Source organism: Cyclobacterium xiamenense, assembly GCF_042140265.1.
In the GTDB taxonomy this organism is placed as follows: domain Bacteria; phylum Bacteroidota; class Bacteroidia; order Cytophagales; family Cyclobacteriaceae; genus Cyclobacterium; species Cyclobacterium xiamenense_A.
Genome location: NZ_CP159481.1, coordinates 1301544 through 1532229, shown reverse-complemented (window position 1 = coordinate 1532229; position 230686 = coordinate 1301544). Strand labels below are relative to the sequence as shown.

Genomic DNA, 230686 nt, shown 5'->3' with positions numbered 1-230686 from the left:
TCAATGCGCACCGGGTCCGCATCATGGACTCTTTCAGTCATTATCATCCAAAAGAACAGGGGTTTGATGAGTTTTACCTGGTACAGATGGTTTTGCCTGGCGCAAAACTCTTCACCAGTGAAAAAGTAGAACAACTTGCCATGCCGGAAGCGGTCACAAAACAACAACTGGAAGGCCTCATACAAGAACATTCCCTGGAGGTAGGAGATCTCATTTACTTGCCACGGGGCGTGATGCACCGGGGATTTGGAGGAGTATTGGCCCAGGTCATCACGGTGCCTGGCTTTATTCCAGGTTCACAATACGGCGTGGATCATTTTTTACGACAAATCAACGAAAACCTGGGACTTAAGGGAGGAGAAGCTCTACCCTTTAATCGGCAGGCATCTGCTTTTCAGGTTATTCTCTGAGGGGGCATTGCCTGATGCGATCCGGACCGAGGCGCCCCCTGGCTGCCGCCTGCTTTTCCTGCCGGGAAGCCAAACGGCCCAAAGGTTTCTTTAGGTGAGAATTGACTGGATAAGCCCTAGAAATCGGGGCGAAAAAAAGCCTGAATCGGACAAATACGCCTATAAATTTTCTAAATTTGACTGAATCTGTATAGCGCCCAAAAGAAACCCTCGCGGCTTCTATCGGGCGGTACCTTTTGTGTAACCAAAAAAACGGCTCACCATGATACAGGAATACTTGACACAGGAATTCTGGAACAATACCGTACAGGACTACCTTCTTGCATTGGGATTCATCCTGCTGGGAATAGGGATCGTCAAACTTTTTAAGCGCTCGTTGCTTCAGCGAATCAAAAAGCTGACCGAAAAGACCGATACGAATCTGGATGATTACCTGTTTGAAATAATCGAGCGTTTCGTTTTACCTGCAGTGTATCTTTCCATCTTTTTCTGGGGAATACAGACGCTAACGCTTTCGGACATGCTGGCAAGCAGCATATCGGTGGCCCATAAAGTAGTGCTGACCTACTACAGCATTAAAGTCATCGCAAACGTACTGATCATGTTCCTGCGCTCCTACGTCCGGAAACAGGAAAACGGAGAAGAAAAGGTAAAGCAAATTGGCGGAATCATCCTACTCGTCAACGTACTTATCTGGGCCCTGGGCATTCTGTTTCTTTTCGATAACCTGGGATACAATGTTACCGCCATCATCACCGGCTTGGGAATCGGAGGTATCGCCGTGGCCCTGGCAGCGCAGAATATCCTGGGTGACCTCTTTAACTATTTTGTGATCTTTTTTGACCGGCCCATTGAAATCGGTGATTTTGTGGTGGTAGACGATAAGAACGGGATCGTCGAACGGATTGGCATCAAAACCACCCGAATAAAAACCTTGTCCGGAGAAGAGTTGGTGGTCGCAAACAGCGACCTGACCAGTTCCCGTATCCACAACTATAAAAAAATGCAGCGCCGCCGGATTCTGTTTTCCGTAGGAGTCACCTACGAAACCCCCTCGGATACGCTCAAGAAAATACCGGGGATGCTCCGGGAAATTGTGGAGCACCAATCGCCCGTGACCTTTGATCGGGCCCATTTTAAAGCGTTTGGCGACTCCAGTCTCGATTTTGAAGTGGTGTATTTCATAGAAGTGGCCGACTACAATACTTACATGGACATCCAGCAACAAATCAATTTTGAGATTTTTGACCGGTTTACGGCCGCAGGAATTTCCATCGCCTTCCCAACCCGCACGCTCTACCTGAGAAACGAAACCGACCAACACCTACAAGTGGCCCAGGTGGACGGGCAGAAATAAATGGGATTACTCGGTTTCTCCTGAAGGCAGTGGAAGCGGTATGCCAGCGGGTACCGGCATCCCAAAGACGGGATTCCCGAATGTGTCCCAGGAAAAGGGCTGCAAACGTATATCCCGGTCCCAACCCGGTTTTGCGGATTTTTTGGAATGGTACAGCAGCCAATGTTCGCTCCCGTCCGGTGAGGTAGCAAAGCTGCAATGCCCCACCCCCAGCACCTGATCGGTCCCAACAAACACCGGCCCGCTTTTCACCCAATTGCTTGGGAGCAGCGGGTCCAGGCCCGGACTTTTTAATTTCAACTGTCCGAGACGGTATTCGGTTAACCAGGATTCCCGCGTGGAATAAATGATGAAAGTCTCTCCGCCTCGCGTAAGTGGCTGAGGGCCTTCGTTTAAATCCAGCGGCCCACCTCTTTCCCAGGCTTGGTCAGGAGAGGAAAGTTTTACCCGATTTCCGCAAATGGTTTCGGGCGTACACATTTTAGCGATGTACAGGTGTTGTGGCGTTTTGTCGGTAGGTCGATTTTCTTCCCAGCCAGACCAGATTGCATACAGCTGCCCCCGAATGGTTACCGGGCTAAGATCAATGGCCCATTTGATCGATTGCAGGTCGGGATACCGATCACCGGTATACAGCATGCCCCGGTCCTCATAGGGCCCCAGGGGATCCGGACCCACCGACTTTAGAACCCCGGACCGTTGATGAATAAAGGGAGTACCCGGCTCCTTTCCCGCGGCATAATAGATGTACCAATGCCCGTCAAAAAAATGAATCTCCGGCGCCCAGATATTGGCACGGTTCCAACCGTTTTCCGGAGCTTTCCAAACCTCTACGGGTGTTCCCTGATCGGTAAGTTTCGAAGAAACCGAAACGGCGATCCCGCTTCCCGTACTCATTGAATAATAATAGCGGTCATCCTTTTGGTATACCCAGGGATCGGCTCCTTCCCGAATGGGATTCGTGAAGGTCTGTTCCTGTCCGTGGGCAGAAGAAATCAGTAGCAGCGAGAGAAGGGTAAGCCCCACCTGCATCGAACGAAAAAAAACATCGCTTTTTTGCCAAGGCATTGTGATTTTTTGTATCATAGGTTTTTGTAGAACGATTGGCCAACTTCCACAAAACGTATCTTTTGACAGGTGGCAGCCTTGGTCCTGTATTATTGTTTCCTTTTCCGGCGGCACCGACTAGTGCCTCCGCGAAAAAAACCAAGGCTTTCCACAAGAAACGCCAACCTGAAGCCCGTTATGGATATAAAGCTAGATGGATTTGTTCAGAAAATCACAACCGCTGCCCGGATTTTATCGGTGCTTGGGTGGATTTTAGCAGCCCTGCCGGGATCCGCTGCAACCTATTACCTCTCGTCCACCAGGGGAGACGATAGACACAGTCCCAGTGAGGTGCAAAATCGGCAAACCCCCTGGCAAAGCCTGCAGCGTTTGAACCAATTTATTCCCGAGCTCGCTCCGGGAGATTCCGTTTTGCTAAAAAGAGGCGATGTCTTCTATGGAACGCTGCAGCTCAAAAAATCCGGCAGCCCGGAAAAACCCATTGTGTTTGCTCCGTACGGGGAGGGAGCATTACCCGTGATTACCGGACTTTCGGCGCTGACCGACTGGGAATCCCAGGGATCGGGTATATATTCGGTGGAATTACCCGCAGGCATCGGTCCGATTCAGGTATTGACCCTGGACGGTGCGCCTCAGCCCATCGGGCGATATCCCAATTCGGACGAACCCAACAAGGGCTACCTGATCCCGGAAGCACTTCCGGCAAAAAATCAAGTGCGTCACAAAGTGTTTCAAGGGCCTTGGAATTGGGTAGGAGCAGAACTTGTAATGCGAAAAAATCACTGGATCATTGATCGGCAAAAAATCATATCCCAGGAAGGCAACACCCTTACTTTTTTACCGGGTTCGGATTACGAAACAAAGAAGGGCTATGGATTTTTTATTCAAAATCACCGGAACACCCTCGACCAACATGGGGAATGGTATCAGGACCAAACGAGCCATCGCCTCTACCTATACCTGAAAGATGCGAATCCCGAGGTAGTAAAAATCGAGGTCGGAACGCTCGAAAACCTCGTGACCACCCTACCCAATACCCGACATGTGGTCCTTTACGGCCTGCATTTTCGAGGGGCCAATGGCACGGCCCTTCTGATACGGGGTGGAAGCCACTTCCGGTTTTCCAGCGGGAAAATCGAGCATTCGGGAGAAAATGCAGTCCTCGCCCAAAACATGGACCACCTGGTCCTGGAGCAATCCGAAATACGAAATGCCTATAATTCCGGTATCTACCTGCGTTCAGGTAATTTCCAGGCAACCATTCGGGACAACCGGATAGCGAACACATTTTTATTTCCTGGAATGGGGCAAAACGGAGATAACAATGGTTTCGCCCTATTCAGTATTTCGGATGCGGATACCATTGCCCGAAACAGCATTGTAAACTCCGGCTATGTGGGGATCGGCTTTCGAGGCAGCCACACCCTGGTGAAAAACAACCTGGTAGATGGTTTTTGCCTAACCAAGGGGGACGGAGGGGGAATTTATTCCTACACGGGCAAATCGAATCCAGGCTATACCAACCGGGTGGTAACAGGAAATATCATCTGCAATGGCGTTGGTGCCAGGGAAGGAACGCCCTTGCAGGGAACCGACCTACCCGCTCCTGCTGAGGGAATTTACCTGGACGACAATGCGGAACAAGTGCTGGTTACCGACAATTCCGTGTACGGGATCTCCAATAAAGGTATTTACCTGCACAACACCCAACACATAACGGTGCGAAACAACCTGGTGTTCGATGCCGGCTCCTTACTTTTTCTTGCCGACGACGAACTGGGCCAGCCATTAAAAAACCTGAAATTCTCCGAAAACATCCTCATAAAAAAAGAAGCCCCTCAGGTAGGCATGGGAATTCGATCGCCGTCGTTTGATTTTGAGGCCATAGGGATTTCCGACGAAAATCGCTACGTGGATCTCTCAGGCACCGGAATTTCGTTTTTTACTCAAAATACACAACAAAAAACAGAACGGTTTTATTCGGTGGATGAGTGGAAAAAGATAGCGGAATGGGAAGGGGGTACGCAAATTACCAGTCATTTACCTCAGAAAACAGATGCTACCGAAAGGGGCACGGCCTTTTCTTCCACCCTGATTCATATTTCAAAGGGAGATGCCTCCTGTACCGGGGGCTGTCAGGTAACCTGGGAATCGGACCGGCAAATCCGAATCGCTGGAACGGAGGAAGTCTCCGAAGTCAAAATTCCCCTTTCGGCTGATCGTACGGGGGTCGGCCATGAGGTGTCGTTTTCAGGCATTTCTGCTAAGGAGGTAGTCATGGAGCTTTACCTACGCCAAAACGGTGCCCCGTACCAAAAGCTGAGTGCCAGCCGGCTGGTAATGATAGGTAAGGAGCAAAGGGAATTCAACGTAAATTTCGGCCCCGCGGTCGATAAAGGAGGGACGGCACTTATACTAAGGCTATTTCAGGGAAAAGAGCAAACGATTCTTACGCACTTGACGCTTAGTCCCCAAGCCAATACGAACTCCAGATCCGACAGCGATTTCTTTTTAATGGAAACCAACACCTCTGAAACACCCAAAAAACGAAGTTTGAACGGTACCTATTCGGATTCCTTCGGAAAGACCTACAACGAAGAAATCACCCTGGCTCCCTACCGAAGCATCTTTTTAATTAAGGAAATCGAGTAGTTCTTTCCGCTACACAACCCTCCCTATCTTCCTTTCTATCAAAATCTGGCTGAAGGTCGGGGTATCACCGACCGCTCCTCGCCAACGATTCTGAAAAAAATTGCTGGTTCTGGCGACTTCCGGAAACTCCTCTCTCCGGGAAGATCACCATTCATCAGCGCCCAGGCATGAGTGGACGCTGAGCTTCCAAAGAAAAAAGATTTTTTTTTGATTTTTTTTTACATCGACTTTTTCAGCACTATCGGCAATAAAATTATTCCCAAATACAGAATTGAAATCACATACACGAATTATTCAATTCTTCTCCTCTTCGCTGTAACAGCACTAAAAAAACAAAATTTGGTTTTAAGTATTTTATATCATTAATTATTCAAATCAAAGATGTTTTTAGAATATCATTTTGTTATGTATGAAATTCAAAAAATTTAATTCCAACAATTAAAATACTGTTTTGAGAATTTATACGCCAGAAAAGATAGGATAAAATGAATATTCCCTCAAAAAATATCAAGAAGAAATACAACAGAATAATGGTCAAAAATATAATTTCTGAAATCATGAAAACACGTGTAGTACTAATCGCCATTTTTTCTTTGCTGGTGATCTCAGCATCTTCAGCTGCCGATTATCACTTTTCTAACGAAAGAGGAGACGATTCCAGAAGTTTCGCTCAGGCCCAAAATCCTGACACTCCCTGGAAATCCATTGAAAAGTTGAATGCGATCTTTCCTTCGTTGCAACCGGGGGATAAGGTGCTTCTCAGAAGAGGGGAGACATTCTTCGGGACGGTCGTGATGACCAGTTCCGGGGCTTCAGGCAGGCCAATCACCATAGGTGCGTATGGAAGCGGAGCCGACCCCATCATCACGAGTTTCGTGACCCTCAGCGATTGGAAATCCATCGGGAATGGAATTTACGAAGCAGGACACCCAATGTTGAAAAACAAACCCACAACCCTGGTTGCGTTTAACGATCGCGACCGGGAAATGGGCCGCTACCCAAATTCCGATACAGCCAACAAGGGCTACCTTACCTATGAAAAAACTTCGTGGAATTCCATCACCGACAACGAGCTGAGCTCCTGGCCGAACTGGACCGGCGCGGAAGTAGTCATTCGGAAAATCTATTGGATCCTGGATCGGCATAAAATAACATCCCATTCGGGAAACACCATAAACTATGCGACCAATCCTGGGACACCTTATCAGCCCAAAGCAGAATTTGGCTATTTTATTCAGAATCACGTCCGCACCCTGGACCAGCTGGGGGAATGGTACTACGATGTAAACGCGGCCAAACTTAAGGTTTTCTTTGGAAGCGATCGTCCCTCTTCACACTCTGTACAGATTGCTGTTTTGGACAACCTGCTAACCCAGGTAAGGCGGGTAATCACGTAGTGATTGAAAACATCCATTTCCGGGGAGCCAATGCGCATGCCGTTGAGCTCAAGACAGGCAATAATGTAGCCATCAAAAATTCTAAAATCGAGATGGTCGGGGTGAACGGTATTTATGCACACGGAAGCTATCGCCTCTTATTGGAAGGCAACGAGGTAGTCGACGTGCACAACTCTGCGATCGAACTGAACTCCTGCGACGATGCAATTATCCGGAACAATCAAATCGAAAATATTCAGCTGTTCCCCGGGATGGGCAAATCTGGTGACGGAAATGGGTTTGGTATTTTCTCTCCCAATGACAACAACCTGATTGAAGGCAACCGCATCATCAACTCCGGCTATGTGGGCATCCGCTTTGGCGGAAACAATACAGTGGTGAGAAATAATTTCATCAACCATTTCAACAAAACTAAAAATGACGGAGGTGGCATCTACACCTACACCGGCGGAAGCAACGAACGGTTTTACAATAGAAAAGTTATTGGAAACATCATTCTCAACGGTCAGGGTGTGGTTGAAGGAACGAATATTCGTTCCGCACTGGCAAAACCGCAATCCGAAGGTATCTATCTGGACGACAACACGACCGGAGTAGAAGTAGCGTACAACACCATTGCCAATATGTCCAGCAAGGGCATCTACCTACACAATGCCCGCGAAAACCACATTCACCACAATACGGTGTACAACAGCACGTATCAGTTGTTTTTTAGAAACGACCATATGGGAGCAGACATCCGTAATAATACCATCGAAAACAACGTATTTTTTACCCAAAACGGTGCACAGAATAATCTAAACGCGAGTTCGATCAAAAACGATATCGGGCAAATGGCCACGTTTAAGCGTAACGTATATGCGAGCCCAATGACCGACAACTTCCGGATTATTAATAAATCCAACATGGGTACCAGTAGCGAACTAACCAAGGTCCTGGATCTGGATGGCTGGAAGTCGCTTTACGGCACCGATCAGGAATCCAAAATTCATCCGGTAGCAATTCCAGCTTTCGAGGTAAACGGCACGAAGGGGAGCAACAAATACGACAACGAGGGATTTGATACTCATGCAAATTACGTGACCGTTAAAAATGCCAAAACATCCTGGATCAGTAATTCAAAATTGGACGGCGGAGCGCTCCGCGTGACCGGATCCGGCTCGTTTGAATTCAACGTAAACGTGGGAAAAGTGGCCGAAGGAGAAAATTACCTGGTCCGGTTTAGCGGTGTCGCCAACAAATCTTTTGCGGGCAAGCTTTATTTTAGAGAGCGGTTTTCTCCCTGGAGAACGATCAGCGCAGTGAACACGGTGGAATTTTCTACAGAGAGAAACGAATACGAAATCTTACTCAGCCCCGCTGTAAGTTCTGGAGAGACGGTAATGATGTTTAAATTTGACAACGTAAGTGCTGCTGATTTTCAGCTCGACAATCTGAGTGTCTTCGAAGCCGACTTGCAACTCGCCGACCCGGACGAAAAAATATTTTTCGCTTATAACGAGACAAATTCGGAAAAAACAGTGAGCCTCTCCGGGGAATTTGTCGATATGGATAATAACCCCCATTCTGGCAGCATCAAAATCGCCCCTTTCCGGTCTGTGATTTTAATTAAAACCTCGTCCGAAAAAATCAATCAACCCGCTCCCATACAGCAAGCAAGGGTCATTATCCCCGAATACGGATCGGGTATGATCGAAGGCGACGATCTTCCCATTACCTTACAAGTCGACGAAGGAAGAGAGCCGGAAGTAGAAAAAGTGAATTACTACTACTGTGAAAAACTGATCGCCACAGAAACCGAAAGCCCGCTTGATTGTACCTGGGAAAACGTACCCTACGGGTCGCACTACGTGTACGCCGAAGCATTGGATGTGTTTGGCAGAACCGTTTTCTCTGACAGTGTAGCGATTCAGGTAAAGAAGCAAAATATCCTCCCCATCATCACCCTTACTCAGCCACTCGAAGCAACGGAAATCGTTGCCGGAGAAAACCTGATCGTGGCAGGTTCTGCGATTGACCTGGATGGAGAGGTAGCCGAAGTAAATCTGTTGGTCAATGGAAACTCCGTCGCCAGCACAACGACTTCCCCATTTGAATTTACCTGGAGTTCCACCCAGGAGGGCACCTATATCCTGGCACTCCAAGCAAAAGACAGCGATAGGGGCATAGGCCTTTCCGAAGAGGTTCAAATCTCCGTTCGTGCCGAAGAGCCCCCTACGGAAGTTACTCCGGTTGACCAAACGGATACCGCCGAAGAGACTCCAGTTGACGAGACAAGTACTACCGAAGCTACGGACGACGTATCACCTGCGTACAGCTTGTTTGTAAACCTGGGAACACAAAAACCAACGGTGTACGACGGCGCCCAATTTGAAGGCGAACAGGCGGTAACTAGTGGCATCACCGGCAGAACGTATACCTACTCCAACACCGCATTTTCGGACGCCTTGTTCCAGACGGAACGCAACGGAGCGAATTTCACCATAGCGGTACCGGTTCCAAATGGAACGTATACGATCAAAACCTATCATAACGAGTTGTACTTTGGGCACGCCGGTGTTTCGGCACGGGCAGGAAGGCGAATCTTTGATATCCAACTCGAAGGTAGGACCGTACAGGATGATCTGGACCTGTATGTGGCGAACAATAACCAACCTCTCGTGCTGACATTCGAATCGGTACAGGTAACTGACGGAAAGCTGGATTTGGGATTGGTAGCGTCCTCCAACAGAGGCACCATTAGTGGGCTGTCCATTGTAAGTGAAACAAGTTCGTCCACAGAAAACACCGCGAATACACCCATCGCCGAAAAAACAAGTGGAGAATTGGAGCCTGTAATGCGATTGAAAACCGGATTCAACAGAACGGTACGCTACGAAGGAGAAGACTTCCAACCGGATTACAACCTGGGGTACTTCAGTTCTTCGGCCACCTATACCCAGACCTCAGCCAGCAACGAGCCATTGTTCCAGACGGAACGAAACGCGCAGACCCTGAACTATAGCATTCCCCTTCCAAACGGAAGCTATACCATCAAAACCTACCACAACGAGCTTTGGTATGGCAAAGATGGTCCAGCTGCGCAGGCCGGAAACAGAGTCTTTGATTTTTTCCTGGAGAATAACCTGGTAAAAGATGATTTTGACATCTTTGTCGAAAACAGCAATCGGCCTGCTATCCTTACCTTTCAAAACATTGAGGTAAAAGATGGTGTCCTGAACCTGAGCATGGTGGCAAGTGCAAACCGAGCAACGATTTCCGGACTGGCTATATTCAGGGAACTAACCGCTCCGGCCGAAACAGGATCGCAACATGTATTCTTCATGAATACCGGTGGCAGGTCGGACGAACAGCTCAATGGAGATGTGTATATCGCCGAAGAAAATAATGAAGTATTCTACAACTCGGCCTCCTACCGTTTTGAAAACAGAAGGGCTTCGCAGCAACCGCTGTTCCAAACCGAACGTAACGGGGCAAAGCTGGCCTACGCCATCCCTGTACCAAACGGTACGTACACCGTTCTTACCCTTCACAACGAGCTTTGGTTTGGACATGCAGGCCCGGCTGCCACTGCTGGAAATAGAGTCTTTGACCTGGCATTGGAAGGAAAGGTAGTGAAAAAGGACTTCGATATCTTTGTAGAAAACAACAATGCACCCACGCTGCTGTCTTTCGAAAACATCACCGTTACCGATGGAATCCTCAATCTGGAAATGAACGCCACACGAAACCGGGCAACGATATCCGGCATAGCGATAATTGGCGTCAATGCGAAGAATGCATCCGAGGGCGGAAACCTCCGTGGATACCGGGAAATGTTTAGCAGAGGCTACAAGGAAATGTTTGGCAGAGGCTACAAGGAGATGGACGTTTACGCTCCGAATAGCGAGCAAAATAACGTATCGATCTTCCCGAATCCAGCCAGAGACAAAGCTACGATGGTGCTCGAGCAGGAGATTGGCCAGGGAAGAGTGCTCATTCACAACATGAACGGTCAACTGGTCAGCCAATACGAGTTGGATTGGATCCGAACTTCTGGAAATCAGTTCACCCTTCCACTTGACAACCTCGCCCAGGGCATGTACCTGATTAGCGTGAGCGATGACCAGAACATCGTAAGTAAGCAACGATTGATTGTCAATCCATAAACAGAAAATCCCCCTGGAATGTGAATCCAGGGGGATTTTTTTTACTGCCCGATAGGAGAAATCAACCGTTCCGCTATAGCCCGGGATATCCATGCGTTCCATTTTTTTTGGCGAGTACCGTCACCGCCTTGTATCGCCTGGGTTAGGCTAAACCAAACTGCATGAAATCCCTTTTCAGCCCAATTGACAGCCCATCGGCCAGGGTACGCAGATAGCATCAACGCAACATCAGGCTCGCCGAGAGCCTGCATTTAGCGGAATACTTCTGTAAAACGCGCCTTCCAAAAAAATACTCCTCTCCTTTTGTCCCTATAATCTTTTAAAAACCTAAGGTATTCCTCCTTGTATTTTTTCGGATTTCTTTCATTGCCTTGGATGAATCCTTCACGGAGCGACTGTCGGCATTTTTCCCTGCCTTTCCAGCTACTTCAAAAAATCTGTACATACCTTCATCTGCACTACAAAAGAGGGGAAAACCAGAAGTAGGGACTGCTAAAAAGCGCATAAAAACGGTCCCCAGGCCACCAGGCAGAACCAAACCCAGGTAGGTAGGGAACGCGTCCACCTGCGCTAGATCAAGTCTGGCTTGAGGAAGTTAAACCGAAATCCATCGTACTGCGAATCGTCGAATACCAGACCGCCAATTTACTATTTCCGTAACCGACCGCTTTGAGCGACCGAGGGTAGGCTGACCTCAGGCAGATCATTGGTCCCAATCACCCGTCTATTGTTTTTGGTAACGTATCCAATGTACCTACAGCGAATATCTACAGAATTAGGTAATAAATTATGTCGTTAATTTTTGATAAACAGTAATTTATTTCGAGTGATGGTTTTTTAATCACGCATTTAGGCATATATTGGACCCTTAAATGTGAAACTAAGTCTTTACTATTCGAGTGTAAAGAAAAGTTCAGTATCCTCAGTTTACTTGTCTGTGATTGGGCAAACAAAAATTAAAATGCCTATTCGGAAATTCACGGCATGTACCCTACTTGGTTCGCCCAAAATCACAAGACCTTATTCCTGAGGGCAAATCCACGAACGGTGGGAGATTTTCTTAGTCTGCTATCTTTCAATGAAAGTATCCTGCGGATGTAAAACCAGGCGATCGTTCAGCTGTAAGTTTCCCTTGCAATTTCCGAAAGAGAGTACTGGAAAGTATCCAAGACTTCTCCGGAAGGCTGAAGGCAACAGGCACGGGATTTCACGAACAAAACTACCAATAACGCCAGGTTTACAAGAAAACGGATCAGAAAAAACATTGGTCGACCGTAGAAAACGGTTTGCGGGGGATGGTACCCTTGAACAGTGAGGGATTCCATGGACACCGACTCAAGCCAAGATTGTACTTGTCTGAGAACGGTGACACCGGCATGCCTATGCGGGAAAAAATTATGCGAAGGACCGGTATCAAGCCCTACTTGCCGAACCTGACGCCATAAAAATGAGGAAAGAAGAATCGCCAGGCGATACCGATAATTGCAAGAGGAGGAGCTGGGGAAAACGAACCTCAGATCCGCCAGGAACCGTTTCAAGCGATAATAAATGCCAATCGCGAAAGCGGAATCAATTTTCTGTGAACGGAACAATACCGGAGAAATAATGGGTAGCCATGCCCTCTTCTGAAAGCAGGTAATGCCTTTAAGCGATCGTTTGATTGCCGTATTTGTATCACGAAAGTTCAACGTATTATAGTAAAATTACCTATGGAAAACGGAACCGAAACGACCGATATCATCATCGTCGGATACCCCAAAAGTGGAAATACATGGATTACCCGGCTAGTAGCCGAATTGGTCGGATGCCCTGTAGTCGGTTTTTTGAATTCTGACCATCACGAGATCGCCCGGGAAGGGTTGGAGCGAGAGTCTAATTTCCGGTGCTATAAATCTCACCACCAGGTATATGAGCTGGATGAGATCGACATAAAAAGTAAAAAAATCATCTATGTTCTCAGAGACCCAAGAGATATTTGTCTCTCTGGCTCGGCTTATTTCGTAATCGAACGGTGGCCATTCTTGGGGAGACTTTTTAGTGACTATCCGAAAATGTACAGAATTTATAAAGGAATTAACAAGCTGATAATTTCCCGATCAAAGTACCGAATAAAGCGTATGGCCGAAGCGATAATTTATGGTTCCAGGGAAGTTCATTGGTGGGTTCGGGTATCCTGGGCGGCCCACTATAAACCCTATCTCGAGAAGAATACGTTTTTCGTGAAATACGAAGACCTGCTAAGCAATACCAAAGAGGAATGCGAAAGAATCATTGATTTTTTAGGTATACAGCGGACCGATGCGCAAATAAATGCAGCCATTGAAAAACAATCGTTTAAAAATAAAAAGAAGGAATTTCTAAAAAAAGGCCAACAAAAGAAGGCGAACTTTTTGCGAACGGGACGGAAAGAGCAGTGGCGAGAGGGACTTCCCCTACAACAAAAAAAGATGTTCGAAGAAATGTTGAATACCGAACTGATTCAGTTTGGCTACCCTACCGAAAAAGAATAAAGCAAGGTACCCTACGACCTGTGGTGCAAATGCTTTGCAATTTTTTGGTAGATACCGGTTTACCTTTGGTGCACTTGGATTCGCTAAAGCACCGGGCTCGACGAGGGCACCGGAACCGAGCAGCAGATACGTGATCCTGAAAGGCAGGCTACTCGAGGGAACCCTGCATTCGGGTTACCAAGGGCCTGAGTACAGCGGTGTACTCCTCTGCCACATGCCGTCTTGAAAAAATACCTACCCTGCCCTTGTTCTTATAATCCTGTACAGAACTGGCGTACGCCTCGTTGTTGATGTAGATTTCTCTCAATGCGTCGGCTATTTCATCCACCGAACGGCTATCGACTTTTATTCCCACCTTTCCATCTTCTTCAAAAAACCCATCCACGCCTGCATTCTTAGCGTAGATGATGGGTAGACCGGAACCAAGGGCTTCGATAAAAACCAATCCAAACGTTTCCGGGCTACTGGGTAGGACCAAACCCAGATAATTGGGGTACACATTCACCAACTCTTCATTCGGTACGGGTCCAAGTAAATTAAATAGAGAGGGATGGTTGCACGCATCGATGTACTTTTGAATCGCTTTTTTCGATTTTTCAGTGCCGGGACCTATAATGTCCAAACCTACCGAGGGTATCGTGCTGTGAAGCGCATCCATGGCCTCAATCACCCGTTTAATGTTTTTCCTTTTGTACGAATCCAGTTTAAATACCGAAACGAATTTGTTGGTTTTATTAGTAGCAGAAGCTGCAGCTTGTTTACCCGGCTCGATAATATTCGGAATCAATACGGATTTTTCCTGAAAGGGTATATCGGGAAAATAGTTTTCCAATTGATCCCTTGTCCAGGGGGCAAGAAACAATACCTTAGACGCCCTGCGCAAGATTTTCGCATATAGAGGTCGCGACCATCGTTTCATCTTAATTACTTTCAGATCGGAATCGCCCCGGATGGTTACGATAAATGGAATACCTAATCTCTCTGCCAGGACAAAGGCAATGATGCCCTCAAAAGTCAATTTATGTGCATGAATCAGATCAAATTCCTTCGCACCGGTCCCTATTGCCTTTAGAACACGCCTGCTTGCCAAGCGCATGCAGGTCGTAAGACCAATACCAAAAGGAAGTCCAAAAACCCTCATCGCAAATCCATAATCCGTCCGGACTGCCTTGTAGTCCGCGAAAGGACTCGCCGCACGTTTCATTGAAAACACGACGTTCTCGAATTCTTCTTGGGCATCCACGAGGTTCTTGACCGCTTTTGTCTTATCCTTATGTAAAAAGCCCGGGTAATCAAAAGAGAGGTGAAATATTGACATAGGAAATCTATTTAATCCGAAAAACGCAATCAAATCGCCTTTTTAAATATTTCAGCCATTTCCTGGCCGAAAATCCCTGAATGATACCTGGTCCGGTACAATTTCCTCGCATTCTCCTCCATTTGGGGAAAACTATCGGAAAGTGAAAACATCCTGTTTAACGCTTGCTCCCATCCCGTCACTGTATTATCCTTCACCCAGAGTCCAATATTCTCTTTTTCTATATCAATGTCAACGTAGGGATGGTACGTCATCAAAACGGGCTTTCCCATCGCGATGCAATCGTTTAGTACGGTGAGCCCGAAGGTATTTCCACGGTTTTTGATCGCATCCCGAATCGGAATAATCACGAAACCAGAGGCCTGATAGGCCTCCATCAAAACCGGGTAGGGTACCCAAGAATTATCTACAGATACATTTGGGGGAAGAACTTTTGAAGAGGAAACCCCCTGTTCGGTACAAAAAATCTTCAACGGATGCCCGACCTTCTCAAACGCCGCAATCAACATATCGTAATCCCTATCTACCGTACCGGCGCATACGGCAAATGGTTCGAAATCTTGGGGCTTTTTGGTAGCTACATGATTTTGATAAAACTTCCTATCGGGTCCCCAATGGACGTAGTGAAAATGTTTGTCAACGTACTCCTGCGAAAAACCCAAATCATTTTTGGTCTTTTCGAGTAATTTTTTACTAAAGAACGCAAAGTGGTCAAACTGTTGGTATCCTTTTTTTAAAATTCGATTAAACAACGTGTCTTTTTCACCGTAATACTGGAAACCTTGATGCCCAAGTACAACGATAGGGACACTCAAAAGTCGCATCCACTTCAATAAGGATAGCAAGCGACTATTGGCCAAAGGGTAAGGTAAGTACAAGGCGTCATACCGGCTTACCTTTAAGACTGCCCTTACCTGCTGGTCCAAAAATGGAATCCGCAGAAAAGCACCCAGACGGTTCAACCAGGCATGTTTCTCGTATTCCAGAATATCCACCACAAATTCTCCAGACTCCTCCAATTCAATTTTTCCCATGAGGAAATGACTGGGGTTTTCCCCTTTCGCCCAATTGTTATAAATCGTATCAAATGAATAAGAGTTGATGAGAAGAACGTTAATCTTTCGCCGATTTTCCATGCGTATTATCTAAAAGACTGTTAATTCGCTCGTGTACATACTTTGCCGTCGCTTGCTCCGAACATCGTGTTTCCCACCATTCGATCATTTGCGCTTGTAACGCTTTCAACCGCTCTGGATCGTTCAGAAGCTCTTTGACCGTTGCCATTCCCTGTTTCCAATCGTCAATTTCGATTATTGGAGATCCCCGATAAAACGCGGTATTCGGCAAGCGTTCGGAAACGATTACGCATCCGGCACGCATTCCCTCAAAATGTCGAAAGCATTCTGTCATATCGTATCCTTTTGGACACAATACAATTTTACTCTCAGAGAGAATCTCACCGTATTTTTCGGTGGAAAAGCCAGATTTGAACGAACTGTTAAACATAAGTATGGAATCCGGAAATTTCCCGCTAAAATCGTCTTGGGTTTTTAACAGTACCTTTCGGTACAGTTCACCATTAAAAATTCGCTGCGGAGGTAAAAGCCATTTGAACCCGGCCAGGTTTCTGAAAAAGTCGATCCTGTTTTTATTCAAGTTGCCTCGAAAAAACACGTTGTAGGTTCGTTCCATGATTGGCTTCACCGGTAGAAAGGCCGGCACGTCCTTTACATAGCCAATTTGTATCGGAAAAATATTACCGGAATTGAACCGATCTCCGATGTATGCCTTGAAAATAGCAAAATAATGCTTCGCGTACGGCCTTGGGTCTTTTCCCGACTCGTCTGAAAAATAAAATAAAACTTTTCTCTTGTTGCTTTTTACGTGAATACTCTCCGGTAGTGCGTCCTTCTTGTGATTGGTGAAAATAAAAAACTCAAAATCAGAAAAATTTGCTTTCATTATCCGCTGCAACTCGTCAAAAACCCCGGCTATAAACAACCCTTCGTTCAACTCTTCAAACCTGTAGTCTGAGTTTTTCTCGTAATGTACATTGGGGAGTTTCAACAAATCTTCACCAACTAGCTTATTACTACTCACATTTACCCTATTTATCATTAAACTCATCTAACATAAAAACACTACAGAGGGTATGGTGCAACGCTCGCCAAAAAAAAACGGGACAAGACGCAACCACTGCGTCTGCGCATACATACGAGGCCTCCGTCCACGCAATCCCACTCCCACCTACAACCGACTGATATAGTCTTCCAGAAAGTCGATAATTCGTTCTTTCTTTGAAACGTAGGGGGCGGGTTCAAAGCTTTCCGCCCTTTCCAATAAATCGATCAAATCATCCTCTTCCCGCCAGGCGATCAAATACCCCAGTTTTTCGAATTCGTTAAGGATTTCTAACTGATGATCGTCCACGTGCTCGCCGTACTTCGCTAATCTCGGTATGGCAATCACTTTTTTTCCTAGTTTTACCGCTTTTAAAATCGACCCGGAACCGGCGTGGGTTACGATGATACGTGCTTTCTTGTACAATTCGATCAAATCATCCGCCGACATGAACGGCTGAAACGTCAAATAATCGGAAACAAACTCCGTGTGTCCGGACTGAACGATTATTTCCTCCTTTAACGATCCTTCCTTGCAAAGCCTGTCTATCGCTACAAGCGGACGTGTAAACTGAATGGGAAATGTTCCCAGTAACACTAAAATCATACGCGTTTGGTTAGGTGAGTAAGCTAATTTTGATCAATATATTCCTCCTAAATATATTCCTTTTTTGTAATACTGTTGAGGGCCCGGCCATTGCAAGATAAACTTGTCAGCGATCGGATAGATAAGATCCGCAGAAAATGCTCTGGAATTGATTCTGGCAAAAGACAATATCCAGATTATTTTCCTACCCAATAGCTTGCCCAAAATGCACATAGGAACTGCCGTATGGCTTCCGGTGGTGATGATCGCTTTTGGAAAGTGCGTAAGCAAAATTTTTATCGTTAGAAAAAAATTAACAAGGACATTTACAAAGAACCCCACACTCCTGCTTTTTCCGTTCGATCTCCCTCTCAAATACTTGATGTTGTATTGGTTTTGATAAGAGACAGTAGAAGGAGCCATTTCCGTAACGAGCAGGTAGTCGTATTGGGTAAACCAATCCTTTAACTCCAGTATTTGCGCCAGATGCCCGCCGTCCGAACAAATCAAAATTATCTTTTTTTTCTTCATCTTCCTCATAATCGTTTAAAGCAATTAGGCATTTTCCCTTTTCATCCAAACATCAGAGAATACATTTTTTATTTGTTTGGCAAAAATCTCCGCGTTGAACGTGTTTCGATACACGGAGAGGGCACTTTCACCCATTTGTCGCATTTTTTCTCGATCGTTCATTAACATTTCGACTGCATTCACCCATCCTGTGACGTCGCCCATCTCTACAAAGATACCGAACCCTTCTTTCTCAGCATCAAGGTTTAGGGTGATATTTTTGGTGATAATCGTCGGTTTTCCGAGAGCAATTACATCCTGAATGCTGGTCATCCCCTGACATCCCTCCTTACGGCGATCGTATTTCAGCGGAATCAGGATTGCTTCGGCATTCAAGTAATACTCCATCAATTTCATATAGGGGATAAATTCCGAGTGAACGGAAACGTTCGGCGGAAGATTGGCAACCTTCGGCATCGATTTTGCCGTACAGAAGATCTTTAGTTTGTAATCCAAACTTCTAAATGCTTCAATCAACGTCTCGTAATCCCTGGAGGTATGCCCCGCACTAATCAGGTATGGTTCGTCGTCCTCAATGGCCTTGAATTTCGACCGGTCATAAAAATTGAGATCGGGGCCCCACTGAGCCGTATAGAGCTTTTTAGCCACCGTATCGTTATCGATGTTCAACCTTTCAATCGCCTGGGCCAAAAGGCCTTCGCTCAAATAAATGCTTGCATCATAGGTTGTAAGGAGTTTTTTGGTAAGCTTCCTGACCAGATTTGAACTTGAATTTGTTCCAATAAACGGCTGATGAATGGTAACGACGATCGGCTTCCGGTAGATTTTAATTAATTTAAGTAATAGTAACAGTTTCGTGTTTTTGGTATTGTACGGGGCGTACAAGATATCGTAACTTCCCGGGGAAAACAAGATCCGAATTTGCTGGTCAAGATGCGTGATTCCTATCCACCCTCCAATCCGGTTAAGCCATTTGTATTTCTCGTGCGGAAAAACAATCATTTTGTAATCACTGATTTTTTCCAACTCAATCTTACCCCAAACGTGATGACTACCGCTTTTTCCTTCGCTCCAGAGCTGGTACGCTGTCTCCATGGAGTAGCTATTGATCAATAAAATCCTCATTGCAACTACTAGAAATAAATGGCTACATACTAATAATACATACGCACCGAGACGAAATCGAGTCCTACAGGGTTTGTATTGCTACTAAAACAAGACGTATAATGTCTTCCGGGGCCCGCTCCATAAAACAACTCCCGCGACCGGACACGAAAAGATACCGCCAAAAACCAATCCCGGTATACGTAGGTAGAACCGCCGGACAAAGGAAAAACGATCGCTTTGCCCGGCGGAATTACACCCAATTAGTTTTGGCTATAGGTATCAATTAAGGTCTTGGTCTGATGAATATTTGGTCTGGAAGAGGCTCCAAATAAAATGGATTCAACGCCTTCCAAGGAGCAAACGTATTCCAACGCCTCCGAAGGAGGAAGTGCTCCTGCGGCAAGTACCTGCATGGCCACTAACCTGCATCGTTTTTGCGCGATTACTTCTTCGTACTTCTCTTTTCCCCCCGACATCCTAAATCCGATTTTATTGATTGACGCGCAAACGGTCGGGTTTTCTATTCCTGCTTTTTCAAGCGTGTCAAGCAGCAAGGGGAGATTCATCGTAATAAAGCCCGGCTCAGCATTGTGCTTCTCCTTTACATGCCGGTAAAATGTAACTAAAAACTCGGTCATTCCCAACCCCAAGAGCAGATCGGTAATAACATTTTGTATCCAAATTACCGGGGTCTTTATTCCCTTAAACATTTTCAATTCAGCGTCTATCATTAACTCCGCCAACGCAGAGAAATCTTTTTTCATAAAAGCCAAGCCACCTTTAGCAAACGTATTCACAATGTTCCCGGGCACAAACTGTTTGATGGTACCCAAATAACCCAACTCCGTCACTGCATTGGCATACTTATGGGCGTAGGGCATACAGGGATAAATTTGAAAATTGTTGTACTTTTCGTTTCCCCGGATCACATCGCAGATATTTGCAATGCGGTCATGAGTGGTGCACATAAACGTATTGATTCCCTCGTCTATCGCGATGTCCAGCACCTTCATTATTGCCTCATCTTTTTGAAATTTCATCGTCTGAGCCCTGGATTTCTCATCAGAACTGTGGTTTACACCAAAAAACTGATTATCTCCAAATAATACTCTATCCATTATCTTAGTATTTAGCGTTTTCAAGTAATTTTGTTATTGTCTGATCCGTCACCGTAGCGTTCTTGAAACTACTTTTATTTTGAGTTTCTTTTTTTAGAATGCAGTCAATGAAGTGGTCCAACTGAGAGCTGTATTCTTCGCCCCTCAGGTAAAAATCCACCGAGTCAGTAAGGTCTGTCAAATACTTGATCGTCCAACCCTTTTCCAGCCCTTCCTCCTTGTTTGCTTCTTTCAGAAAAATCTTTACTTCCGTGGCATCTGCTATTAATTTCCCCTTCTTTCCCATAACGGTGATCTGAGTCGTCATTTTCCGGTGGGTTTCATCACTCCAGTTCACGGATAATTGCCCCGTCACCCCATTTTCCAATTCCAGGCTGCTGTACACAGCGTCTTCTACGCCCTTGGAAAAAATACTTTTCAGCAAGGTCCCGGAAACTGCCGTCGGCTTGCCCAAAAGGAAATGTACCAGATCAATGGTATGCGACGCATAATCGTACAAGCAGCCTCCACCCTGGTTCTTTTCAGATCTCCAGGTACCTCCCTTTTCTCTCAGGACAACCGGGCCGTAGGATTCTGCCAGAAAATGGTACACCTCTCCAAGTATATCTTTTCCCAACAACCTCCTGACCTCCTCAAAGGTCCCTAAAAATCGATTGTGATAGCCCACTTGATTGACCAACCCTTTGGACGCCGCTTTCTCTGCCAGCCGAATCCCGTCAGCCGCATCCAGCACGAACGGCTTTTCACAGAACACGTGAATATTGCGCTCCAACCCGTAGTCTACCATATCGGCATGAAACTTGGTCGGAGAAGCGATAAGCAATGCATCCAGGTTGGCCTGGTCGATCATTTTTTTATAGTCCGTGTAACACGGAAACGACGAATATTTTTTGAACCCATCGATTACCAAACCTGAGGTGTCACATACACCTGCAACCTCTACTTCCGGATGGGCGCCCAAGATTGAACAATGCGATAAACCCATTTTTCCAAGGCCTATAATCCCTACTCTAATCATTTTTAATTCGGTTTAAAATATGTATTAATAGTGCAGTATAATATCTCAAAAACAACAAAATTACTCATAAATCTACGAGTACCCGATCTACTTTTTCAATAAACTTCCCCCAATTATTCTCCTCAAAAAAGGCGTCTCGTTCCAACTTTAACGTCTCGGTGGTCGTGCCGGGATGCTGGAACAAGTCTACGATCTGCTCAAAATGCTCGTAGGTTTTTACAAAACTCAGGTGACTAAGATCTTTGAATGCACCGTGGTTTGGCCCGACAATTATACTGCCCATTCGTATGGAATCTATCAACGAACCGGAACTGATCACCGTGTCGGAATTGTAGGTAAACAAAATGAATTTAGATTGCTGGGCAATCTTGTAGATTTCTTCCAAATCTAAAATTTCATTACAAAAGGTTATGTTATCGCTTAGGTACGATGTGATTTCCTCCAGGTACGCTTTATCGAAACATTTCCCCACGATCCTCACCTTATATTGGGAGGCATCCGGTAAGGTGGAAAGGAACCGTAAAAACTTATCAATCCCTTTATACCTGTGTACACTACCCCAAATCAAAAAATCGATGGTTTTATCCGAATCTTTGATGGGGAACAATTCTCTAATGGGATGCAAAATTACAACCACCTTGCCAGCATGTTCGGGGTACGTTTCCTCAACAAAAGACTTACCGGATTCGGAATGGGTGATAATCGTATCAGATCTACGCATCATTAATCTAAAAACTGTATCCGCCCCCTTGTTTTCCTTTTGATGATGGGATCCTTTATTATGTAATATCCAAACGATCTTCTTTTTGAATACACGGACCAACCACAAAAAGAAGGCAAAACCGGCTACTTGGACTCGACCCAATGTCTTTTCGGGCAAGTTTTCTATCCAATTGAATAGGAAAACGTCTGACGCGAAAAAATAGACAAATAAATTCAAAGTACCTATGTTTGGCGCATTTTTGTTCACTACCCGATGCTTTTTTGCAAGTTCCCGGTGAAAATCAAAAATATAGGGATTTGGAGACCCATAAAACCGATCGTGCTTGGGGTATAAAAAAATGTTTTTCATCGCATATTTAGTCTAAAACTGAAATCAGGGACTTTTTGAAATCATCCCGAACTTTTGTCCCTTCGTGTCTCTCCTTTGCCAACGCTATTGCCGCCTTGCCGTAGGCTTCCCTCTCGGTAGGATTGGAGAGCAATTCTTCCACTGCCTTCGTCAAGGCTTCAATTTTATTGATGGTTACGACTTTGGACCATTGATACTTTTTCGCATAATCCACCAACGCCGTCTCTTCGGGCGCAAAAATCAAGATGGGGGTTCCGCTTACCATGTATTCAGATGCTTTGGTTGGCATGGAGTACTTAATAAACTTGACTGCGGCTTGAGAAAAATCATAAGGAAGGTACAATATATCCGCTTCTCCAAATTTTAAGGGAAGCTGCTCGTAAGGTACCGGCTCCCGGTGTTTTACACAGGTGTATTTTTCCATCCAGGCCCTTTTTGTAGAGACCTGCATGATAAACTCTATCGAACTCCCCGTTTCGGAATTGATCCGCGTAACCGCTTTGGCCATATTCTCCAGGGACTCTTCCATCCCCAATCCAACCCTTCCCGCATACAAAATGGTCGGGTTTTTTCCATTCAATTCCCAGTTCGCTTTTTGACCCGTTTTCCAGAATTCAAAATCGATCGGATTATGGAATGCCTTGAATGCAACCCCGTAACGCCGACGGTATTCGTCCCCCATGAGTTCGCTGATCCCCAAATGAAGATCGGAAATTTTTAGCAGGTATCGAAACTCCCTGTCGACGATTTTGAACCAAAATCTTCCGAAAACACTTTCGTCCCGCACGTAGCTCGGCCAATCGTCCATCATATGAAAAATCATTGGCTTTTTTGAATATTCCTTTACCTGAGTACAAAACCGTACCCGGTTCCTTCCATGTGCCTGGGCGTAGATAATGTCCGGATCAAAATCATCCAGCCATTGGGTAAATTCATCTGACATCTTTAAGTCATACAACAACTCCATCAAACCCAACCATTTGAGTATCGGCTCGACATAGTTTATCAGAATCCGTGACCGTAACCTGGATTTCTTCGGTACAATTTCAGCAACCGGGCTTTTTTTGAAGTCCAGTAATCCCGATGGATACCGCCGCTTTAACTTATTAAACGGAAACGTCCAGATCGTTTCTTTTTCTCCCAGCTGATAATACGTATCACAGATATCTGTATTCGTATGGGTACTGACCAATGCGGGTAAACAGGCTAGCGCAAGTTTATCTTTGGGCCAACCCTGGAATAGATTGGTCAGCGTAATACCTCCTCCGGTATTGTTATTAAACGGTTGGATCAATATTAGAACCTTGGGATACTTCATCTTTCCAAAAAAAATAAACCTTCATCGAAATGCTTCTTTAATCGTTTCGTCCGACAAATAACGAATGTCTCTTGAATACCCGATCCCTACTGCGATCCAAAAAATCATGTAGTTGACCGAAAATATAAACACATTCATGGGATACAAACTTAAAATCCATAAAATAATCCAAATGCCGGCTGCCTTGGATAATAAATTTTTGGAACGGAAGAGTGCTTTAAAAGCAGCAGGGAGGGAAATCAAAAGAATCAGAACCAGCAAAATAGACCCGCCTTTCAAAATCATGTTGAGGTAGTCTGTTTCGATCATTCTCCGGTAACCTGTCGTGTCGTTCACGTCTATGTTTGGACAGAAATAGGTGCCGTTTATTCCGCGGCCAATTATCCAATCCTGTAATTCGAAATCACGGTAGAACGCAACTTCTACATATTCACGGGTGTTTTCGGTACTCCGTTCCTCAATTTTTTCGAAAAAACTAAACCGAAGTTTTTGATATATTTCTCCTGCATATACGGAAGCAACCAATAGCAGTACACCGAAAAGCATGGCCATCAATACTTTTCGATTTGAATAAAGATAAAGTATAAGGAGAAAAATAAGCAAATAAACCACTCCCAGAGCCAAAATGAATATCCGGGCCCGATAGGCCGACACGCCTACCATTAAAAGCACGGACAGTAATACCGTCAAATTCTTTGTTTTGCTATGATAGATATAGGTAAAAAGCAGAAACCCCATTGGGACAGCAAAATTTCTGGTAAAGGCTTCGAAAATAAACTTTTCATTTACGTTCGTCTCGTAGTGGGTGGTAACCTCTTCGAAGAAGATCAAATTGTACACGATATGCGCAATGGACAGGATAAAAATGACGGAAAAAAGCCGTTTGTAAAAGAATAAATTTCTAGGAAAAAAAAGAAGCAAGGGAAATAAATATTTAAAAACACCGCCAAAAATCACGGACTTGGTTCGTTCGTAGGTATACTCGTACCCATAAAACGTGATAAAGATCACCCATAAAAAGTACACTACCAATAGAATACTAATCACTTTATTGGGCGAGCGGAACTGGACCACATGATAGGTAGAATAAAAAATCCCAAGTAGCGCAATCATTTGAAACAATTGCTCAATTTTATACAAACTTTCGATAAAGGTATCTCCAAGCCCACCACTTATACTATACAGCAGTACGGATGCCCAAAACAACTTGTAATTAAAATTGAGTTCGTTTACGTATCTCTGATAGTTGATTGAGTATTCAATGGTATTCATGCTTCTTGAAATTGCTTTACAAAACCTTCCACATCGAAAAACATCTCTTCTACCTTTTGCAGGGATTCGTCATCGCCTTCCCACCATTTTGACCGTAAAAGTCCGTCAATGATTTCCTCCCTAAACCGGTATTTGATAATCCGTATAGGGCAGCCTACGGCAACCGCATAAGGAGGGATATCTTTACTTACCACTGCCCCTGCGCCAATGACGGCCCCGTCTCCAATGGTCACCCCATCCAAAATAACCACATTCGCACCAATGAAGACATCGTTTCCAATCGTGATGGGGATCAACTCTTTCACTTTGGTTTCCTTACAAAACGTAAAACCAGCCTGAGCACTCGCTGAATAAAAGGCGGGCGAAGTAGAAATACCGTTGATTGGGTGCATTCCCCAGCCACAAACCAAATTAGGCCCTATCGAGCAAAATTTCCCGATCGTGGTATTGTATATGCGGGCATTAAGGGAAATATAGCTTCCTTTATCCACTACGGTATTGCTCAATACGTGGTATTTGAATACCCTTGCCTGCGGATGGACCTTGCTATTGATCAAATTACCCCCCAGGATTTCCCAATAAACCGCATCCATTTTTGCCGATATTCTAAGCAGGGTAAAAATATTACTGAGAAAATTTCGTATGTAGCTGAAAATTTTCATTGATCCCAAATATTTTTCGCTGTTTTATTTACTATTTTTCGGGTCTGTATAAAGAACACCAATCCTTGCACCCCAAAAATGATCGTACTGGTAAGCGTAATCCCAACCAAACCAAACAAGCCGCCCAGGTAGATTGCCATCGGTATATTCAATACAGCCGAGATGGAAACCATGTAGAGCTGAAGTTTGATTTTTCCAATGCCATTTAAGAAAAACACATGAATGGTCTGCCAGATCGAAACCACCACGTACACACACATCGCCACGGAAAGGCCAAAAGGTACCTCCACCTTATCGCCCACCCAGATATCGTATAAGAATGGGGATGCAAACAAAATGCCTATGGCGGAAAGAACCGATAAAAGCCATATTTTTCTCATTTTGGCCAATGTATTTTTGATCCATTGGTATTCTTCACGAACGTATGCGTCGGTAAAGGCACTCCACAGCGGCGTGGCGACAATACCAAATCCCATCGTTACGATATTGAACAGTTTAAAAGCAATATTGAATGGAGTGACTTCCGTGGGGCCAAATAATTGAGTGATGATAATATTATTTGTGCTAAACAAAACGAGTGCTCCAATTTGTATGACGAAAAACTTACCACCTAAGCTCATTAAATCCCGAGCAAGGCTGAAGTCTACTTGCTTAAAGGACGGTGCGAACCGTTTGTATTCGTGGTTATAAAACCAAATACTTGAAAAAACTAACACCAAAACCGGTGTAAAACTCAAAGCAGTTCCGAGATAGATTAAGTTGCCCTCCGTGGTAAGCGTGAGGACATAAATCACTATCAACGAAAAAAGACTTCCCATAAAATTAAAAAAGGAGGCTTTTGCCGGTTCCTGATTGGCTGTAAGCACCGTGGTAATCAATTTGAGGACAAACTGAAGGCAAAAAAACGTGAATACGATCAAAGCCAGGACGCGCAACTCTCCGGCCATTTCCGCTGGAGAATTCAGGATATTCGCCCAATTCAAAAATGGAGTGATGCCGACGAAAATCAACAAGACAATACCAATGATTAAGCTTAAAACGACATAGGTGGTACTAATGTATTTCCGGGCAAGGTCGTATTCACCTCTCGCTATGCTCTCGGCAAATTTGTTACGTAATCCGTGTCCGAAACCAATATCGAAGAAACTAAACCAACCGACAATGGAGCTCAAGGTTAACCAAATACCATAACTCGTTGTATTAACGTAGTTTATAGTCAAAGGTACCAGTACCAGACTGATGGCAATACTTCCTCCCTTTATTACCAAGGAAGCAAGAATATTTTTTTTGGCTTTTACACTTCTTTTATGCCCTTTGTTGATGGCCTTATTTAATACGAAATAAAGGGAAGAAACTTGATTTCTCATACAGAAAAACTTTCACTAACACGTCGTCAATCTAAAAATGGTTCTATACCTTCTTTGCCATCTTTTTATATACTTCTCGCTTCTTTTTCTTGATATCTCCCTTCTGGTAGTAATCGTAGCCATAACTCATTTTCGTTTTGGCGTCGTTCAGGACAATGAAAGGATTTTTCAACTTGCGCTCTCTTTTTTGCTCGTTAAGGAAAGAAATGGCGTGTGCCTCCGAAAAGTTATACCTCATAATGTAGGTAGTGATGTCCGAAAACCGAGAGAGCGAAAATGCATCGGACACCTGCCCGACCGGGGCAGAGTCAATAATGATTACGTCGTACGTCTCCTGAAGCTTATCGATAAAATACCCCACCTTCGGCAATAACATCAATTCCGACGGATCATCCGGCAGGGTCCCGCAGCCTATCAAATCCAATCCAGCCGGTAAACGCTCATTTTTAACTACCAAATCGGCAATCGTTAGCGAATCATTCAACAAATAGTCAGAAATTCCACGTTTCGTCTCCATCCCAAGGTATTCCAGGAGCAGCGGTTTTCTCAGATCAAATTCGAGAACGACCACTTTTTTATCCGCCAGGCTCATACTCACTCCCAGGTTTAGCGAAAAGAATGTCTTACCCTCTCCACTGGTGGAAGAGGTAACAAGAATGATCTTTTTATCCTTATTGGGCAGAGCAAATTGTAGATTGGTCCGTATCAGTCGGAATTGTTCTGCTACGGGAGTACGTACTCCTTTGGAAATGGCAATCGGCACTTTTTCATCGTGGTGCGATATTTCACCCAGAATGGAAATATTCGTCCTTGAGGTAACGTCTCGTTTCACTTTTATCTTGGTATTCAATTGATAGTAAACGAAAACAAGACCAAGCGAACCACCCAAGCCCGCAAAGAACGCAAAACCTATAACCAAAAGTTTGTTAGGCTTGCTCGGTTTACTTCCCGCCATCGCCGGATCGATGATTCTGGAATTACTCACCGTAGTGGCTGCAAGCGACATGGAGGCCTCCTCGCGCTTCTTCACCAAATATTGGTAATGGTCCTGCTTAATGGCTTGTTGGCGATTTATTTCCAATAACTTTCGCTCAATTTCGGGCACCTTCCCGCTTTGGATTTCTACCTCGGTCGTGCGAGCCAAGAGATTATTTCTCGCAATTTCCACACTGGACTTAATACTTTTGATATTTTCCAATATGTTTTGCCTGGCAGAACGCAACTGCTGGTTTTTTTCCAAAATAAGGGGATTTCCAGGTTGCGTGGTACGAACCATACGCTCCCTATCACGTTGCAATTCATTAAACTGATCAATACTGGCCGACAAACTAGGGTCAGGAATGTTGAGTGACCCGGGAATAATCTGAAAATCATCCTCCTGAACGCTCAAATATTCTTCTATCGAATTCAAGACATCCAACTGAATCGAATATTCTGCCAATTGTTCTTTGCCCTGATTAAACCTTTCCGCATACTGCAGGGCGTCAGAACTCAATTCGGTAATTTTATTCTCCGTCTTGTACTCTTCTACCATCGCTTCAATCTCCCGTAAGTCATTGGTGACCGAATCCAACTGCTTATTGATAAAATCAATGGTGTTTTTCGCAGTTTGGTTTTTGTTTAACATCGCCTCCCTATTGTAGGCTTCAATCAACTTATTTAAAACCAACATGCCTTTTTGGGGAACCGGGTCGGTGAAACCAAGTCGGACCACACTAGCGAACTTATTCACAATCAGCACGTCCAATTTATTGCTGTACCTCCCGGCAAGCGAATAAGGATTGTTAAAATTAATGATAACGGTACTGGGATACTCCTCTAATTCCCGCAACAATTCGATGTTAAACTCTCCAAAAGGAAAAGCCAATTCCTCCCCAAACTGATGAGTACTGACGTTTTCCTCTTCGTCCTCCAGTAGAAAGCTTTCGGGCCCCTGCACGTGAACCTTGAATTCGGTCAACAAATCTTCGTCAAAAAACGCAGCAGAATCGTACCGGTCCAAGACTACTTTAATCGGCACCTGTGGCCCAAAAATTTCCTTGTTGCGAAACAAATTATCTTTCACAAAGTACGAAACATTTAAATCGAGCTCCTGAATGGCCTGCTTCATCAAACTCACCGACTGCAATACTTCGGATTCGTTTTCCACCAATTTTACTGACTGATAAGTCTCCAATTCGGAATAAACAGCATTTTGAGAAAAATCCGAGCTTTTATTGCTGTTGATCAGAATAGTTGCTTCTATTGGGTATTCAGGTGTAGAGATTTGTAAGTACAGGAATGCCAATCCCAAGCATCCAACAAGCCCGGCCACATACAAATACCAGAACTTGAGGTATTTCATGACCAAATACTTGTAATCCGTATTTTCTACCTCTTTGGGTTGAAAATCATCCATTAACATATCCGACATTTTCATAATTCCGTAATCTTATTCGAAGTAGAAACGTAGGTTAAACAACACGGCAATCCCAAGTGAGGCCAATATACCGAAAACGGTGAGCGCTCGCTGGTTCGTACTTGCCTGAACCGCTTTCATCTTGTCCGGTTCAACGTATACGACATCATTTTGGTGCAACATAAAGTACGGAGAATCCAGTATTTCCCGGTTATTTAAGTTTAATCTAACGGCTTTGCGCACCCCGCCTTCATCCCTGATTAGCAACACGTTCTCTCTTTTTCCAAATTCTGTCATGTCACCCGCCAAACCCAATGCTTCGAGTATGGTAATCCGGTCTGTCTCCAACGTAAAAGTATTCGGTTTGGAGACTTCTCCGATGACAGTGATCTTAAAGTTCAGGTATTGTACGTTGACAATAGGGTCTTTTACGTATTCCTCCAATCGCTGTGCCATTTTCTCCGTCGCTTCTTCCTTGGTCAAGCCTTCCAGCACCACCATTCCCAATACCGGAAAATTCACCTGCCCGTCCTTGTCAACCAGGTAGCCCTCGTTGATGGGAACCGCCGCATTCATCATTCGCCCGTCTTCGGACGAAGACATGACACCTGCATTAAACAAAAGGTTTGACTCAGGGTTCAAACTGCTCACAGTGATCTTTAACAAATCCCCTTTCTGAATGGTGGGTTCCGGAAATTCTGTGATCTGCGTTGAAAAATCAGACCCGGGTTCAATATCGCTGAAATAAACCAGATTCCTCTTGGCACAACCAAAAACACCGGTTAACAGGAAAATAAAAACCAAGCTGTTTACTAATGTACTTTTTCTCATAAAATCTTAAGACTGTTACGTCAGTTTTACTCACCGAACTCGTTCGCTCCGGTGAAAAAGTGAAACAATAATCTGCAAAAACATGCAATCAATAAATACGTCGCAAATTACTTAATTATCAGAACAATAAGAACTGTGCCAGAATATTTTCATTCGCTTTGCCACTATTTACCGGCGTATGACACCCATTTGCCGCTTTTCTTGCATTCAAATCCGGAACAAACCATCAAATGCAACGAAGGCAAGCCCTCTGAGCCCTCTTGTGCTCGGGTGAAACCACCGTCTATCTACCCGGGCTTGCGAAGAAATAAACGGCTAACGTCTTTTGTATTTTTGGATTACCATGTACAAGGCTGATCTGGAAAGCTGTTATCAAACCTAAAAATCTGTGCCTTACCTTCAATCGCTGTTTATTGGCCAACCTTAGTAGGCCTTCTCGTTTTTTGTCAAAAGCGAAACAACGGTTTCGATCACGATTTTAATATCAAACAACAAGCACCACTTCCGCACGTAAAAAAAGTCCAATCGAAACCGGGAATGAAGCTCCTGGAAGTTGATGATCTCTCCTCTATATCCTTTGCACTGGGCCAAACCAGTGATACCCGGTTTCACGCCGTGCCGCTGCATAAAGCCATCGATCTCTTTCGAAAACTCAAGGTTCATGGGTACTGCATGAGGTCTTGGACCCACGATCGACATGTCTCCCAGGAGTACGTTGATAATTTGCGGGAGTTCATCCAGACTGGATTTTCGGAGAAATTTCCCTACTCGGGTAATGCGCGTGTCGTTTTGAGTCGCTTGACGGGTATCCGCTTCGTTGTTCTTAATCATGGTTCGGAATTTGTAGCAATAAAAAACCGTGTTGCCTCTTCCGTGCCGCAATTGCTTGAACAAAACCGGCCCCTTGGAATCCAATTTGATCAATATGCCAATCAACGGAAATAACCATGACAATACAAACACCGTGGTGAAAACTGCCAGCACTACATCAAAGATGCGCTTCATCAAGCGTTTTTGGTAGCTGTCGTTTTTTCCAAAAAGTACCCTTACTTTTGCCTCCTGCTGCCTTTTTACAAAATTTCCCTTCTTTAGGGATTGGCCAAATTTTCTTTCTACTAAAACATTTTCCATCGCTAACAATCGTTACGTTCTTCCTTATTCCTTACTACCTGTTTAAAAAACATTTTTATATATCTGAAATACATTTTTACAAATATATAGCGACTTTATATTCTATGCAAGCTTTTGGGAAATAAATTTGAATTAAAATCCGTTTTTTTGTATTCAAAATTCATTTTTATAGTTTTAAAAATTAGTTGGTGCCAATACTCCCGGCGAGAAACGAAAAAAAAGCGGAAGAATTACGTGAAACCTAAAAAAAACTCCGGTCCTTTTCCATGGTTGATCCAGGTTGGCTCAAAAAAACATCAATACGCCTTGGTATTTTTGAATAAAACAGCTGAAACCGTCCAGAATAAGATTTTCAGATCCAGAAACAGGCACCAGTTTTTGATATAAAAATGATCCAGACGCACCCTGCCATGAATATCGAAAAAATCGAGCACCTCTCCTCGGTACCCCCTGACCTGGGCCAACCCGGTAATCCCCGGCTTGACAGCATGACGAAACATGTAATTACTAATTTCTTTTGAAAAAAGATAATTCATCGGTACTGCATGTGGCCTTGGACCAATGATTGACATATCTCCTAATAAGACATTGATAAATTGTGGCGTTTCGTCCAGGCTTGTTTTTCTAAGAAATCGTCCCAATCGGGTTACTCGTTGGTCATCTTTTGAAGCCTGCCGGGTATCTGCTTCTGGGTTCCGTTTCATCGTTCGAAACTTATAGCACCAAAAACCCTTATTCCCTTTCCCATGCCGTAGCTGTCGGAAAAGAATAGGACCGGGAGAATCCAATTTTATCAATAGTCCCAGTAGGGGAAACAGCCAGGAAAAGACCAGCGTCAAAAAAAGAAATGACAAGGACAAATCCACACATCGATTCACCAAAAGTTTTCGGGGATCTGTGAGGTACACCGCTCCATCCGGCCCGACGTATCCGGTAAGCTTTTTCGAAAAATATTCCGAGCGGTGATGCTTGTGCAAAAACTTTTCCATTGTCGAACGTAATGAGGCGTGCTTAAAAAAAAACTATACCTCGTTTTAATGTATTTGAAATACATTTTAACAAATATATTCAGCTATTTCGAGATTAGCAAATAATCACAACGCATTTGTAATGCCGTAAAAACCAGTTGAATTCAAAAAAAAATGATGAAAAGCATCCCTTTTTTACCTATTTGCCCTAAAAATCATGGCATTACTACGATTTTTCAAAAAATAATAGCTAATTTATTTCTCAGTTTTCTGCCGTAGTATTGAATTCTTTTACCGTTTGAATGAAAAGCTTTACTTTTTCGGGAGAGGTGTCCGGATAGACACCATGTCCAAGATTGGCAATGTGTCTGCTACCTGCAAATCGGACCAGCATCGCCCTTGTTTGCGCAACAAGCGCCTCGTCTGGCGCGTACAGGGCAGCAGGATCTAGGTTTCCCTGCAGTGCCTTCCTCCCGTTCATCTTCCGCTTTATTTCATCAATATTCATGTTCCAGTCCAAACCCACTGTATCGCAGGCCATCCCCGCGAAATCATCCATGGCAAAATACGCCCCTTTGGCAAATACAGTCACGGGAACCTCCGTGATTGCCTCACAGATCTTCTGCAAGTAAGGCAGGGAAAATTCCCGGTAGTGATCGGGGGATAGGATACCTGCCCAACTGTCAAATACCTGGACCAGGTTTACGCCAGCTGCTACCTGCCCTTTCAGGTAGCTAATAGTAGTTTTGGTAATCAGATCGAGCAGTTTGTGGGCCAACACCGGGTTTTGGTACAACATGGCCCTTGCCCTGGAGAAGGTCTTGGAACCGGATCCCTCCACCATGTAGGCAAAAATCGTCCAGGGAGCTCCGGCAAACCCGATCAAGGGAACCCGACCATTCAGTCCTTTTTTTGTTAGCCGAATGGCTTCCAACACGTAGTGAAGGTCGGTATTGGGATCTGCTACCCGCAAGTTTTTTAAATCAGCGGCACTGCCGATGGTTTTCGGAAACCAGGGACCTCGCTTTTCCACCATCTCGTAGGGAAGGCCCATCGCTTCCGGTACGACCAAAATGTCTGAAAAAATAATCGCCGCATCTACCCCAAGAAGGTCCACCGGCTGTATGGTGACCTCCGCAGCCAGAGCTGGCGTCTGTGCCAATTCAATAAATCCACTCACGCTGGCTCTCACGGCCCTGTATTCGGGCAGTATTCGCCCTGCCTGCCGCATTAACCATACCGGCGTTCTTTCTACCGCTTCTCCTTTAATGACACGTAAAAGTAAGTCGTTCTTTAGTTGCATGGCGCAAATATAAATCAACTTGCGGCAAAAAGCGAAAAACGGGCCTATATAGAAAAAGCTTCCCGAAAATCCGGAAAGCTTTGTTGATTCATTTTCTTGAATGACGCGATTTACTTATTTCAGTGTAATCGGTACAATATCCGATTCGTCTTTACCTATTAACGACATCACCGCATCGTAATCGCTAACATCAATCCTTGCGGCCTCTTCCTGTACAAAGAACCCGGGAAGCAATACGACACGAATGCGTTGGTTATCCGTCCAGTCGGCTTCCAACTCGGCCAGATCAAAATTTGCCTGCATGAAGACATTGAAAAAAGAAGAGGTATATTGGTAATTGTACGTCAATGTCGCACCTTCTCCAAAGAAAACCGTCTGCGGTAATAACCGCCACAACGACTCTCCTTCCACCTGCGCCCATTCCAGATAAATAAGTAAATTATCGCCTTGACCAATTTCCAGTTGGGAACCGATCGCATATTCGTTCTCTGCCGAAAATGTTACCTGCCCTTCAAAGACTAGATTTAGCACTTCAATCCCGTCTTCCCCATCCTCACCATCTACTCCGTCTCTTCCATCCAGACCGGGAGGGCCTTGAGGCCCTTCCGGACCCTCGCATGCAGGCAATGAGATGATTGCTGCAAGTACTACCAAGTATAAAATCTTTTTCATAAATTTTTGTTTTTCTCAAATAATGAATTTAATGCGTTATTTGAAAGATAGCCGGATATTTTGGCATATCCAATACCGACCGAAAAAAAAGACAGCCTGCAGCAAGTGCAAGCTGTCTTCTGCTACCATCCCGCCGGAGGTGCCTCAATCTTACAAACGAAAACGGGTAATATCCTCTTCTGCTATCCCAAGCAATTTCAATACTGCCTGGTGATCTGAAAAATCCAATCGTAGATCAATCCGGTCCGCAGGAACGATCAGTACTCTGAAAACCTGCTCGTTTCTGAACGCTGGCTCCAGTGTGTTGAGATCAAAATCGCCGGTTAAAAAAATCGAATAATCGTAGAAAGTGAAATCGTAATCATAGGTAAAGATTCCATTTTCGTGAAAGACGATCTGTGGTATCAATCGCCAAATATCATTCCCTTCCTGATCCACGCCGCCCAGGCGGTAGATCAAGACCTTGTCTGACTCCAGAATATCGAAGCCATATTCTCCACGTAGGCCAAAATTACCCGATTGTGTAAAATCACCCACAATTTCAAAAACTTCCCCCACGATATTCACACCGTCAAGCCCGTCTTGTCCCGGAGGGCCTTCCGGGCCAATAGGCCCTTCACAACTCCACAAAACCCAGGCGGTGGTAAGTAGGAAAAGCTTACTTACGAGTACTGATTGCTTGCTTTTTTTCATACGTTTATCTGCTAATTGGTTAATTACTCGACTTATTTCCAAAATCGTACCAGTGTTAGTCATTTCCCTGAGTATTCCTTTGTTTTATTTCAAGCCGCCGGGCAAACGAGGCCGAAATATTCCACCTAAAGAAACGGCTACTGTGCAAAATCGATAGTGGGTTAAATGGCCATATCGTCTCATTCCTCCCGTACCGGAGCCCAAACCTCCACATGATTCCTTCCCATAATCTTGTCTATAAACAGCCCCTGCAGCACAACTCCCCTGGCGAGGGCAAATTCCTGTATCCGTTGCTTTGTTTGTTGCGGACCCGGCATCACCCATTGATGCATCTGCATGCTCGCCCTCACCGCCTCCCTACAGGCAAACGAGCGACGAATCCAACCTTCAGGCAACGATTGCGGCCTGTCTCCCCGCTCCAACCCTACGAATACATGCAGCGTATCCCGTTTTCCCGAAGGCTCCTCAAAATAAATTGTGTAAAGAGGGTCTTCCCCCCGATTTGCTTCCACGTCCTGAAAATACTGCCGAAGGCGCTCGTCCTGGGGAGTCCCCCTGAATTCCAATCCGACCAGATCTACCGTATGACATGCAACCAGATCTACCCTGGTTTCTGTGCCTCCCCCCAGATACAGGTACACCGAAGCCGCCAGCAGCAGTAGCACCACGATCACACCGGTAATTCGGATGGTCCTCTTCTTCATTTTCCAAATACGTACCTGGCCCCTATGGCTCCCTGAACCTTCAAATGACCAAATCGGTCCAACAATTCCATGAACAAACCAAGTTCGGCAAATACTCCAAGGGGCAGTTCTTCAAAATAATAGGCCGAGCCGATAAATCCCTCCGGGCCGAAGTCGGCATTCCCGCGGGATTCAGTCCTGGCAGACACTCCCTCTCCAGCAGCAGGGGTGCGGTAAAAATAGGTAATCGTAGTACTTCTGACCTGTACTCCCGCGCCGGCGTAACCGATCAAATTTCCTTCGGTTATTTCAAAATCAGCATTCAGCGACTGTTCGTAAGCCATTCGCAGCTGTGCAGAGAAAGCTCCTGCCACCTGCTGCCCCTCGTAAATTGCGGAACTCAACGGAGGATTGTTTTCAAAAGACCTTCGGTAATAGTTTCCACTATTTGGACTCCCGCGCCCAATGATGGCCTCCAGGATATACGTATCGAATAAAGCGGTTTTAAACGTGACCCCATACGGTTCCCCCAAGCGTAGTCCCAGTTCATATTCCTGGGAAAAGGCCGAAAACCCGCTGAAGGTAACTAGAAAGAATACCAAATATTTCATGTACTGAATGTTAGAGGAAGCCTCGTATGTATCGCTTTTCAAACGGCGTAATCCCACAGGTTGTTGCGGAAAATCGCCAACCACATTGCCTTTTGAACCAATCAGCTAACCGCCATGGACTTTAGTTGCATTTGATGCAATTGGGAATAATATCCACCTCGTTTTAACAAGGCCTCGTGGGTTCCTTCTTCGACGATTTCCCCTTTGTGGAGCACGATGATTTTGCTGGCCTTTTGGATCGTCGAAAGCCGGTGGGCGATAATAATCGATGTTCTTCCTTCCATCATTTTTTCGATTGCTTGCTGGATGAGTTCCTCCGTTTCCGTATCTACCGATGAGGTTGCTTCGTCCAGAATAATAATTTCCGGGTCATATACCATGGCCCTTACAAATGAAATTAACTGTCTTTGCCCGACAGAAAGCGTACCGCCTCGCTCCTTGACATCGTAATCCAACCCACCGGGAAGCCGTTCGATAAACTTTCGGGCCCCCACCAATTCGGCGGCATGCATCACCTGTTCCCGGCTGATCTCCGGATTTCCAAGCGTAATGTTCTGAAGAATGGTGTCCGAGAAGAGAAATACATCCTGTAATACCACCCCTACATGCTTTCGCAGTGTGGATAATTCGTACGAGGAAACGGGTTGGCCATCAATCTTGATCTGTCCCTTGTTTATGTCATAAAACCGACTGATTAGATTGATAATGGACGATTTGCCCGCACCTGTCGCGCCCACAAGTGCCACCGTCTCCCCATGCGAGACCTTCAGGTTAATGTCCTTCAAAACCCAGTCCTCCTGATCGTAGGCAAACCAGACCTTCTCGAAAGAAATATTCCCTTTGATTTTTTCGGGAGCTTGATCCCCTTCGTTTGGGATCTGATCGTTGTTTTCAAGAATCGTAAAAATTCTGGAGGAACTCACGACTCCCATTTGTAAGGTATTGAACCGATCGGCGATCATACGGATCGGACGAAAAAAGAGTTGAAGGTACATGATGAAAGAGATCAATACTCCCACTTTTATCTGAAGATCAAAGACACCGGTAGCCCCGTACCAAACCACCAGTCCAATCCCGATGGCCTGAATAATTTCAGCAACGGGATAGTACACGGAATAGTACAATACCGACTTCAGGTGCGCCCGGCGATGCTCTCGGTTGATCGCTTTGAACTTTTCGTACTCCCGTTCCTCCCGGTTAAAAACCTGAATGATGTTCATCCCCGTGATGTGCTCCTGTAAAAAGGAATTTAAGTTTGACACAGCATTTCGAACATCGTTGAATGAGACTTTGACTTTTTCCTTAAACACATAGGTAGAAATGACTAGCAGCGGTAGCGTACAAAGACTCACCAACGTCAGTTTCCAATCCACGTAAAACATCACCGCCAAAATAGAGACCAGCTGCAGCAGGTCACCAATTATCTCGGCAAGTCCCTGGCTAAACACATCCGAAAGCGTTTCCACATCGGAAATATTACGTGTCACCAGCCGACCGATGGGGGTTTTGTCAAAGTATTTTAACCGCATCTTCAGTAAGTGGCGGTACAGCTTGATTCGGATGTCACGAATGATCACCTGACCCAACCAACCCGAGAGGTAGGTATGCCCGAATTGTACCAGAGCATGCAGCACCAACAACCCAAGCAAGGCATACATGATTCGCAGCAGCCCTTCTGGATCACCCAGTGCAACGTAGTCGTCCACTGCGATCTGTATCAGCAGTGGCCTGCTAGGAGCCAATACAGCCAATAACAGGGTGAGCAACACCAAAAAGTAAAAACGCCGCTTGTACGGGGTGACAAATTGATACAGTTTTTTCAACACCTTGGTGTCGATGATATCCCCGCTTTTTACATTTTCTTTTTCCAGTCCCAATTGGTCAGTTATTTACTTAAAAATTTCTTCAGGATACCGTACTCCGGTCAAATACAGGCCCTGCGCAGGTGCTGCACTACCCGCCTGTTTGCGGTCCTTGTTTTTAATGATTTCAATAAAGTCACCTATATCGAGTTGTTTCCGCCCGATTTGAATCAAGGTTCCTACGATCGCCCGTACCATCCCACGCAAAAATCGGTTGGCTTCTATATGAAATACCAAACCATGGGACGTTTGTTCCCATCCCGCACATTTTATTTCACAATCGAAACTTTTAACATCCGTCTTTGTTTTGCTAAAACACTGGAAATCGGTGTACTGCGGTAAAACCTTCGCCGCCGCTTCCATGGCTTTCGTATCCAACGCGTAATGACAGTGCCAGGCTTTTCCAAGAAGAAATGGGTCTTTACGAAAGGTGATGTGGTATTCATACTTTCTCCAGCTCGCATCAAAACGGGCATGGGCTGCCGGGTGCACCGGCATCAAATCGTAAACGGCAATATCTCCGGGCAACATGCCATTTATCCGCTTTAAAAATTCAACCTTTGAAATCTGCTCCTGTACATCGAAATGGGCAAATTGTTGGCGGGCATGCACTCCGGTATCCGTTCTGCCACTTCCCATGATGGAAACAGGGATCCGAAACAAGACCGACAGTACTTCCTGAATCTTTTGCTGTACGGAAGGAGCGTTTTTCTGCATCTGCCAGCCATGATAGGCAGCACCATCGTAGGCAATCTCAATAAAGTACCGGTAACCTTTGCTCATTTCAAGTGCAAAGATAAAAATATACCCCTATTTCAAAGCGGAATCAGTGTATTCCTTGCGAAAATTCAAATAACCCATTTTCTTTGTCAAAAGACTTTGACATGATCCAACGAATCCAATCGCTTTTCCTTTTTCTGGTTGCCGCTTCCATGATTACCGTAACCTTTACTCCCATTTGGCTGCAGGTCGGTCCCGAGCAAAATCAGCGAATGGAAATGTCTGCCTGGAAGACACGCATCCTCGAACTGCCCCAGGAAACCTTCGTTTCTGAAAGCAATAACCTGTACATTGGAATCCTGGCCTTATTGGCCGCCGGACTGGCTATCTACAGTCTGCTACAATTCAAAAACCGGAAAAGACAGTTGATGCTGAACATGATCAATGCCTTGCTGATGGGCTTTACGCTGGGACTCACGGTCTACGTCAGTTACAAATTGAACGAGACATTTAATCCTGCTGCCGGAGGCGCATTCGTTTTGGGATTTTATTGCATCATTTTTGCGCTGATCCTAAATCTGGTTGCCAACCGATTTATAAGAAAAGACGAAATGCTGGTCCGTTCCGTGGATCGGATTCGGTAGGGCGCCTCGCAACCTACGGCAGGGATATGTCCAGTGAAGCACCGAAAACACGCACTCCAATGAAAACAGAGACCCTTGCCATCCATGCGGGCAATACCGTCACCGACACGCTAAAGCCGGTCATACAACCCATCACACTTTCCACCACGTTCGAACACCAGGACGACAGCATGTTGTATGGCCGGCTGGACAATCCGAACAGAAAATCACTGGAAAACGTGATGGCTGCCCTGGAAAAAGGAAGGGATGCGGCCGCCTTTTCCTCTGGGAATGCGGCCGCCAATGCCGTATTTCAGGCCCTTCCCGCTGGAGCCCATGTAATCGCCCCCGATGACATGTACCACGGCTTACGAGCATTATTGGAAACCGCTTTTGCAGATAGAATCCGTGTAGATTTCGTGGACATGACCCAGCCCGAAAAGGTTCTGGATGCTATCAATCCCGCCACGCGGCTGTTGTGGATCGAAAGTCCTTCCAATCCGCTACTAAAAATATCAGCCATCAACACCCTGTGCGACCTGGCCCACGAAAACAACGTGCCGGTGGTTTGCGACAATACGTTCGCCAGTCCGATTTTTCAGCAACCGCTTCTCGAGGGTGCGGATTTGGTGATGCATAGTAACACCAAATACATCGGTGGACACAGTGACATTATTGGCGGAATATTGATTACGGGAAAAAATAATGACTTTTGGAAGAAAATCCGATCCATTCAGCAACTCGCCGGAGCTGTGCCTTCCCCCTTCGATACGTACTTTCTCACACGCAGTATCAAAACGTTGCCGTACCGCATGAAGGGACATGCTACCAACGCCGGACAGGTGGCTCGGTTTTTGAACCAGCACCCGGCTGTAGCGCAGGTGTACTATCCAGGGCTTGAAACACATCCGGGCCATACCATCGCGCGGAGGCAAATGCAAGGCTACGGGGGCATGCTGTCGGTGGTGATTAAAGGAAATGCGCGGGATGCCGACCGATTCATTGAGAAATTGACTTATTTCTCGAATGCCACCAGCCTGGGAGGCGTGGAAAGTCTGATCGAAAGAAGATCTCGGGTGCAGGGCGTGACCACCGGTATCCCAGAGCAGCTGATCCGAATTTCGGTAGGGCTGGAAAACCCGGACGATTTACTGGAAGACCTGGATAAGGGCTTGCAGGCATTACGGTAGGGTCAAATCAATCTACCTTCATTAATTCTTTCATGCGTTTGGTCGGGTCTTTTTCTCTCGCGGAGTTTGTGGATGGCTCTGCAGCAGCGGTTTTCTTCAACTTGGAAACCGTCACTTCCACGTCGGCGCCGGCTTCGATACCAATTTTTTCCGAATAGACCGTTCCCTTCATTTTTGCTTCCGCCGTAAAACGAGCCAGGCCCTTGATGAATAAATCCCCCAGAACTTCACCCATGACACAGATTTCAGAAGCATGAATGTCTCCCTTCACGCTTCCAGATACTCCTACGATCACTTTTTTCTGGGTAACCACATTGCCACAAATATCCCCCTCAATCCGTATATCACTTGTGGCCTCTATATCTCCTTTGATCGACAATCCCGGAGCAAAAACTGATGTTGCGCTAGCCATTTCCATTTCTTCCTGAATTTTTCTTTCCTTGGTCCACATAAAGTAAACTGCTATTAATACCGCTTGATTCTATTTCTTTAACGAGGTTTTTGTGGGCAATACCCTTTCAGGCTTCTCAACAAATATAACAAATTGAGGGGCGAAAATCCTAACCCGGCACGGGAAATGAGACTGCTGGACCTTATCCGGCCCATCCTTCCCGATCCAGGCTGCGGTATTGAATGGCTTCCGCCAGGTGCTCCACCCGGATTTCTTCCGAACCGGCGAGGTCGGCGATGGTTCTGGAAACTTTCAGGATACGGTCGTACGCTCTGGCCGACAGGCCCAATCGTTCCATTGCTGTTTTCAACAGAACCTTTCCAGCCTGGTTGATTTTGCATAATTTCTTGACCGTATGGGAAGGCATCATCGCATTGCAATGGACTTCAGGGCTATCGCTAAATCTCGAAAGCTGCCGTTCCCTCGCCAGGGAAACGCGCGCTCGAATGGACTTGCTGGACTCTGACTTTCCCTCAGAGGTCATTTCTTCAAAATTCACCGGTGTCACCTCCACGTGCAGGTCGATCCTGTCCAGCAGGGGGCCACTGACCTTGTTCAGGTATTTTTGGACGACTCCCGGACCGCAGACACATTCCTTTTCCGGATGATTGTAATAGCCGCACGGACAGGGATTCATGCTGGCCACCAACATGAAGTTAGCGGGAAAATCTACCGATACTTTCGCCCGGGAGATGGTCACCTTCCGCTCCTCCAGGGGCTGCCGCAGAACTTCCAGTACGGTACGCTTGAACTCAGGCAGTTCGTCCAGAAATAAAACACCATTGTGCGAAAGGGATATTTCCCCCGGCTGAGGATTTCCTCCCCCGCCCACCAGCGCCACATCGCTTATGGTGTGGTGCGGCGAACGAAACGGCCGTTGGGCCACCAAGGCGGCTTCCACGCCAAGTTTGCCGGCAACGGAATGAATTTTGGTGGTTTCCAGTGCTTCCTGCAAACTTAGCGGTGGCAGAATGGAAGGAAGCCTTTTTGCCAACATGGTCTTTCCGGCACCGGGAGGACCGATCATGATGACATTGTGCCCCCCGGCTGCCGCAATCTCCATGGCCCGTTTGATATTCTCCTGTCCCTGTACATCCGCAAAATCAAAGGCATAATCCTCCAAAGAATTAAAAAACACATTGCGCGTGTCAGTCACAAGTGGGGCTATTTCCTGTGTCCCCTCAAGAAAATGAATGGCTTCTTGCAGGGTTTCTACCCCTATGATGTCTAATTTGTTTACAATGGCCGCCTCATTGGCATTTTCTTTCGGAAGAATGAACCCTTTGAATCCACGCTTTCTGGCCTCAATAGCGATGGGTAACACTCCTTTTATACTTCGGAGTCTCCCGTCAAGCGATAGTTCGCCCATGATCAGGTAATCTTCCAGTCCCGGGAAAAAAACCTGCTCGGAGGCCTGCAATATCCCCATGGCTATGGGCAAATCGTAGGACGATCCTTCCTTCCGCAAATCGGCTGGCGCCAGGTTGATGACTACTTTTTGCCGGGGCATTCGGTATCCATGGTATTTTAATGCCGATTCTACGCGCTGCTGGCTTTCTTTTACTGCGCTATCGGGAAGCCCCACCATGTAAAAATTGGTTCCCTGACCGACATTTACTTCGATCGTGATGAGTTTTGCGTCTACACCGGAGACTGCGCTACCAAAAGTTTTAGCTACCATACCTAACCTGTGAAATAAAAAAGCGGAACGGTGTACCTTTGCTGTACGTTCTGCTATTTAAAGTTTTCTCTGGGCTTGATGGAGGAGCCCTCTTTGTCATCCGGCTGATCCTCGATTCGCTTGTCCATTTTTTCCATTTTCACCCCCCTTTCCAGGTCGAAAACCATGGCCTTCAATTCCTTTTTTTCCTGCTCCGTTTTTTTAATCTTACTTAGTAAATTACTAGTATAGCCCCAGCTGGTTCCCCAGGTTATCAAATAGGACACCAGTCCTGCAAGTAACCAGGAAACCACCTCTCCGGGCTCCGGCGTCCCTCCCCACATTCGCTGGTACGTGAGGAAATAAACCAGCCCCAGGCCAAAAAACAAAGCTGTCAATAGTTGAAAGATATTCGAAACTTTTTTCATAAGGGTTTATCTTAGGGAAAGCTACCACAATATACTAAACTGACTGCATTTGGGAAAGTTTCTTGTACAATCCGTTCATTTCAATTAATTCCTGATGGGTGCCGCGTTCGGCAATCCGGCCGCCATCGATGACCAGGATTTCATCGGCATGTTGGATGGTGCTTAGCCTGTGTGCAATGACCAGCGCGGTTCTGTTGGCCATAAGGTTGGCCAGTGCTTCCTGCACCAGACGCTCCGACACCGAGTCCAATGCTGAGGTGGCTTCATCCAGGATAAGAATGGCCGGATTTTTTAAAACAGCCCGTGCAATACTCAAACGCTGCCGTTGTCCCCCGGACAGCTTGGTGCCCCGCTCCCCGATATTGGTCTGGTACCCTTCCTCCAGGTTCAGGATAAATTCATGGGCGTTGGCGATCGCCGCCGCTTTTTCCACGGCTTCCTGAGAGGCACCCTCCATACCAAAAGCGATGTTTTGATAGACCGTATCGTTAAAAAGAATGGATTCCTGGGTGACAATTCCCATGAGCTTCCGCAGGTCCGCTATCTTAAGGGTCTTGATGTCCAGCCCATCAATGGTAATCAATCCTTCTGTCGGATCGTAAAAGCGGGGCAATAGATCCGCAAGGGTGGACTTGCCCCCTCCTGAAGGACCTACCAGTGCAATGGTCTTGCCTTTGTTCAGCTCGAAATCGATGCCTTTGAGTACCGGCGTTTCCTCGTATGCAAAGCCTACGTTATTGAAAACCACACGATCGGTAAATTTAGCCAAAGGATAGGGTTCAGAAATTTCCTGAATCAGGGGCTGGGCATCCACGACTTCAAAAATCCGGCGTGCAGAGGCCAACCCTCGTTGGATACTACTCACCGCCCTGGAAATTTCCTTCGCGGGATTCAACACCTGCGTAAACAAAATAATGTAAGCAATGAATTCACTGGCACTAAGGCTGGAAGTATTCGTTAAAACAAGGTTTCCTCCATACAGGAGAATCCCGGCAACAACGGTTACCCCAAGAAACTGGCTGATAGGCGAAGCCAATTCGTATTTCCTGGCCATCGATACATTCACCCGGGCATAGTAATCCGTCTCCTCGGCAAATTTGTCCTGTACAAATTTTCGCCCACCAAAGGCCTTCACCACCCGCATGCCCCCAATCGTCTCATCCAAAATGGTAACGATTCTTCCTAAAGATTCCTGACTTTGCTCTGCGGTCTTCTTTAACCGCTTGGTCACGTAGCCAATGATTGCACCCGATACGGGTATAAGCAATATGGTAAACAGCGTGAGCTGTACGGACATAAAAAACAACACCGCAAAATACAGAATTACCGTCACTGGTTCTTTAAATATCACCCGAAGAGACTGAACGATGCTGTTTTCTACTTCCTGTATATCGTTGGTCATCTTGGATATAAGGTCTCCCTTGCGTTCGGTAGAAAAATACCCCAAATGCATGTTGCTGACAGCATTGAAAATTCGGATTCGCATTCCCTGAATGATATCCGCACGCACCTTGGCTAGAACCACCCCGGAAAGGTAAGCAAACAGGTTGCTCAAGAACACCGATAGGACAATAATCACACATACGTACACCAGGGTACCGAACTTACCATAGGCCGTGGCAATCTCCAGAAAATAGTGATTGAACAGGTGCAGAAAATAGGATACCGTAAATGAAAAATCAGGCAACTCTTGGTAGGCTTCCAGCTCCTCTGGTCCGACTTGCTCAAAAATCACATCAAAAAGAGGCTTCAACAAGGTGAAATTCAGTAATCCGAAAACGATGGCCAACAAGGCAAACAACACGTATTGAGGAAAATACCTTCGGTAGGGCCGGGCATAGGCAAGTATACGCAAATACGTTTCCATAGGGCTTCTCTGATTAAGGGGCGTAATTTACAATTTTTTCGGGCGAATAACGGGCCTGTCTATCCCGGCCACTTAAAAGTGGGGGTCAAACCAGCCCGCGTTCAGCCGCAGGCCCGCCTGAAAGTAGGTGCTGGTTTCGGATGAACCAGCGTCACTGGAATCCCGGCGTAAGGTTTGAGAAAAATCGAGGAATACATCGTGATGAAGCATGTAAGACGCCCGGAGAGTCCCCATAAACGCCTGCGATTTTTCCCCCTGCCCAATGAAATTGCCAAACAGGGAGGTACTGTTCTCAACCCTGTTTTTTAAAATATCACCTCCAAAATTAGCCGTCGGGACCGGGTCCTTCCCATGTAATTGGTAGAGAAAAGTTCCACGCAGGGTGAACGTTGGCAGCACTTGAAAGCGGCCTAGAAAAAGAAATTCACGAAAATTGGCGCCTCGCGGATGGGTAAGGGGAATGCGGTAATTGGTGTAAGACTGGTAATCGAACTTCTCCTGAAAGGTGTAGGGACGAGCGTGGTTGTACTCCACCTGGACGTCCAGGTTTGGAACGCCCGCCAGCTCTACATGGTGTACACCAATTTGAAACCCGTGTTTGTTGCGGCTGGATCCCCTGCCGGAAATTCCAAAAAACTCATTGAACACAAACTCATCCAAAACAAATTGTCCATAGACCTGCACGCGCTTAAAGGGATGCCATTTGAAATCTGTGCCCAGCATGACCTTATCGGGTGTACCCAACTGATGCTCCACCCAGCGGTAAAAAACCAGCGGATTGAGGTAATTCCAGTCCATACGATTGGCCATCACCGATTCGTACACACCCAGATTGAATCGCTTTCCCAGATTTACACCCAAGCGGTGAAAAGAAAACCATTTTTGGGGATACCTTCCGTCGGTAGGTACACCGCGGTCTGTCAGAATATCTGCGGTGAGTTGTCCCCAGAGGTTGGTAAAATTAACCGGCCCGATTCGTGTATTGATTTTCACAAAAACAAAGGGATTGGAAAAATCAGACAGCACGAAGGAACGCATTCCTTGGCCTATAAAATGACTGTCGTGCCCGAATTGCATCTGAATATGCCGGGTAGCTTTGAAGGTGACGTGCCCACGGGCTGAAAAAAAACTGTAGCCGTTTTCACCGTATCGCTTCCAAAAACCCTGTCCCGGTATCGCACCGTGCTGTTGTACGTACCCGTTTATCCAGGAAGGAAAAACCAGATCCGTAGTCGCAAGCATCGTGTAAAAGCCGAGTTTTTTATCCATGCTACCCCTCAACGCAAGTCCTCGGGTATTGCGAAAACGCAGGTCCTCTCCGCCGGATTCAACCCCTGCCTGGAGATCCAGAACCGGATTGACATGCACGTCCCATGCCTCATCCTTGTACGCATAAAAATCGGCAGGATACCGATAAAACATTCGCCTGTTTTGCTGCGGTGTTGCTTTCAGCGTGTCGGTCGTGTATTCCCAACTATCACGCAGCAGGTAATTCAGGTTGAAAGCATCGGTCCTGGAAAGGTTAGGGTGATCGTCGCTGTATGCTTCCAAAAATTCCACGGCTTCCTTTCTACTATATGGCTTCACACCCGTATGGAATGCTTCGGTAAAGAAACCCTGCCGGATCTCCAAACGTTCGATGAGTTGGAAATACTCTCTGTCGTATACCAGCAGGGGACTTTGCGCTCGGGAAGCTATCGCCTGAAAAAGTAGAACAAGAACATGGAAAAAAAACAGTCTCATAGGAAAAATCATTTCGTTTGACCGCCTGGTTTCGGTGATCTGACCGACCCAACCCAAGGGCATGCAAACCGAACCGCCGTACATTCGGTGCGGATACGGCTTAAAATTAAGGAAGTATTTTATATTTGAAAGGGAATGTTTTGGAGAAAATTATAAAAAGAAGTAAATTTGTGCCTCTAATTGAAGACGAAGAAAATAATAGGCCATACAATGAAAAAAGAAATTCATCCCACTTACAGAGAAGTCGTATTTCTTGACACTTCCAGCGAGCATAAATTCATGACCAAATCCACCATAGAAACCAGCGATACCATTACCTGGGAAGATGGTAAGGATTATCCACTGGTAAAGGTGGAAGTGAGCTCTGCTTCGCATCCGTTCTATACCGGGAAGAAAATGTTGCTTGACACCGCCGGGCGTGTGGAGAAATTCAACAGAAGGTACAAGAAAAAGTAAATATTCTGGGAGATCCCCCGAGATAAAGTCTATCGGAAGTTGTATTCCGGTAGACTTTTTTATTTTTGTGTCATGGACCAACTCATGATGTTCGATGACCCCCGGAGCAGGGGCAACCTCTTGCCTTTCACTTTTACCCGTCCGGTGGCAGCGATTCGCATCGGTATCCTGACGATAGCAGAAAAGTGGGAACAGCATTTGCAAGCGACCCGGGTCGGTTACCTGACCCAGGAATACTTGCAAGCGAAGTTTTCGCCGCTCCAGGGACCTTCCCTGTATGTCAATGGGGCGCTTTGTCCGAACGAGGAACTGCTCGAAGCAGTAGCTGCACTGAAGGAAAATGAGTCCTTATGGCATCAGGAAACGCTCCTGGCAGCCGTTTTGGAAAATCCGGACCAATTTCAGTCCGACCACCTGCCGGGCAAAAGAAAGATAATCTTTGAGAAAGACATTCGTCTGCTAAACAGAACCTGGCAAATATTTCAATGGAACGGCAGCGAGATCAAACAGGATTTTGATTTGTTGACCCGTCGGCGGGTGTCATGGGGCACGGACGACCCCCATACCCAGCTGTACCGCGAACCCGATATTTTCATCGAAAAAGGAGCGAAAATCAGAGCTGCCGTACTAAATGCAACGAACGGTCCCATCTATATTGGGAAAAATGCGGAGATCATGGAAGGGTCCTTGGTGAGGGGCCCCTTTGCTCTTTGTGAGAACGCGACCCTAAGCATGGGTGCGAAAATCCGGGAAAACACCACGATTGGTCCAGGATGTAAGGTTGGCGGCGAAGTCTCCAATGTGGTATTTCTGGGGTATAGCAACAAGTCCCACGACGGATACATGGGCAACAGTGTGGTGGGAGAATGGTGTAACTTTGGTGCGAATACAGTGGTCTCGAATTTGAAGAACAATCACATGCCGGTGAAGGTCTGGGATTATACGAAAGGCGGATTCAGCGATACCGGTCTTCAATTTTGCGGATCCATGATCGCTGACCATGTAAAGCTTGGAATCGGGACCACCCTGAATACCGGAACCGTGATCGGCGTAGGGTCCAATTTGTTTGGGGAGGGGTTTCCAAGAAAATTTGTTTCTTCCTTTGCCTGGGGAGGTGCTTCAGGGTTCAGCACCTTCAAGCTGATGCGATTTGAGGAGACCGCACAAAAAGCCATGGCATTTAAAGGCAAAGAGTTTGATGAAAAGGAACGGACCATCTTGCAGCGGGTGTTCGAACTCACACGGCCGTACCGGATTTGGGACAAAGAATTTTAAACGAAAGGATCATGCTTTTTTCATCGATTCCAGGCCTTGAGGAAACCAAGGAAAAACTAATTACGGCCATTAACACGGACCACCTGGCGCATGCATTGCTTTTTCATGGCAAAGAAGGGAGCCCTACCCTCGCACTGGCACTGGCACTGGCTACGTATGTTAACTGTACCCATCCGGGAAAAACGGATTCTTGTGGAACCTGCCCCTCCTGCCAGAAAATGGAAAAATTGATTCATCCCGATCTCAATTTTGCCATGCCGCTTCCCACACCACCTAAAAAAAAGGAAGAAGACGAAAGCGAAAAAAAATCAGATCACCTGACCTCATGGCGATCCTTTGTCAGGGAAAAAACCTACGGGAATTTACCGGATTGGCATGCTCATTTGGGAATTACCAAGCCGCTCCTCATTTCAAAAAACGCGGCGAGACAAATTGTCAAAACCCTTTCGCTGAAGTCTTTTGAAGGCGGATACAAAACGATGTTGATCTGGGCTCCTGAAACCATGAACCTGTCCTCAGCAAACGCCCTCCTGAAAATTTTGGAAGAGCCTCCGGCCAAGACGTTGTTTTTAATGGTAAGCCAGCAGCCTGAAAGTCTATTGACTACCATCTTATCTCGAACGCAAAAAATCCACGTTAGGAATTTCACGGACGAGGAGATCCGAAACTACCTGGTGCAATCCGGCTTGTCCAGCACGGTTGCGGCCCAGCAGATCGCTCCATTGGCCGATGGAAACCTTCGGGAAGCCATTTTGCTTTCTCAAAACGTAGCCGATAAAAACACCCTTCTTTTCAGGGATTGGCTACGCGACTGCTACGCAGTGGACATTCCGGCACTACTTCGGTTTTCTGAGCAGATGAGTATTACCGGTAAAGAAGGGCAAAAATCCCTCCTGTTGACTGGGGTAAATGTCATCCGGGAATCCCTCTTAAACCGCGCTCAGGTACCAAACCTGATGCGTACGGATGAAGCAGACAGGGAATTTATTGTTAAGTTCTCCGGTTCGGTGCTTACGGATGAAAAACTTTCCAACTTATATACCCTCCTGAACGAGGCCTACTTCCACATAGAAAGGAACGCCAATGCAAAACTGCTTTTTTTGGATTTGGCGTTTTCACTGGCCAGAATTATAAAGACGAGTTGATGCAAAATCCTGCAGGTCGGTTTGTTTGCGGCGGGAAAAACTTACCTTTGAATCGATGAACAAAGCTATAATAGGTAGAAAGGAATTGGTGGGGCTACCCGATTGGTCGATTGATGCAATCGTCGCCAAAGTGGATACCGGAGCCTACAATTGCGCCATACATGCAGACGCTGTCATTGAGCAGACGGAACAGGGCCAGTCCATTCTGGAATTTGTCTTGCTGCCGGTCAGCGAGCCGGCCTTTTCCGGTAAAAAAATTCGCACCACATCCTACCAGGTAAAAAACGTCAGGAATTCCTTCGGCCAGATGGAAAAGCGGTTTCTGGTACACACCCGACTGGTTTTGGGAGCGCAATCCATTCCGGTCGCATTTACCCTATCGAATCGGTCAAAAATGAAACATGCAGTTTTACTGGGGAGGAAGATGCTCAAGAATCGCTTTCTGGTAGACGTAGCCAAGACGTATCAGGCCGGAAAACCACTAACCAGTACCCAGCCATGAAAATAGCCATCTTATCACGAAACCCTCATCTGTATTCAACCAAGCGACTCGTACAGGCAATCCGGGAAGCAGAACATGAACCCATGGTGATTGACCATTCGGCTTGTGACCTGATCATCGAACAAAATGGACCCTACATTCTTTACAAGGGAGAAAAACTTACCGGCATCGATGCCATTATTCCCAGAATAGGGGCTTCAGTCACCTTCTATGGTACAGCGGTGGTTCGGCAATTTGAATTAATGGGCGTATTTTCAGCGATAGAATCACAAGCCATTGTCCGAAGCAGGGATAAGTTACGTTCGTTACAAATTCTCTCCCGGGAAGGATTGGGCATGCCAAAAACAGCCTTTACGAACTTTTCCAAAGGAGGTGAGAAACAGCTGGTCGAGATGATCGGTGGGGCACCTCTTATCATCAAGCTTCTGGAAGGCACCCAGGGCCTGGGCGTAGTGCTCGCAGAGACTAAAAAAGCGGGACAGTCGGTCATTGAAGCCTTTCACGGCCTAAAAGCACGAATCATCGTACAGGAGTTTATCAAAGAAGCGAAAGGCGCCGACATTCGTGCGTTCATTGTAAATAACCGGGTGGTAGGAGCCATGAAACGACAGGGAGCCGACGGAGAATTTCGATCCAATCTTCACCGGGGTGGAAAGGCCGAAGTCATCCGGCTGAGTAAATCAGAGCGAACCGCCGCGCTAAACGCAGCCAAGGCCCTTGGCTTGTCCGTAGCGGGTGTAGACATGCTCCAATCCGACAGAGGGCCACTCATTCTGGAAGTGAACAGTTCTCCGGGGCTGGAAGGCATCGAGAAAGCTACAGGAATAGACATCGCCGGCAAAATCATCTCGTTCATTGAGTCTTCCGTTGACAGGAAAAATAACAAACGAAAATCAGATCAATAATGAAACCCATTCGCATTGGAACGAGGGGAAGCAAACTGGCCCTATACCAGGCTCATCACGTCGCTGCGCTGCTTCAGGCCAGTGGCCTGCCTACCGAAACTGCGATCATCGAAACCAAAGGGGATAAGGTTCTTGACGTGGCCATTTCCAAAATCGGAAGCAAAGGGGTCTTTACGGAAGAATTGGAAAATCAACTGGCTGAAAAAAAAGTCGATATCGCGGTTCACAGCGCAAAAGACCTCCCCTCCAGACTACCAGAAGGTTTTGAAATCGTCGCTTTTACCGAAAGGGAAAAAGTTAACGATGTAATCATTAGCCATAAAAATCCCTTCCCGGACCTGGAAACGAGCGGACCCCCCCTGGTATTGGGCACCTCTTCTACCCGTAGAATTGCCACCCTTGCGTACTATTACCCACAGGTGCGCACCACAGACATTCGGGGAAATCTACAAACCCGCATCGCCAAAATGGAACGCGGAGTCTGCGATGGACTCTTATTGGCCTACGCCGGGGTACACCGGATGGGCTACGACGCACTGATACAAAAGGAGCTTTCGCTGGACGAATTCATTCCCGCTGTCGGGCAGGGATGCATAGGGGTGGAAGCGCACCGCAGCCTCTCGCCCTCGCTTAAAGAAAAAATTCAAACTGCGGTCAATCATCCTGCAACCGCCATTTGTCTGCAAGCCGAGCGAAGTTTTTTGCGGGTATTGGAGGGGGGCTGCAGCATCCCGGCCTTTGCCCTGGCCACATGGAAGGGCGAGACACTGCAGCTGCGCGGAGGTCTGATGCAGCTGGAAGGAAAGGCCAGGATTTACGACGCCTTTCAGGGTAGCAAAGAAGAAGCCCATTCTCTCGGCATCAAATTGGCTGAAAGCATATTAAAGAAGGGGGGAGACAAACTATTGAAAGAGATTAAAGGAACCATCAATGAATAAGCGGCCGATAATTGCCTGGATTTGGCTGATTTGCGGACTGGGTTTCACTAGTTCCTGTGCCAGCGAAAAGGATTACCTCGTAACACTGACAACCGAATACGGCACCATGTACGCCATCCTTTACGAGGAGTCCCCGGCTCACAAGGAAAATTTTATCAAATTAGCTACTTCCGGTCGATACGACTCGACGGAATTCCATCGGATCATCCGTGATTTCATGATCCAGGGAGGAGACGTTTTTACCAAGGAGGGATTGCCTCAGGAAGATTGGTACACGCTACCGGCGGAGATTCACCCGGATCTTATCCACGAAAAGGGCAGCCTGGCTGCTGCCCGTCAGGGAGACCGGATAAATCCAGAGCGCCGTTCAAGTGGTTGCCAGTTTTACATTGTCCAGGGACGAGTCTACGACGAAGCCGCATTGACCACCGACATGGCCAAACTCCAAAAGGTATTTTTCCAGTATTTGCAGCTGGATAGCAACGAAGGATTGAGAGAAACCTACCGCCGATTGTATGAAAAACAGGAAATAGACAGCATAAATGCGCTAATGCTTTCAAAAAAAGTAGTACTGGAACAATTTTTTAATGTAAATTTGGGAATAAGCAAAAGAGAAAACCAACTCCAGGCCTACACCACGGTGGGAGGTGCGCCTCATTTAGACGACACCTACACGGTTTTTGGTAAGGTAATACAGGGTCTGGAGGTAATGGAGAAAATTTCCCGTGTGGAAACGGACCAAAATGACAAACCTATTACTCCTGTTTACATGCACGTAGACATTGAATTAGTAACGAAGAAGAAAATTACGGAAGAATATGGATTTACATATCCTGAAGAGTGAGCGGCCAAAAGTACTAATCACCGGAGCGAACGGCTTGTTGGGACAGAAGATAGTTAAAAAAATCCTCATTGACGGAAAATACGACCCCATTGCCACGGGCAGGGGCTCCTGCCGGCTGCCCGGGGAATGGGGAGGGTACGACTTTGAACAAATGGACATTACCAAGGAAAAAGAGGTAATGGATGTGTTTCGCATATATTCCCCTGAGTTTGTAATTCATGCAGCCTCCATGACGGACGTGGATCGCTGCGAGGTAAACCGGCACGCTTGTTTCGAACAAAACGTAACCGGTACCCAAAACATCCTAAACGCCAGCAAAGCCTGTAAAGCACACCTGATTTTTATTTCAACCGACTTCATTTTCGATGGAAAGAACGGCCCCTACGACGAGGAAGATCAACCGAACCCGGTGAACTACTATGGAAAAACCAAGCTGGAAACGGAAAATTTGGTTCGTAAATATCCTTTTGACTGGACCATTGTTCGTACCAACCTGGTATACGGCACTGCCCATGACATGAGTCGTTCCAACATCATTCTTTGGGTGAAAAAAGGGCTGGAACAGCAAAAAGAACTGGAATTGGTCGATGATCAATTTCGAACGCCGACCCTGGCCGAAGACCTGGCCGAGGGCTGTCTTCTTGTCGCGGACAAGAAGGCAACGGGAGTTTTTAATATTTCAGGCGAAGAACTGCTCACCCCTTACGACATGGCCATGATGACCGCCAGGTTTTTCGGATTGAATAGCAAAGGTATTAAAAAAACCGATTCGCGCCATTTCGGACAGGTGGCGGCAAGACCCTTGCGAACGGGCCTCATCATAACCAAAGCAAAGGAAACATTAGGCTTTCGTCCGAAAAGTTTTGAGGAGGGAATTGGTATTCTAGCAAAACAAATTAAATTAGCCGACTACAAAACCTAACACCTTTTTTAATCACCAACCAAACCACCAGTATGCAAAATTCTGTCAGTCGCTCCTCGAGAGGGCAATGGGGATCTACCTTTGGTTTTATAATGGCTGCGGGAGGCTCAGCCGTGGGATTGGGTAACATATGGCGCTTTCCCTACATTACCGGACAAAATGGTGGGGGAGCATTCGTATTCGTATACGTGCTGTGTGTCCTGCTTATCGGCCTCCCTTTACTACTAAACGAAATCGCACTCGGTAGGAAGTCCGGTAAAAACCCTGTAGGTGCAATCAAGGAGACCGGGGGTAACCGTTTTTGGCAATCGGCAGGTGTACTTTGTGTAATGGTCTGTTTTGGCGTGCTGAGTTATTATTCTGTAATCGCGGGCTGGACCATCGGGTATATCTTTACCGAACTGATAAATATACCCGTGGATTTTGAGGATTTTATCCAGACCCCCGCTTATGTCATTCCACTTTGCATGCTCTTTATTCTCCTTACCATCTCCGTCGTGTTGGGAGGAATATCGGGAGGTATTGAAAAGGCTGCAAAATTTTTAATGCCGGTATTGTTCCTGATCATCTTGTTGATTGCCGCTCGGGCGGTGACACTGCCGGGCGCTGGTGCAGGAATCGAATATTACCTCTCCCCGGATTTCACAAAGATCAACGGGAAGGTAATTCTGTCTGCATTGGGACAGGCCTTCTTTAGTCTATCCGTGGGCTGGGGGCTCATGATCACTTTTGGATCCTATCTGCCCAGGGATAGCAACGTGATTCAATCTTCGGGTTGGATCGCTGGAATGGACAGTATGGTTGCCCTGATGGGCGGCTTAATGATTTTCCCGGCACTGTTTGCCTTGCTACCCGGAGTGAGTCCCGACGAAGGCCCTGCCCTTGTGTTTAATGTGCTCCCGAGAGTTTTCGATCAGATTGAACCTTTCGGAAATATCATTGGTGGCTTGTTTTTCCTGCTTTTACTAGTCGCGGCACTCACCTCTAGTATTTCCATGTTGGAAGTACCGGTGGCCTATTTTATTGACGAACGAAAATGGTCCCGACAAAAAGCTACCTGGATCATCGGTATGGCTGCGATGGTATTGAGTATCCCTTCTTCACTAGCGGCAGTAAAAGGAAATTTCTTCAATAAGCTGGGGTTCAACTTTTTCGGAAGGCAGATTACCGGTTTTTTTGACATGATGGATTTTTTCTTTGGAACCCTTGCAATTGTGATTATCTGTCTCATGCTCAGCCTGTACACCGGATGGATCAAAAATGTAAAAGAATTTGCTTCCGAACTGTCCATGGGGTCGCGTTCCTTTCATGGACTCCCCAAGACCGCATGGATGTTCTTTATCCGTTGGATCTGCCCGGCGGTAATCCTTTTGGTATTGCTAAACATGATCGGCATATTTGGGGAGCCTGGGGAAGGGGGATGATATCCAATCGATTTCCAGCTCCAAATAAAAAGGCAGCCCTATTTCATTCGGCTGCCTTTTTATTTATATCAAATGGTAATGTAACAGGTACCCCGTGATCGATTCTCGCTTGCCCCGGTTTACCAGGACCTTGGAAAATCAAGCGCGTCGTTATCGTCGGAATCTGTGGAACTACTCTCTTTAAATGATCGAAGTTCTGGCTTGGAAATTGGCTTCACCGGCACATCCTTCTTTTTGGCGGTTCGATCGTCAAGCATGGAGTACAACTCTTCCCTACTGACAGAGTTGATCTTACTGGATTTCGATGCTTCCTCTACAGCTTTGGCATCGACCACCTGTATACCACTGTTGATCTGCGCCCCCTTATGGATAAAAATTGAGCTGGTAACGATGTTTCCTGCGACCTTCGCGTCTGCATAAATAGTGGTTTCGCCTTTGATGTACAAATCACCAACGACTTCCCCGCTGATACTGATTTCTTCCGCAATAATGTCTCCGGTGATCGATGCCTTTTCGCCTACCACCACTTTCTTGTCCGTACGTATGCTACCTACGAGTATACCGTCGGCCCGGATGTCACTTTTGGAAATGATGTCTCCCGTAAGTTCAAAGCCAAGGGATAATACCGTTACCTTGCCTGCGTGGGGCTCTACACTTTGTTGCTTGTTGGATCCAAATTTCATAGGCTCAATCTTCTTTTTCTTGTTTGAACGTCGTGAGAATGGTAGAACTGTTTCCAAGATCCAGGCCCACGGCCTTATCTTTGGCTCCTCCACTAATGGCCAGGCTGTTGTAACAATACCCTATGGAGGCCATTTGCTCGGGGGCCTCGGGCACGTGCACGTTTAATAGCCCGTCAAACTCATCCCGAAACAGATTCACCAACTCCGCGTAGTTGGCTCCACCGCCGGCCAGGTAAAGATCTGCGGACTTTGAAAAGTCACTGTCCGAAAACGCTTTTCGTAGCGAGGGGGAAATTACATCATTGTAATATTGGGAGATTACCTGCTTTCGAAGTTCTCTTAAATCCAAACGTTTTCTATTTAGGATAATTGTCCCTTCGCTGAAATATCGATCGATTTGGTGCTCGGTTTTCAAATCCAGGTAATTATCCTTTTGGAGCTCACGGGTAATCAAGTTAATGGCATACCTCAACCCAAACGTAGAGACGCTGGATCGCTGTACCAGTCCTCCCTCGGTACTCAGAATGGCCTCCATCGTACCGTATCCAAGACTGATCATGAAGAAATTTTTCGGCGCATCGCTGTACATTTGCCGTACAGCCATGCTGCAACCAACCACCTCGGGTATCACCGCCACCCGATCAACTTCCACTGCCATTTTCTTACGACCTCCTCCTCCAAAGGTCTGGGTATCGTATTCGATGATGTGCTCGTTCTCCAATAGTCGGTAGGCATTTTCCTTAAACACCTGGAAAGTAGAAAACGGAAATCCAGTAGTAACAGTGATGGGACTGCCGAGCTTTTGGGAGGCCAGCAAAAGTCCTGCCTTCAAAAACATCCGGTAATCAATTTCTTCGGGTGAACTGTTAATATTTCTGTGTGGAGATGTCCCTTCAGAAAGTGCCAAATCTCCCACCAGGTAGCCAATGTTATCGTGGTAAATCTTCAGTCCGGAAACCAAATCTTTTGCGACATTCCGCAACTCAAGATTACTACTTTCCAAAACACTGGGGTACTTTATTACTTCTATCATGGATTTTTTTTTTATTCTTTTGTCCGTTTAAAACAGTTGTCCGTTTTTCTAATTTTTCAAACCTAAAAACTAAAATTCCCAAGAGAAAGTCTCCCTGAATGGATACGGCAGCACCAGAATTGCTTGCCTACTTTACAAACTTAATTATTTTTATCAATATTTTAAGGAAGCAAATGCCGAACCTTTTCTTTAAAGACAAATTAAAGGAACCTTGTCGAAATTACAAGCTACATCTCTAAGTTTGTGTATAAAATTTTGCATTTGATAGAAAACTACCCCGCAGGGCAATAGCCAGCCAACTTTCCCGGCAAGGAATTTGCATTTTTTTAACCGGTTCTTTTTGAATTTGTTTAGCTTTGTGGTCACACCAATACCTTCAAGCGCATGAGACCACGAATCCACATGAACCTGGTACTGCTGCTTCTTGTCCTAGTTGTCGGAGAAGTCTGGGCACAAGAATTCTCCATCGGGCCCAAGATTGGTATTTCGCAGGGCAACCTATCCGTAACCGGTGCTTCCTTTTCAAAAGGAAACGAAAAATTGGGTTACCATGCGGGAGCTTTCGCCCGCCTGGGAGGTAACCGGATATTCATCCAACCGGAAATCCTCTACACCAACACCGGTGGCGAATTTGAAGACCTTCAGTCAGGCGGTCAGATTAGCTATACCGCCAGTTTCGAAAGGATCGATGTCCCCCTGATGGCCGGATTTAAATTTGCAAACTTTTTCCGGATACAGGCTGGACCTTCCCTTACCTTCATTCTCGACAACGAATTAACCGCACAGAATCCTGCTCTTTCAATCGATTCGGATCCCAATACCACCACGCTCGGGTATCAGGCCGGGATCGGGCTGGATATAGCCAACATGATTCTTGATTTTAAGTACGAAGGTGCACTGGCAAACCACGTTGATTCCATTGCCGGCCTGCCCACCGATCAACGGCAAAACCAATTGATCCTTTCGCTGGGCATTCGCTTGTTTTAGCAGCGTGGCCTATCCAGATTATTTTTTACCTATCTGATCCAAATATCTTCGGGGCTTTCGGCTAAGTTTTCGAAACTGGCTGGGCGTCATTTCGGTATGCTTCTTAAACTGTGCTGAAAAATGCTGCATACTGCTGTAACCCAGTTTCCATGCAGTCTCAGAAATGTTGTGAGAAGCATCGCTAAGAAGCTCCTTCGCTTTTTCGATTTTCAATTCGATAAAATACTGCTCGATGGTCATTCCCTGAAGCCGGCTGAACACCTGGCTCAGCCGGGAATAGGAGACGCCGGTTTTTTCAGAGAGTATTTGTGAAACCGGAAATTGCTGAGCCTCTGCTCCTTCACCTAGCAATCGAATCAGGGTAAGCTTACAGGTTTCTACCCAAACCATTTCTCTGGATTTTGCTAACGAAAAACCCAGCGCATGGAGTTCTTTCTCGAATGCTTCCGCCGCGCGGCTATCCGGCGGATCGGAAAATTGCACCAAACCTAATTCCACTTTCTCGAATGCAAGACCCATTTTCCCTAAGACTTCCGTTACAGCCATGACACAGCGGGGACAAACCATGTTTTTTATCCGTATTTCATGCATACATGCATAACAAGCAGCGCAATAAATAAATTTCAAAACCCTGTAGGCAAACACAGCGGTATAAAAAAAAGACCGTCACAGGGACGGCCTTTTTCAAATTGTTAGTGGTCGGTTCAATTTCTTTTAACGAGCGGACAGGTAATTACCAAATCCATTCCTGTCGGAGACCTTGATGGTGATGTCGTTTAGCGAAGCAACGTTTTTAAAAGAAAACTTTTTACCAAAAGCCTCTCCGGTGATCGGAGCTTCGTACACGAGATTTCCCTTGTCGAAGATTTCGAGATTCATTTTTGTTTCGTCGAGGTTTTTCACGACCACGGCCAACGACTGGTCGTCCAATTTAGTGACTTTGGCGAAATAGCTTTTTTCAACACTTTCTGGCCCCAAAAAGACATCAAAATCGGAAAGCTTACCGGATTCGTCGCTGAATACTTGCACCTGATAGGTGCCCAGATCCAATCGTTTTAAATCGTAATTTTTAAAAAACACCTTGTCAGATTCAATGACGTCCCGGTAGATGATGCGATTGGTTTCGTCTTTGAACGCGACCGTTACTTTGCCCTCAGGAATTTCCAGATATTTCAGTTGAAACCGTTTCTCTCCGATTTTTTCAAGGGTCACGATCGGTGGATTCTCCATGGGTGCGGTAGCAAAAACCGTGGAACTAATAATAAAAGCGAGTAGTGTTGCAATAATTAATCTCATGGTATTAAATCTTAAAGGTTTAGAAACATGTAAAACCTCTTCGCGGGTTCTTCCCGACAAATTTTTGTTTGAGGCTAATTATTTTGGGCGGGTAATCGAGTTACTTACGTAAGTATGATGCAAATGTAACAGAGAGGATAGTGTATTGCAAATATAATAATGAATATATCTAAAAATTAACTATTAAGTAACATTAGTGCTTAGATATTATGTATTCCGAAATTAAAAAGTAGTGAATACCTGGGGCAAAAAATAGGAAACAGGATGATTTTCTCACTCCAAATACCTGATTTAACGGAATAAAATTTTTTTTTAGGGTAAAAATAATACCCAAAAATGAAATATTATTGAAATAAAAATAGATCCAGCCTCTGATTTAATCTAAATCACTGAAATTCAATTTATAAAAAATAGTGTAATTCCTTTCCACCTCCGGTTCGAGATTATCATTTACATAAATGTACCCGTCTTCATCTGCGAAATCCAATGCTCCATGCACGGGTAATCCATCCACAACCCCAATTTGGCTCCCATTTTCCACGACCATGTAATAGGGTTTGACAAAAGTTTCCAGGGCCTCCTTAAATTCAGGCAAGGTATGGTACTGTTCGGATTTGGCCCTCAGCTGAGTTAGGATATCGATAGGTATTTTTGTCTTGAACTCAACCAGTATCCTTTCACCAACATACCTGATATCGGTGAAGTTGGGGTAATCTGAGTACCCTTCCACGTTATGGCCGGGCCCCGGAAGCCCGTCCGGCCGAAAGCGATGGGACAATTCCACCACCGTTTTCAATTCTGGATCTGCTTTGGAAAAATCGTATATAAAAAGTTGGTTGCCCAATGTCGGTAAAATGGCCATTTCATGCAGCCTACGGTGATAAGCCACAATGGGTTGGCTTTGCCCGACAAATTCTCCCATTTTGCGGGGAGTCCAATCCTCCGGGTAGGTCTCCAAAAGGTCCAGTTGCCCATTTTCTAGGGCATAGGCAAAGACTGTTTTGACCTTTTCATAGTATTCCGGCGTTTGAATTTTCTCCTTTTCGATGGATTTGGGATCAAATAAATTTTGCTCTTGTCCAATAATAACCCCTTTCCCGGATTTAGTAAAACTTCGGAAAAAAGTACGATAACTATAAATGGACATGGCAAAAATCCCCAATTGAATGGGTTCCAGATAGTTCACCTTCCTACCTTCGCAGTCAAAAATATGGTAGCCATTGAACATTCCCTGAGCCACCCATCGGTCCTGATCCAAAAATCCATATCCAAATGCCCCATTGGGACCTATCCCATCGGGGCCGTCATTCAGGATGTCATATTCCTTTAAAACAAGGCCATTATCGTTTACCAGATAAGGCTTTCTACTCCTGGTCCCCCGCATCAAAAAATGACCTGTACTTTCCAGGTAATCATCGATGACCAGGGGGCTAAGCTCCTCCACCAGGATGCTGTCCACCAGGTCCAGCGTCAATTTTGTCCTTGGACCGGATTCCATCTGTTCTTCAGACCGGTTGCAAGCATAGCAAATGAATACCAAAAAAAGAACGTATATGGATTTGTTCATAAAAATCAGGTATTCGTTAGTTGTGGTATATTTTTGCCGGGCTGCTTTTTCCACAAGAAAACAGGTAAAGCGAGGAAAACACCTACCATGCTAAAAAGCAGGCCTCCAATGGTCCCTATGGCCAAAGAAAACCAAAAAATTTCATTTTGCCCCTCCATAACAAAAGGGATCAAGCCAAAACAAGTAGACAATACGGTCAATAAAATAGGGGTTGCTTTCCCGGCTACCGCCTTTAAAACGTTTTTGTTATAGCTTCCCGCCGTCCTGTTATTCAAATCATTGACAATAAAAATAGCTGCATTGACCGCCAATCCCCCCAACATCACAAAAGCTGCGTAGCCTCCCTGATCAAAGTAGAAATCAAAAACTGAAAAAATCAGGAACAAGCCTATGAAGGAAATGGGGATGATGAATATAATAAAAAGGGGCTGTTTGAAGTTTTCAAACAAGATGGAGCAAATAAAGAAGATACCAACGACCAATACCAACAACAGGCCGTACTGTCGCTTCGCCTGATCGTAGTTCCAGGAGTAGGTCTGTCGGCTGGCAGAATACCCGATCGGCATATTGGCTTTCATTTCTTCCAGGACTTCGTCAAGAAATTCCCCACCAAATTTGGCCGAGCCCATGTATTCGAAGGACACCAACCGTATGTATTGCCGGTCTTCCTTGTGTAAGGCATTGGTGGTAAATTCTTTTCGCAGGGAACCAACCCCTCCCACTTTTACAATACGGTTTTCGGAGGAAATAAGGCTGCTATTTTCCAGATCAAAACGCGAAAACCCTGCGGAAGCTTTCTCTCGTACCACCACTCCGTATTGGTCATTTGCTACTTCCAGAAACAGCGAAGGCTGCTCGTGCAGCGACCTATTTTGGAGGGCATTTACCACTTCGTATTGATTGGTACCGGTCAGTGCCAGCCGTTGCTGATCAAATTCAAGTACGTACTCTTCGGTTTTCTGCTCTCCCCAAGTGAGCCGTTCGTTTGTATTCACTTCCTGTATCCGGCGGTGCGACAGAAGCTTTTCGGCCAAAATTTCTGCCTGTTTTTCCAGTTCGCTATAGTTATAGCCTCTCAGTTCGGCACGGAAAGAGGGAATGCCTTCGCCTCCCGGCCCGGTATAAAATCCCTGACCTACCCCGTAAATATTCCATCGCACCCCACTCCAGTCCGTAGATTTCATCGCGAGTTTCCCTTTGAGTTGGTAAGGCAGAGCTGATGTTTCGTAGACCTCTTTAAACGTAATTTCGATCCGTGCATTTTGTCCCGAATTGACGGTGGTCACGAATTTATCAATGCCTTCCACGCCTTTTAGGTAGGCCTCAAATTCCCGAATGATAAAGTCCATTTGCTCCAGGGTATTCCCGAAGGGTAGCGTGGCATTCACGATAAGGCGGGTACGTTCGGCTTCCCGATACGAAGACTTTTCGAATACTCCTCGCACAAACATCCGCATGGATCCCCCAGTGCCTTGTCTACATAGGGTCGGATGGTTTCCTGATAGTAGGTGCTGCCTACGGTGCTGTTGTACCATTCCTGACCCTCCCATTTCGCCGGAAGGTAGAAGACCGGTAAGCCAAACAACAGGACCAATCCCCAGACAAAGGCTTTTCGGTACCCGGCAAAATATACAACCGTTCTTTCATAAACCTTCATCGCTCTGGCTCTTCTTCGCAATTGTCGATAGCTCATAACGCGACCGGACCTGCCCTCGTTGCCAAACAGAAGTGCATACACCGCCGGGGTAAACAGCAGGGCGATCAGCAGGGAAACGCCCAACATGACCGATACCACCGTAGAAAAATCAGCCAGATTCTTACGATCCTCCTCCGGAAGCAAAAAGACCATCAGTAAAGCTGCAATGGTGGTCAGGGAGGCCGCCAGCAAAGCCAGGAATACCTTTCGGTTTTTGTGCTTATGTAAATGGTCGATCATGATGATGGCGTTATCCACGATCAATCCAAAAGAAATGGTCAATCCGGCAAGGGAGTACAGGTGGATATCTACCTTCAGCAGGTATAGAATGATCACCGTAAGGCTAACGTTGACCAGTAGGCCCAAGAACAGCGTAATCAGGTACTTGAGGTTGCGATTGATAAAGAATATAAATAGAATCAGGATCAGAATGGACAAGCCCGAGCGCTTGTAGATTTTCTGGAGTTCCTTCTCCAGGTAGGAAGTATCGTCAAACTCCAGCCGAACGTCAAAGCCTTCGGGCAATTGCCTCTGGGAGCGGGCCATGGTTTGCTTGATTTCTTCTGCCAGCAATACCTTGTTTACACCGTCCCGGCTGTTAATGGTCAGGCTTACTGAATTGTTTCCATTGATGCGGTAAAAACGTTGCGGAGCCGCTTCCTCCAGCGTCAGGCTAGCAAGGTCTTTTAAATACAGCTCCTTTCCCTCCAGCCTGCCAATTAGCAGGTTCTCCAGGGCAGACAGGGATTTCAAGGAGCGGTCTACCTGTAAAAACAAGGATTCTCCGGATGCATTCATGGCCAGCCCGGGATAATTTCTACCGAAGGAACTGCGTAGTTTACTCTCCAATGCGGTTCTGGAAAGTTTCAGACTCTGAAGCTTCTGAATATCGTAGGTGATGTACAAATACAGATCGTTGGCACCACGCACTTCCATCTCCTCTATTTCTTCAATTTGATTCAGAGACGACACCAGGATATCCTCGGTTATCTTCTTGATCTCGAAAGAGGCGAAAGGGCCATTGATGCTGTAGGTCAGGATGGGTCGCTTTTCCCGAATATCCCGCTGCGATGACTGGGTGATCGTGGGATAGCTTACCTTGCTATCCAGGGAAGGAAACACCTGGCGTATCAAAGCCGACACCTCAAACTTTTTGTATTCCATATCGGTGCGTTTATCAAAACGCAACTGAATGGACCCCTGGTTGTAGTTGGATACAGAGGTCGTTTTTTTCAATTCAGACAACTGAGAGAGCACACCTTCCAGTGGTGAAGTTGCCAGTTTTTCGACCAGCTCCGGAGAGGCATTCCGTACAGAGAAGCTAATATTCAGTACCGGCTCCTTCTCTCTGGGATTGAGATCCACGGATAATTCCGAGACCAGAGAAAACCCAATGATCGCCAGCACAAAAAAAACGATAACCAGTCGAAAAGGAGTCATGGGTTATGATTTAAGTTGGTAAAGATGCCCTTGTTCATGGTTGGATATTTTCATTGGATCTCATAAAAATAAAAAACCACCTGGTCCGATTCCGTTTCCACCCGCGGCAGGTGCAGGTTTCGATTTGCAAACAACCTCCCTCCCTTGTAGCGGAAATCGATATCCAGAGGCGCCTCCCACACCTTCCGCCCTTCCTTGATGAGTTGGTAGTAGGGGATTTTGTATTCCTTCTGGAGAGCAGAAAATGCCTCTCCTCCCACAACATTCCTGGGCAATGCATCCACCTTTTCCTGGGGCGCTGCTCCCTGGTAGGCGGTCATCAGGTATCCGTTGGATTGATACAGGTTTACGAAATTAGACGCCGCAAGTTCCTTGAAAAACCGGTCAAAAGGTTCGGCTTTGGGAGAAGCAGGATCAATCTGCACGTAGGCGTCTCCTGGGTGTAAGGGTATCGTGTCTTGCAATTCCAATTCGGGAAAGGAGTACTGGTAAATTTCAGGCGAATACGAAAACAACAGGTACAGGGTCCTGTCGTTTCTGATGGAATAAGGCGCAACCTCCCGGTATTGGCCAGGATTTTTCAGCATCTGTGAGGAAGCGGGAATGTATTGACGGGAAAGGGTCGTATCCTGCCCCAGGTCGTAAACGGTCAGGAAAGGAAACTGAGTAAGAAAATCCTCTCGGTCCAACATCTCCCCGGAAGGGTGTTCTGGAAAACTATTGGTAAAAAGGATGCCCTCGGAAAGATCATTCACATGGCCTCCGTATACTTTATTGGTAAAAAAAGTAAATGGAAGTTCCCGGGATTGAATCAATTGCAGGTTCAAATCGTACCTGAATAATTCATTATTTGTCAGGATGAGCACTTCCCCTGGTTCATGGTAATGCGCAGAAATAAAATACGAGCCATAGCCATCCCGGGTATCTCCGGTAAGGTCCTTTGCGAGCAAAATTTGTCCGGTCCGATCCACCCGGACCATTTCCTTCCGTTGAAAATCAAACATCAAATATTCGGACCGGTCCGATCGACTATCCAGGATACTGAGCCTACCGAGGTAATCAATCACCAAGCTGTCTGTGATCACAAACCGTGGTTCAAAATCATGCTTTGACCTGTTTTCCTGACTGCTCTCGGAACAGGACAGCTGCAAGGCGGTTATCAACCCTATCGGGAGCAGGTGGCAAAGGTTTTTGAAAAGCATACACAAGAATTAACGATTGGTGGGGTAACGTACTACAGACCCACTTAAAACTAAATAAATAATTTTTAAATAAAAATTATTCTCCTCTTTTTTCCATGGAAATAAAAAAAGGGCGGCCATTCCTTCCGGAACGCCACCCTTCATCGTTGTAGGTATCGGGTAGTTACTACCCCTTATTTTGCATAGTTTACCGATCGCATTTCCCGGATGACGGTAATTTTTATCTGTCCGGGATATTGCATTTCCTTTTCGATTTTCTGGGAAATTTCGAAGGACAATTGACCTGCCGTGGTATCGTCTACATTGTCTGCATCTACCAGCACGCGCAATTCCCTACCCGCCTGCATGGCAAAGCACTTGTTGACTCCATCAAAGCTGAGGGCCAAATCTTCCAAATCTTTGAGGCGTTTGATATAACTGTCCATGATTTCTCTTCTCGCACCCGGTCTGGAGCCAGATATGGCGTCGCAGGCCTGGACAATGGGAGAAAGCATGGAGGTCATTTCTATTTCGTCGTGGTGCGCTCCTATTGCATTGACCACTTCCGGGTGTTCTTTGTGCTTTTTGGCGAGTTCCATACCCAAAATGGCGTGTGGGAGTTCCGCCTCTTCGGGATACACTTTTCCGATATCGTGGAGCAATCCTGCTCGTTTGGCAAGCTTGGCATTGAATCCCATTTCCGCGGCCATGGTTGCACACAATTTGGCCACCTCTCGCGAATGCTGCAGCAGGTTTTGTCCGTAGGAAGACCGAAAACGCATCCGGCCCACCATTTTGATCAATTCCGGATGCAGTCCATGAATGCCCAAATCGATACAGGTTCGTTCTCCGATTTCGATGATTTCTTCGTCAATATTTTTCTCGGTTTTGGCCACCACTTCCTCAATCCGGGCCGGGTGTATCCTGCCGTCCTGCACCAAACGGTGAAGGGACAAGCGGGCTACCTCCCTTCTTACCGGGTCAAAACCGGAGATGATGATTGCTTCCGGGGTATCGTCTACGACGATTTCCACTCCGGTGGCCGCCTCGAGGGCGCGGATATTCCTACCTTCTCTACCGATGATTTTACCCTTCACGTCGTCGCTCTCTATATTGAACACAGAGACACAGTTTTCGATCGCATGTTCCGTAGCCGTGCGCTGTATGGTATCCAACACGATCTTTTTAGCTTGCTTGGTGGCACTGAGCTTGGCCTGATCCAAAATATCCTTAATATGAGAGGAAGCTTTGGTCGCCGCCTCGTCTTTGAGCATTTCGATCAGTTGCTCGCGGGCTTCTTCACGGGTAAGAAGGGCTACTTTTTCGAGATCGGTGATCCGCTGCTGGGTCACCTTGTCCAACTCGTCTTTTCTTACTTGTACTGCATGCAATTGCGCATTCAGATTTTCCTTCCTGCTGTCCAGCTCGGCCTCTTTACGCTTGAGCTGTTCCATTTCCTTGGAAAGAATTTGCTCCCGTTGCTTGAGTTTGTTTTCATTGGTAATGAGAATGTTTTTCTTTTTGCCTACCTCGTCTTCAAAATCAGATTTCAGGCGAAGGTACTTCTCCTTTGCTTCCAGGATCTTGTCTTTTTTCAATCCCTCAGCATTGATTTCAGCCTCGCGGATGATACTTTTGGCTTTTTCCCTGGCTTCGGCTTCAAGTTTTTTACTGTTGTTCTTAATAAAAAACCCGGCTAGCAAGGCCCCTAACAGAATGCCGATGGCTCCTGATAAAATGATGTATAGTGAGATTCCCATAGATGTATTTGAGTTTATATCTACCGGAAAAAAATTCAATGTTGCTGTGTCGGGACTTGATGCACCCTATATTAAAGCAAAGCCTCCAGGCGTTGGTTGACTTGTTCGACCACACTTCGTACCTGCTCCTCTTCCTGACCATGTGTTTCGTTCAGCTCGATGGATTCCACCATGCAATCAAACGCCACCATGGCTAGCAGGTCTTGTCGGTCTTCTAGTCCAAACTCCTCCCTGTACTTTTTTATTTTATCGTTGATCAATTTCCCCACCCGTCTGATTCTGGCCTCTTCCTCGGCCTTAACTTTCATCGGATATTCTCGGTCTCCAATTTTTATTCTGATCGAAAGTGTATCCATATTAATCAGACAGGTACGTGATAATCTTGTCGATTTCCTTTATATAGTCATCAATTCTCCCCTTCAATTCAGCAGACGCTTTATTTTCTACCGGTATGTTTCTTACAATTTTACTAATTTTAATTTGATTTTTAAAATCTTCCAGTGCCGCTCCTTGATCCGAAAGTTGCTTTTGATAAACTAAAAGTTGGTTTTTGAGGGCAGTATTTTCCTCTTCAAGCAGCCTGACCTTCTCTTCGACCCGTTCTGCAAGCCTTTCCAACTTTTGAAGCGCCCCGTAATCCTTCATGTTATTTTCTGATCAATGCACCCACATTTTTTTCAAATGCCGTCATTAATTTGTTCATGGTCTTGTCAATCAATTTATCCGTCAGGGTTTGTTGGTCATCCTGAAGGTAGAAACTCAAGGCATAGGCTTTTTGGTTGGCCCCTACCTTATCGCCCGTATACACGTCGAAAACGTTGATTCGTTTGAGCAGCTTTCCCCCGGCTTTGATCGCCAATTGACGTAATTCTTCGAAACTTACCTGCTGGTCGATCACCAACGAGAGATCCCGGCGTACCTCAGGAAATTTGGAAATCTCCCGGTATTTTTCCTGCTTTCTAGCCAATTTCACCAAGCGGTCCCAATCCAGTTCCGCAAAAAACACTTCCTGCTTCACCCCTGCACGTCGGGTCACGCGCGTCTCCAACAAGCCAATTTGTCCGATCTCCTGCTGGTTTACCTCTAACCTGAGTCCGTAGGTGAACGGCGCAGGCTCCATCATCTGTACGTCGGGAAGCGGTACATTTAATTTGGCCAGCAGAGCCTCCACGACGGCATATAACTCGGGAAAGCCGACGGGCTCCGATGCATGGATCCAGTTTTCCCGGCTGGAATTCCCTGTCAGAAACAACGAAAGGCGTTTCCCTTCTGCGTAACCCGTTTCGGTTTTGGAATAAACGGATCCAAACTCAAATACCTTCAAGTCTTTTTGACGCCGGTTAATATTGTGCGCCAAAACTTCCAGCCCCGTATACAGCAGGGTCTGCCGAAGAACGCCCAGTTCCTCACTCAATTTGTTCAAAATTACCACATCCTTTTCCGCATCCAGGAAGTCTGCTCCCGAGGAATACTCGGCACTGCTGAGGGAATTGGTGATGATTTCACTGTATCCCATACCTGCTAGGGTCTCGGAAATCCGGTATTGAAGCTTGTTTCCATCCTTTTCCGGATGCTCTGCCAGGTATTCCGACTGGTAATTGTCCTTCAGAGGAATCGCATCGAATCCATGTATCCGTAAAATCTCTTCGATCACATCCGCTTCTCTGGTGACGTCTACCCGATAGGGAGGGACAAAGGCCAAAAAGCCCTCGCTTGTTTCTTCCTCCACCCGGATATCAAGGAATTCCAAAATGGTTTTTATTTCTTTACGATCAATCACCTCGCCAATCAGCCGATCTACATGCCGGTAAGATACTGGCACCTGCCAGTAATCCATGGGTACCGGATAGTGATCGATTATCTCCGAACTGATTTCACCACCCGCGAGTTCGCGGATCAGCATTGCTGCGCGTTTCAATGCAAATACCGGCATATTGGGGTCGGTTCCCCGCTCAAACCGGAAGGAAGCATCGGTTTTGATTCCATGGTGTTGCGCCCCCTTTCGAATCACGTCCGCTCCAAAGCAGGCACTTTCCAAAAAAATCGTCTGCGTGCCCTCTGTAACCCCCGAGTTCTGTCCCCCGAGAATGCCTGCCATGCAAAGCCCACCCTTGTTGTCACAGATCATCAGCTCCTCTCCTGTCAGGATCCGTTCCTTTCCTTCCAGCGTCGTGAATTTCGTACCTTTCGGTAGCCGTTTGACCTGTATTTCCTCACCCGTGATTTTATCTGCATCGAAGGCGTGCAGGGGTTGACCCAAGTCATGCAGGATGAAATTGGTAATATCTACGATCACGTTGATTGGATCCAGATCTAGCGCTTTCAGGTAATTTTGAAGCCACTGGGGAGAGGGTGCTACCTTCACCCCGCTAATGGTCAGTCCCGCATACCGGGGACAGTCCGCGGCGTCAGCTACGGAAAGGGTGTAGGCAGGGCCTTCCCTGTCCACTGTGAAGTTGGAAACATCGGGCAAGCTGAGCTCCTTCCGCAGCAGGGCTTTCAGATCACGGGCGACACCCAAATGAGAGGCTGCATCCGCTCGATTGGGTGTCAGACCGATTTCGAGCACTGCCGTTTGGCTGTTTTCGATAAGCGAACCCAGTGGACTTCCGTTTGGCAGTTCTGTGTCCAAAACCAGGATACCATCGTGGCTGCTGCCCAGCCCCAATTCGTCCTCGGCACAAATCATCCCCTCCGACACTTCTCCTCGAATTTTTGCTTTTTTAATTGCAAAAGGTTCCCCCTCAGACGGATACAAGGTCGTACCCACGGTAGCCACGGGAACCTTCTGCCCTTTGGACACATTGGGTGCCCCGCAAACGATAGGCAAAACCCGTTCTCCAATATCAACGCGGGTAAGGCTTAGCTTATCCGCATTTGGATGCGGCTCGCAATGGATCACTTCCCCGATAACTACCCCTTTCAGTCCTCCTTTTATGGACTCATAGGTGGATATCCCCTCCACCTCCAGCCCGGAGGCTGTGAGCAAATCGGCAATCTCCTCAGGACTTTGGTCAAAAGGGAGGTAATCTTTGAGTCTATTGATCGAAATTTTCATTGTTCCAGTTTTGACTAAGGTACAAATTTACGATAAATGGCCTCTACTGAAAGGTTATTTATCGTAATTTTTCTCCCCTGCCCGGATCGGGATTTCCAGGATATTCTCCCGCGGGGGAATGGGACAGGCGTAATCGGGATTATAGGCGCAATAGGGGTTGTAAGCCAGGTTAAAGTCGATGGTGAGGGAAGATTGCCCATCTTGCCGGACATTGATGTAACGCCCGCCACCGTAGGTTTCTTCTCCCGAGGTTTTATCGGCAAAAGCCAGAAAAAAATTTCTGAGATCCGTCTCGTCTTCCGCTTGCAACAAAAGTAATTTTACTTGCTGTCCCTGTAGCTCAAAATTGGCAAAGGAATGCCGAATGTACCGCTCCACGCTTCCGTCAGTCATGGGTATCTCCAATATCCTCCGGTCTGCGACCGGTTCCAACCTTGCCCGAATCTTATAGTCCGGATCAATGGGGTAAAAATCCAGGGAGTCTAAGTCTTCTTTTTGCTCCTCCTTTAACGGGGAATCAATGTTGTATTTAAGAAATTTCCATTGCCGCTCCCGTTCCGCCTCTATGGTACTTCGGTAGTACTCCGGGTCCTCGGTACCCGTAAAGGTATACAACAGAGATGCAGCGATTACGAGGGCCACAAATGCCCAAAATAGATTTTTTGTATTCATACCGGTTTATATCATGCCTTCATCTGCGAAGCTAAAATAGCCAACATCCGTGAAAATAACATGATCCAATACCGGAAGCTCCAGATTTTTACCAACCAGACAAAGCTTCTTGGTAAGGTTAATGTCTGCGGTGGACGGCTTGAGGTTGCCTGAGGGATGATTGTGGACCAAAATCAGTGCATTGGCCAGGGATTCGATCCCAAATTTAAAAATCAACTTGGGATCGGCAATGGTTGCCGAAGTCCCCCCCTGACTGATCAACTGCTTTTTGATCACCAGGTTGCTGCGATTGAGAAACAACACGTAAAAATATTCTACGGATTCGTCTTGCAGTTCCTGACGCATCAGGCGATAAACATCCGCAGACGAGGAAATTTTGACTTTCTTTTGGGGATCTGCCTCTTTTCTGCGCCTCCCCAACTCAAGGGCACTGACGATACTGATGGCTTTGGCCTCTCCGATTCCCTTGAATTTTTTCAAATCATTGACGGACAATTTGGCCAATTGGGCAAGATCATGGTCTACACTCTTGAGAATGTGCCGGGAAAGGTCCACGGCACTTAGGTGTTGGGTTCCGGAACCAATTAAAATGGCGATTAATTCCGCATCGGAAAGGTTGGCCTTTCCGCGCAGAAGCAATTTCTCCCGGGGACGGTCCTCTTCCGCAAGTGCGGAAATACGTATCGACTGGTAATTTTCCATGCGAAAGAAATAAATGGGACACTGCCATCCCCCTCGCATCTACACCCAACTTTTCAGAAAGCAGCGGTCAATCGGATAAAATTAAAAAAATAATTGACATAAAAAAACCCTTCACTGTTCTTACAGGAGGGTTTTTTAGTATCTGTACAAGTACCTGCCTCTTAGAGCGAATTCACCAATTTGGTCAATTTTGATTTTTTATTCGAGGCATTGTTTTTGTGAATGACGTTTTTCTTGGCCAGTCTATCAAGCATGGATGTTACCTGCTTCAATAATTCCTGCGCCTCGGATTTGTCCTCGGTATTCCTCAATCTCTTGATGAAGGTCCTGGTAGTTTTGGCCTGATACCTGTTTCTCAATCTTTTGGCTTCATTCGCACGAATTCTCTTTAAAGCCGATTTGTGATTTGCCATATGCTTGTTATACGATTAACTAGTTTCCTGTTTCTTTATGGATCGCAAATTTAACCGTTTAATTTATAATTACAAAACATTTTACCGAATATAGGAAGGGGAACCGCTGCATATTTCCCGGATTTTAAGTACTTTAGGCTGTGGGTATTTGTATCGATCATGCGACTGGTATTTCTGATAATCGTTTTGCTACTCTCTTCCACCAGGCTTACGGCATGGGGCTTTTATGCCCACAAGCTCATCAATCAGCAAGCCATCTTCTCGCTGCCTCCGGAACTACTGGTTTTTTTTAAGCTCCAGGCCTCCTTTCTCCGGGAAAAGGCCGTCAACCCTGACCGGCGAAGGTACGCCGTAAAGGGCGAGGCCGAGAAGCACTTTATCGATCTGGACGTCTACGGCGACAGCGCGCTGTACCTATTGCCCCGGTACTGGACGGATGCCGTGGCCCTTATCGGGGAGGATAGCCTGAGACTATCAGGTATCGCCCCATGGAGTACCTACCGCACGTTTTTACAGCTGGTCCGGGCATTCGAACAAAAAGAAGCCGAAAACATTCTCCGACTGGCTGCGGATCTGGGGCATTACCTGGGAGACATCCATGTTCCCCTGCATACCACCAAAAATTACAACGGGCAGCTTACCGGCCAGTACGGGATCCACGGATTCTGGGAATCCCGTCTTCCTGAACTTTTCGCAGAATCCTACAACTTCTTTGTCGGAAAAGCCGAGTACATCAAGCATCCGCAGCAAGCTATCTGGAAAGCTGTTGGACAATCACACGCTGCCGTTGATTCGGTTCTGGAGTTTGAGGCTGTATTGAGTAAGCGGTTTGCCGAAGATAAAAAGTACAGCTACGAGGAACGCGGCGGCATCACTACCCGGGTGTACTCACGGGCCTACAGCCAGGCCTACCACCAAATGTTGGGGGGACAGGTGGAACGACAAATGCGGAAAACGATCAAACTGATTGCCGACTTTTGGTACACTGCCTGGATTTTGGCCGGTCAGCCTGATCTCAACGGAAATTCACCCAATCTGCAGGACACCGAAGAGGAAAACGAAGCCCCTGCCGATCCATCCCTAAAAATACGGGAACACGAGACGTTTATCAGGAATCCACCAATACGTCCTTTGAGGAATTCAGGTAGGTATGTATGCTCCGTGATAGCCGCTCGAAGGTATTCCGAAAGACATCCTCGTTTTCTTCCAGCAGGGTGACCCGAAACCCTCGAAGTTCTGAACAAAAGGAACTGACGGGCACCACACAGATCCGCTCGGCTGCCAGTAGGTGATAGACAAAGCGTTTGTCGTGCGGCATTTCTTTTTCCTGAAGCCATTGGTCCAGATGCTTTTGCACGCGGGCATCCGGAATCGGTAAAAATTGATTTTCGTCCAAAACCCCTTCTTCAAAGATGATGGTGTTGTAAAAAGCGCCCTTGGTTTTATTGAATTTAATTCCCCGTACCTGACCAAGCACCTCTTCCATGATGCGGCTACGGATACCGATGGCTTCATTGGCTGTCTTCCGGTATTCACGATAGGCCGGGTGGCTCATGATCTTCGGAATGGCGAGTTGAGGGAGGGTGGTAGAGCAGACCTCGATCATTTTTGCGTTTTCCAGGGTCGTACACAATTTGGTAAATTCCGCCGAGGTATGCTGGTTGTAAAACTCCATCCAGCCGCATCGGGATCCGGGCCAGGGAAATTCCTTGGAAATTCCTTTGAGCGAAATGCCTGGCAAGTCGTCTCCCAGTATTTCGGCCAGGCTGATAGCTTCGTACCCGTTGTAGGTGATATTTTGGTAGATTTCATCGGCGATCAGCAACAGATTAAATTCCCTGGCAATCTCCACAAACCGATCCAATACTTCCCGCGGATACACCATTCCGGTGGGATTATCCGGATTGATGATCAGGATACCTACAATCGAATCGTTGTACTTTACCTTATTATACAGATCGTCCATATCCGGATACCAGCTATTATCCGGATCCAGATTGTAGGTCAGGGGTCGGGTATTTGCATGAGCTGCTTCCGCAGAGCTATGGGTAGAATACGCAGGAGAGGGACCAATGATCCGCGCCGTGGGAATCAAAAACTGATACAGTTTGGCAATGCCGTCACCCAGGCCATTGAAAAACAAAATATCTTCGGGGCCAATTTGTACACCGCCTTTTTGGTTGGTAAGATTCGCTAAAAATTTGCGGGTAGCCATCATCCCTTTGCTGTCGGCATACCCATACGTTTCATCCGCTTGCACCAAACCACTTACGATTTCTTTCATCCACGTGGGGATGGTATTGTTTTTCTGTATGGGATCTCCTATGTTTTCCCAGGTAATGGGGTAGCCCAACTCCTCGATCATCCGGGCTTTTTTTACAATGCCCCTGATCTCGTAATTCAATTCTCCAGCGCCCGGACGCAATAACAATTGTCTCATCATAACTTTCCCGAAAAGGTACAAACCAGACACAAAGAAACAAAAAAGCAAAACAACCTGTACGGCAAACCAAAAAAAAAGCGGTATGCCGGAAGGAGCATTGCCGCTTTTTTGCCAGCACTTTTCGAAAAACCTGGCAGATTGAAAGCAACCCGTTCACTCGGGGCCCCTCACAAAATCGATTCGGATTTTTCGGAGGGTTTTTCCCGGGCCACGATTGCTGCTTATTTTAACTTTTTGTATTTGATACGTTTGGGCATGGTGTCTCCCAATCGCTTCTTCTTGTTTTCTTCGTAATCCGAGAAGTTGCCCTCAAACCAATATACGGAGCTATCGCCTTCGAAAGCCAGAATATGCGTACAGATTCGGTCCAGAAACCATCGGTCGTGGGAAATAATCACCGCGCATCCGCCGAAGTTTTCCAGGGCTTCCTCCAGCGCCCGCAGGGTGTTCACGTCCAGATCATTGGTAGGTTCATCTAGGAGCAGGAGATTGCCGCCTTTTTTAAGGGTCATGGCCAGGTGTACCCGGTTTCTTTCGCCTCCGGAAAGAACACCTACTTTCTTTTCCTGATCGGCTCCACCAAAATTAAAGCGACTGACGTAGGCCCTTCCATTGATTTCTTTTGATCCCAATTGTATGAATTCGTTCCCATCGGTAATGGTTTCGTACACAGACTTTTTGGGGTCCAGATCGTCGTGTTCCTGATCCACATAGGCGATCTCCACCGTATCACCAATCTCAAAATGACCGGAATCAGGTTTCTCTTTACCCGTGATCAGGTTAAACAGGGTGGATTTACCGGCGCCATTCGGCCCGATTACTCCGACAATACCACCTTGAGGCAGCGAAAAAGTCAGATCGTCAAACAAAAGCTTATCGCCAAATGCCTTGGAAACGCCTTTGACTTCGATCACTTTGCTTCCCAGTCGTGGGCCCGGTGGGATATACAATTCCAATTTGGATTCTTTTTCTCTTCCCTCTTCACCGACCAATTTTTCGTAGGCACTCAAACGGGCTTTCCCTTTGGATTGCCGTGCCTTGGGTGTCATCCGGATCCATTCAAGTTCCCGCTCCAGGGTTTTTTGCCGTTTGGACGCTGTTTTTTCTTCCTTTTTAAGCCGCTCCTGCTTCTGCTCCAGCCAACTCGAATAATTTCCTTTCCAGGGAATCCCCTCACCCCTGTCCAACTCCAGTATCCAACCGGCCACGTTGTCTAGAAAATACCGGTCATGAGTCACGGCAATCACGGTCCCTTTGTACTGTTTCAGGTGCTGCTCCAGCCACAAAACGGACTCCGCATCCAGGTGATTGGTGGGTTCATCCAAAAGCAATACGTCGGGCTCCTGCAGCAGCAGACGGCAGAGTGCGACACGCCGCTTTTCTCCCCGATAGGTTTTCCACCAGCGCATCAGCCGGAGGCAATCGGAGCGCATCCATCGCTTTTTCCAACATGGTTTCAAGCTCCCAGGCATTGGCGGCATCTAGTTTTTCCTGGACTTCGCCTTGTTGATGAATGAGCTTGTCCATGGCATCGGGATCCTCCATTACCGCAGGGTCCATGAATTTCTCATTGATTGCTTCAAACTCCTTCAACCATCCTATCGTATCCGCCACGGCCTCTTCCACAACTTCCTTCACGGTTTTGCCAGGATCCAGTTCGGGTTCCTGTTCCAGCATCCCGACGGAAAATCCGGGAGACCAAACCACTTCTCCTTGAAATTCGGTATCTGTTCCTGCAATGATTCGAAGCAGTGAGCTTTTGCCGGAGCCATTCAGACCCAAGACCCCTATTTTGGCCCCATAGAAAAACGACAGATAAATATCTTTTAGCACTTTCTTCTGTGGAGGATAGATTTTTGACACTCCAGCCATAGAAAAAATTATTTTTTCGTTGCTCATGGTTCTTTTGCGTTTAATTCAAGCAACAAAGATGGTAAAAAATCCGCTTTCTTAGGATAAATGAAGCATTATTAATTAATTTGCAGAAATTGGAAAAACCACTCCTAAATCACAACCAACCCTGCTTATCATGACGGATCATCCCTATGGATACATAAAAGACGAAAAAATTTACTTGAAAGGTTTTTTGGGCCAGGAGGACCGGGTTATTGGTGAGGTAAAGGAAGACGAAGCTTCCTCCATCCGCTATTTCGAAGACCGGTTTGATACCGTAAAAGCCAAGGTGGAAAAATTAAAAGAGGACATTCAGCAAAATCAAAACAAGGGCTCCTTTCTGATGAAATTGATCCACCTGAAAAATGCCTTGATGCACTTTGATGGTCTGGGCGACTTCCCTGCTTTGATCCGGGAGCTCGAAGCACAAGAGGCCTATCTGGAAGAAATCATCCAGGCCAATCGGGAAAAAAACCTGGAGATAAAGAAAGCCCTGATCGAAGAAGCAGACGCGATCAAAAATAGCACGGATTGGAAAGAGGCCTCTGAAGCGTTCAAAGAATTGAAGTTAAAATGGCTGAAAACCGGCCCCGTGGACAAGCACATACAGGATGATATCGAAGGGCAATTTCAGGCTATTCTTGACGTCTTTTACAGCAACCGTAAAAATTATTTTGACGGGTTGGCACTTCAGGCCGAACAGAATATCAAGGTGTACGAAAGTTTGCTGGAACAGGCCCGGGAAGCCCACGACCTTCCCGATGCAAAGACTGCCTTTGAAATCAGCAAGAAAATCCAAAAACAATGGAAGGCTTCCGGCAGGGTTCCTGCGGCCAAAAGACAGCCAATATGGGATGAGTTCAGCAAGTTAAACAACCGTATATTCAGTCGGTACCGGCGAATGAGTCAAAATGCTCCCCGAATCAGCCCGGGATTGATGATCAAAAAAATCGAAAAGCTGGCCGAAGAAATGAAGGTTCTTTCCAGAGGACCGGTAGACAATAGCAAATTGGCGGAGGCAAAACGCCTGCAGGCAGAGTGGAAAAAACTTCCACCAAAAAAACCAAGAAACGCACAACAAAGCATTGGCTCTTTCGTATTCTTTTCAGAAATCGTTTTCGAGAAATCCTTTTTGGATAAACTGTGTCATTCCAAGTATCCCGATTTTGATGAAAAAGACGCACAAGAGCAGGTAGCGATCAAGTCCGGATTATTAAAAGATTTGATCGCAAGGGATCAAAGGGAATTACAAACGGTGAAAGAAAATACGGACAACTTTCGCACTCAGGAAGGCGATTTTGATCACATGATGCGTCGAAAAATTGCTGCCTACAAACGAAAAGTGGATGTCAAAAACCACATTTTAAAAGAACTCACAAACAATTGATTCGTAATTGTTTGTGTTTTAAAAAGAATTTCTATTTTTGCACCCCGTTCAAGGGGACGTTTAAATTTGTGTAGACTATGTATTGGACTTTAGAACTTGCCTCCTATTTGGAAGACGCTCCGTGGCCTGCCACTAAAGATGAGTTGATTGACTTTGCTATCCGATCGGGAGCACCCCTGGAGGTAGTAGAGAACCTTCAGGAGTTGGAAGACGACGGCGAACCTTATGAAAACATAGAGGAGATTTGGCCGGATTATCCGACAAAAGATGACTTCTTCTTTAATGAAGACGAATATTAAACCGAAAGCCTTCCCCAGTGGAAGGCTTTTTTGCTTATTTTTTTGAAAGGCGATCCAATTGTCCCTCGACTTGCCTTGCATCCTAGATACGAAGCACTTTCCTCAACTTACTCATACCTTTTTTGCTCACCGGTAGTTGGGTGCCGTCTTTCAGGTAAGCAAGGAAGTTCTCCTTCTGAAAGGGCTCAATTTTACTGATCATGGAAACATTGACCAAATGGGATCGATGAATCCGCGTGAACTCCTCCGGGTTCAACACTTTTTCAAAATATCCCATGGTGCCCAGCTTCAGGTAGCCTTTTCCTTCGGAAACAATCTTTACGTAGTCTCCCTCAGCGGAAAAAACCGTAATCGCATCCACGGGTAGGATATGGATTCTGGTACCGGTTTTGACAACGACCCGGTTCAAGTACTCCCGGATAGGAGGCTCTTCATGGAGCGCAAAAAGCCTGGAAGATAATTCTCCGGGCTCAAGCAGCTGCCTATGCGCCTTTTCCAGCGCCTTCCGCAGGCGGTCTACGGAAAACGGCTTTAGTAAATAATCGATTGCTTGTCGTTCGAAGGCCTGAATCGCATAGCTATCGTAAGCAGTGGTAAAAATCACGCAAGGGGGTTCGTCGAGTAGCTCCAGCAACTCAAATCCATTTATTTTTGGCATTTCAATGTCCAAAAACACCAAATCCGGCTTTTGTTCGGTGATTCCTTTAAATCCTTCAAATCCATCCTGAAACGCGCCTACCACCTCCACCTCAGGAAAGGACGAAAGGTAATCCGCTAATAGCTCCCGGGCCAGTGGTTCGTCATCAATAATCACACATCGTATCATCTCAGGTCCTTTGAGGGATTTTAATGGTTGCACTGAAAAGCCCACCTTCTTTCCGAATTTGCAGCAAGTCTTTTCTTCCAAAAATAAGGAATAACCTTCGGTCCAAATTTTTCAGACCAAATCCGGTTCCACTGGGCTTTCCCGAGAGATTATCGGTCGGGTTTTGCACCGTTATCTCCAGCTGATGCCCTTCGCGCTTTGCGGCAATGCGGATCAAAATATCACCTGTTACCCCATACAAACCGTGCTTTACCGCATTCTCTACCAGGGTTTGGATCAGAAGCGACGGCAGTTTTAACCCCTCTGCATCGTCCGGAATGACAAGTTCGTAGGAAAGGCGCTGACCAAACCTGATTTTCTCCAATTCCAGGTACTGGCCGATTACCCTCATTTCCCGGGATAAGCTTTCCCATTTCCGGGGGTCTTTGTTCAGGTTTTCCCGGTAAAAATCAGCGAGTCTTTGCACCATTTCCCGGGCCCTTTCCGGTTGCCTTGCCAGCAAGGCGTTGATGGAATTCAGACTGTTGAATAAGAAATGCGGTTGCATCTGTTGCCGCAGGTAATGCAATTCCGCATCTGCAGATAGCTTTTGGCGCAACTCTCCATGCTGCATCAATTGGAGCTCGTTTACGGAGCTTTTGCCAGACAGGATGATCAACCCTACCAAATGGAATAACAACAGCCCAACAATCACCCTGAGTGGAAGGGAGGCTTCAAACAGGACTAAAAACTCTTGATTTCCCAAAAAGGTACTCTTCCATAGTAACCGGCAACAAAAAACAAGCGCGATACTGAGTACCAGGGAAAACATTAAAGCTGGCCAGGTTTTGAATTTTCCGATGGGGTAGTAGTACAGAAGCAGGTTAAGTAGGAAAACGCCCGCACCAAAGGCCAATGTACTGGCAATTGCATCCTGTATCGCCCATTCCCATTGTTGGTGCCAATAAAAAGAACAGAGCAGTATCCCCAAAAATACCAGCAGCAAAAATGCCAGGTGGTCAAGGGGCTCACCGATTAGCCGATCAATTTTTGGTTGGTTTACCATGGGAATTCTATTCACTAGTAGGAAGTTATCTCTATCCCGCCAAAAATCACCGAGCCCGAAATCACCAGCCTTTTTTGCGGATCCGGACTGGCCTGGTGAAAGTGACGTTTGTCGTCGACTCCCGCCGCCAGATTGCTGACGCCCAATTGCACGTCCCAATGAGGTGGCACAATGAGCTTTACTCCCCCAAATACCACCGATACCTTGAGAACTGCCTGATCCTGAATATCCGCATGCATCAGGTCTATATCGGATCCCCCAAAAACCGTGGTTATTTCCCCTCCCTTGAATTGCTTGGACATGACTTTGCGCGTCAGGCCGCAAAACAAGGCCTCTACGTTCAGATAGTCGGAACTATTTACCTGGGCGCCTTCCGAATCATTCCCGGTGCGAAGTTTCTTTTCCCACTTATCGTAGTTGCCCTCCCAGTCTTTCCAATTGATCGTCGGGTTTTTGTTTTTTTTAAATAAAATAAACAATCCTAGAAAAATAAGTGCCAGCGGCAGCAGGTAGGGGCCAAGTTCGAAAGGTAAAAAAACCTTGTCCCTCAATAGAAAGAAGCCTCCTATGATCAATAGCACGACCGACCCGGTATTCTGGAAGCCGTTTTTGTAACCGGAATACAACCCTATCGCGATCAGGATCATCGGCCAGGAAAAAATCCAGCCGGGAATAAATACACCGACCTGCTTTAGTAACAGCAATGCGCCAATAACCAAAATCAGCACTCCCAATGCATGATTTCCATTTCGATTCTTTTTCATCTGTTGATTTGTTTTATTTTAGAAGCAAGTTAACGGATCGTTTGAATGGAATACAGTGGCTATCTATAAAGCACCGAAGAAAATCGATAAGTGACCTGAATCGGTCGTTAAACGCTGCTTTTCCGCTTTTTCAGCAGGTATTCCGCAAAATCAAGATCTTCGGGACTGGTCAATTTAATGTTTTCCGGATTTCCCGGTATGAGACAAACCTCCCATCCCATGTGTTCAAAGACCGTGGCATCGTCCGTAAAAAAATCCTGCTCGCCTGCTGCAAATGCCTTCTTAATTTTTGAAAGCTGAAAGGTTTGAGGGGTCTGTACGAGCCGAAATTGGCTCCGGTTTCGGTATACGGATTTTTCAGAGCCGAGCATTTCCCGGATGGAATCCTTTAATGGAACCGCGGCCACGGCACTGCCAACATCGGCGGCTACTTCATAGCTCCGCAGGATTACCTGTACGTCCACAAAGGGCCTCACCCCATCGTGTATGGCCACCAAACCGGAAGCGCCGGAAATACTTTCCAGCCCGTTGCGTACGCTGCAAAACCTGGTCTTCCCACCTTTCACCAATCGATGCGGAACGGCAAAGGCGTACCTCTCGCAGAGATTCTTCCAAAAGGAAAAATCCGCCTCTGGCAAGACCAAATACAGCTGAATACCCGGATCAAGAGCGTGAAAGCGAGTGAGGGTATGCATCAATACCGGTATACCTCCGATGGGTAGGTACTGTTTGGCAATCTCGGTACCCATTCGCGTACCCGCTCCCCCGGCAACAATGACGGCATACCTGGGCTGCTTCTCTGTAACGGCGGACATCAACTTACCAGTAGTTTAGAACATACCAAGGCCGAGAGTACCTCCTGACGTCCCGCGTAGGCCACTGTCATGTTTTTGTCGTACACCTCTACCTCCACGATCTGTACCCGCACGCCCAGAGAAAGCTCCTTGCTATTCAGGTATTTTAGAAATTCATCGGAAGTATGTCCGAGCGCTTTCAGTTCTACTTTTTCCCCCGGTTTGCAGTCGGAAAGCATTCGGTATTCCAAAATAGCAATCTGCCCCTGTTTGTTGGGAATGGGCGAACCGTGTGGGTCTCGCTGTGGGTGACCCAGCAATTCATCCATCCGGTCAAAGAAAGCCGCAGATTGTACGTGCTCCAGTTGCTCCGCGATATCGTGTACCTCTTCCCATCCAAACCCCATCTTTTCGACCAGGTACATTTCGGTCAACCGGTGCTTTCGGATGATCATCGCAGCGGTCTGGCGTCCTTTTTGTGTAATTTTGAGTGGTTTGTATTTTTCGTATTCCAAAAGACCCATACCGGCTAGTTTTTTGACCATACTATTGACGGAGGGCAAACTTACTTCCAGCGCCTGGGCTATACCTGTTGTGTTGACTTCATCGGTGACGATGGCCTGATTGAAAATCACTTTCAGGTAGTTTTCTATGGATTGGCTGTTCATGCGCGAAACTTTACGAACAAAGATAAAAAATTATTGAAATAAATTTGTTAGTCAATGCTAACTATATAAATTTGTCTTAACTAATTGCGGATGGAGGATACCTCTGCTTTGAGATCGTCCAAGATCCGGTAATGGTCCACACGCATGCCTGATTCGGCGAAACAGGAACCCAATGCCGGCGCTATTCAATACCTACACCGTATGTTTGACACGATTATTGACTATTTGGCTAGTATTTCGCCCCTAAAGGCGGCCTTTTTCGCTACCCTCTTCACCTGGTTGCTAACAGCCGTTGGAGCCGGGTTTGTTTTTTTCTTCAAGCAAATGAATCGCCCGCTATTGGACGCAATGCTGGGATTTACAGGTGGGGTGATGATTGCCGCGAGTTTTTGGAGTTTACTGGCTCCGGCGATCAGCATGAGCGAGGGAGAGGGTTTTGTCAAAGTGGTGCCCGCTGCGCTGGGTTTTGTCGGAGGCTCGCTATTTATTTTCTTTCTGGATAAAGTATTGCCACACCTTCATGTCAATTTCAAAAAGACAGAGGGGATCAAAACCCCCTGGCAGAAAACCACTTTGCTGGTTTTGGCCATTACCATGCACAACATTCCAGAAGGGCTCGCGGTTGGAGTTTTGTTTGGAGGAGCTGCCTCAGCCATGCCAGAAGCCACCATCGCCGGCGCCGTGGTCCTGGCTATGGGAATTGGGCTACAAAACCTTCCCGAAGGAATCGCAGTGGCCGTACCGCTGCGCCGCATGGGGATGAGTCGCCGAAAAAGCTTTTTCTTTGGCCAGGCTTCCGCATTGGTGGAACCAATGGCGGGGGTATTGGGAGCAGCTGCCATCACCATCTTTACCCCCGTACTTCCCTATGCACTTGCCTTTGCAGCGGGAGCCATGATTTTTGTGGTCATTGAGGAAGTCATCCCCGAAACCCAGCAGGCCGGAAACACCGATTTGGCCACCCTTGGATTTGTCGTAGGTTTCACCATCATGATGATTCTGGATGTAGCCCTGGGCTGATTTAGCCGTCTTAGCTCCTTTTGTAAACCTCGGGGTTTACCGGATAGGGCAACTCTTTCCCCTGCAAGCCTGCAATGATATTTTCCACAGCACAACGGGTCATGGCATCTCGGGTCTCCTTGGTAACGGAACCGATATGCGGAAACACGACGGCATTGTCCATGTCAAGCAAGGGGTTGTCGGCATGCATGGGCTCCGGATTGGTTACGTCGATCCCTGCCCCCCAAATGATTCCCTGCTGGAGGGCCTGGGTCAATGCTACTTCGTTGTGCACCCCGCCCCGGGCTGTATTGATGAATATCGCGGAGGGTTTCATTTTTTTAAACTGTTCCAACCCAAACATCCCTCGTGTATCCTCGGTAAGCGCCGTGTGCACGGAGACGACGTCACTTTGCGCCAACAGCTGGTCCAGGCTTACCCGTCTGGCTCCAAAGTCCCGTTCGGCCTCCTTGTTTTCACCGCGGTTGTGATACAGAATTTTCATGTTCCAGGATTGGGTGCAGATGCGGGCCAGTTCGGCACCTATCCTACCCAAGCCGACGATCCCGAGCGTTTTCCCTGCCAGGTCAATGCCCAGTCCTTCGGTAGGCTGGGAAATTCCCCATTGCCCCTTTTTGATTCTTTTGTGATGATACAAGGCCCTACGGGCTACGGTGAGCATTAGCAAAAGGGCAGTTTCCGCCGTGGCCTTATTCAATACGTTTGGGGTGTTTCCAACCGGTATACCCTGCCGGGTCGCCGCTGCTATGTCTACTCCGTCAAATCCCACCGAATGCAAAGCCAGGACTTTTAAATGCCGGCATTGTTCAAAAAAATCTGCGTCCAGACCCGACTGCCCGGCACTCAAAAACGCGTCGTGCCCCTTACAGAACCGAATGGCCTGTCCTCTATCCAAAATGGGCTTTTCCTTCCATACGGTGTACTCAATACCCGCTTCTTCCAGCATGCGGTATCCGATAGCCGGAATGATTTTATTGATAAATACTTTCATAGACAAATGGGTTGGATCGCTGCCAGCCCCTGCCAGGAGGCTTGCCGCGGTCATTTTGACTTTTTATTTTACGTAGCGGAAATCGAATGTCTGATCAAAATCGTCCAGAAAACCGATCATTAGTGCGATGACGTACTCGATATCCTTTTTACTTGCCGTCTCCACGGTGGTATGCATGTATTTTAATGGAAGGGAAATCAATGCCGATGGAACCCCCCCGTTGGAATAGGCAAAGGCATCGGTGTCTGTCCCAGTACTTCTGGAGGAGGCGGAACGTTGAAAGGGAATGTCTCGCTTTTTGGCGCTATCAATAATCAAATCCAACAGTTTTTTGTGAACGGCTGCTCCGCAGGTCAATACCGGGCCGTTTCCGGCAGTATAGTCACCGCTGGTGATTTTATTGTACATGGGGGCAGTCGTGTCGTGGCAGACGTCCGTAATCAAGGCCACATTGGGTTTGATGGAAGCGGCAATCATTTCCGCCCCGCGCAACCCGATTTCCTCCTGCACGGCATTAACGACATATAGCCCAAACGGCAAATTCGTTTTCTTCTCGTGGATTTTTCGGGCTACTTCGGCGATCATGTATCCGCCAATGCGGTTATCAAGCGCTCTTCCGGAGTAAAACTTATTGTTCAGGTCAGTCAATTCATCTTTGAAGGTCACCACACAGCCCACATGAATCCCCATTTCCAAAACTTCTTCCTTAGAACGGGCGCCGACGTCGATAAAGATATTTTCCATTTTAGGTGTCTCTTCTTTGGCCTTGTCACGCACGTGGATGGCCGGCCATCCAAACACACCCGGAACTACCTTGTCATCCGTGTGGATGTTTACCCGCATGGACGGAGCAATCATGTGATCCGATCCTCCGTTTCGGATGACGTAGATGTATCCCTCCGGAGTGATGTAATTAACAAACCAACTGATTTCATCCGCATGTGCCTCAATGACTATCTTGAAGTCTGCTTTTGGATTGATCACACCCACGGCCGTTCCGTAGGCATCCGTGAAATAATCGTCGACAAATGGTCGAATATAATCCAGCCAAATTTGCTGACCCGAAGCCTCAAAACCGGTAGGAGATGCATTGTTAAGGTATTGATACAGGAATTTTTCGTTTGTCTTCATGGTTCGTTTTCTGTTTGCAATGAATCCAGGCTTGCGCCAGGAGGGGATAAAATTACAGATAAGATGGGGTTAAAAAAACCACCGCGGCATTTCCTGCCTATTTTTCGATTATACGGGACGGGGTAGGCTGGTTTTTGGATAAACTTTCTATATTCGCAGAAAGTTTTGAAAACCAAGTTCATGAAAAATAAGGCCGCAGTCATCGACATGGGCACCAATACCTTCCATTTACTCATGGTTGCACTAGGTGAAGGAGGTTTTGAAACCCTATACAAGGAAAAGGTGCCCGTTAAAATCGGACAAGGAGGCATCCAGCAAAACCTTATCCTTCCAGATGCCCAAAAACGGGCGCTGCATACCCTTCGGCACTTTCATCAGCTTATTTGCGGAGAAGGCATCGAGCCGGTTTTTGCCTTCGCCACCAGTGCCGTACGCAACGCGGAAAATGGAGAGGAGTTTGTCCAACTGATCCGGAAGCAGACGGGAATTACCGTTCAGGTGATTGATGGAGAGCGGGAAGCGGAACTGATTTACAAAGGAATACGCATGAGCGGCTGCCTCAGCACCAGCAATGCCTTGATGATGGATATCGGAGGTGGATCGGTGGAATTCATCATCGGAAATAAAGACGCCGTTCATTGGAAAGGGAGCTTTGAAATTGGCGGGCAGCGCATGCTCGACCGGTTCCATTACCAGGATCCGATTTCCAGGGAGGAGATTGATAAGCTTTACCAGTATTTATCACAACAGCTTCGGCCATTACTGGCGGCCATTCGGGAATTTCATCCCCGCCAGCTGGTGGGAGCTTCCGGTACCTTTGACACGCTTACCGATATTTACATGGCCTCCCGTCAGGAAAAAAAACGCCGGGATTTGCGGCGCCATCGCTTGCCCATTGACGCGTTTTATGAAATTTCCGACCGTCTGATCCAATTGCCCAAAAAGGATCGGCTCCAAATCCCCGGTATGATCGCCATGCGGGTGGACATGATCGTGGTGGCTTCCTGTCTGATCCGCTATATCTTGCGTCAAATTGAGTCCCAGGACATGCTATGCTCCACCTATTCGCTCAAGGAAGGTGCATTGGCGGAAATCCTGGAAGGGATCGGCGTAAATTCGGTGCTTACCGTTGGGATCGGGGAATAAAAGCCCGCATTGTTTTTCCCTTACTTTTACTTTTTGCATTTTTGCACCCGTATACGTACCCCTTTCCGCTTCATGTATGAATTTTAGCTTCGCTCATTTAGAAAGTTTCAGCAAACGTATTCTTGAAAAAATTGGCTGTACCGAAGAGGACGCCAGCACTGCGGCCCGCGTGCTGTTGTCGGCCGATATCAGGGGTGTGGATTCCCACGGGGTGGCCCGTCTTTCGGGCTACGTCCGGCTCTGGGAAGCCAATCGAATCAATCCGCGTCCAAACCTGCGCATCGTACACGAAACACCCAGTACTGCGGTAGTCGACGGAGACGGAGGTCTGGGCCTGGTGGTTGCACCTTTTGCCATGCAAGTGGCCATTGATAAGGCAAAAACAGCTGGGACTGGATGGGTTTCGGTGAAGAATTCGAACCACTACGGAATCGCCGGGGTTCATGCCATGGAAGCGCTAAAGCACGACATGATTGGAATTTCCCTAACGAATGCCAGCCCGCTGGTGAGCCCCACATTTTCGAAAGAACGCATGCTGGGCACGAATCCCATTGCCGTTGCTATTCCTGCAGACAAACAACCCCCTTTTGTGCTCGATATGGCGACAACCACCGCCGCCAACGGAAAATTGGAAATACTTCAACGGAAACAACAGGAAGCACCCCTGGGATGGATCCAGGATCGGGAAGGGAAACCGACAACCAGCCCGCTTGGCGTCAAAAACGGGGGCGCCTTGTTGCCGTTGGGCGGCGATCGGGAACACGGGTCTCATAAAGGATACGGACTTGGGTCGGTGGTGGACATCTTTTCGGCAGTACTTTCCGGAGCGAACTATGGTCCCTGGGTTCCGCCTTTTGTGGCCTTTCTGGAACCGCACCCCCATCCGGTCGGAGAAGGACTTGGCCATTTCTTTGGCGCCATGCGCATCGATGCCTTTCGACCGGCCGAGGAATTCAAAACCCACATGGATCAATGGATCGGAAGATTCCGGCAAGCCCAGCCGGTAGCGGGTCAGCAGCAGGTGCTGATTCCGGGAGACCCGGAACGGGAACTGGAAAAACAACGCATGCAGGAAGGTATTCCCCTCCTGGAACCGGTAGTGGCTGACCTGAAGGCACTGGGAGAAAAATTTGATGTGGAATGGATCGCCTGAGAAATCCCTCGCCCAGGAGTAGCCTTCAGCCACTCGCTTCCTCCGCGGCTCCCTCGAATTCAACTCGACGGATCAGAGACAGGCGTTATTTCAAGAGCATCGGTCGGATCGTCTGTCTCCTGGGCCGCGCCGATGGCGCTTTTGTTCCGCTAGAAAAAATTTCTCAACGATGAAGTCTGGGGCCTTTTTTAAAACCCTCGGACCCGGAATCTTATTTGCCAGCACGGCAATCGGCGTTTCCCATCTCGTGCAGAGCACGCGCGCCGGCGCGGAATTCGGTTTTGCGTTGGTAGGTTTTATCATCGCTGCCAACCTGTTTAAATGGCCCACATTTGAATTTGGTTCCCGGTACGCCTCCGCTACCGGGCGATCCCTGATCGACGGGTACTACCTCCTGCACCCTGGCTTCCTTAAAATGTACCTGGGCATCAATTTACTTTCCATGTTTTTTGTAAATGCCGCCGTTACCTATGTTGCGGCCGGTTTTTTGCAGTTTCTTTTCGGAATTGAGGTCCCCGGTGCATATTATTACCTCCCTTCGTTGATCCTACTTGCCTTTACGTTTTCTTTTCTGGCACTGGGCCGCTATGCGCTGCTGGATGCTGGCATCAAAGTTATTGGTACATTTATGCTCCTCAGTACCTTGCTGGCCTTTTTTATTGCGCTTTTCAGAGGGCCCGAAAATCCGTTGGTGATGCAGCCTCTGACCGACTTACTACGTCCGGCTACCTTACCGTTTATTATCGCTCTCATGGGATGGATGCCGTCCGCTATCGACTCCTCGACCTGGAACAGCTTGTGGACAACGGAGCGTATCAAGCAAAGCGGCTACCGGCCAACGGTAAAGGAAACCGTCTTTGAATTCAACCTTGGCTATTGGGTTTCTGCGACGCTCTCCATTTGTTTTGTAGTAATGGGGGCTTTTCTTCTTTTCGGAAATGAACGCACGCTTCCCAATGACAACGTGGGTTTTGCTTCTGGAGTAGTGAGCCTGTATGCAGCCAACTTGGGGGCATGGACCTTTCCGATCATTGCAGCCGCAGGCTTCACGATCATGTTGGGTACCTGCATTGGTGTGATGGATGGTTACGCCCGATCGACGGCGAGAGCGGTGGCGATTTTACGAAACAAACCCGAAAGCCGAAGCCAGTACCTCTTCTGGATTGGACTGATCGGACTGGGCGGATTTGTTACCATCCGCTTCTTTATGACCTCTTTTACCGAATTGATCAACCTTGCGACTATTATCTCTTTTTTAATCGCTCCCGTCATTGCCTATCTCAATTACCGGCTGGTTTTTAGCGAACACCTCTTGACAAACCAACGTCCGGGCCGAATCACGCATGTGATTTCACTGATGGGGATTGGATTTCTTACGCTGTTTTCGTTGGGCATGGGCGGGTACTACCTTTTCTATTGATATTCCTTAAAATCCCCTGAGGGGTAGGGCATCCCGCAACCATTGAAAAAAACGTAGCTTTGAATAAAAAAAGCCTGCTCCCCGGAAAATCCAGGAAGCAGGCTTTTACTATTTTTTCTAGCTTGGGCGGACATTAATTATTTACTAATATATCCGCACTTAAGTTATTGGTGTTTCCAGCAGGTGGGCTGGCATATCCCCTGGCCACGATGGTGTACACGCCACCGGACCGTAGATTTAGATCCGGAATGGACAACACTTCTTCGCCAGTATCTGCCAGGTTGACTTGATAGGACTGCAACCCACTGTCTACGGTAACAAAGGAAGTAGCACCCAGGTATCCCTGATCTTCAATCAACACTGTCTCTCCCTCACCTTCTTCTGATCGAACCACGTTTACATCCGGAGCGTCAGGCGATAAATGTACAAACCGCACCGCAGCTTCTCCCGGCGCAGGAGCCATTTCCTCATCTTCCACCAGCATCGCTTTTATATTGTCGTATTCGTTGATGTAAAAGAGTGAGTACGCCGCTCCTGTTTCAAAGGTGAAAGTTGTATCTACCACTACATTGGATGCACTTACGGGACTTACCCGCATGGTGCGTTCTCCCGCGTAAAAGTTAAGGTAATTCGTGTAATCCGCATACCTGAGCGGATAATAGTTGATCCGTCCGTTCTCCATCAATATGTCAAGTGAGGGTGCATTCGGAGAAGCGTGGTACAAGCCCACGTAAGAAATCTCCGGCAGCGGCACTACCTCATCGTCTGTATCACAGGAAGAAATTACTCCGACAAAGAGCCCAAGCATAATAATTGGTAGAAATCTGAATTTTTCTATCATTTTTCTTATTTCTACTACTAACATAACATTAATTAAATTTAATTTTATCAATTTATTCACTAACAGGTATACTAGCGACAATCACCGTGCCAACCAGCCCCAGCTACAAAAGGGATTGTAGTTTCCCGAGATTCAATCGGGAGCAAGTACCGATTTTTCAAGACAATCAGGCAGTACCTTTCCGGCACCGCCTGATTCAAGTGTCAAAAAAACCTTCCGCAGGTCTTTTTTTCGTCACCGGCGCTGGTTTACCAACATTTCAGATTGGATGGCGCAGGAACATCAAACCGCAAGAATCAGAACTATTTATTTAACTTCTCGGTTGTACGGGTATACAAACGAACCAAAAAAGTCAATACATTATGGATTTAACAAAAAAAGCAAAAGTAGAATTAGAAGATCGAATTGACAAAATAGAAGATTTTATCGCCTCGAAAGGCCTTGGTGCGAGCTACCTTAAAAAAGCTCAGCGAACACAACGCGATATCAACCTGGCACTGCTCCTTGTAGGTGTTGTCACAGCCGCCGGTATTGCCGTTTGGGCGAATGGTAAAAAGAACTGATACAAAACACAATCAACTACCAGTTTTCGTCCACCTCGCGCCAAGCCTGCGGTGGACGAACTTTTTTCCTCCGCTCGCCAATCTTTTTTCTGAATTGCCTTACAGCTCCTTTTTCATCTGCTTCATTGCCTGAATGAGTATCAACGGCAAAAAGCTGGCCCCCACAATCAACGCCCAAACCCTGCCCTCCATTTGTTGAAAGGACAGCACCTCGCTGACTTCTGGCGTGAAATATGCCAGCGCCAGCAGGCTCATGCAAAACACCAGGGCCATCCAAATGTACTTGTTTCGCGTCACCTGATTGAAAAACACGTTTTCCTTTCCTTCCCGCATGTTGAATACGTGCAGCAGCTGGGCAAAAGCCAGACTGAAAAAAGCCACATTATTGCTAATTTCCTCTGGCAAGCCCCAAACAGCATGGGCAAAGAAATAGGCCCCGGAAATACTGGCCGTAAGTACGAGTGCGTAGACGACAATCAGCATCCAGTGCTCACGTGTCAAAAGTGGTTCCCGGGGGTCTTTTGGGGGAACGCTCATCACGTCTGCATTGCCTTCCCCCACACCCAGAGCCAGGGCAGGAAATACATCGGAGAGGATGTTTAGGAAAAGTAGCTGCAAAGGCAGCAAGGGTAAGGTAAAGAGGCTGAAGCTCACCAGTGCGATAATCAGGATTTCGCTTAGGTGATACGACAATTGGTACATGATAAATTTCCGAATATTGCCAAAAATCACACGCCCTTGCTCGATTGCTTTCACGATGGACCCAAAGGCATCGTCTTTCAACACCATGTCCGATACTTCCTGTGCTACCTGGGTGCCTCTTTTGCCCATGGCAATCCCAATATTGGCTTTTTTTAATGCCGGTGCGTCGTTGATTCCATCCCCCGTCATGCCCACAATTTCTCCCTGATCCTGAAAGTATTTGATCAGATTTAGTTTTTGCGAAGGATCTACCCTGGAAAAAATGCGTACCGCTGCGAGCTCATCACTGCCTGCTCCGTCGAGTTTTGCATTCAGGTGTTTTCCCGACATGGCCAGCGCCACCTCGTCCGCTTGCTCATCGATTAAGTTCACCTTCTCTCCTATGTTTCGAGCTGTGCCCGGGTGGTCACCGGTCACCATCACCACCCGGATTCCTGCCTTCGCGCAGGTATCCATAGCGGTTGACACTTCCAACCGGGGCGGATCGACGAATCCAACCAAGCCAATAAAAATCATGTCTCGTAAAAAATCCTCCGCTTGCTCTCCCTCGGGTAACCGATCGATTACTTTGTACCCAAAGGCCAGCACCCGTAGGCCTTCGTCGGACAACTGATCGTTCCTGTCGGACCAATGAGATTTTTCTTCCTCCGACAACGCTTTCACTTCTCCGTCTACCAAAATTTTCCCGGACCGATCCAGAAAGGCATGGGCGGCTCCTTTTCCTGCTACATAGTACGATTCCTCCTCTTTGTACACGGCTCCCATGACCATGGCCTCGGAATCAAAGGGATCGTGCAACTCCCTCGGTAATTCTCTCAAACGTTCGAATCGGGACGAATCAACACTTTTGGAAAAATGGAGCAAGGCAAGTTCCAGGGGGTCGCCCAGGCCGGCTCCCGCTTGCGGTTCCGATTCGGGATCCAGCTCAGAAGTGGATGGCTTCACGCTTTCTTGCAACGACTCATCGCCCCCTTCCCTCCCTTCCTTGGCCAACTGTGCATCGTTTGCCAAAACAGCGACCTTAAAAAGGTGCTGAAAATTCCTGTTTTCCCCGGGTTTATCCAGTCCCGATACCACGACTTCCCCATTGGCTGACCAGTCGATTGCCAATCGCGTATCCGTTGGAAATACCAGGGTGCTTGCGGTCAGTTGATTTTTGGTGAGGGTACCGGTTTTATCGGTAAAAATGACGGTGGTCTCTCCCAGCGTTTCCACTGCCTCCAGCTTTTTTACAATGACGTTCTTTTTTGCCAACCTCAGCATGCCACGAGCCAGGGCAATGCTCGCCACAATGGGAAGTCCTTCCGGAATGGCGGCAATGGTCCAGGCAATCGAGGTTTGAATGAGTTCGTAAATTTCCTTACCTGCTACCCATCCCGCGACCAGAAAGGCCAGCGCGAGGCCCAGGGTCACGTAAATCAGGTTCTTCGTCAACCGGTTTAATTTCTTGTTTAGAGGCGTACTGTCCTTCTCCTCCTCCCCGACAAGTGCCGAAATCGTCCCCAATTCGGTCTGCATCCCGGTACCGTACACGGCGGCTTTACCGGTACCAGTGGTGACGGCAGTACCTTTAAACAGGATATTGGTTCGGTCGGCCACTTGTTTTTCATCCGCTATTGTCTCCGGTGTTTTGGCCACCGGTACGGACTCTCCGGTGAGGGGAGATTCGTCTAGTCCCAGTTCCGTGGCCGCGAGCAATCTGGCATCTGCTGCCACCAGGTCACCCGATTCCACCAGCAGAATATCCCCGGGAACAATTGCCTCCGCATCAATGGTCTTTTTCTCGCCGTTACGCAGGACATTGGCCTGAATCTTGTCTATCGCCTTCAATGCCTCCATCGACTTCCGGGCCTTAAACTCCATCCAGAAACCAATAAATGTATTGATCAGCAGTACCACCAGGATGGCAATGCCCTCTGCGATATCTCCAAAAACAAAGGCCAGTAAAGCTGCCGCAGACAAAAGGTAGATAACCGGATTCATCACCTGCGCGAGCAGCAGCTGCCAGACACTTTCCTTTTTCCGATCCTCCAGGATATTCGTCCCGAATTTCTTTCTCCGTTTTTCTACCTCCTTATCGGACAGGCCTTCTTCCGGATCCACCTCCAATGCCCGCAGGACATCCTGGGCGGATTGCAGGTAGGGATCGTTTACGATACTGTTGGATGCAGATGCTTTTTTCATGGTACGTATCGGGTTTTATTAGCCACTCTAACCTTGGTTATTCGTTGAGCAAAAACTCTCTGACTTCACCCAGTTTGAACGTATGGATTTTGCCTTGAACGCCTATGTTTACTTCATTTTTCCAGCCGGTCTCAAAAGTGATCAGTAGTTTTTTGTTATCCAGGGAGACAGCGATCCAATGGCGTCTGTACTGCACCCGCAGGGATATTTTCTTCAGGTGGTCCAATAAGGGCGGATCGATCCACAAGGCGTCCTCTCCTACTTCCAGCCCAAGAAAGGCCCGCTGCACCAAATCCAGGGATCCAGCCATGGCACCCAGGTGAATGCCTTCGGGCGTAGTGCCGCCCTGTATGTCTTCAAAATCACTGACCAGCACGGTCTCAAAATTATCCCAGGACTGCTGCTGATCGTATTTCAACAAAATCCAGGAAAATACTACCCGGCTCAAGGTAGACCCGTGAGAGGTCCGGTCCCGGTAATAGGCAATGTTTTTTGATACCAATTCCTCGGAATAGTCAAGTCCAAGGTTGTCAAAAATCCGCTCCATTTCCGTTTTTGTAAACAGGTAGAAGAGCATCAGCACATCCGCCTGTTTACTGGCCTTGTAGCGATTGGGGCTATCTCCCTCACTTTCCAGTACCCGGTCCAGCCGGTGAATGTCTTTGTACTTTTCCCGGTATCCTTCCCAGGGAAATTCCTCCAGCTTTTCGTACCCTTCAAACTGGGCGATAATGTATTTGTCCAGAAAGGGTACGTACATTTTTCTGCTGATTTCTTTCCATAAATCCAGGTCGGTTTCGGTGATTTGTAGTTCCTTCATCAGCTCCCTGCGCCTGCTCTTCTCGATCAAGTCCAGTATATGGAGTGCTTTCTGCAGCACCCATGCGGCCATCACATTGGTATAGGCATTGTTATTTAATCCCAGCTGTTCGGAATCGGGATAGGAGGTATGGTATTCGTCCGGACCTACCACGCCGTGAATTTCGTATCGGTCTTTTTCTTGGTTATGTGTGGTCATGCTCGCCCAAAAGAGTGCGATGCTCAAAAACATCTCCGCCCCAAAAAAGGAAAGAAATTGTTGGTCCTCCGTTGTGAGGTAATAGTTCCAGATATTGTAGGCAATGGCTGAATTGATATGCCGTTGCAGGTGGGTATTATCGGGGATCCAATTTCCGGATTTCGGGTTCAGGTGTACCACCTGTGTTTCTTCCCGGCCATTGCTGCCACTTTGCCAGGGATACATGGCCCCTCGTTTTCCCACTTCCGCAGCGGCAAACCGGGCCTCTTCCAGCCGATAATACCGGTACATCAGCAAGCTGCGGGTTATATCCGGAAAACGCAGGTTTAAAAATGGAAAAATGTATACCTCGTCCCAAAAAATATGTCCCCGGTAGCCCTCTCCATGCAAGCCCCGGGAGGGCACACCCACATCCATGCCGATGGTATTGTAGGAAACCGCTTGGAGCAAATGAAAAACATGCAGGCGAAGCAGTTGTTGATTGCGGTCTCCGTTGATCACCCCGATATCAGCACGGTTCCAAAGCTTTCGAACGGCCTCTGCGTGCCGTACACAAATCTCCTCAAAACGACCCGCACGTCCCACCGACTTTTTCGCTTCGATTTCCGGGTGACTAATGGCCCGGTCCCTGCTTGAATAGATGCCCACCACCTTTTCCAGGGTATAGGAGGTCCCCTCCTTCACCTCTATCCGCAACAACTGTTCGATGTACCCCTCCCGTTGGTTGGTGCCTATTAAAGGAGTCAGTTGGCGCTCAGCCTGATAAAGGGACGTTCGCGCAGCCTGCGCCATCAGTATCTGAGATTGCCGGGTTTCGGCCAATAGAAAAATAGCATTGTCACCGATTTTTTCTGTCGCAGCGGGCTTTAAATGCCGACTCTCCAGGGCTCGGTATCGGGGAACATTGTCGTTGATCACGTTTCCATCCAGGGCGGAACATATCTCCAGGCTGCCGCTCCAGTTTTCAGGCGTCAGCGACCATTGGATGGCCGCGATGTGCTTGTCCCGCATGCTGACGATCCGCCTGCTGACGAGCGCCGTCCGTCTCCCTGTCCGATCTTCGACACGAAACTCGCGGATCAGTGTTCCTGACCTCATATCCAGCTTTTGCTCGTAATCCAGTACTTTTTGGGTGCTGAGGTTAAGCCATTCACCCCTTTCCGGCCTGAAATTCAGGCAAAGCCAATTCGGGAAATTTACAAAATCTTCGTTCTCAATTATTTTTCCGGAAACCTCCGTTCTGGCTCGGTTAAACCCTCCGGCCAGGTAAGTGCCCGGGTAATTGAACTCGTCGGCCCGACTTTCTTCTGCCGCTCCCCGGGTAGCGATGTACCCGTTTCCCAGGGTGCAAAGGGCCTCTCTGAGTTTTTGCTTTTTGGGCTTCCACCCTTCGTAACGTATGCTAAAATTATCCTTCATGTTCACTAAGTACCTTTTTTCGTTCGATTCGGATTTCACTTGCTCCCCTGTACTACTTCGGGTCGGGCGCTTGCCAGCGGTGCAATCGCGCCAAAAATTCGTAGACTTCCTCGGTATCGTTCAGCCGGTAGTTTGCATGGGTTTTTTCCCCATGCGTACCAACCAGGATACCGGTTCCCCGCAGGTCTCTGAGGGCATCTTCATCCGTAATGTCGTCGCCGATAAAAATGGGCTGGTAACGCGATCGCGCCAGGTCCAGTTTATCCAATAGCCAATTCAAAGCATGTCCTTTGTGCCAGTCCAGGTTCGGCTTGATTTCCAGAATTTTTTTCCCTTTGCCTACTTTTAACTGCTCCCTACCTTCCAATACTTCCCGGACTGCCTGCTTTAATTCCTTCACCCGGGTTTTTTCCACCCTACGGTAGTGCACAGCAATGGCGTATTTCTTCCGCTCCACTTCGCAGCCCTCGATCCGTTGGATCTGCTTTTTTACCGCTTTTTCTACCTCGTCCAATTGCGGTAAGATCTCCTGTCCGGGCGCGTATTGCATTTCCAGGCCATGGGGTCCGGATATCTCAAAACCGTGGCTTCCGGCATAGATCAATTGGTCCAGCCTGACTTTTGACCGCAGATCAGCTAATCCCCTGCCGCTGATGATGGCCACCGTAAACTGCTCCGCCAGATCTGCGAGCACTTGCCGATGGCCGTCTGTCAATATAGCCGCATCAGGGTCATCCACGATGGGCGTGAGCGTGCCGTCGTAATCAAAAAATAAAACCGGTTTTTTGTCCCCTATTTCACTAAAAATCTGCTGCATGCCCTCAAGTGCATGCGGGAGTGAGTCGGGTAGTTGTACCCTGCTAGTTGTTTCCATGTCGATAGCTATTTCTGTAAGTTGTTTGACTATTTGGTCTGCTCCTGCGTGTAGGAGTCCCTCGGCTTCTCCGTTTCGGGCAACGCCAATGACAAGGGAAAAATGACCCCGTTTTGCAGCCTTAACTCCGGCAATAGCATCCTCCACGACCAGGGTATGCTCCGGACTAGCGCGTAGTTCCTGCATGGCTCTGAGAAATACGTCCGGTGCCGGTTTGCCGGGAAGCTGCTCCCTGCGGGCCGTCTCCCCGTCTACCCGGACGTCGAACCAATGCAGCAGATCTGCCGATTCCAAAATCTTCCGGCAGTTTTGGCTTGCAGAGATGACCGCCAGCTTGACCCCTTTTTTCTTCCACGTTTTCAGCATTTCCAGCGTATCCGGAAATACGTCCACTCCCTCCTTTTCCACCAATTCCAAAAAAAAGGCGTTTTTCCGTTTGCCCAGACCGACTACGGACTCCGCTTCCGGCCCGTCATCGGGATCGCCTTCCGGCAGATGCAGGTTACGGGATTGAAGAAAAGTACGCACCCCGTCAAGCCTGGATATACCATCTATGTACTGTTTGTAATCCCCGGGGAGATCCAGGGGAGGCTGTTGCTTGCCGGGAAGTTTTTCCAAATAGGCATCAAACATTTGTTTCCAGGCCTGGGCATGAAGCCTGGCACTATCGGTGATCACGCCATCCATATCCAGGATGATGGCTTCGATGGTAGGTTTTAATTTTTCTGACATCTGGCTGGTACGATTGGTGCTGAGGGTGCAAAATGGGTTACTAGAAGTGCTTCCCGGAGAAAGGCCAGGTACGACGAACACATTCCTGCAAGGACAATTAGCGAGTCAGGCAATGGTGAGCTCCTTGCTTGGGGACACGTCCTGGACGAGCTGCAATAGCTTCAGCCCTCCCTCCATGGGGCCTTGGAAGGCCCTTCTACCCGTAATTTGTTTGTTGGATCCCTGCGATCCAACAAATAGCCCACATTGGTTCCGAGTAATTCGTGTATGCGATCAAATCCAGTGTGCATTGGCAAACGGGTTTGTGGTTACAAAAGGAAAAAGTAGCATTCTCGGGTGAAAATAACAACCGGAACTGCGTTAACTGGATACATTTATTGTACCAAAGTGCTTGAATGAGTTTATTTTGGCCAAAAATATAAAATTCCGTCGAAAAACCGGGAAAATCTCCTTTTTAGAGGGCGGCCGTATTGCTTTTTTTCCGGGCATCTCTTCCCTAGCCGATAAGATCCGATGGGCTGCACCCATCGCTGGATGATGGCGCCCTTTCAGGGCTAAAATTAGGCAATTGGAGTTAGGCACCAGACCCGATTACTAACCGAATCCCTGAACGCTATCTAGCAACGAATACTGTCTCTGTAGAAAACTCCGAGCGCTGAAAGCGCAAAATACCCCGGCACAGGGTAGAGCCCGGTGGAAAAATAGATAGTCGGGTTCCTAGCCCTATAGGGGCGAAACATTTTCGTCAATCCCCATGCCAGAGTACAAGAACATATCCCGCCCCTACAGGGCTACTAAAACAACGATGACATTGACACGATAAGCCACACCCATCACCGGGAGATGGCGCCTTATTAGGGCTAAAATTAGGTGGGTTAGGCGTACAACAAGGAAAATAGATAGCAGAGCAAACCTGGAGATGCTGCCGGTCTGCCGACCCAATCGCTCGCTAATGCAGGACCTTGTCAAACTCCACCTCCTGCGCGGCCAATACAAATACGATGGTCGGTAAGGCCTTGGTTTTTTCTTTCAAAGCGGTGTAGTATACCTCAAAATCTCCTTCCAGTTCGGGGACAGCCAGACCGATCAGCACCAAATCGCTTTCGGAAGATTCCTCACGCAGGATCTCCCAGAAATCTCTCCCTTCAGCCACCAATACCTGGTAGCTAAAACCGGTTCGCATGCCGGAAAAGATGGCATCCAGGTTTTTTCGTGCCCCGGCTGAGGCTTCGGTATTGGGCACGACCATTTTTACGTTGACCGTCGCCTGCTGCCATTCCCGGCTGTTTTTGAGCAGGTAGGCCAAAATGATCATCAGACTGCCATTCCGCTTCATCCCCCCCCACCAAACATCGATCACCCGCTTCTTTTTAAACCCTCTGTTGTTGTCGTCTTTGACAATGATCACGTTTTTTCTGGATTTGTAGAAATGCCGGATCATTTCGGAATAGGCGTTCAGGTGGGCGGCTTCCCGGGTATCGCCCAACAAGACGGTATTCGGTACCAACTGCCCGAGTCCATAGGCGTTTACCAATTGGGTGGAACCAATAAAGGGATCGGGGGCACGCAGCACCCGAACCAGCGCCTGCACGTTTTTATTGCTTAGAAAATCCGTAATTTGCCCCTCGTAATCTTTGACTTTCTCCTGAGGCACGTTCGTCTCCGAAACAATGGTACTTACCGTAAACAGTGCATTGCCGTTGGTAATGTCATTGGCCAGCTCGATCAGCCGCCAACGCTTCGCCGGGGAACCCGACAGCACCAGGATATTCGGGCGCCAGCTTTTCGCATCGCCCTCTTTTTCGAGACGCAGCAGTGCGTACCGGATGATGGAAGAAAGCAGCCCCCTACCCAGACCACCCCAGGTGCTTTTGATTTTTCTTCGTTTCAGCCAGATAAAGATCATCCCAATCACCAAAAAGGCGGCAACGGTAGCCAAGGCATTGATCAGAAACATGACCGCTGCACATCCGACGGCTCCCAATACGGAGAAAAACCAATGCACCTTAAATTTCGGGCGGAACGAAGGACTCTTGAGAAAAGTTTCGATACCAGCCGTAACGTTGAGTACTGCATAAGTCGTAAGAAAGAACATAGTCAGTATCGGCGCGATCAGGTTGAGATTACCAAAGTAAACGGTAACGAAGGTAAGCCCGATGGTAAAGACCGTGGCCGCACGGGGGATTTTCTCTTTCCCCGAAACCCGGGTAAATATCCGCGACCATCCGGGCAACAGCTTATCGTTGGACAGGGCCTGCAAGACCCTCGGCGCGCCCAGCAAACTCCCGGTGGCACTGGACAACGTGGCCCCCCAGACGCCCAATAGAATTGCCCCACCCCATAGGGCGATCCGCTCCATGATCAGAGGCTCGGCCACCAGGGTACTTGCATCTACCCGCGCTGCGAGGATGATCGGAAGTACCATGTAAATGACATAGCCCACTCCTACCGCCAGAAAGGTCCCTCTCGGAATGGAACGGGCAGGATCTTTCAAGTCCCCGGACATGTTCACTCCGGTCATAATCCCGGTTACTGCCGGAAAAAAAATGGCAAACACCTGCCAGAAACTCACCGACTGGGAGGCAGGCACGCCCCACAATTCGATGTGGGAATCTTCCAGCGGACTGCCCAAGAGCAGCGATACCAGCGATAGCGCAATCAAACCCAGGATAATGTACTGTGCTTTGATGGTCGCCTGCGTGGAAAACAAAGCGAGCGCACCCAGTGCCCCTGTGGTTACCAACCCGATCCACCGGGCGTCCAGGGCAGGAAAGATAGCCGTCAAACTTTCCGAAAAACCGATGATGTACAAGGAAACGGAAAAGGCCTGGGCCAGGTACAGGGGAATGCCCACTGCCCCCCCGATTTCCGCACCCAGGGACCTGCTGATTAGGAAATACGCTCCTCCGCCCTTTACCGGGGCATTGGTAGCCACTGCGGCAATGGACAGGGAGGTGAGAAAGGTGATCGAGGTCGACAGCGTAACGATCAATAAGGTGCCAATCAGGCCCACGTTTCCAACGACCCATCCAAATCGGAGGTACATGATCACGCCCAGAATGGTCAGCAGGGAAGGCGTAAATACGCCTCCAAACGTTCCTAATTTCGATTGCTTTTTCTTCGGTTTTGTTTTTCCTGCCATATTGCCTGATTTATTAGCGAGCGCGCGAAGGGAAATCGCTTTCAAATTGCCAAAATAAGTAAATAAATACGGGGATTTCTCAACAATCTGGTAATTTGCTCGCTACCGACGCGAGGCAGCCGGTGGAGAAGGTGATCGGTGTACAATTACTTTTTCCCGGCAATTCCTGCCATCGAACGCAGGTATCACTCCTCGCCGCCGGATCCATTTTCCCGGCTCAGCCAGAGCAACCAGTCTGCCTGTGGCTTGAACGGCATATTTCCTGCTTCCATCCATCCCTCGTGCCAAACCTGCCGCGGAAGGCCGGTGCTATATAGTTCTCCCATGGCCGGATCGAACCAATGCAAGCGGTAGGCTCCGGCGGGCACCTTCATTCGGCCTTTCCCTCCTTCCGGCAGGTACAACAGGTAGTCCCCTGAATTAGCCGACATCACCCAGCCGCCGCCAACCTCGGATGACTCCATGGGTTTCATTTCGTTAAAGGGTAGATGATTATCCACGAAAAAGCGCCTTGCCCGATCCATGGTTTTCCAATAGGACTCGTACAAGCGGTAATCCTCTATCGTCAGGTCCCTACCCTTACCTACATATAGCGCCGCACCTGCCGCACCGCCCATCAAGGCGGCCCAGAGGGAGTGTTTTCGCCAGGTGTCCAGATCAGGAAACTCCGGGTTGGTATAAGGCTCGTCGTAACTCACCACCCAGGGATGTCCCCAGCGGTCCGAAGCTTCCCGCCAGTGACGAATGCGCTCGTAGCCGTACAAGGGATTTTCAAAGTTTCCCTGGTAACTAATGCCGGTGTAGGCGGGGTGTCCCAGCAGCTCTTCAAAAATCGCATCCGTATTGGAGGGCCCGTTATGAACGACGATCAATTCCTCATAAGGCAGTAGCTCCCGCAAATAGGCCGCAAATTCTTTGCGTTGTTGCCCATTGATCGCCTTCCCGTAGGTTGGCTCTTTTTCCCAGCCGCTTTCCTCGCCAATATTCCAGGTAACCGCCTGCAGGTAGCCAAATCGGGCGGCCATCTCGCGGTAATACACCTTGCGGCTGTCGGCAAATACGCCCCCTTCCTTCGTCTCGAAATAGGATTGGTTTTCTTGTTCGGAAAGCACCAACTGTGGCATCACGCCTGCTTCCATCATGTGGTCAAAGACCACTTGCCACTGATCCAGCTTGGATACATCGTATTCGTAAAAGGAATCCGGTCCGGTCCAGGGATAGGCCTTTTTCCCATCCCCGTAGGCATTCATCAGCAGGAAGTAATGCGCGTTGATCCCTTGCTCCTTCAAATAATTGACGATACCGATGATTGCTTTGCCCTTTCCCCCCTGCCATACCGGGTCGCCTTCTGTCCAATCCTTTAGATGTGCCGAATAGCTTCGCTCCGAATCCGTGCCGTCAAAATCGGCGTATTCCAAAAACACCTCCGGGGAATTTGCGCCCATTTTTAAAAAATAATCACCATCGGTAAACCGGAGAAACGGACCGCCGGCATACTGAAGTTTCCCTTTGCCCAGAAATCCGGCTGCTGCTTCATCTGCTGGCAAAACCCGAAAAGTACCGCTATTTTCTTGTAGAGCAGGGGACTGACCCTTTTCAACAGAAGGAATAATGGCTAGCCCATCGCCCCGATAAAAGCGAACCCGATAGGTCCATTCCCCGGGAACCAGGGGCACCAGATGCGCCCGCCATACGTTTCCTGCGGTAGCACTACTCTCTCCAGCCCTCCCGTCGGCTGCAAAATACCCCGGCACCAACATCTGCTGTCCAGTCGGATCGGTGAATGCTACTTCCATGCGGAAATTCAGAAACGTTTCCTTGGCTTCGGTCCGGTACGGCCCTTCCCAGGAAAAGGTGAGTTTTTGGCGAGCCTTCCTGCTTCCTTCCATGCGTGCCTGTTGTGCGAACGCTTCGGAATACAATAGAACCAGAGGTAAAACAAGGGATAGGTAACGCATATCGGTGTCAGGTTTTGGACCCAAGGTACGCAATTCCCAAAAAATCACCAACGGCTTCTCCGGGGAAGTCCGGAAGCCGGCGGAACCTCCTATCTTTCGGTAGCGGATTGAATGAATTCCCTCACGATTGATTGTATTTTACTGTTTATTTATTAAATTCATTCATTCATACACCAAATAACAATATAACCTATGGAAAAGTACCTCGGAAAATTTGCTCCCCAATTGTATGCCCTGTTACGAATCGTGGCGGGATTTAGCTTCGCCATGCACGGTTCCCAGAAACTAATCGGCTGGCCCGGAGGCGAGGAACCCAAAGAGTTGTTCTCCATGATAGGCTTCGCCGGCGTGGTGGAATTGGTGGGAGGGATTCTCATCATGATCGGCCTGATCGGTAGTATCGCCGCCTTTATCTCGAGCGGCCAGATGGCAGTGGCTTTCTTTATGGTACATGCCCCGCAAGGGTGGAATCCCCTGCTCAATGGGGGCGAAAAAGCACTCCTTTTCTGTTTCATTTTTCTATTCATTGCCGCCAAAGGTTCGGGCATTTGGAGTGTGGACGGAGAGAAAACACCCGCTACCAACTGATCGAATCTGCTTTTCGCACAAACCCAGCCTAGGGAGGACCACTACCCCGCCTCCCCTGCTATCCGGACTGTCCGCAGGTAATTGCCCCCCTATTTTTAAAGCTATGCGGGCAGTCCGGAACTTACAGGAGCCCGACCCGGACCACCACATGGCGCTCGGCGACCTGCCACCTACGTGACGATGACATTCCGGATCCCTCCAAAACCCGATCTCGGATTTTTCGCCTGTGAAACCATTACGCTTTTTCATTCATCTATATCACAAAATTTCCAGGTAATTGGTATTCACAAAATTATTGATTACATTAATTCGATTAGTTAGAATTTATGCATTTTCTGCATAAAAGTAGTATACACGTTCATTACCCAAAATAAACCAAAAAGCACATGTGTAAGAATCACGGAGTAGCCTATGTAGCACCCGGCAAAGTAGAGGTCCGGGAAATCGATTATCCAAAATTGGCCCTCGGAGACCGTAAATGCCATCACGGGGTCATTCTAAAAATCGTTTCTACCAATATTTGCGGTAGCGACCAGCACATGGTACGGGGAAGGACCACCGCCCCGGAAGGCCTGATTCTGGGCCATGAAATTACCGGACTCGTTATCGAAGCTGGACGGGACGTGGAGTTCATCAACGAAGGAGACCTGGTATCGGTGCCATTCAACATCGCCTGTGGACGCTGCCGCAACTGCAAGGAAGGCAAAACGGGTATTTGCCTGAACGTAAATCCTGCCCGACCGGGCGCTGCCTACGGGTACGTAGACATGGGTGGCTGGGTCGGCGGCCAATCGGAATACGTCATGGTACCCTATGCTGATTTCAATCTGCTCAAATTTCCGGACAAGGAACAGGCCATGGAAAAGATACGGGATCTCACGCTGCTTTCCGATATATTCCCGACCGGCTATCACGGCGCAGTGACCGCCGGTGTGGGTCCAGGGTCCATCGTCTATATAGCGGGTGCAGGTCCGGTAGGACTGGCCTGTGCCGCTTCCTGCCATTTGCTTGGCGCCGCCGTGGTCATTGTAGGGGACATGATTCCCGAACGTCTGGCCCAGGCCAAAAGCTTTGGCTGCGAAACCATCGACCTGAGAAACAAAACTCCGCTAGCCGATGCCATCGCCGAAATCGTAGGCGTGCCGGAAGTAGACTGTGCCGTGGATTGCGTGGGATTCGAAGCAAAAGGCCATGGGGTAGACGCCGATAAAGAAGCACCCGCCACCGTACTGAATTCCGTGATGGACATTACCCGTGCCGGCGGAAGCATTGGCATTCCCGGCCTGTACGTAACCGGTGATCCGGGAGGCATTGACGCCGCCGCCAAAAAGGGGAGTTTAAGCATCCGCCTCGGACTTGGCTGGGCAAAATCGCACTCCTTCCATACCGGGCAATGCCCCGTGATGAAATACCACCGGCAACTGATGCAGGCCATCCTCTACGATAAAGTGCAGATCGCCAAAGCCGTAAACGTGCAGGTAATATCCTTGCAGGAATCCGTTCAGGGATACAAGGACTTTGACGGGGGCGCAGCCAAAAAGTTCGTGATCGATCCCCATGGACTGATCCCAAATTGATTCCATCACCTACCGGGTCGCATTGGGCTTGGTAGGTTTTTTATCTTCTTTTGACAGACCGCGTAGGTCCGATTCAACCGATTTCTTCGATCCGGGTCTACTACCCCAAGAGCCGGTACGTTCTCCGAAGCGGTATGCTATGCATTCATTTTTACCCAAATTTCTTTATTTTAGCAGGACAACTGATCGACCAAAAATTATGAAGATACGATTTCATCTAACCCACCTGACGCTAGTGGCACTTGCATTGTTTGCATGCGAAAATAAGGGGGTGAAAAATGAAAAACTCAATGTGCTGTTTATTGCCGTGGACGATTTACGTCCCGAACTGGGTTGTTACGGTGTGGATTATGTACACACACCGAACATCGACAAATTGGCTTCCGAGGGACGTGTTTTTTTCAACCATTTTGTCCACGATGCCGCATGCGGTCCATCCCGGTCTACCTTGCTATCCGGCACACGGACCTTGAACTGGGACATTTTCAAAGACATCCGGGAATCGGGAGTAAAACCAGCAAGCATTTTCTCCATGCCCCAGCTCTTTAAGGAAAACGGGTACCGCACCGTGGACATCGGTAAGATTTCGCACCAGCCGGGTGGCGTGATGGATTCGCTGCAAACCCAACACGAGGTTCCCTTTAGTTGGGACGAATCCTTTGCACCTGTGGGTGAATGGAGAGAACCCTGGAGTGCCTTTTTCTCCTATGCCGGAGGAAAGGCGCGAACGAGTTACTACGGCCGGCCAACCAATCGTAGCCTACCTCCTTTCGAAGCGGCAGATCTGGACGACGAGGGCTACGCCGATGGACACAACGCAGCAGCAGCTATCCAACAATTGCGGCAACTCAAGGATTCCACGTTTTTTCTGGCGGTAGGATTCTACAAACCCCACCTCCCCTTTAATGCTCCCAAACGCTACTGGGACTTGTACGATCCCCAAAAAATACCCGCTTCCAGCTACCCGGGCCCACCGGAAAATGTTTCCTCCGATGTGAGCTTGCACTACGGTAGGGACAGCTACGAACCAAGGGGAGCCTACACCTGGCCAGGAGATACCCTGGGCTGGGAAATCACACCGGAGCGAGAAAATACCCTCAAACACGGCTATCTGGCTGCGGTCAGCTACGTCGATGCACAGATTGGTAAAGTCCTCGATGAATTGACCCGACTGGGACTGGATGAAAACACCATTGTGGTTTTGTGGGGAGACCATGGCTGGCACCTGGGTGATTACGGCATTTGGGGCAAACACACCAATTTCGACATCGCCCTCAACAGTCCACTCATCGTCCGGCAACCCGGGATGAATCAACCCGGTACGGCGGCTAACGGGATGGTCGAGACCGTGGATATTTTCCCCACACTTGCTGAACTCTGCGGGATTGCAGCACCCGACCACCTGGAAGGGACAAGTTTCAAAGCTGCTTTGGATAATCCGGAAGCCCCGCTCAAGGAGTTCGTAGTAGGAGAACGGGATGCCTGGGGGGTACTTGGAAAAACGGTACGCACCCCGGATCACCGATTGATGGTATGGATGGACAAAGCGAGTGGGGACACCCTGGAAATCAATCTGTTTGCTAACCAAGAGCAACCCATGCCCCACCAAAACATCCGGGAGGACCACCCGCTACTTGTCAAAGAACTGAAGAAAAAACTCGAGGCCGTGGAGCAGGAAAAGTCGGAATTTTTCTCAGCGTTATAAAAGGGTTCAGATCTATTCCAACAACGATGGATCACCCAACTTCCCCATAAACAGGACGACGCCGCTGTGCTTGTCCTGGATCAGGAAAACGAAGGGTTTGTCCAGACGAAAGACGTTTGGCTGACGCGGCGGACCAACCGACGTTAATTCGATTTCTACCACCGTAGCCGCTGCCGCTTCGCTTCCCTGCTCGTCCACCTCGATCAACGCATCGTGGATCACCCGGCTGATAAACATAGGTTCGGTGGGATGGGAAAACAATCGGGTAAAGTTCATCGGACTGGGATCAAAGGGTTTTTTCAGGCCCATGGCGATCAGGTGTTCCTTCATTTGTTCCATTTTATAGCGCATCTTGAATTTGGGTAGCTGTAGGATAAAATTGGCTTCAAAAGCCTGCTCCCGCCAATTTTCCAAATCCTCGTAGGAAAACTCCTGCAGCTTTTCGTCCAGATCAAATTCGTCCGAGGTAATTACGCCCATGCTATACTGTCCCGTGCTGTAGGGGATCTCTAGGTAGTCTAAATCCCCGTCGCTGAAATACCGAAAGGTAGCCGGCTCCTCCATCTGCATCATGTCTACCTGCACTTCCTGCTGGGGATTGACGTAAAAAGGAGCCTTTTCGGTATTGGAAGCATTGAAACGGTATTTCCAATCGGCCTTGAAATAGATGGCATTGACCAGGTACATGGCCGCGAGGGGAGAAATTTGGTCCAGCATGTCCTTGATCAGCCCTTCGGTATTGGCTTCGATCCAGTTGTTGATCACATCGACCGATTGGGGGTTGCTCATGTCCAACCCTGCCACCTCTGCACCGAAGCTATTGCGAACGGTTTCTTCAAACTCCGGGTGAATAGTAAAACCCTGCCGGTACCAAATCGCATTGGCGATGGAAAGCCGGACTTTCGGATCCAGTTCCAGTAAAAAGTTGGTCAGGGATTGGGCTGCCTGGTTGGCCTGTTCCAGACTCATCCCTTCGTAGCGCAAAACCCGGGTAAATTCCTCCAACACCTCTCCTTCGTTGCCATTCATAGCCATGGAGAGTGCCTGATGGATGCTGTAGGGGCTGTAAAACTGATTCACGTCTTCGGATTTCTGTAGCTGATGGAACAGATCCATTGCAAAACGAGAACTGGACAGGACCATTTCCTGTTCTGCTGCCTGCAGCGCCCGTAGGTTGGGTACTGCGGGTTCCTCTTCGCTCCCTCCGGTCCAATCACAGGCGTTCAACGCCAAGGTCGCACACAAAACACCGATCAAGTACTGTTTCCTTTTCATACAGGTTAGGTTTTTTTCTATTGACCTTACGTAAAAATGCCTTCAAACGCTACATAGCCGGATACTTTTTTTCGCAACTTTTCTGGAACGCCGGGCAATGCCTTTCGAGGCGTTTTTGATTCCCTCATCCGGGAGGCATTATCGAATGTCTACCCGGGCGCCTTTTGGCCGTCCCTAGTATTCCTTTTGGGAAATTTGAATGGAAGCTACTCCTTCTTTTCACCGCATGGCATTTGGATTTTTCAGGATTTATTAGAAGATTATACAAAATTTATCCAAAATAACCCATGCAACGAAGACAGTTTTTAAAACTGGGTTCCCTGGGGACCATGGCCGCCTTGTCTGGCCTTCCCTTTTCATCCCATGCCCGCTCCGATTATACCATCAAAAAAATCCGCTACTACGCGGCTCCCGGCTACAACAAACCGCTATTTAATCAGGCTAGAGGTATCGTAGAGGTGGAGACCGATTCGGGCTTAATTGGGATAGGAGAAGGCGGTACCCCTGATATGGTGCGGCAATGCGCCGAAATGCTGCTTGGAGAAGATCCCTTCCGTATCGAACACCTCTGGCAATACCTGTACCGAGGCATGTTCTACCCACCGGGAAAAGAAAAACTGCACGGGCTGGGTGCCATTGAAATGGCCCTTTGGGACCTGAAAGGCAAGGCCCTGGACGTTCCCGTCTACGAACTTCTGGGCGGCAAGACCCGAAATTACGTGGAATGCTACGCTACTGGTTTTCGAAATTCTACCGCCAGCACCATGGAAGGACGGGCCCTGGACTGCCTGGAGGCGGGACTCAGGTGCTACCGCATCGGTCCTACCGGAGGAAACGGTGACCTGCCCTTTGATTTTTACGAGCATAGCAAAAAAACCATCGCCCTCTGCGAGCAGCTGGACAAAGCGGTAGGAGGAAACGGCAACTGGGCGGTAGACCTGCATACCCGGTTTGATACCCCGGAAGCGATCAAAATCTGCGATGCCCTGGAGGAATTGGAGCCCTATTTTGTGGAAGACATCATCCGATCCGAAAACCCGGAGGTGTACCGGACCATCCGAAATCAGACCAAGGTGCCCATCGCGGTTGGCGAACAGTTTGGAGACCGCTGGGACAGCAATGTGCTGATGGAGAACCACCTGATCGATTACAGCCGGGTAACCCTTCCCAATACGGGCGGCATTACCGAACTGAAAAAAATCATCGCCATTGGAGAAACACACTATGTAGGCATTATCCCCCATTTTACCGGTCCCCTTTCCACGGCTGCGCTGGTACACGTGCTAGGCTCCTCCAGTCCTACCCGTTGCATGATCGAACTCGCAGGCGGGGAGCCCGAAAAACCGGCTTATTTTAATGAAGACTTTATCGACTTCAGAGAGGGAAAGGTGCACCTGAATGACCGTCCGGGATTAGGGGTGGTATTTGATCGGGAAAAAGCCGATTTCCTGTTTGAAATCACCAAAAACACCGAATTTACCCATCCCTTCCTGAAAAGTCCGGATGGAGCCATTCATAACTGGTAAGCCCCACACCTTCCAAAAACCATCAACCGAAAAATAAACCATCACATGAAACCCAAACCCAAAAAAAGCAAAAAAAACGGCAGCCGGCCGCTATCCCGAAGGAAGGCCATACAGTCGGTGCTGGGACTGGCCGGAACCGGTCTCCTGCTACCGCTTTCCTCCTATGCCGAACAACCCGCCCCCCAAACTTTGCGGAAAAACGAGGTACGGATCACCAAATTGGAAACCTTTCTGGTCAAACCCCGATGGATATTTCTAAAAATCCATACCGATGCAGGCGTCACCGGGCTGGGAGAACCTTTGCTGGAAGGAAGGGCGCTAACCATTCAGACCGCCATCAAGGAAATCGAACCCTACCTGATTGGCAAAGATCCCAGGCAGGTAGTACATCACTGGCAGGCCATCTACCGGCATGCCTTTTACCGGGGCGGACCCATCCTTACTTCGGCCCTAAGCGGCATTGACCAGGCGCTTTGGGATATCAAGGGTAAATTGCTGGGAATTCCTGTCTATGAACTTTTCGGTGGCCCCACGCGGGACCGGGTGCGGATTTACGGGAGGGCCAGCAACGCCGAAGACATGCAAAAACGCAAGCAAGAGGGCTATACCGTTATCAAAACCGGAGTTGCCAAAAAACTGCCCGCCCGGATGGTGGAAAACCCCGCCTTTATCGACTACGCGGTAGAAAACTTCGCTTCGCTGAGGGAAGCCGGTGGCCCGGAAATGGATATAGGCATTGATTTTCACGGGGCCATTTCTCCCCAAACTGCCAAAGTGCTGATCAAAGAACTGGAACCCTATCAGCCCATGTTTATCGAGGAACCATGTCAGGCCCAGAACGTGGATGTACTGGTAGATATCGCCCGAAGCACCCATTTACCCATAGCGACAGGTGAACGAATATTCACCAAATGGGGATTCAGGGAATTACTGGAGAAAGGGGCGGCCAGTATATTGCAACCTGATCTTTGTCATGCCGGCGGACTGACCGAAGGCCGATTGATCGCCGGAATGGCCGAGGCCTACTATGCCGCCATCGCTCCCCATAACCCCATGGGCCCCATTTCCCTGGCCTCTGGCCTTCAGTTGGCGGCCAGCATTCCCAACTTTCTGGTGCAGGAGCAAGTCTCTCTGGGCGAAGGCTACTTGAAAAACCCCTTTCGGCTGGAGACCGACGGCACTGTATTACTGCCCGAGGGACCCGGACTGGGCATCGAATTGGACGAAGCGGCGCTGGCCGACAAAATTGGACACGACTGGACCAACCCCGAAACCTACGATCCCCGAGATGGATCGGTGGTGGATTGGTAAGTAAAAAGGAAAATAGGCGTAACTGACAAAAAAACTCAATACCATCATGACACCAAAAAAGACAACGCGGAGAAAACTACTCAAAGGACTCGGACTGGGCGCAGCCGCGGGACTACTGGGCATGCATCCCCAGGCACATGCACGAAATGAAAGCGTAACACCCGCCTCGCTAAACGGGCTTCCCCCATTAAAAATTACCAACGTGAGGGCGATCGGAACGGCCCCCAGTGGATCAAATCTCATCGTGGTCAAGGTGGAAACCTCCGAACCCGGTCTGTATGGCCTGGGCTGCGCCACCTTCACCCAACGGGCCTTTGCAGTGATCACGGCCATAGAAAAATACCTGCAGGACTTTTGCGTGGGAAAAGACGTGGATACCATCGAGGACATGTGGCAATCGGCCTTTGTGAGTTCCTACTGGCGCAACGGCCCGGTCCTGAACAACGCCATCAGCGGACTGGATCAGGCACTTTGGGACATCAAAGGCAAGCGAGCCAACATGCCCGTGTATCAACTATTGGGTGGAAAATGCCGCTTTGCGGTTCCTTGCTATACCCATGCCAGCGGCAATACGCCGGAGGCGGCAGCCGATCAGGTATCCGGTTACATGGAGGAAGGCTACCGCTACGTGCGCATCCAACAAGGTGGTTACGGTGGAACCGCCCTCACCGGGGAGCCCGACTTCAAAAAACAAGGCTATGGCAGGGAAACCGATCAATACATGGATCAGGGAAAATACATCCGGGACGTACCAAAACTTTTCGAGACCGTACGCCGGCAGTGCGGAGAATCGGTGGAATTGCTCCACGATATTCACGAGCGACTGGAACCCATGGATGCCATACGGGTGGTCAAAAGTACCGAACCCTACCACCCGTTTTTTATCGAGGACCCCTTCTCTCCGGAACAAATGGAATGGTTTCAGGCCTTGAGGGAAGCCACTACCGTACCTCTGGCCATGGGCGAACTCTTTAACAATATCAACGAATTCAAAGAACCCATTACCAACCGGATGTTTGATTATATCCGTATCCACATCTCCCAAATCGGAGGCATCAGTCCAGCCATGAAAGTAGCCCGCCTGGGAGAATTCTACGGAGTAAAAACCGCCTGGCATGGCCCGGGAGATGTATCACCTGTGGGGCATGCCGCCAATGCGCACATTGACCTGGCGGTATGGAATTTTGGCATCCAGGAAGCAGCTCGGATTTCCGACCTGTCGCGGGAAATCTTCCCTGGTTCACCTACCATGAAAGACGGGTACATGTGGGTAAACGAAGCTCCCGGACTGGGTGTGGACATCAACGAGGACCTGGCCAAAAAATACCCCATGCATACCCGATCCAACTGGACCGTACGAAAATTTGACGGGACGATTATACGGCCTTAGGCTAGCCTTCGATAGGTTGACGAGGAGATTGAAAGGGAAATTGGGCTTCGGCGGGGTTAGGCTTCAGATTGAGGGGAGATTGATAGGGAGATTGATAGGAGATTGAAAGGGAGATTGAAAGGGAGATTGGTAGGAGATTGAAAGGGAGATTGAAAGGGAGATTGGCCATTTTTCAATCTTATTCAATCTCTTTTCTTCAATCTATTCAATCTCTTTCAATCATTCTTTCTTCAATCTTAAATCCAATTAGGATGGAAAAAAGCAATTGGGTCAACTATAAAATCGAAATCAGGGAGCGGCTTAGGCGATTTGCACTTGGAATAGTGGCCTTGTCCGAAAAATTTCCAAAAACAACCCGGGCTAATGTGGTCAATTACCAGGTGACAAAATCCGGAACCTCCATGTATGCCAATTACAGGGCAGCAATGAGAGCCCGATCCAAGGCGGAGTTTTTCAGTAAACTAAGCATTGTCATAGAGGAAACGGACGAAACCGAAATGTGGCTTGACCTGGTGATTACATCCGGCATTTTAATCGAAAGAGAGGTGACCGATCTTCACAAAGAAAGCCTAGTACTGCTAAAAATTCTCTCCCATATGCGTAAAAACGTTTCCGCCAGGTGATGGGAATAATTTGTCCTAGGTAGGTTGAAAGGGAGATTGATAGGAGATTGGCCATTTTTCAATCTTATTCAATCTCTTTTCTTCAATCTATTCAATCTCTTTTCTTCAATCTTATTCAATCATTCTTTCTTCAATCTTAAATCCGATTACGGTGGAAAACAGCAATTGGGTCAGCTACAAAATCAACGTCAGAGAGCGTCTTAAGCGGTTTGCATCTGGAATAGCGGCCTTGTCTGATAAATTTCAAAAAACAACCCGTTCATACGTTTCTCTTTTTCGAATTTGATTGAATATTTCGAACTGTCGGCTAACTTGCAGGACGCTATGTTGCAGTAACTTTACACGTATATGTCTTCCGCACACATTCACCCAACCCCCCTCAAACTGGGCATTCAGCTTGAAAACATGCCTCATGGGGTGTATAGAAAACTTTTGGTGCCCGACTCCATCAATATGCTGCAACTGCACGGCATCCTTCAACTTGCAATGGGCTGGACATTTAGTCACCTTTTCCAATTTATGGACACCCGGCAGCGGCCGAAACTTGTTGCCAGCTTTGGAGAAATCGATCCTTATGAGAACCTACCTCCTAATGAGTTTGAGGCCCACGACATTCTTCTGAAAAGAGATTTTATGGAAAGGATTGGCAAGAAAAACCTGTGGTACCGATACGATTACGGGGACGACTGGTGGCATAAAATCAGCCTATTAAAGCCTGGCAGACGGGATCTGGTTGAATTCAAGGGGATACCCATTTGCACGGATGCATTCGGCAAATGCCCGCCAGAGAATGTAGGCGGTGCCTGGGGGTATCGGGAATTTCGCGATGCAATCGATAACAAAAATCATCCGGAGTACCGCTCCTACCGAGAGTGGCTGGGACTGGACATGAAAACGCCCTATGAACAAGAAAAAGTGTCCGTCCCTTCGATAAACGACACGCTAAAGGCCTATTTTCATTCCCGGGAATGGAGCCGGGACACCCAGCAGTCCTTTCAGGAAGGCTGGGTAGATTTCTTCGAGAGCAGAGAATAAGTTGATTTCTTCCGGCGCCGTTGGTTCATTTCCAGAACACAACGCATCGTCTCCATGAGCACCCATGCCTCAAGAAAACATTACAACAAAAGTTCGGAAAAAATACCCCGATCCCGGTATTTTATTTCTTTTCCATTTTCCCGATATTGATTTCGATTGAGGATGACCATTTTCCCCAACTACCTATTTCTTATTTCGTTCTTTTTATGGTTTCACTGCTGTGAATCACGGGCCGAAGGTGTGGCCCTTCCGGTAGCAACGGGCATTCCTAAAAACGAGACATGCGGTTATTAATTACACTTCAAAAAGAGGCGGGATCGCTTCTCCCAATCAATTATCAATACGAACTTTCCTCGCTGATCTACAAAACCATCGACCGGGCAGACAGCCACTTTAGCGACTTTTTACACCAGCAAGGGTATCTGGCTTTTGGCCGTTCCTTTCGCCTATTTACATTTTCGAGAATTTCTTTTGATCGATACCGAGTGGCCAGGGAATCGGGTAGGATAAACCACCATGGACACATGGCCTCTTTTGAAATCGGCTTTTTAGTGAACCGGGCAGCGGAGGAATTTATCAAGGGCCTGTTTATGGACCAAGTCCTGGAGTTGGGGGACAAAATCAGCAAGGTAAATTATAGCGTTTCCGGCATTGAAGCCTTGCCTACCCCAAAATTTTCCGACGTGATGCACTACCGCTGCCTGTCACCGGTTTTTGTAAGGCAAAAAAGAGCGGGTGGAGGCGAAGATTACCTGCATCCCGAGGATGGAGAGTATGGCAAGCTGCTGATCCAGAACCTGATCTCCAAGCTACGTGCTTTCGAACATGCATCCGCTGGAAATATGAACCCGGCAGAAATATACATGCGCGACTTTTCCTTTAAGCCAACAGGAAAGATTTTCAAGAATGGAGTGAAAATCAAGCAGCACAGCGATCAGGCCACGATGTTGATAGGATATATGTATGAATTTGAATTCGGTGCTCCGGTGGAACTACAGGAAGCAGGCTATTTTGCCGGATTTGGGCATCTGGGGAGCCAGGGTTTTGGCTGTGTGGGGGTGGTGAGAGATAGAAAATGAAAGAAGTAAAAATGAAAGGTTATTTGTGATTTTCCAACTGTAGTCGAATGGCTTCCTTCATTTACCGCTCACCTTCCTTCTTTGAAACAGGTCCCGCCACGGCTTTTAGTGATTTCCATACCCGTTCCCTTTTTTCATTGGTACTGGCCTTTGCAAAGGGGTTAAGGTTTTTTGCCTTCTGGTCCATAGCTTAAATATACTGCAAATCTCTTATCCAGCACAATAGAAATGGTCTATTTCCTCTTCGTCAGCGACTTTTACCTTAAGGATTTTGCGTTTAGGTCTTCAATATTTGAAGCAATAAGTAGGATCCATTTTTGGAACTATATCCGCAAGCAATAGTATAGAAATCTTTCAGAAGATAGTCATCCAGCGTGGAAAGTCTGTGGTTGGTATTGTCCAATACAGAACGTATATCGCACTGCGTTATCCTTGTCCGGATAGTCACCATTACTTTCACTTAAACCTGAAAAATCTATTTCCATAATTACGAGTGATTTGCATACATAAATACCCGTAGGAACGGGTTTTTCTCGGGAAAAGCCACCTCGATGGAATTTAGCTCTTCATAAAGAGTGAAGTGTTATTTTTCAATACCTTGGAAGAATCTTGATCAAAGATAGTTAAAATTTAACTAAATATTAAATAGTTAGAGCAAATTTGTCTATTTTTACTCTCTCAACATAAAACTGTTTCCGCTTGCATTTATAAAATCAGTGAAATGAGATTAATCTTAAAGACATCACCCACCAATACCCTGGTTCCTTTCAACTACCAAAGATTTTTGGTAAGCAGGTTTCACAAGTGGCTGGGAGCTAATAAAGAGCATGATGACCTATCCCTTTATTCCTTATCTTGGCTGCAGGGTGGCAAGATGGTAAAAGAAGGGCTGCAGTTTTCCCTCGGAGCCGAATGGAGTATCAGTGCTTTTGACTCTTCGCTGCTCAAAACCTTAGTCAGCAATATCCAGGAGGATCCGGAAATCAACTTTGGGATGCATGTAACGGACCTGTTTATAATAAAGGAACCTCCGTTTGATAACCGGCAGAAATTTTTTCTAAACAGCCCGGTGTTTATAAAGCGGAATCAAGGCGAACGGGTTCATTACTACCTATTCAAGGATCCCGAAAGTTCGGGACTTCTGACTCAAACCCTGCAAACAAAGCTGGAAAAAGCCGAACTGAGCGCAGAAGGGGTAAGGGTATCTTTTGACCCCGATTATCAAAATCCCAAAACAAAAATGATTGATTACAATGGAATTGGCTGTAAAGCCAGTATGTGCCCGGTCATTGTCGAAGGAACTCCGGAGCAGGTTGCTTTCGCATGGAACGTGGGAATAGGCAACTCCACTGGTATTGGATTTGGCGCATTAAAATAAAGAGAAAATGACATACTACGTAGTAAAGTATTCCGGCCCTTTTGGTTTTATTAAGCCCTGGACAGCTGTTAGAGACAGTGAGACGTTTAGCCAGCAGTTTTTGACACCTTCCATAATAGAGGGCATCGAAAAAAAGCTATTCCCGGAGCTATTGGCCATTTCAGGCATACAGAAAATAGTAGGTCACAGACTGTCATACGATCAAGTTTCAGGGCAACAGGAGGTAATTCAAACCAGAGGATGGAATTCAACGAGAAAAGGTAAAGACTTCCTCTTCGCACGACCCAAGGCGATATTGATACGGGGCATTTTGCAAAATCCGATCCTCCATTTGGCTTTTACATCCAAAGACGATGCGACAAACGCAGCAAAACAACATCTATGTCTTTGCAGGAATGAAGATATGTTGTTTCCCGATAATTTAATTGAGGCCAGCAAAGAGGCATTTGAACAGGATGAAGAAGGGTTCCACGGGTTCGAATTAGTCTTCGAAAAAACTGAAAAATCATTTCTGGTAGGCTATCACCGAATAACAAATGAGCCTATGTATGGATGGATAAAAGTCGTTGGTCAACCGGTATCTTCCTTCTAATGGAAAAACTATTCGCAAAGTCTGCTCCTGAATTCACTCCGTTAAGAGACCATCTTTTGCATGTCTCCGTAGCGGCAAAGTCCTTTGCCAACTATTTGCGAATGGAAGAATCCGTGGCTTCCAATGGTGCAATTCTTCACGATATAGGGAAAGCACATCCTGAATTTCAAAAAAGGGTGAAAGACAGAAGGAGATACAACAAGGTTTTTAGGCATGAAATAAGTTCATTACTCTTCCTATCTATTTTTCCTGAAGAAGAATATCCAGCTTTATTGGATATGGTCATTGCTCACCATAAATCCGCCAAAAATGACTCTGGCGACAAGGGGTTGTTGGATCTGGAAAACGGATATGACTATATAGATTACCATGTGGGCAATTGGAGTCAATGGTCACCGCATGCCTTTAAACTACTACTTGATCTCGGAATTTCCTGTAGACCGTTTGGTGAAGAAGTAGCGAGACAAAACCTTTCCTACGCTATATCTTATTGTAAGAAACAAACGAAAATTAGGGGTTATGCTGAGTGGAGAGGGTTGCTCATGGGGGCAGATCACTTTGCTTCAGCTTTAATCGATAGGACTGAGGAAAACCTTATAAAAGCTTTTCGTGTACCCAATCTTACTTTTTTTAACCGTTCGCATCCCCTTTACCCTCTTTCATATAGAGAATCCGATTCACGAAAAAAACATACCCTTGTTGTGGCGAGTACGGGTGCGGGAAAAACGGACTATCTTTTCAAAAGGACAAAAGGACGGGTGTTTTACACGCTGCCATTTCAAGCTTCGATCAATGCCATGTTTAAGCGAGTTTCCAAGGATTTGCAAGCGCACAACCCGGATCTGGACATAAGGGTCTTGCATTCCACCTCCATGGTAGTCCGACAGAATCGCGGGGAAGAGGAGAGCGTTTTGCAACCACTGTTCGGTTCAGCAATTAAAATATTGACACCGCATCAATTGTCCGCAATTGCATTTGGAATGAAAGGTTACGAAGCCATGTTGCTTGACTTAAAAGGTTGCGATATTATTCTGGATGAAATCCATACGTACTCGGGAGTTTCTCAGGCAATAGTACTAAAATTAGTTCAGATCCTCAGGCAATTTGGCTGTTCCATTCACATAGGAACAGCTACTATGCCAACAAAGCTATATCAGAAAATAGTCGAAGAATTGGGCGATAGTATTTTGGAGGAAAAACTAACTCCAGAGGAACTAGATAAATTTGATCGGCATACCCTATATAAAATCAACTCATTCGAAGAAAGTTTGCCCTTTATCCGTCAGGCGATTGAAGAGGAAAAAAAAGTATTAGTAGTCTATAATCGGGTTGTCCGAGCGCAAAAAGCCTACGTCCATTTAAAAGAATTGTATCCGGATATTCCGATTCTTTTGCTCCATAGTCGCTTCAAAAGAGGTGATAGAAGCTTTAAAGAAAAACTACTGATTGGCCAGGATGATGAGGGAAATCCAAACGGAGAATTCAATACTTCTACCCAAGCTTGCATTGTGGTTTCTACCCAGATCGTAGAAGTAAGCCTGGATATCAGTTTTGACCTAATGGTGACTGAGACAGCCCCTATAGATGCCTTGATTCAGCGTTTTGGCCGGGTTAATAGAAAAAGGTCCAACGATACCATAGGAAAAACAAAACCAGTTTACTTAATCGCGCCAAGGGAAAATAAAAACGACGCGCTGCCCTATGATGTAGAAATACTTCAAAGGTCTTTTGAAGTTTTGGATGACCGACAAGTTTTAAGAGAGCGGGATTTGCAAGAGAAAATCGACTTTGTATTTCCTGAGATTGATTTTATGAATATTGAAGAACATGCTGTATTCAAATCAGATGGGAAAATCACGATTGACAAGCTGACACATAGGAGCAAATCGATCCTGTTTGAATTGTTAGATATTGACGGAGTATCCTGTATTTGTGAAGCAGATTTGGAAGCATATGAAAATGGGAATTTCGAAAGAAGGTTGGAATTGGAAATACCGGTAAGGTATTTTACGGTAAAGGGAATGAACCAAGCACAAAATGGTAACAAGCCCTTTATCATCCCAGACAAAGCTTATGATTTTGAAATTGGCTTGGATGTAAGGCAAATAAGGGAAAACAACTTTGACGTAAATAACCAAATATTATGATCACAGCAGTAATAGGTAGGACTTTTCTCAATGCATATAATGAAAAAAACAGACATGATCTGTCCCCTAAAGCATTTTTTGAAACGGAGTATTGGGAATTGTTTTACAACCATCCAAAATACATGCAATGGGTAACCAATTCGCCTTTTGTACAAATGAAAAGTGGACAAAAGCCTCATTTGCTTTCAATCGACCAAAGAAAAGAAAAGCTTGAAAACCTTTTCGAAAAAGCCAAAAATGAAATTCCTGATGCGAGTTTTGCTTTGGGATATCCGGCTTCCGAGTCTAAGGAGTATGCCAGTACTTCCGGATTAGTCAGTAATGTGGTTTTACCTACTGATGAAGATGAAGTTTACCTATCCTGGATTGGTAGCGGCTTGGGGATTACCGTTGCTGGTGGCTTTTCCATTCTTTTTGATAACCCCATTATTACTCTTCAAACCTTTGAGGGGTGGAAAGTTTATCGAAAGTATTTGAACGATCCTACTTTGAAAAAACTTCGGGGAAATCAAATCAACACGTGGAACGGGCGGTGGTTGACCTATTCCCTAAATTCTGAGGAATACCGGGAAGATTTTGATTTTTCAGAACTGACCAACCAGAAAATATTCAAAGTGGATACAACCCTGGCAGAAGTATCCACAGTGAGCTGGAGCCAGTTGTTTTTTAGTCTTTCAACCCAATTTCCCAATAAGCAAATGATGGGCTATGTCTACGGTTTTGGCCAGACAAACAAAACGATAGGCTTTATACCATTTCAATTTAAATCAGGATCTCTGCTAAAAGATGTTTACAAAAAGCTTTTTGGAGGAGTTTATCTTGATCATAGGCAATTTGAAAGACTATTCGGGATGCATATCAAACGAGCCTGTGAATTGGGAAGTATAGGATTACAAGCACTTCGACCTGAAAGCCTGAAAAAATACATGACAGATGGCAAAAATCTATCGTTCAAAAAAGAAGAAGACACAATTAATTATCAAGCATACAAAACCTGGTTAGTCGCTATGTTAACACGAAACAAAGAAGAAATCACAGACTACACCCCTAAATTGGCCGAGGTCATATTGCGGTATAGGAATGCTGGAAAAGGCATGTCAAGGGTCACACTAGTAGAAAAGGAACTCTTCACATCTAAATCCAAAAGGGGATTTATAGAGTCTTTGACACTAATGATTCCGGATTTGGATGGGGAAGATTTGGAATCCCTCAAAACACTAAAAGATGAAGTACACCTGATGACAAACGAAGAGTTTGGCTACTTCCTAACGCTTCTTAAGTTCGATTACGCGTACCAACAAAAAAAATCGTAATCCCAAAAAAATAGTTAAAACATGAATACCATTTACATAAGAACCTTAAAGAGAGCCGAACACACTGTTTTCAATGTCGCCAATGGCCAAAAGTATTATTATGATGTTCAGTTCAACAGAAGAATCCCTTTTTCTAGCGGACAGCAGGTAAAGCGGTCCCTGATTGATGCGCTTTGCGAAGCAATTGAACAAATCCCATCCCCCACTACTTTTTTGTTTGAAGTGGATAAGCAGAAAAAGCTCAAGGAAGGTGAGGTTTATGGAACGTGTGATCCAACCTACGCTGACCAGTTATTTGGCGGTTGGATGAAAGCCTCAAAAGGTGGGGGAGAAAGAACCCTTAAACGAAGAAGCCCGCTATCCATTTCTGCCATGCGTGCATTACATCCATTATTGGCCGGTTTGGATTCAAGTGGTGGAGAAGCAGGATCCTTCGACAGAAGTGAGCGGCCCAACAATGCAGTAATTATTCGTGACGAGAAAGGAAATATCCTTACTAGTGAAGAAATCGATATTGTTTTGAAAACTGAAGGTAATACTGACAGAAGTTTGGGAAGGAAATGGTTGAATCCTGCAGAGCGGGCAACAGGACTGTTTGTCTTTGATATTGCCATAGATTTACGGAGACTCTTTTCTGTCAGCACCAATCAGCTTGAGCCGGAAATGGCTGATTCTACGATCGAAAAACTGAAGGAAGAAGGTTGGATTGAATCAACAAACGTTTTCGGCCCCTGCTTGGTAGCCCCCAAGATATTGCGGGAAAAGTGGATTCCCGGACTTGCCAAAGCCATCTTCAATTGGCGAATTACGTCAAACCAATCACGAACATTTAGTTTGATGGATACCTTGGCTGTTTCCATCAGCGACAATGCCAATTTGATTGCTGGTAGCATCAGGGCTAAACTATCGGAGGAAGATTCCAAAAAGGCAGATCCGATTATAGACGAAGGATTGACCGGAGTAGACACTTTTATTTCGCTTCAAGCTGGAGCCTTTATTCATACCAAAGGGGAAACCGCAGATGCCCTCGAACGTGCGGAGAAGACCTTAATCGAGAAAATGATGGCCTTTGACTACGAAAACCATTAGCCCTCGGAATTAAATTTAATTCCTTCCTAAGCTCATTAGCCGCAAATGGAAGCAATAGGAATTAATATCAATAGCATGAGTGATTGTCAATACTACAGTTTTGGTAAATTCGCGGTGAAGAATGTTTAACCAGAAACCACCATATTTCCAGGTTGGAAAAACCGAAAATTTCATCAGGTCATTATAAATTTTTTCATATCTTACGTTACGTAGATTACGTAACGTACATTACGAAATATGAGAAAGCCTGCCAATCCATTTGTCCTTAGCGGTTACCACAGCCCCGCCTATTTCTGCAACCGGAAAAGGGAGTTGGCCTGGTTGGAGGAACAATTTAGCAACGAACGTAACGCAGTGATTTATGCCTACCGCAGGATGGGCAAACTGCCTTTATAAAGCAGTTTTTCTATTACCTGGAAAAAGAAAAAAGGGCCAAAACGGTGTTTGTTGACTTACTGGGCACGAGCAGCATGCACGAAGCCAACAAAAAACTGGCAAATGCCATTCTTCAGCAGTTTGGAAACCTACATACCGGACTAGGCAAAAAAATGCTGGCCATGCTCAGTTCATTGGGCGCAACCATTAGTATGGATCCCATTAATGGTGCACCTCAGATTTCCCTTGGATTGGTTCAGGCCTCCGAGGCAGAACGCTCCATGGAAGCCATTGGCACCTTTCTTAACGAGCTAAAACAGCCCGTGGTCGTCGCTATTGACGAATTTCAACAAATAACTGCTTATACCAGGCAAAATGCCAAAGCGATTTTCCGGTCCTGGACGCAAGAATTTCCCATGATACGTTTTATTTTCAGTGGCAGTCATCGGCATACGATGCAAACCATGTTTACCGACCATGGACGCCCTTTTTATAACAGTGCGCAGGTCTGGTCCTTGGAGTCCATAGACAAGACGGACTATGCTGTATTTATCCGGGCATTTTTCAAAAAAATAAACCTCGAAATCAGTGAACCGCTGCTGGATGACATCTTTGCCTGGTGTCGCATGCAAACCTATTATGTACAGCTTATCTGCAACAAACTCTATGGCAGAAAGCAGGTCATTGGCGAGAAACTACTTTCGGAGGTGAAGCAGGAAATTATACAACAGGAAGCACCGCTTTTTGGCACCTACCAGCAATTGTTAACTGATTTTCAGTGGAGGACCTTGAAAGCCATCGCCTTACAAGAAATCGTACCCTCCCCCACGGCTCAGGAATTCATTGCCAAATATAACCTTGGTGCTGCCAGTTCAGTAAGTACAGCCCTTCAGTTACTGGTAAAAAAAGAGTTTGTTGTTTATCAAAACGATCATTACCGCCTTCACGACACCTTATTAATGAGATGGCTACAGCAACTTTAATACGCCTGATTCAGCGCAATAATTGAATACCACCGGCACGCATATCGCCTACCTCCACACCTGCCACCGAAAACTTTGGCTCTTTGCCCATGGCATACGGATGGAGCATACCTCGGATATCGTGGCCGAGGGCAAACTTATTGGAGAGACAAGCTATTCCGACCGGTCCAAGAAATACACCGAACTGGAATTAAACGGCATCAAAATCGACTTTTACGATGCCAAAAACAAAGTCATTCACGAAGTCAAGAAAACCGATAAGGTAGAACGGGCACATATCGCCCAGGTTAAGTATTACCTGTATATGCTGTCAAAAAATGGAATTGAAGGGGCCAGTGCCCTACTTGAATATCCCAAAATGCGGCAGACTCAAATCGTGGAATGGGAAGAAGGAGATGAAGCTTTGGTAAATTCCTATATTCAGAAGGCTACCGCCATCATCAATCAGCCCGACTGTCCTCCATTGGTCAGACTCCCCATTTGCAAAAAATGTAGCTACTATGATTTTTGCTACGCGGGAGAGGAGTGATGATTGGTAACCAGATGACTACAGATGGGGTAACCTGCTAGTAAAGGAATGTTTGCCAGCTATCCATTTGCAAATAAAAAACATATCGGAGTAGAAATAGAAAAAACCAATAAATCATCAAAGAACCTTGTATTGGTTCAACTAAAATATAAATCAAAGGAATCTCCAAACCTCCTGTTCCACCCAGACGCTTGGTTCCTGATCATTTTGCATTCAATCGCTTTCACGTAGTAATCCAGGTGGCATTTGGATGGGAGGATTATCTTTATACCAATGCCTTCGGTCTGGAAACGTGCAAAGTCATCGTCTCTACTGTTTAACCGAGTAACCCTCATCCTCCACCCCATAATCCTGATAATGAAAAAAACCTACTACCTATTCAACCCCGGCAGGCTTAGCCGAAAGGATTTTACATTGAAATTCACGCCTGTCGATGAATCGGGAAAGGAAGGAACGCCCAAGTACATCCCTGTGGAGGGTGTCTCGGACCTGTATTGCTTTGGCAGCCTGGATGCGAATTCGGCTCTGTACAACTTTCTAGGGAAAGCAGGAATCAGCGTGCATTTCTTTGATTATTACGAACATTATACGGGAAGCTTTCAACCCAAAGAATACTTGCTGGCCGGCAAGATGCAAATCCAACAGACCCTGCATTATTCCCAACCCGAACGCCGCTTAAAAATTGCGCAAAAATTTGTAGCGGGAGCGGCCTTTAATATCAGCAAGAACCTTCGGTACTACCAGAACCGGGGCAAAGACCTGGACGACTCGCTTAAGAGAATTATGCATTTCAGTAGACTTATAGATGCCTCCGGGGATATTCCTTCATTGATGGGCGTGGAGGGCAATATCCGGCAGGAGTATTACCGGGCCTTTGATCTGATCCTAAATGACCATGCCATGGAGGGCCGGAGTAAGCAGCCGCCCATGAATGAGGTAAATGCGCTACTTTCATTTGGAAACATGATGTGTTATACCCTTTGCCTCGATCAAATTTACCATACCCAGTTAAATCCCACGATCAGTTTTCTTCACGAACCCGGATACAGAAGGTACTCGTTGGCGCTGGACCTCTCAGAGATATTCAAGCCCATTCTGGTGGATCGAACCATCTTCCGGGTATTGAACAAGCGAGAAGTCAAATCCAAGGACTTTGATTTTCATGTGAATAAGGTCATTTTGAAAGAAAGTGGCAAAAAAGCCTTTATCCGGGCGTTTGAAGAACGGCTGAACGAAACCCTCAGACACAGAACCTTGAAAAAACAAGTAAGTTACAAGTACCTGGTGAAATTGGAATGCTACAAACTAAGTAAACACTTGCTGGGAATGGAAACCTATCAGCCATTTAAGGTTTGGTGGTGAAGGGTATTTATAAATGATAAATGATAATTAGAAATTGATGTTTGATGTTTGATAGGTAAGGATTAGTAGGATTGCGCTAAATTGACAATAGCATGGATTATAATGAGTTATTTAAGGAGAGGACAAAAAAGCTGGCTATTGAAGTGATTTCGTCTTTTTCCAATTTGCCTTATTCGGATGCCATATCCGTCATAAGGAAACAGATTATACGGTCTTCGACATCTGTTGCGGCAAATTACCGGGCAGTAATTAGAGCCAGGTCGATAAAAGAGAAATATGCCAAATTAAGCATCGTGGTCGAGGAGGCTGATGAGACTCTTTTTTGGTTGGAAATATCCGAAGATTTAGGGCTTCTCCCATCCGAAATATTCAAGCACTTAAAGCAGGAAGCGGAAGAAATAGTCAAAGCAACAGCATCCTACCGAAAAAAATTGAATGAAAATTAAAATGGCTCCTCATAACTTATCAACTAGTCTCCTTAAAATATTTAAAAACATCTTCGATTACATCATTTATCATCTATCACTCATCATCTATGTATATAATCCTCGTGTACGACATCGGTGAAAAGCGGGTGGGTAAGATGCTCAAGCTTTGCCGGCGGTATCTGAATTGGATTCAGAATTCGGTTTTTGAAGGAGAGATAACCGAGGTAAAGCTCAAGCAGCTTTTGCATAGCGCACGGCTGATTATGGATGAAGAAACAGACAGTTTGATTCTATTCAAAAGCCGGGAACAGAAGTGGTTGGAAAAAGAAATCATCGGGCAGGACAAAAACGACTTGGATACTTTTATTTAAGGGGTTTGGTTGTCGATGAATACGTTTTTGACACGATATAGCCTCCCTCAGTGGATCATCCGCTTTACATGATCTATTTACGCCTAATCAAGGGGTTGTCGAAGGTCGGGGAAAATCCGGTTACTACCGAGCGACGATGCAAAGGCACAAAAACCTATCCCCGAACCCTTATTTTTAGAGGAATTTGGCCTATTTTTACGACCTGGCCATCGGCCCTTAATCGCACCATACAGGAATTGAAATTTACTTTGCTCGTTGGATTGCAGGATCAAGATGAAACCCTTAATCGCACCATACAGGAATTGAAATACTTTTTGAATATTAATGCTCATTTCTTACTATCGTCCCTTAATCGCACCATACAGGAATTGAAATAAACCGGTATTTGTTCGATGAAAACGGACAGATTGCCCCTTAATCGCACCATACAGGAATTGAAATTTTTTTAAATCAAACTACGCAAGCCTTTCACATATTCCCTTAATCGCACCATACAGGAATTGAAATAAATTAACGCTGTCCGGGCCTTTGTCCGCTCCGGTTCCCTTAATCGCACCATACAGGAATTGAAATTTAGCGGTACAAAGAGCCGAAGCCGCTGCCGTTGCCGCCCTTAATCGCACCATACAGGAATTGAAATTTGATTTTAACCGGTGCAATACCCAATATGGGGAAACCCTTAATCGCACCATACAGGAATTGAAATATGATTTCTGATTCTTTTCCCGGTGTGGGGTTGCACCCTTAATCGCACCATACAGGAATTGAAATAGCATTGAAGAAGAAGCAATATTGATGTTTTTCAAACCCTTAATCGCACCATACAGGAATTGAAATAGCTTGACCGTTCAGCGGTTCGCATCCGGTCCCGCTCCCTTAATCGCACCATACAGGAATTGAAATAAGAAAAGAATTGAACCGCGAAAAACTTACATACATCCCTTAATCGCACCATACAGGAATTGAAATAAGCCGGCAGCAAATCGAGCAGCTAAAAAAAGCCAGCCCTTAATCGCACCATACAGGAATTGAAATAATTGCCCGAAGAGTCAATGCTGCACGGTATTTCATACCCTTAATCGCACCATACAGGAATTGAAATTTGACGATCAGAACGAAGATGAAGACGGCAACACGGCCCTTAATCGCACCATACAGGAATTGAAATATGGGACCTGAACCAACGGTCTGCCACGATGGCCTACCCTTAATCGCACCATACAGGAATTGAAATAAATCTGTATGAGGGGGCTAATCCGCTCTTTGACGGGCCCTTAATCGCACCATACAGGAATTGAAATTAGCTTCGCACCGGCCAGTGTAGTGCCAAGTTTGCCGCCCTTAATCGCACCATACAGGAATTGAAATATCGCGGTAGACCTTGGTAAGCGGGAAGCTGTCCGCCCTTAATCGCACCATACAGGAATTAGGACCGAGCGGTAAAAAAAGCCCCGTTGAGGCTCTTTAGCAAGGGTATCGGTTGCAGTGCTGGTTCGAAAAACTACTCTTTTTTGTCCTTAACCTGCAAAAATACTGACCGAATACTGGCAACAATTCCGCAAAGACGACAAGCGTTTTGACTGGAGAGTCATTTACGTCATCCAACCCATTCCAACCTAAAAAAAGTCGCAAAAAAATACCCTTCTCCCGAATTTTTGTGGGACCGGCAAACAAAATACCCACAAATCACCAGATACCTGTCAGTTCGTATACCCGATGGTTGCGTTTGAATCCGGTCAACCGTGCTTGGGAATAAGGCTGCTCCGGAAACACAATCTCCGACAGTACCAATGCCCCCTGATTGACAAAAACCTCCACCGAAGACCGGTCCAGAAATACCCGCAATTCGTTTACTTCCATACCATTTAGCGGGGCCGTATGCAGGGCAGGAAAGGCCTCACTGAAACCGCTAATCCCGGATTGACTGCGATCAAAAGTGAGTTGATCACCCTTCTTTGCCAGCAGGACCTTTTCCCCAGCTTGGTTGCCAAGCTCCAGTCGGAAGTCTCCCGCTTCGGGAAACAGCAGCAACTCGGCCAATTCGGCCTCAATATCCCAGGAATCACCTTCCTTGGTACTAGCGGATTTTCTCAGTTTCTCCAGTTCGGCCACCGGTCTGGATCGTATCAGGTACGTTTCCCCCTCCCGGATCAGCTGTAACGCTCTAGGCAGGGTGTTGGCCGAGCGCCAGTTTTCGGTAGGTACCACATTCGCATAAGCCCAGTTGCTCATCCATCCGATAAAAAGCCTCCTTCCGTCCGATTCCGGCACGTTTGACCAGGTCACCCCAGCGTAGTTATCCGCTCCGTAGTCCAGCCACTTTACCTGATCACTTTCGCTGGTAAAGGTGGTACCGTCAAAATCGCCGACAAAGTATTGGGTAGCGGAACCGCCGTTTGGCCCACCGGGGTTAATGCTCACGAAGAGAATCCATTTTTCCTCACCTTCGGGGGTAGTTAGGGTAAAAAGATCCGGACACTCCCAAACGCCTCCATAGGCAGCCCACTCGGGTTGAAAATCACTCTCATAGGTCCAATCCAGCAGGTTGCCGGAAGAATAGAAACGGATACGGTCTTTTACCGCCAATGACATGATCCACCGGTCCCCTATCCGGGACACTTTTGGATCTCTAAAATCCCGTATCCCAGGGTTTTTCAAGACCGGATTGCCCGTATATTTGGTCCAGTTTCGTCCCCTGTCGGTACTGTAGGCGATTCCCTGGGTCTGGAAATCTTCCCGTCCTGCTTCGGCCCCTACCGGATCGTGGTACGTATAAATGGCAACAAGAGGCGGGTTATCCGGGGTACCAAGGCCACTACTATTGGTTTCGTCAAATACAGCTGATCCGGAAAATATCCAACCCAGACTGTCCGGAGCAATAGCGATGGGCAGATGCTCCCAATGCACCAGATCTTCGGAGATCGCATGTCCCCAATGCATGGGCCCCCAGACGTTGCTGTCGGGGTAATGCTGGTAAAACAGGTGGTATTCACCCTCGAAATAGACCATGCCGTTGGGATCATTCATCCATTGGGAAGGGGGGCTAAAGTGATACTGAGGTCGAAACGGTTCGTCAAACCGGCTGTCCTGTTCGAGCTTTTCCCCTGAAGGGGCGGACGAACAGCCCACAGAAACTGCGAGGACTGCCAAAAAGAGTACGGGAAGGAAGGCATTTGTAGGTGTATACATGGCATCGCTTTTTTTCACCATTTTCTGGAACCGTCATGCGAAAGCCCTTTTTAATTACAGGATTACCATTGGCCGGGAAATAATCCCGTAAGCTCCACCAAAAAGGTTGGATGGTGCCGCAGGCTTTTTTCGCATCGACGACATTCAAAGGTACGAAAGATGCCCCACAAACCGGAAAAGACCGGTCAAATAGTAAAGTTCGCGGTGAAAAAACCGACGAACGCCCGTCCCGAAACTTGCACGCGTTGGCTGCATATCCTAGCTTTGTACCATGCAACGCCGCCCCTTTACCTACTTGTTTCGCATCCGATACCTGGGGCTGCGCTATCATGGCTGGCAGGCACAGAAAGGAGTAAAAACCATTCAAGGTACCCTGTACCGTACTTTTCGCTACGTACTCGGTCACGAGGACTTTACCCTGCTGGGAGCCAGCCGGACGGATAGCGGCGTTTCCTGCCTTGACGGGGCCTTCGAGCTGTTTTTGCGCGAGCCCACCGACGCCTCCAGCCTATTGGAGCAGGCCAATGAAAACCTTCCTCCCGATATTCACCTGCTCAGCTGTCGCACCGTCCCGGCTTCTTTCAATATCATTCAGGACGTGAGCTGCAAACAGTACGGGTATTATTTTTCCTTCGGTGAAAAGCCGCATCCATTTTTTGCCGGTACACTGGCTTACGCCGGGAAAAGTCTGGACATCTCATTGATGGAGCAGGGAGCTCTCCTTTTTAGAGGCAAGCACGATTTTCGCAGGTTTTGTAGCCCGGGAAAGAATACGGATGACTTTCACCGGGAGATTGATTATGTGGACCTACTTGCAGCCGATCGTTCGCTGGTTCCACTTGTACCGGAAAATACCCGCATCTTCCGGGTACGGGGCAAGGGATTTTTAATGCACCAGGTGCGGCGGATGGCGGCTGCCCTTTTCCTGCTCGGTAGCGGAAAATTGAGCCTCCAGATGCTGGAAGCAGCACTTCTAGGAACGGAAGCAGCTCCGCTAGCGCCAAAAGCACCCGCCACGGGACTGGTGCTGGAAGAGGTGGAATTTCACGAAGGAAGCCTGGTGAATGCGTAATTCCTGCTTTTAACGGCTATATCCGATACCCAGGCAAAGGACAAAAAGCCGATGAATGCCTCCCTCCCGTCTGGATGCAGCGTTCCGGCCGATTCTGTCCGACCGATTTCAACCCGTTGAAGCACACGCTTTAGGGGAGGTATACCCAATAGATCAGACTATAGGCCGCCCCCCAAAGCAACAAAATGGCGAGAAAATTCAATACCACACCCGTTTTCATCATGTCTCGTATGCCGATGTACCCGCTGGAAAAAAGAATGGCATTAGGAGGCGTGGATATGGGGAGCATAAATGCAAAGCTGCTGGCCATGGTCACTGGAATGGCAAAAACCAAAACTGCCTCTCCCAGTCCATCGGCAATGCCCATAACCACGGGCAGAAAAATGGTCACCAGGGCTACATTACTCATCACTTCAGTCAGAAATAACGATACTGTGGTCAGTGCCAACACCAGCACGGCGATCGAAAACCACTGGTTTTCGGCGATGTAGCTTCCGATCTCTTGTATGATTCCCGCTGCCTCCATACCTTTTGCCAGAGACATCCCTCCGCCAAAAAGCAGTAAAATCCCCCAGGGAAGCCGCTCCATGTGCTTCCAATCCAACAACTTCCTTCCTTGCAACCGGTTTGCCGGGATTAAAAAAACCAACAGCCCGCCCACCATGGCAATAATGGTGTCGTTCAGGAAAGGGTTTGGAAGTAGGCTATTCAGGGGATTTCGAAATATCCAGAGAAGCGCGGTGAGCACCAACACCCCGGTGGTACGTATTTCGGCACTCCGAATCGGTCCCAGGGCATCCAACTGATCTTGGATCACCTCCGCCGAACCGGCGATATGCCCCAGCCGGTTTGGGTAGGCCACTTTTACCAAATACAGGTACATTAGAAGCCCCATGAACAAACCGATCGGCAAGCCTACCAGCAGCCAGCGACTAAAGTCCAGGGAAACTCCATACAACTCCTGCATGTACCCTACCAATACCACGTTTGGAGGGGTTCCAATAATGGTAATGACCCCACCAATGTTGGCTGCGTAGGCGATCCCCAACATCAAGGCAAAAGCAAAATTGCGAAAGCCTTTTTCTTTATCCAGGCCCGGATGGGTGGACTGCATCAACTGCAAAATGGACAGCGCAATGGGCAACATCATGACGGCTGTGGCCGTATTGCTGATCCACATGCTTAGAAACAAGGTAGCCAGGTAAAAACCCAGGATAATGCCATCTGGCCGCGTACCTGTAATTTTTATCAGGTTGAGAGCAATACGTAGGTGAAGCTTGTTTCGCTCCATGGCCAGAGCGATAATAAAACCACCCATGAACAGGTAAATCACAGGATTGGCATACGGCGCTGTTGCTTCGCTCATCTCGAAAATCCCCAACAGTGGGAGGAGAATCATCGGCAACAAGGCGGTAACGGGAATGGGAACCGCTTCGGTTACCCACCAGCAGAGCATCCATGCGGCCAGCGCCAATACCCGGCCGGCATCGCCCGGCTCGCCTGCACCGAAGGACACGCTGCCCATAATCAAGGCAAACAAAACCGGCCCCAAAAAAAGGCCCACATTGCCGGAAGTAACTACGTCCTGTGCAGGATTGGATGTGTTCATAGCAGGTAATTGCAACAGGTTGGAACGCCCTAAAAATAAGGTGAATTTTTAAGAACTACCCCACCTGCCCCCGGCAAATGCAACTCCTGCAGGAAGGCGACTCCCTTCGTGGCCCTGCTTAGCCGGCACAGAAATAAAAAAGCTTTTTTTGTTTTAGGTATTTCGGTTTACCTTCGTGCCTTGAAATAAACAGAGAAGCAATCGACTTATGAGAACCTGGTTTTTATGTAAAGTTAAGTACGCCAAAGAAAACGAGCAGGGGCTGCTCAAGAATGTTTCCGAGCAGTACCTGGTGGACGCTGTTTCCTTCACGGAAGCAGAAGCCCGGATTTACGACATGCTGGGCAGCGTGATTCGGGGCGATTTTCAGGTAACCAGCATCGGGAAAAGTACTATCGTGGATGTGTTTTTCTACGAAGACGTGGATGTGTGGCACAAATGTAAAATCACGTACATCGTAGCCGATGCCGACAGCGGAAAGGAGAAAAAAGTCACCCAGTACATGCTGGTCACGGCTCATCATGTAAAGGAGGCTTACGAGCGGATATACGAAAGTCTGAACAACATGCTCGTAAGTTTTAACGTGCCGGAGGTTAGCGAAAGCCCGATTGTAGAAATTTTTCCCTACGAAAAGGACGATGAAGAACTCAACCCTGCGATTCCCGACAATCTCAAACCGGTGGAACAAACCGAAACCGGAAAAGACGAACAGTAGGGCCTGAGGTACCTGGCGGCATGCTTCCGGTAAGCGCTTTCGCTTCAGGTAGCAGGGTATTTGGCCAGGTAAGCATCGATGCCTCCTTCCAGATTGATCAGGTTTGAAAACCCGTGTTTCTTCTCCAAAAGCGCGATGGCTCGCTGGCTGCGGGAGCCTTTTTCGCAATGTACGATCACCTTTTTGTCCCGGTCGATCTTTCCTACCGCTTCCTCCAGCTGAGATAGCGGGAGCGAAACCCCGCCCATATTGACTCTTTGGTATTCGTACGACTCGCGCACGTCGATGAGTTGGTACGGCTCGGCACCTAACTCCAGCTCACGGTATTTTTCCACAGAAATCCCTTTGATTCCCGACGGCTGACCAATACCGCAGAAAGCCTCGTAATCGATCAGACCTTTTTGGACGGGTCGATCCCCATTAAGCGGGTTATCCGGCCTTCTTTTGACCACAAAAACCCGACTGCTAAACGCCAGCGCATCGAATAGTGCCATTTTCCCGCTGAGTACCTCGCCGATGCCGGTAAGGATTTTTATTACCTCCAAGGCCTGCATGCTACCAATGATACCGGGAAGGACCCCAAGTATTCCGCTTTCCGCACAATTGGGCACCAATCCCGCCGGCGGTGGGCTGGGATAGATATCCCGGTAATTCGGGCCAATCGTACCCGCTTTATCGCGGTAATTGAACACCGCTACCTGTCCTTCAAATTGGTACACCGAACCGTATACATTAGGCTTTCCAGCCAGTACGCAGGCATCGTTTACCAGATACCGGGTGGGAAAATTGTCCGTCCCGTCGGCCACCACATCGTATTGAGAAACAAGATTCATCGCATTGGCAGCGGTGAGACGCTCTTCGTAGGTTCGGATCTGAATGAAGGGGTTGATTTGTTCCAGCCGCTTTTTTGCTGCCAGAACCTTGGGCTCGCCAATTTGTGCGCTGTCAAAAATCACCTGTCGGTGTAAATTGGATGCATCCACCTGATCGAAATCGACAATCCCGATTTGGCCTACCCCGGCAGCGGCGAGGTAGAGCAATAGCGGGCTACCCAAGCCACCGGAGCCTACCACCAAAACCCGGGCTTTCTTTAGCTTTTCTTGCGCCTCCAGCCCAAATCGGGGCAAGACAAACTGCCTCCTGTAATGCTCAAATTCCCCATCGGAAAAAACACGGTCGTTCATCATAGACTCCTGGTTCGTATCAAAGTTAACTACTTTTCCTGGCTATCTCAATACGCCGTCCAAACCTCTATGCATTGCCTTCGCTCCTGGCCTGGGCAAGAGAGGCAGACTGGATTTACCTGTTGAGAAAATCAAAAATTGCTACGACAAGCAAACCAAAAAATCCTTTTTGGGGTTTCAAATACAAATTCTTTTATACATTGAAGTGATTTTATTAACTTGCACGGTAAACCAAATAGTCGAATGAGAACAGTTTCATTAATTTTTCTAAGCCTGCTCTTCTTTTTTTCGTTTCCTTCGTTTGGTCAGGACGATCGTAAAGACCGTCTCGGGATTGGCATCGGACCGGCCAAAATGTACGGGGACAATACCGGTGTCCACAGTCAATTTAAATTTAAAGTTCTTCCAGCCATCACTGTTGATTTCAGCAAGAAACTAGAGACGCATTTTGACGTAAAAGCCACTGCAGGTTGGCAAATGGTCAATAGCGGAGATTTTTATTCCATGGAACAAATTGACGTGATTGCTGAATCAAATCTACCCCATGCCTTCAGTGGAAGCGTTTTCTTTGCGGACGCGATGCCCATTTACCACATCAACCCCAACGAAAGCGGATACCTGCCGTCCTTGCTAAAGGTGTACGCAGGCCTGGGCCTCGGCTATTTTTATTCCCAGCGTACCGACGAGCGATTGATCCTCGGCGACCCGCGCCGGAGAACAGAAACCTACCCCGCTTCCGATTCGGGCATCTACATTCCCGTACGGGTCGGATTTTATAAGGACCTTAAATCGGATGCAGACATCGGCCTGGAAGCTACCCTCATCGTCAGTCCCTTTTCCGAACTGGAAGGAAACGATCAACAGCAGAAGCGCTTCAAGTCCGATATGCTGATGCAATTGCAGTTTTATTACCGGATTTTTATTGGCAAATAAAGGCACTGCCGTTTCCCCTACCGAAGGTAGAATCATCCGAAATTTTTAGATAATTTTCTCATAAACTTTTTAAAAAGCACATATCTGTTTAGATTTAACGGTTAGTGTTCTTAGCCAATATTTTATGAAAATCAACAGTTATGTCTTGTTTCTTTCCGTAGTTGCGGCTTTGGGAGGATTTTTATTCGGTTTTGATACGGCGGTCATCTCGGGAGCCGAAAGGCAAATCCAGGAAGTATGGTCTTTAAGTGACTGGAGTCACGGCATGGCGGTGGCCATTGCCCTCTATGGGACGGTGATCGGCGCCTTGTTTGGCGGCATTCCCGCCGATCGGTACGGACGAAAATCTTCCCTGATAGGAATCGGCATTCTGTACTTTGTCTCAGCTGTGGGCTCCGCACTGGCACCGGAAGTATATTCATTTATGGTATTTCGTTTTATAGGAGGCATTGGTGTAGGGGCTTCTTCCGTAGTAGCGCCCATGTATATCAGCGAAATATCCCCCGCAAAAAACCGTGGGCAGCTGGTCGCACTGTTTCAATTTAATCTGGTTTTCGGAATTCTGATTGCTTATTTTTCCAATTACCTGATCGGACTCAGCATCGACGTGGAGAGTTGGCGCTGGATGTTGGGAGTGGAAGCCATTCCCGCGTTAATTTACACCCTCCTGGTGGTAAAGGTTCCCCTTAGCCCTCGCTGGTTGATTGCAAAACGGGATGATTTCGAAAATGCCGAACGCATATTAAAGCGCACCGATCCTGAAGGAGTAACGGAGGCCATACGACTGGCTTTGGAAGAAAAAAAATTGAGCAAGGTTACCGTGAGTTTTTCCGCCTTGTTTCACGCCAAATACATCCGAATCACCCTCTTGGCCGTATTCATTGCCCTATTCAACCAGCTCTCTGGCATCAATGCCATCATTTATTTTGCGCCTCGCGTGTTCGAAATGGCAGGGATCAGTGCGGAAAGCGCGCTGTTGTCCACGGTAGGTATCGGGGCAGTGAATATGGTCGCCACCATGCTGGGATTATTTCTGATTGACCGAATTGGTAGAAAAAAACTGATGTACATAGGATCGTTCGGATACATCGTATCCCTGGTATTGATTGCGTATTCTTTCTCGGGGGCTCAGATTAGCAGCAGCTTTCTCCCCCTATTCGTTTTCATGTTTATCGCTTCCCACGCAATCGGCCAGGGCGCTGTTATCTGGGTGTTTATCTCGGAGATTTTCCCGAACGAAATCCGCGCATACGGCCAATCCATTGGTTGTTTTACCCATTGGATACTGGCAGCAATTATTGCCAACGTGTTTCCCTTCTTCGCCAATCAATTTGGAGCGGTGGTCATATTCGGATTCTTTGCGTTGATGATGGTATTGCAGCTCGCCTGGGTGCATTTCAAAATGCCAGAAACCAAAGGCCGCTCTCTGGAAGAAATTCAACAAGCGTTCAGTAAAGAAAATGCCTAAGAAAATTATTTGCTACGGAGAAATGCTATGGGATATCTTCCCGAAGGAAAGTATTGCAGGTGGGGCCCCGATGAACGTGGCCTTGCACTTGCAGCACCTGGGCATGGAAGTGGAAATGATTTCGCGAATTGGTGATGACAAACTGGGTAAAAAATTACTTGCATTCGTAAAAGGGTTTGGGCTTTCCGATACTTTTATCCAAACAGACCCGGAACTGCCCACAGGTACCGTACGTGTAGACGATCAGGACAAAGAAAACATACGCTATGACATCGTCAAACCGGCTGCCTGGGACCATATTCAGTGGTCCGAAACAATGGAAAAAACGGTTAAAAATGCAGATGCCTTTATTTTTGGAACACTGGCCGCCCGTCACGAGGTAAGCAAAGCTACCCTGGATCGATTACTGAACACATCCGTGCTCAAAATCGTAGACCTTAACCTCCGGAGCCCCTATTATTCGGCCGATGTGATCGAGCAGTGTTTAACCAAAGCAGACATCCTGAAAATCAACGAGGACGAACTTACCTTGTTGGCCGATTTCTATGACCTTCCTAGTAGCATGGAAGCCGCGCTGGAAAAAGTAAACGAGCTCTTTGGGTTTGAACTAATTTGCATCACTCTTGGGAGCAAAGGAGCGGCACTGTATCAGGACGGAGAAATCGTCAGCCATCCGGGATACCCGGTGAGCGTCAAAGATACCGTAGGTGCAGGAGACGCATTTTTGGCGGGCTTCCTCTCTCAGTACCTGGCGAACGAATCCCCGGAAAAAGTGCTGGATTTTGCCTGTGCCCTGGGTGCACTGGTGACCACCTATCCGGGGGGAACCCCGCAATATACCCGGGAAGACATCCATCGCATTCAACATCTCTAGCGTTCTTTTACCCCGGTTTTTCTTTGAAACAAACCCGATGTGGAGCACGAAGCCACCCAGGTGAGGACCTTTTCCGACAAGTCCTTCAAAACCAGGACCAGACAAAATTCAAACGTCACCCATAAACCCCTGCCAATGCTGAGTCTGCAACCCGGCCGGACTCGGAGCGCAGTATCAAAATCATCCAAGAAACCGAATATCCTATCATCGGTAGTTCCCAACGCCTCCATTTCGATCGAGGGGAGCATTCGCGGTAATGGTTGCCGCCAAAAAACTGGCGGAACCCTTCCCTTACGGCACTCAGGGAAGAAAAGACAAGCGCCTTATACCAGGCGCTTTTCGATATAGCTGGAATTGAGGATCGCCAGCGCTCCCATGTATTTGAGACGGAATTTCACCAGGTCGCCCACTTTGTATCCCTCGGGGTTTTCTCCAAGATTGATGATCAACATGTCAGAACTTGCTCCTAAAATTTCAAACTCCCCATCATCTGCGATCAGGTATTTCGGGTCCACGTCCAACAACCCAAGGTCCAGGATGGCGCGGAAAGAGGATTTTCCATACAAGGATTCATCGATATCGGCTATTTCCCCTTGAGGATTGGAAGCCAGCGTTCCCGTGGGAAGCAATGGTTTTTCCTGCATCTCAATAATCTCTGCGAAAAGCTCAAATACGTCCGGGTTCATTCCTTCAATGGTCTTTTCTTCGAAAAGATCCACACCAAAATACAGGGTTTCCCCTACCCGAAAATGATTGACACCCTTAGGCAACTGCTTGTGAAGCATCAAGGGAATGGTCACGGAAGTGCCTGCAGAAACCCAAGGAATTTTTTTGTTGAATTTTAACTCGATGATTTGCTTGTACAGCGACAGCTGAATCAACTTGTCCGCGGAAGGCATGACCCCGTTGAGGCAATTCAGATTTGTGCCCAGGCCAATGATTTCCAGGTTGGGCAATTCAAACACCTTGGCATAAAAATCGATAAGATGGTCTCCCATCACTCCTTCCCGCAGATCCCCCGTTTCCACCATGATGATGATTTTATGCTTTTTGTTCTGATGCACCGCCTCTTCGCTTATCCAGCGGATGGTATTCAGTTCACTATTCAGGCTTACATCGGCGTACCGGACCATGTCTGCCAGGTTTCGCTTGGAGGGAGGCTTGATGTATACCGTTTGCACCTTTGGGTTGATTTCCTTTACCTTCGCGAGGTTGCTAATCCTGGAATCGTGGATTTCGTCGGCTCCCATATCGATCAATTCCTTGATGTACATACGGTTGCCGCAAAGTATTTTTGAGACCACACCCCAAGACACCCCGTTAGCTTCAAATTCTTTTCTTAGAAATTCAAAATTTCCTCTGAGTTTATCGCGATAAAGGTTTAAGAATGCCATGTTATTTTTTTAATCTCATTTCCAGGTACTTGTTCGTAAAGCCGAGCTTTTCGTAAAGAATTTTGGCTGGGTTATCCGGCTCTACATGCAGCGCAATGTCTCCTTCCGCCTTATCGATTGCGGCCTTCATCAGTTTTTTTCCCAAACCTTTTCCCCGCTGAGAGGCATCCACTGCGATGTATACCAGGATATTCTCTGGGATATAGCCGGACATCCCGGTTTTGTTGACCACCACCGTACCAACGATGGTGCCTTCCTCCCTGGCCATGACGACGAATCCCCCCTTCTCACCGGCCTGGTCCAACGCATAATTGAGACAGCGAAAAATATCTTCTTTGGGGTCTCCATACTGATCCAGGTGTTCAAACAAAAAATCAGCTATTTCGAGTTTTTGCAGGTAGGTTGCCTGATCACCTGCTGAAAGAGTTTCTATAGTAGCCATGTATCGAATCGTGATTAGTTTGGTTTCAATGAATTACTTCTTTGCTGAATAGACAAGCAAAAACACTGCTAGAGATGACAGAACCCCAAAAAAGTTAGGATCCAGACCAAATGGCAGCTCTAAATCCAACATCGACAAAATGGCGGTGGTTCCCCCACCGATGATCATGGATGCCATGGCGGCCAATGGAGAGCGCATGCCCCAAAACAGACCTGCAACGATCGGGACCAGAAGTCCGGACACCATAAATGCGTACGAATACAGCATTAGCTCGAGCACATTGGTCATCTGAATCGCTACAAGAAGGGCCACGGCACCTATCAGTAACGTAAACAATTGGCTCATCCGCATCACATAACTGTCCTTTTTATGCTTCAGGTACCGACCAAATATGTCTGTGGTGAGATTGCCCGAAGCGGCCATCAAGCAGGAATCGGCCGTAGATAACACCGCGGAAAAATAGGCAGACATCATCAATCCCATGATTCCCGGAGGCAAGACAGTGCTTAGCAGGATGGGTAGACCCATTTCCGGGTCCAAATCCTCCTGGCTGACGGCGATAAGCCCCTGCTCGAATGCCACCTTGGCCAATAATCCCAGGGACACGCCCATAAAGGCCATGATGGGCCATTCAAACAAGCCGGCAATAAACCAGGCTTTTTTTGCCGATTTCACATCGGTGCTCGCAAAGATTCGCTGGTACAGCGTCATCCCCACAAACCAAATGGGCAAAATGGTAATCCCCCAGTTGGCCAAATCCTGCCAACGCAGATTGGTTAGCGAAAAGTACTGCGGAGGTAAGGTCTCCGTGATCGATTCCCAGCCGCCTACGTGGAAATACGACACTGGTAAACCGATAAAAATGAAACCCATCATCAAGACGATCCACTGAACGGTATCTGTGTAAATTACGGCTTTTAAGCCGCCCAGCACGGTGTAGACCACAGCAATAACTCCCATGATCAACAGGGCAAGGTTTAAATCCAATGGCTTGAACGTGCCCGCCGCAAGTTTTGCCCCTGCCAGCAGTTGGGAAGAAGTAAACCCCATGTAACCGACAAAACAAATAACCGCAGCAAGAATCCCCACCTTCCGGTCGAAAAGGTGTTGGAATATTTGAGGAAGGGTGTAGAATTTCGCAAATTCCGGGTTCGCACGCACACGGGGGATGAGCAATACCGCTGCCATCCAGGCCCCCAACAAACCGGTGAACAACATCCAACTCCCCGATAGGCCCATCAGAAAACCCAGCCCTCCAAGACCCACCGAAAATCCTCCGCCTACGTCGGTAGCAACGACCGAAAGCCCTATGTGCCAACTTCCGATATTTCTTCCGCCTACGTAGTAATCATCCTGCCCGGTATTTTTTCGCATGAAGTAAACCCCTACTCCAAGCATTAAAAACATGTATACGATAAAAATTGCTAAATCAATTAACGGCATTTTTCATTGGTTACGTCGATAAATCGCTTCCCATTAACTAACATAAAAATCGAGAATTCCTAATTCATTCCGATGGAAACTCCGGCAGGAAGCCAGGGATTAATGAAAACAACTAAAAAAAAGACCGGATTACCGGTCTTTCTGTGCAGGTTTTTACTCAAACATTTTCCGTACTCAGAGATGCGGAAAAATACTCTCTATTCATTCGTGCGATATTACTTAATTTGATTTCCTTCGGGCATTCAGCCGCGCAGGCGCCGGTATTGGTACAAGCGCCGAATCCCTCGGCATCCATCTGCGCAACCATCCTCTCTGCTCGCTCCCGCTTCTCCACCTTTCCTTGAGGTAGCAACGATAATTGAGAAATCTTCGCCGATACAAACAGCATGGCAGAAGCGTTTTTACAGGCCGCAACACAGGCACCACAGCCGATACAGGTGGCGGCGTCAAAGGACTCGTCCGCGATCACCTTGGGAATCGGGATTTCGTTGGCATCCGGCACCCCGCCTGTATTTACCGAAATGTACCCTCCTGCCTGAATGATCCGATCAAAGGAACTACGGTCTACCACCAGGTCCTTTAAAATGGGAAACGCACTCGCTCTCCAGGGCTCGATGGTAATCGTATCACCGTCGCTAAACGAACGCATGTGTAACTGACAGGTAGTGGTTTGTTGGGGACCGTGCGGTTGGCCGTTGATATACAGGGAACACATCCCGCAAATACCCTCTCTGCAGTCGTGGTCGAAGTGAATCGGATCCTCTCCCTTTTCAGAAAGGTCTTCGTTCAATACGTCGAGCATTTCCAGGAAAGACATGTCCGATGAAATACCACTAATACTATATGTTTTGAACCCCCCTTTGTCGGATGGGTTCTTTTGTCTCCAAACTTTTAACGTAAGATTCATGTTGTAATGAATTTTTTAGGTTCAATCAATTATTTATAGCTTCTTTGGGTGAGTTTGACGTTTTCAAAAACAAGTTCTTCTTTGTGAAGCGTTTCTTCTTTTCCTTCACCAAGGTATTCCCAGGCGGCCACATATGCGAAATTTTCATCATCCCGCAGCGCTTCTCCCTCGGGCGTTTGGTATTCGTCTCTGAAATGCCCCCCACAGGACTCGTTTCGGTGCAGGGCATCGTCAATCATCAATTCACCCAATTCAAGGAAGTCAGCCACGCGGTGCGCTTTCTCCAGGCTCAGGTTCAATTCTTCTCCCGTTCCCAATACTTTTACATCGGACCAGAATTCTTGTTTAAGGGTTTGGATCATCTCCTTGGCCTTGGTTAACCCAGCAGCGTTGCGTGCCATGCCGCAGTGATTCCACATAATCTTTCCCAATTTTTTGTGGAAGTGATCAACTGTTTTATTTCCCTTGATTCCCAGTAATTGCTGAATTCTAGCTTTGACCGCGTCTTCTGCTTTTTTGAATTCGGGGTGATCTTCAGGTATTTTGTCATAGGGCAAACCGGCCAGGTAGTCTCCCACCGTGTACGGAGCCACGAAGTACCCATCGGCAAGGCCCTGCATCAAAGCCGAGGCACCGAGCCGGTTTGCACCGTGGTCCGAGAAATTGGCCTCACCAAGGGCATACAAGCCCGGTACGGTCGTCATCAAATTGTAATCTACCCACAAGCCTCCCATGGTGTAATGCACCGCAGGATAAATCATCATTGGTGTTTTATATGGATTCTCTCCGGTGATTTTTTCATACATATCGAAAAGATTGCCGTACTTTCCACGTACCGCATCCTCCCCATCCCGAAGGATCGCATCCCTGAAATCCAAAAACACCGCTTCCCCGGTCTCGTTAACGCCACGTCCTTCGTCACAAACGTACTTTGCATTACGAGAGGCCACGTCTCTGGGCACCAGATTTCCAAACGAAGGATACTTGGTTTCCAGGTAATAATCCCTGTCCTCTTCTTTGATATCCTTCGGCGCAATTTCTCTTTTACGCAGTTTTTCAGCAATAGCTTTGGTTTTTGGAACCCACACGCGCCCATCGTTTCTCAAGGACTCGGACATCAGCGTCAATTTGGATTGGTGATCACCCGAAACGGGGATGCAGGTGGGGTGAATTTGGGTATAACAAGGGTTGCTGAAAAATGCCCCTTTCTTGTGTGCTCGCCAAGCCGCTGTGACATTCGAACCCATGGCATTGGTGGAAAGGAAAAAGACATTTCCATACCCACCGGTACACAATAGCACGGCATGTGCACTGTGAGACTCCACGGCACCGGTCACGAGATTACGAGTGATGATTCCGCGCGCTTTGCCATCTACCACCACCAAATCCATCATTTCTGTCCGTGGATAGAGCTTTACCTTGCCATTGGCAACCTGCCTGCTCAGGGCAGAGTAGGCGCCTAATAACAATTGCTGTCCGGTCTGACCGCGGGCGTAAAACGTTCGGGAGACCTGCGCGCCACCGAAAGAGCGGTTTGCAAGCAATCCTCCGTATTCCCTCGCAAATGGGACACCCTGCGCAACGCACTGGTCTATGATGTTTACCGAGACTTCGGCCAGGCGGTAAACATTCCCTTCCCGGGAACGGTAATCGCCCCCCTTAATGGTATCGTAGAACAATCGGAAAACGGAGTCTCCATCGTTCTGGTAGTTCTTAGCTGCATTGATTCCACCCTGAGCAGCGATGGAATGTGCCCTCCTGGGACTGTCCTGGAAACAAAAGGCCTTTACATTGTATCCCAATTCGGCCAGGGAAGCCGCTGCAGAGGCACCAGCCAAACCCGTCCCCACGACGATGATTTCGTATTTTCTTTTGTTGGCAGGATTTACCAACTTAACGTTAAACTTATGTCGGGTCCACTTTTCGGCCAACGGACCACTGGGTATTTTTGAATCAAGTTTCATCAATATTCAAATTTAAATTCCCTTTAATTTCGTTTTTCAGTCCCCTCAGCTGCTTTGCAAGAACATGACAATAGGTATCAGAGCAAATAGTGCCGGGATGATGATAGCAAAACCCAAACCCAATTTCTGGATAAAGGGCGTATATTTTTTATGGTTGATCCCGAGTGTTTGAAAGGCACTGGAAAACCCGTGAGAGAGGTGGAACGCAAGCACTGCCATACTTATCACGTACACGACAACATAGAGAATATTTTCAAAGGCCGCCGACACCACCGCATACCCATTTTTATAGGTGACTCCGTCATAGGTCACGTAGGGAATTTCACCAAACTTGAATTCGTACCAGAATCCACGGAGGTGGATCAATATGAAAATAAGAATCAGTGATCCCAGGATGCCCATGTTTCGGGAACTCCAGGTACTGTTGGCGGAGGATTTTGACACCGCGTACCCTACCGGTCGGGACTTTTTATTGTATCGGGTAAGTATTGCCGAGTAAATGGCATGCAGGGCGATAAACCCAAAATTGAAAATACTAACCACCCGAATGAGTGGGTTTGACGCCATCGTTTCGGCGTACATATTGAATGATTTCCCATCATCGGGAAGCAGTAACTGCAAGTTTCCGGCCAGGTGGACCACCAAAAACAAAATAAGAAATAAGCCAGTTAGGGCCATTAATAGTTTTTTACCCAGTGTACTATTCAAGGTTTTGGATACCCAACTCATACAATTTTTCGTTATTACGGTTTGATCTAAATTATTCGATCCAAATTTACATTTGGAATCCGTAGCAAACAATCAAACCACAATCAATGCTCTTATTTTAAAAGGTTCTAAATAAAACAAATCAATCTTACGATAAAATAACCAGAAGCCGGGTTTCTTTGTTTGATAAAAGAAATGAACTCCTCAAATGAAGCATCGAATTGACAGCTTGCAGGGACATACGTGAGGCAGGAGATTTTCGACATCGGTATGCCAGGAAATCAGGTCCGTTGGAATTGCGGGTGGTTATTGCCGGCAAAACATCCCTCGCTCTAAGGCAAGGGCTCAGCCAGCAGGCATTCGGGTGGGTCATTTGGGAATAAAATTGGTCAGAAAATGAAATATTCCTAAGAAAGATATAATTTAGGGTAACCATTGAAAAACCAATAACGTTTTGTTGGTAAGTCAAGCCCCGACAATAGCATCGAGAGAGGCTTTGTACTAAACATAAATCTAATGATCGGAAATCAACTTCGGAATAAATTGCTGAAAACAACCGAAAACACGACTTATTTCCCGTTTCTTTTGGGGCTGTTGTTCCTGATGATCGCTTCGGTACCTACCTCCTGGGCTACCCATATTCGGGCCGGGGAAATCATTGCCGAACGAATTTCTACGCAAACCCTCACCTACCGGATCACCGTGGTGGGATACACGGATACGCGGTCCACAGTAGTTTTTGGACCGGGGGAGATTGACTTCGGAGATGGAAGATCCGAGGTACTGAACACCGAAAGTGATTTCAATCTGACCGAAAACCTCGGAAACAACATCGAAAAGAATGTTTTTGTCATCACACATACCTACCAGGGACCCGGGAGTTACACCATTCGGTTTATGGAGTTCAACCGAAACGCGAATACGCTAAACATGGATCAGTCGGTAGATACGCCTTTTTATATTGAGACAATGATCACCATTGACCCTTTTTTAGGCGTCAATAATTCCCCCATACTGACCATCGCTCCGGTAGACAATGGGGCAGTAAACCAAACCTACATTCACAACCCGGGCGCATACGATCCGGATGGGGACAGCCTGGCCTATGTGTTGGACATTCCCAAACAAGCATTTCAACGGGAAGTAAACAATTACAGAAGCCCTGCTTCGGATGAGTTTAGCTTTAGCCAACAAGATGGAACCACACCTCCTTTTCTGGCGCTGGATCCGGTGACGGGAGATTTGGTCTGGGATGCGCCGGGAATAGGCGGGCAATACAATGTGGCCTTCCGAATAGAAGAATGGCGCCTGGTGGCCGGGAATTGGGAACGTATCGGCTATGTACTTCGGGACATGCAAATCATCATTGAGAATACGGACAACCGAAGGCCTGAATTGATCATGCCAGACGACATCTGTGTGGAGGCTGGAACGGAAATCACCGAAATCTTCCAGGGAGTGGATCCGGATGGGGACCCCATCATGATCGAGGTTTTTGGAGATCCGGTGGAAATTACCTCTTCTCCCGCCTCCTACAGCCCCGTATCCACCTTTCAGCCCTCTCCGGGTATTATCAGTTTTCAATGGCAGACAGTCTGCAACCACGTGCGGGCCAGAACCTACCAGGTAAGGGTTCGCATACAGGACCAACCCGACTCAGGGCCGGCCTTGGTGGATATCAAGACCTGGAACATTACCATTGTGGCTCCCCCGCCCATGCCCTACGCCATCGAACAGCAGCAGGGACGTTCCGCTGTTCTGGAATGGGACCCCTACGAGTGCTCCAATGCCGCCGAAACCATGCAGGTTTGGCGCAGGATCAATAGTGATCCCTATGAGCCCGATTCCTGCGAAACAGGTATCCGTGGAGGATATACCCTGGTGGGGGAAACCGACATGGAAACCTTTGATTTCAGAGATACCAACGGCGGTATGGGGCTCAGTCCCGGAAACACCTACTGCTACCGTCTGGTAGCAGCTTTCCCTTCCCCAAGAAGCGGTGAAAGTTATGTCTCGGAAGAAATCTGCATCACCGTAGATGTGGACGTACCGCTCATTACAAATGTAAGCGTGGAGGCGACCGACACCGAGTCGGGACAAATGCTGGTGCGTTGGACACCTCCCTACGATATTGACACCGATCTGTACCCCGGACCTTACACCTATGAACTGATACGGAATCAGGGATTTTCCGGGCAAAGCAATCCCACTTCGCTGGTTACAACGGCCGATACGGTGTTTACCGACACTCAGTTAAACACGGAGAACCTGGTATACAATTACAAAGTGGTGCTTTTGTCCAACGGAGAAAAAATAGACACCAGCGGTGTGGCATCGTCCGTGCGGGTGGATCCCACCATTATCAATGAAGCCATCGAACTCCAATGGGAATACCAGGTGCCCTGGAACAACGAGGACGGTGCCTTCCCCCACTTGATTTACAGAAACAGAACCGATCCGGAAGCTGCGGACACCGAAACTTTTACATTGATTGCAGAAGTAGACGTGACAACATCGGGTACGGTGTATTTGGACGACGGAAGCCATAATGGTGTTCCGCTGGACACCGAAAAAGAGTATTGCTACTATGTGGTGACCAATGGCAGTTACAACCTGGACATTCTGGAGTATCCTCTTGCAAATAATTCCCAGATTGTTTGCGCGCGTCCCGACGACGACCGACTTCCCTGCCCACCCGTACTCAGCTACGAAGGGCCGGAATGCGAGGCATTTCTGGCGGATAAGCCCTGTAATTTCAGCGACTTCTACCACGACCTGAGTTGGGAACCTGATTTTTCCGGGGAATGCGATACGGAACTTAACGGCTACCGCATCTATTTCTCAGAGAACGGAGAAGAAGGAACATTCAATTTGGTGAAATCGGTGCCGGTCATTCAGCAAGAAACCCGCATGGAAGGGCTTATGGAGCTCAAAGGCTGCTACTACATTACTGCGATCGACCGATCGGGCAATGAGAGCGAGCCCAGCAATATCGTCTGCGTGGACAATTGTCCAAATTACGAGTTGCCCAACGTGTTCACGCCCAATGGCGATAATGTAAACGATACCTTCCAGGCCTTCGACAACCCCTACGAAAAGTGTCCCCGCTTTGTAGAAGCAGTAGAAATTAATATTTACAATCGCTGGGGAACACTCGTTCATTCCTATAACAGTAATTTAGCCGCTGAAAACAACATCTACATCCATTGGGATGGCAGGGATACCGAGGGCAATGACCTGCCCGCCGGAACTTATTATTACGAAGCAACGGTTTATTTTAATGTATTGGACGAAAGCTTGCGTGTAAGAAAAAGCAAAGGCACGATCCAACTAATGAAATGATGGTTAGAGTAGTTGAACCATTGAAACCGTAAATTTTATTTTGCTAACGTTGCTCCAGCAACAGGAAATGCTGATTATGAAAGCCCAGACTAAAACAAGGCAAGATAGCCTTAGCCCAGCCGATGCGCTGCTCCTTTTAAAAGAGGGAAACAAACGATTTGTTAATAACCTGCGTACCGACAAAAATCTACTTCAAATGGTCAACGATACCCGGGACGGGCAGTGGCCCTTCGCGGTAGTACTAAGCTGCATTGATTCGCGAACCTCCGCCGAATTGGTTTTCGACCAGGGATTGGGAGATATTTTCAGCGCGCGGGTGGCTGGAAATGTGGTCAATGAGGATATTTTAGGTAGCATGGAATATGCGGTGAAGTATGCCGGATCGAAGCTGGTCCTGGTGCTGGGACATACCAAGTGCGGTGCCGTTACCAGTGCCTGTCAAAAAGTAAACGATGGAAACATAACGGCACTCCTTCACAAGATTCAGCCTGCCATCGAACGCGCGGAAAAAGAAGCTACCGTATCCACGAATACCCAAGAATTTGTAGAGAAAGTAGCTACCTTTAATGTCCTTGAGGCAATGGAAGAGATTCGCGAACGGAGTGCAATTATCCGGGAGATGGAAAGCGACGAAAAAATTCAAGTCGTTGGAGCAGTTTACGACGTAGAAACGGGAATCGTTAATTTCTTTGACAACTAAGGAATCGGAGGACAAAAGATTTTGAGGCAGCTTTGGACATCGTGTTGAAGCTGCCTCTTTTTTTTCTTACCTTTGCATTCGTTCACCAACAAAACCTTTTGTATTCATGGTAGCTTATGTATTCCCTGGCCAAGGAGCCCAATATCCCGGAATGGGAAAAGAACTGTATGCCCAAAAAGCAGAAGCAAAAAAACTTTTTGAACTTGCCAATGAAATCCTTGGATTTAAGATTACCGACATCATGTTTGAAGGGAGTGCCGAATCCCTGATGCAAACCAATGTAACCCAACCGGCGGTATTCCTCCACTCGGTTATTTCCGCTTTGACCTCTGACACCTTTTCTCCGGATATGGTCGCCGGACATTCTCTGGGTGAATTTTCTGCGCTGGTTGCCAACCGGGTATTGCGCTTTGAAGACGGGCTGCAATTGGTACACCGCAGGGCCCTTGCCATGCAGGAAGCCTGCGAGATCAATCCCTCTGGGATGGCCGCCATTTTAGGTCTTCCCGATCAGGAAGTGGAAGCAATTTGTGCCGAGATAAAAAACCATGTAGTGGTCCCCGCCAACTACAATTGCCCCGGCCAGTTGGTGATTTCGGGGAGCCTGGAAGGCATTCAAATCGCCTGTGAAAAGATGAAGGAGGCCGGTGCCAAAAGAGCACTTCCGTTGCCAGTAGGAGGCGCTTTCCACTCGCCGTTGATGGAACCGGCCCGGTTAAAACTGGAATCGGCCATCAATTCCACCCCCTTTGGTACACCGGCCTGCCCGGTTTACCAAAATGTGAGTGCCACTGCCGTAACGGACATCGCTACCATCAAAAAAAACCTGAACGCTCAGCTGACTGCTCCGGTAAAATGGACACAATCGGTTCAGCAAATGGTTACCGATGGCGCAGAAAAATTCATTGAATGCGGCCCTGGAAAAGTTTTGCAGGGATTGGTGAAAAAAATTCACAAAGAGGCCGAGGTAGCTCCGCTCGACTAAGCATTGCCTGCAACCACTAGCTGCCGGCGTACAAGCGGACGGACAATGGGTCCCTGCATGCTGCCAATAAATCCCGATTGCTTACCTGTAACGCCGGGTGCAGAAAGTCCGGAAGAATTTCAGTCAGTGGTACCAACACAAATTTTCTGAAGGGCAGCTGGGGATGCGGCACCTGCAACGTATCCGTGTCGATCAATCGATCGTCAAAGTAGAGGATGTCAATATCCATGGTGCGATCCCCCCATTTGTCGCCCCTTCTTCGTCCCAGTGCATGTTCTACCTGTTGAAGAAACCGTAATGTTGTCAGGGGATCCATCTCCGTCTGCAAGGCGAGTACTTGATTCAGGTACGCCTCCTGCGAGTTTCCTCCCCATGCCTCTGTCTCGTAAACCCCCGATGAGCGCAGCAGCACCATTTTCCGAAGCAAGCGATCCAACGCTTCCCTTATTAGCGAAAGCCGATCACCCTGATTACCTCCCAATCCCAAAATCACCCGATGCATCATCAATTAAATTAAATCAAAAACTACAGTTTTGTCAAAAATAGGTTATTTTTGAAACTTACTAAACAGACCGCGTCCATGAAATTTTTAAGCAATGTTTTGGCCGTTATTGTCGGGTTATTGGTCTTTTGGGTACTGGCATTCTTTATCCTGGCCGGAATCATCGCAATTAGTGCAGGTTCCGCAGAAGTAGAAATAAACGAAAACTCCCTGCTTCACATTCGTTTGAACGGCGTCGTGCTTGTCGAACGATCACCCGACGAGGACCTTAGTCTACCACCTCTGCCATTTGTAGGAAATGTGTCTACTGTCGGAATCAATCAGATTATCAAGGCCATCAAAACAGCGGGAGAAAACGAAGAGATAAAGGGTATTTACCTGGAAAGCGGATTGCTCGCCGCCGGCCAGTCACATGTCCTGGAAATCCGCAATGCGTTAGAGGATTTTAAGGAAAGCGGGAAGTTTATCGTCGCTTATGGAGAGTATTTTACCGAAACGGGATATTTTCTTTGTTCTGTCGCCGACGAAATCTACCTGAATCCCATCGGTGACCTTGAATTCAACGGCTTTGCCGCCACTCCTCTCTTCTTCCGTGGCTTGCTGGAGAAAATTGAGGTGGAGCCAGTCATTTTTCGGGTAGGTGAATTCAAAAGTGCCGTAGAGCCCTTTATTCAGGATAAAATGAGTGAAGAAAACCGCCTGCAAACCGAGGCCTACCTGAAGGATCTGAATGGTATACTCGTCAGGGAAGTCGCCCAAAGTCGTTCGTTGTCTGTTGAAACCGTGCAGGACATCAACAACAATATGTCCGTTAGAACCAATCAGGATGCCGTTGATCTTGGACTGATTGACGCTCTTTGGTACGACGACCAGGTCAAAGCACGGCTAAGAGAAAAACTGGGACTGGAAGAGGAGGCTGCGATCAATAGCATTACAATCAGTGGGATCAACCAAACCAGCACCGAAAAAAACCGGCTTTCCCGAAATCAGGTCGCCGTGATAGTAGCAGATGGGGAAATAGTGGGGGGAGAAGCACCGGATCAGATCGGCTCAGAGGCATTTTTACGAGAGATCCGAAAAGCCCGAAAAAACAAAGATATAAAAGCGATTGTCCTCCGGATCAATTCTCCAGGCGGATCGGTAGTCGCTTCCGAGGTGATTTGGCGGGAATTGTCGGAAGCTCAAAAAGCAAAACCACTCATCGCTTCCATGTCCAACTACGCGGCTTCTGGCGGATATTACATTGCCGCCCCGGCAGATACCATTGTCGCCCAACCCAACACCATTACCGGATCCATCGGAATCTTTGGCATTCTATTTAACGCACAAGGGCTTTTGAATAACAAACTGGGCATCACCACAGATGCAGTCACGACGGGCACTTACTCGGATTTTCTGAATCCTACCAAACCCCTGTCGGATACGGAGAAAGACATGATGCAAACCAAGGTGCAAGAAGGGTACGATACATTTATCCAACGTGTAGCGGAGGGACGGGCGATGAACAAAGAAGCGGTAATGTCCATTGCCGGAGGCAGGGTTTGGTCCGGAGTGGCAGCAAAAGAAATCGGCCTGGTTGATGTGTTGGGGGGCTTGGACGAAGCCATTCGCATCGCCGCCGAAAAGGCCGGTTTGGAGCAGGAATACCGAGTGGTGTACTACCCCAAACAAAAATCCTTTCTGGAGCGACTTATGGATGATTTTGGCGCCGATGTGCAGGGTACTTACCAACGATTGAAGTTCGGCAACTCCTATGAATTCTATCAAACCCTGGAACGCATCAAACGGCTGGAAGGAAGGATGGCTCTCTTGCCCTTCCTGTTAGAAATAGACTGATTTATTGCATTTTAGGTAAAAAATATAGAATTTGCGGTTAAAAAATAATGCACCTAATCCAATGAATCGTCGAAACTGCAGATTCCTCCTTTTTTTTGTGACAGGTTCCGTTTTCCTAATCCATGGATTGCGTGCCCAGGATTCCTATTCCATTGCCACCTATACCATCCGATACGACAACCCCACCGATACGGCCAATCAGCAGGAACAACGCTCTCCCCATCCCATTAACTTAATTCGTTTTCACGAGATGGACATCATTGGCACTAAGGAAGGGCTTTACACGCAGGTTGAGGACATTCAAAAAGAGTTTGGATTTCCGTACATCGGTATCGGCGCGCATCTGGAAGAGGAACGGGAGTCCTGTGCCGTTTATTACGACCCCGAAAAATATGAACTTTTGGACGAGGGCACCTTCTCGTTACCCAAGAGTGCAGAAAATCCTCTCGGTAGTTCCGATGAGGCATCAAACAGGATCTGTTCGTGGGGCAAATTTCAAAGTCCTGAAGGAGACTACTTTTACGTTTTTAATGTGCATTATACGCACCTGGGGACCAAAGCAAGGGTGGAAAGTAGCAAATTACTGCTGAAAAAAATTCAGGAAATAAACAAAGACCACCTTCCCTGTATCGTAACGGGAGACTTTACGGTGGAGGACAATAGCGATGTGTATCAGGAATTGCTTGAAGGCCACCATTCGGAAAAAAGGCCCCTTTTCCTGGTGACGAGCGAAGGTACCTACACCACCTTTCCAGAATTCCTCGGGAATATTTCGGGAAGTGCTCTTTCGCTCCTCCTTTCCTCCCATTGAGCGTTCCTGACAGGGAAAACTGCGCGTTGTCCGGCTGGGAACACCCCTGCTGAAAACGGATATTTTTTGGAATTCCTATAGTAAAAAAGTATTCCTTCAGGCAATTTTGTGTTATTTTTGCCCCCTAAATGACGAACGCATGGCACTTCCCACCAAATATAATTCCCAGATAGCTGAATCCAAATGGTACCGGTATTGGATGGATCACGGCATGTTTCACTCGGAGCCAGACGAGGAACGGGAGGCCTATTCTATCGTTATTCCCCCACCGAATGTGACCGGCGTGCTCCACATGGGGCACATGCTCAATAACACCATTCAGGATATTCTTGTGCGGAAAGCACGCATGGAAGGGAAGAATGCCTGCTGGGTACCCGGCACCGACCATGCCTCTATCGCGACAGAGGCAAAAGTGGTAGCCATGCTTAAAGAAAAAGGCATCGAAAAAAAATCGCTTTCAAGAGAAGCTTTTTTGGAACATGCCTGGGAATGGAAAGAGAAATACGGGGGTATTATTCTCCAGCAATTAAAGAAACTTGGGGCTTCCTGTGATTGGGAACGAACCCGGTTTACGATGGACGCCTCATTGAGTGAGGCCGTTGTCAACGTTTTTGTAGACCTGCACCAAAAAGGAAAAATCTACCGTGGCATCCGCATGGTCAACTGGGACCCCAAAGGGAAGACGGCCCTTTCCGATGACGAAGTGGTATACAAGGAGGTTTCGTCCACATTGTACCACATTGCCTATGCCATCGAGGGTTCGGAGGAGTCGCTAACGATAGCAACTACCCGTCCTGAAACCATCATGGCCGATGTCGCCATATGCGTGCATCCAGAAGATCCCCGATACAAGCATCTCAAAGGGAAAAATGCATTGATTCCCCTGATCAACCGTCCCATACCCATTATAGAAGACGAATACGTGGACCGGGAATTTGGAACGGGATGCCTGAAAATTACCCCTGCCCACGATATCAACGATTATGAAATAGGCCTGAGGCACCAACTGGAAGTCATCGATATTCTAAACGATGACGGGACCCTCAACGAAAAGGCGGGGATTTTGATTGGGGAAGACCGCTTCGTAGCCCGCAAAAAAATCGCTGCTTTATTGAGCGAGTCTGGACAACTAACCCAGGAAGAGGCCTATGCCTCAAACGTAGGGCATTCCGAACGAACCGATGCAGTCATTGAGCCCCGGCTGTCCATGCAGTGGTTTTTAAAGATGGAAGAAATCACCCAACCTGCCCTGCGGGCGGTCATGGATGACGCCGTACGGTTGTTTCCGCCCAAATTCAAAAACATGTACAAAAGCTGGATGGAGAATGTCCGCGACTGGTGCATTTCCAGGCAGCTTTGGTGGGGACACCGAATACCGGCTTACTACCTCCCAAACGGCGCCTATGTCGTTGCAAATTCAGCAGCCGATGCACTTGACCTGGCAAGAAAGAAGTTTGACCCGGCATACACCGAACAGGATTTGAAACAAGACGAAGATGTGCTAGACACATGGTTTTCGTCCTGGCTTTGGCCCATTTCCGTCTTTGATCCGGAGTTTTTCAAAACCGGAAAAAAAAATAAAGACCTCGCATACTACTATCCCACCAATGACCTCGTTACCGCTCCGGAAATTCTATTTTTTTGGGTCGCACGGATGATCATTGCCGGATACGAGTATACCGGAGAAAAGCCATTTAAAAACGTGTATCTGACAGGAATTGTCCGAGATAAACTGGGAAGGAAAATGTCCAAATCGCTCGGCAACTCCCCCGACCCTCTTGCGCTGATCGATACCTATGGTGCGGATGGGGTGAGGACGGGCATGCTCTTTAGCAGTCCTGCCGGCAACGACCTTCCTTTTGATGAAAAGCTGGTCGAACAGGGAAGGAATTTTTGCAATAAAATATGGAACGCCTACCGCCTGATTGAGGGCTGGGAAGTCCGTGAGGAGGTAAATCCCGCAAATGAAACCGCTATCGCCTGGTTTGAAAGCAGGTTCAACCAATCGCTGGCGGAACTAATGGACCATTTTGAAAAATTCCGGATTTCGGATGCCCTCATGACTGCCTACAAACTAGTGTGGGGTGACTTTTGTTCCTGGTACCTGGAAATGATCAAACCCGCCTATCAGGCCCCCATCGATGCACGTACGAAAGACCGAACCCTATCCTATTTCGAAAACCTGTTGAAAATCCTGCACCCATTCATGCCATTCATTACTGAGGAGTTGTGGCAGCAAATCGGAAAACGGAAAGACGGAGAGGCGTTGATGCTTTCGCCATGGCCCAAACAAAATGCCTTTGACGAACGGATTGTCGCGGAGGCGCAGCACATTTTCGACCTGGTCTCGCAAATTAGAAACGCACGTGCAGCGAAGGGAATATCGCCCAAAATTGCTTTGGCCTTGTTTGTAAAAACCAACGAAGAAGCCGTATACGAACGTTTTGCGGCGGTGATCCAAAAGCTGGCGAATGTATCTTCCGTTACTTACGGCGAAACGAGCGGAAATGCATTGACCTTTGTGGTAAAGGCAGACGAATTTTTTATCCCTATCGAAGAAGAAATTGATCTGGATCAGGAGAAAGAAACGGTACTTAAGGAACTGGAATATACCAAAGGTTTTTTGAATTCTGTGTCAAAAAAATTGTCAAACGAAAGATTTGTTTCAAACGCGCCTGCAGCGGTCGTAGAAAAGGAAAAGAAAAAAATGGAAGACGCGCAATCCAAATTGAAAGCGCTGGAAGAGAGCTTAAAGAAACTACAGCAGTAGCCCTCAAAATTCTATGGCGATGGAAGTGGTTATTACGGTGTTTTCCTTGGCTAACTTTCCTCTTCGATGATCGAATACCGGATCCGGACTTCGGTTGTACCGGTACTCCAAACGGATAAGACTGTTTTCCGTGACCGCGTAATCCATGTTGATTGAGGCTCCGGCAACCTTCATCCCCTCAGGGAGGATTACGCCATTGGGATCGGAGTAATGCTCTGCTCGCACGGCCACTGCGAGGGGTTCGGTCAGCTGTTTTCTCAACGATGCGGTCATCCCCATCCACCGGTTCAGCGAGCGAGAAAATAAACGTTCCTCGATTCCGTAGTCCAAACCGCCAATTATTCCCCAGCTATTCCACTCGTAGCGCAGGTATGCGTTATTGAAAAACCGATAAATTGACAAGGGAGCGGGGTACTCGTTTCCCAAATAATTGGAATAGCTGAGTTCCAGTTTTTCCGCGGGACGGTAACGAATACCCGCACCCAACCCCACACCACGGTGATTATTGATTCGCTGAACGGTCTGCCAGCCATTGGTAAGCCAAAAGACCATTTCCAGATCTTCGGATGGGGCATAGGTAACCCGTGCCCCGGTGAGGTAATAGGGAGAGCTCTCTGCCAACAGGCTTCTGGACAGGTGCCAGCAGGATTTTCCTAGGGCACTTTCAAAGCCAAGGTGAGAGGGCATGACGCCCATATCCATCCACAAATCCTCCAGGATACGTACCCCGACGGAAGCCTCGTAAACAAATTGAGCCCAGGCTGGCTGCCCTTCCAGGTTGTACCGGGCATAATCCCCTACCATTATCCCCAATTTGCTACGAACCTTTTCGGCAGCATATTCCGCTTGCAAGAGACCCAAATTCAGTGAAACTTCGTTGTGCCGCTTGTAATTAAAAAAAAGATCCGGCCGCTCGTTGGATGCCGGTTGCCCAAAATCAAAGGCATAGTAGGTCTCCAGATAGCCGGAAAATCTCAGTTGTTCCGGTGTGATTTGTGCCTGAGCATTCCCCCATGCGAAAAAGAGGAAGGAAAAAAGCAGGCATCTCGCTCTCATTTTTGCTGAATTCTTCGAAACGTTTTGTCGTAGAGGGCAATGGCTTCGTTAATGATACGGGTCGCATCGGCTTTTCCCAGAAAGTCCTCTACCTTTACTTCTTTATTTTCCAGCTTTTTGTAATCCTCAAAAAAACGATGCGTTTCTTTCATCAAATGGGGTGGTAGCTCCGAAATATCGTCGATATAGTTTACCGATTGATCGTCGGCGGCAACGGCAATGATTTTATCGTCTGCGTCGCCTCCATCGACCATCCGCATGACACCAATGACCTTTGCCTTGACCAGAGTCATGGAGGGGATGTCGATTTGAGATATGATTAGAATATCCAGCGGGTCATGATCCTCACAAAAGGTCTGGGGAATAAACCCGTAGTTGGCAGGGTAATGGACTGCGGAAAAAAGCACGCGATCCAGCAACAACATCCCGGACTCCTTGTCCAGTTCGTATTTCCCTTTACTTCCTTTGGGAATCTCTATCACTCCCATTACATATTCCGGAGAATCTGCACCTATACTAACGTCATGCCAAGGATTAATCATAAAAAAAACATTTTAATTACCATTATTTGGGACGCAAATTACTTCCATTTTGCCTCTCAACAAAGCAATCAGGGAAAATTTTATTTGGCAAGACGGGAAGATGTAAGGACTGCATCAACTAAAAAATGGGGGTCGTTTGGGTTCGCTGCAGTCGGAATCAGGTGGTCGAAGGAAAAAACCAATGGAAAACCGTCCACCTTAAGAGGATTCCAGGCTGGGTAAATCTACCCGAATGACCGTTCCTTTCCCTACATCCGAGGAAAGGCGAACGGTTCCCTTTAATTGTTCCACGGACTCTTTCACCATGTACAAGCCCAAGCCCGAGCCTACATTTCGTTGCGTAGCACGGTGAAAAAGATTAAATACGTCGGTTTGGTGCTTTTCTTCGATCCCGATGCCGTTATCCGAAACCTCCAGAAAAGCTTTATCCTTACGGGCTTGTACCCGGATGCATATCCAGCCGGGGCCGCTTTCCTTTTGGAATTTGTAGGCATTGCTGAACAGGTTATTGATAACAACCCGGATTTTGGACTCGTCTGAAAAAAATACTCCCTCCTGTTCGATTTGAAATTTTAATTCCACACAACTCAAATCCCACTTGAGCTTGTATTCCTCGATCAATTGGTCCAAAATATCCTGAAAATGGATGGGCACGATCTTATTTTCTATCTTGGTAGATCGGTAAAAGTCCAGCATTTTGTAAATAAAATCGTCGAGTTTAAGGGTAGCCGAATCTATCATTTCAAAATATTCGATGATCCCGGGCTCAAGGACCTCCGTTTTTGCAAGCTTGGAAATCCCGGAAATACTCATGAGTGGTCCCCTGAGTTCGTGTGAAAGACTGTATACAAACTGATTCATTTCCGTATGCAATTTCTCCAGTCGCTCGGTTTTTTCCTTTAACTCTTTTCGTGCATAATAAATTTCGGCGGCGTTTATAATGGCATTTTTGATCTGCTCCAGGTTCCAGGGCTTGTCGATAAATCGATACACCTCCCCGCGGTTGATTGCATCGATGACACTGGCAATGTCCGAATATCCGGTAAGCAATATCCGGATGGGATCGGGATTGACCTCCACAAGTCTTTCGAAAAATTCCACCCCGGTGAGACCCGGCATTCGCTGATCGGCAATGACGACTTCAAACTCTCTGGTCCTGGCTATTTCCAGCCCCTCTTCGGCATCCAATGCCGTGTAGACTTTAAACTCCCTCCTCAATGCTGCTTTAAATGAATTCAGATTATTATCCTCATCATCTATGTACAGCACATTGATTTTCTTTGCCATCAGCTGTTAATTTTGATTGATCGGCAGATCAATGATAAAAGTAGTACCTACTTGCTCCTCTGATTCAACTTTTATAGTTCCCTTATGGTTTTCAATAATCGTATATACAATGGAAAGCCCCAAACCGGTTCCCTTCCCGACCGCTTTGGTGGTAAAGAACGGTTCAAAAATCTTGTCCCTTACATGGGGAGGCATCCCGGGACCGTTGTCCTGAATTTTTATTACTACCCGGCCGTTTTCCAAGGACGTTGCAATGGTCAATTCAGGTTCTCTTCCTTCCACGGGGTGATCCGACAACGCATGAATCGCGTTGCTGATGATGTTCATAAATACCTGATTGATTTTACCTGCCAGGCATTCAACCTGCGGAATGGATCCATAATTCTTCGTCAGCTTTATCTTACCTGACATGTTGCTATTCAACAGGATCAAGGTACTGTCTAGTCCATCGTGCAGGTCCACTTTCTTAACGTCCTGCTCATCCACTCTGGAAAACAACTTCAATCCGCGAACAATTTCAACGGTCCGTTTGGCACCGTCTTCCATTCCGTTGAGTAATTGCTCGACCTCTTCGATCAGGTAGTCAAGTTCGATATCTTCCTCCATCTCCTCAATTTCCGACTTGCTTTCCTCGTTAAACTCCTCTCTTCCTTTTTCCCGATAAATCTCCATTAATTCGAGGATATCTTTGAGGTCCCGCTTTAACGGAGAAATATTGGAACTCACAAAATTGATCGGGTTGTTGATTTCGTGGGCAATGCCGGCAGTCAATTGACCGAGTGAGGCCATCTTTTCCTGGTTTACCAGCTGGGTTTGCGTATTTTGAAGATTTTTAAGGGTCATCTCCAATTCCTCCGTCCTGGATTTCACCATGTCCTCCAGGTACAGATTTTGTTCCTTTATTAGCCGTTCATTTTCCTTCACTGCTTCCAACTTATCCAGTTGCTCGCGTTCTTTTTCCTTCTTGAGGATATTAATTTTGTCAGCCAACGCAAAGGAAAGCAGCAGCGCTTCAATGGCCGTTCCTGCCAGTAGCGGGAAATTGGCATAGGAACCCAGGTCGATGATTCGGAGATTGTGCATGATAAATACTACCAATCCGAAAAGCAGGAACGTCCAGGCCAGAAGAAAAAAGTAGGCGGAACGGTACCCTTTTCTCGCAGCTATTATACCAATACTAAAAAAACATACCGCCAATATCAAGCCATTCAGATTCGTCAGTGAGTAACTTAATTCAACGTAGCCGAATACCCGAAAAATCAGGATCACGATATAGGCTGCAGGGATCAGGTACAGATACTTGTTGTATTTCGGGACATACACGTCGGTCTTTAGAAACAACTGAATAAATGGAATCACAAAGATACTGGAGACCGTAGTAAAGCCGATGATACTGATTTCGTAAAGAAAAGCGTCTTCGAACAGAAAAAAGTAGGAATAGCCCGACAAGGATAATTGGGCCAACGCAATGAACAAAATGTAGAAACAATAGTAGAGGTATACCCCATCTTTGACGGAAAAATAAAGAATCAAATTGTACAAAAACAAGGCAATCATTATCCCAAAATAGGTACTAATGATGATCAACCGGAGGCTATAATTCTGAAAAAACGAAGCCTCTGGCGAAATCGCGATATCGAATGCTATCGGGACATCCGCCTTGATACGAAAGACAAAATGAGAACTGAGTGCTTCGGTATGCTTGATTTCAAAAAATGGGTTCGGATTTTTTAGGGGGTTGGACCCGGAAGCTAGGGTACCGGCAGTTTCGGTAAACGCCAATTGCCCATTGCTATCAAACCGTACCAACTGCACCTCTCGAAATGCGGGGTTGCTCAATTCAATAATGTAAACGCTATCGCGCAGGATCCCGTTCACATCATTTAAATTCAACATGATGTACAAGTTTTCGCTTACCACCCCAAGGTCGAGTTTTTGTGCGGCACGCTGAGTAAACAATTCCTTATCCAAATCACTAAAAGAAACAGGCGCATCCGAGGTAAAGTAGGAGAAGTTTTCAAAACGCATGCCTTCATCCTGACTAAAAACCCCCAGATAATAAATGATAGGAACAGTGACAAAAAGAATCAAAAACAAGGACAAGCCGATGCTTCTCAGGTAATTGTACAGGTTTTTCATTTATCAGGTTTAGGTATTTGAAGTTCAAACTGCAGTTCCATCTCCCCTTTCGGACCACTTTCGATCGTATTGAAATTAATCTTTTTTCGTAAATCAAAAATATACGCACGTTCGGTGTCCTGAGCATGGGAAAGCTCATCTATATCGTTAATCTCCAGCGCAGTGGCTATTAATCCTTCCTTGGGATAATAAAAAGAACCGTTATCTCCCAACATGGAAATCACTTCGTAACCCACGCTTTTTGAAATACTGAGCGTGACAGGCGAGCTCAAACCAAATAACTTTTTGAGATTTAACTGAGGCAAAATGGCTATCCCTACACGTACCAAATAAATGCTCCCGATTCCATACCCGGCGACTTCACGGCTATTCCACAGTCCGCAGTACTCGGCTACCTCCAGGTCCTTGAAAACGGACAGGTAATCGATGATTTTCGGATCTATTTCCTTGATCGCTAACTCAAAGGGAAGCGGAAAGTTTTCCGTTCGCAATTGGATCCTTCCTCCTCCTAAAATCCGTAAGTCCTCCATGGATTCAAACAGGATCAAGTAGACATGCGGATTCAGCGCCCAGGAACGGTCCGCTGATGTTACCTTGGTAATACCATACGACTCTAGCACCTTATGGTGGCCAAAAATGTATTTTTCGGTGGCTTCTATGTCATCTATAGCCCTGACGATCCTAACTCTAACCTTCATTCAGATTGATTATATGGTCCAAATCAACATAAAACCTTCCCGAGGCCACGCTTTGTCCAAGAAGCAACATTCTAGCATAATGGCAACAGGCAGCGCCTCCCAAGATGACAGACGAAGCCAATTGAGGCCAGGAAGTTATGGATTTTCCTAGTTCAGAAAAACTGTATTTTACTCTTTCGGATAGGTTCTCAAACTGCAATAGGGCCATCATCACATCCTTTCCATTTTCTGGCAATTTCGCCAATAGGCCTTCTTCCTCGCCGAACCCCTCCAAAAGTCCGTGAAAAATAGGCCGATCCGGTTCAAGGTCAAATCGCTCAATGTCCATCATCCCTCGATCGCTGGTATCCATGAGTACCGGTATCCCCATGGCCTTGGCCTTCATACGAGCCAGAAGCTTGATGGGCAAACTGTCACATTCCTCAATCAACAGATCCAATTTCTTCCCCTCCCAGCTTAAAAAAGCTTCCAAATTCTTTTCGGTCACCCCCTCGTTAAACGCGGTAACTTTTAAATATGGATCTATTTCCGCTATTTCACGCGCTACAATCCAGGATTTTTTAATTCCAAGGTTGAATAAACCCGTCCGAATTCGATTCATGTTACTCAAATCCAGGGTATCAAAGTCGGCTATCCGAAGCTCACCAAAACATCTCTCCATCGCCAGACACAGCGCCACGCTTTGCCCTACAGACAGTCCGACAACTCCAATGGATTGATTCTGAAGTTTTTCCTGTTCTTCGTCGGTAATTTTGTAGCGATTTCTTACGGTTCGTAGCTGCACAAAATCCTTCTCTTCAAGTATTCGAACCAAGGTATTTCTCCAAGGATAATACACCCAATTTCCGCAGTCCGCAGGACTTCTTCCCGAGGCTAAAAAAAAATCCGATTTCTTGGCCGACAACTCCTCCAAACATAAATTTCTTTTCGGGTTACGGGCCTTGATTAACTCTGTCAACTGCAGTTCAAATGTATCAAAAAACATTACTTTACCTGTATCCTTCATTTTTTTTACTACATCTTTATCCTCCTGATTCATAGGAGATAAGATTATAGGTTTCCAGGCATGATCAAACTCATTTTTTTTGGTTGAGCTGTCCATAATTTTTATGACTAAAACAGGTGATAATGTTGGTAAAGTTATATTTTTGTGATCATAAACAATCAAAAATACAGAATTAATTTATTATATTTTTTTTTGTATTTTAGGTTTAATTCCTTAATTTATAAAATAAACTTTTGAATATAAATAAATTACGATTAAACTAATGAATAATAATTGAAAATAACGGTTATTTTACTAAAATTAAAAATTCAATTTTTTATTCTTTACAAATTACAGGGCAATTACGATATTTAAGGCATGGAAAAAGAAAAGATCAGGATATTGTATGTGGATGATGAGGTGAACAATCTCAAAGCGTTTAAAGCTACTTTTAGAAGGGACTATAAGATCTTTCTGGCAGAATCTGCGGATGAAGGCAGGGATATCTTGCTTCAGCAGGATATCGACATCATCATTACCGACCAACGAATGCCCAAAGAAAACGGGGTGGATTTTTTGGAATCGATCATCCCCATGCATCCCGATCCCATGCGAATTTTGCTGACAGGGTATACGGATATTCAGGCCGTGATTGATGCCATTAATAAAGGAAAAGTATACCACTATTTAACAAAACCCTGGGAAGAGGACTACCTTCGGACCGTGGTAAAAAACGCGTTTGAAGTTTTTTCGCTAAGAAAAGAAAATAAACAGCTGACCGATAGCCTGCTGAAAGCTAACGACCAGTTGGAATTTCTCCTCCGTCAAAACCTGCTTTCCTGAGCGCTGTAATTCAGTACCTGGCAGCCAATAGCAGTTGGAGTTCTTTGTGTGCCATTTGAAACTTTCTTCCCAGGTGGGCATTCGTCAAGCTGCCTCTATAGGTATATACCCCTTTCATAAACCATTTGTAGTTAAAAATCATCTCCTCTGCGCCTCCAAGGTCAGCCATCTGTAACAGAATCGGCGTGAATATATTACTTAAGGAGTAGGAGGCCGTTCGGGATACCCGGGCGGCAATGTTTGGAACGCAATAATGAATCACCCCGTGTTTTCTATACACCGGATCGCTATGGCTGGTCATTTCTGAGGTGGCAATGCAGCCGCCCTGATCGATACTAACATCGATCAGAATGCTCCCTTCCATCATCTGCGCTACCATTTCTTCGGAAACCACCACTTTTGGTCTGCCCTTTTCTGCCCGAAGTGCACCGATGACTACGTCCGATTCCTTCAGTGCCTGCCCCAATACGTAGTTGTCAATCGTAGAAGTGAAAACCTGCTGTCCCAACACTTGCTTGATTCGCCGCAACTTGTAAATGTGATTGTCAAAAATCTTGATGGTAGCCCCCAATCCCAGAGCAGCCCGTGCAGCGTATTCCGCCACCGTACCTGCCCCGATAATAACTACCTGGGTCGGAGGCACACCCGTTATTCCTCCCAATACCAACCCTTTTCCTTCATTGGCACTGCTGAGGTATTCGGCAGCGATCAACATCACCGTACTACCCGCGATCTCACTCATGGCACGGACCACCGGCATGCCCCCTACTTTGTCTTCCAGATGTTCAAATGCGACGGCGGTAACTTTCTTTTGATTCAATGCCTGAATGAAGGAAGCGTTTTGTTTTCCAAGCTGAAGGGCGGATATCAGGCAGGAACCCTGACGCATGCTATCTATCTCTTCCAGGGTAGGAGGTTCGACTTTTAATACCACGTCCGCATCCAGTGCTTCCCGATTGCTTAGCACCACCGATGCGCCTGCCTCGGAATAATCCGTATCGGAAAACTTCGCCAATTTCCCGGCGTTGGTCTCTACTTTTACCCGTTGTCCGTTTTGTACCAAGAGAGAAACCGCCTCGGGAGTGAGGACCACTCGCTTTTCCTGATCTGCGGTTTCCCGGGGAATGCCGATCACCACCTGTGTTCCCCGCTTTTTTACCCGGGCCATGGATTCTTGGGTGTACACTTGTGTCTCCGTTGCTATTTCAGAAAATCCTGATCCCGTTATCATTGATGGATAATTTTTACCGCTAGATGCCTTGTTTCTTTTTCTCCTTTTCGAATTTCGATCCATGCAAAGGACTCAGGCAAAAAAGAAGGGATTTTTTCCGCCCACTCTACAAAACAGTAATTTCCGCTGTAGAAATATTCCTCCACCCCTATATCTACTGCTTCCACAGGGTCCTCTATCCTGTAAAAGTCGAAATGATAGATGGTTTCCGCGTTTTTTGTCTGGTATTCGTTTACCAGTGCAAAGGTAGGGCTGCTCACCGGGTCTTCCACGTCGAGAAGCCGACAAATGGCCTTGATCAGGGTCGTTTTACCCGCTCCCATCTCTCCCTGGAACACCCATACGCGAAAATCCCTGCATAAATCTAGGATTAATTCGGCGGAATTTGAAATTTCATCCAATTGTTTGCATTGCCAGGTTTTCAACGGATCGCTATTTTGGCTGTAAATGGACTATGGGAATAATCATCTCTTCAAGGGACACTCCTCCGTGCTGAAAGGTGTCCTTGTAGAAATTCACGTAGTAGTTATAGTTATTGGGATAGGCAAAGAAATAGTCCTCTACAGCAAATACGTAGCTAGACGATATATTCAGCTGTGGCAGCCTGGCTTCTTCCGGCCGCTTTATTTCAAAAACCTTACCGGACTCAAAATTAAGGTTTTTTCCCTGTTTGTACCGTAAATTGGTGGTTACGTTTCGGTCACCGATGATTTTATACGGTTTATTTACCCTTTTGGTGCCATGATCGGTGGTGACAATCACATCCGCTCCGGACTGACTGATCTTTTTAAACAATTCGAAAAGCGAACTGTGTAAAAACCAACTGATGGTAAGCGAACGGTAGGCAGACTCGTCCGGGGCCAATTCCCGGATCATTTTCATATCCGTCCTGGCATGGGACATCATGTCCACAAAATTGTAGACCAAAACATTGAGGTCGTTTTTGATCAGGTTTGGAAACTGATCCAAAACCGCTTTCCCCTGATTTGTTTGGAGGATCTTCTGATAACTGGAACGAATGGACAGCCGATTTTTTTTGAGGTTTATGGCAAGAAATTCCGCCTCGTTATTGTTTTTCCCTTCCTCCGTATCTTCCCCTTCCCAAAGGTCGGGATGGTTTTTGGCCATGTCCAAAGGCATCATTCCACTAAAAAGAGCATTTCTAGAAAAGGCAGTGGTCGTAGGAAGTATGCTGTAGTAGGTCAGATCCTCTTTGACCGTAAAATAATCCCGAAGTTGGTTTTCAATCATTTCCCACTGGTCCAACCGCAAGTTATCGATGACGATAAAAAACAGCGGCTTTCCTTCTTTTAGCTTTGGGAATACATGTTGCTTCATCACCTGATGCGATAGCACCGGCTTGCTACTATTGGGAACATTCAACCAATCCAGGTAATTTTCTTTGATAAATCGGGCAAAATTAACGTTGGCTTCTACCTTTTGGGATTCCAAAACCTCCTGCATGCTTTTGTTTTCGGTTTCGTCAATTTCCAATTCCCAATACGTTAGTTTTTTGAATATCTCCGCCCACTCTTCGTGATCGATGGCATCGTTGTAGGCCATGCTGATATTCCTGAAATCCTGCTGGTAGGAAAGATTTGTTTTCTCACTGATCAGTTGCTTGTTCTGCAAAATCTTCTTTGCCGACAAAAGGATTTGGTTGGGATTGATGGGCTTGATGAGGTAATCGGCTATTTTACCTCCGATCGCATCGTCCATGATATGTTCTTCTTCACTTTTCGTGATCATGACCACGGGTATCTGGGGTTTAAGACTCTTGATCTGTTGCAAGGTTTCCAGACCGGTCATGCCCGGCATCATTTCGTCTAAAAAAACCAAATCGTAATTCTCCTCTTCCACCTTTTCGATGGCATCCAATCCACTATTTACCGTGACAATATCGTAGCCTCGTTGTCGTAAAAATAAAATATGGGGCTTCAGGAGATCGATCTCATCGTCGGCCCATAATATTTTGAAATTTTGCATCGTAATTGGTTTAATTCTTTTTAAGTTTAGTTACTTTTGGCTCGTTGCCGGATGAAAAGGACACTGAAAAGCCATAAAATTATCAATGACCCGGTGTACGGGTTCATCACCATCCCAAGTGAATTGATTTTTGCCGTTATTGATCATCCCTACTTCCAGAGGTTACGCAGAATCAAACAGCTAGGTTTGACCGATATGGTTTACCCGGGGGCTTTGCATACCCGATTTCACCATGCACTCGGTGCCATGCACCTGATGAGCATCACGCTGGACCAACTGCGAAACAAAGGGATCGAAGTCTCCGAACAAGAGTATGAAGCGGCGTTGATTGCAATATTGCTTCACGACATCGGTCACGGTCCCTTCTCGCATGCCCTTGAATCGATTCTACTCAAAGGACACCACCACGAATCCCTTTCTCTTTTGTTTTTTGATAAATTAAATGAGCAATTTCACGGCCAACTTTCTCTGGCCAGAAAGATTTTTGTGGGAAGTTACGAAAGAAAATTTTTCCATCAATTGGTTTCCAGCCAACTCGACATCGATCGACTGGATTATTTGCAACGAGATTGTTTTTTTACCGGGGTTTCGGAAGGCACCATCGGTGCGGACCGGATCATTAAAATGATGACGATCGTAGACGACCGATTGGTGATCGAAGAGAAGGGCCTCTACAGCATCGAAAATTTCCTCAGTGCCCGTAGGTTGATGTATTGGCAGGTATATCTTCACAAAACGACTGTTTGCGCCGAAAAAATGCTCATCAACCTGATTCTTCGGGCAAAGGACCTGGTACATTCCGGCAGCTCCCTGACAGGGTCCACCGAATTGTTGCAATTCCTTTCGCGGGACCTTTCGGGGGAACAGCAGTCCGGTATTCCTGATTGGCTGGACGATTTTTCTCAGCTGGACGATTACGATATTTGGGGCGCGATCAAACTTTGGAAAAACAACAACGACCTTGTCTTACGAGAAATTTCCCACATGTTTCTGACGAGAAATCTTTTCAAAATTCAGCTGCATAACGATCCGTTTTCGCCGGAAGAAATCCTGCAGATGCGAGCCAAGGTACAATCCCGACTGTCACTGACCGAAGAGGAAATGACCTATTTTTTCTCCGCCGGTGAAATCAGCAATTACGGCTACCTGGCCGACGACAAAATACTAATCCTGACAAAAAAAGGAGAGGTAATGGACGTGGCGATGGCAGCAGATCTTCCAAACATCAAAGCCATGAGTAAAATTGTCAAAAAACACTATGCTTGTCATGCTAAAAATTTAACTTTACGGTAAAACAATCGAAACCTCATGGAATTTACCATCGATCAAATTGCACAACTTTTAGATGGAAATGTGGAAGGAGATGGTTCGACCAGAATCCGTCGCCTGGATAAAATACAGGAAGGGACCGCCGGAAGTATTGGTTTTCTGGCCAACCCTAAATACGAAAAATACCTTTACCTCACCCAGTGCTCGGCAATCCTTGTATCGGAAGACTTTCGGCCGCAAAAGGAGACGCAAACTACCCTTGTCCGGGTAAAGGACCCGTACGTCGGGTTTACCAAACTTCTGGAAATGCATGCGAAAATCGGTAAATCCGAACGCTCCGGTGCTGAAGATCCCTCCTACAAACACGAGAGCAGCACCATCGGTACCAACTTTTTCAGGGGAGCGTTCTCATACATCGGTAGAAATTGCCGCATCGGAGACAATGTAAAGATTTATCCGCAGGTATACATTGGGGACGAGGTCACGATCGGTGACAATTGTATCTTCCATCCCGGCGTAAAGCTCTATTCCGGAACAGTCGTCGGAAACAACTGCGAAATTCAGGCCGGTAGTGTCATCGGGTCGGATGGCTTTGGTTTTGCCCCACAGGCCGACGGTACCTATAAAAACATCCCACAAATGGGGAATGTGATTTTAGAGGATGATGTCAGTATCGGTGCCAATACCACCATTGATTGTGCCACCCTGGGCGCTACCCGAATTGGGAAAGGCGTGAAAATAGATAATCAGGTGCAGGTAGCGCATAACGTGATTTTGGGTGAAAACACGGTGATCGCGTCCCAGGCGGGTATTTCTGGCTCTTCCGTACTGGGAAAAAACTGTGTACTGGCCGGTAAAAGCGGCATCGTCGGCCACATTCAGTTGGCCGACCGTACCACCGTGGGTGCAAATACAGGCGTCATCAAATCCGTGGAAGAGCCGGGTAAAACCATTTTTGGCTATATTGGTATGGATATTAAATCCTATCTAAAATCGTATTCCATTTTCAAAAAGTTACCTTTACTTCAGGACAAATTAAGAGAGCTGGAAAAAAAACTATAAATTTGTCAGTCGTTTGGCAGGTCTCCGTTATTAGTAATCCATCTTAATGAAAGTAAAACAGCACACCATAAAAAAACAGGTAACGATTTCGGGCGTAGGTTTGCATACCGGAATTGAAGCCAATATGACATTTTTGCCAGCCAATCCGAATCATGGCTACAAGTTTCAACGAATGGATTTGGAAGGACAGCCGATCATCGATGCGGACGTAGACAACGTGGTGGATGTATCACGTGGCACTACACTGGAACAAAGTGGTGCACGGGTTTTTACCGTAGAACATGTACTGGCCGCGCTGGTCGGCATGGAGATCGACAATGTCCTCATCCAATTGAGTGGGCCCGAGCCACCCATTTTGGACGGAAGCAGCATACAATTTATCGATATTCTGGAAGATGCGGGCCTGGAAGAACAAAATGCACTTCGGAGGTTTTTCGAAGTACCGGAAAGCATCCATTACAAGGACAGTGCCCGGGAGGTAGAAATGGCAGCGCTTCCACTGGACGATTTCCGGGTCACGGTGATGGTGGATTACAACTCCCCGGTCTTGGGTAGTCAGCATGCATCGATTACCGATATCAGCCAATTCCGACAGGAAATCGCTTCTTGCCGGACTTTTTGTTTTCTTCACGAGCTGGAAATGCTTTATAACAACAACCTGATTAAAGGAGGGGACCTGAACAACGCGATTGTGGTAGTAGACCGCGTGGTAGAAGAAGCCGAATTATCCAGTCTTGCCAAAATGTTTAACAAGCAAAAGGTCGAGGTAAAAAAAGAGGGTATTCTAAATAACGTGGAACTCCGGTACAAGAACGAGCCGGCAAGACACAAACTATTGGACGTAATCGGCGATCTGGCCCTGGTGGGAAGACCCCTAAAAGCGCAGATTCTTGCTGCGCGGCCGGGCCATGCGGCAAACGTTGCTTTTGCCAAGAAAATAAAGCGGGCCATGGAAAAAGCAGGGCCCATGAATATCCCCTACTACGATCCGAAATCACCGCCAGTGCTGGATATTAACCAAATCAGCAATATATTGCCGCACAGGTATCCGTTTCAACTGGTGGATAAGATCATTTACCTGGACGATAAAGTTGTGGCTGGCGTCAAAAACGTCACCATCAACGAACCGTTTTTTATGGGCCATTTTCCAAACAATCCGGTCATGCCGGGTGTATTGCAGGTAGAGGCGATGGCACAAACAGGTGGTATTTTGGTGCTAAGTACCGTAGAAGATCCTGAAAATTATTGGACCTATTTTCTTAGTATTGAAAACTGTAAATTCAGAAAAATGGTATTGCCCGGCGACACGCTGATCTTCAAATGCGAATTACTTAATCCGATACGGCGAGGAATTGCAAAGATGAAAGGCGAAGCGTTCGTAGGAAACACCTTGGTGTGTGAAGCCGTGATGACTGCCAGTATCGTAAGAAAAGACGCATGATCAGTAAGCTATCTGAAATAAGTGAAAAGGCCCAAATAGGGGAGAACGTTTCAATAGAAGCGTTTACCTCCATTCATCCCAATGTTGAAATTGGTGAAGGAACCTGGATTGGCTCCCACGTGACCATTTATCCAGGAGCCCGAATCGGAAAAAATTGCAAAATTTTCCCAGGTGCCGTGATCGCCGCCATTCCCCAGGACCTGAAATTTAAAGGAGAGGACTCTCTCGTAGAAATAGGAGACGAAACAACCATTCGTGAATTCGTGACCATCAATAGGGGTACCGCAGACAAACAAACGACCCGTATTGGAAACCATTGCCTCCTCATGGCCTACGTACATATCGCTCATGACTGCCTCATTCACGATCGGGTCATCATTGCCAACTCTGTGCAGGTGGCCGGCCATGTCACCATTGATGACTGGGCCTTTATCGGGGGCAGTAGTGCCATCCACCAATTTGTGAAAATCGGTATGCACAGCATGGTATCGGGAGGTTCTTTGGTCCGAAAAGATGTACCCCCCTTTACCAAAGCCGCCCGAGAACCCCTGAGTTATGCCGGAGTTAATTCCCTGGGGCTGCGAAGAAGGGGCTTCGAAAGTAAAACCATTAGTGAAATTCAGGAGGTATACCGCTATTTATTTCTAAATAGCTGGAACAATAGCCGTGCACTCGAGGAGATTGAAATTAATCTACCGGCTACGAAAGAACGGGATGAGATCGTGAATTTTATCCGCTCTTCAGAACGAGGGGTGATGAAAGGATACATTCAGTAAACATGTTGACGGTCAACCTGGACCTCGGAGGAAAACGGTTTCAAAGGGAATGGATTTTTAGGCATTTGCCCTTTCGCCTTGGCAGTGGTGGAAAGATCGCTATCACCGGTGGCAACGGTTCCGGTAAATCTACCCTACTCAAATGCCTCTCCGCCCAAATGCCCCTCACCGAGGGTACCCTTCACTTTTCCTGGAACGAAAAACCCATTCCGGCAGAGGAAATTTACCAATACCTGGTCGTCAGCGCCCCCTACCTGGAGCTTCCGGAAGAATTTACCCTCCGTGAGTTCCTTCGTTTTCATTTCTCGTTCAAAAAACTGGACCCGGCGATTGGCGCCAATGAACTGGTACAACTATTGTACCTGGAAAATACAGTGGATAAACCCATTTCCCTGTTTTCCTCCGGAATGAAACAGCGGCTGAAACTGGGAATTTGCTTTTTTTCCCAGGCGCCCCTCGTCCTACTGGACGAGCCCACCTCCAACCTGGACGCCAAAGGCATAGAGTGGTATAGAAACCTGGTCTCCGATTACGGAAACAACAAATGCCTGGTCGTCGCATCCAATGACTCCAGGGAATACGATTTTTGTGAACAAATCCTCTGCCTGGAAGATTATAAAAGGTAAAGATTACTTTGATTAATTCGGGAATTGATTAATTTTACCACTTTAGGTTCGCAATATGATAGCTTTGAACAGGATAGTATGGGTACTGGTTTTTGCCGTGAGTTTGGGCGCATGCAATGGGGGAGATAATGGAGAACCAGAAAAGTCCGCCGAACAAGTTGCCATCGAAAAGCTAGCTGGCACCAGTGGTAGCGAAACCTGGACGGTGCGCAACGGCGGATCGGTATCCAAAGATGGATCCCTACAAAGCGCAGACTTCGCCGATTTTGAAATCCGGTTTATTTCGAACAATACCGGAAAAACGTACATCACCCAAAACAGCAACCTCCTTTTTGATAACAACGGCAACTGGGCCTTTGAAGGGGAAAACTTTGACAAAATCACCCTCTCTGGAATCCAACCCGCCGCGAATGAGGAAATATCCTTTACGCGAAACCAAAACCGCCTCCGATTGGAATGGACGGTTCCCGCGCCACAAAATGCCCGGGTGACAGGCCTTGCCGGCTTCTATGTGTTTGACCTTGTTTTACTCGAATAACCCCAAAAAACCCATGCACAAGTACCTGTTTCTATGCCTGTTCCTTGTTTCAACTACAGCCTTCGCCCAAAACAAAGAGGTAGCCGCAGTGGAAAAAGCAGTGGCTGACCTGATGGATGCCATGGTCGTCGGTGATGAAAACCGGCTTAAAAATCTTACCGATCCACAGTTGACCTATGGGCATTCCAACGGATTGATTGAAAATCAGGCGGAGTACATCGAAGCCATCCGCTCCGGCGTATCCAATTTTACAGAAATCAACATCGAAAACCAATCCGTTGACATCAAAGGCAACGTGGCGCTGGTTCGGCATTTTTTGATCGGACAGACGCACAACCGTGACAGTGATCCCGCACCGGTAAACCTGGGAGTCCTCACCGTGTGGCACAAAAAAGGAAAAAACTGGCGCCTGTTGGCCCGTCAGGCTTTCAAACGCTAGCATGATTTACGCTGCAGCAGGATAATCCCAACCCCCTCCCGGTAAGCATGCTGATCCGATGACAGGATGTCAGCAGCCGTTTTTCGAACGATGTGTCGGGTGATCGCTCTTGGAATGCTGTCACCTTTTCCCTGAATGGCCTTGCGTTCGTTCCCGCCCGGTAGCTATCCTGCGCCTATACAGCTGTCGAGAAAAGATGATCCCGCAAGGACCGCATACACACATTTTTTTGGCTTGGTGCGGTAGTCAAAGCGATGCAGACAAGGCCGTATACCCCCTGCGCTGGCTGATCAAACCCTAAGCCGTACAACTTGCTAAGTGATCGGGAGGCCTATGTACGTGGTATCAGCGGTAAACCCGGCCAACTACTACGCGATCATCTCCAATTTTTTGCATTTCGAATGCATTCTTCTGGCTTTCAGCCGATTAACCTTTACGCAACGATCGGGCACATTGACGAATCCATCGGGTAGCTTCACGAATTTTTGAGGGTTTTACTGGTTAGAAAAAGGCATCTTGTAAAGAGGTTAGCAATAGGCCATTGATACATTGATACCTGTCAATAGGGTCGGAAATGAGTTCGTAAGAGGAAAAAACGATTGGCAAAACCTTTCTGCAGCTATACATGCTGCGTTTTACTAAGTCTGCCTGAACACCTCGGTATCGTTCACCGATACCTTACGACACTTTTTTCTGACGACTCTTTTGAGAGTAGCTAATTCATGTTGAGCGAATGGACCATCTCTGGTATTAATCGAATATAATAACTAAACAAATATACGCCAAATCTAGGGAATTGTTTCCCATACCTGGTAAAGCTCACAGTAAAAAACACGAACTATGAAACCAAAATTACTAACAATCGCCTGGTTATGCTTCGTAGCCTCCTCCCTATACGGGCAGGAAGTGATCTTCGAGGACAATTTTGAAACGGGAACATTTGGCGCCCAATGGACCGCCCGACCCAACATAGATGGAGGGCAAAATGGCATCGCAGAGATTTTTACGAATAGCGATGGTAGTTCCTATGTGCGCTTGGGCAAATCGTCCGACGCGGGCGGATTCACCACCAATGCCCTTGATTTAAACCTGGATTTAGCCGGACAAACGGATGTAGAGCTTCTTTTTGCGATATATAATTATTATGACGAAACCCAGGACGAGGATGGCCTCTACATGAGTGACGATGGAGGAAGTACCTTCACCAAAGTTTTTGACTTTATGCCCGGTTCTTGGTGTGATTTGGCTTGGGGTAGCTTTCCTCCCTTAAGCATCAGCAAACTGGCCGCCGATCACGGCCTCAACTTGAATGATCAGTTTGTGATCCGGTTTCAACAATACGATAATGCCAATTTTGGTACATTTGGTGATGAAGACGGCTTTTATCTGGATGACGTAGTCGTGCGCAGCTCGCCCGACGTGCACGTGCAATTACCCGTGGACGATGATTTTGACGACGGAGTTATTCCCAACCATTGGCGGGCGGCACTTGCGGATCAGACCACGGACGACCCCAACTCCATTACGCCCATACGAGTGCAGCGACTTCAATCAAATACCAACCGAACAAATTATTACCTGCAAATGGGCGGAACCTGTGACGGTGAGTTTTATACCAATGCCTACGATTTACTTTTGGACTTAGCAGGAGAAACCGAGGTGGAAATGTGGTTCGATATCTACGATTTTTCTGATGAAAATCATGCCAACGATGGCCTCTTCTTTAGTGATGATGGAGGGGATACTTTTGTCAAGGTGTTTTCGTTTAACCCGGAACAATGGTGTAACGAATGGGGTAGCTATGCGCCATTCGATGTCGATAAACTGGCCAGAGAAAACGGGCTTACCTTGAGCAGTCAGTTTGTAATCCGCTTTCAACAATACGACAACGCTGATTTTGGTACATTTGGCGATGAAGATGGAATCCGATTGGACAACGTACGGGTCCGGGTACCGCCCATCAGCCATGCCAGCCTACCTTTTGAGGATGATTTCAATACGGGTATGATGAAAACTGCCTGGAGTTGGGCACAGGCTACCGAATCGACATCCGATACCACCACCATTATTCCATCCGGCTATTTCGCATTGAATTCCGATGCCAATCAGACCAATTACTGGGTAGAGATGGGACAAGAATGCGATGGCTCATTTGCGACCAATGCACTCGATTTGCATTTGGACCTATCCGGTAAGTCTCAGGTGGCTCTAACCTTTGACGTAAACGACCGTTGGGATGAAAGCCAACCCCTTATGGAGGGGCTCTACTTTAGCGATAATGGCGGAGCAAGCTTCCAACAAGTGTATGCCTTCGAACCAGAAAACTGGTGCGACAATACCTGGTCAAACTTTGCACCATTTGACGTAGACGCATTGGCTGCCGCGGCAGGCCTTTCCCTGACGGATCAATTCATTATTCGCTTTCAACAATACGATAACGCCGATTTTAGTTCATCTGGCGATGAAGATGGAATCAGAATCGATAATGTAAAGGTGTATGAACCTCAACCTACCTATGTCACGGCTCCATTTTCCGAATCATTCGACGACTTTGACCTGCCTGGTGCGTTTCAATGGGCGCAGCCGGTCACGACCATACGGGAGGACCTGCGCGTAGAACCCTCTTTATTTGATGTTCGGGCAGATGCGAATCGAACGAATTATTACCTGGTACTGGGAAACAGTTGCGACGGTATATTTACCACCTCAGCTTTGGATCTGCACCTGGATGCCTCCCTGGGCACGCAATTGATACTTTCCTACGATATTTGGGACAGAGGAGAAGAATTTACTCCTGAAATGGATGCTATTTTCTTCAGTAATGACGGTGGGGAAACCTTTACTAAAGTAATCGATTGGGATTTCACTGAGATTCCCAATGCACAATGGATTTCCCGGGAACTCAACATTACCGACCTGGCAAACAATGCCAGCCTGGCACTGACCAACACTTTCGTTGTCCGTTTTCAGCGGTACGATGATTCAGATTTTAGCACATCTGGGGATGAAGATGGAATTTACCTTGATAATTTTAACTTTGAAGCATCCAATACGGCACCGGTTGTGGCCAATGCCCTACAGGATAGCACCATCCTGACGAGCGAGGCGTTTACCTTCACGTTTCCGGAAAACACTTTTTCGGATGCGGACGGCAATGACCTTAGCTATACTTCGACGTTGGAAGACGGGACGGCCCTGCCCTCCTGGCTGACCTTTGATGCCGAAGAACGTACGTTTAGCGGGACACCGGTGGGCAGTGACGTAGGCAGCATCAGTATCAAAGTGACTGCGGATGACGGAAACGGAGGCACCGCAGATGCTACCTTCGTACTTACGGTAAATACCGAGCCCGTTTTGACCAATGCCATTTCCGACCAGGAAGGTACGGAGGGAGAACCGTTCACCTTCACCTTCCCCGATGACACCTTTTCCGATGCCGACGGCGATGATCTCAGCTATACCGCCAGGCTGGACGATGGCTCTACGCTTCCTTCCTGGCTCACCTTTACCGGTACCTCCCGTACCTTTAGCGGCACGCCGGACGGTGGAGATGTGGGAACGATTACTGTAAAGGTCATTGCCAACGATGGTAAAGGGGCCACGGCGGAGGACAGTTTTACCATAAGCATAAATGCCAAACCGTCCCTGGCCAATCCGATCGCTGACCAGAATGCATTGGTGGACGAAGCCTTTGGCCTTACGTTCCCTGCTAACACCTTTGCAGATGCCGATGGTGACGAACTCACGTATACGGCCACGTTAGCCGATGACTCCGCCTTGCCTGCCTGGTTGGCATTCGATGGCGCCACACGCAGCTTCAGCGGTACAGCTACAAGCTCGGATGTAGGTAGCATTACCGTTAAAGTAACTGCCGCGGACGGCAAGGGCGCGACGGCGGAGGATCGCTTTGTACTGACCATCAATACCGCTCCCGTTTTGGTCAATGCACTTTCGGATCAGCGTGCTACCGAAAATGAACCGTTCACCTTTGTGGTGCCCGCTACCACCTTCAGCGACGCGGATGGCGATGCGCTTACCTACACGGTCACCCTGGAAGATGGTACCGCGCTTCCCGCATGGCTCACATTCGATACGGGCAGCCTTACGTTCAGCGGTACGCCGGGAACGAGCGATTTGGGCTTGATCGGTATCACAATTATTGTAGACGACGGTAAGGGAGCCACGGCGGAAGATAGTTTCGACATTACTGTAAGGGTACCGATGCCCTCCTTGAGTGATTTCTCTCCCAAACGGGGCTGGGTGGGCGACATCCTTACCCTGACCGGTGAAAAGCTGGATTTAGTAACGGCTATTTCCCTAAACGGTACGGCAGCAGATTTTACCCTGGTTGATGCAAACACCATAGAGGTCGTGGTACCCGATGGTACAACGACCGGCAGCATCATCTTGACCTATGCCGGGGGGCAGGTGGAAAGCACTACCAACTTTACCATGGATATCGTGACCTCCCTTCGCGAGAATCGGGAACGAAGTTTCTCCGTGTATCCCAATCCAGGTCCCGGGATCTTTATCGTAGAAACGAACTACCACGAAAGTCAGGACATCAGCTACGAGGTATACAGTCTATCGGGTACGACCGTAGCCAAAGGGCTTGTCACGAGTGCTATCACTGAAATAGATCTTCGAAATTACCCGAATGGAACCTATTTAATCGTACTACTAAGCGATCAGGGAAGGTCCGTTACCAGAGTCATCAAAAAGTAGCGTCAATGAAGTAGCCTGTACTTCTGAACCAGAGTCGGAAGTACAGGCTCTGGTAAACGCCTATAAACAGTCAAAAAACCCGGGGAAAAACCACTTCCTGCGATTTCCCGGGTTTTTATAAAAATTATATAGTTGATCTTAAAACTTTCTAAAATAAATCAGACATATGGTTGCTTTAACACGAATACTCCTTATGCTATTCCTCGCTGTCAATTTGGCTGGATGTGAAGAAGACGAACCTCAGCCCACCCCCCCTGAACCAAGCCCAGAGGAATTGGCTATAGAAGCGCTAACAGGAACAACCTGGGTGGTGCGAAACGGCGGGTCGGTAACGAAGGACGGTACGAATGAGACCGATGACTACATCGATTTTGAAATCACATTTACTTCCAGTGGCAGCAGCAAGACCTACAGGACACAGGGTAGCAACCTGCTCTTCGATGCCAGCGGTAATTGGTCCTTCGCCGGAGGGAACTTTGATAAAATTGAACTGACCGGGGTTCAGCCGGCCGCGAACAAGGAAATATCCTTTACGCAAGAAGATAACACTCTCCGGCTGCAATGGACCGTTCCGGCACCTTCAAACGCACGGATATCTGCCCTGGCGGGTTCGTATGTATTTGCGCTGGTTCGGCTTGAGTAGCATTCCGATAACCCGTGTCTCAAACACCGATTTTATTCCATCTGCTGTGGGTTTCCCCTAATCCAGGGGAACCGCGGCGGTGGAAAAAGTGGTTTTGACCCGATGAAGCACCCAAGGCAATGATTGCCGGTGATTGCACGAGCAAGCGTACAAGCCGTAAGGCTGCTACGATTTAAGTTGAACCAGCGTAATCCCGGAGCCGCCCCGGTCGGCATGTTCGTCTGAGAACCCGGCAACGGCAGCCATTTTGCTGATGAAGTTTCGGGTGAGTCCACGCAGGATGCCATCACCTTTTCCGTGAATGATCTTGAGGTCGTTCATGCCCAGCATGTATCCCTCATCGATGAAGTTCTGTATCAAGGGAAGGACTTCCTCCCCTCTTTTTCCGCGGATATCCAGATTGGGGGAAAAATTCACCATTTTGGACTGGGTGTCGTAGCTGATTCGTCGCTCGATCGCTTTTTTCTCCTTTTTTAGGGAGGTATTGGAAATTTTCTCCAGCCGGTTTAGTTTCACGTTTGACTTGAGATCCCCGATCAGAATGCTCACTTGCTTGCCCTTGATTTCAAGCACTTCTGCCAGGGCTCCGTTGTCTTTGACGCGCACCTGATCACCCGGACTGATTTCACCCTCCACGATACGAATGGTCTTGGGCGGTGCGCTTTGTTGCTTCTCGGGTTTTATCGCCGCTTTGTGGGCATCCAACTCTTTTCTTGCTTCCCGGGTGGCACGTTTGTCCGCCTGCGTTTCCTTAATGGAACGGATCGTGTGTTCGATTTTTTTGTTGGCTTCCTCCAGGAGAACGTTGGCCTGAGCTTTGGCTTCGTTTAGAATGGCTTTTCTTTGTTCGTCCAGGGTGGTCTTCAGCGAATTGTATTCCTGCAGGCGCTGATTCAGCAAGCGGTCTTTTCGCTCGATTTCGGAAAGCAGGCTTTCGTATTTGTTTTTTTCACTTTCTACTTTAAGCAGCAACTTGTCGTACTTGACGCGGGTTTCGCCCACCTGCGCTTTAGCATGCAGAATGATTTCCTTTGCGATCCCGATTTTTCCAGCGATCTCAAAGGCAAAGGAGCTCCCGGGCTTTCCGATTTCCAGCTCGTATAAGGGCTCCAACTTGTCCACATCGTAGCGCATGGCTCCATTGACCATCCCTGGACTTTTGGATGCCAGTTGCTTCAGGTTTCCGTAATGGGTGGTGACGATTCCATAGGCCCCGGATTTATTCAATGCCGTCAAAATGGCTTCCGCAATGGCACCGCCAAATTGGGGTTCGGTACCGGTACCAAATTCGTCGATAAAAAAAAGCGTCTTCTTGCTTGCATGGAGCGTGAAATGCTTCATGTTCATCAAGTGGGAACTATAGGTACTCAGGTCGTTTTCGATGTTCTGCTCGTCGCCTATATCGATAAAAAATTGATCAAACACCGCGCAAGTGGAATTCGGCTCCATGGGAACCAAGAGGCCACATTGGTACATGTACTGGACCAGTGCCACGGTTTTCAGGGTGACGGATTTTCCTCCGGCATTGGGTCCGGAGATCACGAGTAGCCGGTGATTGGGATCAAGGGAAAGGCTGACCGGGACAATTGCTTTCCGTTGCTGACGCAGCGCCATTTCCAGCAGCGGATGTCGGGCTTTTTGCCAGGACATCTCCCGTACCCGGGCCATTTCGGGATTTACCCCATTGATTTTAAGCGCGAATTTCGCTTTGGCCCGGATAAAATCCACCATCCCTAAAAAATAAAAAGCCCGACGCAACACCGGAATGTATCCCCGCAATTCGTCCGTAAGTCTGGTCAGGATCTTTTGCACTTCCCGGCGTTCCATGTACTCCAGGTCTTTGATCTCGTTGTTGATATCCAGGACTTCCGCGGGCTCGAGGTAAACCGTCTGCCCAGTGGCTGATTCATCGTGGATGAATCCTTTGATTCGCTTTTTGTACTCCGCCAAAACCGGAATCACCATTCGTCCTCCCCGGATGGTAACCGAGGCATCTTCCGGAGTAAACCCCTGGGCTTTGACCGAACGGTAGATTTGTTCCAGTACTTTGCGGATGCGGCTCTCTTCGTAAGCCAATTGGGTCCGGATTAAGTTTAACTCTTGAGAAGCATTGTTCTTCACTTTCCCTTTGTCGTCAAGCACCCGTCCGATGCTACTCTCCAGCGGTAAGTCCGCTTCCACCATCCCCAGCAATTGGTGCAATTGGGGATACTCCTCTTCAAACCGATAGAAGAATGCCACGCATCCCGAAAGGGTTTGTAGCCCCAGCCGAATTTCGTGGAACTCGTCTTCAAAAAGAAATGTACCTTCGATTTTTGCCTTGTCCAGGTAGGGGTAAATATTGATAAAATTCGAAGAAGGGAAGGATTCGCCAGAAACAAGGATCTGACGGAATTCATCCGTTTGTGCCAGCAATTTGGTGAGTAGCGTCCGATCCCTGGAAAAAGACACTTTCTTGACAAAATCCGCTCCCAGCGTACTTGTGCACTCTTCCCTGATCAATTCTTTGATTTTGTCAAAATCGATCTTCTCTTCCAGATTTGTTGGATACAATTTCATTGATTATCGGGTGATTTTTTCTTTCGACGTCAACGAATCAATCGTGCGTTCGTAGAGGTATTCCATTTTGGCTGCATCCAATAGGTAATATTCCAAACTCTTTTCGTAAACGCTGTCAGCAATGCCATGTTTTTCAAAAATTTGCTTTTCCAGAATCGGATAAAGCACTTTGGAGGAATCATAGGGGATGGACAAGGACTGAACAAAGCCCTCTGCAAGGTGAATCTCCACCAGGATTTCTACCATGGTGTCTTCCGACAAAAGACCTTCGGGCTTTTCATCCCGACTGCAGGAAACCATCACCAAAAAGAGTGCAACTACTCGACGCATAATTTTCACAGGACAAAATTACCCATTTCCTTTTACAATTGGCAATAAGTAAGGGCGAAGTCGTTTTATTATTCACGGGAGACTGCTAAATTAGGCTTTTCATTGTAGCCGAAAAATGAACCAACTGATAAAAAAACTAAGAAGGTATGAAATCATCCTGAGAAAGGTGGCCAATAGTCACCTTCAGGGCGACCACCATTCCATCTTCAAGGGTGCCGGTCTGGAGTTCGATGACTTGCGTCCCTACCAGTATGGGGACGATATCCGAACCATTGAGTGGAAAGTCTCCGCCAAAGGACACGGCACGTTTGTGAAAACCTTCAAGGAAGACAAAGACCAATCGGTCTACTTTTTACTTGATGTCAGTGGCTCTCAGGATATCGGGAGTAAAGAACGGAAAAAAATAGACCTGGGCCGAGAAATCGCCGGCGTGTTAACACTGGCGGCCATTCACGAGGGCTCGCAAACGGGTCTGATCAGTTACTCGGATACCAAAGAAAAAATCATTCTTCCCGGAAAAGGAAGCCGGCAAGCCGTTAAAATCATTAAGGGTATTTTTTCGGAAGAAAAAAAATCCCAACGAACCGATCTCAACGGGATGTTTTCCTTTTGCCTGAACCTAATTAAGAAAAGGAGTATTCTCATCGTTATTTCGGATTTTATCGATACGGAATACGAACGCCCGCTCAAAGCGCTGGCAACCAAACACGACCTGATCGTATTACAGCTAACGGACCCCATTGAATCGGCGCTCCCCTCGCTGGGCATCATTCCTGTGTATGACAAGGAAGGTGGGAAGACTACCTGGGTAAATACGGCTTTTGGTGGCTTTTCCCGCAAGATTTCTTCATCCTTTGGCACCGAAAGACAACATCTCAAGGAATTTTGTAAAAAAAACCAGATCAATTACCTACAGATAGACACCCGGCAGGACATCGTTCTCCCGCTAATGGAATTATTTAAGTTGCGAAATAAAACCATGAAACGTGGATAGAATAGGGAAGCTAGTAGTAGGCGCATGGATAGGGTTTCTCGCATTGCAACCAAGCCCCTCGAAAGGTCAGGAGGTGGTGGTGGAAGGACACTTTTTACAGGACTCCGCCCGGTTGGGTGAACGGGTTGGCTATGTACTTAAAGCGCACTACCCTAGCGAGCTACCGGTTCTTTTTCCAGACTCTACCTATCGGTTTGGAGATTTCGAATACCTGGGCAAGCAAACGTTTACTTCTGCCACTTCGGATGGCCATACATTGGACAGCGCGGTTTACTGGCTATCCAACTTTTCGTTAGACTCGGTTCAAAACTACCGCGTTCCCGTGTTTGAAATCCTGCGGTACGATAGCATCCATCATTTGCCCGAACCTGCCAGGTTACATTTGGTGTTGACCATCGATGAAATCCCGGAGGAACTCGCTTTCCGGCAAAACGACAGCTACCAATACGTCCCTCCTTCCTTTAATTACCCGTACTTGATCGGCGGTCTGCTGGCCCTGATCATTCTTCTGATGGGTAGTTTCTATTTCTTCAGCGACGGCATAAAAAAACGCTGGCAGGTTCACCGGGAAAAAAGAAAATTCAAACGATTCGTAGCGGACTGGGAATTGTCGATGAAACAGCTGGTAGACAATCCTCAAATACAGGAGGCAGACGAGTTGCTAGGCCTTTGGAAGAGTTACCTGGAAGTACTCACCGGCCTTCCTTTTAAAGAATGGACCGCCACCGAAACGGCCGCATTCCTTGATCGGCCGGAAGTAGTGAATGATTTTAGGAAGATCGAGCTGATCATCTATGCCAATCGGGTAGACAACAATATCCGGGAGGCATGCGAAAATCTGCTTCAAATTTCAAGAAATCAATTGGAAGAAAAAATTGAAAAAATTCGCCATCATGAATGATACCTCTTCCTATATCTCCTGGAGCTGGTTTACACCCGAAACCCTACAATCCTTCGAATGGGAAAACTTTTTCCTGCTCCATTTGATTTGGGTGATTCCGCTGTTCTTCCTGATTCGAAAGTTTATCAAATTTCTGAAAAAACCGGTTTTGGAGCTGTCGCTTCCCCGCATGGCCACCAGGAAAAATCCCTGGACTTACTTGCGACTGATTCCCTCGCTTTTTTTCCTTTTGGCCATGTGGATGGTGGTCATTGCCTTGGCAAGACCTCAGCGAACCAATGAAAAGGTGGAACAATACACCGAAGGTATCGATATCATGTTGGTAATGGACATTTCAGAATCCATGGATTTGCAGGACTTCAATCCCAATCGGTTGGAAGCGGCTAAGGAAACAGCCATTGATTTTATCAATGGGCGAATAGCGGATCGGATTGGAATGGTGATTTTCTCGGGAGAAGCGTTTTCATTAGCTCCGCTTACCACGGACTATGAACTATTGACAGACCTCGTAAGCAGCATCACCTTCAATATGATGGATGCCAAGGGTACTGCTATCGGAAGTGCCGTCTCCACCGCGACCAACCGAATGCGTGAATCGGAGGCCAAATCAAAGGTGATGGTGTTGCTCAGCGATGGGGATAATAATGCCGGAAACGTGGATCCGGTTTTTGCTGCCCAGCTGGCCGAAGCCATGGACATAAAAATCTACACCATCGCGGTCGGGAAAGACGGAATGGTGCCCTATGGTACCGATTTCTTTGGCAGACCGCAAATGATTGAAAGTTACCTGAACGAGGAAACCCTGCGCAACATCGCCAGGATCACCGAAGGGGAGTTTTTCAGAGCTTCCGATGACGGTGCGCTCGAAAACATTTTTTCCAGAATTGACGAATTGGAAAAAGCGGAAATCATCGAATCCCGGTACAAGGAAACCATGGACTATTACAGGCCTTACCTATTTTGGGGAGTCGTATTCTTTTTCGCCTGGATGGCCTTAAAAAGCTCTTTTTTCAATAATTTTCTACTGGATTAATCCTGGCTCACGTATACAACCCCGAACCTTCTGGTCCGGGGCCTTTCTGCTTCTGTAAATATCTACCGCTTCAACTCATCTCCCATCCCGGTCTCACCGGCTCGGTGATATAAGCATCTGCTGCATCCAACCCTTTTGCCTTCAGGTTTTGGGAATCCCAGTAAATTTTTTGCCCCCTCATTCGCAGGGAAAGCACACCCAAAAGGGTGATCTCGGTGAGATGAGCACCGTACTCGAAATTCGCACTGGCGGCGGGACCACCTTTGATGGCATCAACCCAATCCCGGAAATGACCCTTCGAACGAGGAATGACTTCTTTAGGCTGCTTCATAGTTGCTGCCAGACTTTCCGGAAAAACATGCGGTACACGATCGCCCCCATTGACGATAATCCCTTTATCCCCCACAAACAAGGTGCCTCTGGAAGGCCACTGGTAGCCTGCTGGTAGGGAGGGATGAAGCGGAGGTTTTACGCCTCCTGAATACCAGGTGAGGTCAATCGGTTTACCGGTATTGTTTTCGGGAAAATGGTAGTACCCGATTTCGCCGTAGGGAGCGATGTGTTCATTGCTAAAGCCTGCCGGAAAAACTTCAATGGTTTCCGGGTACCCCAGTTCGAAGGCCCAGGTAGCCGCGTCCATGTCGTGACAGCCAAAGTCCCCAAGTGCTCCACACCCAAAATCCCAAAAGTCACGCCAGGTGACCGGGGAATACCATTCGTGATACGGTCTGTTTGCCGAAGGGCCCAGCCACAAGTCCCAATCCAGGCCATGTGGTTTGGTCGTACCCGATTCCGGCAAGCCCCTGAGTTCCGGAATCCAACGGGAAGCTGGTACCCAGGAATGGGTTTCCCTGACTTCTCCGATTACACCGGCACGCAAATACTCTACGGTCTGTCGGATCCCGTCGGTGCTGTGGCCTACATTGCCCATTTGCGTGGCTAGCCCAGTTTCCTTCGTCAGTTGCTTGATCATCCGTGCCTCCCAAATATTATGTGTCAACGGCTTTTCGCAATAAACATGTTTGCCGGATTTCATGGATGCATAGGTAACAACGGCATGGGTATTGTCCGGCGTAGAACAGCATATGGCATCCAGGCCTTTCTCTTTCTCCAGCATTTCCCGGAAATCCAGGTATTCATTGAGTTTGAAATTTTCCGTTTTGTCCTCGTAGTGTCCTTCTATCAGGCGCTTTACGGGCCCCCTTCCTGCGATGGAGCGGTAGTAAAAATTGGCCAAATCCCAATACTCTCCAGGATCGGCTATCGCAGTAATCTGTACATCATCCAATTTCATCAGGTCCTGGGCATTCTGCCGCCCTTTTCCTCCGACTCCCACCATGCCCACGTTCACCTTATCGCTAGGTGCCACGAAGCCTTGCCCGCCAAGTACAAATCGGGGCACAATAAAAAACCCGGCTGCAGACAGGGAAGCTGCTTTTACAAAATGTCTTCGGGAGTCGTTGGATGCTTTTTTATTTGGTTGTTCCTGCATAAGTACCTCTTTATTTATCGATTAAAGTTAAAAAAACAATTCTTATTCTCCCCACCCAGGGCGAAATTCCATTCAGATTTTTAACTACTACCGGCTGCCGGTATTAGATCCGGTAAAGCTTTTCGGCATTTTCGTGATACAATTTCTTTTTCTCCGGTGTCGACAGTGTCTTTGATAGCGAAAAGAATGCCGTAGTCCAATCGAGCAGTGACCCCGCCCGCAGGACCACCGGCCAATCCCCTCCGTAAAGCACCCGATCCGGACCAAAAACATTGAGTACCGTGTCGAAATAGGGCTCAAGATGGGCTACTTCCCATGCCCGGGCAGCTTTGGTAATCATTCCTGATATTTTGCAATGCACCTGCTGTATGGATGCAAAAGGAGCTAATTCATCTGCCCAGGTCTTCCAATCCTGGTTAGCGATATCCGGGTTGGCCAGGTGATCCAGCACAAACTCCTGCCCTGGAAATTTACGCACCATATCTATGACTTCCGCAAGTTGTCCGGGACCCACATTCAGTTCGCAAACCCATCGAAACTTCCCCATCAAGCCAATTCCTTGCAGGTATCCGGAATGACCGGGCATAAAGTTTTTGCGAATTCCCCTGACAATTTCCCTTTCCGCCATTTCTTCCATGGCCGCTTGCCCCGCAAGACCTCTCTCTAGCGGAAAATAGGCCACCATACCGGCCATGCCAGAATCCCCTCCTGCCTGGCCCTGTACCCAGTCCACCTCCCTTAGGTACTGCTCCGGACTCCGACCACATTCGACAAAGATCATTTTTGACACGGGATGCTTTTCCGTGGCTTTTTGGTAGTCCTGCAGGGAATAATTTCTTTCCAGCGGCAGTCCTCTTCCCTGCAACCAGGGATAATCCATTTCATTCAGATCCCAAAGGTGAAGGTGTGTATCGACCAGGGGAATGTCCGAAAAAGACAACTCCTTTCCATCAAGCGAAAAAAGGGGCTGCGTCCCGAACGCCCAGGCGCCGGAAGCCAGCCCTTTTTTTAAAAACGATCGCCTATTCATCGACAAAAAACACCATTAAACAGGAATGGTGGGCGTACCCAACCTTGCGATAGAGGTATCGATTTCTTCCTGACTTAATTCGTGTTGCTTTATTTTCCCGGAGAAATAATCGTCATAGGCCTTCATGTCAAAATTCCCATGCCCGCATAAGTTGAATAAGATGGTCTTTGATTCACCCGTTTCTTTACACAGGTTGGCCTCCCTGATCGCAGTAGCAATCCCGTGGTTGGCTTCAGGCGCCGGAATGATACCTTCGGAGCGCGCAAACAGTACTCCTGCTTCGAAGATCTCCAGGTTATCGTGGGCCTGTGCCTCGATCAGTTGGTCCTTAAGCAATTGACTCACGATGACTCCTGCACCGTGATACCGAAGCCCACCGGCATGGATCGGAGCCGGGATAAAATCGTGTCCAAGGGTATACATGGGCAATAAGGGCGTCATCCCAGCTGTATCGCCAAAATCGTATCGGAAAACTCCCCGCGTCAATTTTGGACAGGAAGAAGGCTCACTGGCAATGCATCGAATCCCCCTGCCTTCTTCCATGTTCAACCGAAGGAAGGGGAAAGACAAACCGGCAAAATTCGACCCACCACCAAAGGGCGCGATCACAATATCCGGCAGGTCGCTTCCGGCTTTTTCCAGCTGTTTAATGGCCTCCAGTCCGATGATGGTCTGGTGCAACTTCACGTGATTGAGTACACTTCCCAATGCATACTTGGTGTCGTCCCGGGTGGCGGCCATTTCTACCGCCTCGGAGATGGCAATACCCAGACTTCCCGGAGAATCGGGATATTCCGCGAGGATTTTTCTGCCCGCCTCGGTTCGGTCCGAAGGAGACGGGTAGACGTTTGCTCCCCAGGTATTCATCATCATTTTACGGTAGGGCTTATCGTTGTAAGACAACTTCACCATATACACATCGCATTCAATCCCAAAGTGCTGACAAGCAAAACTCAAGGCACTTCCCCACTGTCCCGCGCCGGTCTCGGTAGTTATTCTCTTGATTCCCTCCTGTTTGTTGTAATATGCCTGCGGTATTGCGGTATTGGGTTTGTGGGAACCGGAGGGACTCACTCCTTCGTATTTGTAATAGATTTTCGCAGGTGTATCCAAGGCCTTTTCGAGTCCGTACGCCCGATACAAGGGTGTAGGCCGCCAAATGGAATACATATTCCGCACCTCGTCGGGAATGGGCACCCATTTATCCGTGGTCACCTCCTGTTTGATGAGCGCCTCCGGAAACAAAGGGGCCAGAGCGTCGGGGCCAATGGGTTCCAATGTGCCCGGGTGAAGTGGCGGCAATGGCTTGTTGGGCATGTCGGCAATGATGTTGTACCAGTTTTCCGGGATTTCCCTTTCTTCTAAGTTAATTTTTCTGATTTTCATTAAAAGGTCATTATGAGTTAATTATTTATTTTGGTTCGATAAACTTTTTACCGGCTTGTTTTCCAGTGTACGAGTGAGCAAATAGCCCTCTACCCCCTGATTGTTGATGCCCACAAGCAACACTTTCAGGTAGCTCAGGTCGATCAACTGCAGGGATTTCACGTCACCGGAAAACCGCAATCCGGAATCCGAAGATTCCTGGAAAGTAAACCCACCGGCTCCGTCTCCTTCGTAGAGTTGGCCAAAATTAGCATCCATCACGCCCAATCGCAGCCGGGTTGTGTTTTGATTCCCTCCCAAAATGAAATCCAAGTGTCCGTCCTCATTGTAATCAAGGACCTGAATGGCATAAACCGGAGCGTATTGGGCCTGTAGGGGGAGTTCCTGCACCGCGAAGGACCCGTTTCTGTTTTCCAGATAGACGGACCTCATCTCGTTGATTTCCAAGGTTCCTGCTAACCGAAGCTGTTCGGCCGTGAAGATATCCTCCAATTTGGCTTCCGCATACGACGCGTAGTCGGTAAATTTACTACGCATGCCGTAAAGCTGATCCAGTAATTCGTCCCGGCTCATAAAGGGGTAGGCTTCCCCCATTACGGTATAAATCAACACGGGGTCTACCGATCCGTTGCCATCAAAATCCGCATACACCAGCCGCAGGGGTTGCTCTTTGGTTGCCTTCAACTGGCTGTTGAGTCCAAAATTTCCAACGATAAAATCCATATCTCCATCTCCATCAAAATCCCCGGCCTCCAGGGCCGACCACATGCCGCTCAGGGGTTGCTCAAAATATTCGTTTGTTTTGTTCACAAATCCCGCACCTTCTTGATTGAGGTAAACCTGAATGGCCATCCAATCTCCCACCAAAAGCAAGTCATCCCAACCGTCTCCGTTCAGGTCCAGCACCTCGGCGTCAGTGACCATTCCAAAGTCTTTGAATTCCGACACCAGTCGGATCGTCTCGTCATCAAAATTCCCCTGACCGTCGTTGACGAGCAGATAAGAGGAGGCAGCTTTTGGATACTGTCCGGGTATCACCCTGCCGCCGACAAAAAGGTCTAAATCCCCGTCTTTGTCGAAATCAATGGCCTTTACAACCGATCCACTCGGCGCAAATTTCGGGAGCGCGGTCTCAGCCTTTTTGAAATTTCCACCTCCCTGGTTCATGTACAGGCGATCTTGCAATTCCGGGGAGTCCCGCTCAAAATCGTGGTACCCCCCACTCACGAGGTACAGGTCCAGCCACCCGTCACCATTGGCATCAAAAAACAGGGCATCCGCGTCCGCACTTCCGGCATCTTTCGATAGATCCAGGCCTTGTGATTCCAGAAATCTACCCGTTGAAACCTGAAAATAGAGTTTTCCTGGATTTCCCTCGGCTCCTCCTACAAATACATCGGTAAACCCGTTATTATTTACATCCCCTACGGCCAACACAGGCCCCATCGGTGAAAGCATGTGGCTCAGCAAGGGTTGTCGCTTAAAGTCATTGTGCCCAGGTTCCTCGTGCTCGTAGGGAACGGGCGATACTATGGCGCTAAAAACGGGATCCACTGTGTCCGGGGGCACCCGTTCTTCTTGAAAAGCATTTTTTTCTTCCAAAACGAGCCGTTGGTTTACGGCGATATTTCGAAGCCATTGTGCCGCTCCTCCGGGCCAGACGACCCGAAGCGAATCGACGGTTTCTACCGAGCCCAGACCAAAATGAAGGCGGTGGCTGACAGAAGACTGAAATCCCCGGGTGGGCTGCTGCTCCAGCAGTTGTTGTCCCCGATCCGTATAGAGGGTTAGTTTAGCTCCGATACCTGAAGTATTGGGTCGCTCGCCCCGCAGCTCCACCTGCAGAAAATTTCCTGCTTCAGGAGAAGACGCTGATTTGTTCCTGAAAACACCTGCCGTTTCGTTAAGGTGATTGACCACCAGGTCAAGGTGCCCGTCATTATCCAGGTCGGCATAAGCCGCCCCGTTGGAAAATACCGGGGTTTCGAATCCCCATTCGGCAGAAACATTTAGAAATTCCGATCCATTTTGATTTTTGTAGATATAATCGTGAACGGGGGTAGAACTCATGCTGGTAACCAGGTGAAGGGTATCCGCTTCCTCCTTCGCCCGGGCCTTACTGAAATAATAATCGCCTTTGTATTTGAGAAAATCCCTGTTGGTATAATCCCTGAAGTAGCCATTACTGACAAAAAGGTCCTTCCACCCATCGTTGTCAAAATCAGCAAAAAAGGCCGCCCAACTCCAATCGGTGTTGGAAATTCCGGCAAGCTGTCCAATTTCGCTGAAAAGACCTACCCCCTGATTGAGGTGCAACATGTTCCGCATGTTTTGGTGATAAAAGCCCTCCATGACCATTAGGGCGTATTGCTCGTAATTCTCCGGTCCATACAGCAACTTTTGCCGTTTATTGTCTTCGGGTAGCATGTCGAGGGTAAAGAGATCGGGCAAACCGTCGTTGTTTACATCGCTGATGTCCGAACCCATGGAGAAATAAGAAATGTGCTGCAAAAAGTCCGTAAGCCTCTCCGAAAAAGTACCGTCTCCGTTGTTAATGTACAAATAATCCGGTTCGATGTAATCGTTGGAAATGTAGATATCCGGATACCCGTTTCCAGTAATGTCGGATACAGCCACTCCCAGGCCAAACCCCATGGAGTTGCCGGTGATTCCGGCTTGCTCGCTTACGTCGGTAAATATCCCGCCATCGTTTCGAAACAGTTTATCTCCGGCATTGGGATTCCTGTCTTTCCGCTTTGCCGCAAAATCAATTTCATTGATCACCTGGGTATTGTGATTCAGCAGGTACATGTCCAGATCCCCATCCAAATCAAAATCAAAAAACAACGCTTGTATGCTGTTTGCAGCGTCTGCAAGGCCGTACTGCTCCGCCTTTTCCAGAAAGGTCCCGTCCTGCTGGTTAATGAAGAGTTGATTTTTACGGGATGCAACGGGCCCTTTTCCCGAATAGCAAACATAAATATCCAGGTATCCGTCCCCATTAATATCTACCATGCTCGTACCCGTGGTCCAGGCATCCCGCCCGGCAACGCCCGCTGATTTGGTTAGGTCTTTAAACTTGAACCCCCCTTCATTCAGGTACAAACGGTTGGAAGTCATATTACCTGTAAAAAAAATATCCTCCAGACCGTCGTTATTAATGTCACCAATCGCTACCCCTCCTCCGTTGTAAAAATATTCGTAGGTGAGAATGTTGGAGGAGCGGTCTTCGCTTAGCCGGTTTTCAAACTTTATTCCGGTCTTTCGAGCCGGTAATTTTTCAAACCCCTGTGCAAGAAGCCCAAACCCTGGAAATACTGCAATAAGCAGCATCCCAACCATATCGCGAAAATAATTTTTCATTTTTTTGTCCATCCCTTCTGCTAGCTACCCAATAAATTTAATCCATGGATAGGAGAGTTAAATTACATCATTTCGTTCGATATCCCAACGAAATAAATACATTCCCGACGATTGCAAGCTGGATACCTGCTTCCTTTTTAATAAACCGGATCATGCATAAGGGTACCTGACTGCCCGTCCTGAATACCGGAAAGGACGTATACCGCAAGAAAATCAGTCGCTTTAATGCGTGTGGGGTAGCCACCCCTACGGTGAACTCAAAAAGTGGTACGAAGCGGATGATTTTGAAGCGTTTTACGTCTGCAGTAGAAATTCCAATGCATCTTTCGGGTTTAATCCCCCACTTGATTAATTTTTCTCAATTATAAGTATATTGGGCGAAATTGAAAGTAGAAATCCAAATTTGATGCAACGATTCCGTCTTTTTTGTTCGAACGGCCGCTGGCTTGCCGGGAGCCTGGTACTCCTCTTGTTTTCGTGCCAAAATAAAGAAAAAAGTGAGCTGGTATGGGATACAAACTTTCCCGTTATCGGGTCTCAATCTTCCCCGCGAGCCGTGGATTTAAACAAGGACGGTACATTGGATCTGGTCATGGGGGCCGGTAAAAATGAATTTGAAGACAGTGCGTACGGTGTATTGGCCATCGATGGGGTCACTGGAGAACTTATCTGGAATCACCCCGCAATGGATCAGGTATACGGGTCCGGGTCTTTCCAGGACGTTAATGGAGACGATTTTCCGGACGTATTCATCGGAGGGCGTGGACCTTATTTTAAAGGAATCGATGGCCAATCCGGCGAACTGCTGTGGGAGTACGACACACTGCGGTACACCGATCATCCGGTTCTGCGCCATGCCAGGTTTAATTTCAACAACAGTGTCTGGATTCCCGATCAAAACGGTGACGGTATAAAGGAACTGCTGGTCAGCAATGGTGGAAACGCTGAAGCTGCCCCCTTCGAGAGTGAAGGCCGTTTTCCCGGCGTATTGATGGTATTGGATCCACGAAACGGGGAGGTATTGGCCGCAGATAGCATGCCTGATGGCCAGGAGACCTACCTTTCTCCCATTTTGCTGCCTGCAGAAGGCAACCGGAGAGCGAGGGTAGTCTTTGGAACCGGAGGAGAAACCCTTTCGGGAAGCCTATACCTGGCCGAACTGCAGGACCTGATGAACAACGACCTGTCAGCTTCCGAACGAATCGCTTCGGAAAAGGGCCATGGATTCATTGCTTCTCCGGTAGCGGCCGACCTGGACCGGGACGGTTACCTTGACCTAATCGCCATTTCCCATGCCAGTTCGGTCTTTGCCATTTCCGGACAAACGCTGGAAATCCTCTGGCAACAAGCCATGCCAGGTACTGAATGTAGCAATAGTTTTGCAGTAGGGCACTTCACAGACGATGACATACCCGATCTTTTTACTTTTGTGAGTAAAGGCATTTGGCCGGAGAATACCGGATCCGTGCAGGTCATGCTGGACGGAAAAAACGGAGAGATCGTTCACCAACAAGAACTGGGCTGTACCGGCTTTTCATCGCCCATCGCCTACGATTTAAACCGGGATGGGCGGGACGAAGTCATTTTCAGCATCAATACATACGATTGCGCGCGTGCCATTGACGACGAGTCCGCCTTTTTGATCGAAAACAAACTGCTACTTATGGATTTCTCCTCTGGAGAATTTCACAACCTGGACCAATCGAAAGGATTTAAAAATATTTTTTCCACTCCCTGGATCGGAGATTTGGACGGGGATGGTTTTCTGGACCTGGTCCACTGCCAGTATTTTAGCCACTCAGATATCTTATCCTTTTTGGGAATGCGGGTCAAGCGCATTGATCTACCCATTAAAATTCGGAAGGAAGTACGTTGGGGAAGCATCATGGGCTCAAGAGGGGACGGCATCTACCAAAAATAAGAGACTGCCAGGGCAGCCTCTTATCACTTTTTCCAAAAACCAAATTAGCAATCAATCTGCGGTATCCCACCAAACCCGGGTAGTAAAAATATCCGGCAAGGTTGCTCCTGCCTGGAAATTCTCATTGGTAGCTACTTCGGCAGCGGGGTACCTTAATTTTCTCATGATCTGACCCTGGGTGACGTTTCCGGGATAGTTGGTCGGAGTCAATTCGGGATATCCGGTTCTTCTCCAATCGGACCATGCTTCCCACCAATTGAAAAATTTGCTCACCCACATTTGTTCCCCGATCATCTCAAGAGCGGGTTTTTCCACGCCGTAAGGATGCCGGTCCAGGTAAGCGGTCACTTCTGCATCGGATACCTCCAGGGATGCATCAAAGTAGGTATACATCTGCATGGCTTCCTTCACTCCCTGGCTGTAATGCTCTTCGGCTGTACCGGGTATGCCGGATCCGATGCCTCTCTCCAGAGCTTCCGCCTGCAAAAACGCGGACTCTGCGTAATTCATCAACATGTACGGGCTATCCCGCTGAAGCAAAAGGTAATTGATTCGGGAGTAGGTAGATACCTGATCGATAGGACCGCCTTCCAATTCTTCCAAACCAGCTGCATCAAATCCGTTGGGCATTCCTTTTTGTTCCAACGGATTGGTATTGATGGGCGTCCAACCTACTGCGGACCAATCTGCGATACCACCACTCAATATCATCAGGCGGGGATCTACTTCCTCGGCAGTAGTAGCTCCGGCCTTCAGCCAGTCGATCAGTGTCTGGCTCATGTAAGCGGGCTGCCCGCCATCTCCGGGGAAAAAGGCCCTGGAAATACCGTTCTGATTGATCCATAAGCTGGGCCCTTCCGACATGGGAACAAATGCATTGTCATCGTTTCTTTGCATGACCCCACCTGCGATGGCTTTGGTCACGTACTCGCTTGCCAACTGGGGGGCAACGTCGGACACCCGCATTGCCAGTCGTAGCATCAGAGAATACCCAAAACGCTTCCACTTGGTGATGTCACCGTCATAAATAATGTCCGCTCGGGCAAATCCATCGTCCGGATTGGAAGTACTCATCGCGGCGGTAGCCTCCTCCAACTCCTGCAACAAATGGGGATAGATCTCCGATTGGGGATCGTATTCGGGAAAGAAAACTCCATCCATTCCCTGAAGCGCCCCGAAATAGGGGATGTTTCCATAAAAATCCGTCAGGCGATGAAAATTCAATACGCGCATGATCCTCGCTGCGTTTCGGGTATTGATCTTGTTGCCCTCATCGTATCCACCCGGACCGGTCTGCCGAATTACCTCGGAAATGTTCTTCAAGGCATCTCCGTAGAAAAACTCAAACGGAGCGTTGCTGGACTCGAAATTCTCCGTGTATTTATCCCCCGGTGCGATTCCTCCACCCGCGTTTGCCAGGTGCTGGATCAGGTAGGCCGTCATGCCTATATTGGTCCGCCAATCAATGTATCGGTTATCTCCTGCCGAACCGCCGGACGCCGAACCGAGTTGGGCAGCAGTAAACATGAAGTTCAGATCAATTTCGTTTACTGCCTGCGGGTTGACATTCAAATCGTGTAAGTCCTCCGTATCACAAGAAAAGAAGGAAATACTACCCGCAAGTACTGCCAATAGAAATTTATTCCGTATGTTCATAATTGTCATTTCTTAAGTCATTAAAATGTTGCTCTCACATTGAAACCAAACGTCCTCGTTTGTGGCATGCCGAAGTAATCCAGACCTTGTCCGTTACCCGAAGAATACCCGGACTCTGGATCGATGTTTTCCACATTTTTCCATAAAATAGACAGGTTTCGGCCAACAAAGGAAAGGTTCAGGTTGGTGAATGGGGTTTTATCCAAAATTCGTCGTGGGAAATTGTACCCAAACGTAACCTGGCGCAACTTGGCAAAAGAGCCGTCGTAAATGAAGAAATCCTGAACCCTGTTACCCATCTGATTCCAATAATTATTGGCCTCACCCGGAGAGAGTGTCTTGGAGAAGGATTCGTAGATCGGGCTTTCATCGGCAGCGGTTCCAGATTGAATCACGCCGGATACGCTGAGTGGCTCCTCCCCTGCCCGACCTTGCAAGGTCTGCTTGTGCAAACCCCATTGGGTGAGTCGCACGTTGGTTCCGGAGTACAAATCTCCGCCAATGCGGAAGTCAACCAGCGCTGACAGATTAAACCCTTTGAACGTAATGCTGTTGTTAATACCTCCGGTCCAATCGGGTATACCGTTTCCGATTACTTCCATTTGATCGGACTGCACAGGTGCACCATTTTCTTCAAATACAGGCTGTCCATCAGGCGATCGCTTCTGCACCCAACCTGCCAGTACACCAAATGGATAGCCGGTTCGATGCTGCACAAATACGGTTCGGGTACGTGGCTCCTCCACATTCAGGATATCACTGCCTTCAATGAGGGAAATCACTTCGTTTCGGTTTCGAGCGATATTGAAGGATACATCCCAGTTGAAATCCGAGGTCCGTATCGGCGTACCGGTAAGCAAAATCTCTACTCCCCGGTTTTCCATCTCACCCAGATTCACCAGGGTAGACCCAAATCCAGAGGAACGCGAAACCTGGGCATTCAGCTGATCATCCGTACTTCGCTGCCGGTAATACGTAAAGTCAATTCCCAGTCTGTTTTGAAAAAACCGCACATCAAATCCGGCTTCGATCTCTGTAGACAAAAGTGGTTTCAAGAACCGGTTGGGGATGGTTCCGTTGTTATTACCAGCAGTCGCAAAAGAAGCCATGGCCACCTGATTTCCACCGTGATCGATCGCAGGAGCGCCTAACAAGGAATACACGTTCTGGATTTGGTAGGGACCGACAGTAGAGTTTCCTACGCGCGCCCAGGATCCCCTGACCTTACCGAAGCTCAACCAGCTGGGTAGTTCGTTCATCGCATCGGTAAACACGAAACTAGCTCCAAGAGACGGATAGGTGATGTCATTAAACTGCGGATCCAGTACCGAAAACCAGTCCGTTCTGCCGGTAGCCGTCAGAAATAGGAAATTTTTGTAGCTCACCTCGGCCGATCCAAAGACGGAATTAATGCCCCATCCGGAGTAGCCATAGCCAAAGTTCCGGACCACGGTATTGTTGATGGCATGAAAAAACGGAACATTGAATCCCTGGCCGTTCGCGGAGATGTTTTCATCCTCCCTGCGCATGCGGTTGGCACCGACAAAGGCGTTGATTCCAATATTACCAAATTCCCGGTTGTAGCCGAGCATGGCTTCCAGATTGATCTCGTTTACCCTTCGCTCGCTTTCGTTCATGCTACCGTTTCGCTGGTATCCCGTACCTTGAGGGGTCAGGGTCGTTCCCCTTCGCGTAAACCAGTCCATACCGGCTCTACCGGAAAGGTATAAATGATCCGTGATGTTGTACTTCAGGGATCCGGAAGTGATGATCCGGTCCCGGGTATCGTTGATGGAAAGTTGATGCGTGGAGAAATATGGGTTCTGACCCCAGGGGTTATTGGTCATCAGGTATTCTTCCTGCTCGGCAAAACCCCAGGTGCTGAGCAATGCCGGATCCGTACCGATCGGGATCGTTCCCAATCGATTGGGATCGCCTTTCCCCCATTCCACGTTAACATTCGGTGGAAGCGCAAAAATGGACTGGAATGCATTGCCCGGTGAATCGGACAGCCGAGGCCGATTTTGGGTGCGCTCGTTGGAATAAAGCACCTTTGCATCAAAAGTCAGTTTTTTCCCAAATTTACCGCTGGTAGCAATGGACATGTTCAGTCGATCAAATCCCGCGTTAGGAACCACCGATGAGCTCCGCATGTCGGTAACATTGAACCGGAAAGTTTGAGTATCGCTACCGCCGGCAAGTGAAATGCTGTTTGTAAACGCCGTACCGGTCTCGTAGAAGCGGTTCCAGTTGTCTCCCGCATAGACATAAGGACGCTGTACACCATCAAAATGCATGGCGGTACCCGACCCCAATCGTTCTCCCCAGGCTTGTGTACCCCAGTCGTACCCCTGACGGACCGTCGTAGGTCTGACAGCACTGCCTGTAATCAGGTCTCCCTGGTACCTACCGGATCCAAACTCGGTTTGCAAATCGGTTTGGTTATTGATGCGTTCAAATACGACGTTGGAGTTGATTTCCACGCCAATGCCCCTTCTGGACGTACCTCTTTTTGTCGTAATCAAGATCACACCGTTGGCGGCACGGGAGCCGTAAAGAGCAGCAGCACTGGCCCCTTTCAATACAGACATGGACTCGATATCGTCCGGGTTTACACTGGTCATGCCGTCCCCTTGATCGGCACCTCCCCATACCCCAGCTTGTCCAAAGTTGGTGTTGTCCATCGGAATACCATCGATCACATACAATGGCTGGTTACCTCCTTGCAAGGAGGTATTTCCACGGATGATTACCCGGGACGAACCGGCGGGCCCGGAAGCCACATTGCTGACATTCACACCAGCAACACGACCGGCCAATTGGTTGGCAATGTTATTTTCCCTGGCCTGGGTGAATTCTTCGCCCCCCACTTCCGTAATGGAATACTGCAAGGCCCGAACATTTCGCTCGATACCCAGGGCCGTGACTACCACTTCGGACAATTCGGCTGCGTCCTCAGCGAGGGCAATATTGATCGTGCTGCGGTTACCTACGGACTCCTCTACGGTCTCAAACCCCAGAAAGGAAAAAACGAGGACCGTCTCTGCGCCCGGCACGTTCAATTTGTAATTGCCATCTACATCGGTGGCAGTTCCGGTAGATGTGCCCTTAATCAGTACCGATACTCCGGGTAAGGGCTGTCCATCGGACTGGTCAGTCACCGTCCCGGAAACGGTTTGCGCCTGCACCCTGCTTCCCATCGCAGTCAGCATTGCCAGGCAGAAAATCAGTAATAAGTTTTTCATAAAAGGATTGTTTTGGATTTACATTCGTTTTATTGAATTCAGACCTTAGCTACCCATCGAGCACTTTTTCGCCAGTGGAAACGCAGTCTCTTTGAAACCGCACCTGTTCCAATACTCGTACATTCCCTTAAGATCCCTTTCGAATCGAATTTTGCTGGATAAACGGGCCGATTGCTGAACAGAAAGTATGAAAACAGCAGGAAATGTAGAATTTTCTAAAATAAAAAACAACGTATTTGAAGCGTTTTTTTCACCTGCCTACTGTCTGTTTTTTTATTTGAACGGTGAATCAAACGAAAATGGGAAAAAGTGTACTCCGCTCGTACACGTAAAACAGTAGGCTACCCGCAAGCCCGGGGAGCAACCTGTATTGCAGACGTTTGCCACAAGGCTCTACGTAACACCAATCATCGAGACCCGAAAAAACAGGAACAGCCTTGGCTATTCCCGGATGAAAAGGGACGGTACCAAAAAATCAAGATCCAGCCCGCTCTATAAAGGCAGTTTCACACCCAAACCGGTGGCTCCTACTTCCAGATTTTCCACCCAGGGCCGAAACTTCTTTCCGTTGCTATTTTGTAAGGAATACAAGATTCCATCAAAAACCAACAAAAAGGCCCCTTGCAAAACCAGGGAATTTCCAAACCCCCTCAAACGGGAATCCTGCAAGCGTTTACCCCTTTCTTTGAGGTAAAACCCGCCCGTCATGTAGCCCAAATCCAGCGCTGCGTTTACCAGAAGTATTTTTTCCGATCGCTGCTGCTCCTTTATACTCTGCCAGAGCCCGGAGGTACGTTGTTTTCTGGTAGCAGAGAGGTAACCGAAGCCAGCGATCGCAAGGTTTACGGAATTCCAGTACATATTCATCTGATGGAAGCTTTTTTCCCGGCCCTCAGTCCGGGCTGCGCCGATGCCTCCCCAAAGCAGATTGCCAACGGCCCATGAACCGAGCACAAGCATTCCCCGGCTTTCCAGCCTTTTCCGGTTTTCGTTGATTTCTTTCACTGTGACCCGTTCCTGTGCTTTACAGACCATTGCGGATACCATGCCTCCCAGAAGAAGTGCCATTTTCCATTTCATATGCCCCAATTTTTTTATCAATGTACCCATTCGCCTTGATATCGCTCCCTGATAAATTCCATAATTCACGCAGCCCAGTAGGCATTGTGTGTGTTTTTACCAATATACCCATATCTTTGTTCCAAAACAAAAGCGCTTTGCCTCGCCAATGGAAAAGACCAACCTATCCGAAAATTTAACTGCAATCACCCGTTCCTTTCCAAATCCGGACTGCTTACTGGTAGCGGTCAGCAAAACAAAACCAATTGCTGCCATTCAGGAAGCCTATGCTGCCGGAATTCGCGATTTTGGGGAAAATAAAGTGCAGGAGATGACCGAAAAAGAGGCCGCGTTGCCCAAGGACATCCGCTGGCACATGATCGGCCACTTGCAACGAAACAAAGTAAAATACATCGTCCCGTTTGTGCACCTGATCCACAGCGTTGACTCGCTACGCTTATTGAAACAAATCAATAAAGAAGGACGAAAGATAAATCGGGTAATTCCCTGCCTCTTACAGGTGCACATCGCCAGTGAAGAGAGTAAATTCGGCTGGGACGAAGCCGAACTGATAGCGTTTCTACACGGTGAGGAAATCGACGAACTGCAACACATTCGCGTGCTGGGCTTGATGGGCATGGCAACCAACACATCAGACACGGAAAAAATTCGTTCCGAGTTCCATGGCCTCAGCGCACTTTTTGAGCGCCTCAAACGCTCGGAACTACCTTCTCAGGTACAAATGGAAGAATTATCCATGGGCATGAGTGGAGATTACCAGATCGCCCAGGAGGAGGGCAGTACCATGGTTCGTATAGGAAGTGCAGTATTTGGAGCCCGAAACTACACCTAATTGACCCAACCATGAAGACAAATTCGATCCTGCAAGTTGCTGCCATTTCAGGAGCCCTGGCAGTTGGTTTCGGTGCCTTTGGCGCACATGCACTCGAACCGTACCTTTTGGAAACGGGCAGGTTGGACACCTACCAAACGGCCGTAAGCTATCATTTTTACCATAGCCTGGCTTTATTGCTGACCGGAGTGCTATCCCTGACTCGGCCCAAAACCACCCGACTCAAGCTAAGTGCCTGGTTTTTTTTAGCTGGTATCTTGATTTTTTCTGGCAGCTTGTACCTGTTGTGTCTGAGTCAAATTACCTGGCTGGGTGCGATTACCCCGATCGGAGGTCTGGGTTTTATCGCCGGCTGGGTATTCCTTTTCTTGAGTTTCACCAAAGGAAATCAATAGGTGACCATGCGGAAAATCGGATTTCTGGGATTACTTTTCTTCTTTTCTCTTTACCTGAGTAGTGGCGCTCAAGATGCAAAATCCACCTATCTTGGCCTGGACCAGCTACTTGGTGAGGGTTCGTTCTTTGACAATCACCTCACCGGTTTCATGTTGTACGACCTGGATAGCCAGCTGGTACGGTACGATAAAAACAGCCACCTTTACTTTATTCCAGCCTCCACTACCAAACTATTTACCTTTTTCGGCTCCTTAATGGTATTGGGAGACAGCACCACTTTCCTGCGATTCATTCTAAAAGACGGCAAGCCGGTGTTTTGGGGTACCGGAGACCCCTCCTGGAAATACCCGCCGCTACCTTCTCCAAGGCTAAATGAATTTCTGGCCAGCTACGACACCCTGTATTACTCTGACAGCAATTGGAAAGACGAACCATTCGGATTCGGTTGGCAATGGGACGATTACAACCAATCCTACTCGGCGGAACGCTCACCCTTCCCCTTGTTTGGCAACCTGGCAAAAGGCAGCAACGTCAATAACCGACCTGTAATCAGTCCGTCGGTATTTGCCCTTGCTACTTCCCAAAAACCGCTAAAAAATTTGCAAAGGGATTGGCACAGCAATCTTTTTTACTACAATCCGCGGACCTATAACGGACGGGATGTTCGGGTACCGTTTATTACCTCCCCTGAGACCTTTGCCGAGTTGGCTTCCAAAGATTGGGGCGTGCATGTAGCCCTTTCCGATGAAAAACTGCCCCCAGACCATTTCATTTTAAAAGGAATTCCCACGCAGGCGCTGTACAAGCAAATGCTGCTGGAAAGTGACAATTTCATCGCCGAGCAGTTATTGCTACAGATCGGAGACGAAGTATTCCGGGAGTTATCCAGTGAAAAAGCCATTGAGTACATCAAAGAAACCTATTTGTACGACCTGCCGGACGATCCCCAATGGGTGGACGGTTCGGGATTGTCCCGGCACAATCTTTTCACTCCCAGAACCATGGTCTCCCTCGTAGAAAAGATCTACCGCTTGTTTCCCGACGAAGAATTGTTTCGCTTGTTGCCAACGGGAGGCAGAACCGGTACGCTTAAGTACAACTACAGCGCATCGGTGCCCTATGTCATGGCCAAGACCGGGACCATCAGTAACAACCACAGCTTGGTGGGATTTTTAAAAACGCGGAGTGGAAAAGTGTATGCATTTGCTTTTATGAACAACAATTACCCGCATAAATCCTCGGTCGTTCGCAATGAAATAGAAAAAGTTTTGCTTTATATCCGGGATAATTTCTAAATTCTGCCATGAAAAAAAGAACCTTTATCAAGACCCTGGGACTTGGCGCAGGAATGGGCGCGTTTGCGGGGTTTCCGGCAGCCTCTGCACATCCTGCTGCCAGAAAGAAGCTACTTCCGAAAAGGCTGCAACCCGGTGATCGGGTAGGTTTGATCAGTCCCTCCGCTGCTACGGCGGATCGGATGGAGTTCGTCTTTGCCCGGGAAGCGATGGAGGCACTCGGACTTTCGGTAAAGGACGGAAAACACCTGGCCGATCGGAGAGGGCATCTGGCTGGCAGCGATGCAGACAGGGCCGCGGACTTGAACGAAATGTTTGGCGATAAATCCATCAAAGCCGTCATCTGTATCCGTGGAGGGTCCGGGGCTGCCCGAATCCTACCCATGATTGATTACGATCTCATTCGGAAAAACCCCAAACCTATCCTTGGATACAGCGACATTACGGCACTTCACAATGCCATTCACGCACAAACTGGTCTCGTAACTTTTCACGGCCCCAATGGGTCCGGGAGTTGGAACCCATTCAATGCAAGTCAATTTCGAACGGTTTTTTTCGGAAAAGAAAAAAGAATTACCTACCAAAACGAAGTCGAAGCTACAGAGGATTTGGTCATGAAAAAAAATCGTATCCGGACCATCTACCCGGGAAAGGCAAGTGGAGACCTGGTAGGCGGAAACCTGACCGTGCTTACGGCACTGGCCGGCTCTCCCTACCTGCCCGATTTTAAAAACAAAGTGTTGTTTTTGGAAGACATTGGAGAAGAGCCCTACCGAATCGACCGGATGATGAGTACGCTCATGCTGACGGGGGTGCTAAAGGAAATAGCAGGGTTTGTTTTCGGACAATGTACCGATTGCGACCCTAGCGGTGGCTATGGCAATCTCACGATAGACCAAATACTCGACGATTACTTGCTGCCCCTCAAAATCCCGGCATACCGGGGCGCCATGATCGGCCACGTACCTAAACAATTCCTATTGCCCTTTGGAGCGAAAATTAGCATGGATGCAGATGCCGGTATCCTGGAAACCGATGAGGCAATATTCCAATAGAAACGTTCGGGAAGGTGCTCCTTACGCTGTTGGCTTGCGTTCTTTTCTCTTAATCGCCACCGGCTGCGGTTTGCTTGCCTCCTGCCAAAATCAAGACCCGATACCGATGACCGTACCCGATGCTACCGCTTACCAGGCTCCGAGCAATCAAAAAATCCGCTACCTGGCCCTGGGGGATAGTTATACCATCGGTGAAGGAGAAAAAGAGAGCATACCTATCCAGAGCAAGTCGCGCGGATATTGGGTGCAGAAGGATGGCGCTTTGCTCCACCGAAGATAGTCGCCAAGACCGGGTGGACCACGAGAGATTTGCTACAGGCAATTGATGATCAGGGACTGCGAGGGGAGAAATTCGACCTGGTCAGCTTACTGATCGGCGTGAACAACCAATACCAGGGACTCCCCCTACGTCAATTTCAGCGGGAATTAGATGAATTGATTGACCTGAGCCTGGCAATGGTCAATGGTTTTGGCCACCGACTTGTGCTCCTTTCGATACCCGATTGGGGAGTCACCCCTTTCGGTCAAAACGGCCTTCAAAATGTAGACCAAATAGCTTCGGAGATCGATTCCTATAACGCTTTCATTCAGGAAATCGCTGGAAGGAGAAACCTTCATTTCATCGAGATTACTGAAAGCTACCGTGGTATTGGCGGACTTCCCGCAAATCTGGTGGCAGACGATCTGCACCCCAGTCGATACGTTTACGCGGACTGGGCCAGGACGATAAGTCGGGTCATGAAAGCCGAACTGCAACAACCCCCTCCAAAAACGAATAGACCTGACGAAAACTAATCGTCAGGTCTATTTTTTTCCATGGGCCGGTACAGGACCTAGTTGGTTCCTTTCGGCAGTACGTTTGAAATCATCGATACTTTTTCTATGGGTTCACTCGCATTGGAATAAATCCTTACCACACTGTTTTGTTTCCCCATTTTTCCGGCCGAATTGAATGAAACCTTAATTTCTCCCTTTTTTCCGGGAGCAATTGGCTCTTTTGGCCAGCTTGGAACGGTGCATCCGCAGGTAGCAGCTACGTTAGAAATAATCAACGGGGCATTTCCTGTGTTTTCAAACGTGAACACATTTTCCACCTTTTCTCCCTGGGTAATGTCCCCGAAGTCTTTGGAAGACTCTTCAAAGGTAATCACCGGACCGTCTGCTGTCTTTTCTTGTGCCAGTGCCAGGCCTGCACCAAAAACAATCGCCAATACAAGTGTTGCCAGTTTTTTCATAGCTGTTTATGTTTATTTAATTAGTTTATTCACCTTCATTCCACTAACTAACGGAAAAATTGGGAGTGAAAGTTCACCAAATACAATTCTTTCCGCGCCCTGGTCATGGCGGTGTACAACCACCTCAGGTAATTTCTATCGACCTGCTCTTCCTTCAAAAAGCCCTGGTCAACAAAGACCGCATCCCATTGCCCCCCTTGTGATTTGTGGCAAGTCAGCGTATAGGCAAATTTTACCTGTAACGCATTCAGGTACGGATCTTTTTTCAGTGCTTCCCTGACACGGGATTTGCTGGGCAGATCCATATAATCTTCCGTTACCAACTGATACAGCTTTTTCCAGTCCTCGTAGCCCAATGCCGGAACTTCCGTGTGAAGGGTATCCAACAGGACTTTTGCCTCAAAGGGAACCTCATCAGGGTAATCGATCAGCCGTAGTTCGAGTGTAGCAAACCGCAGGCCATACATTTCCTCAAAAGAACGAATTTTCAGGATTTCTACAAAATCTCCATTGGCCAAAAAACTTACCTTATCCGAAGCTTCCATGTACGTGTAATTGTTTTTTACGATCATCAACCGATCCCCGGCACTCAATTCATCTTCGTAATAAAAGATGCTGTTTCGAATGTACCGATTGTATTGAACGGCGGCCTTGTTGGATCGGGTAATGATCATCGTATGATCCAATCCAAACTTATCGTAAGCATACCTCAGCCCGTCTTCCAGCCTTTCTCCGGTCATCCGGAATATATCTTGAAAACCGCGCGTACGAAACGAAATTTTCGGAGCTTTTGCGGTCACCTGTCCGCGCAAGTCCGTGGCATTTTGCAGGATGCCGGACTGCAATTCCTGACGGGTTACCTCTTCCAAAACAGACTCGATTACGTGCAGGCGGTGCCGTTGCATGAGGTGCTCTTTATCCAGGGCCGGACTGTCTTCGCTCCCCACCGGAGGAAGCTGGGCCAGGTCCCCGACCAGCACGAGGCGATTTTCCGGATTTTGAAAAACAAAGTGGATCAAATCGGAGAGCAGGGAATTCCCCGCAGACCGATCGTCGGAGAGCATGGAAGCCTCGTCCACAATAAAAACAGACTGGTGGAAATAGTTTTTCTGAACATCAAACCCGTACAAGCCGTCTGCCGCCTTTTCCTTCGGCCGGTAAATGATTTTATGTATCGTAAACCCCGTCTTTTCTGCATAGGCACTCATGACTTTTGCCGCTCTTCCGGTAGGCGCCAGCATGACTGGCCGAAGTCCAAGTGCCGGCAAAGCCCGAACCAGTGCGGCTATCACGGAGGTTTTCCCGGTTCCTGCAAAACCTTTGAGAACGAAAGTATTTGCGGTTGAGTCGGGGGAAAGAAAGCCATTCATTGCGTGAAAAAAACCCCTCTGATCGCCGGTTGGCTCATGCGGGAAAAATTTTCGAATTGCTTCGGAGGGCTTTGGTACCACTTGGTTATCTTTACGGATGGAAGACGAAACTAAAGGATAAATGCCTAACATAAAAAAAGATATTGCGGATAATTTTGGTAACCGACTACGGACCCGGGTAAACGGGCTATTAATCCAGGAGGACAAAGTCTTGATGATCAAACACCGGATGGGTGAACACAGTCACTTTTGGAACGTGCCCGGAGGGGGCATGAACTACGGACAGGATGCCAAACATAATCTGCAACGAGAGTTTCTGGAAGAAACCGGCTTGGAGGTCGAAGTAGACGCTTACTTATTCGTACACGAATTATTGGACCCGCCCCTTCATGCGATCGAGCTCTTTTTTGAAGTTCACCAGGTGGGCGGAGAATTGCTTTTGGGTAAAGATCCGGAACTTGGGGACGAACAGCAGTTGATCGAGGAAATTCGCTTTTTGAACCTGGACGAAATCAAAACCATTCCTGCCTCAGAAAAACATGCGGTATTTCGGGGAATTAATTCTCTCAATGATGTAAGAATATGGAAAGGATATTTTAATTTTGGAAATAATTCCATAAAATAGCGTTTCAGAACAAACCATCAATCCTTTATAAATTTAATTACGCTTTAAAAATATTGACATGACATTGAGCAAGATTTTATCGATAGTATTTCTACTTGGGGCTCTTGGCCTCGGATACAGATTGTACCTGGGTGTGGACGAGGTAGTGGAAGAGGAGAAAATGCTCCAGCGAACCGAGGCCCGGATCATTGAAAAACTTGAAATGTTACGAGACGCACAGATCGCCTACATCAGTTCAAATGGAGAATATGCATCCAGTTGGGACCAATTGAAGGAATTTATTGAAGATGGACAAATCTACATCGTCCAGCGGACCGAAACCACCAAATTGCTGGAGTACGGAAAGGAAGAAACGACCGTAACCTTTGATACCCTGGGTGCAGTGGGGGTTCAGGATTCGCTATTTAACGAGACGAAATATCCGGACTTTAACCTGGACCTGTTGAACGTTGTACCGGGATCAGGAGGAAAAACCTTTGAATTCTTCGCCGATAAGATTGAGCGAAGCAACCGGGAAATCGCTGTATTTGAAATCAGGGATCCTGCGCCGATCAATCCCGAACGTAGAAGAAACGACAACGAGAAAGCGTTGAGGGTAGGTTCCAGGACGGACTCCTCCACCTCAGGTAACTGGGAATAACCTTGGGTACGGGAACGCATCATATCCAACGAAAGTTTAGAAGCGATAAATTTGATAGCGAAGACATATCAAGTTTATCGCTTTTTTTATACGAAAGCCTTTTTGTTATCATTTCCCATGACAAGACGGATGAGACTATCTCTGCCGTAAATTTGTATACATTGCAGGGAGATGGAGACATCGGTGACCTAATCGGTACGGATGAGTTGATCAATGCCCCGAACACCACCGGTAAATTATACAGCCATCATCAGGGATTCACCTTGGTTCCGGGAATGGTATTTAATCCTGCGCATAGCGAGATTTACCTGAGTTTTGCTACCGAAGTAGATCCTTTGGTCCACGAAATTACCTATGTCGGGGTTGGAAATAATACCATACAGGTACTGGGAACCGTTCAACGATCGCTGCTGGAATCCCTGGACAGCAAACTGCCCGAATTGGAAATCGCCCACGGAGCAGCGCACGTACTTGACTTTTTCCTACACCAGGCCAAAGACCTGCTACCACAGGAAATTTTCATCCATACCGCCCCAAACAGTGTATACGTTGCTGGCTTTAAGGCAGGGGAATTAGCGCTTTTTAACCGATTTCTGGTACCTGAGGAAAGCGCCTTGCTGCGTTACCTATTCACCATTCTGCAACAACTGGCTTTTGATCAGGCACATTGCCGGATCAGCATTTACGGAAATTTAAACTGGGTACACAGCTCGATGGACGACTTAAAAAGATTTTTCAGAAATATCCATTCGGTCACCCCCACACAGAAAATCACTTATAAAAAAGGAGCAGAACCCTTTAAGAATACCCTTCTTCTGGAAGCATATTGGAGATAATGGTGAATTTGACGAAAAAAACCGCCCTTTTCCCTGGCTCATTTGACCCCTACACCAAGGGGCACCACGATATCGTCATGAGAGGCTTAAAGCTATTCGATGAAATCATCATTGGTGTCGGGCACAATACCACCAAAAAAAGTCGGTACTTCGATATTGATCTGATGGTAAACAAGATCGAAGGGGTCTACCTGGACATCCCGGAAGTCCGGGTAGTGGTGTGCAACGAACTCACCTCTTCCCTTGCAAAAACCCAAGGTGCTCAATACTTGCTTCGGGGACTCCGCAACACGACGGATTTCGAATACGAAAATACGATCAGTCAGATGAACCGGTACCTTAACGAAACACTGGAAACTGTCTTTTTGATCACCGCTCCCGAATTTGCTTCCATTAGCTCGACCATCATCCGGGAAGTACATCGGTACGGTGGAAATGTGGATAAATTTCTTCCCTACAAAGTCTGATAAATCCCCGGGTGCAGGCGTAAAAACTGCTTGTACAAATACCGCATGGAGGGGTAGGAATTAACCAAGGCGACTTTTGCCTCCTGGTGATTCATCCATTTTATATCTGCGATTCCCTCTTCGGTTTGCGGCTTCATCCTGGAATCGTCCACGCAGGACATGCTGTACCAATACGTCTTTTTTAGTATACTTTTCCGGTTTTGGGTGTAGGTGTGCCAGGTTTTGCAAATGGGGCCGGTCAATTTTACCCGTATGTTGCATTCCTCTTCTACCTCCCGGATGGCGCATGCTTCCGCAGACTCTTTCTTCTCAAATTTTCCTTTGGGCAAATCCCATTTACCCAATCGATGAATAAACAGCACCTTGTCTTTGGAGGTCACCACCCCTCCGGCAGCCTTGATAATCTGAAAACGGCTTCTGATAAACTTTTTCAAGGCCTTCTTTTCCTTCGTTACCAGCGTGACGCTATCCAGGTGCTTTAATTTTCGGGTACGCATGAGGAACAATAGCTGTACAATAATATCCTTCGAAGGATCCTTTATCAAAACATCGTCGTGAAAATCTGCGGTAGGAGGCAATTCCACCGGATTGACATACACGCATTCAAAGGTCTTCTTGGGTAAAAATTCCGAGGAAGCTACCAAATCCAAAGGTTTGTCATTGATAAAAATCTTCATAACCTGTGCTAGTTTTTCCAAAAATGCATTTTTTTTCCAGCCCTCACAACCATGCGTACCCATTATTTGGTTAATTTTGACCCATGGAAATTTATGATACGAGCACTGCTTCCCTGATAGCCAATAAGCTTCTGGAAATAAAAGCCATCAAACTTTCACCCAAACAACCGTTTACCTGGGCATCGGGATGGAAATCTCCAATTTACTGTGACAACCGCCTATCGCTTTCCTACCCCTCCGTGCGAAAACTTATACAGGAAAAGCTCATCAAAGCCATTCAAACCCATTTCCTAAACATTGAGGCTGTGGCCGGTGTGGCTACCGCAGGAATTCCACAGGGTGTATTGATCGCCGACAAACTGGATATCCCCTTCCTGTACGTCCGGTCCAAGGCCAAAGGGCACGGCATGGAAAATCGGATTGAAGGAAGGATCAGCCCGGGCCAAAAAGTAGTCGTGGTAGAGGATTTAATCTCCACAGGAGGGAGCTCGCTAAAGGCGGTGAAAGACCTGCGGGAGGCAGGATTTGAGGTATTGGGAATGGTAGCGATTTTCACCTATGGGTTTGCCCTGGCCGAACAGAATTTCGCAAATGAACAGGTGAAGCTGGTATGCTTGTCCGATTACGCATCCCTGCTACCCCAGGCGCTCGAGCAAGGGTACGTTTCCAGCGAAGACATGGCAGCGCTAACTAGTTGGAGAAAAGAACCCGATTCCTGGCAACCCTGAGAGAAGTTCTCCCATGCAGCCATTCCAGCAACCAAGGCTTCGGTGGTCTCCGCGAGATCCTTGGTTGGCCAGATTAGCGCAGGGGACGGGCTCCCATTTTTTCCACTACACCTAAACCAAACAGCGCAAAATCGTATTTGACCGGATCCTTCGGATCGTAGGCACGCAAGTGTTGGGTTAACTCCAGGGCGGTCAGCCAATCGGTTTGTTTTCGGTGTATGAGCCCCAATAAGCGTGCTACCCGGTCCACGTGTAAATCACAGGGACAAACCAGCTGAGAGGGAGAAAGTAAGTTCCAGATACCAAAGTCTACCCCACAATCGTCCACTCTCACCATCCACCGCAAAAACATGTTGATTCGTTTGCATGCGGCTTTCCGCGCCGGCGTTGCTATGTGCTTGCGTGTTCGGGAAGGCGCATGGGGAGCCTCGAAGAAAAACGCATGGAAATTGACCAACAAGCGCTCCATGATGTCCTGTTCCGGAGTCCATCCCCGAGTAAACGCCGTCTCCAGACTTTCGTTTTCCCGGTAAAACCGAGACAAAAAATCGATGAAATACAAGGTATCCACGTCATTGAATGTTCGGTGTTTGAATGTCAAAAAAGGCTTGAGATCGGCTGAGGTATGACCGAGGAGAAACTCATGGGGGCTATTGTCCATCATTTCCATGAGTTCCAGACTTTTTTTTATGATGGTTTTTCGTTGTCCCCAGGCCAGAATGGCAGCGAAGAATCCGGAGATTTCGATGTCCTGTTTCTTACGAAACCGATGAGGAACGGAAATCGGATCGTCGGGAATAAAATCCGGTCGATTGTATCGATCGACCATCTCATCCAGGTACTCGCGCAAGCCCTGTACCACCATCAGGCGATGGCTACTTTGACTTCTCCTCCCTGGGTGCCGTCAAACCACTTGAGGCATAAAAAGTCGTCCTGCTTTTCGGAGAGATGCCAATCAAAGCATCGAATATGGGCCAATTTGGTCAATTTATCGTCGTCAGGCTGGTACAGGCAAATATCAAAATCCGGGATCTGGGCGATATCCGTGGTATTCCATTTTTCCAACAACCACCCCTCCTGAATCACGTTCACCTTTTTCCCGAAAATCAGGTCGTCAATTACCGAGGGAATGCCATCTTTTCGCCTGATATGGTAGCACTCCGGACCAAAAATGATCTGTTTATGTAGTTTTCCCTCCAGTAGTTCCGATTCTTCAGAGAGCATTTTCCAATCCGATTCCTTTTTTACTTCTGGCGTAGAACGACTGAACCTTGCCAAAGATGCGGAAATGAAGGAAAAGAAATAGGTGAGTCCAATAAAAAGCAAGCCGAACGTAGCCAAAACAGGATAGGTCAACACAAAGACTGCATTCCAGATAAACTTGAAAAACCGGTGGAAAAATTGTTCAAATGTGTTCATACGCTATCCATTAATAAACCGAAAGTACGGGAAATCGGCCAAACAAACAAAAAAGCCAAAATCCTACACAAAAGTGAAGACCATCTGCGATCCTATCGAACATTGTCAGGCGATTTCCGTACCTTTGCAGGCTGAAAACACCTACGCTCCATGGATTTAAGTCAAGAGATTTCAAAAAGAAAGACCTTTGGTATCATCGCTCACCCGGATGCCGGTAAAACCACCCTGACCGAAAAGATGCTTCTTTTTGGTGGAGCGATAAAGACTGCGGGTGCCGTAAAATCAAATAAAATTGATACGGCCACCAAATCCGACTGGATGGAAATCGAAAAACAACGGGGTATATCCGTTGCCACTTCGGTCATGGGGTTTGAATACAAAGGCCAGAAAATCAACCTTCTGGATACCCCGGGCCACCAGGATTTTGCGGAAGACACCTACCGTACACTGACAGCGGTTGACTCCGTAATCATGGTCATCGATTGTGTAAAAGGCGTAGAGATTCAAACCGAAAAACTAATGGAGGTCTGTCGCATGCGCAACACCCCTGTTATATGCTTCATCAACAAAATGGACCGGGAGGGCCGGATCCCTACGATTTGTTGGATGAAGTGGAGCAGAAACTAGCAATACAGGTTCGTCCGCTGTCCTGGCCGATTTCCATGGGGAAATCCTTCAAGGGCGTGTACAACCTGTACGACCGGCAATTGAACCTTTTCACCCCAAGCCAGCGAAAAGTGAGCGATGATCGCCTCACCATTGATGATCTGAATTCCGGTCAATTGGACGAAATCATTGGCCCCGGCCTGGCCGGGCAGCTGCGGGAAGACGTGGAATTAATCGAGGGAGTCTACCCGGACTTCGATCCCAAAGAGTACCTGGAAGGAAAGGTTGCTCCGGTTTTTTTCGGATCGGCGGTCAATAACTTTGGCGTACAGGAAATGCTGGATACCTTCATCAAGATTGCCCCGGGCCCCAAAAGCCGAATGACCGAGGAACGGGAGGTACTACCCGAGGAGGATGCATTCAGTGGTTTTATCTTTAAGATTCATGCCAACATGGATCCCAAGCACCGCAACCGCATTGCTTTCCTTAGAATCTGTTCCGGAAAATTTGAACGCAACAAACCTTATAATCACGTAAGAGGCACCAAGGCCTTGCGTTTTTCAAACGTTACCTCCTTCATGGCCCAGGACAAAGAAATCATCGAAGAAGCTTATCCCGGAGATATCGTAGGACTTTACGATACAGGAAACCTCAAAATCGGGGACAGCATCACGGATGGGGAACAGTTGCAATTCAAAGGAATCCCTAGCTTCTCTCCGGAAATTTTTCGGGAGGTGGTCAATAAAGATGCGATGAAAACCAAACAATTGGACAAAGGACTCCAGCAATTAATGGAAGAAGGTGTCGCTCAATTGTTTACCTTTGAGATTGGGTCCCGAAAAGTAGTGGGCACCGTGGGGCAATTGCAATTCGAGGTCATACAGTTCCGCCTTAAAAATGAATACAATGCCACCGCTGACTTTGTTCCCATGAATTTGTACAAAGCATGTTGGATTCGAAGCAAGGACAAAAAGAAACTGGAGGAATTTGTCCGGTCCAAACAGCGGCACATCGCCCGGGACAAAGATGGGAAATTGGTATTCATGGCGGAAAGCAAGGCGTGGCTACAGATGGTGCAGGACAACTTTCCGGACATCGAGTTTCACACCACATCCGAATAATTACCCTAAAGACCGATCGAATGAAGAAAGCTTTTAACGTAATCTATGAAGACAACCACCTGCTGGTAGTCAATAAATCCTCGGGGATATTGGTACAGGGAGACAAGACCGGAGATAAAACCCTCACGGATTATTGCAAAGATTACATCGCCAAAAAATACGCCAAGCCGGGCGCTGTCTTTCTGCACCCCGTGCACCGGCTGGACCGACCCGTGAGCGGCATTGTGGTTTTTGCCCGAACCTCCAAGTCCCTGGAACGAATGACGGCGCTTTTCCGTAAGCGGGAGGTGCACAAGGTGTATTGGGCCATCGTGAAGCGAAAACCACCGGAAGAGCTGGGGAAATTAACCCACTGGCTGGTAAAAGATGCTGAGAAAAACACCTCAAAAAGCTACGATAAGGAGGTCCCGGAATCAAAAAAATCGGAGCTCCATTACAAACGGATGGGCAAACTCAACGACCACTGGTTGGTGGAACTTCGGCCCCAAACCGGTAGGCCGCATCAGCTGCGCGTACAGCTGTCCGCCATCGGCTGTCCGATCCGAGGCGATCTGAAATACGGGTTTTCCAAAGCGAATCCTGACGGTAGCATCAATCTTCATGCCTTTCATTTGGTATTTGTGCACCCGGTGAAGAAGGAAAAACTCTTTCTTCGCGCCGCACTTCCCGAGGAGCCGTTTTGGGAGCAATTTTTGGAGTTTGAGCAGACAAAGTCGAGCAACCGGCATTTGGATCAGACATTTAGTGGCTAATACCGCTTCAAACACAAACAACTATGGTAAGGAGATTGGCTGCAAGCATGTGTTTTTTATTGGTAACTCTTTCTGTTACCGGTCAGACCGAAGGCGTGTTTTGGAAAATATCGGGAAAGGGCCTACCGGCTGCCTCGTATTTATTTGGTACCATTCACTTGATGTGCAAAGACGATTTTCGCCTGAGCAAGCAAATACAGCAGCGATTGGTGCAGGCAGAGGCACTGGTCATGGAGATTGATCTGGACGATCCGGAACTGTACGGGGAAGTGATGGCAAATATGTACAACGAAAATGGGGAAAAGATTACCGATTTCCTTTCCGTAAAGGAATACCAAAAAATCAGAAGCTTTTTACTGGAACGAACCGGTATGGATCTGGATAGGATGCAGGAGATGCGACCCATGGTGCTCATGTCTTTGATTTACCCCAACCTTCTCGAGTGCGAAACCGTCGCTTTTGAAAAGGAACTCCTGCAACTTGCCGGAGAAAAAGAGACGCCCGTACTGGGACTGGAATCCGTTGAAAAGCAATTGTCATTTTTTGACCGAATCCCGCTAGCGGAGCAGTACCGAAGCTTTTTCACCTACACCGAAGACATGGAAAAAGGAAAGCTGGAATTTGGAGAATTGATTGACAGCTACCGGTCAGAGGACATTTCCCGCCTGCTACAACTGGTCGGCGAAAGCCCCGAATACCGGGCATACCAGGAAATACTGGTGGATCAGCGAAATGAAAGCTGGATAGGGCCGATGACGGAGTTGATGGGAAAAGGAGCCATGTTTTTTGCGGTCGGTGCCGGCCATTTGGCGGGGGAAAGAGGACTGATCCGATTACTCAAAAATGAAGGATTCCTCCTGGAACGCATCTACCTGTAATAGTACTAGGACCCTGACAGGGAGCTTCGGGTCTCGGGTCGGGAGCTTCGGGCCTATCGGATGTTGCTTGCCGGTAGCCTGAACCAGGAAAGGCCAGACCGGCACGTCGCAACACCCTCGGTGAGCAAGGCAGTGCTTACCCATCACTACCCGATTCGATGCACAAAGCCCCCTGGGAAATTACAACCCGAAGTCTCCGGTCTGATTTTAATAAAAATCCAACCCGCCCATCTGAGCATTTTTCCGTGCATGGAGCGTTTACCTCTGGAGTCGAACCGACACAAGTCAGGGCAGGCAGAAAGGCGAGTGCCGCTAACGGATTTCTGCGATAGATAACTACTAAATGCTTGAAAATAGGCGCTTTTTTATTCATCTTTGGGCCGAGCTAAAAATAATCCCAATTTTAATTCAACGAATTCAGACCTTACCGAATACGGGGATGAGTATGAAGGTGCATTCCCTTGAATAATGATCCGTTACCTATGAAATTTGGAACCAAAGTCATCCATGCAGGCATCCATCCAGATCCAAGCACCGGGGCCATAATGACCCCAATCTTTCAAACATCTACGTACGTACAGCAATCCCCTGGAAAAAACCAGGGTTTCGAATATTCCAGAACTCACAACCCCACACGGTTAGTCCTCGAAAAAAACCTTGCCGCCCTGGAAAATGGGTCAGCCGGCTTGGCCTTTGCCTCGGGCATGGCGGCAATTGATGCGATTCTTAAGCTACTAAAGCCCGGCGACGAAGTCATAAGCACCAACGACCTGTACGGGGGAACCTACCGTATCTTTACGAAAATTTTCGCTAATTATGGCATCCGCTTCCATTTTGTGAACATGCAAAAACCGGATGAAGTACGGTCGCTAATCAACGAAAACACCAAATTGATTTGGGCCGAAACGCCCACCAATCCCATGATGAATATCGTGGATATCGGGGCCTTGGCTGCATTATCAAAGGAGTACGGCGTATGGCTGGGTGTGGACAATACTTTCGCCACCCCCTTTCTACAAAACCCCCTGGACGAAGGAGCCGATCTGGTCATGCATTCGGTCACCAAGTACCTGGCGGGACATTCGGATGTGATCATGGGGGCCATCGTGGTTAAAGACGCCGACCTTGCGGAGAAATTGGCGTTCATCCAAAATTCTTGTGGCGCCGTTCCAGGGCCGCAAGACTGTTTTCTGGTGTTGCGGGGCATCAAGACCCTCCACCTGCGGATGGAACGCCATAGCCAAAATGGAAAAACCATCGCAGCCTACCTAAAAAACCATCCCAAAATCGAAAAGGTGTATTGGCCCGGATTTGAAGATCATCCCAACCATGCCATCGCAAAAAAACAAATGCGGGATTTTGGAGGAATGATTTCATTCACGTTAAAAAACAACCGCTTACCTGATGCCATTCGTGTGCTTGAGAGTTTTAAGGTATTCGTTTTAGCCGAATCCCTTGGAGGGGTTGAATCCCTCTGCGGACACCCGGCTACCATGACCCATGCCAGTATCCCCCGGGAAGAACGTGAAAAAGTCGGTCTTTCCGATTCATTAATCCGGCTAAGTGTCGGTATTGAAGATGCAGAAGACCTGAAACAAGACCTTGCGCAGGCATTGGATTCTTATCAGTGAAGCATTTTGGTGAACAATAGCTTGCACCTGTCTGTGATATTTTGCGTCATGCGCAGGTGATCCTTCTGGATTTGGGTAAGTGCCGACTGGTATTTTTTGCTTACGCGCTCCTTTTCCCCCAGGTAGCTCCCCAAGTGCTGCAGAAGCAGCTGGTTTCGGTGCCAGGACCCCATCTCTTGCGCTAGTTCTGAGGTTTGTTCGTGTACTTTATCGGTGAAGATGCTATTCAATCCGATGCTTAAGCGTATTTTCTCGAGGACAGTGACCTTCTTCAGGCCTTCGGCGATTTCATGAATGGTTTGTGGATCCAGCCTTGATTTCGTCCCAAAATAAAAAAAGTCGATCTCTTCATTGATAAGCTGCGTGATCGCCGTATTGATGTTCAAAACAGTCATCCCCTCAGAAAAATGCCTCACTTCTGTGTAGAGCGATTCCCAGTCCTTTAGTTGGACGGAAAGAATGATTTCGTAAACCTGCCCGTATAGCTCTTTTTTATTTTGCGCCAATTGTTTTTCGTAGTCGGTATAATCCAGGGAGTTTTTGGCCAGATACGCATCGAAGCCATCTGTAATCATCCGAACGTGCTGCACCTTGCGTAAATTTTTGTAAAGTGCCCGAAAAGGAGAAAATATCCGGCTTACCTCGTGCGTATTGGAAAAATGAACTTTTTCCAGCACCTGAAGGAATACCTGAAAGAAAAATAACTCCTCGTACAATTCCAGCGCCTTACGTGACTTGATCTTTTTCGAAAGCTCGCGAAATACCGATTTGCCGGCATCAAAATGCCTGTCAAAAACCTGCATAATCAACGGTAGGGTCGATTCCATTGCTAGTCATGAATTTTTACGGTGGTAGCTCCGTAGCCAAAATTTGTCTTCTGGCTGTCCTTAAAATATTTTATCCCGTTCATTTGACTGAGGTAACGGTGAATTTCTTTTCGCAACACCCCATTTCCTATGCCGTGAATAAAGGTAATTTCATCCATGCCGGTTGCAACGGCATCACCCAGCTTCCGCTCAAACACTTCCAGCTGTAGCTGTAACATTTCGCCGTTACTCATCAAATCGTGACTATCGGTGAGTTTTTCAATGTGCAAATCAATCGACGCTGCCGGGCGACTGATCTTTTTTATCGAATACGCCGCGCTATCTTGCGGGTTCAGCGCTTCGTTGAGTTTACGTACATCCAATGGTGTTTCGTGTTCGTTCAACTGGAAGAAATACGCCTCTTTATCAATCAACGGGGCTTTCCCTTTTTGCTTGAAAAAAGAGCTGGCTTTAAACTTCAACCGCTTTTCAATGGGTGTTTGGATCGCATCTAACTTTTTATTGAGCGGCACCATCAATAGTTTCAACGTGGGCCACTGCTCAAAGTCCCGGATCATTTTTTCAGCTACTTTTTTGTGAGCATTTGAATGAATGGTTCCGGCATCCAGATTCTTTGAGGCCTCGCCCTGAATTTCGTCCAGGGAATACAGCACTTCCCGTCGGGTAGTATTGATCAAAATTACATCGTGTACCTGATCGTTGTAAGGAACATATGCCAGGAACACACCTTCTTTTTTTTCGCCCACCAGGGGCTTCTGCCTGGTTTCGCCAATAATGTCCCTTGCTCCGGATGGTGGATCAAAATAGGCTTTTTCGGCCGAATCAATGACGACGACCTCTGATTTTAATACCGGAATTCGGAAGCCATCCTCAATTTCAATTTCTACCTGGCCTCCAGAGGAAAGTCGGGTAATGATTCCTTCTTCCTTACCGTGTAGCAACCGTACTCTATCCCCAATATTCATGTGCTAAATTTACCAAATAGAAAGGGGAAAAACACGATTCTCCTGCATTCCCTGTCGAAAAACGCGAAAATCGAAAAGGATGGTACAGAAAATCCCCGTAGGAAGACTTTCTTCGTTAAATGACGATGTTAACGATTTTACCTGGAACTACGATGACTTTCTTCGGGGTCTTTCCTTCGATCCACTTTTGGAGGTCCTCGTGTGCCAGGGCAGCTTTCTCGATTTCCTCCCGGGATAGATCACTAGGTAAACTTAGTTTCACCCGCATTTTCCCATTAATGGACACCGGGTACTCGTGGCTGGCTTCTACCAGGTACTTGTCCTCAGCCACCGGGAAACGTTGTTCAAGGATGGATCGATCGTGCCCCAGTCGCTCCCAGAGCTCTTCTGCAATGTGTGGGGCATAGGGTGAGAGAATGACCAGGAAGGGCTCCAACACGGCTCGATGGTGGCACTTCAATGCCGATAACTCGTTGACACAAATCATGAAAGACGAGACCGATGTGTTGAAGGAGTGGCGCTCAATGTCCTCCTCCACCTTGCGGATGGTCTTATGCAAGATTTTCAGGGCCGCCAACTCCGGCATTTGGTCCGAAACCTGCCAGTTTCCTTTTGCATCGTAAAAAAGCCTCCACAACTTTTTAAGGAACTTAAACACGCCGTCGATGCCGTTGGTATTCCAGGGTTTAAACTGTTCCAACGGGCCCAGAAACATTTCGTACAGACGGAGCGTATCGGCCCCATATTGCTCAATCACATCGTCCGGGTTGACTACATTGTATTTGGATTTGGACATTTTTTCCACCTCTGCCCCACAAAAATACGTGCCTTCTTCGAGAATAAACGTTGCGTCCGCCAGATCGGGCCGCCAATTTCTAAAGGCATCCGTATCCAGCCGATCGTTGTGAACCAATCCTACCTCTACATGCATGGGAATGACCTCGTACTTGTCGATCAATCCGTGGCTAACAAAGGTATTGCTTCCTTTTTTTCTGTAGACAAAATTGGACCGACCCTGAATCATGCCCTGATTGATCATTTTGCTGAACGGCTCTTCTATCGGCACCAAGCCCCTGTCAAAGAGGAATTTGGTCCAAAAACGGGAATAAAGCAGGTGCCCCGTGGCGTGTTCGGCGCCCCCAATGTACAGATCTACGGCGCCCCAATAGGCCGCCGCATCCTTGTTCACAAATTCCTTTTCATTGGTTGGATCCATGTACCGAAAGAAATACCAACTTGAACCTGCCCAGCCAGGCATGGTACTCATTTCCAGCGGATAGCTTCCCTCAGAAGTGGTATAGGACCAATTTTTTGCCCTTCCCAGCGGGGGCGCGCCGGCCGCTGTGGGCAGGTATTTGTCCACCTCCGGCAAACGGAGCGGCAAATCCTTCTCGTCCATGAGGTAGGGAAGCCCGTCTTTAAAGTAAACGGGCAAGGGTTCGCCCCAGTAGCGTTGTCGCGTAAAAATCGCGTCGCGCATTTTGTATTGGATTTTGCCCTTTCCAATTCCTTTTTCTTCAAGAAAGGCAATCGCCTTGTCCATTGCCTCCTGCATCGCCATTCCCGAGATAAACCCGGAATGAATCAGGGTACCTCCCTTGCCGGGAAAAGATCCGTTTTCCATGCTCCCCTCGATTACCTGTCGTATTTCCAGGTTAAAATACCGGGCAAAATTATAGTCACGCTCGTCGTGTGCAGGTACTGCCATAACCGCTCCGGTCCCATAGCCCGCAAGCACGTAATCAGCAATCCAGATGGGAATCCGTTCGCCGTTAAAAGGATTGGTAGCATAGCTACCTGTAAATGCTCCCGAAATGGTTTTTACATCGGTCATCCTATCCCTCTCGGATCGGTTTTTAGCCTGCGCCACGTATTCCTGTGCTTCCTCCCGCTGATCTTCCGTGATCAATTGTTCCACCAGCTCGTGTTCGGGAGCCAGGGCCAGGTAGGTCACCCCGAAGATGGTGTCAATTCGGGTGGTAAACACCTTAATCGTTTCCTCCATACCTTCAATCGGAAATACCATCTCTGCCCCTACCGACCGGCCGATCCAATTTCGTTGCATTTCCTTTACCGGCTCTGGCCAATCCAGCGCATCCAGTCCTTGCAGCAGGCGTTCCGCATAGGCGGTGATACGCATGCTCCACTGCATCATTCGTTTTCGTTCTACCGGATGGCCTCCCCTTTCGGAAAACCCGTCCTTTACCTCGTCGTTTGACAGCACCGTTCCCAGTGCAGGACACCAGTTGACGGTGGTTTCCGCCAGAAAAGTCAGCCGGTACTGCAGCAGGCGCCGCTGTCTCTCGGATTCGGTAAATCCGCTCCAATCCTGGGCACTGAACGGCCGTGTGTCTTCGTCACACACTGCCCGTACACCCTGGCTTCCTTCTTTTTCGAAAAGCGAAACCAGGTGGGAAACGGGTAAAGCCTTGTCGGCATCCAAATCGTAATAGCTATCAAAAAGTTGCATGAAAATCCACTGGGTCCAGCGGTAGTATCCCGGGTCAGAGGTGCGCACCTCTTTTTCCCAATCGAAGGCAAACCCGATATTTTTTAGCTGTTCCGTGTAGCGCCTGATATTTTCCTCTGTGGTAATGGCCGGGTGTTGACCAGTCTGAATGGCATATTGCTCCGCTGGCAGCCCAAAGGAATCGTAACCCATGGGATGCAACACATTGTATCCTTTGAGTCGCTTGTAGCGCGTCACGATATCGGAAGCAATGTACCCCAGCGGGTGCCCCACATGCAGCCCCGCTCCGGAGGGATAGGGGAACATGTCCAGGGAATAAAATTTGGGTTTACCCGGGTCCGGGGCCGCATGGAAAATGCCACTTTGCTCCCACCAATCCTGCCATTTCTTTTCTATGGCGCGAAAATTATACTCAGACATTTGCTGTTTGGGTCAGTTTTTTTGTTAGATTCAATTTCAAAATTATAAAAAATATCCGTATTCGTTTCGAAAACACTGCTGGATAAAGAAAATGAACGCTATTGATGGCAAGCTACCCGGGGAAAGGTTACCAGAACCTAAATCCTCTTCCTCTGTGTCTGAAGATCCAGTTGTCCCAGATGTCCTGTGAAAAATAAATCTCTGCACCAACATTCAACGTAAAATAGCCATCGTATCTGGCACCCGGTTCGTCGAGTCGGGAATCCCCACTGCCTCTCCGCGGTGCTCCTCTACGATTCCGGATCAGGTCCACATTGGGTTCGCCATTGGGAAGCAGGTAGCCGGGCTGCCTGACCGAGAGACGCAACCGATCCGGATTTTCACCGGACACGTAATCAGCAATCAATTCTTCGTAATACCCCGAAATATTGAACGTACTGACATCGTCCAGGTAGTCGGAAAGTGTAAACCGGTAATTTCCTTCGATAAAAAAATCCATGTACACGTTGACCTTGTATTTCAGGCCGAGGCCCATTGGGAAAACCATGACCAGGTCCGAATACCGTTCATTTTCGGTGCGCAAGGGGCGCAAATCCACCCATTGATCCCTGTACCAGGCCGTCGGATCATTCGTAGTAGCCCCAATGCCAAAAAACAGGTAGGGATTGATAAATTCACGGGTAATGTTGTACACCTTCACCGGCTTGTAGTAATACTCTACCAAAAAGGCTGCCTCCCAGTTTCTGGCGCGGAAATTCAGATCTCTTGGAATCCGTCCACTGCGAGGGTCCGCGTTCACGTCCTGCCCGGAAATCTGGTAATAGCTTACATCGGCCCTCGCCTTGAGATTGGTTCCAAAGGTATACCGGGCGCTGATTCCGGCGTTGTAATCGGGCTGTATCCCTTCGCTGTATTGCCAAAGGGCATACAGATCTCCAAAATACTGGGAAGGTCCTGCTTGAAGTGAAAACGACCAGGGTTCTTCAAATCGAAAGCGATACATGCTTTGAGAAAAACTCCCCTCTGAAAAAGCAACTGAGAAGCATACCAAAAAAAATAAAAATCTCTTCATAAATCATACAGGCCTGACTCCCCTCATTTAACCAACGGACCATTAAGCGCTTAAAGATAAAGGAAATGCATAAAATAAAAAAGAACTAGGAGGTGGTAAATTTATCCATTCCGGAACGAATGTGAAGGTCCCGTTGTGGAAAGGGAATTTCTACCATTTCTTCCCTGAATTTGGCGAAAATCGCGTAGTAAAGTTGGCTTTTCAACACTTTGGGTTTGTTGATATACTCGGAAGTCCAAACCCTAAGGTTAAAATCGATACTGCTGTCATTGTACTGTTCAAAAAGCACGTCCGGTTCGGGATAACTGAGTACGCCCGGATTGACTTTTACTACCTCCAGCAGGATACGCTTGATTTTCTCCGGATCCTCTTTGTAAGCAACGCCGACGGGAATATTAAATCGGATATTCCGATCGTTATGCGACCAATTAATGACGGGATTGTCGATGAATTGACTGTTGGGGAGGATGATGGAGATGTTGTCATTGGTAAGTACCATGGTGGACCTCGCCGATATCTTAATCACATCTCCGTATACATCGTCCACCTCAATTCGATCTCCCACCTTGATGGGCCGCTCAACGAGAATGATCAGTCCGCTGATGAAATTATTGGTAATGTTCTGCAGACCAAAACCGATGCCAACCCCAATGGCTCCAGCAAGTATCCCCAGGGCGCTCAAATCCACATTGCTGTTTTGAAGGATGGTCACCAGACCAAAAATTACCAATACATATTTGAAAATGGTGGCGATCGACTGCCGGATACCCACGTCCAGATTGTACCGAATCAACACCTTGTTTGCTAAAAACTTCCGGGTAATTTCCGCGATGATGAACAGGAAGACGATGGATAGGGTCAGCCCGATGAACAACCCAACCGTCAGCCTCGTTTCGCCAAGCATCAAAAGTTTAAAATTCCAAAACTCATCAAAATGCTCCAAAAAAGCCCAAAAATCTCCGTTTTTGATATCCTCTATAATTTCGTTCATGTGTGCTCCGATTACATCTATATGGCTACCCAACCCTGCCGCCAGAAAAACGTCGGACAGGAAACCAACCCACTTGTTTTTTCGCCTTCAAAGGCCACTCGTACCCGACAAAGATGTAGGTTCGTCCCGCGTTTCGGTACCTTTTTTGCTGAAAAAAACCGGGATAAATTCCATCGACACCTACACCAATAGCCACCAATTTAGGTAAATTTGTGATTAAATTAATGGTATGAGCAAGCAAAAAGAAGAACTTGAACATCGTCTAAAACTCAGAAACATCAAACATTCCGATTTCAATGATATCCGGGAAATCATGGTTTCGGCTTACAAGACGCAGGGCATGACCTGGACGAAGGAAGAATTTAAAAATCAACTAAATGCTTTTCCTGAAGGACAGATCTGCCTGGAAGACAATGGTAAAGTCGTTGCTGTGGCCCTTAGTCTCATTGTGGACTATTCCAAATACGGGGATAACCACAGCTACGACCAAATCACTGGCTATGGAAAGTTTGATACGCACGATGAAGAAGGGGACACCTTGTACGGTACCGATGTGTTTGTGGACAAAGAATACCGTGGCCTCAGGCTCGGCAGAAGGCTCTACGATGCCAGAAAAGAACTTTGTGAAAACCTGAATTTACGCTCCATCATTGCGGGGGGACGAATTCCCGGCTATAGCAAATACGCAGATCAGATGTCTCCCCGAAAATACATCGAACTGGTAAAAAACAAAGAAATCTTTGACCCGGTTTTGTCTTTTCAGTTGGCGAACGAATTTCACGTTCGGAAAGTAATTACCAAGTACCTTCCCGAAGACACCGATTCCAGGGCCTATGCTACCCTTTTGGAATGGATTAACATTTATTACGAAAAGGACGAAAAGCTGATTGGCAATAAAAAAACCATCGTGCGACTCGGTCTGGTCCAATGGAAAATGAGGCGGTTTACAGACGTAGACGATCTCATGCAGCAGGTCGAATTCTTCGTCGATACGGTCTCTGATTACAAATCGGATTTCTGCCTGTTTCCGGAGTTTTTCAACGCCCCCTTGTTGGCAGAGTTTAATAAAATGGATGCTTCCGAAGCCATCCGAAACCTGGCAGACTATACCGAAGAAATCGTCAACCGCATGCGCGACCTGGCACTCTCGTACAATGTCAACATCATCGCGGGCAGCATGCCGGAATACGATGGGAAAAAACTCCGAAACGTAAGCTATCTCTGCAGAAGAGACGGGACCATGGACAAGCAGTACAAATTGCACATTACCCCGGACGAACAATCCTACTGGGGCTTGCAGGGAGGGAACGGCATCAAAGTGTTTGATACCGATGCCGGAAAAGTGGGTATATTGATTTGTTACGACGTGGAATTTCCGGAGCTAAGCCGAATTCTGGCCGAAAAAGAAATGGATATCCTGTTTGTTCCCTTTTGGACAGATACAAAAAATGCCTACCTTCGGGTAAGTACCTGTGCTAAATCCCGGGCCATCGAAAACGAGTGTTACGTGGCAATCACCGGCTCGGTAGGAAATCTCCCCAGAGTAGAAAACATGGACATCCAGCATTCACAGGCTGCCATCTACTCGCCCTCCGACTTCTCGTTTCCCCACGATGCCATTATCGCGGAAGCCTCTCTCAATACCGAAACCACCATCGTGGCAGATGTGGATCTGGATTTGTTAACAAAACTACGAAAAGCGGGAAGCGTGCGAAATCTGGCGCAACGACGACTGGATTTGTACTCCATACAGTGGAAAAACAAACGATAATGCAGTATTTCAGTCATATTTCACATGAGCTCCTGGAACTCGCAAAACCCATCCGCGTACTGGTAACAGACCTGGATGGCGTACTGACAGACGGAAGCATCATCCTGGATGACAACGGCATGGAATACAAGTCGTTTCAGGTAAAAGACGGCCAAATACTCCACTACTTGCGGGAGGCAAAAATCCAGGTGGGCGTGCTTTCCGGCCGGGATGTGGCCGTATCCAAAAAAAGGTGTGAGCAAATGAATGTGGACTTTCACCGACACGGACTGAAAGACAAATGGGGAGCGCTGTCGGAGATTCTATCCGAAAAAGGAATCCAAACGGCGGAGGTGGCCTATATTGGAGACGATTTAATTGACCTGGACCTGCTTCGGCGGGTGGGTTTTTCGGCTGCCCCCTCGGATGCCATGCCGTATATTTTGGATAACGTACACTACGTCTGCAAAAAACAGGGAGGAAAAGGGGTCTTCCGCGAAGTTGCAGACCTGATTTTGTACGCGCAAGGCAAACTTCCCGATCTCCTTTACGGAAGATCCGCTGCGGGTGCTGTCGGTACAAACCCAACGAACGATGAGTGAACCTACCCATACCATGCGCATAGGCGAATCCCTGATACTGGGAGCGGACAGGCCAGTGTTGTTTTCTGGCCCCTGTGCTGTGGAAAGCAAGGAGATCTGCCTCGAAATTGGTAGCACAGTCAAAACCCAGGCACAAAAACATGGATTTGACTATGTGTTTAAAGCCTCTTTTGATAAGGCCAACCGCACCTCCGGAAGTTCATTTCGGGGGATTGGATTCGAGCGATCCCTAAACGTGCTGCAGGAAGTAGGAGAAGCGCTCCAGCTTCCTCTGGTAACAGATGTTCACGAAAGCTACCAAGTAGAAGCCGTCGCCGCAGTGGTGGACGTGATACAGATACCGGCTTTTCTATGCAGGCAAACGGACCTTTTACTTGCCGCCGGAAAATCCGGTAAAGCCATCAAAATTAAACGCGGCCAATTCATGGCCCCGGAAGACATGCAGTTCGCTGTGGATAAAATACGGTCTACCGGTAACCCCAATGTATGCCTGACCGAAAGGGGGTTTTCCCTGGGCTATCACAACCTGGTAGTAGACATGCGCGCACTTCCCATCATGCGTCAATTTGCTCCCGTAGTTTTCGATGTCACGCACAGCGTTCAGCAACCGGGGGCCAATCAGGGCAGCAGCGGGGGACAGCGACAAATGGCCCCCTACCTTGCCCGGGCGGCGGCAGCGGCTGGAGTGGACGGTTTTTTTATTGAAACCCATCCAGAACCCTCAAAGGCCCTGAGCGACGGGCCGAACATGATCCCTCTCGGAACCATGGATGCCTTCCTCGGCATGATCAAAGAAGCCTGGAAAATCGGAAATCGTTACCGAAATTTTCCTTTGGTATGAGTCCCTGCTGTAGTTTGCGATATTTCCTGTTCTACCTGATTTCCGGCATGACGGGAAGTCTGCTGCTACTCGCAGGGGGCTCCGCTTTGTCCAAAACTTCCCCCGTCGCCCAGGAAATTCGCTTTCTTCTTGAGCGAGACGCATCACAAACCCATCCCGGTTTTTCACACGCTCCCCTACATGGCAAATCTCATTTGCTGACATTTTACTCCGAACGGGCCTTTGAACCCGCCTGGTCTTCCGGGCAGCAGCCAACCTGTGAGGCAATGGAATTGAGGCAATTGATACGCCTTGCCGGGATTGACGGTTTGCTACCGGAAGATTACCACCTTGCCGCTGTCAATATGCTCATGAACCGATTTTTTGAAACCGGACTTCTTTCAGCGGGGGAACTCGCGCTGCTCGATGTTCTCCTTAGCGATGCATTTGTTAGCTTTGCTCATCATCTCCACCATGGGAAAATACATCCCGAACACCTGAACGGCATCTGGAACATACAAACCAAGCGAGACGAACCGCGGGTATTGGAGAAATTGAACCGTGCCCTTGCTACCAAAAAGGTACGGGAAGAATTACATAGCCTCCGCCCAAAATTTCCCGTCTACGACCGAATGCGTGCATCCATGAAGAAGTACGCAGAATTGGCCAAGCGATACCCCGATCAAAATCAGCCGCTTTCCACCAACGACAAGCCGCTGGAAATCGGTGAAAGGAATCCGATCGTTCCTTTTATCCGCGAAAGGTTAATTTTATGGCAAGACCTGAACGTCTATTCAATAGCCCCAGATGATGAAGACCTGTATGACCGTACACTCGCAATGGGAGTGGTAAGCTTCCAACAAAGAAACGGACTCCAGGCAGATGGGGCTATTGGAAGGGCTACGCTTGAAGCACTCAATCACAATTCCGAAACCCTGATGGAAAAGCTGGCGGTAAATATGGAACGTCTTCGCTGGCTCCCGGACACCACGCTTCAAGAGTTCATTTTGGTAAATATTGCTGGATATTCCATGGATTTCATTAGCAAGCAGGACACCCTGCTACACTCCAACGCCATTGTTGGGAAATCCTATCGGAAGACTCCGGTTTTTAATGCAGCCATGAGTTACCTGGTCTTCAGCCCCACCTGGACCATCCCTCCGACCATTTTGAAAAACGACGTGCTACCGTCGGTACGAAAAAACAGCGCATACCTGGCCGAGAAAAACATGCGGGTCCTGGACCATTCCGGAAACACAATCGATCCCCATACCATCAACTGGGAAAAAATATCGGGACCTGACTTTCCCTACCTTATCCGACAAGAGCCCGGACCATCCAATCCTCTGGGGTCGGTCAAGTTCATGTTTCCCAATGAATACGACGTGTACATTCACGATACCCCTTCAAAGGAATTGTTCTACCGGGAAGACCGGGCGCTCAGTTCCGGATGCATCCGCATCCAAAAACCCTATGAGTTAGCCCAACTCTTGTTAAACGATCAACCGCTATGGACCGATGAACGCATTCGAAGCGCCATGCAGCAAAACCAAGAGCAGCTGGTGCAATTAAACAGAAAAATCCCGGTCATTATCCTTTACCTGACCTGCTGGACGGATTCAAACCGCCGGGAAAACATACGCAAGGATATTTATAACCGAGATGCTGAACTTTTAAAACGGATGCGCCGACCGCTACTGGAAAACCGGTCAGGAAGCGAAAACTGATTTTTCGTGGTAATGGGACTGATCGGCATGAATATACAGGCAACTTTGGTCTTGAATCAATTCAATCACCTCTTCGACATGTTCAGGAGGAAGGGCGGGACAACCCAAACTTCTTCCCAAGCGTCCGTAACTCTCAAGAAACGCTTCGGTTGCATAATCTGCAGGGTGGATGACGATGGCGCGATCCCTGGCTTTATCGTTAATTCCTTTTTCCAACCCGTCCAGGCGAAGGGATACGCCGTGCTTACCCATGTATTTTTCTCCGGTCAGGTAAAATCCCAGGCTACTCATGTAACTTTCGGGCACATTGGAAAAGCTGGTTGCATGCAGGTCCCCGGAATTCCGGCCATGAGCCACCAGGGAAACATGCCGCAGCGTTTTGGTTTCCATATCAATGATCCATAACCTCTTTTCCGTGGATGGAAGGTCGAAATCAATTAGGGTGAGGGGTTTTCCTTCGATCATTTTCCCTGTTTCGGCCAATAGACGGTAGCCCTTCACGGCCCTTTGCAAAACTTCTTTCCTGAGAAAGCCCGCATCCTGTCGAATATTCTCCCAAATGCTTTCGGACAATTCGATCGCTGGTTCCCAAACCGAGCTGTTCAGGGGCTCAACGGCATTTATTTTTGTGTGCGAGAGATGCGCATCACCGAAAGAAAGGACCGGACTGGCGATCAAAAACAAAGAAACGATTACATTTTTCATTCAAATTCACTAAAATTTCCATAGGTACAAGGGCAACACCAGGGCCAACTACCTATAGATGGTAACAGCATTGCTTGAAAAATAATTTAATTCCGATTCATTTTTTTATTTTTCTTCCCATTGGCTGATTATTTGTTTTATTTTGAACCGAACCGGCTTATTTACTTGTTCTTTGGCTTGGAAATGACTCAGCAAAAGTGAGCCCTAGGCCCACCGCTGCAAGTCTGGTCCTCTGGTAAAAGCGTGCTTCCCGTAAGGTTTTGTTGAGTTTTTACAGAAATAAAGTAAACAAATGAAAGGATTATCCGGTTAGAGAATCTATGAAATTATCAGTCTACCGAAAGGAACATTTCAATGCCGCCCACCGCTTGCACAACCCGGCCTGGTCGGAGGAGAAAAACAGGGAAGTTTTTGGAAAATGCAACAACCCCCATTACCACGGACACAACTACGATTTAATCGTGAAGATCACAGGCCCGGTTGACCCGGACACCGGATACGTATACGACATGAAGCTACTTAAAGATTTAATGCGAACGCATGTCACCGATAAATTTGATCACAAAAACCTAAACCTGGATACAGATGAATTTAAAAATCTTAACCCAACTGCGGAAAACATTGCTGTGGTTATTTGGAATATTTTGAGGAATAAAATTGAAAAAAAATACGACTTAACAGTTCGATTATATGAAACAGAAAGAAACTTTGTTGAATTCAGCGGGAATTGATCTCAATCAGACCATAGAAGAATTAGGAGACGAGCATCTTGCCTCCTCACACGACACCCCTCTCCGGGAGGACGCATTTGAAATGGATGACGACCTGAAAATGGAGCTGATAGAGAAGCATTTTAAGGAAATCATGTACATTTTGGGTCTGGATCTGACAGACGATAGTTTGAAGGGAACGCCACGGCGCGTTGCCAAAATGTTTGTAAAAGAGGTTTTTAGTGGACTGGACCCGAAAAATAAGCCAGACGCTAAGCTTTTTGAAAATAAGTTTCGTTACAACGAAATGTTGGTCGAAAAAGACATTACCTTTTATTCTCATTGCGAGCACCATTTTGTACCCATCTACGGGAAAGCCCATGTTGCCTACATTTCTAACGGTCACGTCATCGGCTTGTCCAAAATCAACCGCATCGTTCAGTATTATGCGAAGCGACCGCAGGTACAGGAACGGTTGACGGTTCAAATCGGCAACGAGTTAAAAGCGGCATTGGGTACGGAGGACGTGGCGGTGATACTGGATGCCGATCACATGTGTGTATCCAGCAGGGGTGTTCGAGACACCAGCAGTAGTACCGTCACTGCTTTTTATAGCGGACAGTTTGAACAATCTTCGCAAAAGAGAAACGAGTTTTTGAAATACCTGGAGCTTCCCCGGTAATCGGCGTTAACTCCTGTATTTCGGCGCGGTTCTAAACCCGGGTCAGGCGATCTCCCACCAAGGATTTTGGTGGGAGATTTTTTTGAAAGCCCTTTCAAAAAACAAACAATTTGGCGATTTATTTATTATTATAAGGTAAAGGAGTAAATAGCTATGAAGGATAAAAATGTAGTGATAATTGGAGGAAACAGTGGGATTGGGGCGCAGGTAAAGCAGCTTTTGCAACAGCGAGAGGCAAATGTGCTTACCTACTCCAGATCTCAGGAAGGTATTCAAAAACTAGATGTAACCTCCGATTTCACAGAGATTGAGGGGATTCCAGAGACCGTTCACGGGCTGCTTTATTGCCCCGGGACCATCCTGTTAAAACCCTTTCACCGAATCGGACTGGATGATTTCAGAAAAGACCTGGAAATTAATTACCTGGGCGCCGTAAAGGTATTGCAAGCGCTACAACGTCCACTTAAAAAGGCCTCCGCTGCTTCGGTGGTTTTAGTGAGTACGGTGGCAGTACAAACCGGCCTTGGATTCCATTCCTCTATTGCGGGAGCCAAAGGAGCAGTAGAAGGTTTGACCCGTTCCCTGGCGGCTGAGTGGGCCTCCAACGGCATCCGGGTAAATGCCCTGGCGCCCTCACTTACCGATACACCCCTTGCCGAAGCCCTGCTTTCGACGCCGGAAAAGAAAGAGGCAGCCGGGAAGCGACACCCTTTGGGCCGCTTTGGTACAGTAGATGACATGGCAGCCGCTATCGAATTTTTGCTGTCCGATAAATCCTCCTGGATCACCGGACAGGTGTTGAAAATAGACGGAGGAATGGCAAGTATCCGGTGAAAGGTTTGTATTTTTGCAACATTTACGTTGAACAAAGTGTAGGTAGATAAGGGTATTGTCCCTGAATAAAATTAGCATACGTATGAGGACCCCACCTGAATCATTCTTGATCTTTAAAGCCGAGCTAAAAAAAGCTCAGCTGGAGAAAGAGCGATTGCGAAAAGTGTACGAAGAGAAACTCGTTGACATGAATCGCGAACTCTCCCGGTTAAAAGAACAAATAGAGGCACAACAGGAACTGATGAGAACGACTATTGATTATGCCATAAAGCTCGAAGAAGACCTGGGAAGTTTCAAGGAAGAAGTAGAAAATGAGAAAAAACAAAGAAAAAATTCTTTTCACTGAATCAATTAGGTAAGTATTCCGTAAATTAACAGGTAGTTGACGTAAACAAAGGTTACCATGAACGACACCCTAAACAAATCAGCGATGGAAAACTTTGACCTGTCTTTCGAAGGGAGATATGCCAAGGTTTTTGTTGATGAATCCCGAGGAATAATCATTTGCGAATTGTTGGTAGACTACGTACCGATCGAAGATTTTAAGGATACCTTTCACAAAATATCCGCCCTGGTGAAAGACGGTTCCTTTAATAAATTCATTTTTGACAAACGGGCTTTGCGCGCTTTCCATCAACCCAGCATGGAGTGGTACTTTTTGGATTGGAAAAAGGAGATGTATTTCCAAGGGATTACGGTCCATAGGAAAATCCTACCCGCTGAAAAATGGTTTGAAAAAATGGTTATGATCGCAAAAAAGCAAATAATCGAAAACAACCCGGGCAACATTATCGAAAATCTGGATATCAAATACTGCGATTCGATAGAAGAAGCCATTCTAACGTAATGAAGCATTTTTCAAAAAAAAACATCCTGGAGTTAGAAAAGAGTTATCGAAGGGATTTTGTAAACTGTTTGAGCGGATACAAAAGTTTGAATCTGCTCGGTACAATGAACGAAGATACCGGAAAAACGAACCTGGCTCCCTTCTCACAAGTGTTTCATATCGGAGCCAACCCGCCACTGGTTGGCATCCTCTTCCGACCACCCACAGGCGAGCACCATTCCCTGGAAAATATCCTTCGTAGTGGGGTCTTTACCCTTAACCATGTTACGGAACATTTTTACAAAGAGGCGCACCATTGTGGTGCCCGCTGGACCAGTTCCGAATTTGCAGCGACCGGGCTCAGGGAAGAGTATAAAGATGGCTTTGCGGCTCCTTACGTGGCAGGAAGTCCCTTGCAGGTGGGCTGTACCCTTGAGGAGCAATTACCACTTGCTGTAAACAACACGGTACTGGTAATCGGTAGCATCGAACACGTGTACGTGCAGGAAGATTCGTTAGGAGACGATGGATTTATCGATTTACAAACGCTGGGTACCGTCACTGTATCCGGTCTGGATGCGTATCACCTCGGTCATAAATTGGCGCGTTTGGCCTACCCCAAGCCAGGACAACCCGTACGGACGATCTCCTCCGAAGAGAAACCCTAGCCGTCCCATGGCTTGCTAGCGGATACTGTAGGATTGAACAAACGGTTGTCCACTTGGCGTTCGTCCTTCAAGTACCAATCGGCCGCTATAGTCTTCCAGGAATTTCCCAACTTTTTCCGGATCGTTCGCAGGGTTTTCATTGATACGTGTTAGGATAAACCCTTCCCCAAGGCCCAGATCCCTCAGGTAACCCCTCGTAATTGCTGATATTTTTACTCCATACTCCAGATTGAACCGGTCCATCTCGATTGCATTAATGGATTCAAGTTTTGCCCCGAGCAAGGGTGAGGAATAAAACGAACGTTTTATTACACCTGTCCCACCGAGTAGGTTTTGGAGGGTCAGCTCAGATTTTCGAAGCTCGTTATCTCTCAGGTATTCCACCGTTATTTTATCTCCGGGATAATAGTACGACAAAGACTCCTCAAAACTACCCTTTCCGGAAATGCGGTTTCCATCAATTCCCACGATAACATCGTTTATTTGCATTCCTGACTTTTCCGCGGCACCGCTTCGAATGACATGTGAAACCACCACTCCATCCAGCGACTTCAATCCCATGTCTTCCGCTAATTCGGGCGTTATTTCATTTACTTCGAGTCCGGGAATGGCTTTTTGAACCTCGCCAAACTCAATCAAATCGTTGGCAATCTTGGTTGCGATATCTACGGGAACAGCAAAGCCGTACCCGGTGTAGGACCCTGTGCGGCTCAGGATTGCCGTATTGATTCCGACCAGTTCTCCCCTGTCATTTACCAGGGCGCCGCCGGAATTTCCCGGATTGATCGGGGCATCTGTCTGGATAAAGGATTCCAACGGAAATTCCCCTCCCATGATATTGATCTGCCTTTCTTTGGCTGAAACAATTCCGGCAGTTACGGTGGAGGTGAGGTTAAATGGGTTACCAACGGCCAGTACCCACTCGCCAATTTGAAGCGAGCGGCTGCTACCGATTTTTATTGCAGGAAGCCCGCTGGCTTCAATTTTCAATACGGCAATATCGGTGTTCGCATCGGACCCGATGAGGCTGGCCTTGTAGGTTCGCTTCCTGTGCACAACCTCGATGGTCTCGGCGCG

The 230686-nt window shown here is 47.5% G+C and carries 194 protein-coding genes, 3 pseudogenes and 1 CRISPR repeat array (2 of these 198 only partly in view); of the genes and pseudogenes, 96 read left to right on the top strand and 101 right to left on the bottom strand.

The genetic code is table 11. From position 1 onward, the window contains the following. Positions 1-410: the 3' portion of a JmjC domain-containing protein gene (locus ABWH99_RS06570; RefSeq protein WP_375585493.1), read on the top strand. 523 nt of this gene lie to the left of the window's left edge; only the last 410 of its 933 coding nucleotides appear in the window; its start codon lies beyond the left edge, outside the window; it ends in the stop codon at positions 408-410. Positions 411-672: 262 nt separating this feature from the next. Continuing rightward, entirely contained in the window at positions 673-1767 is a 1095-nt protein-coding gene (locus ABWH99_RS06565; RefSeq protein WP_375585492.1) for a mechanosensitive ion channel family protein, read from the top strand. 6 nt (positions 1768-1773) lie between these two features. On the opposite strand, the gene ABWH99_RS06560 is transcribed toward ABWH99_RS06565, so the two are convergent. Continuing rightward, complete coding sequence (locus ABWH99_RS06560) at positions 1774-2835, bottom strand: family 43 glycosylhydrolase (protein WP_375585491.1); 1062 nt, start codon at positions 2833-2835, stop codon at positions 1774-1776. 177 nt (positions 2836-3012) lie between these two features. On the opposite strand from ABWH99_RS06560, the gene ABWH99_RS06555 reads away from it, so the two are divergent. The 4 genes from ABWH99_RS06555 (at position 3013) to ABWH99_RS06540 (ending at position 13542) form a co-directional block, all read left to right on the top strand. Next, positions 3013-5487 carry a right-handed parallel beta-helix repeat-containing protein gene (locus ABWH99_RS06555; protein WP_375585490.1) on the top strand — a complete coding sequence of 825 codons (2475 nt, stop codon included), beginning with the start codon at positions 3013-3015 and terminating at the stop codon, positions 5485-5487. Between the two features lie 557 nt (positions 5488-6044). Continuing rightward, complete coding sequence (locus ABWH99_RS06550; protein WP_375585489.1) at positions 6045-6884, top strand: hypothetical protein; 840 nt, start codon at positions 6045-6047, stop codon at positions 6882-6884. After that, a complete protein-coding gene (locus ABWH99_RS06545; RefSeq protein ID WP_375585488.1) occupies positions 6884-11032 on the top strand; it encodes a malectin domain-containing carbohydrate-binding protein in 4149 nt (1382 codons plus the stop codon). Before ABWH99_RS06550 ends, ABWH99_RS06545 begins: the two co-directional genes overlap by 1 nt. 1709 nt (positions 11033-12741) lie before the next feature. Beyond that, positions 12742-13542 (top strand): sulfotransferase domain-containing protein, encoded by an 801-nt coding sequence (locus ABWH99_RS06540; protein WP_375585487.1) that lies wholly within the window; start codon positions 12742-12744, stop codon positions 13540-13542. Between the two features lie 148 nt (positions 13543-13690). On the opposite strand, the gene ABWH99_RS06535 is transcribed toward ABWH99_RS06540, so the two are convergent. From ABWH99_RS06535 to truA, 24 genes are all read right to left on the bottom strand, one after another. Next, positions 13691-14860, bottom strand: a complete 1170-nt coding sequence (locus tag ABWH99_RS06535; RefSeq protein WP_375585486.1) for a glycosyltransferase — start codon at positions 14858-14860, stop codon at positions 13691-13693. Between the two features lie 29 nt (positions 14861-14889). Next, positions 14890-15894 carry a hypothetical protein gene (locus tag ABWH99_RS06530; RefSeq protein WP_375585485.1) on the bottom strand — a complete coding sequence of 335 codons (1005 nt, stop codon included), beginning with the start codon at positions 15892-15894 and terminating at the stop codon, positions 14890-14892. A gap of 79 nt (positions 15895-15973) precedes the next feature. Then, the gene (locus tag ABWH99_RS06525) at positions 15974-16960 is read right to left on the bottom strand and encodes a hypothetical protein (RefSeq protein WP_375585484.1); all 987 of its coding nucleotides are present in this window, start codon (positions 16958-16960) and stop codon (positions 15974-15976) included. Positions 16961-17107: 147 nt separating this feature from the next. Continuing rightward, positions 17108-17587: a PssE/Cps14G family polysaccharide biosynthesis glycosyltransferase gene (gene pssE, locus ABWH99_RS06520; protein WP_375585483.1), complete on the bottom strand. Its 480-nt coding sequence runs from the start codon at positions 17585-17587 to the stop codon at positions 17108-17110. Positions 17588-17620: 33 nt separating this feature from the next. Then, entirely contained in the window at positions 17621-18097 is a 477-nt protein-coding gene (pssD, locus tag ABWH99_RS06515; protein ID WP_375585482.1) for a PssD/Cps14F family polysaccharide biosynthesis glycosyltransferase, read from the bottom strand. Between the two features lie 24 nt (positions 18098-18121). After that, positions 18122-19222, bottom strand: a complete 1101-nt coding sequence (locus ABWH99_RS06510) for a glycosyltransferase (protein WP_375585481.1) — start codon at positions 19220-19222, stop codon at positions 18122-18124. A 242-nt stretch (positions 19223-19464) separates the two neighbouring features. Next, complete coding sequence (locus ABWH99_RS06505; protein WP_375585480.1) at positions 19465-20322, bottom strand: hypothetical protein; 858 nt, start codon at positions 20320-20322, stop codon at positions 19465-19467. A 4-nt stretch (positions 20323-20326) separates the two neighbouring features. After that, positions 20327-21340 (bottom strand): Gfo/Idh/MocA family protein, encoded by a 1014-nt coding sequence (locus tag ABWH99_RS06500; protein ID WP_375585479.1) that lies wholly within the window; start codon positions 21338-21340, stop codon positions 20327-20329. Between the two features lie 64 nt (positions 21341-21404). Further along, complete coding sequence (locus ABWH99_RS06495; RefSeq protein WP_375585478.1) at positions 21405-22064, bottom strand: hypothetical protein; 660 nt, start codon at positions 22062-22064, stop codon at positions 21405-21407. Between the two features lie 355 nt (positions 22065-22419). After that, positions 22420-23730 carry a group 1 glycosyl transferase gene (locus tag ABWH99_RS06490; RefSeq protein ID WP_375585477.1) on the bottom strand — a complete coding sequence of 437 codons (1311 nt, stop codon included), beginning with the start codon at positions 23728-23730 and terminating at the stop codon, positions 22420-22422. Positions 23731-23751: 21 nt separating this feature from the next. Further along, positions 23752-25002 carry a hypothetical protein gene (locus ABWH99_RS06485; protein ID WP_375585476.1) on the bottom strand — a complete coding sequence of 417 codons (1251 nt, stop codon included), beginning with the start codon at positions 25000-25002 and terminating at the stop codon, positions 23752-23754. Beyond that, the gene (locus tag ABWH99_RS06480; RefSeq protein ID WP_375585475.1) at positions 24999-25664 is read right to left on the bottom strand and encodes a CatB-related O-acetyltransferase; all 666 of its coding nucleotides are present in this window, start codon (positions 25662-25664) and stop codon (positions 24999-25001) included. Before ABWH99_RS06480 ends, ABWH99_RS06485 begins: the two co-directional genes overlap by 4 nt. After that, positions 25661-27031 carry a lipopolysaccharide biosynthesis protein gene (locus tag ABWH99_RS06475; RefSeq protein ID WP_375585474.1) on the bottom strand — a complete coding sequence of 457 codons (1371 nt, stop codon included), beginning with the start codon at positions 27029-27031 and terminating at the stop codon, positions 25661-25663. The genes ABWH99_RS06480 and ABWH99_RS06475 overlap by 4 nt, the downstream gene beginning before the upstream one ends. Before the next feature lie 43 nt (positions 27032-27074). Then, positions 27075-29429 (bottom strand): GumC family protein, encoded by a 2355-nt coding sequence (locus tag ABWH99_RS06470; RefSeq protein ID WP_375585473.1) that lies wholly within the window; start codon positions 29427-29429, stop codon positions 27075-27077. Positions 29430-29462: 33 nt separating this feature from the next. Continuing rightward, positions 29463-30260, bottom strand: coding sequence for a polysaccharide biosynthesis/export family protein (locus tag ABWH99_RS06465; protein WP_375585472.1), 798 nt, complete (start codon positions 30258-30260; stop codon positions 29463-29465). A 423-nt stretch (positions 30261-30683) separates the two neighbouring features. Next, positions 30684-31391, bottom strand: a complete 708-nt coding sequence (locus ABWH99_RS06460; protein WP_375585471.1) for a sugar transferase — start codon at positions 31389-31391, stop codon at positions 30684-30686. Positions 31392-31687: 296 nt separating this feature from the next. Beyond that, positions 31688-32380 (bottom strand): sugar transferase, encoded by a 693-nt coding sequence (locus tag ABWH99_RS06455; protein ID WP_375585470.1) that lies wholly within the window; start codon positions 32378-32380, stop codon positions 31688-31690. A 241-nt stretch (positions 32381-32621) separates the two neighbouring features. After that, positions 32622-33662, bottom strand: coding sequence for a uroporphyrinogen decarboxylase (gene hemE / locus ABWH99_RS06450; protein WP_375585469.1), 1041 nt, complete (start codon positions 33660-33662; stop codon positions 32622-32624). A gap of 114 nt (positions 33663-33776) precedes the next feature. Continuing rightward, positions 33777-34334: a hypothetical protein gene (locus ABWH99_RS06445; RefSeq protein ID WP_375585468.1), complete on the bottom strand. Its 558-nt coding sequence runs from the start codon at positions 34332-34334 to the stop codon at positions 33777-33779. Positions 34335-34484: 150 nt separating this feature from the next. Further along, positions 34485-35027: a hypothetical protein gene (locus ABWH99_RS06440; RefSeq protein WP_375585467.1), complete on the bottom strand. Its 543-nt coding sequence runs from the start codon at positions 35025-35027 to the stop codon at positions 34485-34487. A gap of 179 nt (positions 35028-35206) precedes the next feature. After that, complete coding sequence (locus ABWH99_RS06435) at positions 35207-35731, bottom strand: hypothetical protein (protein ID WP_375585466.1); 525 nt, start codon at positions 35729-35731, stop codon at positions 35207-35209. Further along, positions 35728-36321, bottom strand: a complete 594-nt coding sequence (locus ABWH99_RS06430) for a hypothetical protein (protein WP_375585465.1) — start codon at positions 36319-36321, stop codon at positions 35728-35730. Before ABWH99_RS06430 ends, ABWH99_RS06435 begins: the two co-directional genes overlap by 4 nt. 101 nt (positions 36322-36422) lie before the next feature. Then, a complete protein-coding gene (locus ABWH99_RS06425) occupies positions 36423-38198 on the bottom strand; it encodes an ABC transporter ATP-binding protein (protein WP_375585464.1) in 1776 nt (591 codons plus the stop codon). Between the two features lie 12 nt (positions 38199-38210). Then, positions 38211-38966 (bottom strand): tRNA pseudouridine(38-40) synthase TruA, encoded by a 756-nt coding sequence (gene truA / locus ABWH99_RS06420; protein ID WP_375585463.1) that lies wholly within the window; start codon positions 38964-38966, stop codon positions 38211-38213. A gap of 101 nt (positions 38967-39067) precedes the next feature. Here truA and ABWH99_RS06415 point away from each other — a divergent pair, with 101 nt between their 5' ends. Together ABWH99_RS06415 and ABWH99_RS06410 are read left to right on the top strand one after the other, a co-directional pair. Further along, the gene (locus ABWH99_RS06415; RefSeq protein ID WP_375585462.1) at positions 39068-39547 is read left to right on the top strand and encodes a DUF4293 domain-containing protein; all 480 of its coding nucleotides are present in this window, start codon (positions 39068-39070) and stop codon (positions 39545-39547) included. A 59-nt stretch (positions 39548-39606) separates the two neighbouring features. Beyond that, complete coding sequence (locus tag ABWH99_RS06410; protein ID WP_375585461.1) at positions 39607-40716, top strand: trans-sulfuration enzyme family protein; 1110 nt, start codon at positions 39607-39609, stop codon at positions 40714-40716. A 7-nt stretch (positions 40717-40723) separates the two neighbouring features. Here the strand turns inward: ABWH99_RS06410 and ABWH99_RS06405 are convergent, their stop codons facing one another. The 5 genes from ABWH99_RS06405 to ABWH99_RS06385 all read right to left on the bottom strand — a co-directional run bounded on the left by ABWH99_RS06405 (position 40724) and on the right by ABWH99_RS06385 (position 46865). Continuing rightward, positions 40724-41167: a polymer-forming cytoskeletal protein gene (locus ABWH99_RS06405; RefSeq protein WP_375585460.1), complete on the bottom strand. Its 444-nt coding sequence runs from the start codon at positions 41165-41167 to the stop codon at positions 40724-40726. 142 nt (positions 41168-41309) lie between these two features. Next, positions 41310-42848, bottom strand: coding sequence for a YifB family Mg chelatase-like AAA ATPase (locus ABWH99_RS06400; RefSeq protein WP_375585459.1), 1539 nt, complete (start codon positions 42846-42848; stop codon positions 41310-41312). A 53-nt stretch (positions 42849-42901) separates the two neighbouring features. Then, positions 42902-43255, bottom strand: coding sequence for a hypothetical protein (locus tag ABWH99_RS06395; RefSeq protein ID WP_375585458.1), 354 nt, complete (start codon positions 43253-43255; stop codon positions 42902-42904). A 34-nt stretch (positions 43256-43289) separates the two neighbouring features. Continuing rightward, entirely contained in the window at positions 43290-45122 is a 1833-nt protein-coding gene (locus ABWH99_RS06390; RefSeq protein WP_375585457.1) for an ABC transporter ATP-binding protein, read from the bottom strand. Positions 45123-45194: 72 nt separating this feature from the next. After that, positions 45195-46865: a hypothetical protein gene (locus ABWH99_RS06385; RefSeq protein ID WP_375585456.1), complete on the bottom strand. Its 1671-nt coding sequence runs from the start codon at positions 46863-46865 to the stop codon at positions 45195-45197. A 210-nt stretch (positions 46866-47075) separates the two neighbouring features. On the opposite strand from ABWH99_RS06385, the gene ABWH99_RS06380 reads away from it, so the two are divergent. The 9 genes from ABWH99_RS06380 to ABWH99_RS06340 all read left to right on the top strand — a co-directional run bounded on the left by ABWH99_RS06380 (position 47076) and on the right by ABWH99_RS06340 (position 55276). Continuing rightward, positions 47076-47321: a type B 50S ribosomal protein L31 gene (locus ABWH99_RS06380; RefSeq protein ID WP_375585455.1), complete on the top strand. Its 246-nt coding sequence runs from the start codon at positions 47076-47078 to the stop codon at positions 47319-47321. A gap of 72 nt (positions 47322-47393) precedes the next feature. Beyond that, the gene (locus ABWH99_RS06375; protein ID WP_375585454.1) at positions 47394-48596 is read left to right on the top strand and encodes a GlmU family protein; all 1203 of its coding nucleotides are present in this window, start codon (positions 47394-47396) and stop codon (positions 48594-48596) included. An 11-nt stretch (positions 48597-48607) separates the two neighbouring features. Next, positions 48608-49741: an ATP-binding protein gene (locus ABWH99_RS06370; protein WP_375585453.1), complete on the top strand. Its 1134-nt coding sequence runs from the start codon at positions 48608-48610 to the stop codon at positions 49739-49741. A 55-nt stretch (positions 49742-49796) separates the two neighbouring features. Beyond that, the gene (locus ABWH99_RS06365) at positions 49797-50243 is read left to right on the top strand and encodes an ATP-dependent zinc protease (RefSeq protein ID WP_375585452.1); all 447 of its coding nucleotides are present in this window, start codon (positions 49797-49799) and stop codon (positions 50241-50243) included. After that, positions 50240-51148, top strand: a complete 909-nt coding sequence (gene rimK / locus ABWH99_RS06360; protein WP_375585451.1) for a 30S ribosomal protein S6--L-glutamate ligase — start codon at positions 50240-50242, stop codon at positions 51146-51148. Before ABWH99_RS06365 ends, rimK begins: the two co-directional genes overlap by 4 nt. After that, positions 51148-52086: a hydroxymethylbilane synthase gene (gene hemC / locus ABWH99_RS06355; RefSeq protein ID WP_375585450.1), complete on the top strand. Its 939-nt coding sequence runs from the start codon at positions 51148-51150 to the stop codon at positions 52084-52086. Before rimK ends, hemC begins: the two co-directional genes overlap by 1 nt. Further along, entirely contained in the window at positions 52079-52930 is an 852-nt protein-coding gene (locus ABWH99_RS06350; RefSeq protein ID WP_375585449.1) for a peptidylprolyl isomerase, read from the top strand. The genes hemC and ABWH99_RS06350 overlap by 8 nt, the downstream gene beginning before the upstream one ends. Further along, complete coding sequence (locus ABWH99_RS06345) at positions 52905-53852, top strand: SDR family oxidoreductase (protein WP_375585448.1); 948 nt, start codon at positions 52905-52907, stop codon at positions 53850-53852. Before ABWH99_RS06350 ends, ABWH99_RS06345 begins: the two co-directional genes overlap by 26 nt. A gap of 32 nt (positions 53853-53884) precedes the next feature. Further along, a complete protein-coding gene (locus tag ABWH99_RS06340) occupies positions 53885-55276 on the top strand; it encodes a sodium-dependent transporter (protein ID WP_375585447.1) in 1392 nt (463 codons plus the stop codon). Between the two features lie 119 nt (positions 55277-55395). Here ABWH99_RS06340 and ABWH99_RS06335 read toward each other — a convergent pair whose 3' ends face one another. Next, positions 55396-55959 (bottom strand): polymer-forming cytoskeletal protein, encoded by a 564-nt coding sequence (locus tag ABWH99_RS06335; RefSeq protein ID WP_375585446.1) that lies wholly within the window; start codon positions 55957-55959, stop codon positions 55396-55398. Positions 55960-55963: 4 nt separating this feature from the next. Then, positions 55964-56992 (bottom strand): hypothetical protein, encoded by a 1029-nt coding sequence (locus tag ABWH99_RS06330; protein WP_375585445.1) that lies wholly within the window; start codon positions 56990-56992, stop codon positions 55964-55966. A gap of 384 nt (positions 56993-57376) precedes the next feature. Between ABWH99_RS06330 and ABWH99_RS06325 the strand changes: the two genes are divergently transcribed. After that, positions 57377-57979: a porin family protein gene (locus ABWH99_RS06325; RefSeq protein WP_375585444.1), complete on the top strand. Its 603-nt coding sequence runs from the start codon at positions 57377-57379 to the stop codon at positions 57977-57979. A gap of 18 nt (positions 57980-57997) precedes the next feature. Here ABWH99_RS06325 and ABWH99_RS06320 read toward each other — a convergent pair whose 3' ends face one another. The 12 genes and pseudogenes from ABWH99_RS06320 to rpsT form a co-directional block, all read right to left on the bottom strand. Further along, positions 57998-58525: a helix-turn-helix domain-containing protein gene (locus ABWH99_RS06320; protein ID WP_375585443.1), complete on the bottom strand. Its 528-nt coding sequence runs from the start codon at positions 58523-58525 to the stop codon at positions 57998-58000. A gap of 168 nt (positions 58526-58693) precedes the next feature. After that, the gene (locus ABWH99_RS06315) at positions 58694-59275 is read right to left on the bottom strand and encodes a hypothetical protein (protein ID WP_375585442.1); all 582 of its coding nucleotides are present in this window, start codon (positions 59273-59275) and stop codon (positions 58694-58696) included. Positions 59276-59651: 376 nt separating this feature from the next. Continuing rightward, complete coding sequence (locus ABWH99_RS06310) at positions 59652-60842, bottom strand: hypothetical protein (protein ID WP_375585441.1); 1191 nt, start codon at positions 60840-60842, stop codon at positions 59652-59654. A gap of 5 nt (positions 60843-60847) precedes the next feature. Beyond that, positions 60848-63978 (bottom strand): annotated as a pseudogene (locus tag ABWH99_RS06305) (efflux RND transporter permease subunit). A 50-nt stretch (positions 63979-64028) separates the two neighbouring features. Continuing rightward, complete coding sequence (locus ABWH99_RS06300) at positions 64029-65180, bottom strand: hypothetical protein (RefSeq protein WP_375585440.1); 1152 nt, start codon at positions 65178-65180, stop codon at positions 64029-64031. Positions 65181-65353: 173 nt separating this feature from the next. Next, positions 65354-66919, bottom strand: a complete 1566-nt coding sequence (gene rny, locus ABWH99_RS06295; RefSeq protein ID WP_375585439.1) for a ribonuclease Y — start codon at positions 66917-66919, stop codon at positions 65354-65356. Between the two features lie 71 nt (positions 66920-66990). Next, the gene (locus tag ABWH99_RS06290) at positions 66991-67275 is read right to left on the bottom strand and encodes a cell division protein ZapA (RefSeq protein WP_375585438.1); all 285 of its coding nucleotides are present in this window, start codon (positions 67273-67275) and stop codon (positions 66991-66993) included. Between the two features lies 1 nt (position 67276). After that, on the bottom strand, positions 67277-67564 hold the full coding sequence (locus tag ABWH99_RS06285) for a hypothetical protein (RefSeq protein ID WP_375585437.1): 288 nt from the start codon (positions 67562-67564) through the stop codon (positions 67277-67279). 1 nt (position 67565) lies between these two features. Then, positions 67566-69977 carry a phenylalanine--tRNA ligase subunit beta gene (pheT, locus tag ABWH99_RS06280; protein ID WP_375585436.1) on the bottom strand — a complete coding sequence of 804 codons (2412 nt, stop codon included), beginning with the start codon at positions 69975-69977 and terminating at the stop codon, positions 67566-67568. A gap of 54 nt (positions 69978-70031) precedes the next feature. After that, on the bottom strand, positions 70032-70649 hold the full coding sequence (locus ABWH99_RS06275) for a DUF1684 domain-containing protein (protein WP_375585435.1): 618 nt from the start codon (positions 70647-70649) through the stop codon (positions 70032-70034). Positions 70650-70655: 6 nt separating this feature from the next. Then, a complete protein-coding gene (gene radC / locus ABWH99_RS06270) occupies positions 70656-71351 on the bottom strand; it encodes a DNA repair protein RadC (RefSeq protein ID WP_375585434.1) in 696 nt (231 codons plus the stop codon). Between the two features lie 161 nt (positions 71352-71512). Continuing rightward, entirely contained in the window at positions 71513-71764 is a 252-nt protein-coding gene (rpsT, locus tag ABWH99_RS06265) for a 30S ribosomal protein S20 (protein ID WP_092177801.1), read from the bottom strand. 159 nt (positions 71765-71923) lie between these two features. Here rpsT and ABWH99_RS06260 point away from each other — a divergent pair, with 159 nt between their 5' ends. Next, positions 71924-72982 carry a zinc dependent phospholipase C family protein gene (locus ABWH99_RS06260; RefSeq protein ID WP_375585433.1) on the top strand — a complete coding sequence of 353 codons (1059 nt, stop codon included), beginning with the start codon at positions 71924-71926 and terminating at the stop codon, positions 72980-72982. Here ABWH99_RS06260 and ABWH99_RS06255 read toward each other — a convergent pair. After that, on the bottom strand, positions 72873-74204 hold the full coding sequence (locus ABWH99_RS06255; protein ID WP_375586550.1) for a pyridoxal phosphate-dependent aminotransferase: 1332 nt from the start codon (positions 74202-74204) through the stop codon (positions 72873-72875). The genes ABWH99_RS06260 and ABWH99_RS06255 overlap by 110 nt on opposite strands. A 224-nt stretch (positions 74205-74428) precedes the next feature. Further along, a pseudogene (ettA, locus tag ABWH99_RS06250) lies at positions 74429-76106 on the bottom strand (energy-dependent translational throttle protein EttA). Positions 76107-76236: 130 nt separating this feature from the next. Between ettA and ABWH99_RS06245 the strand changes: the two are divergent. Then, positions 76237-77487: a DUF349 domain-containing protein gene (locus tag ABWH99_RS06245; protein ID WP_375585432.1), complete on the top strand. Its 1251-nt coding sequence runs from the start codon at positions 76237-76239 to the stop codon at positions 77485-77487. Between the two features lie 77 nt (positions 77488-77564). After that, the gene (locus tag ABWH99_RS06240; RefSeq protein ID WP_010855875.1) at positions 77565-77786 is read left to right on the top strand and encodes a DUF2795 domain-containing protein; all 222 of its coding nucleotides are present in this window, start codon (positions 77565-77567) and stop codon (positions 77784-77786) included. Between the two features lie 82 nt (positions 77787-77868). Here ABWH99_RS06240 and ABWH99_RS06235 read toward each other — a convergent pair whose 3' ends face one another. From ABWH99_RS06235 to ABWH99_RS06215, 5 genes are all read right to left on the bottom strand, one after another. Further along, positions 77869-78612, bottom strand: a complete 744-nt coding sequence (locus ABWH99_RS06235; RefSeq protein ID WP_375585431.1) for a LytR/AlgR family response regulator transcription factor — start codon at positions 78610-78612, stop codon at positions 77869-77871. A gap of 1 nt (position 78613) precedes the next feature. Further along, the gene (locus ABWH99_RS06230; RefSeq protein WP_375585430.1) at positions 78614-79672 is read right to left on the bottom strand and encodes a sensor histidine kinase; all 1059 of its coding nucleotides are present in this window, start codon (positions 79670-79672) and stop codon (positions 78614-78616) included. After that, entirely contained in the window at positions 79672-80421 is a 750-nt protein-coding gene (locus ABWH99_RS06225; protein ID WP_375585429.1) for a LiaI-LiaF-like domain-containing protein, read from the bottom strand. The genes ABWH99_RS06230 and ABWH99_RS06225 overlap by 1 nt, the downstream gene beginning before the upstream one ends. Before the next feature lie 107 nt (positions 80422-80528). After that, a complete protein-coding gene (locus ABWH99_RS06220) occupies positions 80529-81236 on the bottom strand; it encodes a 2-C-methyl-D-erythritol 4-phosphate cytidylyltransferase (protein WP_375585428.1) in 708 nt (235 codons plus the stop codon). Further along, entirely contained in the window at positions 81236-81883 is a 648-nt protein-coding gene (locus tag ABWH99_RS06215; RefSeq protein WP_375585427.1) for a metal-dependent transcriptional regulator, read from the bottom strand. Before ABWH99_RS06215 ends, ABWH99_RS06220 begins: the two co-directional genes overlap by 1 nt. A 144-nt stretch (positions 81884-82027) precedes the next feature. Between ABWH99_RS06215 and ABWH99_RS06210 the strand changes: the two genes are divergently transcribed. Continuing rightward, positions 82028-82903 carry a ZIP family metal transporter gene (locus ABWH99_RS06210; protein ID WP_375585426.1) on the top strand — a complete coding sequence of 292 codons (876 nt, stop codon included), beginning with the start codon at positions 82028-82030 and terminating at the stop codon, positions 82901-82903. A 10-nt stretch (positions 82904-82913) separates the two neighbouring features. On the opposite strand, the gene ABWH99_RS06205 is transcribed toward ABWH99_RS06210, so the two are convergent. Next, complete coding sequence (locus ABWH99_RS06205) at positions 82914-83894, bottom strand: 2-hydroxyacid dehydrogenase (protein WP_375585425.1); 981 nt, start codon at positions 83892-83894, stop codon at positions 82914-82916. Positions 83895-83957: 63 nt separating this feature from the next. Further along, positions 83958-85025, bottom strand: a complete 1068-nt coding sequence (locus ABWH99_RS06200; RefSeq protein WP_375585424.1) for a M42 family metallopeptidase — start codon at positions 85023-85025, stop codon at positions 83958-83960. A 180-nt stretch (positions 85026-85205) separates the two neighbouring features. Here ABWH99_RS06200 and ABWH99_RS06195 point away from each other — a divergent pair, with 180 nt between their 5' ends. The 3 genes from ABWH99_RS06195 to ABWH99_RS06185 all read left to right on the top strand — a co-directional run bounded on the left by ABWH99_RS06195 (position 85206) and on the right by ABWH99_RS06185 (position 88744). Beyond that, positions 85206-86171: an exopolyphosphatase gene (locus tag ABWH99_RS06195; RefSeq protein WP_375585423.1), complete on the top strand. Its 966-nt coding sequence runs from the start codon at positions 85206-85208 to the stop codon at positions 86169-86171. A gap of 76 nt (positions 86172-86247) precedes the next feature. Then, positions 86248-87324, top strand: coding sequence for an Ldh family oxidoreductase (locus tag ABWH99_RS06190; protein ID WP_375585422.1), 1077 nt, complete (start codon positions 86248-86250; stop codon positions 87322-87324). Between the two features lie 169 nt (positions 87325-87493). After that, positions 87494-88744, top strand: coding sequence for an NRAMP family divalent metal transporter (locus ABWH99_RS06185; protein WP_375585421.1), 1251 nt, complete (start codon positions 87494-87496; stop codon positions 88742-88744). Between the two features lie 133 nt (positions 88745-88877). Here the strand turns inward: ABWH99_RS06185 and ABWH99_RS06180 are convergent, their stop codons facing one another. Further along, the gene (locus ABWH99_RS06180; RefSeq protein WP_375585420.1) at positions 88878-89609 is read right to left on the bottom strand and encodes a DUF4397 domain-containing protein; all 732 of its coding nucleotides are present in this window, start codon (positions 89607-89609) and stop codon (positions 88878-88880) included. A 338-nt stretch (positions 89610-89947) separates the two neighbouring features. Here ABWH99_RS06180 and ABWH99_RS06175 point away from each other — a divergent pair, with 338 nt between their 5' ends. Beyond that, positions 89948-90148 carry a hypothetical protein gene (locus ABWH99_RS06175; protein WP_375585419.1) on the top strand — a complete coding sequence of 67 codons (201 nt, stop codon included), beginning with the start codon at positions 89948-89950 and terminating at the stop codon, positions 90146-90148. A gap of 99 nt (positions 90149-90247) precedes the next feature. On the opposite strand, the gene ABWH99_RS06170 is transcribed toward ABWH99_RS06175, so the two are convergent. The 6 genes from ABWH99_RS06170 to ABWH99_RS06145 all read right to left on the bottom strand — a co-directional run bounded on the left by ABWH99_RS06170 (position 90248) and on the right by ABWH99_RS06145 (position 102177). Further along, the gene (locus tag ABWH99_RS06170) at positions 90248-93034 is read right to left on the bottom strand and encodes a cation-translocating P-type ATPase (protein ID WP_375585418.1); all 2787 of its coding nucleotides are present in this window, start codon (positions 93032-93034) and stop codon (positions 90248-90250) included. Positions 93035-93071: 37 nt separating this feature from the next. Further along, positions 93072-95471, bottom strand: coding sequence for a glycoside hydrolase family 65 protein (locus ABWH99_RS06165; RefSeq protein WP_375585417.1), 2400 nt, complete (start codon positions 95469-95471; stop codon positions 93072-93074). 52 nt (positions 95472-95523) lie between these two features. Then, positions 95524-97077 (bottom strand): trehalose-phosphatase, encoded by a 1554-nt coding sequence (gene otsB / locus ABWH99_RS06160; protein WP_375585416.1) that lies wholly within the window; start codon positions 97075-97077, stop codon positions 95524-95526. Positions 97078-97238: 161 nt separating this feature from the next. Continuing rightward, positions 97239-97367, bottom strand: coding sequence for a hypothetical protein (locus ABWH99_RS06155; protein WP_375585415.1), 129 nt, complete (start codon positions 97365-97367; stop codon positions 97239-97241). Positions 97368-98026: 659 nt separating this feature from the next. Further along, positions 98027-100219 carry a Na-K-Cl cotransporter gene (locus ABWH99_RS06150; protein ID WP_375585414.1) on the bottom strand — a complete coding sequence of 731 codons (2193 nt, stop codon included), beginning with the start codon at positions 100217-100219 and terminating at the stop codon, positions 98027-98029. 185 nt (positions 100220-100404) lie between these two features. Then, on the bottom strand, positions 100405-102177 hold the full coding sequence (locus ABWH99_RS06145) for a DUF5060 domain-containing protein (protein ID WP_375585413.1): 1773 nt from the start codon (positions 102175-102177) through the stop codon (positions 100405-100407). Between the two features lie 192 nt (positions 102178-102369). Here ABWH99_RS06145 and ABWH99_RS06140 point away from each other — a divergent pair, with 192 nt between their 5' ends. The 3 genes from ABWH99_RS06140 (at position 102370) to ABWH99_RS06130 (ending at position 106047) form a co-directional block, all read left to right on the top strand. Then, positions 102370-102765 (top strand): DoxX family protein, encoded by a 396-nt coding sequence (locus ABWH99_RS06140; RefSeq protein ID WP_375585412.1) that lies wholly within the window; start codon positions 102370-102372, stop codon positions 102763-102765. A gap of 386 nt (positions 102766-103151) precedes the next feature. Next, positions 103152-104342 carry a formaldehyde dehydrogenase, glutathione-independent gene (gene fdhA / locus ABWH99_RS06135; protein WP_375585411.1) on the top strand — a complete coding sequence of 397 codons (1191 nt, stop codon included), beginning with the start codon at positions 103152-103154 and terminating at the stop codon, positions 104340-104342. Positions 104343-104541: 199 nt separating this feature from the next. Continuing rightward, a complete protein-coding gene (locus ABWH99_RS06130; protein ID WP_375585410.1) occupies positions 104542-106047 on the top strand; it encodes a sulfatase in 1506 nt (501 codons plus the stop codon). Between the two features lie 12 nt (positions 106048-106059). Here the strand turns inward: ABWH99_RS06130 and ABWH99_RS06125 are convergent, their stop codons facing one another. Beyond that, positions 106060-107322 carry a serpin family protein gene (locus tag ABWH99_RS06125; protein ID WP_375585409.1) on the bottom strand — a complete coding sequence of 421 codons (1263 nt, stop codon included), beginning with the start codon at positions 107320-107322 and terminating at the stop codon, positions 106060-106062. Between the two features lie 287 nt (positions 107323-107609). Between ABWH99_RS06125 and ABWH99_RS06120 the strand changes: the two genes are divergently transcribed. The 17 genes from ABWH99_RS06120 to cas2 all read left to right on the top strand — a co-directional run bounded on the left by ABWH99_RS06120 (position 107610) and on the right by cas2 (position 124853). Beyond that, positions 107610-108848 (top strand): mandelate racemase/muconate lactonizing enzyme family protein, encoded by a 1239-nt coding sequence (locus ABWH99_RS06120; protein WP_375585408.1) that lies wholly within the window; start codon positions 107610-107612, stop codon positions 108846-108848. Between the two features lie 45 nt (positions 108849-108893). Beyond that, positions 108894-110159 (top strand): galactonate dehydratase, encoded by a 1266-nt coding sequence (dgoD, locus tag ABWH99_RS06115; protein WP_375585407.1) that lies wholly within the window; start codon positions 108894-108896, stop codon positions 110157-110159. 46 nt (positions 110160-110205) lie between these two features. Then, on the top strand, positions 110206-111549 hold the full coding sequence (locus ABWH99_RS06110; RefSeq protein WP_375585406.1) for an enolase C-terminal domain-like protein: 1344 nt from the start codon (positions 110206-110208) through the stop codon (positions 111547-111549). A 251-nt stretch (positions 111550-111800) separates the two neighbouring features. Further along, positions 111801-112172 (top strand): four helix bundle protein, encoded by a 372-nt coding sequence (locus ABWH99_RS06105; protein WP_375585405.1) that lies wholly within the window; start codon positions 111801-111803, stop codon positions 112170-112172. 348 nt (positions 112173-112520) lie between these two features. Then, positions 112521-113207, top strand: coding sequence for a plasmid pRiA4b ORF-3 family protein (locus ABWH99_RS06100; protein WP_375585404.1), 687 nt, complete (start codon positions 112521-112523; stop codon positions 113205-113207). Positions 113208-113488: 281 nt separating this feature from the next. Continuing rightward, positions 113489-114286: a CRISPR-associated endoribonuclease Cas6 gene (gene cas6, locus ABWH99_RS06095; RefSeq protein ID WP_375585403.1), complete on the top strand. Its 798-nt coding sequence runs from the start codon at positions 113489-113491 to the stop codon at positions 114284-114286. A gap of 721 nt (positions 114287-115007) precedes the next feature. Beyond that, a complete protein-coding gene (gene cas6 / locus ABWH99_RS06090; protein ID WP_375585402.1) occupies positions 115008-115664 on the top strand; it encodes a CRISPR-associated endoribonuclease Cas6 in 657 nt (218 codons plus the stop codon). A 7-nt stretch (positions 115665-115671) separates the two neighbouring features. Continuing rightward, on the top strand, positions 115672-116256 hold the full coding sequence (locus tag ABWH99_RS06085) for a hypothetical protein (RefSeq protein WP_375585401.1): 585 nt from the start codon (positions 115672-115674) through the stop codon (positions 116254-116256). After that, entirely contained in the window at positions 116256-118403 is a 2148-nt protein-coding gene (gene cas3, locus ABWH99_RS06080) for a CRISPR-associated helicase Cas3' (protein WP_375585400.1), read from the top strand. Before ABWH99_RS06085 ends, cas3 begins: the two co-directional genes overlap by 1 nt. Continuing rightward, positions 118400-119716 (top strand): hypothetical protein, encoded by a 1317-nt coding sequence (locus ABWH99_RS06075; RefSeq protein WP_375585399.1) that lies wholly within the window; start codon positions 118400-118402, stop codon positions 119714-119716. Before cas3 ends, ABWH99_RS06075 begins: the two co-directional genes overlap by 4 nt. 21 nt (positions 119717-119737) lie before the next feature. Then, the gene (locus ABWH99_RS06070; protein WP_375585398.1) at positions 119738-120805 is read left to right on the top strand and encodes a CRISPR-associated protein Cas7; all 1068 of its coding nucleotides are present in this window, start codon (positions 119738-119740) and stop codon (positions 120803-120805) included. Positions 120806-121042: 237 nt separating this feature from the next. Next, positions 121043-121201: a hypothetical protein gene (locus tag ABWH99_RS06065; RefSeq protein WP_375585397.1), complete on the top strand. Its 159-nt coding sequence runs from the start codon at positions 121043-121045 to the stop codon at positions 121199-121201. Positions 121202-121245: 44 nt separating this feature from the next. After that, entirely contained in the window at positions 121246-122163 is a 918-nt protein-coding gene (locus ABWH99_RS06060; RefSeq protein ID WP_375585396.1) for an ATP-binding protein, read from the top strand. 22 nt (positions 122164-122185) lie between these two features. Further along, the gene (gene cas4 / locus ABWH99_RS06055; RefSeq protein ID WP_375585395.1) at positions 122186-122692 is read left to right on the top strand and encodes a CRISPR-associated protein Cas4; all 507 of its coding nucleotides are present in this window, start codon (positions 122186-122188) and stop codon (positions 122690-122692) included. 357 nt (positions 122693-123049) lie between these two features. Next, positions 123050-124054, top strand: a complete 1005-nt coding sequence (gene cas1b / locus ABWH99_RS06050) for a type I-B CRISPR-associated endonuclease Cas1b (protein WP_375585394.1) — start codon at positions 123050-123052, stop codon at positions 124052-124054. Positions 124055-124146: 92 nt separating this feature from the next. Further along, positions 124147-124500 carry a four helix bundle protein gene (locus tag ABWH99_RS06045; protein WP_375585393.1) on the top strand — a complete coding sequence of 118 codons (354 nt, stop codon included), beginning with the start codon at positions 124147-124149 and terminating at the stop codon, positions 124498-124500. Between the two features lie 89 nt (positions 124501-124589). Then, positions 124590-124853 (top strand): CRISPR-associated endonuclease Cas2, encoded by a 264-nt coding sequence (cas2, locus tag ABWH99_RS06040; protein WP_375585392.1) that lies wholly within the window; start codon positions 124590-124592, stop codon positions 124851-124853. Between the two features lie 213 nt (positions 124854-125066). After that, positions 125067-126286: direct repeats of the CRISPR family, unit length 30 nt; unit sequence CCCTTAATCGCACCATACAGGAATTGAAAT. A gap of 253 nt (positions 126287-126539) precedes the next feature. Here cas2 and ABWH99_RS06035 read toward each other — a convergent pair. Further along, positions 126540-128042: a glycoside hydrolase family 32 protein gene (locus ABWH99_RS06035; RefSeq protein WP_375585391.1), complete on the bottom strand. Its 1503-nt coding sequence runs from the start codon at positions 128040-128042 to the stop codon at positions 126540-126542. 271 nt (positions 128043-128313) lie between these two features. Between ABWH99_RS06035 and ABWH99_RS06030 the strand changes: the two genes are divergently transcribed. Beyond that, complete coding sequence (locus ABWH99_RS06030; protein WP_375585390.1) at positions 128314-129114, top strand: tRNA pseudouridine(38-40) synthase TruA; 801 nt, start codon at positions 128314-128316, stop codon at positions 129112-129114. 130 nt (positions 129115-129244) lie between these two features. On the opposite strand, the gene ABWH99_RS06025 is transcribed toward ABWH99_RS06030, so the two are convergent. Then, positions 129245-130723 carry an SLC13 family permease gene (locus tag ABWH99_RS06025; RefSeq protein WP_375585389.1) on the bottom strand — a complete coding sequence of 493 codons (1479 nt, stop codon included), beginning with the start codon at positions 130721-130723 and terminating at the stop codon, positions 129245-129247. A 208-nt stretch (positions 130724-130931) separates the two neighbouring features. Here ABWH99_RS06025 and ABWH99_RS06020 point away from each other — a divergent pair, with 208 nt between their 5' ends. Beyond that, on the top strand, positions 130932-131438 hold the full coding sequence (locus ABWH99_RS06020; protein ID WP_375585388.1) for a DUF4494 domain-containing protein: 507 nt from the start codon (positions 130932-130934) through the stop codon (positions 131436-131438). Positions 131439-131482: 44 nt separating this feature from the next. Here the strand turns inward: ABWH99_RS06020 and moeB are convergent, their stop codons facing one another. After that, positions 131483-132622 carry a molybdopterin-synthase adenylyltransferase MoeB gene (moeB, locus tag ABWH99_RS06015; RefSeq protein ID WP_375586549.1) on the bottom strand — a complete coding sequence of 380 codons (1140 nt, stop codon included), beginning with the start codon at positions 132620-132622 and terminating at the stop codon, positions 131483-131485. Between the two features lie 243 nt (positions 132623-132865). Between moeB and ABWH99_RS06010 the strand changes: the two genes are divergently transcribed. The 3 genes from ABWH99_RS06010 to ABWH99_RS06000 all read left to right on the top strand — a co-directional run bounded on the left by ABWH99_RS06010 (position 132866) and on the right by ABWH99_RS06000 (position 135897). Then, positions 132866-133555: a hypothetical protein gene (locus ABWH99_RS06010; RefSeq protein ID WP_375585387.1), complete on the top strand. Its 690-nt coding sequence runs from the start codon at positions 132866-132868 to the stop codon at positions 133553-133555. Between the two features lie 124 nt (positions 133556-133679). After that, positions 133680-135023 carry a sugar porter family MFS transporter gene (locus ABWH99_RS06005; RefSeq protein ID WP_375585386.1) on the top strand — a complete coding sequence of 448 codons (1344 nt, stop codon included), beginning with the start codon at positions 133680-133682 and terminating at the stop codon, positions 135021-135023. After that, complete coding sequence (locus tag ABWH99_RS06000) at positions 135016-135897, top strand: carbohydrate kinase family protein (protein ID WP_375585385.1); 882 nt, start codon at positions 135016-135018, stop codon at positions 135895-135897. Before ABWH99_RS06005 ends, ABWH99_RS06000 begins: the two co-directional genes overlap by 8 nt. A gap of 323 nt (positions 135898-136220) precedes the next feature. Here the strand turns inward: ABWH99_RS06000 and ABWH99_RS05995 are convergent, their stop codons facing one another. The 6 genes from ABWH99_RS05995 to ABWH99_RS05970 all read right to left on the bottom strand — a co-directional run bounded on the left by ABWH99_RS05995 (position 136221) and on the right by ABWH99_RS05970 (position 142776). Then, entirely contained in the window at positions 136221-137291 is a 1071-nt protein-coding gene (locus ABWH99_RS05995; protein ID WP_375585384.1) for an alanine racemase, read from the bottom strand. A gap of 1 nt (position 137292) precedes the next feature. After that, positions 137293-137733, bottom strand: a complete 441-nt coding sequence (locus ABWH99_RS05990) for a GNAT family N-acetyltransferase (RefSeq protein ID WP_375585383.1) — start codon at positions 137731-137733, stop codon at positions 137293-137295. A 33-nt stretch (positions 137734-137766) separates the two neighbouring features. Further along, complete coding sequence (locus tag ABWH99_RS05985) at positions 137767-139176, bottom strand: sodium:solute symporter (RefSeq protein WP_375585382.1); 1410 nt, start codon at positions 139174-139176, stop codon at positions 137767-137769. 157 nt (positions 139177-139333) lie between these two features. After that, positions 139334-140083, bottom strand: a complete 750-nt coding sequence (locus ABWH99_RS05980; RefSeq protein WP_375585381.1) for a succinate dehydrogenase/fumarate reductase iron-sulfur subunit — start codon at positions 140081-140083, stop codon at positions 139334-139336. Positions 140084-140112: 29 nt separating this feature from the next. Further along, entirely contained in the window at positions 140113-142047 is a 1935-nt protein-coding gene (locus ABWH99_RS05975) for a fumarate reductase/succinate dehydrogenase flavoprotein subunit (protein ID WP_375585380.1), read from the bottom strand. Between the two features lie 45 nt (positions 142048-142092). Further along, positions 142093-142776 carry a succinate dehydrogenase cytochrome b subunit gene (locus ABWH99_RS05970; protein ID WP_375585379.1) on the bottom strand — a complete coding sequence of 228 codons (684 nt, stop codon included), beginning with the start codon at positions 142774-142776 and terminating at the stop codon, positions 142093-142095. Positions 142777-143358: 582 nt separating this feature from the next. On the opposite strand from ABWH99_RS05970, the gene ABWH99_RS05965 reads away from it, so the two are divergent. The 3 genes from ABWH99_RS05965 to fabD all read left to right on the top strand — a co-directional run bounded on the left by ABWH99_RS05965 (position 143359) and on the right by fabD (position 147782). After that, positions 143359-146097 (top strand): gliding motility-associated C-terminal domain-containing protein, encoded by a 2739-nt coding sequence (locus tag ABWH99_RS05965; protein ID WP_375586548.1) that lies wholly within the window; start codon positions 143359-143361, stop codon positions 146095-146097. A gap of 67 nt (positions 146098-146164) precedes the next feature. After that, positions 146165-146797 (top strand): carbonic anhydrase family protein, encoded by a 633-nt coding sequence (locus tag ABWH99_RS05960; RefSeq protein WP_375586547.1) that lies wholly within the window; start codon positions 146165-146167, stop codon positions 146795-146797. Between the two features lie 106 nt (positions 146798-146903). Next, positions 146904-147782 (top strand): ACP S-malonyltransferase, encoded by an 879-nt coding sequence (fabD, locus tag ABWH99_RS05955; RefSeq protein ID WP_375585378.1) that lies wholly within the window; start codon positions 146904-146906, stop codon positions 147780-147782. Positions 147783-147798: 16 nt separating this feature from the next. Here the strand turns inward: fabD and folK are convergent, their stop codons facing one another. Next, positions 147799-148287 (bottom strand): 2-amino-4-hydroxy-6-hydroxymethyldihydropteridine diphosphokinase, encoded by a 489-nt coding sequence (gene folK / locus ABWH99_RS05950; RefSeq protein WP_375585377.1) that lies wholly within the window; start codon positions 148285-148287, stop codon positions 147799-147801. A 75-nt stretch (positions 148288-148362) separates the two neighbouring features. Here folK and sppA point away from each other — a divergent pair, with 75 nt between their 5' ends. The 3 genes from sppA (at position 148363) to ABWH99_RS05935 (ending at position 153701) form a co-directional block, all read left to right on the top strand. Further along, positions 148363-150120, top strand: coding sequence for a signal peptide peptidase SppA (sppA, locus tag ABWH99_RS05945; protein ID WP_375585376.1), 1758 nt, complete (start codon positions 148363-148365; stop codon positions 150118-150120). A 61-nt stretch (positions 150121-150181) separates the two neighbouring features. Further along, positions 150182-150931, top strand: coding sequence for an endonuclease (locus tag ABWH99_RS05940; protein ID WP_375585375.1), 750 nt, complete (start codon positions 150182-150184; stop codon positions 150929-150931). A gap of 139 nt (positions 150932-151070) precedes the next feature. Beyond that, positions 151071-153701: a valine--tRNA ligase gene (locus ABWH99_RS05935; protein ID WP_375585374.1), complete on the top strand. Its 2631-nt coding sequence runs from the start codon at positions 151071-151073 to the stop codon at positions 153699-153701. Between the two features lie 3 nt (positions 153702-153704). On the opposite strand, the gene ABWH99_RS05930 is transcribed toward ABWH99_RS05935, so the two are convergent. The 6 genes from ABWH99_RS05930 to ABWH99_RS05905 all read right to left on the bottom strand — a co-directional run bounded on the left by ABWH99_RS05930 (position 153705) and on the right by ABWH99_RS05905 (position 160591). Further along, entirely contained in the window at positions 153705-154757 is a 1053-nt protein-coding gene (locus ABWH99_RS05930) for an outer membrane beta-barrel protein (protein ID WP_375585373.1), read from the bottom strand. Beyond that, positions 154754-155299 (bottom strand): inorganic diphosphatase, encoded by a 546-nt coding sequence (locus ABWH99_RS05925; protein WP_375585372.1) that lies wholly within the window; start codon positions 155297-155299, stop codon positions 154754-154756. Before ABWH99_RS05925 ends, ABWH99_RS05930 begins: the two co-directional genes overlap by 4 nt. 198 nt (positions 155300-155497) lie before the next feature. Next, entirely contained in the window at positions 155498-156586 is a 1089-nt protein-coding gene (locus ABWH99_RS05920) for an ATP-binding protein (protein ID WP_375585371.1), read from the bottom strand. A gap of 6 nt (positions 156587-156592) precedes the next feature. After that, complete coding sequence (locus ABWH99_RS05915; protein ID WP_375585370.1) at positions 156593-158725, bottom strand: 7TM diverse intracellular signaling domain-containing protein; 2133 nt, start codon at positions 158723-158725, stop codon at positions 156593-156595. Then, on the bottom strand, positions 158722-159423 hold the full coding sequence (locus ABWH99_RS05910) for a hypothetical protein (protein ID WP_375585369.1): 702 nt from the start codon (positions 159421-159423) through the stop codon (positions 158722-158724). Before ABWH99_RS05910 ends, ABWH99_RS05915 begins: the two co-directional genes overlap by 4 nt. Beyond that, positions 159413-160591, bottom strand: a complete 1179-nt coding sequence (locus tag ABWH99_RS05905; protein WP_375585368.1) for a ThiF family adenylyltransferase — start codon at positions 160589-160591, stop codon at positions 159413-159415. Before ABWH99_RS05905 ends, ABWH99_RS05910 begins: the two co-directional genes overlap by 11 nt. A 195-nt stretch (positions 160592-160786) precedes the next feature. On the opposite strand from ABWH99_RS05905, the gene ABWH99_RS05900 reads away from it, so the two are divergent. Then, entirely contained in the window at positions 160787-161251 is a 465-nt protein-coding gene (locus ABWH99_RS05900) for a response regulator (protein ID WP_092174092.1), read from the top strand. A gap of 10 nt (positions 161252-161261) precedes the next feature. Here the strand turns inward: ABWH99_RS05900 and ABWH99_RS05895 are convergent, their stop codons facing one another. From ABWH99_RS05895 to ABWH99_RS05885, 3 genes are read right to left on the bottom strand one after another with little or no spacing between them, the layout of a single operon-like run. Then, on the bottom strand, positions 161262-162482 hold the full coding sequence (locus ABWH99_RS05895; RefSeq protein WP_375585367.1) for an alanine dehydrogenase: 1221 nt from the start codon (positions 162480-162482) through the stop codon (positions 161262-161264). Further along, positions 162479-162883 (bottom strand): tRNA (adenosine(37)-N6)-threonylcarbamoyltransferase complex ATPase subunit type 1 TsaE, encoded by a 405-nt coding sequence (gene tsaE, locus ABWH99_RS05890; RefSeq protein ID WP_375585366.1) that lies wholly within the window; start codon positions 162881-162883, stop codon positions 162479-162481. Before tsaE ends, ABWH99_RS05895 begins: the two co-directional genes overlap by 4 nt. A gap of 31 nt (positions 162884-162914) precedes the next feature. Continuing rightward, on the bottom strand, positions 162915-164468 hold the full coding sequence (locus ABWH99_RS05885; protein WP_375585365.1) for a PglZ domain-containing protein: 1554 nt from the start codon (positions 164466-164468) through the stop codon (positions 162915-162917). Between the two features lie 51 nt (positions 164469-164519). Between ABWH99_RS05885 and ABWH99_RS05880 the strand changes: the two genes are divergently transcribed. From ABWH99_RS05880 to ABWH99_RS05840, 9 genes are all read left to right on the top strand, one after another. Then, on the top strand, positions 164520-165761 hold the full coding sequence (locus ABWH99_RS05880) for an HD domain-containing protein (RefSeq protein ID WP_375585364.1): 1242 nt from the start codon (positions 164520-164522) through the stop codon (positions 165759-165761). Positions 165762-165776: 15 nt separating this feature from the next. Further along, positions 165777-166799 (top strand): UDP-3-O-(3-hydroxymyristoyl)glucosamine N-acyltransferase, encoded by a 1023-nt coding sequence (lpxD, locus tag ABWH99_RS05875; protein WP_375585363.1) that lies wholly within the window; start codon positions 165777-165779, stop codon positions 166797-166799. Between the two features lie 46 nt (positions 166800-166845). Beyond that, complete coding sequence (locus ABWH99_RS05870) at positions 166846-168240, top strand: bifunctional UDP-3-O-[3-hydroxymyristoyl] N-acetylglucosamine deacetylase/3-hydroxyacyl-ACP dehydratase (protein ID WP_375585362.1); 1395 nt, start codon at positions 166846-166848, stop codon at positions 168238-168240. Next, complete coding sequence (lpxA, locus tag ABWH99_RS05865) at positions 168237-169016, top strand: acyl-ACP--UDP-N-acetylglucosamine O-acyltransferase (protein ID WP_375585361.1); 780 nt, start codon at positions 168237-168239, stop codon at positions 169014-169016. Before ABWH99_RS05870 ends, lpxA begins: the two co-directional genes overlap by 4 nt. 2 nt (positions 169017-169018) lie before the next feature. Then, positions 169019-169642 (top strand): ATP-binding cassette domain-containing protein, encoded by a 624-nt coding sequence (locus ABWH99_RS05860; protein ID WP_375585360.1) that lies wholly within the window; start codon positions 169019-169021, stop codon positions 169640-169642. A gap of 64 nt (positions 169643-169706) precedes the next feature. After that, entirely contained in the window at positions 169707-170180 is a 474-nt protein-coding gene (locus ABWH99_RS05855) for a hypothetical protein (protein WP_375585359.1), read from the top strand. A 13-nt stretch (positions 170181-170193) separates the two neighbouring features. Next, positions 170194-170619 (top strand): nuclear transport factor 2 family protein, encoded by a 426-nt coding sequence (locus ABWH99_RS05850; RefSeq protein WP_375585358.1) that lies wholly within the window; start codon positions 170194-170196, stop codon positions 170617-170619. Positions 170620-171459: 840 nt separating this feature from the next. Next, a complete protein-coding gene (locus ABWH99_RS05845) occupies positions 171460-175344 on the top strand; it encodes a putative Ig domain-containing protein (RefSeq protein ID WP_375585357.1) in 3885 nt (1294 codons plus the stop codon). Positions 175345-175537: 193 nt separating this feature from the next. Continuing rightward, on the top strand, positions 175538-175987 hold the full coding sequence (locus ABWH99_RS05840; RefSeq protein ID WP_375585356.1) for a hypothetical protein: 450 nt from the start codon (positions 175538-175540) through the stop codon (positions 175985-175987). A gap of 165 nt (positions 175988-176152) precedes the next feature. Here ABWH99_RS05840 and ABWH99_RS05835 read toward each other — a convergent pair whose 3' ends face one another. Both ABWH99_RS05835 and ABWH99_RS05830 read right to left on the bottom strand, forming a co-directional pair. Beyond that, on the bottom strand, positions 176153-178546 hold the full coding sequence (locus tag ABWH99_RS05835; RefSeq protein ID WP_375585355.1) for an endonuclease MutS2: 2394 nt from the start codon (positions 178544-178546) through the stop codon (positions 176153-176155). A gap of 3 nt (positions 178547-178549) precedes the next feature. Next, on the bottom strand, positions 178550-178876 hold the full coding sequence (locus ABWH99_RS05830; RefSeq protein ID WP_375585354.1) for a DUF4296 domain-containing protein: 327 nt from the start codon (positions 178874-178876) through the stop codon (positions 178550-178552). A gap of 115 nt (positions 178877-178991) precedes the next feature. On the opposite strand from ABWH99_RS05830, the gene ABWH99_RS05825 reads away from it, so the two are divergent. The 3 genes from ABWH99_RS05825 to ABWH99_RS05815 are packed head-to-tail and all read left to right on the top strand — an operon-like array spanning position 178992 to position 181804. After that, positions 178992-179870 carry a DUF58 domain-containing protein gene (locus ABWH99_RS05825; protein ID WP_375585353.1) on the top strand — a complete coding sequence of 293 codons (879 nt, stop codon included), beginning with the start codon at positions 178992-178994 and terminating at the stop codon, positions 179868-179870. Beyond that, on the top strand, positions 179863-180771 hold the full coding sequence (locus ABWH99_RS05820; RefSeq protein WP_375585352.1) for a hypothetical protein: 909 nt from the start codon (positions 179863-179865) through the stop codon (positions 180769-180771). The genes ABWH99_RS05825 and ABWH99_RS05820 overlap by 8 nt, the downstream gene beginning before the upstream one ends. Continuing rightward, positions 180764-181804, top strand: a complete 1041-nt coding sequence (locus tag ABWH99_RS05815) for a VWA domain-containing protein (RefSeq protein ID WP_375585351.1) — start codon at positions 180764-180766, stop codon at positions 181802-181804. Before ABWH99_RS05820 ends, ABWH99_RS05815 begins: the two co-directional genes overlap by 8 nt. Positions 181805-181874: 70 nt before the next feature. Here ABWH99_RS05815 and ABWH99_RS05810 read toward each other — a convergent pair whose 3' ends face one another. From ABWH99_RS05810 to ABWH99_RS05795, 4 genes are all read right to left on the bottom strand, one after another. After that, positions 181875-183296, bottom strand: a complete 1422-nt coding sequence (locus tag ABWH99_RS05810) for a Gfo/Idh/MocA family protein (RefSeq protein ID WP_375585350.1) — start codon at positions 183294-183296, stop codon at positions 181875-181877. Between the two features lie 103 nt (positions 183297-183399). After that, positions 183400-184326: an amidohydrolase family protein gene (locus tag ABWH99_RS05805; protein WP_375585349.1), complete on the bottom strand. Its 927-nt coding sequence runs from the start codon at positions 184324-184326 to the stop codon at positions 183400-183402. A gap of 15 nt (positions 184327-184341) precedes the next feature. After that, entirely contained in the window at positions 184342-185712 is a 1371-nt protein-coding gene (locus ABWH99_RS05800; RefSeq protein WP_375585348.1) for a TrpB-like pyridoxal phosphate-dependent enzyme, read from the bottom strand. A 21-nt stretch (positions 185713-185733) separates the two neighbouring features. Next, on the bottom strand, positions 185734-189075 hold the full coding sequence (locus ABWH99_RS05795) for a VCBS repeat-containing protein (RefSeq protein WP_375585347.1): 3342 nt from the start codon (positions 189073-189075) through the stop codon (positions 185734-185736). Positions 189076-189481: 406 nt separating this feature from the next. Between ABWH99_RS05795 and ABWH99_RS05790 the strand changes: the two genes are divergently transcribed. Beyond that, the gene (locus ABWH99_RS05790; protein WP_375585346.1) at positions 189482-190996 is read left to right on the top strand and encodes a hypothetical protein; all 1515 of its coding nucleotides are present in this window, start codon (positions 189482-189484) and stop codon (positions 190994-190996) included. Positions 190997-191047: 51 nt separating this feature from the next. Here the strand turns inward: ABWH99_RS05790 and ABWH99_RS05785 are convergent, their stop codons facing one another. From ABWH99_RS05785 to ABWH99_RS05775, 3 genes are all read right to left on the bottom strand, one after another. Further along, positions 191048-192652, bottom strand: coding sequence for a SusD/RagB family nutrient-binding outer membrane lipoprotein (locus ABWH99_RS05785; protein WP_375585345.1), 1605 nt, complete (start codon positions 192650-192652; stop codon positions 191048-191050). Positions 192653-192672: 20 nt separating this feature from the next. Then, positions 192673-195897: a SusC/RagA family TonB-linked outer membrane protein gene (locus ABWH99_RS05780; protein ID WP_375585344.1), complete on the bottom strand. Its 3225-nt coding sequence runs from the start codon at positions 195895-195897 to the stop codon at positions 192673-192675. Between the two features lie 492 nt (positions 195898-196389). Next, positions 196390-196977 (bottom strand): DUF6992 family protein, encoded by a 588-nt coding sequence (locus ABWH99_RS05775; protein WP_375585343.1) that lies wholly within the window; start codon positions 196975-196977, stop codon positions 196390-196392. Between the two features lie 148 nt (positions 196978-197125). Between ABWH99_RS05775 and ABWH99_RS05770 the strand changes: the two genes are divergently transcribed. Genes ABWH99_RS05770 through ABWH99_RS05745 form a run of 6 tightly spaced genes read left to right on the top strand, consistent with a single transcriptional unit; the run spans position 197126 to position 201350 of the window. Next, positions 197126-197809, top strand: a complete 684-nt coding sequence (locus ABWH99_RS05770) for a YggS family pyridoxal phosphate-dependent enzyme (protein ID WP_375585342.1) — start codon at positions 197126-197128, stop codon at positions 197807-197809. An 11-nt stretch (positions 197810-197820) separates the two neighbouring features. Continuing rightward, positions 197821-198204 carry a DUF423 domain-containing protein gene (locus tag ABWH99_RS05765; RefSeq protein ID WP_375585341.1) on the top strand — a complete coding sequence of 128 codons (384 nt, stop codon included), beginning with the start codon at positions 197821-197823 and terminating at the stop codon, positions 198202-198204. Positions 198205-198210: 6 nt separating this feature from the next. Beyond that, positions 198211-199500, top strand: a complete 1290-nt coding sequence (locus ABWH99_RS05760) for a D-alanyl-D-alanine carboxypeptidase/D-alanyl-D-alanine-endopeptidase (RefSeq protein ID WP_375585340.1) — start codon at positions 198211-198213, stop codon at positions 199498-199500. A gap of 8 nt (positions 199501-199508) precedes the next feature. Beyond that, positions 199509-200555, top strand: coding sequence for an LD-carboxypeptidase (locus tag ABWH99_RS05755; protein WP_375585339.1), 1047 nt, complete (start codon positions 199509-199511; stop codon positions 200553-200555). Next, a complete protein-coding gene (locus ABWH99_RS05750; protein WP_375585338.1) occupies positions 200536-200835 on the top strand; it encodes a hypothetical protein in 300 nt (99 codons plus the stop codon). The genes ABWH99_RS05755 and ABWH99_RS05750 overlap by 20 nt, the downstream gene beginning before the upstream one ends. Next, positions 200796-201350 (top strand): SGNH/GDSL hydrolase family protein, encoded by a 555-nt coding sequence (locus tag ABWH99_RS05745; RefSeq protein ID WP_375585337.1) that lies wholly within the window; start codon positions 200796-200798, stop codon positions 201348-201350. The genes ABWH99_RS05750 and ABWH99_RS05745 overlap by 40 nt, the downstream gene beginning before the upstream one ends. Positions 201351-201388: 38 nt before the next feature. Here ABWH99_RS05745 and ABWH99_RS05740 read toward each other — a convergent pair whose 3' ends face one another. Next, positions 201389-201790, bottom strand: a complete 402-nt coding sequence (locus tag ABWH99_RS05740) for a DUF1573 domain-containing protein (protein ID WP_375585336.1) — start codon at positions 201788-201790, stop codon at positions 201389-201391. 47 nt (positions 201791-201837) lie between these two features. Continuing rightward, positions 201838-203292 (bottom strand): ATP-dependent RecD-like DNA helicase, encoded by a 1455-nt coding sequence (locus ABWH99_RS05735; RefSeq protein ID WP_375585335.1) that lies wholly within the window; start codon positions 203290-203292, stop codon positions 201838-201840. On the opposite strand from ABWH99_RS05735, the gene ABWH99_RS05730 reads away from it, so the two are divergent. Genes ABWH99_RS05730 through coaD form a run of 4 tightly spaced genes read left to right on the top strand, consistent with a single transcriptional unit; the run spans position 203282 to position 205728 of the window. After that, on the top strand, positions 203282-203785 hold the full coding sequence (locus ABWH99_RS05730; protein WP_375585334.1) for an NUDIX domain-containing protein: 504 nt from the start codon (positions 203282-203284) through the stop codon (positions 203783-203785). The two genes, ABWH99_RS05735 and ABWH99_RS05730, sit on opposite strands and share 11 nt — an antisense overlap. A 58-nt stretch (positions 203786-203843) precedes the next feature. Then, the gene (locus ABWH99_RS05725; protein WP_375585333.1) at positions 203844-204425 is read left to right on the top strand and encodes a hypothetical protein; all 582 of its coding nucleotides are present in this window, start codon (positions 203844-203846) and stop codon (positions 204423-204425) included. 2 nt (positions 204426-204427) lie between these two features. Then, positions 204428-205261 (top strand): DUF3822 family protein, encoded by an 834-nt coding sequence (locus ABWH99_RS05720; protein ID WP_375585332.1) that lies wholly within the window; start codon positions 204428-204430, stop codon positions 205259-205261. Continuing rightward, positions 205261-205728 carry a pantetheine-phosphate adenylyltransferase gene (gene coaD / locus ABWH99_RS05715; protein ID WP_375585331.1) on the top strand — a complete coding sequence of 156 codons (468 nt, stop codon included), beginning with the start codon at positions 205261-205263 and terminating at the stop codon, positions 205726-205728. Before ABWH99_RS05720 ends, coaD begins: the two co-directional genes overlap by 1 nt. Here the strand turns inward: coaD and ABWH99_RS05710 are convergent. After that, positions 205716-206405 (bottom strand): NUDIX hydrolase, encoded by a 690-nt coding sequence (locus tag ABWH99_RS05710; RefSeq protein WP_375585330.1) that lies wholly within the window; start codon positions 206403-206405, stop codon positions 205716-205718. The genes coaD and ABWH99_RS05710 overlap by 13 nt on opposite strands. A gap of 83 nt (positions 206406-206488) precedes the next feature. On the opposite strand from ABWH99_RS05710, the gene pyrE reads away from it, so the two are divergent. Further along, complete coding sequence (pyrE, locus tag ABWH99_RS05705) at positions 206489-207133, top strand: orotate phosphoribosyltransferase (protein ID WP_375585329.1); 645 nt, start codon at positions 206489-206491, stop codon at positions 207131-207133. 73 nt (positions 207134-207206) lie between these two features. Here the strand turns inward: pyrE and ABWH99_RS05700 are convergent, their stop codons facing one another. Both ABWH99_RS05700 and ABWH99_RS05695 read right to left on the bottom strand, forming a co-directional pair. After that, the gene (locus ABWH99_RS05700) at positions 207207-207998 is read right to left on the bottom strand and encodes a TIGR02757 family protein (protein WP_375585328.1); all 792 of its coding nucleotides are present in this window, start codon (positions 207996-207998) and stop codon (positions 207207-207209) included. Next, positions 207998-208552, bottom strand: a complete 555-nt coding sequence (locus tag ABWH99_RS05695) for a hypothetical protein (protein ID WP_375585327.1) — start codon at positions 208550-208552, stop codon at positions 207998-208000. The genes ABWH99_RS05700 and ABWH99_RS05695 overlap by 1 nt, the downstream gene beginning before the upstream one ends. A 150-nt stretch (positions 208553-208702) precedes the next feature. Between ABWH99_RS05695 and ABWH99_RS05690 the strand changes: the two are divergent. The 4 genes and pseudogenes from ABWH99_RS05690 (at position 208703) to ABWH99_RS05675 (ending at position 213540) form a co-directional block, all read left to right on the top strand. Then, a pseudogene (locus tag ABWH99_RS05690) lies at positions 208703-210279 on the top strand (peptide chain release factor 3). 20 nt (positions 210280-210299) lie between these two features. Continuing rightward, positions 210300-211031 (top strand): RluA family pseudouridine synthase, encoded by a 732-nt coding sequence (locus ABWH99_RS05685; RefSeq protein WP_375585326.1) that lies wholly within the window; start codon positions 210300-210302, stop codon positions 211029-211031. A gap of 23 nt (positions 211032-211054) precedes the next feature. After that, positions 211055-211909, top strand: coding sequence for a TraB/GumN family protein (locus ABWH99_RS05680; protein WP_375585325.1), 855 nt, complete (start codon positions 211055-211057; stop codon positions 211907-211909). A 482-nt stretch (positions 211910-212391) separates the two neighbouring features. Then, positions 212392-213540: a cystathionine gamma-synthase gene (locus ABWH99_RS05675; RefSeq protein WP_375585324.1), complete on the top strand. Its 1149-nt coding sequence runs from the start codon at positions 212392-212394 to the stop codon at positions 213538-213540. Here ABWH99_RS05675 and ABWH99_RS05670 read toward each other — a convergent pair. From ABWH99_RS05670 to ABWH99_RS05650, 5 genes are all read right to left on the bottom strand, one after another. Continuing rightward, positions 213534-214367: a hypothetical protein gene (locus ABWH99_RS05670; RefSeq protein WP_375585323.1), complete on the bottom strand. Its 834-nt coding sequence runs from the start codon at positions 214365-214367 to the stop codon at positions 213534-213536. The two genes, ABWH99_RS05675 and ABWH99_RS05670, sit on opposite strands and share 7 nt — an antisense overlap. 2 nt (positions 214368-214369) lie before the next feature. After that, positions 214370-215332: a Smr/MutS family protein gene (locus tag ABWH99_RS05665; protein WP_375585322.1), complete on the bottom strand. Its 963-nt coding sequence runs from the start codon at positions 215330-215332 to the stop codon at positions 214370-214372. A 115-nt stretch (positions 215333-215447) separates the two neighbouring features. Further along, entirely contained in the window at positions 215448-218222 is a 2775-nt protein-coding gene (gene leuS / locus ABWH99_RS05660) for a leucine--tRNA ligase (RefSeq protein WP_375585321.1), read from the bottom strand. Between the two features lie 127 nt (positions 218223-218349). Beyond that, positions 218350-219294 carry a DUF6089 family protein gene (locus tag ABWH99_RS05655; RefSeq protein ID WP_375585320.1) on the bottom strand — a complete coding sequence of 315 codons (945 nt, stop codon included), beginning with the start codon at positions 219292-219294 and terminating at the stop codon, positions 218350-218352. A gap of 85 nt (positions 219295-219379) precedes the next feature. Then, complete coding sequence (locus ABWH99_RS05650; protein ID WP_375585319.1) at positions 219380-220285, bottom strand: mechanosensitive ion channel family protein; 906 nt, start codon at positions 220283-220285, stop codon at positions 219380-219382. 229 nt (positions 220286-220514) lie between these two features. Between ABWH99_RS05650 and ABWH99_RS05645 the strand changes: the two genes are divergently transcribed. From ABWH99_RS05645 to ABWH99_RS05630, 4 genes are read left to right on the top strand one after another with little or no spacing between them, the layout of a single operon-like run. Then, a complete protein-coding gene (locus tag ABWH99_RS05645) occupies positions 220515-222056 on the top strand; it encodes a GNAT family N-acetyltransferase (RefSeq protein ID WP_375585318.1) in 1542 nt (513 codons plus the stop codon). Next, entirely contained in the window at positions 222056-222637 is a 582-nt protein-coding gene (locus ABWH99_RS05640; protein ID WP_375585317.1) for a KdsC family phosphatase, read from the top strand. Before ABWH99_RS05645 ends, ABWH99_RS05640 begins: the two co-directional genes overlap by 1 nt. Then, a complete protein-coding gene (gene kdsA, locus ABWH99_RS05635) occupies positions 222630-223478 on the top strand; it encodes a 3-deoxy-8-phosphooctulonate synthase (RefSeq protein WP_375585316.1) in 849 nt (282 codons plus the stop codon). The genes ABWH99_RS05640 and kdsA overlap by 8 nt, the downstream gene beginning before the upstream one ends. Then, positions 223475-225184: a murein L,D-transpeptidase gene (locus ABWH99_RS05630; RefSeq protein ID WP_375585315.1), complete on the top strand. Its 1710-nt coding sequence runs from the start codon at positions 223475-223477 to the stop codon at positions 225182-225184. The genes kdsA and ABWH99_RS05630 overlap by 4 nt, the downstream gene beginning before the upstream one ends. Here ABWH99_RS05630 and ABWH99_RS05625 read toward each other — a convergent pair. Continuing rightward, positions 225167-225889 carry a murein L,D-transpeptidase catalytic domain family protein gene (locus ABWH99_RS05625; protein WP_375585314.1) on the bottom strand — a complete coding sequence of 241 codons (723 nt, stop codon included), beginning with the start codon at positions 225887-225889 and terminating at the stop codon, positions 225167-225169. The two genes, ABWH99_RS05630 and ABWH99_RS05625, sit on opposite strands and share 18 nt — an antisense overlap. A gap of 320 nt (positions 225890-226209) precedes the next feature. Between ABWH99_RS05625 and ABWH99_RS05620 the strand changes: the two genes are divergently transcribed. The 6 genes from ABWH99_RS05620 (at position 226210) to ABWH99_RS05595 (ending at position 229609) form a co-directional block, all read left to right on the top strand. Then, positions 226210-226620, top strand: a complete 411-nt coding sequence (locus ABWH99_RS05620) for a 6-pyruvoyl tetrahydropterin synthase family protein (protein WP_375585313.1) — start codon at positions 226210-226212, stop codon at positions 226618-226620. Next, a complete protein-coding gene (gene folE, locus ABWH99_RS05615) occupies positions 226580-227281 on the top strand; it encodes a GTP cyclohydrolase I FolE (RefSeq protein ID WP_375585312.1) in 702 nt (233 codons plus the stop codon). The genes ABWH99_RS05620 and folE overlap by 41 nt, the downstream gene beginning before the upstream one ends. 153 nt (positions 227282-227434) lie before the next feature. Continuing rightward, positions 227435-228115 (top strand): SDR family NAD(P)-dependent oxidoreductase, encoded by a 681-nt coding sequence (locus ABWH99_RS05610; RefSeq protein ID WP_375585311.1) that lies wholly within the window; start codon positions 227435-227437, stop codon positions 228113-228115. A gap of 82 nt (positions 228116-228197) precedes the next feature. Further along, a complete protein-coding gene (locus ABWH99_RS05605) occupies positions 228198-228461 on the top strand; it encodes a hypothetical protein (RefSeq protein WP_375585310.1) in 264 nt (87 codons plus the stop codon). 57 nt (positions 228462-228518) lie between these two features. Then, positions 228519-228962: a hypothetical protein gene (locus tag ABWH99_RS05600; RefSeq protein WP_375585309.1), complete on the top strand. Its 444-nt coding sequence runs from the start codon at positions 228519-228521 to the stop codon at positions 228960-228962. Between the two features lie 104 nt (positions 228963-229066). Further along, positions 229067-229609 carry a flavin reductase family protein gene (locus ABWH99_RS05595; protein ID WP_375585308.1) on the top strand — a complete coding sequence of 181 codons (543 nt, stop codon included), beginning with the start codon at positions 229067-229069 and terminating at the stop codon, positions 229607-229609. 15 nt (positions 229610-229624) lie between these two features. Here ABWH99_RS05595 and ABWH99_RS05590 read toward each other — a convergent pair whose 3' ends face one another. After that, on the bottom strand, positions 229625-230686 hold the 3' portion of the coding sequence (locus tag ABWH99_RS05590) for a S1C family serine protease (RefSeq protein ID WP_375585307.1). It continues 405 nt past the right edge of the window; the window shows 1062 of its 1467 coding nt (coding positions 406-1467); the start codon falls outside the window, past its right edge; its stop codon occupies positions 229625-229627.

Bases quoted from the DNA above. Each gene is read 5' to 3' on its own strand.
- ABWH99_RS06565 (WP_375585492.1), top strand. From the start codon at position 673: ATGATACAGGAATACTTGACACAGGAATTCTGGAACAATACCGTACAG.
- ABWH99_RS06560 (WP_375585491.1), bottom strand. From the start codon at position 2,835: ATGCCTTGGCAAAAAAGCGATGTTTTTTTTCGTTCGATGCAGGTGGGG.
- ABWH99_RS06555 (WP_375585490.1), top strand. From the start codon at position 3,013: ATGGATATAAAGCTAGATGGATTTGTTCAGAAAATCACAACCGCTGCC.
- ABWH99_RS06550 (WP_375585489.1), top strand. From the start codon at position 6,045: ATGAAAACACGTGTAGTACTAATCGCCATTTTTTCTTTGCTGGTGATC.
- ABWH99_RS06540 (WP_375585487.1), top strand. From the start codon at position 12,742: ATGGAAAACGGAACCGAAACGACCGATATCATCATCGTCGGATACCCC.
- ABWH99_RS06535 (WP_375585486.1), bottom strand. From the start codon at position 14,860: ATGTCAATATTTCACCTCTCTTTTGATTACCCGGGCTTTTTACATAAG.
- ABWH99_RS06530 (WP_375585485.1), bottom strand. From the start codon at position 15,894: ATGGGAAAAATTGAATTGGAGGAGTCTGGAGAATTTGTGGTGGATATT.
- pssE (WP_375585483.1), bottom strand. From the start codon at position 17,587: ATGATTTTAGTGTTACTGGGAACATTTCCCATTCAGTTTACACGTCCG.
- pssD (WP_375585482.1), bottom strand. From the start codon at position 18,097: ATGAAGAAAAAAAAGATAATTTTGATTTGTTCGGACGGCGGGCATCTG.
- ABWH99_RS06510 (WP_375585481.1), bottom strand. From the start codon at position 19,222: ATGAGGATTTTATTGATCAATAGCTACTCCATGGAGACAGCGTACCAG.
- ABWH99_RS06505 (WP_375585480.1), bottom strand. From the start codon at position 20,322: ATGGATAGAGTATTATTTGGAGATAATCAGTTTTTTGGTGTAAACCAC.
- ABWH99_RS06500 (WP_375585479.1), bottom strand. From the start codon at position 21,340: ATGATTAGAGTAGGGATTATAGGCCTTGGAAAAATGGGTTTATCGCAT.
- ABWH99_RS06495 (WP_375585478.1), bottom strand. From the start codon at position 22,064: ATGATGCGTAGATCTGATACGATTATCACCCATTCCGAATCCGGTAAG.
- ABWH99_RS06490 (WP_375585477.1), bottom strand. From the start codon at position 23,730: ATGAAGTATCCCAAGGTTCTAATATTGATCCAACCGTTTAATAACAAT.
- ABWH99_RS06485 (WP_375585476.1), bottom strand. From the start codon at position 25,002: ATGAATACCATTGAATACTCAATCAACTATCAGAGATACGTAAACGAA.
- ABWH99_RS06480 (WP_375585475.1), bottom strand. From the start codon at position 25,664: ATGAAAATTTTCAGCTACATACGAAATTTTCTCAGTAATATTTTTACC.
- ABWH99_RS06475 (WP_375585474.1), bottom strand. From the start codon at position 27,031: ATGAGAAATCAAGTTTCTTCCCTTTATTTCGTATTAAATAAGGCCATC.
- ABWH99_RS06470 (WP_375585473.1), bottom strand. From the start codon at position 29,429: ATGGATGATTTTCAACCCAAAGAGGTAGAAAATACGGATTACAAGTAT.
- ABWH99_RS06465 (WP_375585472.1), bottom strand. From the start codon at position 30,260: ATGAGAAAAAGTACATTAGTAAACAGCTTGGTTTTTATTTTCCTGTTA.
- ABWH99_RS06460 (WP_375585471.1), bottom strand. From the start codon at position 31,391: ATGGAAAATGTTTTAGTAGAAAGAAAATTTGGCCAATCCCTAAAGAAG.
- ABWH99_RS06455 (WP_375585470.1), bottom strand. From the start codon at position 32,380: ATGGAAAAGTTTTTGCACAAGCATCACCGCTCGGAATATTTTTCGAAA.
- hemE (WP_375585469.1), bottom strand. From the start codon at position 33,662: ATGCAACTAAAGAACGACTTACTTTTACGTGTCATTAAAGGAGAAGCG.
- ABWH99_RS06445 (WP_375585468.1), bottom strand. From the start codon at position 34,334: ATGAAAAAGATTTTATACTTGGTAGTACTTGCAGCAATCATCTCATTG.
- ABWH99_RS06440 (WP_375585467.1), bottom strand. From the start codon at position 35,027: ATGAAAAAAAGCAAGCAATCAGTACTCGTAAGTAAGCTTTTCCTACTT.
- ABWH99_RS06435 (WP_375585466.1), bottom strand. From the start codon at position 35,731: ATGAAGAAGAGGACCATCCGAATTACCGGTGTGATCGTGGTGCTACTG.
- ABWH99_RS06430 (WP_375585465.1), bottom strand. From the start codon at position 36,321: ATGAAATATTTGGTATTCTTTCTAGTTACCTTCAGCGGGTTTTCGGCC.
- truA (WP_375585463.1), bottom strand. From the start codon at position 38,966: ATGAGCAAAGGTTACCGGTACTTTATTGAGATTGCCTACGATGGTGCT.
- ABWH99_RS06415 (WP_375585462.1), top strand. From the start codon at position 39,068: ATGATCCAACGAATCCAATCGCTTTTCCTTTTTCTGGTTGCCGCTTCC.
- ABWH99_RS06410 (WP_375585461.1), top strand. From the start codon at position 39,607: ATGAAAACAGAGACCCTTGCCATCCATGCGGGCAATACCGTCACCGAC.
- ABWH99_RS06405 (WP_375585460.1), bottom strand. From the start codon at position 41,167: ATGTGGACCAAGGAAAGAAAAATTCAGGAAGAAATGGAAATGGCTAGC.
- ABWH99_RS06400 (WP_375585459.1), bottom strand. From the start codon at position 42,848: ATGGTAGCTAAAACTTTTGGTAGCGCAGTCTCCGGTGTAGACGCAAAA.
- ABWH99_RS06395 (WP_375585458.1), bottom strand. From the start codon at position 43,255: ATGAAAAAAGTTTCGAATATCTTTCAACTATTGACAGCTTTGTTTTTT.
- ABWH99_RS06390 (WP_375585457.1), bottom strand. From the start codon at position 45,122: ATGGAAACGTATTTGCGTATACTTGCCTATGCCCGGCCCTACCGAAGG.
- ABWH99_RS06385 (WP_375585456.1), bottom strand. From the start codon at position 46,865: ATGAGACTGTTTTTTTTCCATGTTCTTGTTCTACTTTTTCAGGCGATA.
- ABWH99_RS06380 (WP_375585455.1), top strand. From the start codon at position 47,076: ATGAAAAAAGAAATTCATCCCACTTACAGAGAAGTCGTATTTCTTGAC.
- ABWH99_RS06375 (WP_375585454.1), top strand. From the start codon at position 47,394: ATGGACCAACTCATGATGTTCGATGACCCCCGGAGCAGGGGCAACCTC.
- ABWH99_RS06370 (WP_375585453.1), top strand. From the start codon at position 48,608: ATGCTTTTTTCATCGATTCCAGGCCTTGAGGAAACCAAGGAAAAACTA.
- ABWH99_RS06365 (WP_375585452.1), top strand. From the start codon at position 49,797: ATGAACAAAGCTATAATAGGTAGAAAGGAATTGGTGGGGCTACCCGAT.
- rimK (WP_375585451.1), top strand. From the start codon at position 50,240: ATGAAAATAGCCATCTTATCACGAAACCCTCATCTGTATTCAACCAAG.
- hemC (WP_375585450.1), top strand. From the start codon at position 51,148: ATGAAACCCATTCGCATTGGAACGAGGGGAAGCAAACTGGCCCTATAC.
- ABWH99_RS06350 (WP_375585449.1), top strand. From the start codon at position 52,079: ATGAATAAGCGGCCGATAATTGCCTGGATTTGGCTGATTTGCGGACTG.
- ABWH99_RS06345 (WP_375585448.1), top strand. From the start codon at position 52,905: ATGGATTTACATATCCTGAAGAGTGAGCGGCCAAAAGTACTAATCACC.
- ABWH99_RS06340 (WP_375585447.1), top strand. From the start codon at position 53,885: ATGCAAAATTCTGTCAGTCGCTCCTCGAGAGGGCAATGGGGATCTACC.
- ABWH99_RS06335 (WP_375585446.1), bottom strand. From the start codon at position 55,959: ATGAAATTTGGATCCAACAAGCAACAAAGTGTAGAGCCCCACGCAGGC.
- ABWH99_RS06330 (WP_375585445.1), bottom strand. From the start codon at position 56,992: ATGATAGAAGTAATAAAGTACCCCAGTGTTTTGGAAAGTAGTAATCTT.
- ABWH99_RS06325 (WP_375585444.1), top strand. From the start codon at position 57,377: ATGAGACCACGAATCCACATGAACCTGGTACTGCTGCTTCTTGTCCTA.
- ABWH99_RS06320 (WP_375585443.1), bottom strand. From the start codon at position 58,525: ATGGCTGTAACGGAAGTCTTAGGGAAAATGGGTCTTGCATTCGAGAAA.
- ABWH99_RS06315 (WP_375585442.1), bottom strand. From the start codon at position 59,275: ATGAGATTAATTATTGCAACACTACTCGCTTTTATTATTAGTTCCACG.
- ABWH99_RS06310 (WP_375585441.1), bottom strand. From the start codon at position 60,842: ATGAACAAATCCATATACGTTCTTTTTTTGGTATTCATTTGCTATGCT.
- ABWH99_RS06300 (WP_375585440.1), bottom strand. From the start codon at position 65,180: ATGCTTTTCAAAAACCTTTGCCACCTGCTCCCGATAGGGTTGATAACC.
- rny (WP_375585439.1), bottom strand. From the start codon at position 66,919: ATGGGAATCTCACTATACATCATTTTATCAGGAGCCATCGGCATTCTG.
- ABWH99_RS06290 (WP_375585438.1), bottom strand. From the start codon at position 67,275: ATGGATACACTTTCGATCAGAATAAAAATTGGAGACCGAGAATATCCG.
- ABWH99_RS06285 (WP_375585437.1), bottom strand. From the start codon at position 67,564: ATGAAGGATTACGGGGCGCTTCAAAAGTTGGAAAGGCTTGCAGAACGG.
- pheT (WP_375585436.1), bottom strand. From the start codon at position 69,977: ATGAAAATTTCGATCAATAGACTCAAAGATTACCTCCCTTTTGACCAA.
- ABWH99_RS06275 (WP_375585435.1), bottom strand. From the start codon at position 70,649: ATGAATACAAAAAATCTATTTTGGGCATTTGTGGCCCTCGTAATCGCT.
- radC (WP_375585434.1), bottom strand. From the start codon at position 71,351: ATGGAAAATTACCAGTCGATACGTATTTCCGCACTTGCGGAAGAGGAC.
- rpsT (WP_092177801.1), bottom strand. From the start codon at position 71,764: ATGGCAAATCACAAATCGGCTTTAAAGAGAATTCGTGCGAATGAAGCC.
- ABWH99_RS06260 (WP_375585433.1), top strand. From the start codon at position 71,924: ATGCGACTGGTATTTCTGATAATCGTTTTGCTACTCTCTTCCACCAGG.
- ABWH99_RS06255 (WP_375586550.1), bottom strand. From the start codon at position 74,204: ATGAGACAATTGTTATTGCGTCCGGGCGCTGGAGAATTGAATTACGAG.
- ABWH99_RS06245 (WP_375585432.1), top strand. From the start codon at position 76,237: ATGACGGATCATCCCTATGGATACATAAAAGACGAAAAAATTTACTTG.
- ABWH99_RS06240 (WP_010855875.1), top strand. From the start codon at position 77,565: ATGTATTGGACTTTAGAACTTGCCTCCTATTTGGAAGACGCTCCGTGG.
- ABWH99_RS06235 (WP_375585431.1), bottom strand. From the start codon at position 78,612: ATGATACGATGTGTGATTATTGATGACGAACCACTGGCCCGGGAGCTA.
- ABWH99_RS06225 (WP_375585429.1), bottom strand. From the start codon at position 80,421: ATGAAAAAGAATCGAAATGGAAATCATGCATTGGGAGTGCTGATTTTG.
- ABWH99_RS06220 (WP_375585428.1), bottom strand. From the start codon at position 81,236: ATGTCCGCCGTTACAGAGAAGCAGCCCAGGTATGCCGTCATTGTTGCC.
- ABWH99_RS06215 (WP_375585427.1), bottom strand. From the start codon at position 81,883: ATGAACAGCCAATCCATAGAAAACTACCTGAAAGTGATTTTCAATCAG.
- ABWH99_RS06210 (WP_375585426.1), top strand. From the start codon at position 82,028: ATGCCTGATTCGGCGAAACAGGAACCCAATGCCGGCGCTATTCAATAC.
- ABWH99_RS06205 (WP_375585425.1), bottom strand. From the start codon at position 83,894: ATGAAAGTATTTATCAATAAAATCATTCCGGCTATCGGATACCGCATG.
- ABWH99_RS06200 (WP_375585424.1), bottom strand. From the start codon at position 85,025: ATGAAGACAAACGAAAAATTCCTGTATCAATACCTTAACAATGCATCT.
- ABWH99_RS06195 (WP_375585423.1), top strand. From the start codon at position 85,206: ATGAAAAATAAGGCCGCAGTCATCGACATGGGCACCAATACCTTCCAT.
- ABWH99_RS06190 (WP_375585422.1), top strand. From the start codon at position 86,248: ATGAATTTTAGCTTCGCTCATTTAGAAAGTTTCAGCAAACGTATTCTT.
- ABWH99_RS06185 (WP_375585421.1), top strand. From the start codon at position 87,494: ATGAAGTCTGGGGCCTTTTTTAAAACCCTCGGACCCGGAATCTTATTT.
- ABWH99_RS06180 (WP_375585420.1), bottom strand. From the start codon at position 89,609: ATGTTAGTAGTAGAAATAAGAAAAATGATAGAAAAATTCAGATTTCTA.
- ABWH99_RS06175 (WP_375585419.1), top strand. From the start codon at position 89,948: ATGGATTTAACAAAAAAAGCAAAAGTAGAATTAGAAGATCGAATTGAC.
- ABWH99_RS06170 (WP_375585418.1), bottom strand. From the start codon at position 93,034: ATGAAAAAAGCATCTGCATCCAACAGTATCGTAAACGATCCCTACCTG.
- ABWH99_RS06165 (WP_375585417.1), bottom strand. From the start codon at position 95,471: ATGAAGGATAATTTTAGCATACGTTACGAAGGGTGGAAGCCCAAAAAG.
- otsB (WP_375585416.1), bottom strand. From the start codon at position 97,077: ATGTCAGAAAAATTAAAACCTACCATCGAAGCCATCATCCTGGATATG.
- ABWH99_RS06155 (WP_375585415.1), bottom strand. From the start codon at position 97,367: ATGCACACTGGATTTGATCGCATACACGAATTACTCGGAACCAATGTG.
- ABWH99_RS06150 (WP_375585414.1), bottom strand. From the start codon at position 100,219: ATGGCAGGAAAAACAAAACCGAAGAAAAAGCAATCGAAATTAGGAACG.
- ABWH99_RS06145 (WP_375585413.1), bottom strand. From the start codon at position 102,177: ATGCGTTACCTATCCCTTGTTTTACCTCTGGTTCTATTGTATTCCGAA.
- ABWH99_RS06140 (WP_375585412.1), top strand. From the start codon at position 102,370: ATGGAAAAGTACCTCGGAAAATTTGCTCCCCAATTGTATGCCCTGTTA.
- fdhA (WP_375585411.1), top strand. From the start codon at position 103,152: ATGTGTAAGAATCACGGAGTAGCCTATGTAGCACCCGGCAAAGTAGAG.
- ABWH99_RS06130 (WP_375585410.1), top strand. From the start codon at position 104,542: ATGAAGATACGATTTCATCTAACCCACCTGACGCTAGTGGCACTTGCA.
- ABWH99_RS06125 (WP_375585409.1), bottom strand. From the start codon at position 107,322: ATGAAAAGGAAACAGTACTTGATCGGTGTTTTGTGTGCGACCTTGGCG.
- ABWH99_RS06120 (WP_375585408.1), top strand. From the start codon at position 107,610: ATGCAACGAAGACAGTTTTTAAAACTGGGTTCCCTGGGGACCATGGCC.
- dgoD (WP_375585407.1), top strand. From the start codon at position 108,894: ATGAAACCCAAACCCAAAAAAAGCAAAAAAAACGGCAGCCGGCCGCTA.
- ABWH99_RS06110 (WP_375585406.1), top strand. From the start codon at position 110,206: ATGACACCAAAAAAGACAACGCGGAGAAAACTACTCAAAGGACTCGGA.
- ABWH99_RS06105 (WP_375585405.1), top strand. From the start codon at position 111,801: ATGGAAAAAAGCAATTGGGTCAACTATAAAATCGAAATCAGGGAGCGG.
- ABWH99_RS06100 (WP_375585404.1), top strand. From the start codon at position 112,521: ATGTCTTCCGCACACATTCACCCAACCCCCCTCAAACTGGGCATTCAG.
- cas6 (WP_375585403.1), top strand. From the start codon at position 113,489: ATGCGGTTATTAATTACACTTCAAAAAGAGGCGGGATCGCTTCTCCCA.
- cas6 (WP_375585402.1), top strand. From the start codon at position 115,008: ATGAGATTAATCTTAAAGACATCACCCACCAATACCCTGGTTCCTTTC.
- ABWH99_RS06085 (WP_375585401.1), top strand. From the start codon at position 115,672: ATGACATACTACGTAGTAAAGTATTCCGGCCCTTTTGGTTTTATTAAG.
- cas3 (WP_375585400.1), top strand. From the start codon at position 116,256: ATGGAAAAACTATTCGCAAAGTCTGCTCCTGAATTCACTCCGTTAAGA.
- ABWH99_RS06075 (WP_375585399.1), top strand. From the start codon at position 118,400: ATGATCACAGCAGTAATAGGTAGGACTTTTCTCAATGCATATAATGAA.
- ABWH99_RS06070 (WP_375585398.1), top strand. From the start codon at position 119,738: ATGAATACCATTTACATAAGAACCTTAAAGAGAGCCGAACACACTGTT.
- ABWH99_RS06065 (WP_375585397.1), top strand. From the start codon at position 121,043: ATGAGAAAGCCTGCCAATCCATTTGTCCTTAGCGGTTACCACAGCCCC.
- cas1b (WP_375585394.1), top strand. From the start codon at position 123,050: ATGAAAAAAACCTACTACCTATTCAACCCCGGCAGGCTTAGCCGAAAG.
- ABWH99_RS06045 (WP_375585393.1), top strand. From the start codon at position 124,147: ATGGATTATAATGAGTTATTTAAGGAGAGGACAAAAAAGCTGGCTATT.
- cas2 (WP_375585392.1), top strand. From the start codon at position 124,590: ATGTATATAATCCTCGTGTACGACATCGGTGAAAAGCGGGTGGGTAAG.
- ABWH99_RS06035 (WP_375585391.1), bottom strand. From the start codon at position 128,042: ATGTATACACCTACAAATGCCTTCCTTCCCGTACTCTTTTTGGCAGTC.
- ABWH99_RS06030 (WP_375585390.1), top strand. From the start codon at position 128,314: ATGCAACGCCGCCCCTTTACCTACTTGTTTCGCATCCGATACCTGGGG.
- ABWH99_RS06025 (WP_375585389.1), bottom strand. From the start codon at position 130,723: ATGAACACATCCAATCCTGCACAGGACGTAGTTACTTCCGGCAATGTG.
- ABWH99_RS06020 (WP_375585388.1), top strand. From the start codon at position 130,932: ATGAGAACCTGGTTTTTATGTAAAGTTAAGTACGCCAAAGAAAACGAG.
- moeB (WP_375586549.1), bottom strand. From the start codon at position 132,622: ATGAACGACCGTGTTTTTTCCGATGGGGAATTTGAGCATTACAGGAGG.
- ABWH99_RS06010 (WP_375585387.1), top strand. From the start codon at position 132,866: ATGAGAACAGTTTCATTAATTTTTCTAAGCCTGCTCTTCTTTTTTTCG.
- ABWH99_RS06005 (WP_375585386.1), top strand. From the start codon at position 133,680: ATGAAAATCAACAGTTATGTCTTGTTTCTTTCCGTAGTTGCGGCTTTG.
- ABWH99_RS06000 (WP_375585385.1), top strand. From the start codon at position 135,016: ATGCCTAAGAAAATTATTTGCTACGGAGAAATGCTATGGGATATCTTC.
- ABWH99_RS05995 (WP_375585384.1), bottom strand. From the start codon at position 137,291: ATGGCATTCTTAAACCTTTATCGCGATAAACTCAGAGGAAATTTTGAA.
- ABWH99_RS05990 (WP_375585383.1), bottom strand. From the start codon at position 137,733: ATGGCTACTATAGAAACTCTTTCAGCAGGTGATCAGGCAACCTACCTG.
- ABWH99_RS05985 (WP_375585382.1), bottom strand. From the start codon at position 139,176: ATGCCGTTAATTGATTTAGCAATTTTTATCGTATACATGTTTTTAATG.
- ABWH99_RS05980 (WP_375585381.1), bottom strand. From the start codon at position 140,083: ATGAATCTTACGTTAAAAGTTTGGAGACAAAAGAACCCATCCGACAAA.
- ABWH99_RS05975 (WP_375585380.1), bottom strand. From the start codon at position 142,047: ATGAAACTTGATTCAAAAATACCCAGTGGTCCGTTGGCCGAAAAGTGG.
- ABWH99_RS05970 (WP_375585379.1), bottom strand. From the start codon at position 142,776: ATGAGTTGGGTATCCAAAACCTTGAATAGTACACTGGGTAAAAAACTA.
- ABWH99_RS05965 (WP_375586548.1), top strand. From the start codon at position 143,359: ATGATCGCTTCGGTACCTACCTCCTGGGCTACCCATATTCGGGCCGGG.
- ABWH99_RS05960 (WP_375586547.1), top strand. From the start codon at position 146,165: ATGCTGATTATGAAAGCCCAGACTAAAACAAGGCAAGATAGCCTTAGC.
- fabD (WP_375585378.1), top strand. From the start codon at position 146,904: ATGGTAGCTTATGTATTCCCTGGCCAAGGAGCCCAATATCCCGGAATG.
- folK (WP_375585377.1), bottom strand. From the start codon at position 148,287: ATGATGCATCGGGTGATTTTGGGATTGGGAGGTAATCAGGGTGATCGG.
- sppA (WP_375585376.1), top strand. From the start codon at position 148,363: ATGAAATTTTTAAGCAATGTTTTGGCCGTTATTGTCGGGTTATTGGTC.
- ABWH99_RS05940 (WP_375585375.1), top strand. From the start codon at position 150,182: ATGAATCGTCGAAACTGCAGATTCCTCCTTTTTTTTGTGACAGGTTCC.
- ABWH99_RS05935 (WP_375585374.1), top strand. From the start codon at position 151,071: ATGGCACTTCCCACCAAATATAATTCCCAGATAGCTGAATCCAAATGG.
- ABWH99_RS05930 (WP_375585373.1), bottom strand. From the start codon at position 154,757: ATGAGAGCGAGATGCCTGCTTTTTTCCTTCCTCTTTTTCGCATGGGGG.
- ABWH99_RS05925 (WP_375585372.1), bottom strand. From the start codon at position 155,299: ATGATTAATCCTTGGCATGACGTTAGTATAGGTGCAGATTCTCCGGAA.
- ABWH99_RS05920 (WP_375585371.1), bottom strand. From the start codon at position 156,586: ATGGCAAAGAAAATCAATGTGCTGTACATAGATGATGAGGATAATAAT.
- ABWH99_RS05915 (WP_375585370.1), bottom strand. From the start codon at position 158,725: ATGAAAAACCTGTACAATTACCTGAGAAGCATCGGCTTGTCCTTGTTT.
- ABWH99_RS05910 (WP_375585369.1), bottom strand. From the start codon at position 159,423: ATGAAGGTTAGAGTTAGGATCGTCAGGGCTATAGATGACATAGAAGCC.
- ABWH99_RS05900 (WP_092174092.1), top strand. From the start codon at position 160,787: ATGGAAAAAGAAAAGATCAGGATATTGTATGTGGATGATGAGGTGAAC.
- ABWH99_RS05895 (WP_375585367.1), bottom strand. From the start codon at position 162,482: ATGATAACGGGATCAGGATTTTCTGAAATAGCAACGGAGACACAAGTG.
- ABWH99_RS05885 (WP_375585365.1), bottom strand. From the start codon at position 164,468: ATGCAAAATTTCAAAATATTATGGGCCGACGATGAGATCGATCTCCTG.
- ABWH99_RS05880 (WP_375585364.1), top strand. From the start codon at position 164,520: ATGAAAAGGACACTGAAAAGCCATAAAATTATCAATGACCCGGTGTAC.
- lpxD (WP_375585363.1), top strand. From the start codon at position 165,777: ATGGAATTTACCATCGATCAAATTGCACAACTTTTAGATGGAAATGTG.
- ABWH99_RS05870 (WP_375585362.1), top strand. From the start codon at position 166,846: ATGAAAGTAAAACAGCACACCATAAAAAAACAGGTAACGATTTCGGGC.
- lpxA (WP_375585361.1), top strand. From the start codon at position 168,237: ATGATCAGTAAGCTATCTGAAATAAGTGAAAAGGCCCAAATAGGGGAG.
- ABWH99_RS05860 (WP_375585360.1), top strand. From the start codon at position 169,019: ATGTTGACGGTCAACCTGGACCTCGGAGGAAAACGGTTTCAAAGGGAA.
- ABWH99_RS05850 (WP_375585358.1), top strand. From the start codon at position 170,194: ATGCACAAGTACCTGTTTCTATGCCTGTTCCTTGTTTCAACTACAGCC.
- ABWH99_RS05845 (WP_375585357.1), top strand. From the start codon at position 171,460: ATGAAACCAAAATTACTAACAATCGCCTGGTTATGCTTCGTAGCCTCC.
- ABWH99_RS05840 (WP_375585356.1), top strand. From the start codon at position 175,538: ATGCTATTCCTCGCTGTCAATTTGGCTGGATGTGAAGAAGACGAACCT.
- ABWH99_RS05835 (WP_375585355.1), bottom strand. From the start codon at position 178,546: ATGAAATTGTATCCAACAAATCTGGAAGAGAAGATCGATTTTGACAAA.
- ABWH99_RS05830 (WP_375585354.1), bottom strand. From the start codon at position 178,876: ATGCGTCGAGTAGTTGCACTCTTTTTGGTGATGGTTTCCTGCAGTCGG.
- ABWH99_RS05825 (WP_375585353.1), top strand. From the start codon at position 178,992: ATGAACCAACTGATAAAAAAACTAAGAAGGTATGAAATCATCCTGAGA.
- ABWH99_RS05815 (WP_375585351.1), top strand. From the start codon at position 180,764: ATGAATGATACCTCTTCCTATATCTCCTGGAGCTGGTTTACACCCGAA.
- ABWH99_RS05810 (WP_375585350.1), bottom strand. From the start codon at position 183,296: ATGCAGGAACAACCAAATAAAAAAGCATCCAACGACTCCCGAAGACAT.
- ABWH99_RS05805 (WP_375585349.1), bottom strand. From the start codon at position 184,326: ATGAATAGGCGATCGTTTTTAAAAAAAGGGCTGGCTTCCGGCGCCTGG.
- ABWH99_RS05800 (WP_375585348.1), bottom strand. From the start codon at position 185,712: ATGAAAATCAGAAAAATTAACTTAGAAGAAAGGGAAATCCCGGAAAAC.
- ABWH99_RS05795 (WP_375585347.1), bottom strand. From the start codon at position 189,075: ATGAAAAATTATTTTCGCGATATGGTTGGGATGCTGCTTATTGCAGTA.
- ABWH99_RS05790 (WP_375585346.1), top strand. From the start codon at position 189,482: ATGCAACGATTCCGTCTTTTTTGTTCGAACGGCCGCTGGCTTGCCGGG.
- ABWH99_RS05785 (WP_375585345.1), bottom strand. From the start codon at position 192,652: ATGAACATACGGAATAAATTTCTATTGGCAGTACTTGCGGGTAGTATT.
- ABWH99_RS05780 (WP_375585344.1), bottom strand. From the start codon at position 195,897: ATGAAAAACTTATTACTGATTTTCTGCCTGGCAATGCTGACTGCGATG.
- ABWH99_RS05775 (WP_375585343.1), bottom strand. From the start codon at position 196,977: ATGAAATGGAAAATGGCACTTCTTCTGGGAGGCATGGTATCCGCAATG.
- ABWH99_RS05770 (WP_375585342.1), top strand. From the start codon at position 197,126: ATGGAAAAGACCAACCTATCCGAAAATTTAACTGCAATCACCCGTTCC.
- ABWH99_RS05765 (WP_375585341.1), top strand. From the start codon at position 197,821: ATGAAGACAAATTCGATCCTGCAAGTTGCTGCCATTTCAGGAGCCCTG.
- ABWH99_RS05760 (WP_375585340.1), top strand. From the start codon at position 198,211: ATGCGGAAAATCGGATTTCTGGGATTACTTTTCTTCTTTTCTCTTTAC.
- ABWH99_RS05755 (WP_375585339.1), top strand. From the start codon at position 199,509: ATGAAAAAAAGAACCTTTATCAAGACCCTGGGACTTGGCGCAGGAATG.
- ABWH99_RS05750 (WP_375585338.1), top strand. From the start codon at position 200,536: ATGAGGCAATATTCCAATAGAAACGTTCGGGAAGGTGCTCCTTACGCT.
- ABWH99_RS05740 (WP_375585336.1), bottom strand. From the start codon at position 201,790: ATGAAAAAACTGGCAACACTTGTATTGGCGATTGTTTTTGGTGCAGGC.
- ABWH99_RS05730 (WP_375585334.1), top strand. From the start codon at position 203,282: ATGCCTAACATAAAAAAAGATATTGCGGATAATTTTGGTAACCGACTA.
- ABWH99_RS05735 (WP_375585335.1), bottom strand. From the start codon at position 203,292: ATGTTAGGCATTTATCCTTTAGTTTCGTCTTCCATCCGTAAAGATAAC.
- ABWH99_RS05725 (WP_375585333.1), top strand. From the start codon at position 203,844: ATGACATTGAGCAAGATTTTATCGATAGTATTTCTACTTGGGGCTCTT.
- coaD (WP_375585331.1), top strand. From the start codon at position 205,261: ATGGTGAATTTGACGAAAAAAACCGCCCTTTTCCCTGGCTCATTTGAC.
- ABWH99_RS05710 (WP_375585330.1), bottom strand. From the start codon at position 206,405: ATGAAGATTTTTATCAATGACAAACCTTTGGATTTGGTAGCTTCCTCG.
- pyrE (WP_375585329.1), top strand. From the start codon at position 206,489: ATGGAAATTTATGATACGAGCACTGCTTCCCTGATAGCCAATAAGCTT.
- ABWH99_RS05700 (WP_375585328.1), bottom strand. From the start codon at position 207,998: ATGGTGGTACAGGGCTTGCGCGAGTACCTGGATGAGATGGTCGATCGA.
- ABWH99_RS05695 (WP_375585327.1), bottom strand. From the start codon at position 208,552: ATGAACACATTTGAACAATTTTTCCACCGGTTTTTCAAGTTTATCTGG.
- ABWH99_RS05685 (WP_375585326.1), top strand. From the start codon at position 210,300: ATGAAGAAAGCTTTTAACGTAATCTATGAAGACAACCACCTGCTGGTA.
- ABWH99_RS05680 (WP_375585325.1), top strand. From the start codon at position 211,055: ATGGTAAGGAGATTGGCTGCAAGCATGTGTTTTTTATTGGTAACTCTT.
- ABWH99_RS05675 (WP_375585324.1), top strand. From the start codon at position 212,392: ATGAAATTTGGAACCAAAGTCATCCATGCAGGCATCCATCCAGATCCA.
- ABWH99_RS05670 (WP_375585323.1), bottom strand. From the start codon at position 214,367: ATGGAATCGACCCTACCGTTGATTATGCAGGTTTTTGACAGGCATTTT.
- ABWH99_RS05665 (WP_375585322.1), bottom strand. From the start codon at position 215,332: ATGAATATTGGGGATAGAGTACGGTTGCTACACGGTAAGGAAGAAGGA.
- leuS (WP_375585321.1), bottom strand. From the start codon at position 218,222: ATGTCTGAGTATAATTTTCGCGCCATAGAAAAGAAATGGCAGGATTGG.
- ABWH99_RS05655 (WP_375585320.1), bottom strand. From the start codon at position 219,294: ATGAAGAGATTTTTATTTTTTTTGGTATGCTTCTCAGTTGCTTTTTCA.
- ABWH99_RS05650 (WP_375585319.1), bottom strand. From the start codon at position 220,285: ATGAACGAAATTATAGAGGATATCAAAAACGGAGATTTTTGGGCTTTT.
- ABWH99_RS05645 (WP_375585318.1), top strand. From the start codon at position 220,515: ATGAGCAAGCAAAAAGAAGAACTTGAACATCGTCTAAAACTCAGAAAC.
- ABWH99_RS05640 (WP_375585317.1), top strand. From the start codon at position 222,056: ATGCAGTATTTCAGTCATATTTCACATGAGCTCCTGGAACTCGCAAAA.
- kdsA (WP_375585316.1), top strand. From the start codon at position 222,630: ATGAGTGAACCTACCCATACCATGCGCATAGGCGAATCCCTGATACTG.
- ABWH99_RS05630 (WP_375585315.1), top strand. From the start codon at position 223,475: ATGAGTCCCTGCTGTAGTTTGCGATATTTCCTGTTCTACCTGATTTCC.
- ABWH99_RS05625 (WP_375585314.1), bottom strand. From the start codon at position 225,889: ATGAAAAATGTAATCGTTTCTTTGTTTTTGATCGCCAGTCCGGTCCTT.
- ABWH99_RS05620 (WP_375585313.1), top strand. From the start codon at position 226,210: ATGAAATTATCAGTCTACCGAAAGGAACATTTCAATGCCGCCCACCGC.
- folE (WP_375585312.1), top strand. From the start codon at position 226,580: ATGAAACAGAAAGAAACTTTGTTGAATTCAGCGGGAATTGATCTCAAT.
- ABWH99_RS05610 (WP_375585311.1), top strand. From the start codon at position 227,435: ATGAAGGATAAAAATGTAGTGATAATTGGAGGAAACAGTGGGATTGGG.
- ABWH99_RS05605 (WP_375585310.1), top strand. From the start codon at position 228,198: ATGAGGACCCCACCTGAATCATTCTTGATCTTTAAAGCCGAGCTAAAA.
- ABWH99_RS05600 (WP_375585309.1), top strand. From the start codon at position 228,519: ATGAACGACACCCTAAACAAATCAGCGATGGAAAACTTTGACCTGTCT.
- ABWH99_RS05595 (WP_375585308.1), top strand. From the start codon at position 229,067: ATGAACGAAGATACCGGAAAAACGAACCTGGCTCCCTTCTCACAAGTG.